Here is a 226016-nt window from a genome sequence, read left to right as displayed (position 1 = left end):
GCGGCGCGTTCTCCTCCTCGCGCACCGCGGCGACGATGTTGGCGCGCTTGTTGAGCTGACGGGCGGTCAACGAGACCAGCACGGCGGTGTCATCGCGCTGGGTGGCGATGACGATCTGGTGCGCCCGCTGAATCTCGGCCCGCAGCAGGACATCGCTGCGCGTCGCATCACCGACCACGCCCGCGAACCCTTCGGACACCGCCGATTCGATCACCTTGCTGCTGGGGTCGACGATGACGATCCGGTCCCGCGACAGGCCCGTGGCACACAGGGTCTGGACGGCGGACCGACCCTTCGTTCCGAAGCCGACGATGACGGTGTGATCGCGCAAGGCGTTTCTCCAGCGTTTCAGTTGCCACTGCTCGCGGGTGCGTTCGGTCAGCACCTCCAGCGTGGTGCCGACCAGGATGATCAGGAACAGCACGCGCAGCGGTGTGACCAGCAGGATGTTCAACAGCCGCGCGCTCCCGCTGTAGGGGACGATGTCGCCGTATCCCGTGGTGGAGAGCGTGACGGTGGCGTAGTAGAAGCAGTCGAGCAGGTCGAGCGGGCCGCCGGCGTTGTCGTGGTACCCCTCGCGGTCGACCCAGACGATGAAGGCCGTCGCGACGAGCACCAGCAGGGCCATCAGCAGCCGGCGGGCGACCTGCCGTATCGGTGCCTTCGGGGTGCGACGGGGCAGTACCACCCGGTGGGAGCGGTCCTCGGGAACCTCGCGTGCCACGGCGTCGTGGGACGGCAGCTTCACGCGGCGCCTCCGGTGGGAGCTGTGGGGTCGTAGGAGGTGTCGGGGGCCGGCCAACCCGCCGACCAGCCCGCCGGCCAGGGCAGTTCGAGGAGCTCGACCTCGGTGCCGCGCTCCGCGCCACGCGGCGGGACGACGGCCATCGCGTCGGCGGCGGCGATCCCGCGCAGCATCGCGGGCCCGTGGAAGTGCAGCGGCGTGGCCACCAGCCCGTCTCGGTCGTCGTCGCGGTAGGCCACCGGGACGAGCCGGGTGTCGCCCGGATGGCCGTGGACGGCTGCGGCCAGCGGCACCCGGTACGGCGCGGCGGGACGGCGGGCGGCGAGCGTGCGGAGCAGGGGTTCGGCGAGGGTGAGCAGGCCGGACACCGCGGCCAGCGGATTGCCCGGGAGGCCCACGAGGTGCCGGCCCGGTGCGAGGCGGGCCAGCAGCATGGGGTGGCCGGGGCGCACCGCCACGCCGTCCACCAGGAGCTCCGCGCCGAGCCGTTGGAGGGTGGGGTGCACGTGGTCGACGGGGCCCGACGCGGTGCCGCCGGTGGTGATGACCAGGTCGGCGGTGGCCCCGGCGAGGGCGTCGTGCAGCGCGTCGGCGTCATCGCCGAGGTGCCGCGGGGGCGCCGCCTCGGCACCCAGGGCACTCAGCCAAGGCGCCAACATCGGGCCGAGCGCGTCGCGGATCCGGCCGCCCTCGGGCAGTCCGCTGCGCAGCAGCTCGTCGCCGAGGACGAGCACGTCGACGCGGGGTCGGGGGTGGACCAAGAGCGCGTCGTAGCCGGCCGCCGCGGCCAGGCCGAGGGCCGCGGGGGTCACCAGCGTGCCGGCGGGCAGGAGTTGGTCACCGCTCCGGCACTCCTGGCCGCGCGGGCGGATGTCCTGGCCCGGCGGCACCGGTCGCGGCGCGTACAGCCGTGCCCGGCCGTCGGGGAGTTCGAGGACCTCGCCGTGCTCGCTGCGCAGCACTGCGGTAGCACCGGCCGGGATACGGCCGCCGGTGGCGATGGGGAGCGCGTGGCCGTCGGGGAGCGCCGCGGTGGTGGCGTGGCCGGCGAGGATGCCGGTGTCCGGACCGGTCCCGGTGTCGTCCGCGGCACGGTCGACACGCCAGGGGCCGGGGCCGGCCACCGCCCAGCCGTCCATCGCCGAGGTGTCGAACGACGGCAGGTCGGTGAGGGCCGTGAGGGGAGCGGCGAGCGTGCGGCCGAGCGCGTCGGCGAGTCCGGCCGTCCCGGGCCCGGGGGGCTCGTGCACCGCGTGTTCGGCGACGCCCCGGGCCGTGCGCCAGGGCATGGCGGGATGGCCGGAGGACCGCTTGCCGGGGCGGGCGGACGCGGTGCCGTGCCCGCCACCGGGGGCGGCGGGGCGGTCCGGGTCGGCGTGGCCGGGCCCGGGGGCACCGCCGGTCGGGGGCGGCCCCGCGCAGCCGGCGGCGTACGCACCGGTCGCGGCACCCAGGGGCGCGCCTGGTTTGTCGGCGGTCCCGGACCGCCGACGGGCCGACCCGGTGTCATTGGCCAGTGCGAGCGCGTCGGCGAACTCGTCGGCGAACGGGTCGCCGCGCTCCCCGTCGGTCATTCCGCGGGCTTCGCTTCGTCAGCCGGGGCGCCGGCGCCGGTCGCCCCCGCCACCCTGGCCTCCTCGGCCGCGGATTCCGCCGCCCAGCGGTCGGCCAGTGCGGCGGCCCGCTGCGCCAGCTCCGCCACGTCGCGGCCCTGCCGGCCCGCCGCGTAGCCGACCAGGAAGGTGGTCAGCGGCGCGGCCGGGCGGGCCACGCCGTGTGCCGCGTCCCGCGCGAGGTCGAGGAGTGCCGCCGTCTCGACATCGAGGTCGATGCCCAGTTCGGCCTTGACTGCGGTGATCCATTCGTCCAACACGTGTCCATGCTCCCTGATCCGGGCACGTGCCGTGCCGAGGTCCTCCCAGGTGTCGCAGTCGAAGGACGCCGTGGACGTGGTGTCCGGGACCCGGGCGAGGGCCAGCGCGGACAGTAGGGGGCGCAGCGGCAGACCGGTCAGGGTGCCGTGGTCGGTCCGCAGTCGGTCCAGTTCGCGGCGCAGCGGGGCGGACCGGTAGGCCGCCACCAGCGGCTGGTCCCGCCCTTCCGCATCGCGCAGCAGCGCCCCGTCCCGGGGGGAAGCGCCACCGGCGGTCGCCGCCTTGAGGAGGGCGCGTACGGTCGCGGCCGTCAGGAACGGCAGGTCGGCGGAGAGGACCAGCACCGTGGGGGCGGTGGTGTGGCGCAGTCCGACGTCGAGCGCGGCGAGCGGACCGCCGCCGGGTGGGTCTTCGAGGGCCTGGGCCACGGGGCGGACGGTCGGGCGCGCGGGGCCGACGACGACGGTGACCGCGGCGTCGGGGCAGGTGGCCAGGACCCGGTCCAGGAGGGCCCGGCCGCCGACCGGCAGGGCGGGTTTGTCCGCCCCACCAAGCCGTCGGGCCGCCCCTCCGGCCAGCACGATCGCGTCGTAGTCGGTGTGGTCGCTCACCCCTTGAGTATCGCCGGGGGCGGCGCGCTCACACCGCCGGCCGCCGCCCGACCGTCACAGCGCGCGCAGCAACAGCGCGGGCTGCTCCACGCAGTCGGCCACATAGCGCAGGAAACCGCCCGCGGTGCCGCCGTCGCACACCCGGTGGTCGAAGGTGAACGAGAGCTGGACCACCTGCCGCACCGCCAACTCGCCCTCGTACACCCAGGGTTTGGCGGCTATCCGGCCGACGCCGAGCATCGCCGCCTCGGGGTGGTTGAGGATCGGGGTGGAGCCGTCGACCCCGAAGACGCCGTAGTTGTTCAGCGTGAACGTGCCGTGGGACAGCTCGGCGGGGGACAGCTTTCCGGCCCGCGCGGCGTCGGTGAGCCGGGCGATCTCGGCCGACAGCTGCTCGACGGTGCGGTCCTGGGCGTCCCGGACGACCGGCACCACCAGGCCGCGGTCGGTCTGCGCCGCGAAGCCCAGGTGGACGCCGGGCAGCCGGACGATCTCCTGGGCCGTGGTGTCCACGGTGGCGTTGAGCTCGGGGTAGCGGGCGAGCGCGGCCGTGCAGATGCGGGCCAGGAGGGCCAGCAGCGACACCTTGGGGGTGCCGGGAGCGTTCATCGCCCGGCGTGCGGCGAGGAGTTCGGTGGCGTCGGCGTCCACCCAGCAGGTCGCGTCCGGGATCTCGCGGCGACTGCGGCTGAACTTCTCGGCCGCGGCACCGCGCAGGCCCTTGAGCGGGATCCGCTCCTCCCCGGGGACGGGCCCGGCCACGGTGGCACCGGGGCGGGCCGGCACTCCGGCGGTGGCGGTGGCGGTGGCGGGCTGACGTTCGCTCAGGGACCGGATCGCGGACTCGACGTCCGTGCGGAGGATCAGGCCGTCGCGCCCGGTGCCCTGTACGTCCCGCAGGTCCAGGCTGTGTTCCCGGGCGATGCGGCGCACCAGCGGCGAGATGACGGCCACCGTACGGGTGCCGTCGGCCTCCGTGGGAGCGGGGGCGTCCGCGGTGACGGTGCGGGCGGGCTCGGTGGGCCGGCGCACGGAGTCCTCCGGTGCGCCCGGCAGGATCCGGCGTCGCCGGGCCGCGGCGCCACTCGTCCCGTAGCCGACCAGGACGTTTCCCGAACCGGAGTCGGCCGCCTCCGCACCCTCGGCCTCGGGGGCCGGGGACGCCGGGACGGGGACCGGGTCCGACCCGCCGCCGGCGAGGTCGTCCGGCACCGCGCCGACCGCGACCGTCACCAGGGGTGCGCCCACCGGGACTTCGGCGCCCTCCGCACCGAAGCGGGCGGTGACCACCCCGCCGTACGGGCAGGGCACCTCGACCATCGCCTTGGCGGTCTCGACCTCCACCACCGGCTGGTCGACGGCCACCACCTGGCCGACCTCGACCAGCCACTGCACGATCACCGCCTCGGTGAGGCCCTCCCCCAGGTCGGGCAGGGTGAACTCGCGCACCACGGCCATCACGCACCACGTCCTTCGGTCCAGCGCGACTCCCACTGGAGGCGGGCGACGGTGTCCAGGATCCGGTCCACGCCGGGGAGGTGATGGCGCTCCAGCATGGGCGGCGGGTAGGGGATGTCGAAGCCGGCGACGCGCAGCACCGGCGCCTCCAGGTGATGGAAGCAGCGCTCCGTGATCCGCGCGGCGATCTCGCCACCCGGGCCGCCGAACCCACCCGACTCGTGGACGACCACGGCTCGGCCGGTGCGCCGTACCGACGCGCAGACCGTGTCGTCGTCGAAGGGCACCAGGCTGCGCAGATCGACGACTTCCAGGTCCCAGCCCTCGGCGCGGGCGGCCTCGGCGGCCTCCAGGCAGACGGGCAGGGACGGGCCGTAGGTGATGAGCGTGGCGCTGCTGCCGCGGCGGCGGATCTCGGCGCGCCCCAGGGGGGCGACCGGGGTGGGCGCCTCCGCCGACCAGTCGGCCTTGGTCCAGTAGAGCCGCTTGGGTTCGAGGAAGACGACCGGGTCGTCGGAGGCGATGGAGGCGCGCAGCAGTCCGTAGGCGTCCTCGACGGTCGCGGGGGTGACAACCTGGAGGCCGGGGGTGGCGAGGTAGTACGCCTCGGAGGAGTCGCTGTGGTGCTCGACGCCGCCGATTCCGCCGCCGTAGGGGATGCGGATGGTCAGCGGCATGGCGACGGCGCCGCGGGTGCGGTTGCGCATCCGGGCGACGTGGCTGACCAGTTGCTCGAACGCCGGGTAGGCGAACGCGTCGAACTGCATCTCCACGACCGGCCGCAGCCCGTACATGGCCATGCCGACGGCGGCGCCCAGGATGCCGGCCTCGGCGAGCGGGGTGTCGCTGCAACGGTCCTCGCCGAACTCCTTGGTCAGGCCGTCGGTGACCCGGAAGACGCCGCCCAGCGCGCCGACGTCCTCGCCCATCACGTGGACGGCGGGGTCATCGGCCATGGCGTCGCGCAGCGCGCGGGTGAGAGCCTGCGCCATGGTGGCCGGTTTGCGCGCGGTCGGCGCGGCGGTGGTCGTCATGGCCTGGCCTCCTGGGCGGGCGTCGCGGTGCCCGTGGCGGTCTCGGGCTGTCCTTCGGCCTCGGCGTCCAGCTCGGCGCGCAACTGGGCGGCCTGGGATCGCAGTTGGCTGGTCTGCCGGGTGAAAACGTGGTCGAAGAGGTCCATCGGGTCCAGCTGCGGGTCGGTGTGCATCCGCTCCCGGAGGTCGGCGGCGAGTCGTTCGGCGCCGTCCCGGGTGGCGGTGGCGAACTCGTCGCCGAGCAGGTCGCGGTCGGTCAGCGCGCGCTCCAGCAGGGCTATCGGATCGTGGGCCCGCCAGGTCTCGACCTCCGCCTCGGTGCGGTAGCGGGTGGCGTCATCGGCGTTGGTGTGGGCGTCGACGCGGTAGGTGATGGCCTCGACGAGGGTGGGGCCACCGCCTTCACGGGCCCGCCGCACCGCGTCGCTGAGCACCTCGTGCATGGCGGGGGCGTCGTTGCCGTCCACCAGGCGGCCGGGCATGCCGTAGCCGACCGCCTTGTGGGCGAGGGTCGGCGCAGCGGTCTGCTTGGCGAGCGGCACGGAGATCGCGAAGCCGTTGTTCTGCACGAGGAAGACGACCGGTGCCTGCCAGACGGCGGCGAAATTGAGCGCCTCGTGGAAGTCGCCCTCGCTCGTGCCGCCGTCGCCGACCATTGCCAGCGCGACCACCTCGTCGCCCTTGAGGCGGGCGGCGTGCGCCAGGCCCACGGCGTGCGGGAGCTGGGTGGCGAGCGGGGTGCACAGGGGGGCGATGCGGTGCTCGTACGGGTCGTAACCGGTGTGCCAGTCGCCCCGTAGGAGGGTCAGGGCCTGTACGGGATCGAGGCCGCGGGCGACGGCGGCGAGGGTGTCGCGGTAGCTGGGGAAGAGCCAGTCCTGCTCCTGGAGGGCGAGCGCCGCGGCGACCTGGCAGGCTTCCTGGCCCGTGGACGAGGGGTAGACCGCCAGCCGGCCCTGCCGGGTGAGGGCGGTGGCCTGGGTGTTGTACCGGCGGCCGCGCACCAGCTCGACGTAGAGCCGCTTCAGCAGTCCGGGGTCGAGCCGGCGGGCGGCGTCCGTGCCCAGTAGGCGGTACGGCTCGGCGTCGGGCAGGAGGGGCGCGGGATCGACGCGCGGCCGCCAGGCGGGCGGCGGGCTGGCAAGGCCACTGGTGTGCCTGCTGCTGCCGGGCTGCTCAAGGACCGTCATGACGGGCACCTCCTCGTCATCGAAGGGGTGGCGCGATGCGCCTCATGGGGTGGTGGGCGGGCCGGGGAACCTCCCAGCGGTCGCTGGGGAGGTCGGACAGAACGCGAACGGTCGGGGCTGGCGAGCCCTTCCCTACCGATTGTTCGGTCGTTGATGCATTTTGGCTACAGGCGGGTTCAGCCTGTGGACAAACGGTTCTCCACAGCTTGTGATGAAGGCAGGGAGTCCACAAAGGGGAGGCGGGACCACATGCCGGAGGAACAGATGGCCAATCCGGGCGGGCAGCCGTCGACGGCGCCCGCCCCACCGCCTCCGGCCGCACGCCCCCTCGACACCATCGACCGCGCCATCCTGCGCCTGCTGCGGACCGACGGCCGGGCCTCGATACGCTCCGTCGCCGAGCAGGTGCACGTTTCCCGCGCCAATGCCTACGCGCGGATCAACCGGCTGCTCGACGACGGCGTCATTCGCGGCTTCAGCGCTCTCGTGGACCAGGAAAGAGCAGGTCAGGGCGCTTCCGCCTACATAACGTTGAAGATCGTGCAGAACTCCTGGCGGACCGTGCGCAAGCAGCTCACCGCGCTGCCCGGGGCCGCCCACATCGCGCTGGTCAGCGGTGATTTCGATGTGCTGTTGCTGGTGCACACCAAGGACAACCGCGAGCTGCGTGAACTGGTCCTGACCCGGATCCAGTCCATACCGGAGGTGCTGAGCACCCGCACGCTGTTGGTATTCGAAGAGACGGATCTGGGGCTGGAGGAGGAGTGGAGCGGGGGTGAGGGGCTGAGGGGCTGAGGGGGGAAGCAGCAGCCGCGCCCAACCCCAAGCCCTGCGCGCCCCGCCCCCTCAGACCTTGCGCAACCCCAAGAACGCCGTCCGCACCACGGCCTCCGCGACCTCGTCGCGGCTCGCCCCGTCGCCACGCCCCGGCCGGTACCACTCCACGACCGAATTGATCATGCCGAACAGCAGGCGGGCCGCCAGCCGAACGTCCACGTCGTCCCGTAGGTCGCCGTCGGCGGCGGCCTCCTTCAGGAGGTCGGCGACCCTGTGGTCGAAGTCGCGGCGGCGCTCCATGGCCCACCGCTCGGTGTCGGTGTTCCCGCGCACCCGCAACAGCAGCGTCACGTAGGGAAGTTCGTCCATCAGCACCTCGGCCTCACGCCGGGTGACGTATTCCAGCCGCTCGATCGCCCGCCCCTCCTGGGCGCCGGGTTCCGCCAGAACGCCGAAGAGCCCGTCCAGGGCTCGGCTTATCGCGCGGCGGAGCAGCTCTTCCTTGCTCCGCACATGGTGGTAGATCGACGACTTGGAAATGCCGGCCGCTTTGGAGAGGTGCTCCATGGAGGTGCCGTCGTAGCCGCGCTCGATGAACACCTCGACGGAGACTGCGAGCAGCGAATCGGGCGTGTAGGCGTCGCGCTTGGCCATGGTCATGATTAGAGCACCAATTCCTCGAGGTCCGCACGGCGCCGCAGCGCCCAGGACGGTACGTAGCGTCCCCCGGCATTCTGGTGGTGCAGGGAGTCCAGCAGACCCCGGACCCAGTGGGCACCGAGTCGATCGACCCACTCCATGGGGCCACCGGGGTAGTTCACCCCGAGCCGCATCGCCGTGTCGATGTCGTCGGGGGTGGCGACGTCCCGGGCCGCGGCGTCCACGGCGAAGTCGATGATCATCGCGACCGTCCGGGCGACGATCATGCCGGGAAGGTCGTCGATGACGCTGACCTGTTTGCCCAGCGCCTGGAAGAGGCCGACGGCCTCGGCGAGATCCGCTTCGGAGGCGGTGGCAGAGGGGGCGAGGGCGACCCGGGTCGCGGCCCGGTAGTCGAGCGAGAGGTCGAAGCGGATGGTGGCGCCGGGGCCCCCGCTCGTGGCCGGGCAGCCGCTGGTCAGGGCCAGGCGGGCCCCTCCGGGCAGGCGGATGAAGCCCTCGGTCTCCCCCGGCGCGCGGTCGTGGGTGACCTTGATGCCGGCTTCCTCGATCAGCTCGCGCACCACCGCGGCGGGTCCGGGGAGCCCCGCGTGCACGGTGATCGAGGAGGGCGCCGGGCAGGGCCCGGCGGTGTTCGGCTCGGGCCGGCGGGCGCCCTCGGCGTAGTCGAACCAGCCACGTCCCGTTTTGCGGCCGTGCAGACCGGACTCCACCAGGCGGCGCTGCGCTAGGGAAGGCGTGAACTTCGGGTCCTGGAAGAACGCGGTCCACACCGAGTGGGTGACCGCCTCGTTCACGTCCTGCCCGATGAGGTCGGTTAGTTCGAACGGGCCCATCCGGAAGCCGCTGCCCTCACGGAGGACGGCGTCGATGGTGGCGGGGTCGGCGGCCCGCTCCTCGTGGACGCGCAGGGCCTCGGCGTAGAAGGGGCGGGCGATGCGGTTGACGATGAAGCCGGGGGTGTCGGCGCTGCGCACGGGGGTCTTGCCCCAGGCCGCGGCGGTGTCGTAGGCGGCGGTCGCGGCGGTCTCCTCGGTGGCGAAGCCGCTGACGATCTCGACCAGGGGGAGCAGTGGTGCGGGGTTGAAGAAGTGCATGCCCACGCAGCGGCCGGGGTGCCGGAGCCCGCCCGCGACGGCGGTCACGGACAGGGAGGAGGTGTTGGTGGCCAGTAGGCAGTCCACCGGGACGATGTCCTCAAGGGAGCGGAACAGCTCCTGTTTGGCCGGGAGTTGCTCCAGGATCGCCTCCACGACGAGTGCGGCGTCGGCGAGTTCGGCGAGGGCTTCGGCGGGGGAGAGGCGTGCGCGGGCGGCGTCCCGTTCGGCCGCCGAGATCCGGCCTTTCTCCACCAGTCGGTCCAGCCGCCGCACGATGGCTTCGGTTGCCTGCGCGGCCCGGCCCGGGGCGCTGTCGTAGAGCCGTACGGGGTGACCGGCGACCAGCGCCACCTGCGCAATCCCCTGTCCCATGGTGCCGGTGCCCACCACTGCCACGGTGGTGTCGGTGCCGATTGCCGTCATTGCAGCTGATCCTCCCCGACCGAGTTTTCCCCAGGTTGGCCGGGCCCTCTTGCCCCGACCGATCGTTCGGTTACTCTAACTCCGTTGCTGTGTCACTCCCAGCCCCTATCCACTTTCCGCGCAGTCGACGAGGAGTTGGTCATCGATGGCCGCCGACATGACCGCAGCGCAGTTGATCGAGAAGCACCGCCCGACCCTCGACAAGGCGCTGGAAACCATCCGCACCCGCGCGTACTGGTCCCCGCACCCCGAGCACCCCAAGGCCTACGGCGAGAACGCCGCGCAGGACGGCCTGGCCGCCTTCGAGGCGCTGCGCGGCACCCGTTTCGCGCTCGACCAGCCCGGCACGGACGACTGGACGGGCGAGGAAGTCTCGCCCTACGGACCGGAGTTGGGCGTCACCTATCCGCACCCGGACGTCTCGGTGCTGCTGCCGGCCATGCAGGCCGCGATCCCCGCGTGGCGGGACGCCGGCCCGGAGGCCCGCGCCGCGGTGTGCCTGGAGGTCCTGGCGCGGATCAGCGCGCGCACCCATGAGTTCGCGCAGGCCGTGATGCACACCAGCGGCCAGGCGTTCATGATGGCGTTCCAGGCGGGCGGGCCGCACGCCCAGGACCGCGGCCTGGAGGCCGTCGCGTACGCCTATGAGGAGCAGACCCGCACCCCGCAGCAGGCGGCGTGGACCAAGCCGCAGGGCAAGCGGGACCCGCTGGAGCTGACCAAGAGCTTCACGGCCGTGCCGCGCGGTGTGGCCCTGGTGATCGGCTGCAACACCTTCCCGACGTGGAACGGCTATTCGGGTCTGTTCGCTTCGCTGGCGACGGGCAACCCGGTGCTGGTCAAGCCGCATCCGCGCGCCGTGCTGCCGTTGGCGCTGACGGTCCGGGTGGCCCGGGAGGTGCTCGCCGAGGCCGGTTTCCCCGCCGACCTGGTGTGCCTGGCGGTGGACAAGCCCGGCGAGGGGCTGGCCAAGACGCTCGCGGTCCGGCCCGAGGTCCGGATCATCGACTACACCGGCTCGACCGCCTTCGGCGACTGGCTGGAGTCGCACGCCCGCCAGGCGCAGGTCTACACCGAGAAGGCCGGCGTCAACTCCGTGGTCATCGAGTCCACGGACAACTACAAGGGCATGCTCAGCAACCTCGCCTTCTCGCTGTCCCTCTACAGCGGGCAGATGTGCACCACGCCGCAGAATCTGCTGATCCCGCGGGACGGCATCGACACGGACGCGGGCCCGAAGTCGTACGACGAGGTCGTCAGTGATCTGGCGGGCGCGGTCGGCGGGCTGCTGGGCGATGACGCGCGGGCCAACGCACTGCTCGGCGCGATCGTCAATCCGCAGGTCAAGGAGCGGATCGAGGAGGCTTCCGGGCTCGGTGAGGTGGCGCTGGCCTCGCGCGAGGTGACGAATCCGGAGTTCCCGGGGGCCACCGTCCGTACCCCGGTCATCGTCAAGCTGGACGGCGCCAAGCCGGACTCCGAGGCGGCGTACCTGTCGGAGTGCTTCGGTCCGGTGTCCTTCGCGGTGGCGGTCGATTCCGCTGCCGATGCGGTGGCACTGCTGCGCCGCACGATCCGCGAGAAGGGCGCCATGACGGTCGGCGCGTACACCACCTCGACCGAGGTGGAGCGCCTGGTGGAGCAGGCATGTCTGGAGGAGTGCGCCCAGCTGTCGCTGAATCTGACCGGTGGGGTGTACGTGAACCAGACCGCGGCGTTCTCCGACTTCCACGGCTCGGGGGGCAACCCGGCGGCCAACGCGGCGCTGTGTGACGGCGCCTTCGTGGCAAACCGGTTCCGGACGGTGGAGGTCCGGCGGGAGGCGTGAGGTCCGCGGCGCGGGGCCCGGGGGAGTTGCCCGTGCCCCGCGCCCCGTCGCCGAGCCGATGTTGAAGCATCGGCTACATAACGGGGCTGGAGTGGCGGCCTGTCGTCATCGGCTGCTCACGGCGCCGGGTGCGTGCCTCCCCAGTGGAACAGGGCCATGGCGACACTCGTAGCCAGGTTGTAGCTGGACACCTGGGGCCTCATCGGGAGGGCTACGAGCTTGGTGGCCCGCTTCCGGAGTTCCGGCGATATCCCGTGCCGCTCGGAACCGAACGCCAGCAGCGCGTCATCAGGAAGCACCACGGATCTGATGTCGTCCCCCTCCGGGTCCAGCGCGTACACCGGCCCCGGCGGCAGGTCGTCGAGCTGGAGACTCTCCACCGCGGTCGCGTAATGAAGGCCCGCTGCTGCGCGCACGACGTTGGGGTGCCACGGGTCCATATCACCGGTAGTGACCACGCCCGTGGCTCCGAATCCAGCAGCGAGCCGGACCACGGCGCCGACATTCCCCAGGTTGCGGGGGTTCTCCAAGACGACGACCGGAGCCGGCCGTGGGGCCCGCGAGAGGTTCTCCAGGTTTCGTTGGGGATCAGGTCGAACAGCCAGGCCGGCCACTCGCGTGGGGTGCACCCTGGGCACCAGATCCCGGAGGGTTTCGGCCGGCACCTCGATCACGAGATCGCCGATCCGGTCGGTGAGGTCGTCGGCCAACTCACCGGCCAGCGTCAGAACGGAGCCCTTGTCACTGGAGATCGCCACGCGAACGTCCGCCCCGAAGCGGAGTGCGTGCTTCACGGCATGCAGCCCGTCCAGCAGCACCATCTCAGGCACAGCGTCCTGCCACTGTCGTACAGCTCTCGTGATCTCGTCCTCGCTCACCACTTCAGACTACGGCTCACCGCCGCTACCAGGGCCTTCGCCCAGAACTACGCCGGTGAGGAGGTCGGCGGCCATCCGTACGTCGCGCAACCCGCGAGCCCACTCCGCACAGATCGGCGATCGGGCCGCCGCGCTGTGGGTGGGCAGGATGCCCACCTCCGCGCGCAGTGGGTCGAAAAGGTGGGGATAGCCCCACTGATTCCCGATGCCCCTTCCGAGACAATGATCTCGTGGTGGCGCGCCGGACCGAGCGTCCCCGCACAGCACAACCGGGAAGTAAGGACGTCGGACATGGCAGACCACATCGCGTACGAGGCCGAGTCGCAAGCGGGGGCGCTGCCGCCACGGGCCGAGACGGAGCGCTGGCGGCCGACCCTGGTCGGTCGCCTGCTGGCACCGTGGCGCGGACTGGCCCTGCTGGGTCTCGGCCTGGTCTCCGCGGTGATGTCCTGGCTGCTGCTGATCTCGATGTGCCTGCTGTTCATCTGGCTCGGCTTCGCGCTGGTACCCGATGCGGCCCGCGCCCTGCACGCCCTGGCGAACCGTCAGCTCGAACTGGGCCGTCGCTGGTTCGGCATGCCCCCGGTCGCACCGGGCGGCTCCGAAGCCGCCCGGCCGGCGCCCCGCTCCACCCCACGCTCCGGCCCGCCGCTCGTGCGGCGCGTGCTGTCCGTACTCCGGCGCCCGGCCACCTGGCGCGATCTGGGTTGGGCCCAACTCGCCGCAACCTTCATCGGCTTCCTCGCGCTGCTCCCGTTCGCCCTGCTCGTCCACGGCGCGTTCGGCATCGCCCTGCCGTACATCTGGGGGTCCGTGGCCCCCGCCTTCGACAACAGCTGGTTCCTGTTCATCCCGCTGAGCGACCACACCACGCGCTTCGCGGCCGGTATGGGCGTGCTGGAGATCCTCCTCTCCTTGTGGGCGGGGCCGTACATCCTGCGTGCCCAGTCCCGCCTCTCACAGACCCTGCTCCGCCCGTCGGACACCCCCTAGGCGTACGGATCTTCGTGGAAACCTGCCGGTCGTTCAGGCAACGGACGATCCGAGCAGCGGACTTTCCCTTCCTCGCCGACGCGACCATGAATGTGACGTGTTCACACTCATCAGGAGGGGGAACGCGCTTCGTGATCTGAATCCGTTGCGCATGACGCGCACCGCATCAAAGCCGCGAGCAGCTCGGGGTCGTAGCGGCCGTCCTGCGGCCGGGGCTGCGGGTGCGGTGCGACGTCGTTCTCGGGTCCGCACCCGTCGTCTTACTGGAGGGGCTCGGCGAGGGCGGTGGTTTCGCTGTTCACTCCACGAGCGCAGGGCCATCGCCACCGGAGCGGGCAGTGACCTCGGGCGCACCGTCGCCGGATGCCGCCTCCGAGCCGGGGCCGCCGGTGCGGGGGAACAGTCGTCGGCGCAGGTGGGAGAGCCGGCCGCCGAGCCAGGTCAGGAAGTTGGTCGGCAGGAAGACGGCGTCGGCGGTGATCATCGCCAGGGAGAAGAACGGCAGGCCCAGCAGGACCGCGATCGAGAGGTGCTCGCAGATCATGGCGACCAGCAGCACGTTCTTCAGGCGCCGGTTGAAGAGGGTGAACGGGAAGGCGACCTGCACGATCACGGTCCCGTAGGTGATCAGCATGACCATCAGGCCATTGCTGCCGAGCAGCTGCGACAGGCCCGGCCAGGGGGAGAAGTAGTCCAGGTGCATCGGGTAGAAGACGGCGGTGCCGTCCTGCCAGCGTGAGCCCTGGATCTTGTACCAGCCGGCGGTGGCGTAGACCAGGCAGACCTCGACCATGATCACCAGCAGGACGGCGTTGTGCGCCAGTTTGGCGAGGGTGTCGAGTACGGTCCGGGGCTCCCCGGGCGCGTACCGCTGCACCGCCCACCACAGGCCGTGCGCCGCCCACAGTCCCCACAGGGCCAGGCTCCAGCCGAAGTGCGGGAACGGCCCGTGCCCGAACCAGGTGAGTCCGGCGGCGCCCTGCAGCTGGGCCACGGCGAGGGCGAGGCCGAGCACCGCCCACAGGACGATGCCGGTCACGTCACGGGGCGGGGCCGCGGCGTCTTCCGTCCCGCTGGTGGCCGCCGCCCGCCTGGCGCGGCGGGCGTCCAGCGACCACACCTGCCCGCACCGGGTCAGCACGAGGTACATCGCCATCAGATGGATGACGTTGTCGCCGCCGTCCCCGATGAAGACGCTGCGGTTCTGCAGCGAGAGCACACCGACCATGAACAGCACCGACATGGTGCGAGTGCGCCAGCCGAGCATCAGCAGTGCGCTGGCCACGATGGCCAGGAAGTAGACGCACTCGAACCAGCCGCGGCTGTCGGACCACACCAGGACGGAAAAGCCGTGGTTGCCGTTGAGCAGTTGGCGCGCCATGCCGAAGTCGAAGGGGCCGGCGGGCCCGTACAGCTGCTGCCGGTACGGCCATTCCCGCAGGAGGAACAGCAGCCAGGTGCCGGCGAAGCCGATCCGGATGACGGCGGTCTGGTACGGGGCCAGCGCGCGGGCGGTGACCCGGGTGAAACCGCGACCGATGGCGCGTTCGATACGGGTCTCCTGATAGCCGGCGGGAGCTTGCGCGGGGGCGTCGGTGGCCTGCGGGGCGGTACGCGGCTGCGGCGGCGTCGGTGACGTCACTTGTTCGTCGCCCCCTCGGGCAGGTCGTTCGCGGTGATCTGCCACCAGGGCAGTACGCGATAGACGGGCTTGTCGCTGACCTTCTCGGCGCTCCACAGCGGCGGGAGCACCGCGGTGGTCTGCGAGCGGAACTGGATCTGCTCGACCCGGTCGCCGTCCTTGGTCCACTCGCCGGACATCCGGAGCATCGCGATCCGGCGGAGGTAGCGCGCGAACATCTCGCTGCGGTCGCCGGTCGGGCGGTTCTGGGCGTCGAGGGTGCTGGAGAGGAGCTCCCAGCCGCGGCGCAGCTGGTTCTGCTGGGTGTGGCTGGGCAGCGGGTTGTGGAGGATGGCCTGCCCGTCGCGGGCGGTCAGATCCGTCCAGCCGGTGGTCCGCGTCGTGCCGTCCGGGGAACGCAGTTGCGCGCGGACCTGGGCGTCGGTGTTCTGCTGGAGGGGGTTGGGGGCGAACAGCTTCCAGTTCTGTTCGTACTCCGGATAGACGTAGTCGCTGATCAGCCCGGACTGCTGCTTGCTGAGCGTGTTCGACGGCGCGACGTGCAGGAACATCATCGCGAGATGGATCAGGGCGGCGACCGCGATGACGCTGGCCGCCGTTCCTATGACGATGCGCGAGGGCAGCGACAGCGCGGCCAATGGCCGCGATTCGTCCCCGTATGACTGCATTCCCGCCCCGTTCCCCAGTCCTCGTACGGCTGTCTCCGCCCCGGAACGGTACCTATGCGGCCGCCCCGGGCACACCTTCCCCCGGTTATCCACAGGCTTGACACCCGCGGCCCGCCCACTCACCATTGAACCGAACGATCGGTCGGTCGGGAGGAGGGGGCACCACATGACGACGATCGCGCCGGAGGACACGGGCCACGAAGCCCTGTTCGACGCCACCATCGCCGCGGACGAGCGGATCGAACCACGCGACTGGATGCCGGACGACTACCGCGCCTCACTGGTGCGCCAGATCGCCCAGCACGCCCACTCCGAGATCATCGGCATGCAGCCGGAAGCAAACTGGATCACCAGAGCGCCCTCCCTGCGCCGCAAAGCGATCCTCATGGCCAAAGTGCAGGACGAAGCCGGACACGGCCTGTACCTCTACAGCGCCGCCGAAACCCTCGGCACCGGCCGCGACGAACTCCTCGACAAGCTCCACAGCGGCCGCCAGAAATACTCCTCGATCTTCAACTACCCCACCCTGACCTGGGCCGACGTCGGCGCCATCGGCTGGCTCGTGGACGGCGCCGCGATCACCAACCAGGTCCCCCTGTGCCGCTGCTCCTACGGCCCGTACGCCCGCGCCATGGTCCGCGTCTGCAAGGAAGAGTCCTTCCACCAGCGCCAGGGATACGAGCTCCTGCTCACCCTCAGCCGCGGCACCGAGGCCCAGCACGCCATGGCCCAGGACGCCGTCAACCGCTGGTGGTGGCCCTCACTGATGATGTTCGGCCCGCCCGACGACGAATCCGCCCACTCCGCACAGTCCATGGCCTGGAAGATCAAGCGCCACACCAACGACGAACTACGCCAACGCTTCGTGGACATCTGCGTCCCGCAAGCCGAAGCCCTCGGCCTGGCCCTCCCCGACCCCGACCTCCGGTGGAACGAGGAACGGGGCCACTGGGACTTCGGCCCCATCGACTGGACCGAATTCCGCGCGGTCCTCAAGGGCAACGGCCCCTGCAACGACGAACGGATCGGCCGCCGCCGCCGCGCCCACGAAGAAGGCGCCTGGGTACGCGAAGCCGCCGCCGCACACGCCGCCAAACACCCGGCCCGCACGACGCCGCACACCGGCACCGACCAGGAGGAGGCGGCCCGATGACCACACCACACCCCACCCGTGTCCCGGCCCCACCCGCCGGCACGACCCAGCCCAGCAGCACGGCAGACGCCGCGGCCACCACCGGCCCCGCCGACTGGCCCCTGTGGGAGGTCTTCGTCCGCAGTCGCCGCGGCCTGTCCCACACCCACGCCGGCAGCCTGCACGCCCCCGACGCCCAGATGGCCCTGCGCAACGCCCGCGACCTCTACACCCGACGCTCCGAAGGCGTCTCCCTCTGGGTGGTCCCCTCCGCCCAGATCACCGCCTCCTCCCCGGACGAGAAGGACGCCTTCTTCGAGCCAGCCGGCGACAAGCCCTACCGCCACCCGACCTTCTACGAGATCCCGGAGGGGGTGCACCACCTATGACGCCACGCACCGCCACCCCCGCCCTCCCCCTCGGAGACGACGCGCTGATCCTCTCCCACCGCCTCGGCGAATGGGCGGGCAACGCCCCCGTCCTGGAAGAGGAAGTCGCACTCGCCAACATCGCCCTGGACCTCCTCGGCCAGGCCCGGATCCTGCTCTCCCTCGTCGGCGACGAGGACGAACTCGCCTACCTCCGCGAGGAACGCCAGTTCCGCAACCTCCAGCTCGTCGAGCAACCCAACGGCGACTTCGCCCACACCATCGCCCGCCAGCTCTACTTCTCCACCTACCAAGAGCTGCTCTACGACCACCTCGCCACCACCGACACCGCATTGGCGCCGCTCGCCGGAAAAGCCGTCAAGGAGACCGCCTACCACCGCGACCACGCCGAACAATGGACCCTGCGCCTCGGCGACGGCACCGACGAGAGCCACACCCGGATGCAGCACGCCCTGGACGCCCTCTGGCGGTTCACCGGCGAACTCTTCGACCCCGTCGACGGACTGGAAAACGTCCCCTGGCAGGCCCTCGGCGCCGAGTGGACCACCCGCATCACCACCACCCTGGAGCGCGCCACCCTCACCGTCCCCGAAGGCCCCCGACACGGCGCCTGGACCGCAGGCGGCGGACGCCAAGGACTGCACACCGAACCGTTCGGCCGGCTACTCGCCGAAATGCAGCACCTCCACCGCAGCCACCCGGGGGCGACATGGTGACCGCGACCGCCCTGGAAGCGGAACTCCGCGCCCTCGCCGGCGCCGTTCCCGACCCCGAGCTGCCCGTCCTCACCCTCGCCGAACTCGGCGTCCTGCGCGAGGTACGGCTCACCGCCCCCGACCGCGTCGAGGTGGCCCTCACCCCCACCTACACCGGCTGCCCCGCCATCGAAGCGATGTCCGCCGACATAGAACGCGTCCTCCACGACCACGGCATACCCCAGGTCGAGGTCCGCACCGTCCTCAGCCCACCGTGGACGACCGACGCCATCACCGACGAAGGCCGCCGGAAACTAGCCGCGTTCGGCATCGCCCCACCCCGCCCCACCGGACCGACCAGCGGACCGGTCACCGTCGACCTGACCATCCGCTGCCCGCAGTGCGGATCCACCGACACCACCCTGCTCAGCCGGTTCTCCTCCACGGCCTGCAAAGCACTGCGCCGCTGCGAGTCCTGCCGCGAACCCTTCGACCACTTCAAGGAGTTGTGATGTTCCACCCGCTCCAGGTGCGGGAGATCGAGCGGCTCACGGACGACGCAGTGGCCGTCACCTTCACGGCCCCGCCCGCACTCCGCACGACCTTCCGACACACCCCCGGGCAGCACATCGCACTGCGCAGAACGATCGACGGCCAGGAGCTCCGCCGCACCTACTCCCTGTGCACCCCCGCCACCGACAACCCCGTCCTGCGGGTCGGCATCCGCCTGGTCGAGAACGGCGCCTTCTCCACCTACGCCCTCAAAGAACTCGCCGTCGGCGACACCGTCGACGTCATGGCCCCGGCCGGTCGCTTCACCCTCACCCCCCGCCCCGGCCAGTTCGTGGGCATCGTCGGCGGCAGCGGCATCACCCCGGTGCTCTCCATCGTCACCACCCTGCTCGCCCGCGAACCGGACGCCCGCTTCTGCCTGATCCGCAGCGACCGCACCACGGCCTCCACGATGTTCCTGGAGGAAGTGGCCGACCTCAAAGACCGCTATCCACAACGGTTCCAACTGGTACCCGTACTCTCCCGCGAGGAACGGCAGACCGGCCTCCCCTCCGGCCGCCTCGACCAGGAACGCCTGCACACCCTGCTGCCCGCGCTGCTCCACACCGACACCGTCGACGGCTGGTTCCTGTGCGGCCCCTTCGGCCTCGTCCAAGGCGCCGAACGGGCACTGCGCGCCCTCGGCGTGCCACGCACCCGCATCCACGAAGAGATCTTCCACATAGACAACGGCGCCGCGGCCCCGGTCCCCGCCACCCCCGCGCCCGCACACAGCACGGTGACCGCCACCCTCGACAGCCGCTCCGGCACCTGGCCGGTCCACGACGGCGAATCCCTCCTGGACGCCGTACTCCGCAACCGCCCGGACGCCCCCTACGCCTGCAAGGGCGGCGTCTGCGGCACCTGCCGCGCCTTCCTCGTCTCCGGCGACATCCGGATGGACCGCAACTTCGCCCTGGAGGCCGACGAGGTCGACGCCGGATATGTGCTGGCCTGCCAGTCCCACCCGGCCACGGAAAAGGTCGAGCTGGACTTCGACCGCTGACAGCCACCCGGTGCCGTCCGCGTCCGCGCCATTCCCAATTCCTGCAACATGTTCTACCTTGACGCCTCGTCAGATCTCACACGTCGGATTCCGACGGCGCGACGCGGGAGGCCGGACCAGTGGACTTCACCTTCACCGAAGAACAACAGGCCGCCATCGAAACGGCACAAGGCGTCTTCTCAGCAGTCGCCCCCGACGGCGTCCCCAGCCCGGCACTCACCCACGGCCCCGTCGCCGACGACTTCGACCGCCCCCTGTGGCGCACACTCGCCGACGCCGACCTCCTCGGCCTCCCCCTCGCACCCGAGCACGGCGGCGCGGGCCTCGACCCCATCGCCCTCTGCCTCGTCCTGCGCGAATCCGCCAAGGTCCTCGCCCGCGTCCCCCTCCTGGAGTCCTACGCCACCGCGCACACCCTCCAGAAATACGCACCCGACGACCTACGAGCCGACGTACTGCCGCAGATCGCCACCGGCAACCTCGTCATCACCGCCGCCTCCAGCGGCCGCACCGGCCACGACCCGGCCGAACTCGCCGTCACCGCCCGCCAGGACGACACCACCTGGACCCTCGACGGCACCCAAACCGCCATCCCCTGGGCCCGCGCCGCCGACCGGATCCTGCTCCCCGCCCACACCCCCGACGGCCGCACCCTCCTCGCGCTCGTCCCCCGGAACCACCCCGGCCTCGCCCTCAACGACCAGACATCCACCAACGGCGAGCACTACGCCGAGGCCCACCTCGACTCTGTACGCATCGACGCCCGGGACACACTCACCAACCCGGCCGCCTGGGACACCCTGCGCGACCTGCTCACCACCGGCACCTGCGCACTCGCACTGGGCCTCGGCGAACGTGTCCTGACCATGACCAGCGACTACACCGGGAAACGCGAACAGTTCGGCTTCCCCCTGGCCACCTTCCAGGCCGTCGCCATCCAGGCCGCCGACCGCTTCATCGACCTGCGCGCCATGGAGGCCACCCTCTGGCAGGCAGCCTGGCGCCTCACCACCGGAGCAGCGGGCCCCCTACCGCCCGCCGGGGACATCGCGGTCGCCAAGATCTGGGCCTCCGAAGGCGTCCGCCGCGTCGTCCAGACCGCCCAGCACCTCCACGGCGGCTTCGGCGCCGACACCGACTACCCGCTGCACCGCTACCACGCCTGGGCCAAACAACTCGAACTCTCCTTGGGCCCCGCAGCCGCCCACGAAGAAGCACTCGGCGAACTCCTCGCCGCACACCCGCTCAGCTGACACACCAGCGGAACGGCAACGCCCCAAAGGACAGCGCCTACGGGAAGCCCCGACCCCGCTGGCCTAGACGACCGTCCCCACGCCGCCCTTACCGTCCGCCACCGGACGCCCGGCCGCCTCCCACGCCTGCATACCGCCCGCGACATTCACCGCGTCGACGCCCTGCTGGACCAGATACTGCGCCACCTGAGCCGAGCGCCCACCGACCCGACACAGCACATAGATCTTGCCGTCCTCGGGCGCAGCCTCCGTCAACTCCCCATAACGGGCGACGAATTCACTCATCGGGATGTGCAGCGCACCCTCGGCGTGCCCAGCCTCCCACTCATCGTCCTCACGGACGTCCAGAAGAAAGTCCTCGGGCGTGAGGGCATCGACACCGACCGTGGGCACAGAACCAAAATGCATACTCCCGACGCTACCCGACCAGCTGAGCGAGGTACGCCTCGCGCTCCCGGACATCGGCCAGCAGCTTCTCGGCGATCTCGTCCAGCAGGCTGTCCGGATCATCCGGCGCCATCTTGATCATCGCGCCGATCGCGCTGCCCTCCAGATCCGCAGCGACGGAAGCCAGCAGCTCCTTGCGCTCGGCCAGCCACTCCAGCCGGGCGTAGAGCTCCTCACTCTCACTCGGCCGCCGCTCAACAGGCGCCGGACCGGCCTCCCACTCCCGCACCAGCTCCGACAGCAACGCCACGTCGCCCCGCCCGTACGCAGCATTGACCCGCGCGATGAACCCGTCCCGCCGGGCCCGCTCCGCATCGTCCCGTGCCAGGTCCGGATGCGCCCGACGCACCAGGTCCCGGTAGATCTTGCGGGCCTCCTCGCTGGGCCGAACCTTCGGCGGCGGCTGAACCGGCTGGTCGGTGAGCATCGCCTGCGCCTCAGGGAACAGCCCCTCCGACCCGAGCCAACCGTGGAACAGCTCCTCCACCTCCGGCATCGGCATCACCGACGCACGCGCCGCGCGGGCCTTGCGGATGTCCTCGGGGTCGCCGGTACGCGCCGCCACGGCCTCCGCGATCTGCGCATCCAGCTCGTCCAGCCGCGCGTACATGGGGCCAAGCCGCTGGTGGTGCAGCCGGGAGAAGTTCTCCACCTCCACCCGGAAGGTCTCCACCGCGATCTCGAACTCGATCAGAGCCTGCTCGGCCGCCAACACGGCCTTCGCCAACCGCCGCGTCGCCTCGTCCCGCGCGTCCGCATCACCGCCCACGCCCTCCGGGCTCCCACCGGAGGCAGCGGCACCCCGGCCGCCCCACTCCGCCCCCGGTTCGGCCGGGGCGCCGGGTGCCCCCGGTACGTCCGGTCGGTCCTGGCCGTCCTGCGCGTTCTCCGCGTGCGAGTTCGTCACCCGGTCAGCGTACGGCCCTACGGGAACGGGGCACCGGGCCGCACCTGGAGCATGCGGGTGGGATCCGGTGGGGACCCGGGTGCGGCAGGGCTCGGGCGGGGCAGGGACCCCCGGGAGCCTAGGCGGTGTGGCGGACGGCCTGCTGTGGCCGTTGGGTGGGGTGGGAGGGGAGGGCCCGCAATCCACACGCTCCTCGGGGCCCCTCCCCCTCCCCCCTCTCGCCCCACCCACCCCCCCCAAGCTCCCCTCAAACCCCGCTCTCCGCCGCAATCCGTCCACTACGGATCGCCGCGACCAGGTCCGCGTGATCTGCTTCCGTGCGCTCCGCGTAGGCCACCGCGAAGGCCGCTATCGCCTCGTCGAGCGCCTCGCCCTTGCCGCAGTAGCCGGCCACGATGCGTGGGTCGGCGCTGTGGGCGTGGGCGCGGGCCAGGAGCGCGCCGGTCATCCGGGCGTAGTCGTCGAGCTGTCCGCCGGTCAGCTGGGCCGGGTCGACGCTGCCCTTGCGGTTCCGGAACTGCCGTACCTGGAAGGGCAGTCCGGCGCCCGGACCGTCCGGTGCCTCCGTTCCGGCCTGCCGTTCGTCCCTGGTTCTGCCGGGTATGCCGTCCGTCGTGCCCGCTCGCACCGTCGTCCATCCCAGCAGCAGGTCGCTGACCACCTGCATGCGGTGTTGGCCGAGCACCACGCGTCGTCCCTCGTGTTCCGCCGGAGGTGCTGGGAAGCCGACCTTGGTCACGTAGGCCGCCAGCACGGAGCGGCGGGCCTCCTTCACCTGGAGGACCAGGGGCTCGCCACGGTGGTCCAGCAGCAGCACCACGTATGACCGCAGTCCGACGCTGCCGGTCCCGACTATGCGGAAGGCGACGTCGTGCACGGCGTACCTGGCCAGTAGGGGCAGCCGGTCCTCGGGGAGGGTTTCCAGGTAGTCGGCGAGTGACGAGGCGACTGCCGCTGCCTCGGCGTCCGGCACCTGGCGCAGCACCGGCGGCGCGGCCACGAAGCGGAGGCCGCCGTCCGGTCCGCGCTCGGTGGATTTCGCCGCGAAGCGCGCGCTGGTGTTCTTGCGCGCCTTGGCCTCGACCCGCTCCAGTGTGCCCAGTAGGTCTCGGGCGTCGGTGTGCGAGACCAGTTCTTCGTCGGCGATGGCGTTCCACGCCTCGGTCACCGGGAGCTTGGCGAGCAGCCGCATGGTGCGTCGGTAGGCGCCGGCGGCGTCCTGGGCCGCGGCCCGGCAGGCTTCTTCGCTGCCGCCCGCTTCCCGGCCGGCCAGGACTATTGAGGTCGCGAGCCGTTTGACGTCCCATTCCCAGGGGCCGTGGACGGTCTCGTCGAAGTCGTTGAGGTCGATGACCAGGCCGCCGCGGGCGTCGGCGTAGAGGCCGAAGTTCGCGGCGTGTGCGTCGCCACAGATCTGGGCCCCGATTCCCGTGACGGGGCTTTCCGCCAGGTCGTGGGCCATGAGTCCGGCCGAGCCGCGGAGGAACGCGAAGGGGCTGGCGGCCATCCGCCCGACCCGTATGGGCGTCAGTTCGGGCAGTCGCCCGGCGTTGGATTCCTCGACCGACGCGACCGCGTCGGGCCTCCCGACTGTGATCCGCAGAGCCGCCTGCTCGCCGCGGGGTAGTTGCTCCCGCAGTGCCCGGCCCACGTCCTTGGCCGACGGTCCTTCCTCGTCCGCTCGTGCGAACCCCGGTACGTATGGCACACGCGACACGGCGGGCCACCTCCCCCTTCACGACCCTGGTTTCGCGCGGCATCCCGGGTGTGCGCTGGCACACCGGCATCCCCCGCATCCGTCCGGCTCACCGGTCGTTCCGGCTCGCCGATCAATGACGTTACCGATATCCGTCCGGTGCCGGCCGGGCCTGTGGATAACTTTCGGAGGCGGGCAGGGCGGCGGATCCGGACGCCGAGCGGCACCAGCCACGCCCCGAGCACCGGAAGCGGACAGGCCCCACCGAAACCGCAACCAACGAGAGGAAGCCGCAACCACAACCGCAGAAAGAACAGAAAGAACAGAAGAAAAGAAAAGAGAAAACAGGCCGGAGACCCCACGGCAGGCGCAAAGCAGAACGCGCAACGCAGCACTGCACGCAAGGCACAGCCCACACCGAAGCACCAGCTGGTCAGAAAACGACGTCAGAAAACCTGGTCAGGAAACGGAGCCGGCCGGGCAGTGCGCCCGGCCGCGGCCCTGTGGGAGCGTCGACTACACCCCCACGGCCTCCTCCATCTCCTCCTCCATCTCGGCTTCCCTCTCCGCTTCCGCTTCCGTTTCGGTCGGTACTGCGGCCCGTCCGAGGTCGCGTCCTGGGGCGCGTTCGGGCACGGTGGCCGCCACTGCGGCGGCGGCCACGACGCCGGCGTTGGCGATCGTTTCGGCTTCGGCGGTGCGCCGCCGCTTCTCGGCGAGTGCGGCTACGCCGATCATCAGCAGGCCGACGAGCAGCCATCCCACGAGGGTCCAGACGTGTCCGGCGAGGCCGTGGTCGTCAAAGTAGACGTGGCTGCGGGTGCCTTCCACGAAGCCGGCGCCGTTCCAGAAGGAGTGCAGGGCGGCGAAGAAGCCGTTTTGCATCTCGGGGCGGAAGATGCCGCCGGAGGAGGTGAAGTTGAGCATCACGAACAGCGTCATGACGCCGAGCGTGGTCCAGCGCTTGAGGAAGGTGTGCAGGCCGGTGCCGATGAGCAGGATGCCGGCGGAGTACAGCCAGGCCATGCTCCACAGGGCCCACAGGCCGTGGTCGACGAGGTGGAAGACCGGTCCGGCGAAGAGCGTCCCGATGAGGCTGACCACGAAGGAGGTGCCGATCGCCAGGGTGGCGCGGAGCCGCATCGGGAGGACGGCGCCGGCGCCGCCGATCACGGCGACCGAGGCGTAGGAGCCGATGCTGATGGCGACCAGGAGGAAGAAGATGCCCTGTCCGGTGGGGTCGTTCTCGGCGGTCGGGGCGATGTCGGTGACCTTCAGCGGGGCGCCTTGTTGGGCGGCGAGCGGGGTGAAGACCTTCTGGACGACGGTGGCGCTGGTGTCGGATCCGGCGGTGGCCACCAGGAGTTCGGGGGTGCGTTGTGTGCCGGCGCCACCGAAGGGGGTCGCGGTCGTCTTGCTGCCGGTGCCCGTGGGGTTGTTCCCGCCGGCCAGGTACGCGCCGAAGATCTCTTGGTTCTTCAGTTGGTCGGTGGCGGTGGCGCGGTCGGGGACGGTGCGTGCTTCGAGTGCACCGTGTGCCGTGTCGTTGATCGTCTGGGCGAGGACCTGTGCGTGCGTGCCGGTTCCGACGATGGCGACGGGCAGGTGGTGCGGTGAGGGGTTGGCGAATGCGCCGAGGTAGGCGAGTCCCATCCCGATGCACATCAGGAGCGGGGTGATCAGGTGTGTCACCACGTGGCGCAGGTCGGCGCGCCGGGCGGGGTGCCGGTCGCTTCGGTGGTCGCTGTGGTGGTCGGGACGTCGTCGGTCCGCGGTCATGGGCAAGCCTTCTCAGTAGTCGTCCGGGGGCCGGTGGGGTGGCGGTCCGGTCGTCGTCGTTCAGCTGTGGCCAGGGGGGGGTGGCTCCGGTGGCTGGGGCGGGCAGCCGCCCGCGCAGTAGTTGGCTATTACAACTCTCACGCCACGTTGTACTATACAACTAGTTCACCGAAAGGCAACTCCGTGACCCACCGCGACGACTCCGTCGAGACCATCCAGCAGGAGATGACCGCGTTCGCCCGGCGCGCCCGCGCGACCGCCGCCCGGATGCACCCCGAGCTCTCCCTGGTCTCCTACACCCTGCTCGCACACCTCGATGACCAGCAGGGATGCCGCGCCACCGACCTCGCGGCGCACTACTACCTGGACAAGTCCACGGTCAGCCGGCAAATCGCGGCGCTGGAGAAACTCGGTTTCGTCGAGCGGCGCATCGATCCGGACGACCACCGCGTCCAGGTCCTGCACCCCACCAAGGAGGGCGCCCAGGTGCTCGCCAACGTGACCGCCAGCCGCCGTCAGGCGTTCCACGAGCGGCTCGCCGACTGGAACGGGGAGGACCTCGACCGCTTCGCCTCGTACCTGGTGCGCTACAACGCCGCCCAGGAGCGTCTCGGCTGACGCGCCGGGGGTGACGGCGCGCCCCGCGGTGCTGCGCCGCCGTGCCGCCGCAGCACCCACCCCCCTTCTACTGCCGGAAGCGCTCCGGGCACTGCCCCCCGTCAGCGAGGTAGGTCTCGGCCCAGCGACCCAGCTCCTTGAGCGCGGGCTCCATGGCGCGGCCGGCCTCGGTGAGCCGGTAGGCGACCCGTAGCGGCGGCCCGGCGTCGACCTCGCGGACGACCAGACCGGTCGCCGCCAGTTCCATCAGGCGGTCGGAGAGCATCCGCTCGCTGATGCCGGGGATGGCGCGCCGCAGGTCCGCGAAGTGCACAGGGCCGGGCATGAGGGTGGCCACGATCAGACCCGTCCAGCGCTTCCCGAACAGCTCGAAGACGCGCGTCATGCCGTCGTCGACCCGTCTACACGTCGCCTCGCTGTGGTCCACCATGCACCCAGGGTACCGCCTTCCCGTTGGCTACTGCAGAAAAGTAAGCTCCTGTGCTATGAATAGTGACGTACGGAATTCAACTAGTGGCCGGCCCCGCCCGGCCACCTAGCGAAGGACCGATCCCCATGGCCACGCTCCTGCTCATCGACTCCTCCGTCTTCCCCGAGGGCGCCTCCGCGTCCCGTTCGGTGACCGCGGCGTTCCGCAAGACCTGGGAGGAGCAGCACCCCGACGGCACCGTCATCCACCGCGACCTGGCCGCCGACCCGCTGCCGCACCTGGACGGCGTCGCCGCCTCCGCCGCCTTCTCCGACCCGGCCACCCACACCCCGGAGCAGCAGGCCGCTTTCGCGCTGCGCACCCAGCTGGCCGAGGAGCTGGAGCAGGCCGACGCCATCGTCATAGGCGCGCCCATGTACAACTTCACGATCCCCTCGACCCTCAAGGCGTGGCTCGACCAGGCGATCATCATGGGCCGCACCGCCGGCGAGAACGCGTCGGTCAAGGGCAAGCCGGTCATCGTCGTCGCCAGCCGCGGCGGCTCCTACGCGCCGGGCACCCCGCGCGAGCCCTTCGAGTACGTCCAGAACTACCTGGAGGCCGTCCTGAACGGCGCCTTCGGCCTCGACGTGGAATTCATCGTGCCGGAGCTGACCATGGCCCCCAGCAACCCGGCGATGGCCGAGCTGGTCCCGCTGTTCGAGACCTCCCGCGCCAAGGCCCACGAGCAGGCGGAGGCCAAGGCCAAGGAACTGGTCGCGCGCCTGGCTGCCTGAGCGGACACCCCGTCGCCTGACGGGAGCCTCGGCCGGACCGGGTCGGTCCGGCACCGCAGCCCCCGTCCGGCAACCACGGCACACCGCTCCCGGGCTGAGAAGCACGGCCCGGGAGCGGTGGCTGCGCGGCCCTCCGGCCGGTAGGTCCGCACCCCGGGCCCACGCCCCGTTCACCTCACCCCGCGGCCACGTCTCCCCGGGCCGGGCCCCGGCCCAACGCCACGGTCAGCAGCGCACCCACCGCGAGCGCGCCGCCCAGCCAGATCACGCCATCGCTCCCCCAGCCGTCCGCGGCCCGCCCGCCGACCAGCGCACCCAGGGCAATGGCCGCGTTGAACACCGCCACGAACAGTGCCGAGGCCGCCTCCCGCGCATCCGGCGCGGCCGCCATCAACCAGGTCTGGGTACCGACCGACACGCCCCCGTAGGCCAGACCCCAGACGGCCACCAGGGCCGCGGCGCCCAGCACGCCGGCGGCGTGCCCCATCGGGGGCACCAGCAGGACCGCGACGGCCAGTACCCCGCAGATCGCCAGCAGAACGGCCCGCGGGGAGCGCGCCGCGCCTGCGCCGGACACGAAGTTCCCCACCAGCCCGGCGACCCCGAAGACCAGCAGCACGGTGCTGATCTGCCCGGGCCGCGCACCGGCCACCTCCTCCAGCACCGGCCGCACATACGTGTACGCCGCGAAATGCCCCGCCACCAGGAGCGCGACCAGGACCAGCCCGGTGCGCACCGGGGGCCGGCGCAGCAGCCCCAACACCCCGCCCAGCCGTACCGCACCGGCCGTCGGCAGCGGCGGCAGCAGGACGGCCAGCGCGACGACCACCGCCGCGCAGACACCGGCCATCACCACGAACGCCGCCCGCCAGCCGCCCAGTTCGCCCACCAACGCGCCGGCCGGTACGCCCAGGACGGACGCCACCGCGACCCCGCTGAATATCAGGGACGTGGCCGCGGCCACCCGCCGCTCCGGCACCAGCCGCACCGCGAGCCCCGAAGCAATCGCCCACACCCCACCCATCCCGAGCCCCACCAGCACCCGGGCCACCAGCAGCACCACGACGTTCGGGGCGTACGCGGCCAGGAGGTTCGCCGCGGTCAGCGTGCCCATCAGGACGGCCAGTACAGCGCGCCGGTCCCGGCGTCCGATCAGCAGCGTCAACACCGGTGCGGCGACCGCGGCGACCACGCCGGTGACGGTCACCGTCAGCCCGGCCGTCCCGTCCGACACCCCCAGGTCCCGGCCGATCGGCGTCAGCAGCCCCACCGGCAACATCTCCGACGTCACCACCGTGAACGTCGCCGCCGCCAACGCCCCGACCGCCGGCCACCCACCACCCCGCAGACGCCGCACCTCCCCCTGCACCGCGTCCAGTTGGCCGTCTCTCGCCTGGTCCGTGACAGTCACGGTGTCCCCCGCGCTCTCGCTCTTCGCCATGGCCCCCAGCCAACGCCCGCCGCCACGGGGGAACAAGGACGGACTCCTCACCCTTCTATGAGCACAACTCATCGATCGACCGCACCTGGGAAGGGACTCATGAGCGGCCCGACCGCCCCCGCCGGCCCCGTCGGCGCCGCCGGCCTCGAACTCCGCGAGCTGGAGTGCTTCCTCGTACTGTCCGAGGAGCTCCACTTCGGCCGCACCGGCGAACGCCTCTACGTCTCGCAGAGCCGGATCAGTCAACTGCTGCGCTCCCTGGAGTCCCGGATCGGGGCGCGCCTGGTGGACCGCACCAGCCGCCGGGTCCACCTCACCCCACTGGGAGAGGAGTTCCTCACCTCCCTACGCCCGGCCTACGACGCGCTGCGCGCCACGGTCGAGAGCGCCCGCACGGCGGCCCGCGGCATCGAAGGCCGACTCACCGTCGGTTTCCAGGGGACCGTGGACGACCGGATCATGCGGGCCATCGACGCCTTCCACACCCGGCATCCGCGATGTGCCACGGAAATCATGGAGATCCCGCTCTGCGACCCGTTCGGTGCGGTGCGCAGCGGTGCGGTGGACGTGGCGGTGACGCTCCTCCCGGTCGCCGAGCCCGATCTCGTCCTGGGCCCGGTGTTCTCGGCCCAACCGCAGACGGTGGCACTGTCCGTGCGGCATCCCCTGGCGTCCCGTGCGTCCTTGAGCGCCGAGGAGCTGGCCGGGCTGCCCCTGATTTCCCCGAGCGGGCCGGCGCCGGTGTACTGGCGCACCGCACAGGCGCCCGCCACCACCCCTGGAGGCCGCCCCATACCCGCCGGCCCCAGGGTCAGCACCCTCCAGGAGGGCCTGACGCTGACGGCGGCGGGCCGGGGCGGGATGCTGCTGTGCCGGCCGACGGCCGACTATCACGGGCGCCGTGACGTCGTTTTCGTTCCGCTCACCGGACTTCCGGACTCGGTACTGGGTGTGGTGCACCACGCGGCACGGGAAACCGCCCGGGTGCGTGCCTTCACCACCGCCGTGCAGGACGTGACGGCGGTCACCTCACCCGCCCACCAAACGCCGTGAACGACCAAGCGCAGCAGGGGATGTGACGTAGGACGCACGTCGCGCGGCTCACGTGGCCGGGCTCACGTCGCGGCCGTGCCGTGCGGTGACGGGCGCGCGGTTTCCCGGGGAAAACGCGAGACCCCCGGTCTCCGGATTTCTCCGGAGACCGGGGGTCTCATCTGTGCGCGAGGGGGGAGTTGAACCCCCACGCCCTTTCGGGCACTGGAACCTGAATCCAGCGCGTCTGCCTATTCCGCCACCCGCGCATGGGTGCTGCCGGTTTATTCTCTCACGCGATCCGGGCTGTTCGGTCCGGGTCTTGCGGGAGCGCCTTCCGACATCGAGAACATTAGCACGCTGTTGGGGGTGGCTTCACACGCCTTTCCCCCGGTCCCACCTGCGGAGGCCCGGGGGCACTCCGGGGTATCGCCGCACGTTGACCGGAGGGACTGCCGGGGCGCTGGCCGGAGTCGGCCCCCGCCCCCTGAGGCGGGTCGACGGTTGCGGGACACTGGTAACGGGGCACATCTACGATCGCAGTGCACAAGAGGCGGCGTGAGGAGAGCGACGGAACGACGACGGGCACCGGGCAACCCTGTGGTGGGCGACACTCGTCCTCCAGGCAGGAAAGGGGAACCAGCCGATTTCCCGGCGCGTGGATACGATCAGTAAGCAGTATCAGGACGACCCTGAGGAAGACTGAGGAAGGAGGTGCCCCGTGGGAGTACTGAAGCGCTTCGAGCAGCGACTCGAAGGTCTCGTCAACGGCACCTTCGCCAAGGTGTTCAAGTCCGAAGTGCAGCCCGTTGAGATCGCCGGTGCGTTGCAGCGCGAGTGCGACAACAACGCCAGCATCTGGAACCGCGACCGCACGGTCGTCCCCAATGACTTCATCGTCGAGCTGAGCACTCCGGACTACGAGCGGCTGAGCCCGTACAGCGGCCAGCTCGGCGACGAGTTGTCGGGCATGGTCCGCGACTACGCCAAGCAGCAGCGGTACACCTTCATGGGCCCGATCAAGGTCCATCTGGAGAAGGCCGAGGATCTCGACACCGGCCTGTACCGCGTCCGCAGCCGCACCCTCGCCTCCAGCACGTCCCAGGACCGGCCAGGCCAGGCCGCTGCGGCCCGCGCCACCGGTGCGCCGAACCCTCCCGGCGGCCATGTGGCCCCGCCCATGCCATCGTCGCCACCGCCCGGTGCGCCGCCCGTGCCCCGGGCGGCAGCGCCCAGTGCCGGACCGCAGCCGTACGCGCAGACCAGGCGCTGGATCGAGATCAACGGCACCCGTCACCAGATCTCACGGGGCACCCTGGTGCTGGGGCGTAGCACCGACGCCGACGTGCGGATCGACGACCCGGGAGTCTCCCGGCGACACTGCGAGATCCGGGTCGGAACACCCCCCACCGTCCAGGACCTGGGTTCCACCAACGGGATCGTGGTGGACGGACAACACACCACCCGCGCTAATCTCCGCGACGGCTCGCGGATCGTCGTGGGCAGTACCACCATCGTTTACCGGCAAGCCGAAGGGTGAAGCGGGGCCAATGTCAGAGCTGACCCTCACGGTCATGCGGTTGGGTTTCCTCGCCGTACTGTGGCTGTTCGTCATCGTGGCCGTTCAGGTCATCCGCAGCGATCTGTTCGGCACGCGTGTCACACAGCGCGGCGCCGCCCGACGCGGCGGGCCCGAACCGCGTACCCAGCGCCAGGCCGCTCCCCAGCAGCAGCAGCGCCGCCAGGAGAGCGGCGGCCGCGGCGCGGGCCGGCAGCGGCGCGGAGCCCCCACCAAGCTGGTGGTCTCCGAAGGCACGCTGGCCGGCACGACCGTCGCCCTCCAGGGCCAGACGATCACTCTGGGGCGGGCGCACGACTCCACCATCGTGCTGGACGACGACTACGCGTCCAGCAGGCATGCCAGGATCTACCCGGACCGTGACGGCCAGTGGATCGTCGAGGACCTCGGATCCACCAACGGCACGTACCTTGACCGGACCCGACTGACGACCGCGACTCCGATTCCTCTGGGAGCCCCGATCCGCATCGGCAAGACCGTCATCGAGCTGCGGAAGTAGTACGACATGAGCGAGCGGAGCGAGCGAGCCGTAACGGTCCACTCGGCGGACCCGGGCGTGCTCCCGACCGGAGGGTGGGCAGTGTGGCTCGACGAGACCGGCTGTACCCCGAGCCGACGGGTGAGGTGCGCATGAGTCTGTCGCTGCGCTTCGCCGCCGGATCGCACAAGGGCATGATCCGCGAGGGCAACGAGGACTCCGGCTACGCCGGGCCCCGCCTGCTCGCCATCGCGGACGGCATGGGCGGCCAGGCCGCCGGTGAGGTCGCCTCGTCCGAAGTGATCTCCACGCTCGTCTCGCTCGACGACGACGTTCCCGGCTCCGACATCCTCACCTCGCTGGGCACCGCCGTGCAGCGCGCCAACGACCAGCTGCGGGTGATGGTCGAAGAGGACCCGCAGCTGGAGGGCATGGGGACGACCCTGACCGCGCTGCTGTGGACGGGCCAGCGGCTCGGCCTGGTGCACGTCGGGGACTCGCGGGCGTACCTGCTGCGGGACGGGATGCTGACCCAGATCACGCAGGACCACACCTGGGTGCAGCGGCTGGTCGACGAGGGCCGGATCACCGAGGAGGAGGCCACCACCCACCCGCAGCGGTCACTGCTGATGCGGGCGCTGGGCAGTGGCGACCACGTCGAACCGGACCTGTCGATCCGTGAGGTCCGGGCCGGGGACCGGTACCTGATCTGCTCGGACGGGCTGTCCGGAGTCGTCAGCCACCAGACGCTGGAAGAGACCCTGGCCGGCTACCAGGGGCCGCACGAGACAGTGCAGGAGCTGATCCAGCTCGCGCTGCGCGGCGGTGGGCCGGACAACATCACCTGCATCGTCGCCGACGTCCTGGACGTGGACGGCAACGAGGCGGCCGCCGGGCAGCTCAACGACACCCCGGTGGTGGTCGGCGCGGTCGCCGAGAACCAGAACCAGCTGAACGACCCCAGCACGCTCCAGACACCGGCGGCGCGCGCCGCCGAGCTGGGCCGCCGGGACGTCCCGGCGGCTCCGGGAGGTGCCTTCGGGCCGCCCGGGAGCGGGGGCCCGGAGGCCGGCGGGATGCCGCAGGGCTCGTTCGGTGCGTTCACGGACGAGGACTTCCTCAAGCCGCGACGACGCGGCAAGTGGCTCAAGGCGTCGCTGTTCACAGTGCTCGCGCTGGGTGTGCTCGGCGGCGGGCTGTACGCCGGCTACCAGTGGACGCAGACGCAGTACTTCGTCGGCGCCAAGGACGACCACGTCGCGCTGTACCGCGGCATCAGCCAGGACCTGGCGTGGATCAAGCTGAATGCGGTCGACGAGGACCACCCCGAGATCGAACTCAAGTACCTGCCGGTGTACCAGCGCAACCAGGTCAAGGAGACCATCGCGGTCGACAACCGCAACCAGGCCAGCGAGAAGGTCACCGAGCTCGGCAAGCAGGCCAACGCCTGCCAGGCCAAGGAGCAGCGGGAGGCCGCCGAGCGGGCGGCCGCGGCCGCCAAGGGCAAGGGCGGCCAGCCCGGCAAGCCCGGCAGCAAGACGGGCACGGCCGCCGGTAACGGCGTGACCGGTGCCCTGTCCGCGACGGCCGGCACCACCCCCACACCCACCCCCACCCAGACTCCCTCCGAGGAGCAGCAGAAGCTGGAGAAGAATTGCAGCACCCAGCAGTGAGGGCGTAGGGGGCCGGAGGTTTCATGAGCAGTACAACGACCACGACGACCGTGGGCACGTTCGGCGCCCCGAGCCGTCGCAACACCGAGCTGGCCCTGCTGGTCTTCGCGGTGCTGATCCCGGTCTTCGCCTACATCAACGTCGGTCTGGCGAAGGACGGTTCGGTGCCCGCCGGGGCGCTGGGCTACGCCCTGGGGCTGGGTCTGTTGGCGGGGGTCACGCATCTCGTCGTCCGCAAGTGGGCGCCGTACGCGGACCCGCTGATGCTGCCCATCGCGACGCTGCTGAACGGCATGGGGCTGGTGTTCATCTGGCGGCTCGACCAGGAGCCGTCGCTGGGTCCGGCGATGGCGCCGAACCAGCTGATGTGGTCCACGCTGGGTGTCGCCCTGTTCATCGGCATCCTGATCTTCCTCAAGGACCACCGGGTCCTCCAGCGCTACACCTACATCTCGATGGTGATCGCGCTGGTGCTGCTGATCGCGCCGATGTTCTTCCCCGGTGTGAACGGCGCGAAGATCTGGATCACGATCCCGGGGCTGGGTTCGCTCCAGCCGGGCGAGTTCGCGAAGATCATCATCGCGGTGTTCTTCGCCGGCTACCTGATGGTGAAGCGGGACGCGCTGGCGCTGGCCAGCCGCCGTTTCATGGGGCTGTACCTGCCGCGCGGCCGTGACCTCGGCCCGATCCTGGTGGTCTGGGCGCTGAGCCTGATGATCCTGGTCTTCGAGACCGACCTGGGTACGTCGCTGCTGTTCTTCGGCCTGTTCGTGGTGATGCTGTACGTCGCCACCGAGCGGACCAGCTGGATCGTGTTCGGTCTGCTGCTCAGCGGCGGTGGCGCGGTCGCCGTCGCGACGTTCGAGTCGCACGTCCAGGTCCGGGTCCACAACTGGCTCAACCCGCTGGAGCTGCTCAACGGCGGTGTCACCGAGACCGCACAGGCGATGTACTCCTTCGGGTCCGGCGGCATCCTCGGCTCCGGGCTCGGCCAGGGCTACTCCCGGCTGATCCGGGGCATCGCGCCGAAGAGCGACTACATCCTCGCCACCGTCGGCGAGGAGGTCGGCCTGGCCGGCCTGATGGGCATCCTGCTGCTGTACGGTCTGCTGATCGAGCGCGGTATCCGTACGGCGCTGGCGGCCCGTGACCCGTTCGGCAAGCTGCTCGCCGTCGGCCTGTCGGGCGCGTTCGCGCTGCAGGTCTTCGTCGTCGCGGGCGGTGTGACGGGCCTGATCCCGCTGACGGGTATGACGATGCCGTTCCTGGCCCAGGGTGGTTCGTCCGTCATCGCCAACTGGGCGCTGGTGGGGATCCTGCTCCGGATCAGTGACACCGCGCGCCGTCCCGCCCCCGCCCCCGCCCCGTCCACCGACGCCGAGATGACCCAGGTGGTCCGCCCGTGAACAAGCCCCTGCGACGGGTCGCGGTCTTCTGCGGCCTGCTCGTCCTTGCCCTGCTCATCCGCGTGAACTGGGTGCAGTTCGTCCAGAGCGACCAGCTCAAGAACGATCCGCACAACCGCCGGGTGGCGATCGAGCGCTACAGCACGCCGCGCGGCAACATCATCGTGGACGGCAAGGCCGTCACCGGCTCGACGACCACGGACATCGGTGACTTCAAGTACAAGCGCACCTACAAGAACGGCAAGATGTGGGCGCCGGTGACCGGCTACGCGTCGCAGGCGTTCGACTCCAACCAGTTGGAGAAGCTGAACGACGCGATCCTGACCGGCACCGATGACCGACTCTTCTTCAGCCGCACGGTCGACATGTTCACCGGCGGCAAGCAGAAGGGCGGCAACGTGGTGACCACCCTCGACGCCAAGGCGCAGAAGGCGGCCTTCGACGGGCTCGGGGACAAGAAGGGCGCGGTGGTGGCGCTCAACCCGGAGACCGGGGCGATCCTGGCGCTGGCCAGCACCCCGTCGTACGACCCGTCGACGTTCGCGGGGATGAGCAACAAGGACGCCGACGCGTACAACGCGCTGCAGAAGAAGAACGACCCGGACGAGCCGATGCTGAACCGGGCGCTGCGGCAGACGTACCCGCCCGGCTCGACGTTCAAGGTCGTGACGGCCGCCGCGGCGCTGGAGAACGGCCTGTACAACGACGTCGACGCCAAGACCGACTCGCCGGTGCCGTTCATCCTGCCGGACACCGCGCACCAGCCGCTGAACAACGAGGGCAGCATCGCCTGCGAGAACGTGTCGCTGCGGGAGGCGCTGCGGCTCTCCTGCAACACCGTCTTCGGCAAGGTCAGTGCGGACCTCGGCAACACGAAGATGAAGGCCGAGGCGGAGAAGTTCGGCTTCAACAACACGAAGATCGACACTCCGGTGCGAGCCGCGGAGAGCGTCTACCCGAAGGACAACCGGCCGCAGAACGCGATGGCGGGCATCGGGCAGGCGTCGAACCGGGCCACGCCGCTGCAGATGGCGATGGTCGCGTCGGCGGTCGCCAACGGCGGGAAGCTGATGAAGCCGTACATGGTCGAGCAGCTGGTGGCGCCGAACCTCAACGTGGTGCAGCAGCACACACCGCAGGAGATGAGCCGGCCGCTGAAGCCGGAGAACGCGCAGAAGCTCCAGAGCATCATGGAGACCGTGGTCAACTCGGGCACGGGCACCTCTGCGAAGATCGACGGGGTCACGGTCGGTGGCAAGACGGGTACCGCGCAGCACGGTGAGAACAACAAGGACAACCCGTACGCCTGGTTCATCTCGTACGCGAAGACCGCCAAGGGCACCCCGGTCGCGGTGGCGGTCGTGATCGAGGGGTCGGACACCCTCCGCGACGACATCGCCGGCGGAAAGCTCGCCGCTCCGATCGCGAAGGGCGTGATGGAGGCGGTCATCGAAGGCGAGCGGTGACGCCGGTCATGGCGATACCGGTCACGTATCAGGTTGCGGCTCCGGTCCGGTTCGGTACGGCGTGCCGGGTACGGTATGCCCGGGCAGCACACCGCCGGACCACACACGGGTGCGGTCGGGACTGACGGAGAGGGCTGGAGAAGCTTATGGAAGAGCCGCGTCGCCTCGGCGGCCGGTACGAGCTGGGCTCGGTGCTCGGCCGTGGTGGCATGGCGGAGGTCTACCTCGCGCATGACACCCGCCTCGGCCGCACCGTGGCAGTGAAGACGCTGCGGGTGGACCTCGCCCGCGATCCGTCCTTCCAGGCCCGGTTCCGCCGTGAGGCCCAGTCGGCCGCCTCGCTGAACCATCCGTCGATCGTCGCGGTCTACGACACCGGCGAGGACTACGTCGACGGGGTGTCGATCCCGTACATCGTCATGGAGTACGTGGACGGGTCGACGCTGCGTGAGCTGCTGCACTCCGGGCGGAAGCTGCTGCCCGAGCGGTCGCTGGAGATGACGACCGGTGTGCTGCAGGCGCTGGAGTACTCGCACCGCGCCGGGATCGTGCACCGCGACATCAAGCCGGCCAACGTGATGCTGACCCGTGCCGGCCAGGTCAAGGTGATGGACTTCGGTATCGCCCGGGCCATGGGTGATGCCGGTATGACCATGACGCAGACCGCGGCGGTGATCGGTACCGCGCAGTACCTCTCGCCGGAGCAGGCCAAGGGCGAGCAGGTCGATGCCCGCTCCGACCTGTATTCGACGGGCTGCCTGCTCTACGAGCTGCTGACGGTGCGGCCGCCGTTCGTCGGGGACTCCCCGGTCGCGGTGGCCTACCAGCATGTGCGGGAGGAGCCGCAGCCGCCGAGCACCTTCGATCCGGAGATCTCCCCGGAGATGGACGCGATCGTCCTGAAGGCGCTGGTCAAGGACCCGGACTACCGCTATCAGTCGGCGGACGAGATGCGGGCCGACATCGAGGCGGCGCTGGACGGTCAGCCGGTCGCGGCGACCACCGCGCTGGGCGCGGTCGGTTACGGCGAGCAGGACCAGCCGACGACGCTGCTGCGGGCGCAGGACCCGGGCGGTCCGAAGACGTCGATGCTGCCGCCGATAAACCCGGACGACGGGGGCTATGGCTACGACGACCGCGGGGACCGGCGGCGGGGCGGCGGCCAGAAGAAGAGCAACGTCTCGACGATCCTGCTGGTGCTGGCGGCGATCCTGGTGCTGGTCGGTGCGATCTTCATCGGCAAGGCGATGTTCAGCGGCGGGAACAAGAGCAACAGCATCACGGTGCCCAACCTCGTCGGCAAGTCGCTGGCGGATGCGAAGTCCTTCGGCGAGAACAGCTCCTTCAAGGTCGTCAAGAACGGCAGCAAGGAGTGCGACAACGCCAAGAAGGGCCAGGTCACCGAGCAGGACCCGGCGGACGGCGCGAAGATCGACAAGGGCGGCACGGTCAAGGTGACGATGTGCTCGGGTGCGGTGAAGGTGACCGTTCCCGACGTGCAGGGGATCCCCTTCGAGCAGGCGGAGAAGGAGCTCAACAGCAAGGGCTTCACCAACGTCACCAAGGCGGAAGAGGTGTCCGACCGGACGCCGGGCGTCGTCACGAAGCAGAACCCCGGCGCACAGTCCCAGACGACCAAGGACGCCCAGATCACGCTGACGGTAGCCAAGGCGGCGCCGAAGGCGACCATTCCGGACGTCAAGGGCCAGGACTTCAACGCCGCGAGCAAGCAGCTGACCGACCTGGGCTTCCAGGTCCAGCGGGGCCCCGACCAGAACGTGACCGACCCGGCCCAGAACGGCAAGGTCGTTGCCCAGAGCCCGGACGGGAACCAGCAGGCGGCCCAGAACTCGACGGTCACACTGACGGTCGGCAAGGCGGCGCAGGTGCAGGTGCCGGAGGTGCGGGGCAAGAAGGTGAAGGACGCCAAGCAGATCCTGCAGCAGGCGGGCTACACCAACATCCAGTTCGCGGGCGGCAGTTCGCAGGACGACAACGCCATGGTCATCAACCAGGACCCGCAGCCGGGGACCCAGGGCGACCCCGCGTCGACCACGGTGAACCTGACCACCGCGGGTGGCAACAACGGCGACAACAGCGGAGGCATCTTCGGCGGGCCCTTCGGCTGGGGCAAGAAGCACTAGCACCGGAACGGTCCGTACGACGGAGCCCCGGCGGCCCTTGGGAGGGCGGCCGGGGCTCCGTCGTGTGCGGGGCGGGCCGCAGGACTAGCGGAGTTCCTTGGGGGGTGTGCGGTCCGCGTTGACCTTCTCGGTGCGGACCAGTTCGCCCCAGACGATGTAGCGGTACTCCGAGGTGTAGACGGGGGTGCAGGTGGTGAGGGTGATGTAGCGGCCGGCCTTGTGCTTGCCGGATTCGGCCGGGATCTTGTCGAGGACGTTCACGTTGTACTTCGAGGTCTGCGGCAGCGTCGCGTAGACCTTGTAGACGTACCAGGTGTCCTTGGTCTCGAAGACGATCGGGTCGCCGACCTTGACCTTGTCGATGTTGTGGAACTTCGCGCCGTGGCCGTCGCGGTGAGCGGCGAGGGTGAAGTTGCCCTTCTCGTCCTGCGGCAGGGCCGACTTGACGGGCTTGGTGTAGTAGCCGGCCACGCCTTCGTTGAGGATCTCGCTGTCGGTGCCCTTCTTGACCAGCACGTCGCCGTTGTCCATCGCCGGGACGTGGAGGAAGCCGATGCCGTCCTTGGTGTCCAGTTCCCCCGGGCCCTTGGGGCTGGGGGCCGCGGCCCAGTGCTTGCGGACCTGGTCGCCCTGCTTGTGCGATTCGCGGTCGGCGAGGACGTTGGTCCACCACAGCGAGTAGACGACGAACAGTCCCAGGATCAGGCCGGCCGTGATGAGCAGTTCACCGATGACGCTGACGACGGTGGCGAAGGTCTGCCACCTCCGGCGTGGCTCCGGTGACGTCGCGGACCGGTCGTGGTCCTCGTCGATTCCGCTGGCAGTCACCGCGTAGCTCCCCTTCAGTTGTCCGCTCAGCCGGCGAGCGCTTCCGGTTTGCCCTTGCTCCGCGGCCGCTCGTCGACCATCTTGCCCCAGACGATCAACCGAAAGGTACTGGTGAATTCCGGGGTGCAGGTGGTCAGGGTGATGTAGCGCCCGGGGCCGGTGAATCCCGATCCGGGCGGCACCGGGGTGATCACGCTGGTGTTGCTGGGAGAGGTCTGCGGGAGGACGCTCTCCATCTCGTAGGTGTAGTAGGCGCTCTGCGTCTCCACGACGATCTTGTCGCCCTTGGTGAGGCGGTTGATGTAGCGGAACGGCTCGCCGTGGGTGTTGCGGTGGGCGGCGACGGCGAAGTTGCCGGCCTTGTCCCAGGGCATTGCGGTCTTGATGCCGCTGGCGGCGTCGTAGTGGCCGATCATGCCGTGGTCGAGGACGGAGTGCTTGTCGATGCCTTCGGCGATCGGGGCCTTCACGTCGAGTTTGGGGATGTACATGATGCCGAAGCGCTCGCCGGCCGCGAGGTTCTTCTTCTCGCCGCCGCCCTTGTCCCACTGCTGCTGGAGGTTGTTGGCGGCACCGCCGGCCTCCTCGTCGGCCATCACGTTCGTCCACCACAGCTGGTAGGTGACGAACAGCAGCATCAGCACGCCGAGGGTGATGAACACCTCGCCCAGCGCGCGGCTGGCGATCAGGCCGGGGCTGTCCTTGGCGGCGCGCTGGGCCCGGCGGGCCTCGACCCGGGTCATGGGGGGCTTGGGTGCCTCGGCTGCCGTTGCGGCGACGGCGGAAGCAGCGGTGGCGTGGGAGCCGCGTCGACCGTGGCGGCCGCCACGCTTGGCGGACGCCTGGGCGGCCTTGCGGCGGGCCGCGCGGCCACCCGTCTCCAGGGCGGTCGTGGTTTCACGTGAAACAGCGGCGGCGGCGTCGGTTTCACGTGAAACCACGACCGCGCTGGTTTCACGTGAAACAGCATCGCTTCCGGGCTGCTCGGCCTGGCGCAGCGCCATGGTCTCGTCGTCCAACCGCGGCGGGGCATCAGCCGGCGCGGAACGCCCGGGCCGACCGGACCGCGACGGAAGCAGCGGGGGGATCGTGGGGAGGGGCGCGGTGAGGGCCTCCGCGACCCCGTGCGGGCCGTGCGGGCCGGATATGGGCCCGGTGGGTGCTGCGTAGCCGCCGCGGCCGAAGCCGCCGTTCACCTGGCCGTAGATCTCGGTTTCGGGGCCGTACGCGGGCGCGGGCCGGGGCGCGGGCGGGGTGTCTCCGGTGCCGGGCTTGCGGTGCCGGGCCGGCCGCCGCGGGCCCGGCATCTCGGGCTGGGGGGAGGCCGGCGGGTCCTGGCGGGGCCGGAACCAGGGGGAGCCTTCCGCCCCGGCTCCTCCGCCGGCCCGGGCGGAGGACGCGTCCTGTGCATCTCGCGCGTACGGGTCCGGGTGCGGCGCCGCCGACCGGCCGGGCAGGGGGTCGTTCAGCGGGTCGTCGAGCCGCCCCACCGCCGTCTCGAACACGTCGGACCGGCCGTACGGGTCGGTGGGCGCGTACGGCTCGTGCGGTGTGTACGGCGGGTCCTCGTGCGGCTCGTAGGGCCGCCCTTCGTGTTCGGGGCGCAGCGCGGTCACGCGCCGGCCTTGCCGACCACCGGGGCAAGCCCCGCCGAACGCTCCACCGCTTCCTTGTCGCCGCATTCCACCAGCCAGTTGGCCAGCATCCGGTGCCCCCATTCCGTCAGTACCGACTCGGGGTGGAACTGCACGCCCTCCACGGGGAGTTCACGGTGCCGCAGGCCCATGATGATCCGGCCGCCGGGGGCGTCTTCGGCCTCCGTCCAGGCGGTGACGGTCAGTTCGTCGGGGACGGTGTCCGGTTCGACGGCCAGGGAGTGGTAGCGGGTGGCGGTGAACGGCGAGGGCAGTCCGGCGAAGACGCCGGCGCCCTCGTGGAGGACGGGCGAGGTCTTGCCGTGCAGCAGTTCGGGGGCCCGGTCGACCACCCCGCCGTAGGCGACCGCCATCGACTGGAGGCCCAGGCACACGCCGAACACCGGGACGCCGGTGTCCGCGCAGTGCCGGACCATGTCGACGCAGACCCCGGCCTGCTCGGGCGTACCGGGTCCCGGGGAGAGCAGCACACCGTCAAAGCCGTCCTGCGCGTGGCGAGGAGCGACCTCGTCGTTGCGCAGCACCTCGCATTCAGCACCGAGCTGGTAGAGGTACTGGACGAGGTTGAAGACGAAGCTGTCGTAGTTGTCGACGACGAGAATCCGTGCGGTCATCGGGTGGCTGCCATCCCTTGGTCGACAGTGACGTCATTGAAGGGGAGCAGTGGCTCCGCCCACGGAAAGACCCACTGGAAGAGCACGAAGACCACCGCCAGGGCGAGCACCACGGAAAGCAGCGCCTTCACCCACGTGGTGCCCGGCAGATGCCGCCAGATCCAGCCGTACATGCTGTCGCTGTCCCCTTGCCGATGCCGTTGACGATGTCGATTGCGACACCAGAGTAAGCGGAGAGGCTGTGCGCAGGTGGGTCAGCCGGGCAAAGCCGACGGCCTTCCCTGTGTGACGGGTTGGGTGGAATCGAGGTGTGCCCAGGCGATCAGTCGGTGGCTGTGGCCCCACTCCGGTTCGCAGGTGGTCAGGGTGAGGTAGCGGCCGGGGCCGGTGAAGCCGGACTTCCGCGGTACCGGGTCGATCACGCCGATGTCGGTGGGCAGCGTCGTGTAGGGGCGGTTGTCGATGCGGTAGGTGAACCACGTGGTGCCGTCGGTGAGGACCACGGCGTCCCCCGGGCGCAGTTGGGGGAAGTCCTTGAACGGGTCGCCGTAGGTGCGGCGGTGGCCGGCCACGGCGAAGTTGCCGGTCGCCCCGAGGCGGGCGGTGTGGTCGTAGTGGCCCAAGCCGCGCTGGAGGACGTCGGTCCCGGTGCCTTCCAGGACGGGCTTGGCCCAGTCCGGCCCGAAGCGGGGGATGTACATCACGGCGAAGGACCGGCCCGGTGGATAGCGGCGGGGCGGGGCGGTGGGTGCGGGGGCGGGGGTGCCGGCGGCGGCGACCGGGCCGGTGGACCACTGGTCCTGGAGCCTGCCGATCTCGCCGTCCATCGCGCTGTCCGCCCGGACGCCGGTCCAGTAGAGGAGGTAGACGACGAAGAGAACGATCAGTGCGCCGACGGTGAGGCAGATTTCGCTGGCCGTCCGTACGATCCACCGCGCCGTCATCCGACCGCCCCTCCCTGCCGGCCCGCGGGGTGCGGGCTACGGCTTCACAGGCTGTGCGTAGTGGAGATCCACTGTGCCGGAGTAGCCGGGAAGAGTCACCGCCTCGTGCTGGTCGACTTTCCAGCCGAGACCGTAGGCGTTGACGTACTGGAGGTAGTTCTGGATGGCGGGGGACGCGGTCAGCGCGCGGTTGAGGGCGTCCTGGTCGCCGACCGCGGTGATCTTGTAGGGCGGGGAGTAGACCTGGCCCTGGAGGATCAGGGTGTTGCCGACGCAGCGGACCGCGCTGGTGGAGATCAGCCGCTGGTCCATGACCTTGATGCCCTTGGCGCCGCCGTGCCAGAGGGCGTTCACCACGGCCTGGAGGTCCTGCTGATGGATGACCAGGTCGTTGGGCTGGGGCTCGGGGATGCCGGGGATCTTGGCGGTGGCGTTCGGTGGGGCGTCGGTGAGCGTGACCGTCACGCCCTGGCCGGACACCGGCTTGGTGCCGGCGTTCTTCTCCAGGGCCTGGAGCGCGGCCTCCGCCGTGGCGGAGGGGGCGGTGTCACGGCGGGCGAGGGCGTCGACCTCCGCGCGGAGGCTGGCGCTGCGCTCGTCCTGGGTGCCGTTCTTGTGGCTGCGTTCCTGGATGAGGTCGGACAGCCGCAGCATCGAGTCGTCCGAGCGGAGGTTGGTGCCGCGGGCGGTGTCGAAGCTCAGCCAGAACATCAGGCCGGCGAGGGCGAACACGAGGAGGGTGAGGAGCCGAACGGGCCGCAATCGGGCTCGGAGAGGGCGCCCGGGGGAGCCGGCGGAAGTGCTCAACGTACCCTTACTCCTTACGACGCCGCGGAAGCACTACGCTAACGGACGCCCGGGAAGGAAATCCGTTCCCCTCGTGTCCGTACCCTGGCTCCCGAACCGCTCCACGCGGAGGGGAACCGCCCACTCACCGTGGAGAGTGGGGGAGCAGCACATCGACAGGAGAGTTCCTCGTGCCGAAGTCACGGATCCGCAAGAAGGACGACTTCACGCCGCCGCCGGCGAAGACCACCAGCCTGAAGATGAATTCAGGCCGGGGTTGGGTCGCGCCGCTGATGCTGGCGATGTTCGTCATCGGGCTTGCGTGGATCGTGCTGTTCTACGTCTCCGAGGGTGATCTGCCGATCAAGGCGATGGGCAACTGGAACATCGTGTGCGGCTTCGGCTTCATCGCGGTGGGGTTCGGCGTCTCCACGCAGTGGAAGTAGCGCGGGCTCTGCCCTGGGGATAGTGCAAGCCCTACCCAAGGCCATCCACACAGTTATCCACAGTCGGGGAAAACTTCAGAAGATCTGTGGATAACCCTCGGGAGGTTGACGCCGGTGTGACCGGCGGCACCTCCCGACGTCGGCCTCCGCCCCCGTTCCTTCCTGCGGAAACGCCGTTCGGCGGGGTGCGGAAGTCAACTTCTGCACAGCATGCACAAGATCCTTCACGGACTGTGGACAACGTGTCCCCGCGGAGCCTCAGCCCACCAGCTGAACGGTCCGTACCCACACCACCGCGACGATCACGAGCAGGGCCAGCACGCACGTCCCGACGTGCACCAGCGTCCGGCGGTCCCGCGGTGCGTGCACCATCCCGAACGCCACCGCGGCGCCCACGATCAGCCCGCCGACGTGCGCCTGCCAGGCGATGTTCGGCCACAGGAACGTGAAGGCCAGGTTCAGGGCGAGCAGGATCAGCACCGGCTTCATGTCGTACCGCAGCCGGCGCATCAGCACCGCCGTGGCGCCCAGCAGCCCGAAGATCGCGCCGGACGCCCCCAGCGACGGCTGGTTCTGCGCGACCAGGAAGTAGGACAGGGCACTGCCGCCCAGGCCGGCGAGCAGGTAGAGCGCGGTGAAGCGGAGCCGGCCGAGCGCCGCCTCCAGCGGCGGGCCCAGCCACCACAACGAGAGCATGTTGAAGCCGATGTGCGCGATCTGCTGGTGCAGGAAGACCGCGGTCAGCAGGCGGTACCACTCGCCGTGGGCGACCCCGACCAGTTGGTAGCGGCTCGGGTCGACGGCCAGCCCGATCATGTCGAGCCGATTGACCAGGTCGCCATGGGTCACGGACACCGCGATGAAGACGGCGATGTTGAGGCCCAGCAGGATCTTGGTGATCAGCCGCGGGTCGGCGGTGAGCATGCCGCCCGCTATCGTGCGCGGCGCACTGGCCTGCGGCGCCGGGCCGCTGCCGCCGCCGTTGCGCACGCAGTCCGGGCACTGGAAGCCGACCGAGGCGCTGATCATGCACTCCGGGCAGATCGGCCGGTCGCAACGGGTGCAGCGGATACCGGTCGGCCGGTCCGGGTGACGGTGGCAACCGGGCAGGCCGTCGTGGCCGTGCGCCTGCTGCGGCTCCTGCGGGCTGCCTGGCTGGTCCATCGGTCCCCTAAGTCCTCGTTCTGGCCGGGGGCGCGGGCACCCACCGCGGCGACCGCCCCACAACGAGCTGCGCGCCCCGCCCACCCGTCGCCCGGCCACCGCCCCACAACGAGCTGCGCGCCCCGTCTCCATCATCTACGACCGGACGGGGCGCGATGGTTCCCCGGATCGGACCGGGGCACCAGACCCGGGTCAGCGGGTCTCGATGACCACCGACTCGATGACGACGTCCTGCACCGGACGGTCGGTACGCGGGTTGGTCTGGGTCTCGGCGATGGTGTCCACGACCTTCTTGCTGGCCTCGTTGGTGACCTCACCGAAGATGGTGTGCTTGCCCGTCAGCCAGGCCGTCGGGGACACGGTGATGAAGAACTGCGAGCCGTTGGTGCCCGGGCCGGCGTTGGCCATCGCCAGCAGGTACGGCTTGTTGAACGCCAGGTCGGGGTGGAACTCGTCGGCGAACTTGTAGCCGGGGCCGCCGGTGCCGTTGCCCAGCGGGTCACCGCCCTGCAGCATGAAGCCACTGATCACGCGGTGGAAGACGGTGCCGTCGTAGAGACGGGCGGTGGTCTTCTGACCGGTGTTCGGGTCGATCCACTCCCGCTCGCCGTTGGCGAGCTCGACGAAGTTCTTGACCGTCTTGGGGGCGTGGTTCGGCAGAAGCCGGAGTTCGATGTCGCCCTGGTTCGTCTTCAGGGTGGCGTAGAGCTGCTCAGCCACGATCTACCTTCCATAAGTCTTCACTGACGGTCCCCGATCCTGTCATGAACCACCTGCCGGACGCCGGGCCGCCACCTCTTGATGGGTTTCGCACTGATTTCTCGCGCATGGTGCGGCATCGCGTGGCATTGTCTTCACAAGATCCCGAAAGGCCCCCGATGACCCGGATGCCCGCTCGCACGTGCCGTGCGGACAGGGAGCGGGCATGCTCGTCAATCGGGTGGACAGGCGACACAGCAGAGGCGGGGGAGCAGCCCCCAGACCCGGACCCCACCGAGGAGGAGGATCCCCGTGACCCGCAAGGACAGCGTGCGCGCCGCGACCCATACGGCCAAGGACGGCGTGCGGCACGCAGCGGAGGTGGTGGCTCCCTATGCCGGTACGGCCAAGGAGGCCGCTGTCCACTACTCGCACGAGGCCCGCACCCGGCTGGCTCCCAAGGTTGCCGAGGCGGCCCATCAGGCCCGGACCCAGTACGACACCCATCTGTACCCGCGGATCGAGCACGCCCGCGGCGCCCTGCCGCCCAAGGTGGACGCGGTGGCGACCCGGGCCGCCCTCCGCACCCGCCAGGCAGCCCGCCAGGCCGCCGACTACACCACCCCGCGGCTGGAGAACGCCGTGGTCAACGCCCGGGCGGCGGCCGAGCCGGTACGTGAGGAGGCGCTGGCCCGGGGCGCCGCCGCGCTGGCCGCACTCCGCGGGCAGGTGACGGCCGCGGAGATCGAGAAGCTCCAGAAGAAGCAGTGCCGCCGGGCGGCCTGCGGCAAGGCCGCCAAGCGGCTGGCGCTGCTGGGCATCGTGGTGGCCGGCGCGGTCGCCGCCTGGAAGTGGTGGGACAAGCAGGCCAACCCGGACTGGCTGGTCGAGCCGCCGGCGCCCACCGAGGTCGGCGACCGCGGCCACCTGAGCGCCGTCGACGGCAGCCAGGGCACCCCGCTCGACCCCGACGTCCAGGCCAAGCAGGCCGAGACCGACTCCGACAAGCGACGGGGTGGCGACTCCACCGCCTGATCCCCGGCCGCACCGCCACCGGGCCGCGCCCCGCACCAGGGCGCGGCCCGGTGGCGCGCCGGCCACGGTGGCGCACTGGCCCGGAACGACGGCGGGCCGGTCAGGACGCCGCGGACCGGCTCCCCTCCGCGGCCAGCGGATCGGCCCGTCGGGCCAGGTCCAGGAGGGCGCGCAGGGGCCGTTCGGCGACGCCGAGGCGCGGGTGCCACTGGGCGATGATGTTGACCGGGCGGAGCGGTTCGAGGAGCCGGAGGGTGACCAGCTCGCTCTGCTCCAGCTCCCGGGCGACCGCCAGCGCCGGCAACAGCGAGATGCCCCGGCCGTGGGCGGTCAGCCGGAGCAGCGCGGACAGCGAGCCGGTGACCGTCGCCAGCTGCGCCCCGGCCAGCAGGTCCCGGCCCAGGCAGTCGACCAGCATCTCGGAGGTGCAGCCCGGTTCGGCGACCAGGAACGCGCAGTCCAGCAGCTGCTCCGGCAGCACCCGCTTCTGCTGGGCCAGCGGATGGGCGGGGCCGGCCACCAGCACCGTGCGGTCGTGGCCGACGACGGCGTGCGGGCCGACCGCCAGCTGCCCGTTGTCGTACTGGAACACCACGTCCAATTCGCCCGCGACGAAGGCCCGGTGCACCCGGCTGCGGCTGCCCACCGTCAGCTCCACCTCGGCGCTCGTACCGGGCCCGGCCGCGCCGTACTCCAGGGCCGCCAGCACCTCCGGCATCCAGGCGTGCGCCAGCGACTCCTGGGCGCCGATCCGCAGCCGGGGGCGTTCGCCGCGGGCGGCCCGGCGCATCCGCCCTTCCAGTTCCAGCGCCTCGCGGGCGTGCGGCAGCAGCCGGCGGCCGGCGTCGGTGAGCGTGGCGCCGCTGCCGGCGCGCACCAGGACCGTGGCGTCCAACTCCGCTTCTAGGCGCTTGAGTTGGGCACTCACACTGGACTGGGCATAGCCCAACTCTTGGGCGGCGGCGGAGATTCCGCCGTGGTCGGCGACGGCGACGAAGGCGCGGAGGTAGCGTGAGTCCACCTCGTAAGGATGCCACCGGCCATCGAACTTTCCGATGGGGATATCGGAAGTGCGGCGTCGCCGGCCGGCCCGCCTCCGGGCCACCGTGCTGCCATGACCACCGACACCCGCGCGCCGGCCACCGGCGCCACCGCACCGGCACCCGTCCGGTCCCGGCTCGCGTTCGCCGGCATCGCCACCGGCAACCTGCTCGTCCTCCTCGACACCACGATCCTCAACGTCGCCCTCCCCGACCTGCGGGGTTCGCTGCACCCGGCCGCCACCGCGCTGCCCTGGACGGTCGACGCCTACACCGTCGTCTTCGCCGGGCTGCTGCTCGCCGCGGGCGTGTTCGCCGACCGCTGGGGCGCGCGCCGGATGTACGTCGGGGCGCTGGTCGGCTTCGCGGGCCTGTCCGCGCTCTGCGCCGTGGCGCCCGGCGCCGGTTCGCTGATCGCCGGGCGGGCGCTGCTGGGGGCGGCCGGCGCCGGGCTGGTGCCGGCCTCGCTGGCGCTGCTCATCGCGCTCTACCCGGATCCCGCGCGGCGCACCCGCGCGATCGGCGCCTGGGCGGCGCTGAGCGGACTGGGCGCGGCGGCCGGGCCCGTACTGGGCGGCGGACTCGTCGAACTCGGCGGCTGGCGGCTGGTGTTCCTGGTGAACCCGCCGATCGCGCTGGCCGCGCTGCTGCTCGCCCGCCGGCTCCCGACGCCCCCCGCACCGGCCGCCGGCGCGACCGGGCGCGCCCTGGACCGAGCCGGGCTACTGCTGTCCACCGGCGCGCTCGGCGCGCTCACCTTCGGTCTGGTCGAGGCCGGCATCGAAGGCTGGTCCGCGCCGACCGCCTGGGTGCCGATCGCGGCGGCGGTGCTCGCTTTCGCCGCGCTGACCGTCGTGGAACGCCGGGTTCCGGCGCCCGTACTGCCGCCGGCGCTGCTGGCACTGCCCCGGGTACGGGCCGCCATGCTGGCCGCCGCGGTGTCCTGCTTCGCCTACTTCGGCGGGATGTACCTGCTCGCCCTGTGGCTACAGCGCACCTACGCGCTCTCGCCGTTCGCCGCCGGGCTGGCCTCCCTCCCCCTCACCTTCCCGGTGTGCGTGATGCCGTTCTTCACCGGGCGACTGGTGGCCCGGCACGGCGCCCGGCCGGTGCTGCTGACCGGGATGACCGCCACCGCGCTGGCCGGGGCGCTGCTGCTGCTCGCCGGCTGCCGGCCCCCGCTCCCCCTGCTCCTGGTCACCGAGCTGGCGCTGGCCGCCGCGGGCACCCTCTCCATCCCCGGTGCCGCCGCCGAGATGGCCGTCGCCGCACCGACCGAACTGGCCGCCACCGCACAGGGCGCCCTCAACGGGATCCGGCAGGCGGGCTCGGCGCTGGGGGTCGCGGTCCTGGGCACCGTGGGCGGGCTACCGGACGCGGGCGGGGTGCTCGTCGTCGCCGGGCTCGCCGCGGTCCTACTGATCTTCCGCTCGGGCGCCACGGCCCGCCGGTGAGGGCAGCCGCCGCGCGGCCCCGGCCCGCGACGCCTCGCACCGACCCGCCGCAGCGGCACACAAAAACCCCTCCGCCCGCGTTCTCGCAGGTCGGAGGGGTTTGGGGGTGGAGCCTAGGGGAGTCGAACCCCTGACATCTGCCATGCAAAGACAGCGCTCTACCAACTGAGCTAAGGCCCCTTCGCCGAACAGGGTACCCGGTGTCGGGGTGCTTTCCCGACCGGGTATCGCCGCGCACCGTTGCTCTCCGTAGGATGCTTCGCGAGATTCGCGGCAGCGAAGCGCGATCGGGGATACAGGGGAGACGGCATGGATGCAGCACAGCAGGAAGCCACCGCGCGGGCCCGGGAGCTCCAGCGCAGTTGGTACGGGGAACCTCTGGGCGCGCTGTTCCGCCGGCTCATCGACGATCTCGGGCTGAACCAGGCCCGACTGGCCGCGGTGCTCGGGCTGTCCGCCCCGATGCTGTCCCAGCTGATGAGCGGGCAGCGCGCGAAGATAGGCAACCCGGCCGTGGTGCAGCGGGTGCAGGCGCTGCAAGAGCTGGCCGGTCAGGTCGCGGACGGCAGCGTCAGCGCCGCCGAGGCCACCGACCGGATGGAAGAGATCAAGAAGACGGCGGGCGGCTCGGTGCTGAACAACACCACCCAGACCACGTCGTCGACGGGCGCCACCACGGTGCGCCGGGTGGTGCGGGAGATCCAGTCGCTGCTGCGGTCGGTCTCCGACGCCGGCGAGATCATCGACGCGGCGAACAGCCTCGCTGCCACCCACCCCGAGCTGGCAGAGCTCCTCCGGGTCTACGGTGCCGGCCGTACCGCCGACGCGGTCGCCCACTACGAGGCGCACCAGAGCTGACATCGCGGGCGGCCGCCGGGGAGTTGGCCGTAGGGAGTCGTGATCCAGAAGCGGACGGGGCGCAATGGGTGAGATCTTCGCCGGTCGGTACGAGCTCGTCGACCCGATCGGTCGGGGCGGGGTGGGCGCTGTCTGGCGCGCTTGGGACCACCGGCGCCGCCGTTACGTGGCGGCCAAAGTGCTGCAACAGAGCGACGCGCACACCCTGCTGCGCTTCGTGCGGGAGCAGGCGCTGCGGATCGATCATCCGCATGTGCTGGCCCCGGCGAGTTGGGCCGCGGACGACGACAAGGTGCTGTTCACCATGGACCTGGTGCACGGCGGCTCGTTGGCCCATCTGACCGGAGACTACGGCCCGTTGCCGCCGCGGATGGTGTGCACGCTGATGGACCAGCTGCTGGCCGGGCTGACCGCCGTGCACGCCGAGGGCGTGGTGCACCGGGACATCAAACCGGCGAACATCCTGCTGGAGGCCACCGGCACCGGCCGCCCACACCTGCGGCTGTCCGACTTCGGCATCGCCATGCGCAAGGGCGAGCCGCGGCTGACCGAGACCAACTACGTGGTGGGGACGCCGGGTTACTTCGCGCCGGAGCAGATGCTGGGCGCCGAGCCGGACTTCCCCGCGGACCTGTTCGCGGCCGGACTGGTCGCGCTCAGCCTGATCACCGGCGCCAAGCCGGACACCGAGGCGCTGGTCCGGCGGTTCGCGGAGCACGGCATACCGAACGCGCCCGAGGACGTGCCGGAGCCGCTGTGGCAGGTGCTGGCGTCGCTGCTGCACCCCGATCCGGAGGCCCGGTTCAAGACCGCGACGGGGGCGCGGAAGGCGCTGCTGGCGGCAGCCGAGCTGCTGCCGGAGGCGACCATCGAGGACGAGGTCATCGAGGTCTTCGACCACATCGGGCCGCTGCCGGCCGGGTTCGCCCCGGACGGGCCGCTGCGCAGCGCACCGGGCGGCGGCACCACCGGGAGCACCACCGTGGCCACCGCGGGGTCCACGGAGCCCACCGACAGCGGCGGGCGCCCGGCCGCCGGCCCGGCCTCCCTCTCGGACACCGGCAGCTTCCACCTCGCGCCGCCGGAACTGCCCGTCCCGCCGCAGCCGAGCACCCCGCCGCCCCCGGCCCCGCCGACCACCGCGCCGCCCCCGGGCACCCCGCCGCGCGGCACCGTCCCGGCACCGCCGACCACCCCGCCCCGGACCCCGCCGCCGGCTCCGGTCCCGGCGCCGATGCCGCGGTACGAGCCGACCGCCGCGGCGCACCCGGAGGCGTCCACGACCCGCCCGTACACCGCCGGGCAGCCGCCGCTGCCGGGGCAACCCCCGACCGGGGGCGTCCGGGTGCCAGTGGCGCCTCCCCCGGCCGCCCCGGTACGGAAACCGGGACCGCCCCCGAAGGTCGCGGTCCCGATCCTGATCGTGGCGCTGCTGTGCATCGCGGTCGGGGTGTGGGCGCTGTTCGCCGCCTGAGCGGCGGGCGCCCGGCCGTCGCGCCGGCCGGCTAGCCGTCCAGCGGCGGTGCGGACCGGCGGGGCGACGCCTGGGTCGTCTGCTGGTCCATGGGCAGCACCGGAACCGGTCGGGCGGCGCCCCGGCGTGCCAGCACCGTCCAGGCGCCCAGCCCGGCCAGCAGCACCACCCCGGCGCCGATCCCGACGTACGCCACCACCGTCAGGGGGCCGCCCGCCCCCTGCGCGGGCCGCCCCACGGCGTCGTCGCCGGGTGTGAGGCCGAAGTCGCCGGCCGGTGACACGTAGCCGGGGCCGGCCTGCGGGGTGCCGCGGACGTCCACCCGGAGGGTGAGGACGGCGCCCTGCGGGAAGGCCACCGCGGTGCGCGAGCTGAGGGTGACCGCCACGTAGTACCAGCCCGCGAAGCGCATCCCCGCGACCGCGCGGTCCGGTGCCGAGCGGTTGCCGTGGGCCACCGGCGCGGTGAACGCCTTGGCGGCGGCCGGTTTCCCCTCGTACGGAACGAAGCTGCCCGCGCTGACCACGCCGCGCGCCGGGTTGTAGACGGCGAGGCCGAGGGCGCTGGGGACGAACGGGGTGGAGGGGGCGGTGGAGTTGGGGAGTTCCGCGCTGAGGTTCAGCCGCTGGCCCCAGTCCACCGGGACGCGGTAGAAGCGGGTCTCGCCGGGGGCGAGGTGGTCCTTCCAGACACCCTTGCGGACCGTGGCTGCGTCGTTGAAGCCGGTGCCGCCCAGGGCCTGATGGGTGGTGGCGTCCGTGGGCGGTGCGGGCGTGGCGGAGCTCCAGCTGCCGGCGGCCGGCGGGGACGGGGGCTTGCCCTTGAGCGCGGGTTCGGTGAGGTGGCCGATCTCGACGGGCCAGGGCTCGGGGCCGGAGGTCGCCGGGCCTTCGCGGCTGACCACCACGTAGTAGGGGCCGGCGTGCTGGCAGCTCGGGACGTCCGGGCCGATCAGGCGGGCGGCGTAGTCGGCGACCGGGTAGGCGGTGCCGCCGCTGTGGAACTGCGCGGTCCCCTCCGGGCCGCAGGTGGTGCCGCTGCTGTCCTCGATCTTGACGGTCAGTCGGTCGGTGTAGTCCTCGACCTTGGTGCCCGGACGGGGCGCGGCGACCGCCGAGAAGTAGGCGTTACTGGTGCCGTCGAGGGCGACGGCGTAGTGCTTGGTCTCGCCGCGCCGGATGGTGTCCGGGTGCTGCCCGCGGTCGAGCCGCGGGGCGTCCGCCGTGCTGGCGGCGCCCTTGACGGGGGTGCCGCCGGAGGCCATCCGGTAGCCCGGTACGCCGTCGGCCGCGGCCGACGCTCCCGTCGCGAGCGCCAGCGCCGCCAGCGCCGCCAGCGCCGCCAGAGCGGCCAGCCCCCGGCGCCCCGCCGTGTGGTGCGTCATCGCGTGCCTCGCCCGCCACCCGCAGCGCCCGTTCCCGGCTTCCGACGGGCCCAGACGTACGACAGGCCGAGGCCGGCCAGCAGCAGGACGCCCAACCCGCCGACGGAGACCCCGGCGACCCGGATCGCGGGCCAGCCGCCGCCCGCCGTGCCGGTGGCCACCGGACCCGAACCGTCGTCGATCGCCTCGCCCTTGATGGCCGCCGCACCGGCCTCCGGTCCGGCCTTCGCCTGCCCCAGGACGGCGACCCTCAGCACCACGCCGATCTGCGGGTTCTTCGCGATCTGGGCCGTCCTGGCCCCGAGCGTGACCGCGATGTAGAAGTCGCCCTTGGCGTGGACGGGGATGACGTTGGGGTGCGTCTCGTAGCGGTTGGTCCAGGAAACCGGCACCGTCCCCATGCTCAGCGAGGCCGGCCGCCCGTTGTACGGCACCTGCGGCGTGAAGACCCCGGTCCCGCTGCCGACCGGAGCCCGGAACGGCGTATAGACCTGGGTGCCGCCGAACGAGGTGTGGGAGCTCTGGCCGGACCGCGGTTCGTTGGCGAACTCCACGTCGTAGCGCAGCTGTTGGCCCCAGCTGACCGGCACCTTGTACCAGAGCGTCTGCGCGGGCAGGATCCGATCCCGCCAGACGCCCGGGCCCAGCGACCGGGCGTCGTTGAAGCCGGTGCCACCGGTGACGTCCTTGGGCGGCGTGGTGGGCAGCGTGGCGCCCTTGCCGCCGGCGCCGTACTCCGGGGCCGACTGCGCGGGGGTGGTGCCCTTCGCCAGCGGATGTTCCACGTGAAACATCAGCTCCACCGGCCAGGCCGCGGCGTCCGATCCGGTGTCCGCGCGGCGCTCGACGACCAGCCAGTACCGGCCCGCCTTGTCGCAGGTCCCGGTGCCGCTCTGCGACGGGACGCGGCTGACAGCCGAGGTCAACGGCGTGGCACCCTCCCGCTGACCGAACATCGCGGTGGAGGATTGGCAGCTGCCGCCCGCGTCGTACGCGATCTGGGTGCGCAGGGTGTCGAGGGAGCCGATCGCCGAGCCGGACGGCGGCACCACCGTGGCGGAGAAGTCGGCCACCGAGGCCGCGTCCAGGTCGACGGCGTAGTACCGCTTCTCGTTGGGACCGATGCTGTCGAGGTACTGCCCGGGGCCGACGACCGACGCGCCCTTCTGGTCATCCGCCCCGTGGACCCGGGTGCCCTGGAACTGGTAGCCGGCCGCGGAGAGTTGACCCGCGCGCTGCACCTGACGGGTAAGCGACTGGGCGTCAGGAGCGTCGTAGTACTGGCCGTTGCCGGACTTGGCGATGCACTCCAGCTGACTGCGGGCCGTGCCGGCCACCTGGAATCCGACGACGTCGATGTGCAGATCGACGCCGGACGCGGCGAGTTGGGAGGCGACCTGGCAGGGCTGTGGGGTCCGGCAGGTGTCCTCGCCATCGGAGATCAGCACGATGGTGCGCCTGCCGATCGCGCCGGCGACCGGCTTGGGGAGGTCCTGGGCGGCCTTGGCCAGGGAGAGCCCGATGGGGGTGTCGCCCTTGGGGGTCGCGCCCGCGACGGCCTGTTTGAGGCCGGCCCGGTCCAGCGGGGCGACGGGCCGCGCGAGCCGGGTGTCGTCACAGCCCTTGGGCTTGTCCGCGCCGTAGACCCGCAGCCCGGTGGGGTAGCCCTCGGGCAGGGCGTCGACGACGGTGCCGACCGCCTTGCGGGCGGCGGCGATGCGGGTGCCACCGGCCCCGTCGCTGCCGGCCATCGAGCCGGAGGAGTCGAGGACCATCACCAGCCCGCCGCCCTCGGCGGACGGTGTCGCCCGCGGGGCCGCCCCGGCCGGCAGCGCCAGCGCGGCCGGCAGCACCGCCGTGGCCAGGGCCAGCAGCGCCCGCCCCCAAGCCCTCAACTTCGTTCGATCAGGGGGTACCCCCACCTCCAGCGCCACCGCCCCCCTGCGTGGTGGTCGTGCCATGCCCTCGTCCCCCTCGCGTCTGCCGGTCACAGCCCGGACATCGACTTCACGGCCAGCGACTTTGCCGCTGCAACCAATCAATGTGCGATAGCAAACTCAGGGGCCCTCTGCCCGCCCCCGACACGTACGAAACCCCGGTCGCCCTTGGGCAACCGGGGTCCATACGAACTGTGCTGTGCGTGTGGTCTCACACACCCGAACCTGCGGGCACGGAGTCGGTCGCCTCCGTCCACAGATCCTGCTCGGCGCGATCCGCCTGGATCTGGCGGTACACGAGGAGCCCGCCGATGGCGGCCAGTGCGACCAGGAGAAGCTTCTTCACCGCGCGACCTCGTCTTTCGTTGACGTGAGGGACCCTATGTCGGCCGATGATACACACCGGTCGATACCGATCGGTTATCTAGCCCGCACTCGGCAACACCCCGTCCACAGGCACCGCGGGGCCCCAACTCCCGCCCCTTCACAACGAATCGCGCCCGACGTCCGTTCCCGCCCCCCGGCGGGCCGGCACCGGCCGGCAAAAGCAGCGGCCCGGCCGGAGAAATCTCCGGCCGGGCCGTGTGTGCGGTGCGGCTACCAGGACTTGAACCTGGGGCCTCTTCCTTATCAGGGAAGCGCTCTAACCGTCTGAGCTATAGCCGCTCGTTCGCTGCACCGAAAGATTAGCGCACTTCAGAGGCGTTCCCAAAATCGGTTCCCGAAGCCTTGGGAACGCCCGACGCCACGCCCCACCAGGAGCGCTCACTCGTCCTCCGCGAGCGTCAGCTCCACGCCGCCCACGAAGCCCGCCGACAGGTTGTAGATGAAGGAGCCGAGGGTGGCCAGCGCGGTCGCCAGCACCACGTCGATCACCGCGATGACCGAGGTGAACAGCAGCACCCGCGGCAGCGAGAGGAACGACTGCAGGTCGAAGCCACCGCCCTCGGCGGAGCCGGTCGCCTCGCTGATCGTCTTGCCGACGGTGGAGAAGACGCCCATCGCGTCCATCACCATCCACAGGACCGCCACCGCCACCACCGTGCAGATGCCCAGCGCGATGGACAGCAGGAAGCTCACCTTCATCACCGACCAGGGGTCGGTACGCGCCACCCGGAGCCGGGCCTTACGCGTCCGCGGGGCCGTGCTGGCGCCCGTACGCGGCTTGCGCACGGCCTGCCCGGCTCCGGCCTCTCCACCGTCCGTCCGGTACGCCTGGGGCGGCTGGTACGGCTGCTGAGCGCCGCCCTGCGGCTGTCCCTGGCCGCCGCCCCGGCTCTGCGACTGGGGTTGCGGCTGGGGCTGGGGTTGCGGCTGTCGGCTGTTGGTCACGGTTCCCCCCTCGTGGGCGCCCTCGTCCCGGGTGCCGTCGGACGCGACGGAGCCACGGACGCTGCGTTCCTTTTCGGTTGACGGTTCCGCCGCGGAGTCCGATGTGACTCCCGCTTCGCCCGTCGCAGCGCCCGTGGCTCCACTCACGACCTACTCCTCGTGCTACTCCGCCGCGGGCTGCTCGCCCCCGACTGCGGTGGACCCGGACTCCTCGGCCGCGCCGGTCTCCTCGGCCCCGTCGGGCCCGTCGACCTCCTCGGCCTCACGGCCGGCCTCGGCGTTGCGCGCGATGCCGACGACGGCATCCCGCTTGCCCAGGTTGATCAGTTGGACGCCCATGGTGTCACGGCCGGTCTCCCGGACTTCGCTGACCCGCGTACGGATCACGCCACCGCCGAGCGTGATCGCGAGGATCTCATCGCTCTCCTCGACGACCAGCGCGCCGACCAGCGAACCCCGGTCCTCGACGATCTTGGCGGCCTTGATGCCCAGGCCACCGCGGCCCTGGACGCGGTACTCGTCGACCGGAGTGCGCTTGGCGTAGCCGCCGTCGGTCGCGGTGAAGACGAAGGTGCTCTCCCGGACCACGTTCAGCGAGAGCAGCTCGTCGCCCTCGCGGAAGCTCATGCCCTTCACACCGGAGGTGGCGCGGCCCATCGGGCGCAGCGCCTCGTCGGTCGCGGTGAACCGGATCGACTGGGCCTTCTTGCTGATCAGCAGCAGGTCATCGGACTCCGAGACCAGCTCGGCGCCGATCAGCTCGTCGTCCGTGCCGTCCTCGCGCTCGCGCAGGTTGATCGCGATCACGCCGCCGGAGCGGGGCGAGTCGTAGTCCTTGAGCGGGGTCTTCTTGACCAGACCGCCCTTGGTGGCGAGGACGAGGTAGGGCATCGCCTCGTAGTCGCGGATGGCCAGAATCTGCGCGATCTGCTCGTCCGGCTGGAAGGCCAGGAGGTTGGCCACGTGCTGGCCCCGCGCATCCCGTCCGGCGTCCGGGAGCTCGTATGCCTTGGCGCGGTAGACCCGGCCCTTGTTGGTGAAGAACAGCAGCCAGTGGTGGGTGGTGGAGACGAAGAAGTGGTCGACGATGTCGTCTTCCTTGAGCTTGGCGCCCCGCACGCCCTTGCCGCCGCGCTTCTGCGAGCGGTAGTCGTCGGTCTTCGTCCGCTTCACGTAGCCGCCACGGGTGATGGTGACGACGATGTCCTCTTCGGCGATCAGGTCCTCGATGGACATGTCACCCTCGAAGGGCACCAGCTTGCTGCGCCGGTCGTCGCCGAACTTCTCGACGATCGCGGCCAGTTCCTCGCTGATGATCTGGCGCTGCCGCTCGGGGGAGGCCAGGATCGCGTTGTACTCCCTGATCTTGCGCTGGAGCTCGTCGTGCTCAGCGGTGATCTTCTGGTGCTCCAGGGCGGCCAGCCGGCGGAGCTGCATCTCCAGGATCGCGTTGGCCTGGATCTCGTCGATCTGCAGCAGGCCCATCAGGCCCTCGCGGGCGACGTCGACCGTCTCGCTGCGCCGGATCAGCGCGATGACCTCGTCGATGGCGTCGAGCGCCTTGAGCAGACCGCGCAGGATGTGGGCCCGCTCCTCGGCCTTGCGCAGCCGGAACTTCGTCCGGCGGACGATGACCTCGACCTGGTGCGTGACCCAGTTCCGGATGAAGGCGTCCAGGGAGAGGGTGCGCGGCACGCCGTCGACCAGCGCGAGCATGTTCGCGCCGAAGTTGGTCTGCAGGTCGGTGTGCTTGTAGAGGTTGTTGAGGACGACCTTGGCGACCGCGTCCCGCTTGAGGACGATGACCAGCCGCTGGCCGGTGCGCGAGGAGGTCTCGTCGCGGACGTCCGCGATGCCGCCGACCCTGCCGTCCTTGACCAGGTCGGCGATCTTCTGCGCGAGGTTGTCCGGGTTGACCTGGTAGGGGAGTTCGGTGACCACCAGGCACTGGCGGTTCTGGATCTCCTCGACCTCGACGACCGCGCGCATCGTGATGGAGCCGCGGCCGGTGCGGTACGCCTCCTCGATGCCCTTGCGGCCCACCACCAGCGCACCGGTGGGGAAGTCGGGGCCCTTGATCCGCTCGATCAGGGCGTCCAGCAGCTCCTCGCTGGACGCCTCCGGGTGGGCCAGCGCCCACTGCGCGCCCTCGGCGACCTCGCGGAGGTTGTGCGGCGGGATGTTGGTGGCCATGCCGACCGCGATGCCGGCCGAGCCGTTGATCAGCAGGTTCGGGAAGCGGGCCGGCAGGACCGTCGGCTCCTGGTTACGGCCGTCGTAGTTGTCCTGGAAGTCGACGGTCTCCTCGTCGATGTCCCGGAGCATCTCCATCGACAGCGGCGCCATCTTGCACTCGGTGTACCGCATGGCGGCGGCCGGGTCGTTGCCCGGGGAACCGAAGTTGCCGTTGGAGTCGACCAGCGGCATCCGCATCGACCACGGCTGCGCGAGGCGGACCAGCGCGTCGTAGATGGAGGTGTCACCGTGCGGGTGGTACGTACCCATGACGTCGCCGACGACGCGGGCGCACTTGTAGAAGCCCTTCTCGGGGCGGTAGCCGCCGTCGTACATCGCGTAGAGCACGCGGCGGTGCACCGGCTTGAGACCGTCGCGGACGTCGGGCAGCGCACGCGAGACGATGACGGACATCGCGTAGTCGAGGTAGGAGCGCTGCATCTCCGTTTCGAGCCCGACGGGCTCGACGCGCATCCCGCCGGCGTTGACGGTGGCGGGCGCGCCCTCGGCGGTCACGCCGTCCGGGGTCACAGGGGGGTTCTCGTCGGCCATGGTGGTTCAAAGTCCTTTCGAGCTGCGGCTGGTGTGCGGGCCGACAGGGCTCAGATGTCGAGGAAACGGACGTCCTTGGCATTGCGCTGGATGAACGAACGGCGCGCCTCGACGTCCTCGCCCATGAGGACGGAGAACAGGTCGTCCGCGCGGGCCGCGTCGTCCAGCGAGACCTGGCCGAGCACCCGGTGGTCGGCGTCCATGGTCGTCACGCGCAGCTCCTCGGCGTTCATCTCGCCGAGACCCTTGAACCGCTGGATGGAGTCCTCGCGGATCCGCTTGCCGTTCTGCTTGCCGCGCTCGATCAGCGCGTCCCGCTCCGGGTCGGAGTAGGCGTACTCGAAGTCGTCCCGACCCCACTTGATCTTGTACAGCGGCGGGCGGGAGAGGTAGACGTGCCCGGCCTCGACCAGCGGCCGCATGAAGCGGAACAGGAAGGTCAGCAGCAGGGTGTTGATGTGCTGGCCGTCGACGTCGGCGTCCGCCATCAAGATGATCTTGTGGTACCGGAGCTTCTCGATGTCGAAGTCCTCATGGACCCCGGTGCCGAAGGCCGAGATCAGCGCCTGGACCTCGTTGTTCTGCAGGATCTTGTCAACCCTGGCCTTCTCGACGTTCAGGATCTTGCCGCGGATCGGGAGGATCGCCTGGTACTCCGGGTTACGGCCGGACTTGGCCGAGCCGCCGGCGGAGTCACCCTCGACGATGAAGATCTCGCACTTGGTCGGGTCGTTGGACTGGCAGTCGCTCAGCTTGCCGGGCAGCGACGCCGTCTCCAGCAGGCCCTTGCGGCGGGTCAGATCGCGCGCCTTGCGGGCCGCGACCCGGGCGGTGGCCGCCTGGATGCCCTTGCGGATGATGTCCGCGGCCTCGTTGGGGTTGCGGTCCAGCCAGTCGTTGAGGTGCTCGTGGACCACCTTCTGGACGAAGGTCTTCACCTCGGTGTTGCCCAGCTTGGTCTTGGTCTGGCCCTCGAACTGCGGCTCGGCGAGCTTGACCGAGATGATCGCCGTCAGACCCTCGCGGATGTCCTCACCCGTGAGGTTGTCGTCCTTCTCGCGCAGCAGCTTCTTGTCGCGCGCGTAGCGGTTGATCAGCCCGGTCAGCGCGGCGCGGAAGCCCTCCTCGTGGGTACCGCCCTCATGCGTGTGGATGATGTTCGCGAAGCTGTAGACACCCTCGCTGTACTGGGTGTTCCACTGCATCGCGAGGTCGACGGAGAGGTTCCGCTCCTTGTCCTCGGCCTCCACCGAGACCACCGTCGGGTGCACCAGCTCGCCCTTGCGGGAGTTGAGGTACTTCACGAAGTCGACGATGCCGCCCTCGTAGTGGTACCGCACCGAGAGCGGCTTGCCGTCCTCGTCCACGTGGTCCGCGCGCTCGTCCTTGAGCGAGATGGTCAGCCCCTTGTTGAGGAACGCCATCTCCTGGAAGCGCCGCGACAGCGTCTCGAAGCTGTACGTGGTGGTCTCGAAGATCTCGCCGTCGGCCCAGAACGTGACCGAGGTGCCGTGCTTGTCGGTGGCCTCGTGCTGGGCCAGCGGGGCGGTGGGCACGCCCTGCTTGTACTCCTGGGTCCAGCGGTAGCCGTCCGTGCAGATCTCGACCGCGACCCGGGTCGACAGGGCGTTCACCACGGACACGCCCACGCCGTGCAGACCACCGGAGACCGCGTACCCGCCGCCGCCGAACTTGCCGCCGGCGTGCAGCACCGTCAGCACGACCTCGACGGCCGGCTTGTTCTCGGACGGCACGATGCCGACGGGGATACCGCGACCGTTGTCGATGACCCGGACGCCCCCGTCGGCCAGGATCGTCACCTCGATGGTGTCGGCGTGGCCGGCCAGCGCCTCGTCGACGGAGTTGTCGACGACCTCCTGCACGAGGTGGTGCAGACCGCGCTCGCCCGTTGAGCCGATGTACATGCCGGGGCGCTTACGAACCGCGTCCAAGCCCTCAAGGACGGTGATCGCGCTGGCGTCGTACGACTTCTCCGCCGAGGAGTCGCCCACGGCGCCGGCCGACCCCCCCTCTTCGGTAGAAGCCATGTTGTTCTCGTTGAGGTCGCCGGAGTCGGCCACGAAGCGCCCTTTCTGGCACAGCACGAGCCCTTCCACACCTGTTGCGATCTCCCCGCGAAGGACAGGTGGGAGCGGCTCGTCGTTCGACTTGTTCCGCGAGTGGGCGGGATTGGCACCAGTCTACCGGTAGCGCCGACACTCATGGGGGTTTGCAGGCGCCTGAGTCGCCATGTGCCGCCCTGAACTGACGTCCGCCGACTCCCCATATGCGAGATGGGGGCCCAGGACGCCCACGCGGGCACTCAGCGCTTCGACATGTCAACCGCCGGCTACCGTGAGCGGAGTCTCATGCATCACACGCGTTTACAAGGTTCGTACGGGAGTGCGTTGTTTCACGTGAAACGGCCCGCGACCAGCCGAGAAAGCGCGAGAGGGGCGGTGTTTCACGTGAAACACCGCCCCTCTCCGGAATGCTCCGTCGCACGGTCGCGCTCAGCCGTAAGTGTCGCCGGGGCCCTTGCTACCCGGCGCCCGCAGCTGCCCGTACCGGCGCCCGGGACCGCCCGGCCCCAGCACCTTGATCATCTTGACCGTGCCGTGGCCCAGGTCCTGATTGAGGCGGGCCACCAGCTGAGGCGCCAGCAGCCGCAGCTGCGTCGCCCAGGCCGTCGAGTCGCACTGCACCGTCAGAACGCGGGCGTCCTCGTCGTACCGCTGCGGCTCACAGTGCTGTGCCACCTCGGGCCCCACTATCTGCGGCCAGCGGCCCATCACCCCACCGACCGCCGCCGGGGTCTCCCAGCCGCGCTCCGTGATCAGGCGGTTGATCGCAGCACCCAGCGGCAGCGGGTCCCGGCCGTCCGCCCGCGCGCCCGAGCGCAACCCACCGCGACGGGCCTGCTTCTTCTGCTGCGCGGCCGCGCCCCGAGCGCGCGCCTGCTCCTTGGCCGCGACCAGCGCCTGGCGGGCCAGGTCCACACCCGACAGCTCCGGCGTCTTGGGCCGCTCCGGCTGTGGTTCGGTCACCGGTCCGTCCTCTCTACGGTGCCGCCGGAGACCGCGTACCGCGCCCCGACCAGCACTCCCGGCACGTCGTCGGCCACCGCGGCGGTCACCAGGACCTGCTCGCCCGGTGCCACCAGCTCCGCCAACCGCTCCCGGCGCCGCGCGTCCAGCTCCGCGAAGACATCGTCGAGTACGAGCACCGGCTCATTGCCCTCGGTCCGCAGCAGCTCGTACGACGCCAGCCGCAGCGCCAGCGCGTACGACCAGGACTCGCCGTGGCTGGCATAGCCCTTCGCCGGCAACTGCCCCAGTTTCAGCAGTAGATCGTCGCGGTGCGGCCCCACCAGGGTCACCCCACGCTCGATCTCGCTCTTGCGGGCCTCGCCCAGCGCCGTCAGCAGCACGCCGTACAGCTCCTCGCGGTTCGAGGCGGCGGCCATCGCCTCGCCCGCGGAACCGCGGTACTCCAGCCCCAGCGGCCCGCCGCCCGGCGCCAGCTGCTCGTACGCCTTGTCCGCCAGCGGCCGCAGCGCCGAGATCAAGTCGAGCCGCTGGGCCAGGAGTTCGGCACCGGCGCGGGCCAGATGCTGGTCCCAGACGTCCAGCGTCGACAGGTCCATCTGCCGTCCGCCGTGGCGGCGGGCCAGCGCCGCCGTCTTCAGCAGGGTGTTGCGTTGCTTGAGGACGCGGTCGTAGTCCGCGCGCACGGCCGCCATCCGCGGCGAGCGGGCAGTGATCAGTTCGTCGAGGAACCGCCGGCGCTCGCCGGGGTCGCCCTTGACCAGCGCCAGGTCCTCGGGCGCAAACAGCACCGTCCGGACGATTCCCAGCACATCGCGCGGTCTGACCTGCGACGATCTGTTGATCCGGGCGCGGTTGGCCTTGCCCGGGTTGAGCTCCAACTCCACCAGCTGCTGTCGTTCGCCCTGGATGACGGCGGCCCGGATGATCGCTCGGTCCGCGCCCATCCGCACCAGCGGCGCGTCCGAGGAGACCCGATGGCTGCCGAGGGTGGCGAGGTAGCCGACCGCCTCGACCAGATTCGTCTTGCCCTGCCCGTTGGGTCCCACGAACGCCGTGACGCCCGGGTCGAGCGGGACCTCGACCCGGGCGTACGAGCGGAAGTCGGCGAGCGACAGATGCGATACGTGCATAGCTGGGCGCCGACCTCCCCGGCTGCTGAGCTGGTTGTACTTACTTCTTGCTCTCGACCGCGTGGCCACCGAACTGGTTGCGCAGCGCGGCGATCATCTTCATCTGCGGGGAGTCGTCCTGGCGGGACGAGAAGCGCGCGAAGAGCGACGCCGTGATCGCCGGCAGCGGCACGGCGTTGTCGATCGCGGCCTCGACCGTCCAGCGGCCCTCGCCGGAGTCCTCGGCGTAACCCCGCAGCTTGTCCAGGTGCTCGTCCTCGTCGAGGGCGTTGACCGCCAGGTCCAGCAGCCAGGAACGGATGACCGTGCCCTCCTGCCAGGACCGGAAGATCTCACGCACGTCGGTGACCGAGTCGACCTTCTCCAGCAGCTCCCAGCCCTCGGCGTAGGCCTGCATCATCGCGTACTCGATGCCGTTGTGGACCATCTTCGCGAAGTGGCCCGCGCCCACCTTGCCGGCGTGCACGGAGCCGAACTCGCCCTCCGGCTTGAGGGCGTCGAAGATCGGCTGCACCTTGGCGACGTTCTCCGCGTCACCGCCGTACATCAGCGCGTAGCCGTTCTCCAGGCCCCAGACGCCGCCAGAGACGCCGCAGTCCACGAAGCCGATGCCCTTGGCAGCCAGCTCCTCGCCGTGCTTCTCGTCCTCGGTCCAGCGGGAGTTACCGCCGTCCACGACGAGGTCGCCGGGCGAGAGCAGCTCGGCCAGCTCGTCGATCGTCGACTGGGTGGCGGCGCCGGCCGGGACCATGACCCAGACCACCCGCGGACCCTTGAGGCTGTCCACAAGCCCCTTGAGGCTGTCCACATCGGCCAGGTCGGGGTTGCGGTCGTATCCGATGACGGTGTGGCCGGCGCGGCGAATGCGCTCGCGCATGTTGCCGCCCATCTTGCCGAGACCGACGAGACCGAGCTCCATCACAGACCCTCTTTGCACATAGTCGTTGCTCTTCGTACCCGGGTCCGAGCCTACGCCCGAGACCCCGTGCACAGCTGTGGGCTCAGCCGCTCATCAGGGCCTGTCAGCCAGTCGCCGCAAGGGCCCCGGCACACGGCCGGGGCCCGCTCGGTACGAAAGCCGTCCGGCCGCGTCAGCCCGAGAGGCGGACCGGCATGATCAGGTACTTGTAGGCGTCGTCAGCCTCGGCGTCCTTGGCGGGGCGGCCGCTCAGCAGCGCCGGCTTGGTCGACGTGGTGAACGCCAGCTGCGCCACCGGGGAGTCGATGGCCGACAGGCCCTCCAGCAGGAAGCCGGGGTTGAAGGCGATCGAGATGTCGTCGCCGTCCAGGTCGGCGTCGACCCTTTCCACAGCCTGTGCATCGTCGCTGGAGCCGGCCTCCAGGATCAGTACGCCCTGCTCGAAGCTCAGCCGCACCGGGGTGTTCCGCTCGGCGACCAGAGCCACCCGCTTGACGGCCTCGACGAAGGGGGCGGTCTCGATCACGGCGACGGAGTTGAACTCGGTCGGGAAGAGCGTCCGGTACTTCGGCAGGTCGCCCTCGAGCAGACGGGTCGTGGTCCGCCGGCCGGCGCCCTCGAAACCGATCAGGCCCTCGCCCTGCCCGGAGCCGGACAGCGCCAGCGTGACGGTGTCGCCGCTGCTCAGGGACTTGGCGGTGTCCAGCAGCGTCTTGGCCGGAACCAGGGCGACCGCGGAGGTGTCGGGGCTCTCCGGCTTCCACAGGAACTCGCGGACCGCGAAGCGGTAGCGGTCGGTGGAGGCCAGGGTGACGGTGTCGCCCTCGATCTCGATCCGCACACCGGTGAGCACCGGGAGCGTGTCGTCACGACCGGCGGCGATGGCCACCTGGGCGGCAGCGGCCGCGAAGACCTCGGCGGAGACGGTGCCGGTGGCGGTGGGCATCGCCGGCAGGGACGGGTACTCCTCCACAGGCAGGGTGTGGAGGGTGAAGCGGGAGGAGCCGCAGACCACGGTCACCCGTACACCGTCGGTGGAAATCTCCACCGGGCGGTTGGGGAGCGCACGGCAGATGTCGGCGAGCAGCCGGCCGGAGACGAGGACGGTGCCCTCTTCTTCCACATCGGCTTCCACCGAGACCCGAGCCGAGACCTCGTAGTCGAAGCCCGAGAGGCTCAGTGCGCCGTTGTCCGCCTTCAGCAGCAGGCCCGCGAGGACGGGCACCGGCGGACGGGCCGGGAGGCTCTTGGCCGCCCAGGCCACTGCCTCCGCGAGTACATCGCGCTCCACCCGGATCTTCACCGGAAACCGCCTCCTGCTGTTGCTGGCTCTCGCCCTGCTGGCTCTTCGTCGTCGGCTGGGTTGCCGGAGACCAGTCTGACGCACGCCGCCGACAGTCGGTGCGGCTCGGGGTCAAGTCGACTCGACCGGGGCGACGGGCTCCGGAGCCGAGTTGTGCACAGGGCCCGATTCGAAGCGCATTCCCCGGTAGATATCCGTGGTCGTAGTAGTAGGCCCTGTGGAAACCGTGGACAACTGACTTTGCGCAGGTCAGCGCCGATTTTTTGTCCACCGCCCCTGTGGGTTGAAGCCGTGGATAAGTGGGCCTGGCTGTGGACCGCGAGAAGTTCTGCACACCCCATGCACAGGGCCAGGGCACTTCTCCCCAGTGCCGTCCCCAGGTTTACCCACGTTCCCCACAGCCCAACCCACCACCTTGGTGTGACCGCTTTCACTCGGCGTGGTGAGGGCGGGTGTTGCGTTGCCGAACAGTGGACAGCGGTGTGGAGAAGCTGGAGATCGCTGGGGACAACAGCCCTTCACCTGTGGGCAGCCGGTGGACAAGTTCTCGACACCCCTGTGGATGAATCCTCTGTCCACAGCCTGTGGATTGCGGTTGGCCACAATTCCACATGCGGTTGACCTCGTCCGATGGTCCGTCAGCGGACCGGCCTGTGGATCCCACAGGGATAACTTTCCTCTCCCCAGGTTGTGGACGGAAGATTCTTGCCCAATCTGTGGAGAGAGGCCGTGACCTCGCCAGGAATCGAACAGAGCCGGCGCGCTCCACAGGTTTGGGAAGACGGCGGAGGGTGCGTACGACCCGTCGACCGGCCGGCGATCCGACCCGAAACCCGCTCCGCGACGGCTCCGCGCGGTCCGCGGACGTGCCGTGGGGCGGTCCCCGGACGCCTCCTTGGCCCCGTACGCCGAAGGGCGCCCCGGGAGCGGATCCCGGGGCGCCCTGGTGGCGGTGGCGGCCGGCGGCAGGCCGCTCGTCAGCCGTTCTTGATGCGGTTGGTCAGTTCGGTGACCTGGTTGTAGATGGAGCGCCGCTCGGCCATCAGCGCGCGGATCTTGCGGTCGGCGTGCATGACGGTGGTGTGGTCGCGGCCGCCGAACTGCGCGCCGATCTTCGGCAGCGAGAGATCGGTGAGCTCCCGGCACAGGTACATCGCGATCTGGCGGGCCGTCACCAGCACCCGGCTGCGCGAGGAGCCGCACAGGTCGTCGACGGTCAGCCCGAAGTAGTCGGCGGTCGACGCCATGATCGCCGTCGCGGTGATCTCCGGCGCGGCGTCCTCGCCCCCGGGGATCAGGTCCTTCAGCACGATCTCGGTGAGCCCGAGGTCCACCGGCTGCCGGTTGAGCGACGCGAACGCGGTGACCCGGATCAGCGCGCCCTCCAACTCGCGGATGTTGCGCGAGATCCGGGACGCGATGAACTCCAGCACCTCCGGCGGCGCGTTCAGCTGCTCCTGCACCGCCTTCTTGCGGAGGATCGCGATCCGGGTCTCCAGCTCCGGCGGCTGGACGTCGGTGATGAGACCCCATTCGAAGCGGTTGCGCAGCCGGTCCTCCAGGGTGACCAGCTGCTTCGGCGGCCGGTCACTGGAGAGCACGATCTGCTTGTTCGCGTTGTGCAGGGTGTTGAAGGTGTGGAAGAACTCCTCCTGCGTCGACTCCTTGCTCGCCAGGAACTGGATGTCGTCGACGAGCAGGATGTCCATGTCGCGGTAGCGCTTGCGGAACGCGTCCGCCTTGCCGTCGCGGATGGAGTTGATGAATTCGTTGGTGAATTCCTCGGAGCTCACGTACCGCACCCGGGTGCCGGGATAGAGGCTGCGGGCGTAGTGCCCGATGGCGTGCAGCAGGTGGGTCTTGCCCAGACCCGACTCCCCGTAGATGAAGAGCGGGTTGTACGCCTTGGCCGGTGCCTCGGCGACCGCGACCGCCGCGGCGTGCGCGAAGCGGTTGGAGGCGCCGATGACGAAGGTGTCGAAGAGGTACTTCGGGTTCAGTCGCGCGGTCGGTTCGCCGGGGCCGGTCGCCGGTGCGGGCTGCGCGGCGAGCGGACCGGGGGCACCACTGGGCGCCGGCAGCGGGGACCCGGGACCGCCCGGCCGACCACCGGGACCGGGGGGCGGAAGCTCGGGGAGGTCGCGGCGCTGCTGGTCGTACGGGGAGCGCGGACCGTCCGAGGGGCGTGGCCCGCCGCGGTCGGGCCCCTGCGCGCGGTAGTCGTTCTGGCGCTGCTGGAGATGGGCGGGCGGCGAGGCGCCGTACGGCTCGCGCCACTGCTCCGTGGACGTCTCACGGTCGGGGTAGCCGCTGAGGTGCTGCTGCTGCCAGCCGTACTCCTCGCGCGGGCCGACCGCGTCGGTGCGGGAGTGCTGCGGCCACGCCCCGGGCTCGTGCCGGGGCTGTGAGTAGTCGGGGTACGCGGGGCGGACGCTGGGCAGGTCATCGCCCTGGTGCCCGTAGCCCTGCCGGGAGTCGTGCCGCCCGTCGTAGCCGTCGTACGCGTCGTGCTGCGCGGACTGGTGCTGGGCCGGCGGGTGCTGGGCGTGCTGCTGCGGCGGCGCGGACGACTGGGCCGGCGGCTCCTCGGAGGAGTCGTCCACGGTGATCGCGATCCGGATCGGCCGGCCGCACTCGTGGCTGAGGGCTTCCCCGATCAGCGGCGCCAGCCGGCCTTCGAGCACGCCCTTGGCGAACTCGTTGGGCACGGCGAGCAGTGCGGTGTCCGCGACCAGCGCCAGGGGCTGGGTCCGCTTGAGCCAGTCCTGGTCCTTGGGCTTCAGGCCGTCGGCCTCCGCCCGCAGGAGGTGATCGAGTACACGTGGCCACACTGCGGCAAGATCGGCAGGTACATCAGCCACAGGGCACGCTCTCTCACAGTCCCACGAATGTGTGATTCTCAGGACGGGCGGGAAGGAATTGGAGTTCAGCCACGGTAGTCAGGGCGGGCCTGGGGATTCAAGTTGTTGTCCACAGGCTGTGCATAGTGTGTCCTGATGGAGGCTCTCCGCACCGTTCGGGAGCTGGTTTGACCGGATGGCGTAGCCCCGCGTACCGTGACCAGGTCGAGTTGTCGATGGCTGCTGCCGCCTGCCTCCGATGGGCAAAGATCGCGTTCTCGTGGTCGTGTAGCGGTGCACTCGGGCGTGGCGAGCTACTCGTGGGCGCACGGTGACAGCTAGTCGACGCCCCACAAATCTGTCTCTCTGAGACAACAAGTTTCTTGGAGCCCCCGAGTGAGCAAGCGCACCTTCCAGCCGAACAACCGCCGTCGTGCGAAGACCCACGGCTTCCGTCTGCGCATGCGGACCCGCGCCGGCCGCGCGATCCTGGCGACGCGCCGCAGCAAGGGCCGCGCCCGCCTGTCGGCCTGAGCAGCCAGACCTAGGTCCATGACGTGCTGCCTACCGAAAATCGGCTGAGGCGGCGCGAGGACTTTGCGACCGCGGTACGCCGGGGACGCAGGGCCGGGCGCCCGCTCCTTGTCGTGCATTGTCGTAGCGGCGTAACGGACCCGCACGCGTCGGGGGAACGTGTTCCCCCGACGCGTGCGGGTTTCGTCGTGAGCAAGGCCGTTGGCGTTGCGGTCGTCCGCAACAAGGTCCAGCGGCGGCTCCGCCATCTCATGCGCGACCGGCTGGACCGGCTGCCCGCCGGTAGCCTGGTTGTCGTACGGGCCCTGCCCGGCGCGGGTGCGGCGGAGTACGACCAGCTGGCCCGCGACCTGGACGCCGCCTTGGAGCGGCTGCTGGGAGGGGCGCCGAAAGGCCGCAATCCCACCGGGGCGGTGACCGACGGCGGCTGCGCCGCCGGCCCCGGGAAACCCGGACGGGACCCGGGAGGGAGCGCACAGTGAAGTACCCGCTGCTGCTTTTGATCAAGATCTACCAGTGGACCATCAGCCCGCTGTTGGGCCCGGTCTGCAAGTACTACCCGTCGTGTTCGCACTATGGCTATACGGCCATCGATCGGCACGGCGCGGTGAAGGGGACTGCGCTGACCGCCTGGCGCATTCTGCGGTGCAACCCGTGGTCGCTCGGTGGCGTCGACCACGTCCCTCCCCGGAAGCGTCCGGTTTGGCATCAGCGGCTGAGGAGCCGCCTGGGCGGGCCCACCGTCCCTGAGCCTGTCGCCCAGCCCGAGACTCAGCCCAACGCCCAAGGAGCCTGATTCGTGGACACGATCCTCGGTCCTCTTTATTACGCAGTTTCCTGGATCATCGTCCAGTTCCACTCGTTCTACAGTTTGGTCTTTGATCCGAACAGTGGAGCTGCGTGGGGTCTGTCCATCGTCTCGCTGGTGGTGCTGATCCGTATCTGCCTGATCCCGCTCTTCGTGAAGCAGATCAAGTCGACGCGGAACATGCAGGCGCTCCAGCCGAAGATGAAGGCGATCCAGGAGCGTTACAAGAGCGACAAGCAGCGCCAGTCCGAAGAGATGATGAAGCTCTACAAGGAGTCGGGCACCAACCCGCTCTCGAGCTGTCTCCCGATCCTGGCGCAGTCTCCGTTCTTCATCTCCCTGTACCAGGTCCTCAGCCACATCGCGCAGAACAAGACCGTCGGCTTCATCGACCCGACGCTGCTGGCGAGCGCGCAGAAGGCGCACATCTTCGGTGCGCCGCTCGCGGCGAAGTTCATGGACAGCGCGGCGAAGATCCAGAGCCTCGGCGCATCGGTGACCGACGTCCGCGTGGTCACGGTCATCATGATCGTCCTGATGTCGGCGTCGCAGTTCTACACCCAGCGCCAGCTGATGACGAAGAACGTCGACCTGACGGTGAAGACGCCGTTCATGCAGCAGCAGAAGATGCTGATGTACGTCTTCCCGGTCATGTTCGCCGTCTTCGGCATCAACTTCCCCGTCGGTGTTCTCGTCTACTGGCTGACCACCAACGTGTGGACCATGGGTCAGCAGATGTTCGTCATCCGCCGCAACCCCACCCCGGGCAGCAAGGCGTTCACCGAGCGTCAGGAGCGGCTGCGCGCCCAGGGCAAGCTGGTTGAGAGCCCCGCCGAGGTCGCGGCGAAGCAGGCCGCCGAGGAGGCGCGCCAGAACCGCCAGCAGCCCAAGCGGCAGACGAAGGCCAAGCGTCAGACCGGCACGGCCGCCGGTGCCCCGAGCACTTCCGCGCAGAACCGCACGCGGGCGAGTTCGTCGGCGTCTGACACCGAGGCTTCGCAGGACGACCAGGGGAAGGGCGGTACGCCTGGCAAGGGTGGCGCCTCCGGATCCCGTAACACCAAGTCCGGGCAGCGCAAGGGCCAGCAGCGCCCCAAGCACCCGTCCAAGAAGTAAGAAGGAGTCCTTACGTGACGGACACGACCCCTGGCACCAAGGGCGCCGACACCCTGAGCCGCCTGGAGCAGGAAGGCGAGATCGCCGCCGACTACCTCGAAGGTCTGCTGGACATCGCGGACCTCGACGGTGACATCGACATGGACGTCGAGGCGGATCGCGCCGCGGTGTCGATCATCGGCGAATCGACCAGCCGTGACCTGCTGAAGCTGGTGGGCCGGGACGGTGAGGTGCTGGAGGCGCTGCAGGAGCTGACGCGCCTCGCGGTGCACCGCGAGACCGGCGACCGCAGCCGTCTGATGCTGGACATCGCCGGCTTCCGGGCGCGTAAGCGCGAGGAACTCGCCAAGGTCGGCGCGAGTGCGGCGGAAGAGGCCAAGAGCACCGGGCAGCCGGTGAAGCTCGACCCGATGACGCCGTTCGAGCGCAAGGTCGTGCACGACGCGGTGGCCGCGGCCGGTCTGCGCAGCGAGTCCGAGGGCGAGGAGCCCCAGCGCTGCGTGGTTGTGCTCCCGGCCTGACGCTTCGCGCTCAGTCTTTCTTTGGCCCCGTCTGCTCGCAGGCGGGGCCAAAACTTGTCAGCCTTCTGTGTTATCCCCGGTCGTAGCGCCGGGTTCCCGGCAGGAAAAGCAGTCCAGAGGAAGGGGCGGTTCCCGTGACCGAGGCATCAGCGGAGCTCCCTCCCGCGCCGAAAACGGCGCAGGAGGTATTCGGCGAGCGCTTTCCGGAGGCCGTACGGTACGGCGAACTGCTCGCCGATGTGGGCGTGAAGCGTGGGCTGATCGGTCCGCGCGAGGTGCCGCGGCTGTGGGAGCGGCATCTGCTGAACTGCGCGGTGCTCTCCGAAGTGGTTCCCGAGGGTGTCTCGGTGTGTGATGTGGGTTCGGGGGCCGGGCTGCCCGGCATCCCGTTGGCGCTGGTGCGCCCGGACCTCAAGATCACGCTCCTGGAGCCGCTGCTGCGGCGGACGAACTTCCTTCAGGAGGTCGTCGAGCTGCTCGGGCTGGACCACGTCACGGTCGTGCGGGGCCGCGCGGAAGAGGTCATGGGCAAGCTGCCACAGGTGCACGTGGTGACCGCGCGGGCCGTCGCGCCGCTCGACCGGCTGGCCGGTTGGGGAGTGCCGCTGCTGCGTCCCTACGGCGAGATGCTGGCGCTCAAGGGCGACACCGCGGAGGAAGAGCTGAAGGCAGCCCGTGCTGCGCTGAGCAAGCTCGGCGTGGTGGATACGTCGATCGTGCACGTCGGTGAGGGCGTGGTGGATCCGCTGTCGACCGTGGTGCGTGTCGAGGTGGGCGAGAGCCCCGGCGGGGTGCGTTTCGCCGCGAAGCGGGCGAAGGCGGCTCGTGCGAGCCGGGCGTCGAGGGGTCGCCGGCGCTGATGGCGCGATGCGGGAGGAATCCTGGCCGGCTTCTCCGCGGTGGGCGCAGCCGTCCGCGGAATAGCGGATAGGGCGAATTTCGCAGGTGCCACATAAAGCCACAAGACGGAGTGTCGCGGCTTAATCGGACGCGGCGCTGGCATCGTGTTTCACGTGAAACGTCGTTCTCTGCTGCAAGGGATCATCGGCCGCGGTCGTGCGGCTGCCACGCCGCACGACCGGAAACCCACACGGGTCACGAAAGTATCCACAGAAGCGGGTTCATCCACAGGAGAACGGACCTCACTGGTTCGCGATACCGAAAGCATGGCAGGCTCTCACCATTGTGAGCCTGATGTCGAGGAGAGTGAATCCTTGCGGTCCGACGCCAACATCGCGGGACCGATGACCGATCCGGTCCCCGGTCCCCGCAACGAGTCGTTCGGGGACGACGTTTCACGTGAAACGCCGCCCCTGATGGACAACACACCGGTAGGTCGCGCAGCGCAGCTGGCGGTAGGGGCCATGGGCCGCGCAGGCGAGGGGCTGCCCCGTCCCGAAGCGACCCGCGTCATGGTGGTCGCCAATCAGAAGGGCGGGGTCGGCAAGACCACCACCACCGTGAACATTGCGGCGTCGCTGGCGCTGCACGGAGCCCGGGTGCTGGTGATTGACCTCGACCCGCAGGGCAATGCGTCGACGGCCCTGGGGATCGACCATCACGCCGACGTGCCGTCCATCTACGACGTGCTGGTCGAGAGCAAGCCACTCTCCGACGTCGTGCAGCCGGTGGTCGAGGTGGAGGGGCTCTTCTGCGCGCCCGCCACCATCGATCTGGCCGGTGCCGAGATTGAGCTGGTCTCGCTGGTGGCCCGCGAAAGCCGGCTGGACCGCGCCATCAAGGCGTATGAACAGCCGCTGGACTACATCCTCATTGACTGCCCGCCCTCGCTCGGCCTGCTGACCGTCAATGCGTTGGTTGCCGGTGCCGAGGTGCTGATTCCGATCCAGTGTGAGTACTACGCGCTGGAAGGTCTGGGGCAGTTGCTGCGGAACGTTGAACTGGTGCGGGGGCATCTCAACCCCAAGCTCCATGTCTCGACGATCCTGCTCACCATGTATGACGGACGTACCCGTCTTGCCTCGCAGGTCGCCGACGAGGTGCGCAGCCACTTCGGCAATGAGGTGCTCCGGACGAGCATCCCCCGCTCGGTCCGCATCTCGGAGGCACCCAGCTATGGGCAGACGGTGCTCACCTATGACCCGGGATCCAGTGGCGCACTCTCGTATCTCGAAGCGGCCCGAGAGATCGCGCTGCGGGGGGCGGCGCACCCCGGGGAGCAGGGCCTGAGTGTGAACTACCAAGCACAGCACAGCATCTCGGAGGGGACTCAGTGAGTGAACGACGTAGGGGGCTGGGCCGAGGGCTCGGTGCACTGATCCCCGCCGCACCGCAGAGCACGGACCAGTCCGGGCCGCTGGTGGGAAGGGGAACCACGTCACCGTCGTCCGTACCGGTTCTGGCTCCGGATCGCGGAGTGGCGGCCGCCAAGGTGGCCTCGCTGCCCACGCCCGGTGTTTCACGTGAAACAGAAGCTCCGACGGACGCGGAGCATACGAGCGGTCTCCCGGCTGAGGTGGCTGGCGCGTACTTCGCCGAGGTGCCGCTGGACGCGATCCGGCCGAATCCGCGGCAGCCGCGCGAGGTTTTCGACGAGGACGCTCTCGCCGAACTGGTCACCTCCATCAAGGAGGTGGGCCTGCTCCAGCCGGTGGTGGTCCGCCAGACGGCACCGGGGAGCTATGAGCTCATCATGGGTGAGCGGCGCTGGCGAGCCTGCCGGGAAGCCGGGCTGGAGAAGATCCCCGCGATCGTGCGGGCCACGGAAGACGAGCGGCTGCTGCTCGACGCGCTGCTGGAGAATCTGCACCGGGCACAGCTGAATCCGCTGGAAGAGGCCGCTGCCTACGACCAGTTGCTGCAGGACTTCAAGTGCACCCATGACGAGCTGGCCGACCGGATCGGGCGTTCACGTCCGCAGGTCACCAACACACTGCGGCTGTTGAAGCTGTCGCCGTCGGTGCAGAAGCGGCTCGCGGCCGGGGTGCTCTCCGCGGGGCATGCTCGGGCTCTGCTCTCGGTGGAGGATTCGGAGGAGCAGGACAACCTGGCGCGCCGCATCGTGGCGGAGGGGCTGTCGGTCCGTTCCGTCGAGGAGATCGTGACGCTCATGGGGGCGAGCCTCAAGAGTGCCGGCAAGGCGAAGAAGCCCCGGGCGGGGGCTCGGGTGTCCCCCGCGCTCACCGGTCTTGCCTCCCGGCTGTCCGACCGCTTCGAAACCCGGGTGAAGGTCGATCTTGGTCAGAAGAAGGGGAAGATCGTCGTCGAGTTCGCCTCCATGGACGACCTGGAGCGCATCCTCGGCACCCTTGCTCCGGGCGAGGGTCCCGTCCTGGGAAGCGCTTCGGCCGACGAGAGTGGCGAAGAGCAGTGAGCTGACGTGTATGGCTCGTGGGCGAGCCGTGTTCCGGAACCGATACCGGAACACGGCTCGCCCTTTGCTTTCTGGCAGTACCCGCGCCCATACAGGGTGGATACGATGCGATCGGGTATGGCACGCATCCACGTGGAGAGACCTCACATCGAGGAGAAGGCCATGCGATCAGTGAGCCGCACTGGACTGCTGGCGGCGGGGTTCGGCCTCGCAGCCCTCGGAGGGTTCGTTGGTGGTCTGCTCAGGGAGCAGGTGGCGCTGACAGCGCTGCGTGGTGCGGCAGGCGAGGGAAGCGAGGACCTGGTTCCATGGGCCGTCGGCTCGTACCGCTCACGCTGGACAACCTTCCGGATCTCCCCAAGCGCTGTCGCTCCTGCGTCTTCTGGGAGCTCGACCCCGTCAGCGGCGAGGCTGCGGTAAAGGCTGGGCGTCCCGAGCTGGAGAAGGAAGCCTGGATCTCAGCGGTGCTGCTGGAGTGGGGATCCTGCGGGCGCGTTGTCTATGTCGACGACGTGCCGGTGGGGTTCGTCATGTACGCCCCACCGGCCTACGTCCCGCGTTCCACGGCCTTCCCCACCAGCCCGGTGTCGCCGGATGCGGTGCAGTTGCTGACGGCATGGCTGACTCCTGGTTACCAGGGGCAGGGGCTGGGCCGGGTGATGGTGCAGACGGTGGCCAAAGATCTCATTCAGCGCGGCTTCAAGGCCATCGAGGCGTTCGGCGATGCTCGCTGGACCGAGCCGGCGTGTGTGCTGCCCGCCGATCATCTCCTGGCCGTGGGCTTCAAGACCGTTCGCCCGCATCCCCGTTTTCCGCGGTTGCGGCTCGAACTGCGGACCACGATCTCGTGGAAGGAAGACGTGGAGCTTGCGCTGGACCGTCTGCTTGGAGCCGTGCAGAAGGAGCCCGCGCTCCGACCGTTGTAGACGGCCCGCCGCGATGTTTCACGTGAAACATCGCCGAGTGTTTCACGTGAAACGTGACGGCGTACCTCAGGCGAGGAAGTCCGAGAGGTCGCGCTCGATGGCGGCCTTCGGCTTGGCGCCGACGATGGTCTTGACGACCTCGCCGTCCTTGTAGACGTTCATGGTCGGGATCGACATGACGCCGTACTTGGCGGTGGTCGCCGGGTTCTCGTCGGTGTTCAGCTTCGCGATGACGATCTCGTCGTGCTCGGCGGCAATGGCCTCGAGGGACGGGGCGACCTGACGGCACGGGCCGCACCAGGTGGCCCAGAAGTCCACGAGGACGGGCTTGTCGCTCTTGAGGACGACCTCTTCGAAGTTGTCGTCCGTGACGGTCACCGTGGCGCCGGCCATGGCAATCTCCTTACTGGGTGGGTGGTGGGAAAGCTGGGGTGCGCGGGTCAGGCGGACGCGGTCTTCTCGGGCTCGGCCGTGACCTCGCCGTCCGAGAGCGCCGCGAGGAACCGCTCGGCGTCGAGGGCGGAGGAGCAGCCCGTGCCGGCAGCGGTGATCGCCTGGCGGTAGGTGTGGTCGACGACATCGCCGGCCGCGAAGACGCCTGCGAGGTTCGTCCGGGTGCTGGGCGCGTCGACCTTGAGGTAACCCTCGTCGTCGAGGTTCAGCTGGCCCTTGAAAAGCTCGGTGCGCGGGTCGTGACCGATCGCGATGAAGAGGCCGGTGACCGGAAGCTCGGAGTTCTCGTCCGTCTTGACGTTTCGCAGCGTCAGACCGGAGAGCTTGTTCTCGCCGTGAATCTCGGCGACCTCGCTGTCCCACACGAACTTGATCTTCGGGTCGGCGAAGGCACGCTCCTGCATCGCCTTGCTCGCCCGCAGGGTGTCGCGGCGGTGGACGACCGTGACGGACTTGGCGAAGCGCGAGAGGAAGGTGGCCTCTTCCAGCGCGGTGTCGCCACCGCCGATAACGGCGATGTCCTGGTCCTTGAAGAAGAACCCGTCGCAGGTCGCGCACCAGGAGACGCCACGGCCGGACAGTTCGTCCTCGCGCGGCAGACCGAGCTTGCGGTGCTGAGAGCCGGTGGTGACGATGACCGCCTTGGCGCGGTGCACCGTGCCCGCGGTGTCGGTGACGGTCTTGATTTCCTCGCTGAGGTCGACCGAGACGATGTCGTCCGGCACCAGCTCGGCGCCGAAGCGTTCCGCCTGGGCGCGCATGTTGTCCATCAGATCCGGACCCATGATGCCGTCGCGAAAACCGGGGAAGTTCTCCACGTCGGTGGTGTTCATCAGCGCACCGCCGGCGGTGACGGCGCCTTCGAAGACGAGCGGCTTCAGGGACGCGCGGGCGGTGTAGAGCGCTGCGGTATAGCCCGCGGGCCCGGAGCCGATGATGATCACGTTGCGGACGTCGCTCACGGGTGTCTTCCTTGTCTCTGCCGACGGCTTGCTGGGGTCTCGGAACTCTCACCCCACCCAACGGATCCTAAGGGGCGAGCATTCCCGGAGTGCCACAGCGCACATCTCGCCGCTCAGTCTCGCTGATACGAGTGGGTCAGCAGAACCTTCCCAGGAGCCGGCGGGCTGGTCGAGATGCAGGAGGCAGTGACGACGTAAGCGGAGACGCTCTTCGGGTCCGACGGGTGCGGCAGCACCACGAGGAATGCGTCCTTGCCCTCATAGACGCTGCGGGTGGAGGCCAGCGGCTTCTCGGTGCGACCGATGCCCTGGCGCACACACGAGGGAACGGTGTCCGCCTCGCCCCGCAGCGGAGTCTCGGGGGAGCTGCGGGTGCCGATCTCCGGCGTCTGCTGTGCCTTCTTCGTGGCGAGCAGCTTGTGGACGTCCGACCCGAGCGTCGCGGCGGTCAGGCCCGCTGGGGTTCTCCCACTCACAGTGGAGGAGCTGTCCTGCTTGGTGGCCTGGACGCCGCTGGTGCCGGCGCTCTGGATGAGCAGCCCGCCCACTCCGAGTACCGCCGCTGCGGCTGCCGTGCCGAGCAGGATCCGGGGCCACCGTCGGGAGCGCGACGAACGGCGCCCCGGCGTCTGCCGGCCCGGCCCGGAAGCGCCGCGGCCCCGTCCGATCGGCGGCGCGGAGGCAGCTGCTCGGAGCGGCGTCTGCGCGCTGGTTTCACGTGAAACGGCGGCATCCGCGTTCGATGTTTCACGTGAAACCGAGCCCGGGGAGGGCGCTGTTTCACGTGAAACGAGAGGTTTACGCTCGGCAGTGGAGGAGTCCAGCAGCGCCTCAGCGGCAAGGGCTGCGTCGATGCGCTCGGCGATGTCGGCCGGCATCCGCGTCGGGCCGGGGAGCCTACCGAGAAGTCCTCGGATCTCCTCCAAAGACGCAAAGACGTCCTCGCACAGTGCGCAGCCGGCGAGATGATCCCGCAGATCCGCGGTGCGTGAGGGGGAGAGCAGCCCGTCCGTGAGATCGGAGATCTCGGAGACCTCCGGGTGCTCGCCTGCGCCGGTCGTCGACGTCACGCTCGCCCACCTCCGCCCTTCACGGCACCTGTGCCCTTCGGTCCTGCCGTCGGTGGGACGGATGTCCCCTGCGCCCGGTTCCTTCCCCCGCTCGCGGGATCGCTACCCCCGCCGTCGCCGCGCAGATGGGTGACCAAGGGCAGTAGCCGAGCTCGCCCTCGTGAGCAGCGGCTTTTCACTGTTCCGGTCGGTACACCGAGAATCTCAGCGGCCTCCGCGACGGAATATCCCTGCATGTCGACGAGTACGAGAGCGGCACGCTGCTCCTCGGGGAGGGTGCGCAGCGCTATGAGGAGTTCACGGTGCAGGTCCTGACGTTCGGCCGGGAGCGCCGCGGATTCCTCGGGTTCGAGGAGCTGCTCCAAGCGCTCGGTCTCGGCGACCGGGGAGGTGCGTCGCGAGGCGGCCTTGCGGGCCCGGTCCAGACAGGCGTTGACCGTGATGCGGTGCAGCCAGGTCGTCACGGCCGACTGGCCTCGGAAGGAGTGTGCGGCGCGATAGGCGGAGACCAACGCGTCCTGCACGGCGTCAGCCGCTTCTTCGCGATCACCGAGGGTGCGTAAAGCCACGGCCCAAAGCCGGTCACGGTGGCGCCGGACGATCTCCCCGAACGCATCGGGGTCGCCTTTCACATGCAGGGCGAGGAGATCAGCGTCGGTTGGTGTCGAAGCCTTGTCGCTGTCGGTGGACACGGGCCCCCCGGCCGTAGCTGCCTGATCTCGGTCCCATTGAAGCCCGCCGGGTGACGAATGTAAATGCTGGGAAAGGCACCTCGCCGACCGGAAACGATCTCTGCGAACCGAAGGGCGTGGGTACGGGCGCCGGCCTCTCGGCCGATCGACCTCCGTACCCACGCCCTTGTCGGACGGCGTGCGTGCTCAGCTGGTGAAGGAAACCTCGGTTACGCCCTGCTTGTAGCCGGGGCCGCTGTAGGTGTCCTGCAGCGAATAGGGCATCGCGGTGATCCACACGACGACGTAGCGAGCCTTCGCCGGTGTTTTGAGCGTGACCTTGGCGGTGCTTCCCGAGGTCTTGGCCGTACCGAGCTCCTGCATGGAGCTCAGCGGCTCGGTCGGTGAGAGGGAATCGGCGGCGTAGAGCGTCACCGTCGTGTGGTCACCGATGTAGTGCAGCCCAATGGAAGCGGTGCTTATCTGCTGCTTCGAGCCGAGGTCGTAGACCAGCCCGACGCCCTTCTTGAAGGCCGGATTCAGATTGGGGCCCTCGTGATAGCTCTTGCTGCGCCAGTACGTCGCGGGGTCCCCGTCGTAGGTGTCCCGTGCCTCGTCGGGGTGCTGCGGCTGGCCGTCCGGGTAGTACTCCGCGCCGTCCACGATCTTGATCGTCTTGCCGTCGGGCCTCTTGGCGCCCCCGCCGGTGGTCTGCGAGTTCCCCTGGGTGTCCTGGTCGCCCTCCCGCTTGAGCAGGGTGTCCGCCAGTTGCCAGCTGCCCAGGCCCAGCGCCGCGATCAGCAGTGCGGAAACCGACCACTTCAGCGCCTTGCCAGTACGGCTCTGGAGCGGGGGCGGCGGCGGGACGACGGGCTGCGTCGCCTGCACCGACTGGCCGTTGTGGGCCCGCTGCTGGCCGTAGGAGCCCTTCTGGAAACCCGTGCGCTGGTACGGCGGCGGGGTCGAGAACGCGGTCTCCGGAGGACGGATGCGCGGCATTGCGGCGACCGCCTTGGCCAGTTCCTCCGGCGTGGTGCACGGCGGCTCCTGGCGGGACGCGGTGGCCCCGTCGTTGACCAGTGCCCGCATGGCGAGCTCGGACAGCCCCCGGTGCACGCCCGCGCGCACCTGGTCCGGTGCGATCAGGCCGACGCCCTTGGGCAGACCGGCGAGGCCGTAAGCGTCGTTCTCGTACGGCCAGCGCTGGGTGAGGGCGGCGTACAGCAACGCGCCGATCGCCTCGGTGTCCGTGCGCTGCGGGTGCTCGCAAGTGATGCCGCGCAGCGCCGCCATGACGGCGAGGCCGCGGATGCGGTACTGCCCGGATTCCGTGCGCAGCACCGAGCCGGGGGTGAGCCGCAGATGGGACAGGCCCTCGCGGTGGGCGGCGGCCATGGCCTGGGAGACCTGGCTGACCAGCTGGTAGGCGTCGTGGGGTTCGAGCGGACCGTTGGCGAGGACCGTGGCCAGCTCGGTGGCGTCCGGCAGCCACTCGTGGACGACGTAGACCAGGTCGTTGTCCTCGACGGCGTCGAGGACCTGGACGAACCGGGGGTCGCCCAGGAGTGCGGAGGCCCGGGCGGCCGAGAGCACCGGACGGGCCCTGGGGTGGTCCGCGGGGAGGATGTGCACGCCGACGGCCCGCCGCAGCTTTTCGTCGACGGCGCGCCAGCTGCTGAATCCGTCCAGACGGGTGACGCACTCCTCAAGTCGATAACGTCTGGCGAGCTTATGGCCGCTGTGGAGTTCCGGCGGCTTGGAATCGGTCGCCTCGGCACGCTCGTCTTCAGTGCGTGCGGTGTCCTTTTCCTTGCTGGATACCTTCTCGGCCTCCGCACCGTCGTCCGTGGCCCGACCCGCCTTGGCGGTCAGCGGCTCCTCGCCGCTCGTGTCGGCCACGTCGACGGCAGCCGTGCTCCGTTCCGCCACCGTCGTTCCTGCCTCCCCATCCGTTGCAGGCTCAATGAGCCAAGACAATTGTGCCCACAGTCCGCCACTATGCACGACACACGGTGGCAGTCGATGGTTGTGCCCGGTCAGCGTCCCAGCTTGGATCTGACCATGCCGACCAGGGCGTTCAGCTCCTCGATCCGCATTTTTCGGGCGGCGAGGTAGAAGACGGCCAGAAGTGCGGCGGCGCCGCCGACGAGCGCGGCGAGCGATCCGACGAGCCCGGTGCCCAGTGCCTGCATCAGGACGTACACCAGGGCGCCGGAAACGATCGTGGCGGGGATGCTGGCGCCGGCGAGCCGGGCGTAGGTCCGCACCACGTGTGAGGTGTCCAGGTCGCCGTCCATCCGCTTACTCAGGCGGCGCCAGGCGACGCCGACGCCGATGACGTAGGCGAGGCCGTAGGACGCTGCCATGCCCACCACGGCCCAGCGGGCGGGCAGGAGCAGGAAGCAGAGGGCGGAGGCCGCGGCGTTGACGCCGGCGACGATCACCGTGTTGTAGAAGGGCGTCCGGGTGTCCTCGTACGCGTAGAAGGCGCGCAGGACGACGTACTGCACCGAGAACGGGATCAGGCCCACGCCGAAGCCCATCAGCATGTAGCCCATCGGGATACCGGCGCCGGACGAGCCGTAGACCAGCGTGCACAGCGGAATGCCGAGGGAGAGGAACCCGAACGAGATCGGGACGATGGCCACGGCCGAGGTGCGCAGGCCCTGGGAGATGTCGTCCCGGACCGCTCCGGTGTCGCCGTCGTGGGCGGAGCGCGCGAGCCGGGGCAGCAGTGCGGCCATGACGGAGACGGTGATGATCGCCTGCGGCATGTTCCAGATCAGCTGGGCGCTGGCGTACGAGATGAAGCCGGTGCCTGGGTGGCCCTGCCGGTCCGCGGTGTTTCCGGCCCAGGTGGAGAGCTGGGTGACGACCAGGACACCCGCCTGGTTGGCGAGGACGAACAGCACCGTCCACTTGGCGAGCTTGGCGGCCTTGCCCAGGCCGTGGCCGCGCCAGTCGAACCGGAGCCGCAGCTTGAAGTCGGCGTCACGCAGGTACGGGATCATCGCCAGCGCCTGGACCACCAGGCCCAGGAGGGTGCCGATGCCGAGCAGCCGGATGCCCTGGTCGGGGATCGTGGTGACGCCGATGTGGGAGGTCTTCGCCGTGCCGTAGACCCAGATGAACAGGCCGAAGGTGGCGATCATGACGATGTTGTTGAGGACCGGGGTCCACATCATCGCGCCGAAGCGGCCGCGGGCGTTGAGGATCTGGCCCATGACGACGTGCAGGCCCATGAAGAAGATCGTGGGCACGCAGTAGCGGGTGAAGGCAACCGCGACCTCGTTGGCCGCGGGATCGCGGGAGATGTCGAACGAGACCAGTTTCACCAACAGTGGTGCGGCGAACACCGCCAGTACCGTCAGGACGCCCAGGACGACGATGACCAGGGTGAGCAGCCGGTTGGCGTAGGCCTCGCCGCCGTCGTCGTCCTCCTTCATCGCGCGGACGAGCTGCGGGACGAAGACGGAGTTCAGACCGCCGCCGATGGTCAGGATGAAGATCATCGTTGGCAGCTGGTAGGCGACCTGCCAGGAGTCACCGAGGACCGCGCCGCCGAGCGCCGCGACGATCAGCGCCGAGCGGACGAAGCCGGTGAGCCGGGACACCATCGTGCCGGCGGCCATCACCGCGCTGGACTTCAGCAGTCCCGAGGCGCGGCCCCCGGACTGCTTGCCGGCCGCCGCCACCGGGGCGGGCTCCGGCTCGGGCTCGGGCTCTTCGATGAGCTGCTGTGCCACCGGCTCCGGGCCGGGGGCCGCCAGCGGTGCCTGCGGGGCCACGGGGGCCGGTGCGGGGTGCGACGGCTGGTAGGGCTGCTGCTGGTCCCGGAAGAGATGGGCGAACGCATCCCGCTCGGGGCGCTCGTCGGCACCCTGGGCCATCAGCGCGTCGCCGCCGGCGAACTGCACCGTCGCGTCGGGCTCGCCGTACGAAAGATTGTGGGTCGGGCCCTGCGGCCCGGCCGGTGCGGGCGTGGGCCACTGCTGCGCGGCGGGGGTGTGCTGCGGGTACTGCGGACCGGGCGGCTGCTGGTAGAGGGGGTGCGCGGGCTGTCCCGGGGCTGGCGGGGGCGCGGCCTGGTCGTAGCGAGGCTCGGTGGTCGGAGCCTGGCCGGTCGGGGCTGGTGACGGGTACAGGTCGTTGCGGTAGGCGTCCTGGACGTGTTGGTCCTGGTCCCCGGGCAACGGCGGCGTCGGAGGGACCGCCCCCGAGGGATCGCCATGGGCGCCCCGGCTGCGGTCACCGTCATACGGCGCATTCATCGCTGCCCCACCTCATCTGTCGCCGGCCATCCGGCTCCGTCGCCTATCAACGGTCCACTTTCTCACCTGAGCCGGACGGCCCGGACTTTTCCGAACCGGTGTCCGGTGTGGGCTCACTCGGCTGCTCGGGGCCGTCACTGCCCGTGCCGCCGTCGTCGCCGTCCTGGTCCTCGGTGGAGGAACCGCCGTTGTCCTCGCCGTTTTCCTCGTCCTCGGTGTCCTCGGCCGCCCTCCGCTTGCGCTGGAGGTAGATCCGGAGACCGGCGAGCACCAGTAGCAGCACACCGCCCGCGATGACGAGCATCACAGTGAGGGTGATCTCAGTGACGTTCACCCGGAACGTCATGGGCTCACCGTAGGGCTTGCCGTCCGCGGTGTAGAGCTGTGCGGTCACCCAGGCGAGACCGTTGGCGTTCGCCGTGGTCTCGAACTTGAACGACTGGCTGTGCCCGCCGTCCACCTTGATCTGCTGGGACTTCCCCACGTCCAGGCGGTTGGGCTGCGACGAGGTCAGTCGCAGGGTCAGGCCCTGGACGCCCTGCAGGAGGTTGTTCTGGACCGTCACCGGAATCGTGGCGCTGCGCCCGGAGAGCGTCGCCTCCGACTTGGGGATCAGGCGGACCTTCTTGGTCAGACCGTCGAGGTAGCTGCGGACCGAGGTGCGGAACGCGGCGGCGCCCTTGTCGTCGCCCCGCCACGACGTGGACATCTCGCGCATTATGGCGTTGCCGAACGGGGTGACCACGCGTTCGGGCTGGGCCAGCACCACCTGGAAGTCGTCCAGCGAGCTCTGGGTCTCCTCGATCTGCCGGAAGGCTTCGGCGGGGAGCTCCTGCTGGCGCAGGAACGACGGGTACGCGGAGCGGCCGGGGATCTGGCGGTTGGCGTTCGGATCGGGCTTGGCCTTGGCCGCGTCACCGAGCTTCGTCGGCTGCGTCCAGCTGGCCTGCTCCAGGTTCCGCAGCGCGCCGGCCATGGCCTGGGTCTGGGGCGCGGAGGGCATGCGCTGCGGCGCGACGACGATGCTGCGCTGCTGCTCCGGGTTCTCCAGGCCGATCATCTGGGCCTCGGCGAGGAATTCCTGGATGGCGAGGCTGGCGTTCCCGGACTTCGACATATCGCCTTCGAAGGCCCGGGAGAGCTGGGTGTCGGTGACGATGGCGGTGTTGCCGCCGCCGATGGGCCGGGCAGCGGTCGGGGTGTACGACAGGCCGTTGTCCCGCAGGCTGTCGCTGCGGGTGATGACGTTGTGGGCGCCGGCCGAGGTGGCGACGTCGACGATCGAGGAGTCGATGGCGCCGTTCACCGGCCAGGTGAAGTCGGTGCGCGGCTTCACACCGAGGATGGTGTCCACCGTCTTCGAGGCGAGCTCGGTGGCCGGGCCGAGGTGGCTGAGGGAACTCGGCACGCTCTTGCCGTGGTGCGCGAGCGAGGCCAGGTCCGGGTCGCCGAACGGCAGGGCGACGACCTCGTGCCCCTTCACGGCGTTCCCGAGATCGTTGAGCCACTGCATGGCGACGGTCTGGTTCTTGCCCAACGGGCCGTCCGGGCCGTTCACGCGGTACGTCTTGGTCATCGCTTCGACGGACGCGAGCAGGTCCGGATCGATGACGAAGGTCACGGGGAGGTTCTTGCCGAGCTCGACCATCTTCTGGAGCCGGCCGCCGGGGGCGATCTCCGCCGCGAGGTCGTCGTTGCGGAACACCGGCGTCTGCTGGGCGTCGGCACCGGTCTCGGCCGTCAGATGGGTGGTGGAGATCAGCGGCCACAGGTAGGTGAGCTGGGTCTTCTTCGCCGGGGCGGCGTCCTGCCAGGGCAGGAAGGTCCGGTCGATGCCGAGGACCTGGTCGTACGAGGAGCTGGTGGTGTGGCCGGACAGGGTGACCCCGAGCGGGTAGACGCCGTCGTCGCTGAGGCCGAGGTCCTTGACCGGGAGGCTGACGGTGAAGGTCCGACTGGTGCCCGGGTCCAGTTTGTCGACCTTCTCGGTGTGGTCGCCGATCTCTGGGCCGTCCGCGGCCGACAGATAGCCGGTGCGCTTGGTCACAGCCTCGATGGAGCTGCGGTCGTTGAGCGCGGTGCCGCGGTGCAGTCCGACGTGGGCGCCGGTGATCGGGCTCTTGCTGTCGTTGGTCAGCGTGCCGGAGACGGTGACGGTGTCGTCCTTGCCGGGCGCGGCCGGGGACATCGCGTTGATCGTGACGCTGACCGGGTGGGGGCCCGTCGAGTCCGCCTGGGCGGTGGGGGCGTGCGGGACCTGCAACGTTGCCACGAGCAGGGGTACTCCGGTGAGCAGCGTCACGGTCCTTCGCAGCCACCGGCCACGCGGCCGTTCAGTCGCCTGGAACCCTGCCGCATCGGCCACGCGCTCGCCCGTCCCTCGTCGTCGTCAGTGGTCGTCGGAATGTGCGTCCACGAATGGTAACGAGGCCCGGCGTGCCGTAGTGCCGGGGACTGCTCCACATGATCGCTACGCCCGGAAGTCCGTGTGGGCTTGTCCCCTTTATTAACGTGACGCCAGGTGCTGTGCGGCCACGTACCCTTTTCTGTTGTGCCGAACGCCAACAATGACTCCCCCACCCCGCAGCCCGAGCGGACCCCGCAGCCGACGGACGCGCTGAACCACGTACAGCGCCGTGCCGTGAGCGAGCTGCTGCGGGTGTCCCCTGTCGCGGACGACCTGGCCCGTCGCTTCCAGGAGGCCGGTTTCACGCTTGCCTTGGTCGGCGGGTCGGTCCGGGACGCGCTGCTAGGCCGGCTCGGGAACGATCTGGACTTCACCACCGACGCCCGGCCGGAGGACGTGCTGAAGATCGTCCGGCCGTGGGCGGACGCGGTCTGGGAGGTCGGCATCGCCTTCGGCACCGTCGGCTGCAAGAAGAGCTCGTTCGACATCGAGGTCACCACCTACCGCTCCGAGGCGTACGACCGCACCTCGCGCAAGCCCGAGGTGTCGTACGGCGACTCGATCGAGGACGATCTGATCCGCCGGGACTTCACCGTGAACGCGATGGCGGTTCTGCTCCCGCAGAAGGAGTTCGTCGACCCGCACAACGGTCTGGAGCACCTGGCGGCCCGCGTGCTCCGGACGCCGGGGACGCCGCAGGAGTCGTTCTCCGACGATCCGCTGCGGATGATGCGGGCGGCCCGCTTCGCCGCCCAGCTGGACTTCGAGGTGGCGCCCGAGGTCATCGCGGCGATGACGGCGATGGCGGAGCGCATCGAGATCGTCTCCGCGGAGCGGGTCCGTGACGAGCTGAACAAGCTCATCCTGGCCCCGAACCCGCGCAAGGGACTGCGGCTGCTGGTTGATTCCGGGCTCGCCGACCGGGTGATCCCGGAACTGCCCGCGCTGCGGCTGGAGAGCGATGAGCACCACCGCCACAAGGACGTCTACGAGCACACGCTGACGGTGCTGGAACAGGCCATCGACCTTGAGGACGACGGGCCGGATCTGGTGCTGCGTCTGGCGGCGCTGCTGCACGACATCGGCAAGCCCAAGACGCGGCGCTTCGAGCAGGACGGCCGGGTCTCCTTCCACCACCACGAAGTGGTCGGGGCGAAGATGACCAAGAAGCGCATGACCGCCTTGAAGTACTCCAATGACATGATCAAGGACGTTGCGCGGCTGGTGGAGCTGCATCTGCGCTTCCATGGCTACGGCACCGGAGAGTGGACGGATTCCGCGGTCCGCCGCTACGTCCGGGACGCCGGTCCGCAGCTGGGGCGTCTGCACAAGCTGACCCGTTCGGACTGCACCACCCGCAACAAGCGCAAGGCGGCCGCCCTGTCACGGGCGTATGACGGGCTGGAGGGCCGTATCGGGCTGCTCCAGGAGCAGGAGGAGCTGGACGCGATCCGTCCGGACCTGGACGGCAACGCGATCATGGAGATCCTGGGCATCGGTCCCGGCCCGCAGGTCGGCACGGCGTACAAGCACATGCTGGAGCTGCGGCTGGAGCACGGTCCGATGGAGCACGAGGCCGCGGTGGCCGCGCTCAAGGAGTGGTGGGCCGCTCAGAGCTGAGGGCGCCGAGGCCCGTGTGGCCGTGAAACCGACGATGTTTCACGTGAAACCGGGCGGAGTGCGACGGGGCGGGGTTTCACGTGAAACATGGCGGCACACGACCGGCCGTTTCACGTGAAACACCGCCCCACAGCGTTCCTGCGCGGGTCCCGTACTACTTCAGGGGCTCAAGGCAGAGCACGAACCGCGTGGTGGAGTGGCGGTTGTGCTGGCTCTCCGCGTAGGCCGTGGTGTTCTTGGGGCAGAGCTCCATGTTCGTGGTGTTGGCATGGACGGCCGTGACCTTGTACTTGGCCTCCGCCGTACCGCAGTCCACCACCTTGAGATCAGGTTTGATCTCGTTGCCGTCGTTCTTCATGCAGTTGCCGACCTTGGCGGTGTCGGCGTCGTTCCAGGAACTCACCCAGGCCACGCCGATGACGATCACGGCGACGACCGCCAGGATCCCCTTCAGGACCGCCTTGGGCGACCGGGACGGCCGGGTGGTCTGCGGAGGTATGGGTCCCCCGCCCTGCATGTAGGGCGGCTGCGGCGCCTGGGGGAAACCCGGCTGCGGTTGCTGCCCGTACGGGGGCTGCGGCTGCTGGGGGTAGGCGTACCCGCCCTGGGGCGGCGGCCCGCCCTGCGGCTGGCCGACCGGCGGCGGTCCGTACGGGGCCTGAGGCGGCTGAGGTGCTTGCGGGTACGCGGCTTGGCCGTACGGCTGCTGCCCGTATGGATTCTGGCCGTATGGGTTGTGCCCCTGCGGCGGCGTGGTCATGGGAGTCCCCCGATATTGGTGTGTCCGGAAGTGACGTGTCCGGACGCGCGAATGAACGCCCGTAAGGTATCGGCTCCGGTGGCGGAGCCGCACAGGCGAGGGCGCCGGCTACGGGGACGTGACGGTCAACGGCGTCCGAAGCGGACCAGGGCCGCGGCGACCACGGCGTAGAGCGCGGCCACCACGACGATCAGCACCGCGGACCGTCCGTCAGGCGGCAGCATCACGGCGGCTACCGCGGCGGCGCCGACGAAGGCGACGTTGAACAGCACGTCGTAGATGGCGAAGATGCGGCCGCGGAAGGCATCGTCGATCGAGGACTGGACCACCGTGTCTGTGGTGATCTTGGTGCCTTGAGTGCCCAGACCGAGGACGAACGCGGCCGCCAGCATCGGTGCCGGGCGGAAGAACAGCCCGAGCGCGGGCGCCAGGACCGCGCCCGCCGCGGCGCAGCACGCCATCCACCGGAACGGAGTGAGCCGGCCGACTGCCCAGGGCGTGACCACCGCGGCCGCGAAGAATCCGGCTCCTGACACGGCGACGGTCACCCCGAGCAGTGCCAGACCCTCGGACGTGCTGCCGGACCAGGCGTACCGGCACAGCATCAGCACCATCACCGTCAGCGCGCCGTAGCAGAAGCGGACCAGCGTCATCGCGGTGAGCGCACCAGCCGGCGTGGGGCGTGCGGCGAGATGGCGCAGCCCCTCCACGAGCCCCCGGACGGTGCTCAACAGGGCGTCTTTGAGGTGTGGTTGGAGGACCGAGGGGTCGGGTCCGAGCAGTTGTGGCGTCATCCGCAGGGCGGTGAGGGCGGAGCAGAGGTACAGCAGCGCGGCCAGCAGCACCACGAACGCGTCCACGTCCGAGCCGGCCAGCCGGATGGCGAAGGCGAACCCGCCGCCGACCGTCATGGCGAGCGTCCCGGCAGTGGGGGCAAGGGAGTTGGCCATCACGAGCTGTTGTCCGCCGTCGACCACACGGGGCAGGGCGGCCGAGAGCCCCGCCAGGACGAAGCGGTTCACGGCGGTCACGAACAGCGCGGAGACGTAGAAGAGCCAGTCCGGGACCTGCACCGCGATCAGGGCTGCGGTGAGCATGGCGAGCAGGGTGCGCAGCAGATTGCCGTACAGCAGGACCTGCCGCCGGCGCCAACGGTCCAGCAGGACACCGGTGAACGGCCCGAGGAGGGAGTACGGCAGCAGCAGGATCGCCATGGCGGAGGCGATCGCCTCGGGTGAGGCCTGTTTCTCGGGCGAGAAGATGACGAAGGTGGCGAGCGCGGCCTGGAACACCCCGTCGGCGGCCTGGGAGAGGAGCCGTGCGGCCAGGAGCGAACGGAAGTCGCGTAGCCAGAGTAATACGCGGAGATCGCGCACAGCATGCATGAGGCACAGCCTCACACAGCCCGCCGGCCTCCGGGAGGAATACCCGGAGGCCGGCGAAGGGGGGTGCGGGGGAGCGCTTAGCGCTCGACCTCGCCACGGATGAACTTCTCGACGTTCTCCCGCGCCTCGTCGTCGAAGTACTGCACCGGCGGCGACTTCATGAAGTACGAGGAAGCGGAGAGGATCGGACCGCCGACGCCCCGGTCCTTGGCGATCTTGGCGGCGCGCAGCGCGTCGATGATGACGCCCGCGGAGTTCGGGGAGTCCCAGACCTCAAGCTTGTACTCGAGGTTCAGCGGGACATTGCCGAAGGCGCGGCCTTCGAGGCGGACGTAGGCCCACTTGCGGTCGTCCAGCCAGGCCACGTAGTCGGACGGGCCGATGTGGACGTTCTTCTCGCCCAGCTCGCGGTCGGGGATCTGGGAGGTGACGGCCTGCGTCTTGGAGATCTTCTTGGACTCCAGGCGCTCGCGCTCGAGCATGTTCTTGAAGTCCATGTTGCCGCCGACGTTCAGCTGCATCGTGCGGTCCAGGATGACGCCCCGGTCCTCGAAGAGCTTGGCCATCACGCGGTGCGTGATGGTGGCGCCGACCTGCGACTTGATGTCGTCACCGACGATCGGCACACCAGCCTCGGTGAACTTGTCCGCCCACTCCTTGGTGCCGGCGATGAAGACCGGGAGGGCGTTGACGAACGCGACCTTGGCGTCGATGGCGCACTGTGCGTAGAACTTCGCCGCGTCCTCGGAGCCGACGGGGAGGTAGCAGACCAGCACGTCGACCTGCTTGTCCTTGAGGACCTGGACGACGTCGACCGGGGCCGCCGGGGACTCCTCGATCGTCTCGCGGTAGTACTTGCCCAGCCCGTCGAGGGTGTGGCCGCGCTGGACCTGGACGCCGGTGTTCGGCACCTCGCAGATCTTGATGGTGTTGTTCTCGCTGGCGTCGATGGCGTCCGAGAGGTCCAGACCGACCTTCTTGGCGTCGACGTCGAAAGCGGCCACGAACTCGACGTCACGGACGTGGTAGTCGCCGAACTGCACGTGCATGAGGCCGGGCACGCGGCTGTCCGGGTCGGCGTCCTTGTAAAACTCGACGCCCTGTACCAGCGAGGCGGCGCAGTTACCCACGCCGACAATGGCTACGCGAACCGAACCCATTCCGGTTGCTCCCTGTGTTCTCGATGAGGGCCTGTAGGGCAGGGCCTCATGTGGTGGTGTCATTCGGACGGATCCGGCCGGGAACCACCCCGGTGCCGGGGCAGGCCGTCCGTGTCTCCTGATTGGTTGTTCTCGTCCTGCGCTGCGGAGTCCGGTGGGCGCTGATCGCGCCCGGCGCGCTCACTCTCGATGAGCTCGTTCAACCACCGGACCTCGCGTTCCACGGACTCCATGCCGTGCCGCTGCAGTTCGAGGGTGTAGTCGTCCAGCCGCTCGCGGGTCCTGGCCAGAGAGGTGCGCATCTTCTCCAGACGCTCCTCCAGCCGGCTGCGGCGGCCTTCCAGCACGCGCACCCGCACATCCCGCGACGTCTGACCGAAGAACGCGAAGCGGACACCGAAGTGTTCGTCTTCCCAGGCGTCCGGTCCGGAGTGGCTGAGCAGCTCTTCGAAGTGCTCTTTGCCCGCCGGGGTCAGCCGGTAGACGATCTTGGCACGGCGTCCGGTCAGTGCCGTGGCGGGAACCCCTTCCGGGGCACCGCCCGTTTCCTCCACCAACCAGCCGCTCGCGACCAGCGCCTTGAGGCAGGGGTAGAGGGTGCCGTAGCTGAACGCTCGGAAGACCCCGAGCGAGGTGTTGAGCCGCTTCCGCAACTCGTAACCGTGCATCGGGGATTCCCGGAGCAGGCCGAGGACGGCGAATTCGAGGATGCCGGAACGCCTGCTCATCCTCCGCCTCCCAGGCACTGTGGGGTCTTTATCTCGTGCTGATGTATCGACTCGATACATCCAGACGATAGAACGGCGCCCTGGTCGGAACAAGTAGTCGGACGGTGAACGGCGTCACATCACTTATTCGTGCGAGGCAACCTGACTGTTTTGGAGTGAATTTCAACACTGGGCAGGTTTTGGCCGTGCGTAGTCTGTGCGGCATGCAGACTGCCGGGAACCGTGGGCCTATACGTGGCGTCCCTGACCTCGGTGTAGTGCGGCCCGCGCGTCAGGAACGGGCCGTGCTTCGGGGGGATCTGAAGACAACTGCCGCCTTCAGGCGACGAGAAAGCGCGCCTGCCCGAGGAGTATTCGTTCCATGAGCGAGCACCGTCGCAAACCACCCCAGCCGCAAGGTGGCGGGCGTGCCGCTGCCAGACGCGCCGCGCCGCCCTCCGGGCATCGTGCGGCCCCTTTGCAGGGTGCCGGCGCCACGCCCCAGCCGCCGGAGCCGCGGCCGGGCGGGCGTGCCGAGGCCCGTCGGGCCGCCCAACGAGGCAGCCGCCGGCGGGGATCCGATTCCGCAACCATGGCGTCCGGTGGTGGCGCCGGGTACGGCGGTGGCCGCCGTGGCGGAGGTGGCGGCGGAGAAGGGGGCCGGGGGCGCGGTCGGGGCGGTGGGAAGCCGCCCAAGAAGCGCTTCATCGATTACCCGCGCGCCAACCACACCGGCTGGCGGCGCTGGATGCCGTCCTGGAAACAGGTGGCCAGCATGTGCGTCGTGGTCGCCGGCCTGGTCGTCGGCGTGGCCGGCGTCGGTCTCGCGCTGGTGCAGGTGCCCGATGTGAACAAGGCTTCCAAGTCGCAGAACAACGTCTACCTCTGGGCCAATGGCAAGGTCATGGCCCGTGACGGTGAGACCAACCGCCAGGTGGTCGGTATCAGCGAAATCCCGCTTTCCATGCAGGAAGCGGTGATTTCGGCGGAGAACGCCTCCTTCCGGAGCGACCACGGCGTCGACCCCATGGGCATCCTTCGGGCCTTGGTCAACATGGCCCGGGGCGGCGACACCCAGGGTGGCTCGACCATCACTCAGCAGTACGTCAAGAACGCCATGCTGAGCCAGGAACAGACCCTGGACCGGAAGTTCAAGGAACTGTTCATCTCGGTCAAGGTCGGCTGGAAGCAGTCGAAGGAGCAGATCCTCCAGGGCTACCTGAACACCAGCTACTTCGGTCGTGGTGCCTACGGGATCCAGGCCGCGGCCCAGGCGTATTACGGCAAGGACGCCGCCAAGCTGGATCCGAGTGAGAGCGCCTTCCTGGCCTCCACACTCAAGGGCGCCAACCTGTACGACCCGGCGGGCGGCATCGGTGCGAACGCCACCCCGGCCCTGAACACCGCACGCGCCAAGGAGCGTTGGGCGTGGATTCTCGACCGCATGGTCGCGAATCACCACCTGACCGCGGCGGAGGAGGCCAAGTGCAAGGCACGGGGCTTCCCCGCACCGCTGAAGCCCCGTCCGGTGGCGAGCAAGGGCGGGCAGGTCGGCTACCTGATCGACGTCGCCAAGAAGTACGTCCTCAAGCACACGGACGTCAGTGAGGCCCGCTTCGACAAGGGCGGCTACACCGTCCAGACGACCTTCGACGAGAAGAAGACTAAGGAACTCGCCGCCGCGGTGAAGAAGGTCAACGACCAGTACATCGACCCGAAGAAGCGGCCGGATAAGGACAAGTACGTCCAGTTCGGCGGCGCTTCGGTCGTGCCGGGCGACGGCAAGATCGTGGCCCTGTACGGCGGCGACGGCTACGACAAGGGACACTTCAGCAACAACGCCGACACCTACGGCGTGCCGGTCGGCTCGACCTGGAAGCCGTTCGTCCTGGCTGCGGCGATGAAGTACGGGAAGGCCGGCAGCGACCAGCCGCTCTCGCCGGACAGCAAGTACAACGGCGACGACCACCTCAAGGTGAAGAACTCGGACGGCACATACGTCCTCAAGAAGGACAACACGCCCTTCTACCAGGTGAACGAGAGCAACTACCCCTGGGGCTACATCTCCTTGCGGAAGGCGATGGAGCAGTCGGTCAACACCCCGTTCGTCCAGCTCGGCATGGACGTCGGGATGGACAAGGTGAAGACCATGGCGCAGGCCGCGGGGATCTCGCCGGCCAGCTTCGACAGGAACCTCAATCCGTCCTTCGCGCTGGGCACGTCCACGCCGAGTGCGATCCGCATGGCCGATGCCTACGCCACCTTCGCCGCCTCCGGCACGCAGGCGGAGCCCTACTCGGTGACCAAGGTGACCTCCGAGGGCAAGGACCTGCCGGGCTTCGAGAAGCCGAAGCCGCAGTCGGCGATCGACGCGAACATCGCCAACAACGTCACCGACGTGCTGGAGAACGTGGTCGAGAACGGCACGGGTAAGGCGGCCAAGCAGCTGGGGCTGCCGGCCGCGGGCAAGACCGGTACCACGGACGAGAACAAGTCGGCCTGGTTCGTCGGCTACACCAAGCAGCTGTCGACGGCCATCGCCATGTTCCGTGAGGACGCGCAGAACCCCCGCCAGCTGTCCATGAACGGTGTCGGTGGTTTCGACTCGATCCACGGTGGTGCGCTGCCGACCGAGGTGTGGACGCAGTACATGCTGCAGGCGATGAAGGGTCTCCCCTCGGAGCCCTTCCCGTCGGCCCAGCCGATCGGGCAGGTCATCAACGAGTCCGGCATGCCGTCCCCGACGCCGACGCCCACGCAGAGCTCCGCGCCGCCGACTCCGTCGAACACGCCCAGCAACTCGGCCTCCCCGACGACGACCCCGACCGCGACCCCGACCCAGTCCTGCTCCCCCTGGGACATGCACTGCAAGAACCACGGGGGGAACAACGGTGGGGGCAACGGCGGCCCCGGCGGGCCGGGGGGTAACACCGGCGGGACGCCTCCGACGTCGCCCGACCCGACCAGTGGTGGGAGCAACAGCGGAGGAGGCATCTTCGGCGGCCCCACCGGCGGCTGAGAACCGCTGAGCGTTTCACGTGAAACGTCGGCCAAGTTTCACGTGAAACATGGCTCCACGAAGCCCCCGACCCGGAGCGACCGGGTGGGGGCTTCGTCGCGTTCGTCCCCGGTGTGTACGGCAGGATGGGGCCATGACGAGCCTGCGACAGGACGAGCCCGTACGGCAGACGCGACGGGATGAGGTGGCCGCGGCCGGCAGCGAGCTGATCGGTGGCCCGCTCGGCCGGCGCGCGCTGCTCGGGGCGCACTGGCTGACGCCGGTGCGGGTCATCGCGCTCGTCGCCATCGGCATGTTCGCGCTCGGCATGGTGCAGAAGCTGCCCTGCTACAACGGCGGCTGGTTCTTCGGCGCCACCAGCCAGTACGTGCACGCCTGCTACTCGGACATCCCCCACCTCTACTCCGGCCGGGGATTCGCCGACGGGCTGATCCCGTACTTCGACAAGCTGCCCGGCGATATGCAGTACCTGGAGTACCCGGTGCTGACCGGGCTCTTCATGGAGGTCGCCTCCTGGCTGACGCCGCACGCCGGGCCGATCCAGGACCGGGAACAGATCTACTGGCTGGCCAACGCCGGCATGCTGATGGTCTGCGCGGCGGTCATCGCGGTATGCGTGGCCCGTACTCACCGGCGGCGTCCTTGGGACGGACTGCTGGTGGCCCTGGCGCCCGCCTTCGCGCTGACCGCCACCATCAACTGGGACCTGCTGGCGGTAGCGCTGACCGCCGCGGGGATGCTGCTGTGGTCACGCAGCCGTCCGCTGGCGGCCGGTGTCCTGATCGGGTTGGCGACCGCGGCGAAGCTCTACCCGGTGCTGCTGCTGGGGCCGCTGCTGGTGCTGTGCTGGCGGGCGGGGACCTGGCGCGCGTACGGGCGGGCCGTCCTCGGCGCGGTGGTGTCCTGGCTGGTGGTGAATCTGCCGGTGATGATCGCCCACGATGCGTCCGGGTTCCACCTCCGGGAGGGCTGGGCGAAGTTCTACACCTTCAGCCAGGAGCGGCCCATCGACTTTGGTTCGGTCTGGCTGCTGATCTCACAGCGGACCGGCAACCCTCTGGAGAACGCCAACCTCTACGCGTCGCTCCTGATGATCCTCGGCTGCGGCGCCCTCGCGCTGCTGACCCTGTACGCACCGCGCCGACCGCGCTTCGCGCAGCTCGCCTTCCTCGTCGTGGCGCTATTCATCCTGACCAACAAGGTCTACTCGCCGCAGTACGTCCTGTGGCTGGTCCCGCTGGCGGCGTTGGCCCGGCCGCGCTGGCGGGACTTCCTGATCTGGCAGGCGTGCGAGGTGATGTATTTCCTGGGGATCTGGATGTACCTGGCCTACACCGGCAACGGCGACAAGCATCAGGGACTGCCGCCCGAGGGCTACCAACTGGCCATCGCGCTGCACCTCCTCGGCACGCTCTATCTGTGCGCCGTGGTCGTCCGGGACATCCTGATGCCGGAGCGCGATGTGGTCCGCAAGGACGGCGACGACGACCCCTCGGGGGGCGTCCTGGACCGGAGTCCCGATGTGTTCGTGCTCGGGCGGGCACCCCACGAGCCGCGGCACGCGGTGCACTTCGAGGGGGCGCCACGGGTGCGCTGGGGCGTCGTACAGGACTGAGTGTCGCGGCGGAAACGCGCCAGGGCCCGGTGCCGCGGAACCTCCCGCAGCACCGGGCCCTGGCGTTGGTGAGTGCCGGGCCGGGTGGCTCAGCGGTCCACGAGGCGGTCGTACTGCGTGGTGGTGTGCCGCAGGTGGGCCACCAGTTCCTCGCCCACCTTGGGCTCGGGGGCGTCCGCCGGGACGAACAGGATCGACACCTGCATGTGCGGGGGCTCGGCGAACCAGCGCTGCTTACCGGACCAGACGTACGGCGCGAGATTGCGGTTGACGGTCGCCAGACCGGCGCGGGCCACGCCCTTGGCGCGCGGCATCACCCCGTGCAGCGCCTTGGGGGACTCCAGGCCGACGCCGTGCGAGGTGCCGCCGGCCACCACGACGAGGTAACCGTCGGAGGCCGCCTTCTGCTGGCGGTAGCCGAACCGGTCGCCCTTGGCGACGCGGGTGACGTCGAGCACCGAGCCGCGGTATTCGGTGGCGTCGTGGTCGCCGAGCCAGAGCCGCGTCCCGATCCGTGCGCGGAAGCGGGTCTGCGGGAACTGCTGCTGGAGGCGGGTGAATTCGTCGGGCTTGAGGTGGCTGACGAACATGGTGTGCAGCGGGAGACGGGCGGCGCGCAGCTGGTCCATCCACCGGATGACCTCGTCGACCGAGTCGGAGCCGTCGGCGCGGTCCAGCGGCAGGTGGATCGCGAACCCCTCCAGCCGGACGTCCTCGATGGCCGCGGCCAGCTTCGGCAGGTCCTCCGGCTTGACGCCGTGCCGCTTCATGCTGCTCATGACCTCGATGACGACCCGGGCGCCGACCAGCCCGCCCACGCCCTCCACCGAGGAGACCGAGCGGATCGCCCGGTCGGGCAGCGGCACCGGCTCCTCGCCGTGCCGGAACGGGGTCAGGACCAGCAGATCGCCGCTGAAGAAGTCCTTGATCTGGGCCGCTTCGTAGGTGGTGCCGACCGCGAGGATGTCGGAACCGAGCCGGGTGGCCTCCTCGGCGAGGCGCTCGTGGCCGAAGCCGTAGCCGTTGCCTTTGCAGACCGGGACCAGCCCGGGGAACTGCTGGAGAACGCTCTGTTGATGCGCCCGCCAGCGCGCGGTGTCGACGTAGAGGGTGAGCGCCATGGCCGGCCCGGAACCTTTCTCGTGGCTGGGGTGTGTCAGGAGTACGGACGGTGCGGTGGAGCGGTCAGCGGCGCGACATGTAGATGTCGAGCGCCTTGTGCAGGAACTTGTTGAGCGGGAAGTCCCACTCGCCGAGGTACTCCGCCGCCTGCCCGCCGGTGCCGACCTTGAACTGGATCAGGCCGAAGAGGTGGTCGTTCTCGTCCAGCGAGTCGCTGATGCCGCGGAGGTCGTAGACGGAGGCGCCGAGCGCGTAGGAGTCCTGCAGCATCCGCCACTGCATCGCGTTGGAGGGCCGGACCTCGCGGCCGATGTTGTCCGAGGCGCCGTACGAGTACCAGACGTGCCCACCGACGACGAGCATGGTCGCGGCGGAGAGGTTCACCCCGTTGTGGCGGGCGAAGTAGAGCCGCATGCGGTTGGGGTCCTCGGAGTTGAGGGCGGACCACATGCGCTGGAAGTAGCCGAGCGGGCGCGGCCGGAACTGGTCGCGCTTCGCGGTGATCTCGTAGAGCCGCTGCCATTCGGCCAGGTCCTCGTAGCCGCCCTGGACGACCTCGACGCCGGCCTTCTCGGCCTTCTTGATGTTGCGGCGCCACAGCTGGTTGAAGCCCTTGTGGACGTCCTCCAGCGCGCGGTTGGCCAGCGGCACCTGGAAGACGTAGCGGGGCTGCACATCGCCGAAGCCGGCGCCGCCGTCCTCGCCCTGCTGCCAGCCCATGCGGCGCAGCCGGTCGGCGACCTCGAAGGCGCGCGGTTCGATGTGGCTGGCCTCGACGTCCCGCAGCCGCTTGACGTCGGGGCTCTGGATGCCCGACTTGATCGCCGTGGAGTCCCAGCGGCGGATGATGACCGGCGGGCCCATCTTCACGGAGAAGGCACCCTGCTGCTTGAGGTGGCTGAGCATCGGCCGCAGCCACTCTTCAAGATTCGGCGCGTACCAGTTGATGACCGGGCCCTCGGGGAGGTACGCCAGGTACCGCTTGATCTTGGGCAGCTGGCGGTACAGGACCAACCCGGCGCCGACCAGCTCGCCGGACGCGTCGAACCAGCCCAGGCTCTCGGACCGCCACTCGGCCTTCACGTCAGCCCAGGCCGGGACCTGCATGTGGCTCGCCGCGGGCAGGCTCTGGATGTATGCCAGATGCTGCTCTCGGCTGATGGTCCTCAGGGTCAGGCTCATGCGGGGCGCTCCTCGGCTGGTGTGTCCCCATGGTCGGGGCTCCGGCTCTCGCGCCGAAGCCTACTGTGACCGGGGAGCACCCCGTCTGGGCCGTACGGGGCCGGGCCCCGTATGCCGCAGCGCAGCGGGCTAGCCGATCACGCCGCCGAAGAGACCGCCGTGCGCCAGGCCGATGTAGAAGCCGACGGCCGATGCACCGAGTCCGATGATCAGCAGGAAGCGTTCAGCCGTTGTCGAGGAGATGTACTGGCCCCACAGGCCCGTTCCGATTCCGATCAGGCCCACCCAGGAACTGACCAGGTGCAGGGTGGGCGAGAACGCGGTGAGGGCGGCAATCGCGCCGAGCACCAAGGTCACGACCGCGAGAGTGTTCTCTACGGGATGGGATTGGCCGTCGCTGTTGAGAAGCGCGAGCAGATTCCGTTGGGTCCGTACTGCCTGTGCCATACGGCACCTCCACTGACAGGGCGGCGCACTGTAACGCCGCTCACACCCGTTGTGTTCCAGATTGGGGGGTCCGGCGGGCGGATTTCAACCGGAAGCACGGAGGCAGGTACTCTGTACGGTCTGCGCACATGTCTGTCCGGATACTCCGGCGGGCCGGGCGCGGAAACGCATCACGACCCTCCTGCCACGGAACGACCGTGGCCGCTGAGTCCAAAGGAGGTGGGTTCACCATGCGTCACTACGAGGTGATGGTCATCCTCGACCCCGATCTTGAGGAGCGCGCTGTCGCCCCCCTGATCGAGAACTTCCTCTCCGTCGTCCGCGAGGGCAACGGGAAGGTTGAGAAGGTCGACACCTGGGGCCGTCGTCGTCTCTCGTACGAGATCAACAAGAAGCCCGAGGGTATCTACTCGGTCATCGACCTGCAGGCCGAGCCTGCGGTCGTCAAGGAGCTCGACCGTCAGATGAACCTGAACGAGTCGGTTCTTCGGACCAAGGTCCTCCGTCCCGAGACCCACTGAGCGCGTACGCGTCCAGCGGTAACCGGGTTCGAGTAGCAGCAACACCAGCAGCCAGCAGCACACCCGCCGAGAGGTTCCCCTAATGGCAGGCGAGACCGTCATCACGGTTGTCGGCAATCTTGTCGACGACCCCGAGCTGCGCTTCACCCCGTCCGGTGCGGCGGTCGCGAAGTTCCGCGTCGCGTCCACTCCCCGCACCTTCGACCGCCAGACCAATGAGTGGAAGGACGGCGAGAGCCTGTTCCTGACCTGCTCGGTGTGGCGTCAGGCGGCGGAGAACGTCGCCGAGTCCCTTACGCGGGGTACCCGCGTGATCGTCCAGGGCCGTCTCAAGCAGCGGTCTTACGAGGATCGCGAGGGTGTGAAGCGCACGGTCTACGAGCTCGACGTCGAGGAAGTGGGCGCGAGCCTGCGCAACGCCACAGCGAAGGTCGCCAAGACCAGCGGTCGTGGTGGCCAGGGCGGCGGCTTCGGCGGTGGCCAGGGCGGCGGTCAGGGCGGTGGCCAGGGTGGCGGCGGCTGGGGCGGTGGCCCCGGCGGCGGTCAGCAGGGCGGCGGCGCTCCGGCCGACGACCCGTGGGCGACCGGTGGTCCTTCTGGCGGTGGCCAGGGCGGCCAGGGTGGCCAAGGCGGCGGCGGTGGCTGGGGCGGCGGCTCCGGCGGCGGCTACTCGGACGAGCCGCCCTTCTAGGTCCGGGCGATGCGTTCCTCCGTCGGTGTTTCACGTGAAACGGCTCGTTTCACGTGAAACGAGGTCGGAGGACGGCCTGGGGCCTGAGGGCGTCAGCACATACTTCTTGAACTCAACTGGAGAGAGACAATGGCGAAGCCGCCTCCGCGCAAGCCTAAGAAGAAGGTTTGCGTGTTCTGCAAGGAGAAGATCTCCTACGTCGACTACAAGGACACGAACCTGCTGCGGAAGTTCATTTCCGACCGCGGCAAGATCCGTGCCCGCCGGGTCACCGGTAACTGCACTCAGCACCAGCGTGACGTCGCCACGGCCGTGAAGAACAGCCGTGAGATGGCGCTGCTGCCCTACACGTCCACCGCGCGATAAGGGAAGGGTGACCGACTCATGAAGATCATCCTCACCCACGAGGTCTCTGGCCTCGGCACCGCCGGTGACGTCGTGGACGTCAAGGACGGGTACGCCCGTAACTACCTGGTTCCGCGTGGTTTCGCGATCCGCTGGACCAAGGGTGGCGAGAAGGACGTTGCGCAGATCCGCCGCGGTCGCAAGATCCGCGAGATCGCCACGATCGAGCAGGCCAACGAGGTCAAGGGCCGGCTTGAGGGCGTCAACGTGAAGCTGGCCGTTCGTGCCGGCGACGCGGGCCGCCTGTTCGGCTCCGTCACCCCGGCCGACGTCGCCTCGGCGATCAAGGCTGCCGGTGGTCCGGACGTCGACAAGCGCCGCGTTGAGATCGGTTCGCCGATCAAGACCCTGGGCGCGCACCAGGTCTCCGTGCGTCTGCACGCCGAGGTCGTTGCGAAGCTCGGCGTCGAGGTCATCGCCGCCTGAGCGCAGTTCACGGCAGAGCGCTGAAGGGCCGTACCCCGTCACGGGGTACGGCCCTTCGCGTTGAGCGGGCGGTGCGGTGCGGGGGTCAGTCCTCGTCCTGGGCACGCTCGTAGAGTTTGGCGACGTCCTCGTCGAAGTACGCGGCGTAGGAGACGTCGTCCTGGTCGCCGCCGCCCTCGTGGCCGCCGAGGACGCCGATGACCGTGCCGGTGTGGCTCTTGGGGTCGTAGTCGGCCAGCCACGGGCTGCCGCTGGTGCCGCCCTCGAAGTCGGTGCACTGGATGCGCATCTGGGTGTCGCTGAACTTCGTGGTGCGGTTCTGGCAGGAGATCGGGGTGTCCCGGCTGGTGGGATAGCCGGTGATCTTGACTTCGTTGTCGAAGCCGCGGTCGATGCCGAGGGTGTTGCCGCCGAGGACGTCCTGGATCTCCTTGCCGTCCTTGGTGTCGAGGGTGAGGAAGGCGACGTCGAGGTCCTCGTCCTGCGACTTGGCCCAGCGGTCGTCGACCACGACCTTGTTGACCTTCCACAGGCCGGTGGGCTCGTCGCCGTTGCGGTAGTCGGGGGCGAAGACCAGGTCGTCCACCGGCTTCCCGGCGTCGGCGTCGAAGGCGCAGTGGGCCGCGGTGATCAGCATGTTCCGGCCCGGGCTCTGCACGACGCTGGCGGTGCAGAAGTGGGCGCCGTGGTCGTCCTTCTCGAAGACCGCGCCGATCCGGCCGTTCTCCTCGGTCCTGCGCGGGGTGTAGGCGCTGCCGTTCTGGGGCGGGGCGGTGGCCGAGGGGTCCTGGTCCTGGGGCGCCTGGCCGGGCGCGCCGGACTTGCCGTAACCGGTGTGGCCGCCGGTGGCTCTGGTCGGGTGGGTCTCCTCCGCTGCGTAGCCCACCACTGCGGCTGCCCCCACGATGACGAGCGTCAGGGGCAGGACGGATTTCCTGGCAAGCGAGCGCACAAGGTCATTATCTGCATGGGGCCCGGATTCGGGAGGTGCTTCACCGGGAGGCCCCGGTCACAATCCACCGGCCGGAGCGGGTACGCAGCCACAGCGTCAGCATCCGGACGGTCATCATCAGGGCCATCGCCCACCACAGGGCGACCAGGCCGTCCCCGCCGAGGGCGGGGACGGCCAGGGCCGCAGGGGCGAACACGGCCAGCGTCACGACCATCGCTCCGGCGAGATAAGGCCCGTCCCCCGCCCCCATGAGGACCCCGTCGAGGATGAAGACGATGCCGGCGACCGGTTGGGTGATCGCGACGACCAGAAGAGTGGTGAGCAGCGGGGTCCGGACGGCGGGGTCGGTGGTGAAGAGGGGGATGAACAGCGGCCGGGCGAGCACCACCAGCACGCCGAGGGCGATGCCGGAGGCGATGCCCCACTGGACCATGCGGCGGCAGGCGGCGCCGGCGCCGGCACGGTCTCCGGCGCCGAGGTAACGCCCGATGATGGCCTGGCCGGCGATGGCGATGGCGTCCAGCGCGAAGGCCAGGAGCTGCCAGAGGGACAGGACGATCTGGTGGGCGGCGATCTCGGCGTCGCCGAGCCGGGCGGCGACCGCGGTGGCGATCATCAGCACCGCACGCAGCGAGAGCGTGCGGATCAGCAGCGGGACGCCGGCCTGGGCGCAGGCCCGGATCCCGGCGGCGTCCGGGCGCAGTGAGGCACCATGGTGGCGGGCACCGCGGACCACCACAGCGAGATAGACCGCGGCCATGCCGCACTGGGCGATGACGGTGCCCCAGGCGGAGCCGGCGATGCCGAGTCCGGCGAGGTAGACCAGTCCGACGTTGAGGGCGGCGTTGGCGGTGAAGCCGCCGACGGCGACGTACAGCGGAGTTCGGGTGTCCTGGAGGCCGCGGAGGACCCCGGTGGCGGCCAGGACGACCAGCATCGCGGGGATGCCGAGCGCGCTGATGCGCAGGTAGGTCGTGGCGTACGGGGCGGCGGCCGGGGAGGCGCCGAAGGCTTCGACGAGCCAGGGTGCGGTGGGGAGGACGACGACGATGACGGCCGCGCCGAGGAGCAGGGCGAGCCAGATGCCGTCCATGCCCTGGCGTATCGCGGAGGGGAGGTCGCCGGCGCCGACCCGGCGGGCGACCGCGGCGGTGGTGGCGTAGGCGAGGAAGACGAAGACGGAGACGGCGGTGGTGAGGAGGGCGGCGGCGACGCCGAGTCCGGCGAGCTGGCGGGTGCCGAGGTGGCCGATGACGGCGCTGTCGACCATGACGAACAGCGGTTCCGCGACCAGGGCACCGAAGGCGGGCAGCGCCAGCGCGATGATCTCGCGGTCATGGTGGCGGAGGGTGCGCCGTGGCGTCGCGGGGGCCTGTGTCATGAGGGGCAATCTAATCGTCCACAGGTAAGAGATGCAACTGTCTTGTGCTCCTTACTTTCCGCTGTGGGGAGGTGCCTTCTGTGTGCTGTTTGCGGCGATCATGAACAGGTTGCCGAAGTTTTTCTCTCCCACAGCCTATGGACGAGAAAAGCCCAGGTCAGAGGGGTGTGGATGGCGTGATTGTGTGCTTGTCCACAGAAGTTTCCCCCGGCCCGTGCACAGGATGAGGGGACTTCTCCACAGCTATGAGGCGGTCATCCACACGGCCTGTGGATAACCAGATTGGCGGACGGTGCTCGCGGGCCTACCGTGGTCCGGCACCCGCCGCCTGTTCCGACCATGAGACCCGTCCGAACTCGACGCGCCGTAACCGGAGTCGGGCGTCTCGATTGTCAGCGCTGTGCCGTAAGAAAGAACCGCACAGCAAGGTCCGCCTCGCGGACGGGAGGAGGTGCCGGGGTGAGTATTCCCGAGCCCATGGAGGACCCCTGGGCGGACTCCGGTCCCAGCGACCTGCTGCCGGCCGCCCGCTCCCGCCGGAGCGACGGCAAGGGCCGGGGGCGCGGCGACCGTCCGGAGCGCGACGACGACGGCGGTGGTTCCTGGTCCGGTGGCTTCGAGCGGGTCCCGCCGCAGGACCTCGATGCCGAGCAGTCCGTGCTCGGCGGCATGCTGCTGTCCAAGGACGCCATCGCGGACGTCGTCGAGGTCCTCAAGGGCGACGACTTCTACCGCCCCGCCCACGAGCTGATCTTCCAGGCGATCCTCGACCTGTACGCCAAGGGCGAGCCGGCCGACCCGATCACCATCGCGGCGGAGCTCACCAAGCGCGGTGAGATCGGCCGGGTCGGCGGCGCCTCGTATCTGCACACCCTGGTCCAGTCGGTACCGACGGCCGCCAACGCCGAGTACTACGCCGAGATCGTCCACGAGCGGGCCGTGCTGCGCCGCCTCGTGGAGGCCGGCACCCGGATCACGCAGATGGGATACGCGGCGGACGGCGACGTCGACGAGATCGTCAACAAGGCCCAGGCGGAGATCTACGCCGTCACCGAGCAGCGGACCAGCGAGGACTATCTGCCGCTCGGCGAGATCATGGAGGGCGCGCTCGACGAGATCGAGGCGATCGGCTCGCGGCAGGGTCAGATGACCGGTGTGCCGACGGGCTTCACCGATCTCGACGCGCTGACCAACGGCCTGCACCCGGGCCAGATGATCGTGATCGCGGCCCGTCCGGCCATGGGTAAGTCGACGCTCGCGCTGGACTTCGCGCGGGCCTGCTCGATCAAGAACAACCTGCCGAGCGTGATCTTCTCGCTGGAAATGGGGCGCAACGAGATCGCGATGCGTCTGCTGTCCGCCGAGGCCCGGGTGGCGCTGCACCACATGCGTTCCGGCAGCATGACGGACGACGACTGGACGCGGCTGGCGCGCCGGATGCCGGACGTCTCGGCCGCGCCCCTCTACATCGACGATTCGCCGAACCTCTCGATGATGGAGATCCGCGCCAAATGCCGCCGGCTGAAGCAGCGGAACGAACTGAAGCTGGTGGTCATCGACTATCTCCAGCTGATGCAGTCCGGCGGTTCCAAGCGGGCCGAGAGCCGTCAGCAGGAGGTCTCGGACATGTCCCGAAACCTCAAGCTGCTGGCCAAGGAACTGGAGCTTCCGGTCATCGCGCTCTCGCAGCTGAACCGTGGCCCCGAGCAGCGTACGGACAAGAAGCCGATGGTCTCGGACCTGCGTGAATCCGGGTCCATCGAGCAGGACGCCGACATGGTCATCCTGCTGCACCGCGAGGACGCCTACGAGAAGGAGTCGCCACGGGCCGGTGAGGCCGACCTGATCGTGGCGAAGCACCGTAACGGTCCCACCGCGACGATCACGGTGGCCTTCCAGGGGCACTACTCGCGCTTCGTGGACATGGCGCAGACCTGAGCCGGTGACCTGTAGGGTCTCGGATTTCGCGGCACAGTCTCAGTCGCGGTGGCACGACCGTGGCACTCATGCCGGCGTGGTGGGACTCACTGGTCGGAGCTTTCGCTCTTTTCGGGTGACGGTGATTCTGGTCCGGCCCCGCGCCGAGCAGCCGGTCATGCGTCGCCGACTATCGCCCGCATTCCGTGCCGAGCACCGGCTGCGCTCAAACGGCGGTGGCGGGACGTGCGGGGGAGGCCGAGGAAACCTGGTCCGTTTCGGACTCTTGGAATTCCACCACGGCCGCGCCGTGCTCGTGAGCCCACTCAGTCAGCACGGCGATCGGCCTCACCAGCGTCCGGCCCAAGTCTGTCAGCACGTATTCGACCTTCCCGGCCTCGGCGTGGCGGTCGACCAGGCCGTACCCCTGCAACCGCCGCAGCGTCTGGGTCAGCACTTTCCGCGAGATTCCGCCGATGAGGTCGACCAACTCGCCGTGCCTGCACGGTTCCCGGCTCAACGCGAACAGCACGACCACCGCCCACTTGTCGGCGATGATCTCGATCGCCAGCCGAGCCGGGCAGTCGGCGAGGAAGACGCTGCCGGAGTACTCACGCATGCCCCGACGGTAGCCCGCTGCCAGGAACTTGGAGGTACCTACCGCCTCACTAGCGTCCACGGCGGAAGCTACCGAGCAGGGGGACCGAATGAGCGCAGGTACCGACTGGCCGGGCGGGCGGAAGGTCGTCGCGCTGGTCACCGTCGCGTTGGAGCTGTGGTCGCCAGGGCACTGGCCCGCCTACGCGCCGATGGCCGCGGCGTGGCCGCTGTCCGGCATCGACGACACGCACAGCACCTCCTGGGCGGACTACGGCGTCACCACCGGCATCTGGCGGTTGCTCGACGTCCTCGGTGACCTGCCCGCCACCGTCGGCGTCAATGGACTGGTGGCCGAGCGGCACCCCGAGACCGTCATGGCGGTGCACGAGGCGGGTCACGAGATCGCCGCACACTCCTGGGCCCAGGACGTGGTGCCCGCGCTGCTCGATGTCGATGCCGAGCGGACCAATATCCGTCGTTGCACCGACATCCTTCGCCGAGTCACCGGCGTTCGCCCGACGGGGTGGATGAGCCCACGCGCCACCGGTTCGAGGCACACTGCCGGCCTGCTCGCCGAGGCCGGCTACCGCTGGACCGGCGACCACGGCGACCACGACCTCCCGCAGGTCCTGTCCACCGCTCACGGTCCTCTGGTCTCCCTCATGCACAGCGACTACTCCGACGTCCGCGACGCTGCGGCCGGCCCGTACGTCTACCGCGACCTGCACCGTGAGCTACTGGACCAGATGCTCGCCGCCCCCGGCCCAGGCGTCTTCCGCCTGACCGTCCACGCCCACGTCGGAGGCCGACCGCTCCTCGCGGGCATGGTCGGCCAGATCCTCGACCACCTCCGTGAGTCCGGCGACGTCTGGGTTGCCACCCACGCCCAGGTGGCCGAACACGTTCTGGCACACCAGGGAAGAACGCCATGACCCACGTCCTCGTCGTCGGCGGCACCGGAGCCATGGGCAGCCACGTGATCCCACACCTGTTGGCCACCACCGACGCCACCATCACCGTCCCCACCCGCCACCCGGAGTCCGCCCACGCCACCGAACTCGCCGCCACCGCGCCCGACCGCGTGCGACTGGTCCGCTCCGACTTGGCGGCCCTAGAGGTCCTGATCGGGCAGGCCGACCGCGTGTTCGCCAACACTGACTTCTTCGCGACGGGCAGCGCCGTGGGTGAGTATCGGCAAGGGCTGCACTTGCTGGCCGCCGCGGAGCGGGCCGGCGTGGAGCGTTTCATCTGGTCCTCGTTGGACAGCGCGGTGTCCCTGACCGGCCACCCCGTCCCGCACTTCGACAGCAAAGCCGCCGTCGCCGCCCACATCGGCCTGATGCGGTCGGAGGAAATGCTCCGAAAGGAGACCGACGGCTGGTACACGGACCACGTCTCGGTACTGACCACGGCGCCGTACTTCGAGAACCTGCGGGACCGACTCACCCCCCGACTGGACGGCCGGGGCGGCCTGACCTTCAGGCTCCCCCTCGGCGCCGCCCGCTACCCGCTCGTCGCCCTCGACGACATCGCCTGGTTCGCCGGCCACATGTTCGACAACTGGCAGTCCTGGGGCGCCCGCGACCTCGCGGTGATCGGCGACAGCCTCACCGGCGACGAGATCGCCGCCACCTTCACCCAGGTCACGGGCACCCCCAGCGCCTACGTCCCGATGCCGCACGACGACCTGCGAGCCGCCGTCCCCGACTTCAGCCACGACTACGCGGCGATGTTCCAGTTCTTCGCCGACCGTGATCTCTACGCCCGAGACCGGGACATCGACCTCCTGCGCCGCCTGCACCCCGACTTGATGACCTTCGAGGACTGGCTGCACCACACCGGATGGACGGGATGACCACCCACCGCGTCAAGTCCGAACGCGGGCCCGCACGACAGGGCTCGTCGCTCCGGACCGGGGCCGACGCTGGCCTGAGATCTGGCAAACCTGGCGTGACACACACCAAGGGCCAGCTGAGGAAGATGCCACGAGTTTGAGACCGATCATGACGGCATCGAACCTGCCACCCGCCAGACGTGCCGCGACAGGACACCGTGCCCTGTCGCATTGACGCTGTCGGATGGCCACTTGGTCCTGTGCGTGGTGGCAGGTTCTCGCTGTGGCCACGCGTCGAGTGTCGGCGTTCGGCTTCGGCCATGGGGTGGCTCTCGTTTTGGCCGCCGCCCGGTCGCGGACTGGTTCAGCGGGCGGCGTCGAACTCGTGCACCACCTGGGGCAGGGCCTTGAGGACTGTGGTGGAGTGGTCGAACTCCCCTACATCAGTGAGCTGTTGGTCGGCCCCGTTGGCAATCAGCTGACGCCGGCAGTGCTGGGCGTTCGTAAAGAAGACGTCCTTGTCGCCCCGGGCGTGAAAGAGGTGCACCGGGACTTCGGGCCGCCAGTCGCAGGTGCTGTCCAGCACCTTCAGTTGCCGTTGCAGCTTCCCCGTGGGGTTGCGCACCTTCTGGAGGAACTCCTTGGTGAACAGTTCCTTCGAGGTCTTCGGCAGTGCGGCCGCGAGCTGCTCCGCCTTGTGGTTACCGTCGAAGAGCGTCTCCACCGACTTGTCGTAAGGGGCGCGGAATGCCTGGTCCGGGGTGTCGTAGAGGCCGTACATCCGCTGCCATGCAGTCACGAAATACGCGAGGTAGAGCGATGACCGGTTGACCTTGTCGTTTGCCGCGGCGGCCTCGAAACTGCTCAGGTCGAACGGGCCGGAGATCGGGGCGAGGGCGCCCGTTCGGAAGTACGGGTCGACGCGCTGGTGCAGGGCCTTCCCGAGCATCATCGTGGCGGGTCCACCCTGCGAGAACCCGCTGATGAGTACGCGCCGGTCGAGGCCGCGGCCGTCCCGGCGGGCGAACGTTCGGGCCGCCCGCAACGCGTCCACCGAAGCGGTGACGGTCGCCTCCGGGTTCCCGTACGGATGGATTCCGGGGCCCTTTCCCAGGCCGAGGTAGTCGGGGGCGGAGACCGCGCGGCCGGTCGAGGCGAACAGGAACGCCGTGGTCCGGTCGTGGGATTCGTCGTTCACCGAGCCCACCTCTCCCCGGTACACCTCGGTGCCGTGCAGCCAGGACACGACACGAAGGTCGCGTTCGCTGTTCTTCGGCATGGCGACCAGTTCGCTGGCCGTGGTGGGTTTTCCGGTGGTGTCGACGGTGCGGTACACGATCCGGTGGGCCCGTACGCCGTAGCGGACCTGTGCCGCATTGATCCCTGTCTTCGTCAGGCGGGCCGCGACCTCCTTGGCGTCCAGGTCCGCCACGGGGGTCACGGAGACCACCGAACCGCGTGCCGCTTGTTGGGCAGCGGCGGGGGTGACAGGCGGGGAAGCAGACTGTTTGTCGCCGCACCCGGTCGCCGCCAGTAAGGTCGCGGCGCACACCAGGGCGAGAGCGGCGCGCTTTGCTGATCTTCCAGTGAGCCGAGAGGAGTTCATGCCTGGACTCTGTCGTTTCCGGCACGCTCGGTGCATTGGGACGGGCCCCCTGCTTGAGCAGGGGGGTATCCCCACCCATGGTCACCGCCGCCGCGGTTCGGGTGGGTTCATCGACTTTGCACCGCCGGGTGCGGACGCTGCCCGGCTTTTCTTGACCTGTAGGTCAAGAAAAGTGCTACAGTCTCGGACATGGGAAGGCCGAAGCAGTTCGATCCGGACGCCGCCGTCGAGCAGGCCATGCAGGTGTTCTGGCGCAAGGGGTACGCCGCCACGACGCCGCAGGACCTGGTGGATGCGCTCGGCATCGGCAAGGGCAGTCTCTACAACACCTTCGGCAGCAAGCACGGGCTGTTCGAGCGGGCGCTGGTCCGCTACCGGGACGGTCAGGCGCAGGCCCTGGTCGAGATGGTGGGGGGCACCGGGCCGGTGAAGGACCGGTTGCGCGACGTGCTGCACCTCCTGGTGGAGATGGATCTCGCCGATCCGGACCGCCGCGGCTGTCTGGCCGTCAATGCCGCGGCGGAGCTCGCGGGGGCGGACGAGATCGCGACCGAGCTGGTGCGGCGGATGTTCGACCGGACCGAAGAGGCGTTCCGTGCGCTGATCGAGGAGGGGCAGCGGGCCGGCGAGATCGCGCCCGACCGCGATGCGCGGGCGATGGGGAGCCTGTTGCTGGCCACGGTCGTCGGGCTCCGGCTGTTGGGGCGGGTTGCCGAGGGGCCGGAGCGGCTCTCCAGGGTGATCGACGCGACGATCGACGGCCTCTGACCTGCTGGGATTTCCCGGGCTGGGCGGTGGATGCGTGCTGCCCAAATTTTGTACCTAAAGTTCAAGAACTGGATTCAGGATCGGAGTGTCATGCAGCTCAACCTCACCGACAAGACCGCCGTGGTCACCGGCGCCAGCCGCGGGATCGGACTGGCCACCGTCCGCGCGTTGATCGACGAGGGGGTACGGGTCGTCGGGGCGGCCCGCACCATCACCCCGGAACTCAAGGAGGCCGGCGCCTTCGCGGTCTCCGCCGACCTGAGCACCGTCGACGGCGTGGCCGCCCTGATGGACAGTGCCTTCGCGGAGCTGGGTGGCATCGACCTGCTGGTGAACAACGTCGGCGCCGGGGACGCCGTGGAGCTCGCCGGATTCCTGGACACCGACGACGCCCAGTGGGGCGCCGTCTTCGATCTCAACCTGCTGAGCGCGGTCCGCGCCAGCCGGGCCGCGTTGCCCAGCCTGATCGAGCGCCGCGGCGCGATCGTCAACGTGTCGTCCATCAACTCCCGGCTGCCCGCCGCCGGCCCGGTCGCCTACAGCGCGGCCAAGGCGGCCCTGGCCGCCCTCGGGAAGTCGCTGGCCGAGGAGTTCGGTCCGCAGGGCGTACGCATCAACACCGTCTCGCCGGGCATCGTGCGGACCGCCCTCTGGGAGGACCCGGAGGGCTTCGGCGGCAAGGTGGCGGCGAGCGCCGGGGCGGAGCACGCGGCGTTCCTCCAGCAGATCCCGGAGGCGTTCGGCATCACCAGCGGGCGGATCACCGAGCCGCGGGAGGTGGCGGCGCTGATCACCTTCCTGCTCTCCGACGTGGCCGGGAACATCACGGGTGCGGACTACGTCATCGACGGTGGCACGGTCAAGACGCTCTGACGTGGTGGTCCGGTGGGCGGCGCCGGGGCGGCCGCCCCGGCGGACGGTTTGACCTTCAGGTTGGTCGAAGTCCGAGAATCGCGGCCATGGACGACGACGGGGAACTCCTGAGCATCGGCGCGTTCGCCCGGCGGGCGGGCCTGACGCCGAGCGCGCTGCGCTTCTACGACGACTGCGGGGTGCTGCGGCCGGACCGGGTGGACGCCGCCACGGGATACCGGCGCTATGGGGCCGGCCAGCTGGCGCGGGCGGTACGGCTGCGCCACCTGCGGGCCGCGGGGCTGCCGTTGGTGGACGTCGAGACCGTGCTCGACGGTCCCGAGGACATGGCCCGGAACGTGCTGCGGGCCCACTTGGAGCGGACCCTGCGGGCGGCGGACGAGGCACGGGCCGTGGTGGAGGGCTTTCTGCGGGAGGCGTCCGGGGAGCCGGCGTACCGCGGCGGTACCGCGTGGGCGCGGGTGGACGGGCCGGAACTCGCCAGCGCGGTGCGGCAGGTGGGGCCCGCGGCGGCGGTCGGTGCGACGGTCGGGGAACACTCGGTGCTGGGGTGCGTACTGCTCGAACTCGTCGACGGGGAAGTGCGGTTGGTGGCCACCGATCGCTACCGCCTTGCGGTGCGGGTGCTGCGCCCGGAGGTCTGCGAGGGCGGTCCGCGGCGGGTACTGCTCACGGCGGACACCGCATGTCGGATGGCGGAGTGGGCGGTGCGACAGCTGGCGGTCGAGGTGGAATTCCCGGCCGCGGCGGACGCCTCGGGTGTCGCGCGGGTGCGGCTGCGGAGCGGAGCGGAGCGCTGGGACGCGGGGGCGCCGGGCGACGGGAAGGCCGGAGTGGGCGAGCCGGGGGAGTTCCCGGACTACCGGCTGATGCTGGCGGGGCTGGCGGCCGTGCGGCACCGGGTGATCGTGGATCGGGTCGGGCTGCGGGACGCGGTGGCGGCCCGGGGCGGCGCGGTGGTGTCGCTGACGGTCGGGACGGCAGCGGACGGCACCGCAGAAGGAGTGCTGGAGGTGTCGGGCGGGGAGACCGGACCCGTCCGGCTGCGGGCGGTACGTACCGGGCCCGGGCTGCGGATCGCCTTCGACCCGGCGGTCCTGGTGCCGGTGCTGGAGGCCGGGGTGGGGCCCGATGCGCTGCTGGAGATCGCGAGAGCGGACCAGCCGGTCGTCGTCCGCTCCGCGGACCAGGGGAGTTTCACGACGGTGGTGATGCCGGTACGGGGCCGCTGAGGGCTGGCGGAAGAGAGCCGCGGCCGGAGCGGCACGGCGCGGAAGCGGAAACGGTACGGAGGCCCGGAGGACGGGCGCGACCGGTGACTGAGGGAGAAAGCGGCGGATGGATCCGGAACTGCCGATGGTGCGGCTGTGCGTGGCCGGCATGCAGGCCGAGGCGGAGGGACGTGCCGAGGCGGCGCGGGAACTCTTCCAGCAGGCGTGGGAGGGGGCCCGCGACGACTACGAGGCGTGCATCGCGGCGCACTATCTCGCGCGACACCAGAGCTCGCCCGCGGAGACGCTGCGCTGGAATCAGGAGTGCCTGGACCGGGCCGACCTGGTCGGGGACGAACGGGTGCAGGGCTTCTATCCGTCGCTGTACGTGAACATGGGGAACGCGTACCGGGAACTCGGTCGACTTGCCTCCGCCCACCGGTACTTCGTGCTGGCGGCGGAGCGGGTGGCCGATGCGCCCGAGGGGCAGTACGGCGACTGGAACCGGTGCGCGATCGCGGAGGGGCTGCGGGACACCGCGGCCGCCGCGGCCGCCGAAGGGGATGAGGGAGCCGCGGCGCGAGGGCGCTTCGACGAGGGCGTCGAGGGGCCGGTGCGGGAGCTGTTCGCGGCGTGGTGCGAGCGGGGCGACCTCAAGGCGCTGGGGCTGACGCTTCCGGCGTATCTGGGGTACCTCGGGACGGACGAGGACCGGGTGCGCCTGCGGAGCGCGCTGCACATGGTGCATGCGGCGCGCTGGCTCCCTGAGGAGGAACAGGCCGCGGTGGAGCGGGCGATGGGGGCAGTGGCCATGTCGTGACGGGGGTTGAGCGTGCGGATGTTTCACGTGAAACGACGGGCTGGCAGAGGGTGTTGTTTCACGTGGAACGACGGGCTGAGCAGGGTGCCGTTGTTTCACGTGAAACCGTGCCCGGCGGTGAGGGCGAGTCGTGGCATGCCGGGTGAAGCGCGTGGTGGCCGTTTCACGTGAAACATGGAGGCGCCGGTGGTAGCGGCCGGGGCAGGATGGCGGCGCGGTGGGTGGTTGCTCGCCGCTGCCATGGGCCGGCTGAGCTGGTTCTGCCGGGTGGGAAGTCGCGTTGAGGAGCGTCATGACGGTCGTGGAGTCTGCGCAGTCGCAAGAGCCCGAGTCGAGTGAGGGCGGGGCGCATGAGGTGGTCCCGCGTGGTGGCGTCGCCGTCGATTCCGCCGAGGAATATGTGGAGTTGATGCCGCAGACGCGACGGGCGTTGCTGCGGCGGCTGGCGGTCGCACAGGCCGAGGGGCGGGCGCCGTCGATGATGGGCGCGGTCGTCCGCGGTGGCGAGGTGGTCTGGACGGGGGCCCGGAGTTCGGTGGACGGGGAGGTGCCGCACGGCGATGTGCAGTACCGGATCGGCTCGCTGACCAAGAACTTCGTGGCCGTGCTGGTGCTTCGGCTGCGGGACGAGGGGCTGCTGAAGCTGGACGATCCCATCGGGGCTCACCTGAAGGACGTCCCGGCACCCGAGGTGACGATCGCCCAACTTCTGTCACACAGTGCGGGGTTGGCGGCCGAGTCCCGTGGGCCGTGGTGGGAGCGGACCGCCGGTGAGCTTCGGCCCGAGCCGGCCGATCTGTTCGGTGAGCGTCCGCGGCTGCACCCGGCGGGGCGGCGGCACCACTACTCCAACCCTGGCTTTGCGGTGCTCGGGGCGCTGGTCGAGCGGCTGCGGGACGGGGTGCCATGGGGCGAGGTGCTGCGGGGCGAGGTGCTGGAGCCGCTGGGCATGGCTCGGACGACGGTGCGGCCGGAGATGCCGCATGCGGGCGGCTGGGCGGTCCATCCCTGGGCCGACGTGATGCTGCCGGAACCCGCGCACGACACCGGGCTGATGGGGCCGGCGGGGCAGCTGTGGTCCACGACGGAGGACCTGTGCCGGTGGGCGGTGTTCCTACTGCGGGGCGACGAGCGGGTGTTGAGCGGGGCGAGCCTGACCGAGATGCAGACCCCCGCGGTGCCGCCGGAGGGCGATGGCTGGGACACGGGCTACGGCCTGGGGACGCAGCTGGTCTGGCGGAGTGGGCGCCTGCTGGTTGGCCACACCGGGTCGATGCCGGGATTCCTGGCGGTGCTGTGGGCCGATCCGGCGGAGGACACGGCCGCGCTCGCGCTGGCGAACTGCACCTCCGGAGTCCCGATCGGCGCGGTGGCCGCCGACTTTCTGGAGATCGTGGCCCATCACGAGCCGCGGATCCCGGAGCCGTGGCGACCGTTTCCGGGGGCGGTGGACGAGGACCTGCTGGCCCTGACCGGACCCTGGTACTGGGGCGCGAGCCCGTTCGCGCTGCGGCTGACGTGCGCGCGGGGACTGGAACTGGTCTCGCTGTCCGGCAACGGCCGCAGCTCGCGCTTCCAGGCCGCGGCCGACGGCACCTGGACCGGGCTGGACGGCTACTACGCGGGCGAGACACTGCGGGTGGTTCGGGCACCGGACGGTACGGTCACCCACCTCGACCTGGGGACCTTCGTCTTCACCCGGGGGCCCTACGAGCCCGCCGGTCCGGTGCCCGGCGGAGTGGACCCCGAGGGCTGGCGGGGAGTCTGACCGGGATGTGACGTACGGAAGCGGGGGCCCGCGTGGGTCGGGTCCCCCGTGGCGGGCGAGTCGAGGCCAGAGCGAGCGCTCGGGCCTGTCCGGCGGGGGTGTTGCGGGCGGACGTACAGTCGAGCGAGATGTCAGGAGCCGCCGCAGTGCGCGGCTCGCTACCGCTGGAAGGCCACTGTGACTGCCGTGACTGCGAACGCCGACACCCCGGTTCTGCTCGACCTGCCTCCGCTCGACGCCGCCCGTTTCGCGCGCATCGAGGACAAGGTCGCGGCGCTGATGCGCACCCGCTGCGATGTCGTCACGACGCAGGGCGAGGCGCTGCTGCCCCTGGAGGCGTGCATCCGCTCGGCCGTCCGGCCCGGCAGCACCGCCCTCAACATCGTCACCGGCCCCTACGGCGAGACGTTCGGTGGCTGGCTGCGTTCCTGCGGCGCCGAGGTCGTCACCATCAGCGCGCCGTTCACCGGTGCGGTCACCCCCGAGCAGGTGGCGGACGCGCTGCGCGAGCACCCCGAGATCGACTTCGTGAGCCTGGTGCATGCCGAGGCGGCGACCGGCAACACCAACCCCGTCGCCGAGATCGGCGCGGTGGTGCGTGAGCACGGGGCGCTGCTGATGCTCGACGCGGTCGCCTCGGTGGGGGCCGAGCCGCTGCTCACCGACGCATGGGGAGTGGACCTGTGCGTCATCGGCGGCCAGAAGGCGCTGGCCGGACCGGCCGGGGTCTCCGCGGTGTCCGTCAGCGCCCGCGCCTGGGAGCGCATCGCTGCCAATGAGCAGGCGCCGCGTCGCTCGTACCTCTCGCTGCTGGACTGGAAGGAGCGCTGGATCGACGCCGGGCGCACCGCTCTTCCGCACGCCCCGGCACAGCTGGAGATGCTGGCGCTGGAGCAGGCCGTGGACCGGATCGAGATGGAAGGGCTGGAGGTGGTCATCGCCCGCCACCGGGCGGCCGCCGCGGCGGTTCGGGCGGGTGTCGCGGTGCTCGGCGGCCCGGTGCCGTATGTGATCCGGGACGAGCACGCGGCGCCGGCCGCCACCACGCTCCGCGCGCCGGCGGGGGTGGACGCCCGTGAGGTGGTGTCCGCCGCGCTCTCCGCCGACGGTGCGGTTCCGGTACAGGCCGCCGCCGGTGCCCTGTCAGCGGAGATGATCAGGGTGAACCACTACGGGCGGGCCGCGGACCGTGCGGTGGTGCTGGCCTCGCTGGCGGCGTTGGCGGCCGGCCTGCGGGCGCTGGGGGTGGCGGTCGACGAGGACGCGGCGGCTGCGGCGGCCGGCGCGGCATGGGATGAGGCCCTCGCCGCGGCCTGAGTCGTGCGGGTGCGCTGACCCGTCGGAGGCGTCCTCGGCCGTTGGACGCACCCTCGACAGGAGTGCCACGGGTGTGGTCTGTTTCACGTGAAACAGACCACACCCTTTTTGCTGCCGGGTGCCGGGTGCAGAGGACGGAGACGGGGGGCCGAGGACGGACCGCGAGACCGCGGACTGCGGACTGCGGACGGCGGGGCTGCGGAGAGCGGCGTGTTCGGTGCCTCCCGCCCGGGTGCCCCGCACCGTTGTCCCCGACTCCTCGCCCCACTACCCCCGTGCCCCACCGCCCCTTTGCCCCGCCCCTCCGCCTCACCCTCTTCGCCCCACCCCTTCCCCTCACCTCTTCGCCCCCGGTCTCGGCCCCGGTTTCGGGCCCGGCCCGCGCCATCCCGTGCCATCCCCCACCACCCCGCGGCTCTCGGCCCGGCCCGCCAGCCCCGTGTGGCGATCCGCACGCATGTTTTAAACCCCTCGTAGAATCGGAACGATCGGCCCGGTTGTTCTTCCGGGTGTGGAACGCGGAGGAGCTCGGTGGTCTCAGGAGGGGTGCGGAGGGCGGACGGCGTGCCGACGCCCACCCGCGCGGATGCCCGGCGGAATCGTGCGCTGGTGCTCCAGGCGGCCCGATCCGCCTTTGCGGAACGGGGGTTGGAGGTCCCGCTCGATGAGATCGCCCGGCGCGCCGGGGTCGGCGCGGGCACCGTGTACCGCCATTTCCCTTCCAAGGAAGCCCTGTTCAGGGCGGCGGTCAGGGACCGGCTGCGGCTGTTCGCCGATACCGCGGGGGACTTGGCCGAGGCGGACGACCCGGGCGGGGTGTTCTTCCGCTTCCTGGCGTCGGTGGTGCGGCTGTCCGCCCCCAACAGGGCGCTGGGCGAGGCGCTGGAGGCGGCCGGAGAGCTCGGTCCGGGGCCGGTCGCAGAGGGGCCGGCGGGGCCGGAGCTGGAGTTCCTGGTGGCGCTCGGCGTCCTGCTGACCCGGGCCCAACAGGCGGGCGCAGTAAGGGCGGACGTCGATCTGGCGGACGTGCGCACCCTGCTGACCGGGTGTCTGGCGATGGAGCGCCGACGGTCGGTCGGCCCGGGCCCGGTGGGGGCGGACACCGAGCCCGGCGCGGCGCCGGCGGGCCGGATGACGACGTTGATGCTCGATGGGCTCCGTGCCGACCGGACCGTAACGGAACTGCCGGTCGTGGGGTCGTCGGTCCGTAACGAAACCGGGTGTGCGGTGTGTGGTGCGGTGCTCGCGGTGGCGCGCACCGGGCGGCCCGCGCGGTACTGCGGCGGGGCCTGCCGGCAGAAGGCCCACCGGGCGCGCCGGACCGCTCCCCCGGACCGCCGCTGACCGCTTCCCGACCCGTCAGAGCTGCCGCTTGAAGCCCAGGTGGGAGGCGTCGAAGCCGAGGCGCTCGTAGAAGCGGTGCGCGTCGACGCGGGTGGCGTCGGAGGTGAGCTGGATGAGCTGGCCGCCGAGTTTCCGGGATTCCGCGATCGCCCATTCGATGAGCACGGTGCCCAGGCCGGCCCCGCGCTCATCGGCGTGGATCCGTACCGCTTCGACGATCGTGCGGGTGGCGCCGCGCCGGGCGAGGCCGGGGATCACCGTGAGCTGGAGCGTGCCGACCACGCGGCCGTCCCGGTCGGCGACGACCAGGTGCTGGTTCGGGTCGGCGTCCAGGGCGGCGAACGCGGCGCGGTAGGGCGTCAGGTCGTCGGGGGATTCGCGGGTGGCGCCCAGGGGGTCGTCGGCGAGCATCGCGACGATGGCGGGCAGGTCGGCCTCGGTGGCGCGGCGTATCTCAAGATCGCTCATGGGCGCGACCCTACGCCGCGGGCCCCGGGCGGCCCAGGGTCACCGGGCGGTCCGTCCGGTGACCCTGGGCGGGAATGTGGCGGTCCAGACCGTTACGCGGAGGTGCGCAGCGTTTCGACCGCCGTTACCAGCGGCGCCAGCTCGGGCCGCTTGGCGGCGTCCTGGAGGGCCTCGCGCAGCGCGGTGTCATGAGCGGGTCGGGCCTCTTCGAGGAGGCGCAGCCCGTCGGGCGTGACGTTGGTGTAGATGCCGCGCCGGTCGTCGGGGCACAGGTAGCGCGAGAGCAGCCCGCGCTCCTCAAGCCGGGTGACCAGGCGGGTGGTGGCGCTCTGGCTGAGCACGACCGAGTCGGCGACCTGGTGCATCCGGAGGTGCCCGCCGGGCCCGTCGTGCTGCTGGCTGAGCACGTTGAGGACGGAGAACTCCCGGACGCTGAGGTCGTGCCGGGCCTGGAGGGCGCGCTCGATGTGTGACTCGATGCGGCCGTGCAGGGAGGAGAGTGCGCACCAGCCCTGGGCGAGGCCCCCGGCGGCCGCTTCCTGCGTGGTGGCCGTGTCCCGCTTCCGCTGCGTCATCGCAGACCTCCTCATTGGTCGTACGCCCAGGATAGGGCACATCTGAAATATCCAGCGCTTGCAAATAAAGCGCGTCTGCAATTATTGTGGACGCCGGTTGAGAATGGATGCAATAAATCAAGGAGAAGGAACCGTCATGCCTCTTGCTCTCCTGGCGCTCGCCATCGGAGCCTTCGGGATCGGAACGACCGAGTTCGCGGTCATGGGCCTGCTGCCCGACATGGCGGCCGACTTCGGTGTCTCCATTCCGCTCGCCGGCTACGCGACCACCGTCTACGCCCTCGGGGTGGTGGTCGGCGCACCGCTGATGACCCTGCTCGGCACCCGCTTCACCCGGAAGCAGATGCTGATGCTGCTGATGGGCCTGTTCGTGGTGGGCAACCTGCTCACTGCTGTTGCGCCGACCTTCGGGCTGGTGCTCGCCGGACGAGTGGTCTCGGCGTTCACCCACGGCGCGTTCTTCGGCATCGGCTCGCTGGTGGCCGCCGATCTCGTCGCCCCGGAGAAGCGGGCCGCCGCGCTCTCGCTGATGTTCAGCGGACTGACTGTGGCCAACGTCGTGGGCGTACCGGCCGGCACCCTGCTCAGCCAGCAGTTCGGCTGGCGCACCACCTTCTACGCGATCGCCGTGCTCGGCGTACTGGGGCTGCTCGGCATCGTCAGGCTGGTCCCGGCGCAGCGGGCCAAGGCGGCCGCCCGGATCGGCCGTGAGCTGGCGGCCTTCCGCAACCCGCAGGTCGGGCTGGCGATGCTGATGACCATCCTCGGCTTCGGTGGGGTCTTCGCGGCCGTCACCTACCTCGCCTCGATGATGACCGAGGTCGCCGGCTTCGCCCCGTCCTCCGTCGTCTGGCTGACCGCGGTCTTCGGCCTCGGAATGGTCGGCGGGAACCTGATCTCCGGCCGGTTCACCGACCGCGCCATGATGCCGATGCTGTACGCGTCCCTGGCCGGGCTGGCGGTGGTGCTGGCCGCGTTCACCTTCACCGCGCACCACAAGATCGCCGCGATCGTCACCATCGCGCTCATCGGCTTCTTCGGCTTCGCGACCGTTCCGCCGCTGCAGAAGCGGGTGCTGGACCAGGCGGCCGCCGCCCCCACCCTGGCCTCGGCCGGCAACATCGCGGCCTTCAACTTCGGCAACGCGCTGGCCTCCTGGCTCGGCGGTCTGGTGATTTCGGGTGGGCTGGGCCTCACCGCGCCCAATTGGGTCGGTGCGCTGATGACCGTCGCGGCGCTCGGGGTGGCCGTGCTGGCGTCCTTCCTGGAGCGCCGGCAGCCGGGCCGCGGCAGGGTGGTGGCCGCGGGCGGTCCGGCAGTGGCCGTCGACGAGGCGGTCCCGGCGGCGCGGAGCTGAGCGTTCCGGTCGCTTGTCCTGGTGGTCGGTCGCTTGTCCCGGAGGTCGGCCGGTCGTCCTGGAGGCCGACCCGCTCGCCACCTAAGGGCCGTATGACCGTGGGCCCGCCACCAGGACCCCTCAGGACGGGACGCCCACCCGCTCCCGGCCCCTGGCCGACCGTGCCCCGCGCGGTCGGCCGCCGCGTGTGGTGCGTCCCCACGGCTTGAGCATGGAGACCGCGGTGAGGAAGAGGTAGAGGGCGGAGGCGACCGCCGGCGCGACGAGGAGGCCGGGATCGGGTGCCGGGTGGCCGGCGGCGGCCGTCGCGGCGAGGCGGGCGATGCCGGGGCGGAGCGCGAGCACCGTCAGCCCGACGGCCAGGAGGGTCAGCCAGAACTTGGTGAGGACCCAGCGGTGCCGGGCCAGCCCCCAGTGTGTGCCGAGGGATAGCGCCACCCCGCTGGCCAGCGAGGCCACGGCGACCGGGAGCACCAGGTCGTCCGTGAGGAGCTGCATCGCCTGGTAGGCGGCCGCGGCGGTCTCCGTGGCGCCGGCCGTGAAACCGGTGACGCCCAAGAGGAGGAGTCCGGCGGTGAGTCCCAGCCAGCTGACGGACACGGCGACATGGACGACGAGAAGGGCCCTACGGGCGGGCCGGCGCAGCTGCATGCCTCCACGGTGGCGGGGCGGCGGGTGACGGTACATCTGACGGCGGGAGTATCCGAGCGTACGCGGTGGCGAGTACGGTCCGGCCCCCGCCCGCCCGCACCGGCCTCTTGGGCGGGTTCTAGGCTCCGCCCATGAGCAAGCTGCATCTGTTCGACATGGACGGCACCCTGCTCCACGGGTCCGCGGCCGCCGTTGAGATCTCCCGGCAGCTCGGGCTGGACGAGGAGATCGCCGCTTTGGAGCGGGCGTTCGCGGCCGGTGAGCTGACCCCGGCGGGCTTTGCGCAGCGGGCGTGCGCGCTGTGGGCCGCGGACCTGACCGAGGTTCAGGTGGCGGCGGCCTTCGAGGGCGCGCCGTGGCTGGCCGGCATCCGGGACGTCTGGGCCGATATCCGGGCCCGCGGCGAGCGATGTGCCGTGATTTCCCTCTCGCCGGGCTTCTTCGTCGAACGGCTGCTGGCATGGGGCGTCGACACCGCGCACGGCTCCCGGTGGCCCGCGGTGCCGATCCGGGAACCGCTGGAACCGGCCGGCATTCTCTCGCCGTCAGCGAAGGTACGGATCACGGGCGATCTCTGCGCGCGGTACGGGCTGACCCGCGGGGACTGCGTGGCGTACGGCGACTCGATGTCGGACGCCGAACTCTTCGCGGTGGTACCGAAGTCGGTGGCGGTGAATGCGGATCACCATGTCAGCGACCTGGCCACGTATGCGTACACGGGGCGTGATCTGCGCGAGGCATACGAACTAGTGCGTACCGGCGAGTAATTCGTCAGGCCGGGCGCTTTCTGCGGTGGATTCGTCCGCTGTGCACAAGGAAATTGCTGTCTGTGGGGAGGATCACTGATATTGGCGAAGGCGCGCTGAGTGTTCCCAGATCGGGGCTTGTGGTTTCAACTACTGCCGGTATGGTCGAGTCCGGCTTGGCGGGGGTGACGGTCTCCGCGGGCGCGTGGACGGCAGGGCAAAGCTCGTCAGCCTAGCGGGGAAGCGGCCCGTGTCACCCGGACTTCCGGCTGTTTGTCCGGTGGGATGGGGTGGAGTGGCATGCTGACGGTACGGCATCTGTACCGCTTGCCGTAGGGAAGTGAGAGGTGTCCGCTTTAGGGGATGTTGCCGGAATCGCTTGATTCGATTAAGAATTCCGGACAGGGCGGGGGAATTCCGGGCGGTTCCGGTCAGCGGAACGGCAAAGACAACCGAAAGACGTTCGAGGCGAGGCAGACCATGGACGCTCCAACCACCACGTCGGCCGATAACGGCTCTTCTGGCGGCAGCAGCGGCGATTGGGGTTGGTTCACTCCGCCGTCGAAAAAATCTTCCGGAGATCGACAGCCCCGGCAAAACAGCCAGGACGGGCAGCAATCGACGCAGGATGGCCGTAACGACCAGGGCGAACACGTCGAAACGGAACGGATACCCAGCCGTCCCGTGAATCCGATACGCCCGGTGGGTACCGCCGCCGAGCGGGAGCCGCAGCGGGTCCCGCGACAGAGCTCGCAGCCGCAGTGGGAGACGGCCCGTCAGCCCGATGCCCACGCCTACGCCGAGCAGCCCGCACCCGCCGCCCCGCGCCCCGAGGCCGAGCCGGAGCCGGTCCACGAGCCGGTCACACGGAACCCGTTCGACGCGTTCGGCATAACCGTCCCACCCGCCACGGCGGTCGGATCCGCCCCGTCTGGCGTCTCGGCCCCTGCGCCACCCTCGGCCCTTGTGGCGCCCCCGGCCCCTGCGCCCCCCTGGGCCCCTGTGGCGCCCCCGGCTCCTCCGGCGCCCCCGGCTCCTCCGGCGCCCCCGGCTCCTCCGGCTCCCGCGGCACCCCTAGCCCCGGCGGCACCCCCGGCCCCGGCCAGCACCTCTGCCACCTCCGCCCCCTCGGCCCCCGCCAGCGCCTCCGCCCCCTCGGCCTCCCCCGCACCGCCGGCGTCCTCGGCGCCGTCCGCCCCGGAGCCCACCCTCGCCACACTGGAAGCCACCGGCTCGTCCGACGCGGCGGCCTCTCCCGACGCGGTCCTCATCCGTCGCACCATGGCCGAGATCGAGCCCGTGGCCGACAAGGTCACCTCGTACTTCTACGCGCTGCTGTTCGTCCAGCACCCCGATCTGCGGGCGCTGTTCCCCGCCTCGATGGACGCCCAGCGCGACCGGCTCTTCAAGGCGCTGCTCACCGCCGCCCAGCACGTGGACAACGCCGAGGTGCTCACCCAGTACCTCTCCCAGCTCGGCCGCGGGCACCGCAAGTACGGCACCCAGCCCGACCACTACCCGGCGGTCGGCGAGTGCCTGCTGAGCGCGCTCTCCCGCTATGCCACCTCCAGTTGGAGCCAGGAGGCCGAGGACGCGTGGGTGCGCGCGTACATCGCGATCTCGCAGATCATGATCGACGCGGCGGCCGAGAACGAGGCGGTCGCCCCCGCCTGGTGGCAGGCCGAGGTCGTCGCGCACGAGCTGCGCACCCCCAACACCGCGGTGGTGACGGTCCGGCCGGACCAGCCGTACCCGTTCCGCGCCGGGCAGTACACCAGCCTGGAGACCCCGTGGTGGCCGCGGGTCTGGCGGCACTACTCCTTCGCCTCGGCGCCGCGTTCGGACGGCCTGCTCTCGTTCCACGTGAAGGCGGTGCCGGCCGGTTGGGTCTCCAACGCACTGGTGCACCGCGCCCGACCCGGTGACGTCCTGCGGCTCGGTGCGCCGGCCGGCTCGATGACCGTCGACCACTCCACCGGCAACGGCCTGCTGTGCGTCGGCGGCGGCACCGGCATCGCGCCCATCAAGGCGCTGATCGAGGACGTCGCGGGCCACGGCGCCCGGCGCCCGGTGGAGGTCTTCTACGGCGCCCGCAGCGAACACGACCTGTACGACATCGACACCATGCTGCGCCTGGAGCAGACCCACCCCTGGCTCTCCGTCCGCCCGGTCGTCGCCATCGGGCCGGGCACCCGGGGCGGGCCCGGCACCATCACCGGTCAACTCCCCGATGCAGTACGGCAGTACGGCCCGTACCAGGAGTACGAGGCATATCTTTCCGGACCGCCGGGACTGATCCGTAGCGGTGTGGAGGCATTGGTGGGGGTCGGTATTCCGGCCGAGCGGATACGGCACGACTCCATCGAAGAGCTGGTATCGACGGGAGACTGAAGTCTTGGCAGGCGAAGGTGAATACGGTCGGCCGACGGAGGGACGGGAGCTGCGCCTACCGGCGGAGCGCCCCGGGAGCGACGGTGAGCACCTGGTGCAGCAGAGACTTGGGACGTCCGGGCGCGCCGACCGCTTCTACGCGGACCAGGTCCTGGACCACCTCAACGTGCGGATGCAGGAGTTCGTCGCCCGCCAGGAGATGTTCTTCCTGGCCACGGCGGACCGGCACGGCGAGTGCGACTCCACCTTCCGGGCCGGGCCGCCCGGATTCGTGCAGGTGCTGGGCGACCGGCTGTTGGCGTACCCGGAGTACCGCGGCAACGGCGTCATGGCGTCCATCGGCAATCTCTCCGAGAACCCGCGGCTGGGCATCCTCATGATCGACTTCACCCGCGACCGGATTGGTCTGCACATCAACGGCCGGGCCCGCGTGGTGCTGGACGAGGACATGCGGGTCCACTACCCGAACCTCCCGGTGGACCCGATTCCCGGCCGCCGGGCGCAGCTGTGGGTGATGGCCGAGGTCGAGGAGGCGTACATCCACTGCGCCAAGCACATCCCGCACCTGCAGAAGGTCCCGGCGAAGGAGCGCGGCGCCCGAGCCTGGGGCACCGACGACGTCAAGCGCAAGGGCGGCGACTTCTTCGGGTCCGCCGCCGAGGCGGACCTGCGCACGCCCTTCCAGCGGCCGCAGCACGCCCATGAGCATCTGCGCGGCGGGCTGCACGAGGACGTCCCGGAGCCCGGGTACGGAGCCGGCCCGGCGCCCGTGCCCGGCCCGCGCCCGTCGCGGGACGACCTGGCCGTGGAGCTGAACGGGGAGTTCCTCGACCGGGTCGAGAAGGTGCTGGCCCGCGCCCAGCCGCGCCGGGCCGCCGAGGACGCGCCGGAGTTCCGCGGCTGGTTCGACCGGCGTGACGGCTGACCGGCGCGACGGCTGACCGGGGTGGCGCCCCGGGACCACCGGCCCCGGGAGCCCCAGGGGCGGTCCCCTGGATCCGAGGTCGGACCGGCCCTACCCCAGATCGGGGGCGTGCATCGCGCGCACGCCCTCGATGTTGCCGTCCAGGTAGTGCCGTAGGGACAGCGGGACGACCTCGACCGAGGCGATCCCGACCCGGGTGAAGGGCACCCGCACGATCTCGTACTCGCCGCACGGTTCCTCGACCTCGGGGCCGTGCCGGCGGGACGGATCCATCGAGTCCAGCCGGCAGACGAAGAAGTGCTGCACCTTGACGCCGTCCACACCGCCGTCGGTGAGGTGCTCGACGGTGTCGACGAAGACCGGCACCACGTCGGTGACCTTGGCGCCCAGCTCCTCGTCCAGTTCACGGTGGAGGGCCTCGATGACCGTGGCGTCCGCCGGCTCGACGCCGCCGCCCGGTGTGATCCAGTACGGGGACCGCCCCGGCTTGGTGCGCTTGATCAGTACGAGATCCGCTCCGTCGAGCAGGATCGCGCGGGCGGTGCGTTTGACGACTGGCCGTACGGTCATAGGGGACAGATGCCGCAGTCACGGCCTGGTGAAACCCCCCTCGTCCCACTGTCCACGTCACCAGCTCGCCGCGGTGCGCAGCAGCCACTCGTGCGCCCGCGCGATGTGCGGCAGCCCCAGCGTCCCGGTCCGTACGGCCAGGAAATAGGTGCGCAGCGGGGGCACCGGCGGGTCGAGGAGGGCGACCACCGTGCCGCTGTTCAACGCTTCGGCGCACAGGTAGCGCGGCAGGACGGCCAGCCCGGCGCCCGCCGCGACGCAGGACAGCACCGCCCGCAGATCACTGGCGACGACCGTGGCGGCGGCGGTGGGTTTGGCGTCGAAGACGGCTGCCCAGTAGCGGGCGATCAACGGCAGGCTCTCGTGGACCTCGACGAACGGGACCGGGTCCAGTACGCGGACGCCGCGGGTCTGGAGGACGCCGGGGCCGCCCAGTCGGGCCGCCCAGCGGGGCGCGGCGACCAGGACGTGTTCCTCGTCGCACAGCGGGGTGGCGGTGAGCAGTCCGCCGCGCGGCCGGGTGGTGGTGACGGTCAGATCGTGGTGCCCGGCGGCCAGACCGTTCAGCAGCTCGTCGGCGGCGCCGAAGGCGGTGCGTATGGACAGGCCCTGGGCGATGAGCGGGCTCAGGGCGGGTAACGCGCGCTCGGCGGTGAACTCCGGTGGGCCGCCGAGGTGGAGCGTGCGGGTGGTGGAGTCCTGGTCCAGTCCGGCCTCGGTGATCTCGGTGAGGGCGTCGAGGTGGGGCGCGATCTTGTGGGCGAGTTCGTCGCCGAAGGTGGTGGCGGTGACGCCGCGGGCGCAGCGGACGAAGAGCGGGCGGCCCAACCGGCGTTCCAGCGTGCGGATTTGGCTGGTCACCGCGGGTTGGGAGAGCCCGAGCAGCGCGGCGGCCCGGGTGAACGAGCCGGCGCGGTGGACCGTGACGAAGGTACGCAGCAGTGCCAGATCCATCGCGTACCTCCTGCGCCCCTCGGAAGCCTGGTCGCGGGCCAACTATAAATTTGTCGATAGGGCTGTGTCGCTAGCGTGATTGGACACTGACGCTCAGTCAACTAGCCTTGTTGAAGCGGTTCGTTTCACGTGAAACATCGGTCTGTGAAACGTCCGGACCGGATTCACGGGAACCGCCGGCCGGCAGGGTGACGAGGGGGGATACCCTGCCGGCCGTTCCCGTGCAGAGGTGCCTGCGGCGAGCGACCGCGGTGCGTACGGGCCCATCGGCCGTCCCGCGGCACGGCACCACAGTGCTACGCCTTCGCCGCGTCCAGCGCTCGCAGGACATCGGCGACCAGATCCTCCGGTTCCTCGACGCCGACCGAGAAGCGGACGAAGCCCTCAGGTATGTCGTCGCCGCCCCAGCGGGCCCGCCGCTCGGCGGTGGACCGTACGCCGCCGAAGCTGGTCGCGTCGTCCACCAGCGTCAGCGCGGCCAAGAACCGCTCCGCGTACGCCTTGTCCGGGAGGACGAAGGACACCACACAGCCGAAGCGGCCGGGCCGCATCTGGCGGACGGCAAGCGCGTGCGACGGGTCCGACGGCAGACCGGGATGACGCAGCCCGGTGACTTCAGGGCGATCGGCCAGCGCGGTGGCCAGGGCCAGTGCCCCGTCTGCCTGCTGGCGGACGCGCAGCGCCAGGGTGGCGAGCGAGCGGTGCGCGAGCCAGCTCTCCATGGGACCGGGGATCGCGCCGACCGTCTTGCGCCACAGCCGGACGTCATCGGCCAGCGCCGCGTCCCGGGTGGTGACGTAGCCCAGCAGGACATCGCCGTGGCCGGTCAACGCCTTGGTGCCGCTGGCGACCGAGAGGTCCGCGCCCAGGTCCAGCGGGCGCTGGCCGAGCGGGGTGGCGAGGGTGTTGTCCACCGCGACCAGCGCACCGCGGGCGTGCGCCGCGTCCGCCAGCCGGCGAATGTCGTAGACGTCCAGACCGGGGTTAGAGGGCGTCTCGATCCACAACAGCCGGGCCCCTTCGAGGATGCCGAGCTGAGCGTCGAGGGCGGCATCAACGGGGGTGTGCGAAGCACGCGTCGAGGGGCGGTGGGGGGTGCGGACCTCGATGCCGTAGCTCTCCAGGCGGGCGCGGACGGCGGGCAGGAGCTGGTAGCCGTCACCGGGAAGCACCACCGCGTCGCCGGTGCGCAATTGGGAGAAGAGCACGGCGGTGATCGCCGCCATCCCGGAGGCGAAGGTGACGGTGTGGGCGGGCTCGTCCGGCGACTCCAGCTCACCGATGGCGGCTTCCAGCCGGGTCCAGGTGGGGTTGGTGTCGCGGCCGTACGTATACGGGCCGGTGGCCTCGCCCGGGAGGTGGAAGTGGGCGGCGAACACCGGGCCGGGAAGGGCTGGTTCATGGGCCTTGGGCTCCGGGAGTCCGGCCCGCACCGCGCGGGTGCCGTCGCCGGTCATGCGCTCTCCTTGTGGTGGGGGTGGTGCAGGCCCGGCCGTGGCTCGGCGGGGCCGGGTGCGCCGGAGGTGACCTCGGCGCGAACCGCCTCCAAGAGGCCGTCGCAGGCCGTCTCGATCATCTCCAGGCACTCCTCGAAGCCGGCGAAGCCGCCGTAGTAGGGGTCCGGCACATCGAGGTCGGCGGGGTCCGTGGCCGGGCCGGTCCGGCAGCTGTACGCGCGCAGCAGCCGGACCTTGGCGGCGTCCTCGGCGGTCGGGGCCAGCCGGTGCAGCTCGCGCAGATGGCCCGAGTCGAGCGCGATGATCAGGTCGCGGCGGGCGAACCAGGAGGCGCGGAACTGCCGGGCGGTGTGCGTGGTCGGATAGCTGCCGGCGCGCAGGACGGCGACGGTGCGGGGGTCGGCTCCGTCGCCTTCGTGCCAGCCACCGGTGCCGGCGCTGTCGACCTCGACGAGCGCGTCGAGTCCGTCCTCGGTGATCCGGGCACGGAAGACGGACTCGGCCATCGGCGAGCGACATATGTTGCCGGTGCAGACGAAGCAGACGCGGTAGCAGGTGGTCAAGCGTCAGTCCTTGTCGGGAAGGAGCACGTGCATCGCCCAGGAGACGATGGAGACGATCACGCCGCCGAGCAGCGCCGTCCAGAAGCCGTCCACATGGAAGGCGAGGTCGGCCTTGCCGGCGACCCAGGAGGTCAGCATCAGCATCAGCGCGTTCACGACCAGCGTGATCAGGCCGAGCGTGAGGATGAACAGGGGGAAGGAGAGCACCTTGACCACGGGCTTGACCAGGAAGTTGACCAGCCCGAAGATCAGCGCCACCAGGACCAGCGTGAGCACCTTGCGGCCGGTGTTCTCACCGGTGAGCGTGATGCCTTTGAGGAGCCAGATGGCCACGGCCAGGGCCGCGGCGTTGGCGAGCGTCTTGACCAGAAAATGCTTCATGGTGAGATCGTCGCAGACGACTGCTGACAGGTGAGAGGTGCGAACGGGATGAAGGCTTTCCGACTGGATGAACTGGAAGCGGAACGGGTCGCGAATGACGGCGCGTATCTGCAGTTCCTCCGGGAACGCACCATGTCGGTGGGGCTGTACGCGCTGGACGCCGGCGCCGTCGACCCACAACAGCCGCACGCCCAGGACGAGGTGTACCTGGTGGTGAGCGGCCATGGCGCGATCACCGTGGGGACGGAGACGGAGTCGGTGGCCCGCGGCAGCGTGGTCTACGTACCCGCCGGGGTGCCCCACAAGTTCCACCACATCAGCGAGGACCTACGGGTCGTGGTGGTGTTTTCTCCGCCCGAAAGCTGAGGGCCGGACCCCGGAACCCGTAGGGGTCAGCTCAGGGGAGAGCCGGGGCTGCCAGGCCCCCGCGGCGGCCTCCGGCGCCCTAGCATCGTTGGTGTACAGGGGACCGGAGACGCGGCGCGACGGACGCGGAGCACGCGGCCGGTGCCACCGGAGCGGCACAGGCCGACAACAGCGCGTAAGACAGAAAGAAGGGCAGAGCAGTGGCTGGTAAGGGGATACTCGCAGGGCTTCCGTGGTGGGTCACCTGGGTCGTGGTGCCCGTCATCCTGATCGTCGTTTTCGGCGGACTGATCACCGCTGCGCTCGGCTTCCTGATCGGCCTGCTCTTCAAGGTGCTGATCGCGGCGGCCCTGATCGCCGGTGTCATCTACCTCGTGCGCAGGTTCACCGGGTCCTCGTCCTCGTCGAAGAGCGACTGGTAGGCCGAGCCCCCGACCGACCGGTACTCCGACCCGCACCGTCCGAAGACGCCCTGCCCCCGCCCGGGAGCAGGGCGTCCGGCATTCGGGGCCGGTGCTCGACACTCCCGCGGCGAGGCCGAACGGGGATCGGAATCCGGTCCGCCGGTCATTCCCGTACGGTCGGCGTCCACAGCGTTCCACCTGCTCACCAAGAGTGTGCACCTTGCTCCTTAGTGCCATCGGGGTCGGGGAGGCGCTCAAGGCCGGGTTAACTCCCGGACTTTCGGCTCCGGTGCCGGACCGCCCGGGTTACAGTGCGGACGCAGGCGTCTTCCGGACGTTGACGTTCCGGAAAATACCGAGCGATCGGGCCGGGCATCGCGTCGGACGTCAGGGGAGACGCACGGCCGCGGGAGCGCATCCCGTGGCCGGGGCCGCGGGACCATGGCGCTCGGACCTGGGGGTTGCGTTGGTGATCGGCAACGACGAATCCGGCACGCACCCCACCCTGATCGGGTCGGTGCAGCGGGCGCTGCGGCTCCTGGAAGCGGTGGCCACGCACGCCGACGGGGCGCCCGCCAAGCAACTGGCCAGGGAGGCCCAACTTCCGCTTCCCACGACCTATCACCTGCTGCGGACGCTGACCCACGAGGGCTATCTGCGCCGGGAGAACGGCGTCTTCGTCATCGGCGAGGGCGCCGAGTCCATCGGTCGGGCGGGGGCCCGGCGGCGGCAGCGCCGGCGGCTGGCCGACGCGCTGGCCGTGGCGGGCCGCGAACTCGGCGCCGCCGTCTACTTCGCCGTCTACCGCGAGGGCGAGGTGGAGGTGGTGGCGATAACCGACGATCCGGCGCGGCCGCCCGTCGAGGAGTGGGCCGACTTCCGCTCCACCGCTCACACCCATGCGATCGGGCAGTGCCTCCTGGCGCAGCTTGACGAAGCGTCCCGGAAAGAGCACTTGGTCCGCTATCCGGTGCAGTCGATGACGCCCTTTTCGGTGCGTTCCGAGGGTGATCTGCTGAATCGGCTGGCTACGGTGCGTCGCGGTCAAGTTGCCTATGATCGCCAGGAATATGCCTTGGGCACGGTGTGCTCGGCGATTCCCGTCCGGGTCGGCTCCGCCGCCGCGACACTGGCGGTTTCTCTTCCCGCGACAGAAGTGCACCGATTGCATGCAGTTACGGAGCGACTACGGAAAATGGCGGAGACGGTACTAACGACACTCGCCTTCTCTATCAGTATCTGAAAACTCACTCCTTGTGATCTGCCTGCATGTGACCGACGATGGCGTCAATAGGGCTTCCAGGGATGATTCCCGGCCATCTCCGATCAAGCGCGGGGCAGTGGTTGATGAACGACACGGTTCAGGCAGAAGTGATCATGAGCTTCCTCGTCTCGGAGGAGCTCGCCTTCCGGATCCCGGTGGAGCTGGAATTCGACAGCGCCGATCCCTACGCCGTCCGGCTCACCTTCGATCTCCCCGGGGATGCGCCCGTGACCTGGGTGTTCGGCCGTGAGCTGCTGCTGGACGGGCTGAGCCGGCCGGCTGGCGAGGGGGACGTCCGGGTCGAGCCGTCCTCCCCCGAGCACCTCAGCGATGTCTACATCAGCCTTCAGGTCGGCGCCGAGCGGGCTCTCTTCCGGGCCAGCGCACCACCGCTGATCGCCTTCCTGGATCGCACGGACCGCATCGTTCCGCTCGGCAAGGAGGAGGTCTGCGACACCCTGGAGGCCGCGCTGGACCGGATCCTCACGGAGGCTCCGGCCGGCTGATCCCGCCGACCACCCGCCCGTTCACTCCCCCTGTCACCGCCGCCCGGCAAGCCGCCGATCGTCCCTGCCCTGTTGCCCCAACACCCCTCGCCCACCCGGCCCTTCCCCCGCCCCGGCCCCTCTCGCTTCCGCGCTGCGCGCTCAGTGCCTACGGCGTCGCCCGTGCGCCGCGCGCCGCCCGCCGCGCCCCCCGATGGCCGGCACTCGCGCCGTCCCGCCCGGCACCGGACGGTCCGCCGAAACCACCAGGGCTGCCAGCAGCGTGGTCACCGGCACCGAGGCGACCAGCCCGATGCTGCCCACGAGGGTCCGGACGATCTCCTCCGCGACCACCTCGCTGCCGGCGACCGTACCGACGCTGCTCTGTGCGATCGAGAACAGCAGGAGCAGCGGCAGTGCGGCGCCCGCGTAGGCCATGACGAGGGTGTTCACCACCGACGCGATGTGGTCCCGCCCGATCCGCATCGCTGCGCCGTACAGCTTGCGCCAACCCGCCGACGGATCGGCCTCCTTCAGCTCCCAGACCGCCGCGGTCTGGGTCACCGTCACATCGTCGAGCACCCCCAGCGAACCGATGATGATCCCCGCCAGCAGCAGGCCGCGGATCTCGATGTTCGGGTACAGCCCGTGCACCAGACCGGTGGTGTCGTCCGTGTTGCCGGTCAGCAGCGCCCAGCGGGTGAAGATCGAGCCCAGTAGCCCGATGAGCAGCAGGGAGGCGAGGGTGCCGAGCACCGCCACGGAGGTACGGGCCGTCAGCCCGTGGCACATGTAGAGCGCGATCAGCATGATCGCGCTGCCGCCGACCATCGCCACCACCAGCGGATCGGAGCCCTGGAGGATCGCCGGGAGGATGAACAGCGTCAGCAGGCCGAAGCTGGTGGTCAGCGCCACCAGCGCCAGCACCCCGCGCAGCCGTCCGACGATCACCACCGCAACGGCAAAGATCGCGGCCAGCACCCACATCGGAACGGTGCGGTCGACGTCGGTCACCGCATACTGCAGATCCCTCGGCGCCTTGGGGGAGTAGGAAACGACCACGTCCTGCCCGGTCGTGTAGTGCCGCGGGGCGTCCGGCGTCACCACCGTCTGGAAGGTCCGGCCGGCGTTCTCCCCCGTGGTGACCTTGACCGTCGCCTGCTCGCAGGGCTTGTCGCGGGACGCGCCGCCGGCCGGCGGTTGGCCCCCGGGCGCAGTGGGCTGCGGCTGCTGCTCGGCATGTACCGCCGCGCAGTTCACCTCTTCGACCTTGGTGACCCGGGCCTTCTCGGTGGGTTGGTCGAAACCCACCCCCGACGGCTTGTGGGGCGGCGCGCCACCGGGCCAGAGGACGATCAGACCGACCGCGACCGCGGCCGCGAACGGGATCAGGACGGCGGCGATGACCTTGCGCAGATGCCGGGAGACGGGGGCGGCTGGCCCGTGGCTGTGCGTGTGCGCATGGCCGGCGGCGAGGTGCTGGGCTTCGGGAGGGCTCACCGCCCGATCATCGCAAGAACCCGCGGGCCCCCTGTTCACACCGCGGCATCGGCCGCTACCGTGGTGGCACCTTTGCAATCGCGGGAGCTCGGAGCACCGGGCTGAGAGGGCGCTGACCTCCGTCCCAGCGGTGTTTCACGTGAAACACCGGATGACGGAAGCCGCTGCGTCGACCGCCGAACCTGTTACCGGGTAATGCCGGCGTAGGGAGTTGGGTCTACATGACTCTGCAGGATGCACGCACGCCTGAAAACGGCTCGACCGACGGCGAAAAGCCGCAGATCGGCTGGCACAAGGGCTATGTCTCCGGATCGCGTCCGGACCTCCAGGTCCCGGTCCGGCGGGTGCACCTCACCAACGGCAAGGACGTGACGCTCTACGACACGTCAGGGCCGTACACCGACCCCAATATCGAAACCGACGTCCGCCGCGGTCTGGCGCCGCTGCGGGAGAACTGGATCATCGCGCGGGGCGACACCGAGGAGTACGCGGGCCGCCCGATGCGTCCCGAGGACGACGGGGTCAAGCACACCTCACCGCGCGGTGGCCTGCGGAACCTCGATGCGGTCTTCCCCGGCCGGCCGCGTCAGCCGCGCCGCGGTCGGGCCGGCGTCCCGGCCACCCAGCTCGCGTACGCCCAGCGTGGCGAGATCACCGCGGAGATGGAGTACGTCGCCCTCCGCGAGAACGTCTCCCCCGAGTTCGTACGGGACGAGATCGCCGCCGGCCGGGCGGTGCTGCCGGCCAACGTCAACCACCCGGAGATCGAGCCGATGATCATCGGCAAGAACTTCCTGGTGAAGGTGAACGCCAACATCGGCAATTCCGCGGTCACTTCCTCCATCGAGGAGGAGGTGGAGAAGATGACCTGGGCGACCCGCTGGGGCGCCGACACGGTCATGGACCTCTCCACCGGCCGCAACATCCACACCACGCGCGAGTGGGTGCTCCGCAACTCCCCCGTGCCCATCGGCACAGTCCCCCTCTACCAGGCGCTGGAGAAGGTCGACGGCAAGGCCGAGGAGCTGACCTGGGAGATCTACAAGGACACCGTCATCGAGCAGGCCGAACAGGGCGTCGACTACATGACGGTGCACGCCGGTGTGCTGCTCCGCTACGTCCCGCTCACCGCCAACCGGAAGACCGGCATCGTCTCCCGCGGCGGCTCGATCATGGCGGCCTGGTGCCTGGCGCACCACCAGGAGTCCTTCCTCTACACGAACTTCGAAGAGCTCTGCGACATCCTCGCCGCCTACGACGTCACGTTCTCCCTCGGTGACGGGCTGCGTCCCGGCTCCATCGCGGACGCCAACGACGAGGCGCAGTTCGCCGAGCTGCGGACCCTCGGCGAGCTGAACACCATCGCCAAGCGACACGGCGTGCAGACCATGATCGAGGGCCCGGGCCACGTCCCGATGCACAAGATCAAGGAGAACATCGACCTCCAGCAGGAGATCTGCGAGGAGGCCCCGTTCTACACGCTCGGCCCGCTCACCACCGACATCGCGCCCGCCTACGACCACATCACCTCCGGTATCGGCGCCGCGATGATCGCCTGGTGGGGCACCGCGATGCTCTGCTACGTCACGCCCAAGGAGCACCTGGGCCTCCCGGACCGCGACGACGTCAAGACCGGCGTCATCACGTACAAGATCGCGGCCCATGCCGCGGACCTGGCCAAGGGGCACCCGGGCGCCCAGGAATGGGACGACGCGCTCTCCGACGCCCGCTTCGAGTTCCGCTGGGAGGACCAGTTCAATCTGGCCCTCGACCCGGACACCGCCCGCGCCTTCCACGACGCGACGCTGCCCGCGGAACCGGCCAAGACGGCCCACTTCTGCTCGATGTGCGGGCCGAAGTTCTGTTCGATGAAGATCTCCCAAGACATCCGTCGCGAGCACGGCGGCGCCCTGGCGATCGATGCCGATGCCGGAATGGCTGAGAAGTCACGGGAGTTCGCGGCGGCCGGCAACCGCGTCTACCTGCCGATCGCGGACTGAACGGACAGCGCGGGCGTAACGAACCGAGCGGACCGAGCGGACCGATCCGACCGGGTGGAGCGCTCAGCAGTACGGACCGGGACCGGCCCGAAGACGCGCGTCGCGTGCGCCTTCGGGCCGTCCGTCCGTTGACCTCGCCGGGCACCACGACGCATCGCCGCGCCGCCGCGCCGGCGCCTACTCCGGCCGGTTCTCCGGACCGCCGTAGTCCGGGCTGGTGAAGTCCGGGCTTGAGTAGCGGGGCCGGGACCAGGACGTGCCGGCGTCGGGACTGGTGAACCGCGGGCGGGTGTAGCCGAGCGTGGGGGTACGGCGCTCGGGCGCCGGCACGGCACGGGGGACGTACCGGACCGGATCGTCCGCGGGGTCGGCCGCGGGATCGGCCAGGGCCTCGCGGAGGAAGGGCAGCAGCCCGCGGTCCAGGAGGGCCTGCCGCCAGGCGTCGTGGGCGCTGTCCAGCGCGGCGGCCCGCTCCTCGGCCGCGGCGTCCCGCGCCGTGCCGTTGCGCAGCGCGGTGACGACCACGCAGCCCATGGCGACCAGCGCGCCGGCCGCGGCCAGCCCCGCGAAGACCCAGCCGACGCTGACCAGCGGCCGGGAGACGGCCGGATCCGGATCGACGGCGCGCAGCGCATAGCCGATGACGAGGAAGAGCACGGCCGCGATCCCGGCGAGCACCGGCACGAGGACGGTGGCCATCGCGGCAAGCCCGAAGCCGGCCGTTTCGGTGGCCGCCTCGTCGTCCTCGGTGGCCGGTCCGGTGCGCTCGTCAGAGGTCTGGTCCGCTGACGGACCGCCCCCACCGGCGCCGGAAACGGCGGACGCCGGTGCGCGCAGCGCGGTGCGCAGCTGTATGTAGCGTTCGTATTCGGCCGTCGCGCAGGCGGCGATCGCGCTGGTCGCGCTGAGCGCCATCATGCGCAACTGCTCGGTGCTGAGCCGGTTTCCGGTGACGGCGGTGAGCTCGTCCGGGCGGGTTTCGGCGGTACGCAGCGCCTCATCAAGGATCCGCGCGAATTCCGCGCGGTCCTCGTTCAGCAGGTGCGGAGCGCTGTTCATGTGGATCCCCCGAAGCTCCGTAGGGCCGTACGGGCCGGCCTGGGCCGGGCGCCGGGCGGAAACGGAGGAGAGCCTGCTACGGATAGACCGATGGTAGAGCGCCTCCGGCGCGGGGTGACAGAGAGTTTGCGGAATTTGCGTACTGCCGCGACCGGATTCCGTCCTGCTCGGTCACCCGCCGGAGTGGTGCTGGACCGTTGACTGAAGCGTCAGCCGGCCAGCGGGAGTTGGCATACCAGCAGCTTTCCGGCCATCGTGACACCGCCGTCCATGGCGATGGCCAGGCCGTCCGCGTAGACGTGCGGACCGGCCACCGCGGCTCCCTCGCCCTCGCCGTCCTCCGCGCCGACCTCGCCCAGCAGGTACGGGATCGGGCTGTGGCCGTGCACGATGCGGTTGCCGCCGTAGGCGTCGAGCAGTTCGCGGACGGCCTGTGCGCCGGCCTCGTCGCGGAAGGCGAACCGCTTGGTGAACTTGCGGAAGAGGTCCCAGACTTCATCGGCGTCGCTGCGCGTCAGTACGTCGTGGACGGTGTCGTTGACCGCCTCGATCGAGTCGCCGTATTCGAGGTAGGCGGTGGTGTCGGAGTGCACGAGCAGATGCCCGTCCTCCTCCATCACGGCGTCCAGGCGGGCCATCCACTGGAGGTGGTGGTCCTCCAGCCGGTCCATGTCGGTCTTCTGACCGCCGTTGAGGAGCCAGGCCGCCTGGAAGGAGGCGGTGCCGGCGCCGGACTGGACGGGGGTGTCGCCGAACCGCTTGGCGCCCAGCAGCAGCAGCTCGTGGTTGCCCATCAGGGCCTTGCAGTAGCCGCCGGCCGCCGCGGCCTCGGCGGAGAGCTGCATGACCAGGTCGATGACGCCGATGCCGTCCGGGCCGCGGTCGGTGAAGTCGCCGAGGAACCAGAGCCGGGCGTTGCCGGCCGCCCACGTGCCGTCGGCGTCGATCAGCCCTTCGGCCTCCAGCGCGGCGCGCAGCTCGTCGTAGTAGCCGTGCACGTCGCCGACGACGTACAGCGGGCCCAGGCCGTCGGCCGCGGGGGCTGCTTCCTGCGCAGGCAGCACGGAGGGGTGGTCGATGAGGGTGTCCGTACGGCCGATGACCGGCAGGTCGCGAGCGGTCGGGGTGTACTCCTCGGGCATCTGCACCGGGGGTGCGACGGGGGCCTGGAGCGGCGGTCCGGCCGGCGCTCCGGAGGGCGCCGCGGGCGGCGGAACGGATGCCGGAGGTTGTGCCCCCATGGTCCACACCATGGGTCCCTGACTGGCCCCCTGAGTCATCGACCCCTCCACCGTTGCGCCGCCGTGCACCTCTCGGACCTTTGCCTGGTCGACGGCGGTCCGCAGTGTCGTGCGCCCATCATAGGAACGCCGCTCGCGGGTTGTGACGCACCCGGGGGTGATCAATCCTGCGAAGCCCGGCGTTCGCGATGGATTTCTCCCGGGATCACCCTGTTTTTTCCTCGGCGGAGCGGGCGCCCGGAGCTCGCCGGTGCGCCCGGGCCGCCGTGCCGGGGCGCACTCAGTCGCCGGCCGGGCCCCGCGGCGGGCTGACCGTCGTCCGTGGGGAGCGGCGCTGTGAGGAGGTTCGCACGATCAGGTCGGTCGGTATCACCTGTTCGACCGGGCAGCTGCCGTCGAGTCCTTCGATGGCGTCGATCAGGATCTGGACCACGGCGGTGCCGATGCGCCGCGGTTTCAGCGAGAGCGTGGTGATCGGCGGCTCGGTGGTGGCGTAGACGGTGGACTCGCTGCAGCAGACCAGCAGCAGGTCGTCCGGTACCCGCAAACCGTAGCGCCGGGCCGCGGCGAGCAGATCGGTGCCGTTGGGGTCGAAGAGCCCGTAGACCGCGTCCGGCCGGTCCGGGCGGGCCAGCAGTCGGTCCGCGGCCACGGCGCCTGCCCGCGGGTCGTACGCGGGATAGGACTCGTAGACCGGGTCCTGGCCGATCCGCTCGCACCAGCTCAGGTAGGCGGTGGTCGACAGGCGGGTGTAGGTGTCGGTGGTGGTGCCCGTGAGCAGGCCGATGCGGCGGGCGCCGGCCTCGGCGAGGTGGTCGAGCAGGCCGAGGACGGCCGCCTCGTGGTCGTTGTCGACCCAGCCGGTGACCGGGAGGGAGCCGCCGGGGCGGCCGTCGGAGACCACGGGGACGCCGTGTCGGACGAGCTCGGTGACGACGGGGTCGCCGTCGGCCGGGTCGATGACGACGGTGCCGTCGAGTGCGACGTTGGACCAGACGTCGTGCCGGGAGGTCGCGGGCAGGATGACCAGTGCGTAGCCGCGGGCCAGCGCGGCGGAGGTGGCGGCTCTGGCCATCTCGGCGAAGTACGCGAACTCGGTGAAGGTGAAAGGTTCATCCCCGTAGGTGGTCACGGTCAGGCCGATGAGGCCCGACTTGCCGGTACGGAGCGTGCGGGCGGCGGCGGACGGGCGGTAGCCCAGCCGATCGGCCACCTCGCGGACATGGCTACGGGTGGCATCCGGAAGCCGGCCCTTGCCGTTGAGCGCGTCGGAGACAGTCGTGATCGATACACCGGCTGCGGCGGCCACGTCCCGGATGCCCGCGCGTCCCAGTCGGCGACCGGTCGACCGGCCCACCTGGTGCTTCCCTGCTGCTGTCATGGCGAGCCGATAGTAGGGCTCGGTACGGCCATTCGCGGGTGAGCGACGACGACGGCGAGAAGGCACGTTTCTGCATGGTGACATGCCATCAATTACCTTGCAATGCAAGGGTGTTGCGTATTTCAGTGATCATTTTATGGGAGGGATGGGTGCTCCGCCTGGCGATCCGCCCAGGTCTCGAAGAGGTCTCAAGTCACCTTGACGAGGGATGCGCGCCACGGCGCGAGCCACCGGCGCGTGGGGTGCTGCATAGCGCTCCCCCCGGGATGCGCGCCCGGCGCTCGCCACGGTGGAGCCCGCGGAAGGACTGTCCCTTTAGGGCCTGACGCCGGACGGGGCAATCCTCATAAGGTGTGCAGTATTGGAGTCGAGAGGGACGGTTGAGGAGGACCTGCGGTGAGCGAGAAGACCCCGAGGCTGCGTGCTGCGCTGGACGGCATCCCCACCTACAAGCCGGGGCGGCCGGCGGCGACCGGCGGTCCGGTCACCTACAAGCTGTCCTCCAACGAGAACCCCTACCCGCCGCTGCCGGGCGTCCTGGAGAGCGCGGTGGCGGCCGCCGGATCGTTCAACCGCTACCCCGACATGGCGTGCACGGGACTGATGGCGGAGCTTGCCGACCGCTTCTCGGTGCCGGTGGACCACCTGGCGACCGGCACCGGGTCGGTCGGCGTGGCCCAGCAGCTGATCCAGTCGACGGCCGGGCCCGGGGACGAAGTGATCTACGCCTGGCGGTCGTTCGAGGCGTACCCGATCATCACTCAGGTCTCCGGTGCGACGTCGGTGCGGGTGCCGCTCACCTCCGGTGACGTGCACGACCTGGAGGTGATGCTGGCGGCGATCACCGAACGGACCCGGCTGATCTTCGTCTGCAACCCCAACAACCCCACCGGCACCGTCGTGCGCCGTGCGGAGCTGGAGTCCTTCCTGGACCGGGTGCCGGACGATGTGCTGGTGGTGCTGGACGAGGCGTACCGCGAGTTCGTCCGCGACACGGCGGTGCCGGACGGGATCGAGCTCTACCGCGACCGTCCCAACGTGTGTGTGCTGCGCACCTTCTCCAAGGCGTACGGCCTGGCGGGGCTGCGGTTGGGCTTCGCGGTGGCGCACCCGGAGGTGGCCGCCGCGCTGCGCAAGACGGCGGTGCCGTTCGGCGTCAGCCAGCTCGCGCAGGAGGCCGCGGTGGCGTCGCTGCGCAGTGAGGCGGCGCTGATGGAGCGGGTCGACGCGCTGGTCGCCGAGCGGGCCCGGGTCTACGACGCGCTGGTGACGCAGGGCTGGACCGTCCCGGTGTCGGAGGCGAACTTCGTCTGGCTGCGGCTGGGGGACCGGACCACCGAGTTCGCCGAGGCGTGCGAGCGGGCCGGGGTGGTCGTGCGGCCGTTCGCGGGGGAGGGCGTGCGCGTGACGATCGGGGAGAAGCCGGCGATGGACCTGTTCCTCCAGGCGGCGGAGGAGTTCCGCAAGGCGCTGTAGTCGGTTTCCGGTCCGCTGGAAGGCAGTGTGCCGTCCAGCGGCGGAGTTCTCTGAGGCCGTGGGTCCCGTCGGACCCGCGGCCTCAGGCGTCTGTGGCCTCAGACCTTCTGGACGTGGATGGCGTCGCCGCCGCGGACGGTGGCCAGTGCGCGCGGGTCGCCGTCGATACGGCCCAGGACGTTGCAGGGGGAGGCGAGTCGGGACTCGTCGCCGCGGGATATCGGGGTCGGGCCGTAGGGGAGCGCGAGGGCGTTGCCCTCGGTCCAGAAGGCGACCGTGCCGGGTTCGACGACCTGGCGGGCGTCGGTCTCCAGGGCGGGGGCGAGCCCGGTGTCGAAGTAGACCTCCTCGCCCCAGGTGTGCGCGGTGGCCTGGATCGGCAGGGCGGCGAGGAGCGTGGTGGCGGTCGGGGTGTCGTCGAGAGTGGCGGTCACGTGCCCGGCGGGCCAGGAGATGCGGATCTTCATGGCGACGCATTCAACAATATGTTGAAGCGGTGCGGAAGGGTGCGCACATAACCTCGGCATAAGCGTTTACGAGCCATGGATTCGAGCGTGACCGCAGTCACGTACCCCCCTTCCTCAAGGCGTGAACGGCATGGGAGATAATGCTTGTGAATGTGAACGCGTTCACAAGCTCGCGTCCTGGTATGTGCCGCTTTATGCCGCGCAAAAGGGACATAGCCGTCGTGAAACGGCGACGCAAGGACGTAAGGAGGCAGCGACGTGGAACTGGCGTTGGCGCCAGAGACTATGGCGCGATGGCAATTCGGCATCACGACCGTCTACCACTTCCTGTTCGTCCCGCTGACGATCTCCCTCGCCGCTTTGGTGGCCGGACTTGAGACCGCATGGGTGCGAACCGGTAAGCAGAAGTACCTCAAGGCCACCAAGTTCTGGGGCAAACTGTTCCTGATCAATATCGCGATGGGTGTCGTCACCGGCATCGTCCAAGAATTCCAGTTCGGTATGAACTGGTCGGACTACTCGCGGTTCGTCGGGGACATCTTCGGTGCGCCGCTCGCCTTCGAAGCCCTGATCGCGTTCTTCTTCGAGTCCACCTTCATCGGCCTGTGGATCTTCGGCTGGGACAAGCTGCCGAAGAAGATCCACTGCTTCTGCATGTGGATGGTGTCGATCGGCACCGTGCTCTCGGCGTACTTCATCCTCGCCGCCAACTCCTGGATGCAGCACCCGGTCGGTTACAAGTACAACCACGTCACCGGGCGGGCCGAGCTGACCGACTTCTGGAAGGTGCTGACGCAGGACACCACCCTCGTCGTCGTCTTCCACACCCTGACCGCGGCCTTCCTGACCGGTGCCGCCTTCATGGTCGGCGTCTCCGCGTACCACCTGATGCGCAAGAAGCACGTCAAGGTCATGCGGACGTCGCTGCGGCTCGGGCTGGTCACGCTGGTCATCGCGGGCCTGCTCACCGCGGTCAGTGGCGACTCGCTCGGCAAGGTCATGTTCAAGCAGCAGCCGATGAAGATGGCCTCGGCCGAGGCGCTGTGGGACAAGGCCGCGCCCGCGCCGTTCTCGGTCTTCTCGTACGGCGACGTCGCCAAGGGCCACAACAAGGTCGCCATCGAAATACCGGGTCTGCTCTCCTTCCTTGCGCACAGCGACTTCTCCTCGCCGGTGCCCGGCATCAACGACGTCAACAAGTCCGAGCAGCAGAAGTTCGGGCCCGGCGACTACCGGCCCAACATCCCGGTCACCTACTGGGGCTTCCGCTGGATGATCGGCTTCGGGATGACGTCCTTCGTCATCGGTCTGGCCGGGCTATGGCTCACCCGCAAGAAGTTCTGGCTCGCGCCCGCGCTACGGACCGGTGAGGACGAAGCGCCGCACCTCGCGCTCACCAAGAACATGTTGCTGGGTGACCGTCTGGCCAAGTGGTACTGGCGACTGGCCTTCGTCACCCTCGGCTTCCCGCTGATCGCCAACTCGTGGGGCTGGATCTTCACCGAGATGGGCCGTCAGCCCTGGGTCGTCTACGGCGTGCTGCGCACCCGCGACGCGGTTTCGCCGGGCGTCACGCAGGGCGAGGTGATCACGTCCCTGGTCGTCTTCACCACGCTCTACGCGATCCTCGCCGTGGTCGAGGTCAGGCTGCTGGCGAAGTACATCAAGGCCGGACCCCAGGAGCTCACCGACTCCGACCTCAACCCACCCACCAAGATCGGTGGCGACCCCACCGATGCCGACCGGCCGATGGCCTTCTCGTACTAGGAGGCGACCATGCAACTCCACGACGTCTGGTTCGTCATCATCGCCTTCCTCTGGACCGGGTACTTCTTCCTGGAAGGCTTCGACTTCGGGATCGGCGTGCTCACCAAGCTGCTCGCCCGGGACCGGAGCGAGAAGCGGGTGCTGATCAACACCATCGGACCGGTCTGGGACGGCAACGAAGTCTGGCTGCTCAGTGCGGGCGGCGCGACGTTCGCCGCCTTCCCGGACTGGTACGCGACCCTCTTCTCCGGGTTCTACCTGCCGCTGCTGCTGATCCTGGTCTGCCTGATCGTGCGCGGTGTCGCGTTCGAGTACCGCGTCAAGCGGCCCGAGGACCGCTGGCAGCGCAACTGGGAGCACGCAATCTTCTGGACCTCGCTGCTGCCCGCGGTGCTGTGGGGGGTGGCCTTCGGCAACATCGTCCGCGGCGTGAAGATCGACGCCCACAAGGAGTACGTCGGCGGTCTGCTCGACCTGCTCAACCCGTATGCGATCCTCGGCGGTCTGGTCACGCTGACGCTGTTCACCTTCCACGGTGCGGTGTTCGCCTCGCTGAAGACCGTGGGTGACATCCGGGGGCGGGCGCGCAGGATGGCGGGCGTCCTCGGACTGATCACCGCCGTGCTCGCGGTCGGCTTCCTGGGGTGGACCCAGGCCGACAAGGGGGACGCCAGCAGCCTGGTCGCCATGATCGTGGCGGTGGTGGCGCTGGTCGCCGCGCTCGGGGCCAACAAACTCGGGCGTGAGGGCTGGGCGTTCGCCTTCTCCGGGATCACCATCGTGGCCGCGGTCGCCATGCTGTTCCTGACGCTCTTCCCGAACGTCATGCCGTCGACGCTGAACGAGAGCTGGAGCCTCACGGTCACCAACGCCTCGTCCAGCCCCTACACCCTGAAGATCATGACGTGGTGCGCCGGGATCGCCGCGCCGATGGTGATGCTCTACCAAGGGTGGACCTATTGGGTGTTCCGCAAGCGGATCGGCACCCAGCACCTCGCCGAAGCCCACTAGCTGAGTCCCGCCCCGCCCCGCCCTGCCAGGGCGGGGCTCGGGAGAACGGAAGGTTTCACGTGAAACCGGTCGACCCGCGCCTGCTCCGATACGCCCGCGCCACCCGCGGATTCCTCGTCGCGGTGGTGGTGCTCGGGCTTGCCGGAGCGGGCCTGGTCATCGGTCAGGCCATGCTGATCGCGGAGATCGTGGTCGGAGCCTTCCAACACGACCGCCCCCTCGGTGCGCTGGTCACACCGGTGGCGCTGCTCGCGGCGGTCTCCGTCGGTCGGGGGCTGGTCTCCTGGCTGACCGAACTGGCCGCGCACCGCGCCAGCGCGTCGGTCAAGTCCGAACTGCGGACGCGACTGATCGAGCGGGCGGCGGCTCTCGGGCCCGGGGCAGCGGTCCACCGTACGGAAGGGGCCGCGGGCGCCGGCACGTTGGAGCTGCGGACCGGGGAGCTGACGACCCTGGCCACCCGCGGCATCGACGCCCTCGACGACTACTTCGCCCGCTATCTGCCGCAGTTGGGGCTGGCGATCGTGGTGCCGGTCGCGGTGCTGGCCCGGATCGTCATCGGGGACTGGATCTCCGCGCTGACGATCGTCATCACCCTGCCGTTGATCCCGCTCTTCATGGTCCTGATCGGCTGGGCCACCCAGTCGCGGATGGACCGCCAGTGGCGGCTGCTCTCCCGGCTGTCCGGGCACTTCCTCGACGTTGTCGAGGGGCTGCCGACACTCAAGGTCTTCGGCCGGGCCAAGGCCCAGGCCGCCTCCATCCGCGCGATCACCAGCGAATACCGCCAGGCCACCCTGCGCACCCTGCGGATCGCCTTCCTCTCGTCGTTCGCGCTCGAACTCCTCGCCACCCTCTCGGTAGCGCTGGTCGCGGTCGGCATCGGCATGCGGCTGGTGCACGGCGAACTCGACCTCTCTACGGGGCTGATGGTGCTCGTGCTGGCGCCCGAGGCGTATCTGCCGCTGCGGCAGGTGGGAGCGCAGTACCACGCCGCGGCCGAGGGCCTCTCGGCCGCGGAGGAGATCTTCGCCGTACTGGAGACCCGGCCGCGGACGCCCGGTACCGCGCCCGCGCCGGACGGCACCGGGCTCACCGTCGAGGGGCTGGTGGTCCGCCATCCCGGGCGCACCGCCGCTTCGTTGCCGGCGGCCTCGTTCGAGGTCCGGCCCGGGGAAACCGTTGCGCTGGTCGGCCCCTCCGGTGCCGGCAAGTCGACGCTGCTGAGTGTGGTGCTCGGCTTCACCGAGCCGTCCGAGGGGCGGGTCCTCGTCGCCGGCGAGGACATCGCCGGCCTCTCTCCCGACGACTGGCACGGCCGGATCGCCTGGGTGCCGCAGCATCCGCACCTCTTCGCCGGCTCGATCGCCGAGAACGTCCGGCTGGTGCGGCCGGACGCCGATGACGCGGCGGTCCGCGCGGCCCTGGGCGAGGCGGGGGCGCTGGACTTCGTCGACGCGCTGCCCGACGGCCCGGCGACCCGGCTCGGGGAATCCGGTGCCGGGCTCTCCGCCGGCCAGCGGCAGCGCATCGCGCTCGCCCGTGCCTTCCTCGCCGACCGCCCGATCGTGCTGCTGGACGAGCCCACCGCCAATCTGGACGGCGAGACCGAGCAGGCCCTGGTCGAGGCCGTGGGCCGGCTCGCGACCGGGCGCACGGTCCTGATGGTCGTCCACCGGCCGGCGCTGTTGGCGGTGGCCGACCGGACGGTGCGGCTGGCGGCGCCCGAGGTGGCCGCCGAGCCGGCGGAGCAGGTGGAGCCGCAGGTGGAGCAGGTGGACGGGGCGGCCGCCGTGTCGGGCCCGGACGCCGGTGCGGACTCCCCTGCCGGGCCGACCCCGGAGGTGGTTGTCGGGCCGGACCGGAGCGGCGACGCCGTTGCCGGCTCCGCGCACTCTGCGCTGGGGCGGCTGCGCGGGCTGGCGCGTGCCCGGCGGGCGCGCTTGGGGCTCGCGCTGCTGCTCGGCAGCCTCGCGTTGGGCAGCGCGGTGGGCCTGATGGCGACTTCCGGCTGGCTGATCTCGCGGGCCTCGCAGGAGCCGCCGGTGCTGTATCTGATGGTGGCGGTGACGGCGACCAGGGCGTTCGGTATCGGGCGGGCGGCCTTCCGGTACGCCGAGCGGCTGGTCGCGCACGACGCGGTGTTCCGGATGCTCGCCGATGTCCGGGTGGCCGTCTTCCGGCGGCTGGAGCGGTTGGCCCCGGCCGGGCTCAAGGAGCGTCGCCGCGGCGATCTGCTGTCGCGGCTGGTCGCGGACGTCGACGCGGTGCAGGACTACTTCCTGCGCTGGTTGCTGCCCGTCGGGGCGGCACTGCTGGTCGGCGTGGGCACCGTCGCCTTCACCGGCTGGCTGCTGCCGGAGGCCGGGGCGGTCCTCGCGGTCGGGCTGCTGCTCGCCGGTGCCGGGGTGCCGTTGCTGTCGAGCGCGCTGGCCTGGCGTGCGGAGCGCCGGCTGGCGCCGGCCCGCGGGGTGCTCTCCACCCGCGTCGTCGATCTCCTCACCGGTACCGCCGAGTTGACGGTCGCCGGGGCCCTCGGGGCCCGTACGGAAGGGGTGCGTCGCGCGGACCGGGAGTTGACCCGGATCGCGTCGCGCTCGGCCACCGCGGCCGGGGCCGGGGCCGGTCTCTCGGCGCTGCTGTGCGGGCTGACGGTGGCCGCCGCCGCGGTGGTGGGCATCCAGGCGGTGCACACGGGTCGGCTGGCCGGCGTGGAACTGGCCGTCATCGTGCTCACCCCGCTCGCCGCGTTCGAGGCGGTGGCCGGGCTTCCGCTGGCCGCGCAGTACCGCCGCCGCACCCGGCACGCCGCCGAGCGGGTCTTCGAGGTGCTGGACGCGCCGGCGCCGGTCCGTGAGCCGGACGCCCCCGCGCCCGCGCCCGACGCACCGTTCCCCCTGGCGGTACGCGACCTGAGCGCGCGCTACGCCGGGCAGGACCGCCCGGCGCTGGACGGTGTCGGCTTCACCCTGGAACCGGGCCGCCGGCTCGCCGTCGTCGGCCCGTCCGGATCCGGCAAGACCACGCTCGCGCAGGTGCTGCTGCGCTTCCTGGACCGGGAGTCGGGGGCGTACACGCTGGCCGGGACGGACGCCCAGGAGATGGCCGGCGACGCGGTCCGGCGGCTGGTCGGGCTGTGTGCACAGGACGCGCACCTCTTCGACAGCTCGCTGCGGGAGAACCTCCGGCTCGCCCGGCGGGACCGCAGCGGCGGCCCGGGCAGCACCGATGACCAGGACCTCTGGGACGCGCTCGGCCGGGCGCGGCTGGCGGGCTGGGTGCGTGGGCTCCCCGACGGCCTGGACACCATGGTCGGGGAGCACGGCGCCCGGCTGTCCGGTGGCCAGCGGCAGCGGCTGGCCCTGGCGCGTGCGCTGCTGGCGGACTTCCCGGTGCTCGTGCTGGACGAGCCCGCCGAGCACCTCGACCTGGCCACTGCCGACGCACTGACCGCCGATCTGCTGGCCGCCACCGAGGGCCGGACGACGCTGCTGATCACGCACCGGCTCGCCGGGTTGGACGCGGTCGACGAGGTGCTGGTCCTGGACCGCGGCCGGGTGGTGCAGCGCGGTGGTTACGCGGAGTTGGCCGCGGCCGACGGGCCGTTCCGGCGGATGCTGGAGCGCGAGCGGGCGGTGGATGCGGCGTACCCGCGGATGGTGACCGCCGGGGGTGGGAGCACGGCCGAGGACGTCGGCCGGGAGCCCGCGGGAGTGCCTGCCGGAGCGCCGGCGTTGCCGGCATGACGGACCGGGGCGGCTTGTCACGGCGGGCTGGTCGGCCCCTCGGCACGCGGCACAGGTGAGTGCGGCCCGGTCGTCCCCTGTGGGGCCGGGCTTCGCCGGATAGCTGAACTTTCCCCGGAAATGAGCCCTTATTAGGCTCGGGACATGGCAGTCACGGCAGGATCGCCCTCAGACCCCGCGGACACCGCACGCGCCGGCGGACGCCCGGACCCCATGGACGCCGCCACCGAGGCCACCCGCAGCCTCCAGGGACTGTCGTCCGAGCTGACCGCGCGGGTGCCGCAGCTGCTGGAGGCGATGCGTACGGTCGGCGCCGGGCTGGACCTGCACATCACCCTGGACCGGATCGTGGAGACCGCCGCCGAGCTCGCCGATGCGCGCTATGCCGCGATCGGGATCATCGACGACGCCCGGGAGGGGCTGTCGGACTTCGTGACCTACGGCGTGACCGGGGAGCAGCACGAGCGCATCGGTGCGCTGCCCGACGGTCACAAGGGCCTGCTCGGCGCGCTGATCCACGATCCGAAGCCGGTACGGCTGGCCGACCTCACCAAGGACCCCCGCTCGGCCGGCTTCCCGCCGGGGCACCCGCCGATGCGGTCGTTCCTGGGGGTACCGATCCGTGTCCAGGGCGAGATCTTCGGCAATCTCTATCTGACCGAGAAGCGCGGCGGGGAGTTCAGCGAAGAGGACCTGCACATGGTGCGGGTCCTGGCCACCGAGGCCGGTATCGCGATCGGCAACGCCCGGCTGTACGCGGCGACCCGGCAGCGGGAGCGGTGGATCGACGGTTCGGTGGCGGTGACCACCGAGCTCCTCGCCGGCAGCGATGTCGATGACGCGCTCGCGGTGGTCGCCGAGCAGGCCCGGAAGCTGGCGGATTCGGCGGCCGGCATCGTGTTGCTGCCGGACGAGGACGGCGGACTGGAGATCGTCGCGGTGTCCGCCGACGACCCGACCGGGATCATGGGGACCCAGATCCCGCGCGACAGTCCGGTGACCGAGCAACTCCTGGCTGGTGAGCCGGTGTTCGTCGACGACTCGGCCAGTGATCCGCGGATGGTCACCGCCCTCGCGCCGCGGTTCGGACCGAGCATGATGCTGCCTCTCAAGAGTGGTGGTCGGGTGCTCGGCACCCTCGCCACGCCGCGGGGCCGTGGCGCCCGCGCGTTCTCCGCCGCCGAGCGGACCCTGGCCACCCAGTTCGCCGCACAGGCCGCGTTGGCGCTGGTGCTGGCCGATGCGCAGCGCGACCGGGAACGGCTGGCGGTCTACGAAGACCGTGACCGGATCGCCCGTGATCTGCACGATCTCGTGATCCAGCGGCTGTTCGCGACGGGGATGATGCTGGAGAGCGCACAGCGCAGAACCGTGGTGCCGGAGGTGGCCCGACGCGTCGGCAAGGCCATCGACGAACTCGACGTCACCATCCAGGAGATCAGAACCGCGATCTTCGCTCTTCAGCAGAGCCCGGCCGAGGCGCCGTCGGGGCTCCGGACCCGGGTCCTGCGGGAGATCGGCACCGCCGCCGTGCCGCTCGGTTTCCAACCGTCGGCGCGGTTCGTCGGTCCGGTGGACTCCCGGGTCGGGGAACTGGCCGGTAAGAACCTGATCGCCGCGCTGCGGGAGGCGCTGTCGAACGCCTTCCGGCACGCCGAGGCATCCCGGATCGAGGTGGTGGTCGACGCGACGATCAGCCTGCCGGACGGTACCCCCGGTGTCCGGATGACCGTCGCCGACGATGGGGTGGGTATCGCGCGGGGCGGCCGCCGCAGCGGCCTCAAGAACCTCGCCAAGCGGGCGGAATCGCTGGGCGGGTCCAGCACCTACGGTCCTGGGCTGGGAGAGGGCGACGGGGGGACGATGGTGTCGTGGGAGGCGCCGCTGTAGGGGGAGAGGGGCCGGCGGGCGGCTGCTCTCCGCAGGGCGTGCTGTTTCACGTGAAACAGCGTTCCTTTTCCGGGAGTTGACTGTTTCACGTGAAACATGTGCGCCTGAGAAGCGCTCGTCGTTTCACGTGAAACAGCCCGGGCCGGACAGAGTCCGTGGTTTCACGTGAAACCACGGGGCCGTGTCAGCCGGCGCTCTCCTGCCGTTCCTGGAGCGGTCTCACCGCGTATGACAGCTCCACGCTCCTGGCAGCCGCCAGGCCCCTGGCAGTTCTCAGGCCCCTGGCAGTTCTCAACGCTCCTGAAGGATCTTTTCGATCACAGCGGCCACGCCGTCTTCGTTGTTGGATTCCGTACGGTGCGTGGTGGCCGCCAGCACGTCCGGGTGTGCGTTGGCCATGGCGTACGAGGTGCCGGCCCAGGTGAGCATCTCGATGTCGTTCGGCATGTCCCCGAAGGCGATGACCTCGTCCGGTGAGATCCCGCGTTCCGCGCAGCAGCGGGCGAGGGTGCCGGCCTTGCTGACGCCCAGGCCGCTGATCTCCAGGAGGGCCGTGGGACTGGACCGGGTGAAGGACGCCAGGTGGCCCGCGGTGGCCCGGGCGAGCGTGAGAAAGGCGTCGGGGTCCAGCTCGGGGTGGTGCGCGAGCAGCTTGAGCACGGGCTGTTCGGAGGCGATGCTGCCGCCGCCCGCGGGGGTGGCGCCCGTGGTGCCCGGTCCGGTCGCCTCGGCGTCGGCCGCATACGGGCCGTCGGTGTCGGCAACGTCGGCCGGACCGGGGTTCGACGGTGCGGCGAAGCCCTCGGCGAGGAGCTTCTCGGCCGGTGCGATCACCGCGGCCGGGTCGAGGAGCAAGGGCGGGTACTGCGGCTCGTAGTGGATGCCACTGGTGCGCTCGACGGCGAAGGTGGTGCCGGGGGCCGCATCGCGCAGGGCGTGGACGACGTCGAGCGCCACCGTGTGATCCAGGGGGCTGACCTCGACGAACCGGTTCCCCCGGTGCAGATCGACGACAGCTGCGCCGTTCGCGCAGATCGCCAGGCCGTGGCCGTGGACGTGGTCGCTGGCCACGTCCATCCAGCGGGCCGGGCGCCCGGTGACGAAGAACACCTCGATGCCCGCCTCCTCCGCGGCGGCGAGCGCGGCGATCGTCCGGTCGGAGACCGTCTTGTCGTCGTGCAGCAGGGTGCCGTCGAGGTCGGTGGCGATCAGCCGGGTGGGCCGGGGCGGCGTGGCGGAGGCATCAGTCACGGGGCCATCTTCGCGTACCGACGCGTACAGGCGTGCGGTGGGTGGTGCGCAGGCGCCCGGTGCGGAAGCGGCCGGACGGGGTTTCCGCGGCGCCGCCGTACGCTCGGGGATATGCGACTGAGCACTGTGATCCTGCCCGTCCGCCGCTGGTCCGAAGGTGGGAAGGAGGCGTGGCAGCGCGCCGAGGAGCTGGGCTTCCACGCTGCGTACACCTACGACCACCTGTCGTGGCGGAGTTTCCGCGACCAGACCTGGTTCGGCGCCCTCCCGACGCTGACCGCGGCCGCCGCCGCGACGTCCCGGATACGCCTGGGCACCCTCGTCACCTCGCCGAACTTCCGACACCCGGTCACCCTCGCCAAGGAACTGATCTCGCTCGACGACATCAGTGAGGGCCGCGTCACGCTGGGCATCGGCGCTGGCGGCAACGGCTTCGACGCCACCGCGCTCGGCCAGGAGCCCTGGTCGCCGCGCGAACGGGCCGACCGCTTCGCCGAGTTCACGGCGCTGCTGCACCAGCTGCTGACCCAGGACGCCGTCTCGCACGAAGGCACCCACTACTCCGCGGATGAGGCGCGCAACATCCCCGGCTGTGTGCAGCGGCCGAGGCTGCCGTTCGCGGTGGCGGCCACCGGCCCGCGCGGGCTGAAGCTGGCGGCCCGCTACGGCCAGGCGTGGGTGACCACCGGTGACCCCAAGGTGTCGAACGCGGGCGGTACCCCGGCCGAGTCGCGGGAGGCCATCCGCCGGCAGATCGAGGGGCTGGCCAAGGCGTGCGCCGATCAGGGCCGGGACCTCGGTGAACTCCAGAAGATCATGCTGACCGGCTTCACCCCGGACCAGCCGCTGGATTCCCTGGACGCCTTCGTGGACTTCGCCGGCCGCCACGCCGAGTTGGGCATCGACGAGCTGGTCATCCACTGGCCGATCGCCGATTCGGTCTTCGCGGCCGACCCGACGGTCTTCGAGCGGATCGCCACCGAGGGGTTGGCGCAGCTCGGCGCATAGCGGCGCATCCGCGCCGTACGTCCTGGTTTACCTCAGCATCCGGCCGGGGCTTTACCCGGTATATAGCCATCAAGAGGGAGAATTAGGGCAGCGGCGCAGTGTGCGGGGCCCGTCGCGCGGACGAAGTCGGTGCGCGACCGGGCCGGGGCACTGCGCGAAGTGCGGTGCGTTGTGGAGGAGCCATGGCACAGACCCGATTCGCCCCGGACCGTGGGCTGACCTCGCGCATGGTCATGACGATGTTCTTCATCGGGCTGCTGTACGTCGTGGTCGTCAGTGCGCTGGTGGTGCTGCTCAAGGGCGCCTGGGTGGTGGTGCTGCTGATCGCGGGGGCCATGTTCGTCGCGCAGTTCTGGTTCAGCGACCGGATCGCGGCCTTCAGCATGGGGGCGCACGAGGTCACGCCGGAGCAGGCACCCGAGCTGCACGGCGCCGTGGACCGGCTCTGCGCCCTGGCCGACATGCCCAAGCCGAGGGTCGCGATCGCCGAGTCGGATGTGCCGAACGCCTTCGCCACCGGCCGCAACCAGAAGAACTCCATGGTCTGCGCCACGACGGGGCTGCTCAGGCGGCTGGAGCCGGAGGAGCTGGAGGGCGTGCTGGCCCACGAGCTCTCCCATGTTGCCCATCGGGATGTCGCGGTGATGACCATCGCTTCGTTCCTCGGCGTCCTGGCCGGCATCATCACCCGCGCCGCCCTGTGGAGCGGTGTCGGGCGCAACAACCGGGACCAGAACGCCGCCATCGCCGTGCTGATCGTCACGGCCGTCAGCGTCGTCGTCTACGCCATCAGCTTCCTGCTCACCCGGCTGCTCTCGCGCTACCGCGAACTGTCCGCGGACCGGGCCGCCGCGATACTGACCGGCCGTCCCTCGGCACTGGCTTCCGCCCTGACGAAGGTCACCGGCCAGATCGCGCGGATCCCGACCGAGGACCTCCGCAAGGCCCAGCCGTTCAACGCGTTCTACTTCGCCCCGGCGTTCAACAAGGAGAGCTTCAGCCAGCTGCTGTCCTCGCACCCCACCTTGGAGCAGCGGCTCGACCAGCTGGGACGCATAGCGGCGCAGCTGGGGCGGCCGTGAACGGCGGCGACCGGCCGGACGGCAGTGACCGACGCGTGGCGACGTTTCCCGTGAAACATGCCACCGCGTCACCGGAGCAAGAGATCAAGGAGTAAGCCGCGCATGGGATTTCTGGACGCCATCCTCGGCCGCAGCAAGCCGGTACGCCCCGATCTGGACCAGCTCTTCGCGCTGCCGTCCGCCGCGGTCACCTTGCAGGCCGCGGCCGGATTCACCCCCACCGGGCTGGGGTCGGTGTGTTTCGCGAGCGTCGAGGGCGGCACGTTCTCGCGCATCCAGGAGGAGGCGCGAGCGCTGCTGGACGGTTCGGTGGAGTTCACACAGGACGCGTACGGCTATACGTGGCTGCTGGTCCGGCACGCTCCGGAGGACGTGGCGGGCCTGGTCAACGATCTGCACGCGGTCAACACGTCCCTGGAAGAGGCGGGGTTCGGTCCGCAGCTGCTCTGCTCACTGCTCGGGTTCCGCGATGAGCGACAGCGGTCGTTGGCGCTGGTCTACCTCTACAAACGCGGCACGTTCTATCCCTTCGCGCCGCGGCTCGGCGAGGAAGAGAAGCGCGACAACCCGCTCGAACTCCAGGTACGGGCGATGCTCGGGGACGATCTGACGGTCGAGAAGGATCTTTCCCGATGGTTCCCGGTGTGGGGAGCGCCTGGGCTCTGACCTGCGTGTTTCCTGAGGGGGAGGTCAGTCCTGGGGGTTTTCCGAGGGGGAAGGTCAGCCGGGGAAGCGGAGGAATTCCGGCGGCACACGGCCGGTCAGCCAGACCCCGTTGGCGCTGACGTGGAAGACATGGCCGGCTCGGTGCATCGCGCCCGCGTCGACCGTCAGCACGACCGGTTTGCCGCGCCGGGCGCCCACTCGGACCGCGGTTTCGCGGTCCGGTGAGAGGTGCACGGCATGCCGGGACATCGGCCGCAGCCCCTCCTCCCGTATGGCGGCAACGCTCCGTGCCACCGTGCCGTGGAAGAGGAAACCCGGAGGTACGGCCGGCGGCAGCCCGAGCTCGACGTGCACGGAGTGGCCCTGATTGGCACGGATGCGGCCGTTGTCCAGGGCGTAGCGCTGCTTGTCGTTGTCGGCGACCACGGCCTCCAACTCCGCTCGGGAGAAGGGGAAACCGTGCCGCCCGGCGGCTTCGATCAGTTCCGTCACCGGCACCCAGCCCTCAGCGTCGAGGGTGATGCCGATCCGCTCCGGTTCATGGCGGAGGTGTTTCGCCAGGTACTTCGAAATGCGCACGGAGCGCTGGTGGTTCATGCCTTCAGCATGCCGCGGTGCAGTGGCCGCGGCAGCTGAGATTCGGGTGGCGGACGCGCGGGGCCCGGTGCGCGGCCGCCGTCAGCGGTGGGTCCGGCGCGGACCTCACGCCTCGCTGGGCTGCTCCGGGGGCGGGTGCTCGTTCTGTCCCGTCTGCCCCGTACCGAGCTGTGCGCGGGCCAGCTCACTGGCCTTCCTGGCCTTGGCGCTGGTCACCTCATCGGCGGCCCAGCGAGCCCACTCCTCCATCGTCGCGGACGCTCGCAGGCCGCACTCCAGCACGATCCGCCCGTAGACAGAGATCATTTCGTCGTCCCACTGGGCGGTTTCGTCGACCTGCTCGTAGGCGGCGTGCGCGCGGGCGGCGGACTCGGCCTGGGTGAGGAGGTAGGTGCGTGCCTCCAGCGGCGTGAGTATGCCGAGGAAGAACACCCGCAGCAGGTCGTCGTGGCGCTGCGGGCCGCTGGGTGCGACCTCGGTGAGCCAGTGGCGCAGCTCGGCCAGGCCGTCGTCGGTGATCGCGTATTCCTTGCGGCCGCGCGGGCCGTGGGCGGAGACCTCGACCAGGCCGGCGGTCGTGAGCTTGTTGAGTTCGCCGTACACCTGGCTCTGGGTCGCCGGCCAGACGCTGGTGAGCGAGGCGTTGAACAGCTTCATCAGGTCGTAGCCGCTCGCCGGGGATTCGGAGAGCAGGCCCAGCACCGCATGTCTCAGGCTCATGACTCGCACTTTACCTTCCACAATCGACATGTCAAAGGTGGACTTTCCAACTTCGACATGTCAGAGTTGGAATGTCGCTGGGGCGGGGAAGACCTGAACCCAGGTCGCACGCTGCTGCCGGGCCCGTCGGTCCGGCGCACCGTCGAGCAGTCGTCCGTGGTCATCGGACGCGACCGAAATGGGGGGATCATGAATTACCTGCGGAGCTTCGTTCCATGGCTGGTCTTCGCGGGGGTGTCCGCGGTCGGCTGGCAGTGGGGGGCGCTCGCCGGGCTGGTGGTCTCGGTGGCGCTGCTGACAGCGGACCGTGCCGCGGGGCTCTCGCTGGAGGCCCGGCTGTTGGAGTACGGCACCATCGTCTACTTCGCCGGCCTCTCCGTCGTGGCCTTTACCCACCCCGACAGTGGCCTCAAGGCATACGGCAGCGCGCTGTCGGTGGGCTGGCTGGCCCTCATCGCCTGGGTGTCGATCGCCGTCCAGCGCCCCTTCACCATGACGATCGCCCGGCGGATGGCCCCGCCCGAGGTCTGGGACACCCCGCTGTTCCGGCGCATCAATGTCGTCATCACCGCGGCCTGGGCGCTGTCCTTCACCCTGACCGCGATCGCCCAGGCCCTCATAGCCGCCTACGGCCTCGGCGACGTCTGCTCGATCCTCGTCCAGGTCGCCGGATTCGTTCTTCCCGTCCGGTTCACCGCCGCCTACCCGGACCGGGCTCGTGCCCGCTTCCTGCGGGAGTCCGGCCCGCGGCTCGACGTTCAGGAAGGTCTGACCTCATGACCACCACCCCGTCCACTGCGGTATCCGAATCCTCCGCTCCGCCACCGCACTTGGCCGGCAACTTCGCCCCGGTCACCGACGAACTGACCGCCTACGATCTCCCGGTCACCGGAACCATTCCGCCGGAGCTCACGGGCTGGTATGTGCGCAACGGCCCCAACCCGCAGGACGCCGACAGCCCCCACTGGTTCTTCGGGGACGGCATGGTCCACGGCGTGCGCCTGGAGGGCGGCCGGGCCCTCTCCTACCACAACCGCTGGGTCCGCACCTCGACCTTCGCCGAGGGCATTCGCGTCGTTGACGCGCAGGGCCGCCGCAATCTGGCCGCCGGCGTCGCCAACACCCATATCGTCCGGCACGCCGGTCGCACGCTGGCGCTCGTCGAGTCGTCCTTTCCCTACGAGATCGATTGCCGACCCGGGCACGAGCTGGAGACGGTCGGTCCCCATGACTTCGGCGGTCGGCTCACCACGGCCATGACCGCCCACCCCAAAACCTGCCCAACCACCGGTGAGCTGCACTTCTTCGGCTACGGCGGCTCCAAGCTGCCCTATCTGGCCTATCACCGAGCCGATGCAGAAGGGGAGTTGGTCGTCAGTCGCCCCATCGACGTTCCCGCCGCCACGATGATGCACGACTTCCATCTGACGGCCCGCCACGTCATCTTCATGGACCTGCCGATGGTCCACGACCGTAACCGCGTCGGGATGCCGTACAGCTGGGATCCGGAGTACGGGGCCCGCCTGGGCGTGCTGCGCCGCGACGATCCCCATGGCGAGGTCCGCTGGCTGCCCATCGACCCCTGCTATGTCTTCCACTCGCTGAACGCCCATGACGACGGCGAGCACCGGATCGTCCTCTACGTATCCCGCTACGCCACGATGGACGGCCGTGCGGCGCCCTGCCTGTGGCGCTGGACGATCGATCTCGCCTCCGGCACCGTGGCCGAGGAACAAATCGACGACCACCTGGGCGAGTTCCCCCGGCTGGACGACCGGCTCGCAGGGCAGGCCGCCCGCTTCGGCCATGTCACAGCCGCTGAGGGACCGGGCACCGGCGCGATACCCGGCGCCCTGCTCCGCTACGACCTGGGGACCGGTGCGGTGGTGCGGTACGGCTTCGGCCCGGGACGTACCCCGGGCGAGGCGGTGTTCGCCCCGGCTGACGACCGTCCGGGTGGGCCGGGCTGGCTGATCACCTACGTCTATGACGCGACCACCGACACCAGCGATCTGGTGATCCTCGATGCGGAGGACCTCGCCGTCGGCCCGGTCGCAACGGTCTCCCTGCCCCGCCGGGTCCCTTACGGATTCCACGGCAACTGGCTCCCGGATCCGGCCGTATGACAGAACCCGAAGGGGTGGCTGGGCGGCGCACGTCCCGCTCGATCTTTGACAACTGGAGAGGGCAGCAAGCTGAGGCGGGCCGGAGAAAGCCCGGAGAAGGGCAGACACGGGGGGAAGGCGAGAGACCGGGCAAGGGGAGGCTGCCCGGAGGCACCTGCGGGCCGTTTCAGCGCCCAGGGGCGCCTTCCTCGGAGGGCTGGGGCGCACGGGCGGCCACGGTCAGGGCGTCCATGGCGCGAGCCTGCACCTCGCGTTGTGCGGCGGCGGCGATGAAGGCGGCCGTGTGCTCCGGGCCGACCAGGTCGCGTACGGCCTGAACGGCCTCGACAGGCAACAGCACGGCCTCCGCGTCGGTCGCGGGACGGGGGTCCGCGGCGGGTCCGGAGGCCACCGCCGCCCCCGGAACGGCCACCGGTTCCGAGGCGGCCACCGGTTCTGAGGCGGCCACCGGTTCAGGGGCGGCCACCGACCCGGTGGTGCCCTCCGGCTCCGGAGCGACCGCTGACGTCGAGTGGGCCCCCGGTCCGGTGGCGGAGAGCGGCTGGGGCCTCGGTCCGGCCTCGGTCCACTTGACGGGCCACCCCCCGTCGCCCTGCCCGGCCGGCGCCGTTGCGTCGGTGCCCGGTCCGTCTGCCGCACGGCAGTCGGGCTCCGGCCGGCCCGACGACAGGGCCTCGGTGAGGTGGTGACGGATGTACCGGGTGGCCAGTGTCCGCATGGCGCGGGCGAGTTCGGCGTCGATGGTCTGTTGGGCCAGCGGCCGGAGCCGGCGTACCAGCGCGGTGGCTTCCGCCGTCCCGGCCTCGGTGGGGGGATGGTTGAGGAACGCCTGGAAGACGTGCTCGGTGGTGAAGTCCAGGAAACGGGAGGCGATGTGCTCGACCTGGCCGCGCACCTCTCGCAGATGTTCGGAGATCGCCAGGAGCGGGACACCCGCCGAGTGCAGTTCGGCGGCGACGGCGAGTTCCTGGGGACTGGGGACCAGGAACTCGCCGTCCCGGCCGGGGACGCGTACCAGGACACCGAGCTCTACGGCTTCGGTCACCGCCTGTTCGTTGGGGGTGCCGCCGAAGGCGGAGTCGAGGTCGGCGCGGCTGATGCGGGTTGGTTGCTCGTCCGTCCATGGCCCGTCGATCTCGGCGACCAGGCCCAGGACGCCACCCAGGCCGCGTCCGGCGTCCCAGGCGTCGAGGAGTTCCTTGATGCTGGCGAGGGTGTAGCCGCGGTCCAGCAGGTCGGCGATCTGACGCAGCCGCGCCAGGTGGGTGTCGCCGTACACATTGGCGCGGCCGCGGCGCTCGGGCCGGGGGAGCAGTCCTCGGTCCTGGTAGGCGCGGATGGTGCGGACCGTGGCGCCACTGAGATGGGCCAGGTCCTCGATGCGGTACTCGGCCGTCGGCGGCTGCTCGGTCGTCACTGCGGTGCTCCTTACGGGGCGGCCGCCTCGTCGAGGAGGCCGTTTTGCCGGTCAGCCATCACCGGATGACTGCCTTCATGGCGGTTGCCTGTGGGGCGGCCGTGCCGAGGGCCGGGCGTGCCGTGGACGTCGACCGCGCCACCGTTGGCCTTGCCATGGGCCGGGTGCGGCGGTGCCACGATACGGCCGCCCCGCGGGGCGCCTGGGCGGGGCGGCCGCCTCAGGGGACGGTCGGTGCGGGATGGCTCGGCACGCCGGGTCGGCTCGGTGCGCCGAGCGAGAGATGGGCCCGCCGACACATCAGTCGCGGCACGGGCGGGCCGGCTGCTTCCGTTGCGGGGAGGTGGGCCCCGGCAGGCGGCACGCGCCCACGGCGCCGGTGTTCCCGTGACACCCGACGTTCGTACGACGTCCCGGCACCTGCGGCGTCCGGTACGGACGGTCGCTACTGGAGTGCTGCGCGGCCCAACGCGCCGGCTGCGGCGCGGGCGGCCGGGGAGGCGGCCAGATAGGCGAGGGCGGCACGGAGTGAGCCTTCCTGGGAGGGGTGGTAGGAGCGCCGCACATAGCGGGGTATCGCCGCGCCCAGTTCCCGCCAGGTGGGCAGCAGCCCCTTGCGGACGGCGCGGTTGTGCTCGCGCAGCGAGTAGCGGGCGGGGGCGGTCAGCTGGGGGTCGTGGCGGAGGAGGTAGGCCGCGCCCCAGGACCAGAGGTGGAGCAGGACGGGGGCCGTCACGCCCATGGCCAGGACGCGGCGGGCATAGCGGGCGGGTTCCTCACCGCCGAGGTGCTGGTACATGTCGAAGGCGACCGCGCGGTGCTCGACCTCTTCGGCCCCGTGCCAGCGGAGCAGGTCGAGCATCACCGGGTCGGGGCCGGCACGGTCCAGGTCGTCGGCGGCCAGGACCCAGTTGCCGAGCACTGCGGTGAACTGCTCGATAGCGGCGATCAGGGCCAGCCGGAAGCGCAGCCACTCCCGTTCGGGGATCGGGACGCTGAAGGGGGGCCGGTCCCCCAGCAGGTACTCGAAGAGGAAGTCGACGTGCCGGGTGTAGGGGCCGGTGTCGAGGCCCTGGTGGGCCAGGTGGTCCAGGACGTAGGAGTGCTGGACGCTGTGGGTGGCCTCCTGGCCCATGAAGCCCTTGACGTCCTTGAGGAGCTGTTCGTCCCGGACCAGGGGGAGGGCCTCCTTGAAGACCTTGACGAACCACCGCTCACCGGCGGGCAGCAGCAGGTGGAGCACATTGATCACATGGGTGGCGGTGGGTTCGTCCGGTATCCAGTGCAGCGGGGTCCCGCGCCAGTCGAAGGCGACCCGGCGGGGCGCGATGGGGTGGTGTTCCTGGGGGCGTGGTGCGCTCATCGACTGCTCCTGACGTGCGTGGTTCTCCTGATCTCGGGGGCTGCGGCCGGGCCGGAGGTGTCCGGCCCGGCCGCCCGCCGGGTGCGGGCCGTGGGGCGAGGGTGCGGGCCGGTTACACGGGGGGCTCGATACGAGCCAGGGCGCGCAGTGCCCGTGGGGTGAAGCGGGACAGCAGATGGGCGCCGCGCGCCTCGGGGGTGACCGGGACCACCGCCTGGTTGCGGACCACCGCGCGCAAGAGGGCGTCGGCGACCTTCTCCGGCGGGTAGTTGCGCATCCCGTACATCCGCGCGGCCTTGGCCTGGCGGCGCTTCTCCTCCTCGGCGGAGACGCCGGTGAAGCGGGCGGTGCCGGTGATGCCGGTGTTGACGAGCCCGGGGCAGATGGCGGTGACGCCGATGCCCTGTCCGGCCAGCTCGGCGCGCAGACACTCGCTGAGCATGAGGACGGCCGCCTTGGAGGCGCTGTAGGCGGGCAGGATCCGGGACGGCTGGAAGGCGGCGGCGGAGGCGGTGTTGACGATGTGGCCGCCCTGGCCGCGGTCCGCCATCCGCTTGCCGAAGATCCGGCAGCCGTGGATGACGCCCCACAGATTGACGTCCAGGACCTTCTTCCAGTCCTCGGTGGTGGTGTCCATGAAGGAGCCGGAGAGGCCGATGCCGGCGTTGTTGACCAGCACGTCGACGGTGCCGTACTCGGCGTCGACCTTGTCGGCGAGCTTCTCCATCGCGGCCTCGTCCGAGACGTCGACGGCCTCGCCCCACGCCTCCGGTGCGCCGATCAGCCGGGCCAGGTCGGCGGTGCGGGCGGCGCCCTCGGCGTCTCGGTCGACGGCGATGATCCGCGCGCCGGCCTCCGCGAACGCGAACGCGGTGGCCCGGCCGATCCCGCTGGCCGCGCCGGTCACCAGCACCAGTTGACCGCCGAAGCGGTCGGCGTACGGTCCGGAGGCCACGATGTCCTTCGCCGGGTCGCCCTCCTCCTTGGCGGTGACGAACTCGCCGATCCACGCGATGAGTTGATCGGGGCGGGTGCGCGGCACCCAGTGTTTGGCCGGGAGCGTGCGGCGCACGAGCTGGGGCGCCCACTGGTCGAGGTCGTCGTAGAGCCGCTGGGAGAGGAACGTGTCGCCGGTCGGGGTGATGAGCTGGACCGGGCAGTGTGCGTAGGCGTCCGGGCGGGGGCGGCGCAGCCGGGCGCGGACGTTGTCGCGGTAGAGCCAGGCGCCGTGCGCCGCGTCGGTGGGCAGCGAGGCGGTGGGATAGTCGCCGCCGGGGACCTTCTCCACCCGCTGGAGGATTCCCGGCCACCGCTTGCCGAGCGGGCCCTTCCAGGCCAGTTCGGGCAGCGCGGGGGTGTGCAGCAGGTAGACGTACCAGGACTTGGCGCCCTGGTTGAGCAGTTGGGCGGCCCGTCCGGGGGTGGGGCGCGCCAGCCGCTTCTTGATCCAGTGGCCGAAGTGGTCGAGGGACGGTCCGGACATGGAGGTGAAGGAGGCGATCCGGCCCTCCGTGCGCCGCACGGTGGCGAACTCCCAGGCTTGGACGGAGCCCCAGTCGTGGCCTACGAGGTGGACCGGCCGGTCGGGGCTGACCGCGTCCACGACAGCCAGGAAGTCGTCGGTCAGCTTCTCCAGGGTGAAGCCGCCGCGCAGCGGCCGCGGTGCGGTGGAGCGGCCGCAGCCCCGGACGTCGTAGAGCACCACGTGGAAGTGTGCGGCGAGGCCGCGGGCGACCTCGGACCAGACCTCCTTGCTGTCCGGATAGCCGTGCACCAGCATCACCGTGGGCCGGTCCGGATCGCCGAGCTCGGCGACGCACAGCTCGATCCCGCCGGTGCGCACCCAGCGCTCCCGGGCCTCCGGGAGCCCGGTTCCGGCCGCTGTCGGCCGTCCGGTGTCCCGTCCCCGGGCCTGGTGCTCGTCCCGTCCACGTCCCGTCTTCACGCGGCCTTCTCCTCCTGCCAGCGCCGCACGTGCGGCAGATCGTCGTCCAGCCAAAAGGCGCTTTCCTGTGGGTCCTTGGAGTCCGTGACGACCAGGATCTCCTCGAACTTCGCCCCCGTGCCACGGAAGCCGAGGTGGGGTTCGACCGCCCACAGCCCGGGCTGCGGTGGGTGGTCGGAGAAGGTGTACGGACTCCACAGCGGGGACCAGCCCTCCCGGTGGCCGTGCAGCGCGTCGGAGGCGAGGCCCTTGAGGGACTGGGTGCCGAACCCGAAGAGGGTGGGGGACCAACGGCGCTGCCGTACCCGGTCGACCTTGTGCGCGATGACGCCGAAGGGATAGGCGCGGTGGCGGTTGGCGTACCCCTGCCGCACCATCAACCGTTCGACGTCCTGGTAGATCTCGCGCAGCGGGCGGCGTTCGCGGACCTCGCGCAGGATCAGCTCGCGGTGGGCTTCGAGGTCGGCCAGGAGCCGGTCGTGCACGGGGTTGAGGCCCAGGCAGCCGGAGTAGCCGATGTCGGCGGTGAAGCCGTTGTGGACCGGTGCCATGTCGAGGATGAACGGCATCCCCGGTTCCAGTTCGCGGTGGGTGGGGAAGAACTGCAGCGGCACCCGGAAGTTGACGAACGCGGTGCGGTCGCCGAACCACGCGAACGGCAGGTGGAACCAGTCCCGTACGCCGCGCTCGCGCAGCCACTCGCGTTGCATCCGCGCCGCCGCGCGCTCGGTGATCCCGGGCTTGAGCTGGGCGGCCACCGCTTCCGCGCAGGCGTAGGCGAGGCACTGTACCTCCCGGAATCCCCGGAGCTCGGCGGTGAGTTCTCCCGTTGCTGCTGAGGTCGCTGAGGTCGCTGAGGTGACTGAGGCCATCGCCAACCGTCCGTCCGTAAGCGCTTCATCGCGGTACGTGCCCGTAACTTGCCACTGATGAATGTGACAATGACCGGCGGCTGCGTCAAGGGGTGTGCGGCCGGCGAGGCCAACGACACGGCACGACCCTGACTCCTGTGCCGCTGAAGCAGGAGAACCCCTACGGGCATGTCGTACCCCAGGGGTACACGAAGACCACCGCTGGGGTTGACGACGGATGTGGCGGCCGCCACTACCGTCGAACACGTGACTGTGATCGTGACCGAAAGCCTTACTAAGCGGTACCCGAGGGTGACCGCGCTGGACCGGCTCTCCGTTGACATCGCCCCCGGGGTAACGGGCCTGGTGGGTGCCAACGGTGCCGGCAAGTCGACCCTGATCAAGATCCTGCTCGGGCTGGCTCCGGCCACCGAAGGGACCGCCCACGTCCTCGGACTGGACGTGACCAAGGACGGCAGCACCATTCGTGAACGGGTCGGCTACATGCCCGAGCACGACTGCCTGCCACCGGACGTCTCCGCCACCGAGTTCGTGGTGCATATGGCCCGGATGTCCGGCCTGCCGCCGACCGCGGCCCGGGAGCGCACCGCCGACACCCTGCGCCACGTCGGGCTCTACGAGGAGCGGTACCGCCCCATCGGCGGCTACTCCACGGGCATGAAGCAGCGGGTGAAGCTGGCCCAGGCGCTGGTGCACGACCCGCAGCTGGTGTTCCTGGACGAGCCCACCAACGGCCTCGACCCGGTCGGTCGGGACGAGATGCTCGGCCTGATCCGGCGCGTCCACACCGACTTCGGGATCTCGGTCCTGGTCACCTCCCATCTCCTGGGGGAGCTGGAGCGCACCTGTGACCACGTCGTCGTCATCGACGGCGGCAAACTGCTGCGCTCGTCCTCCACCACGGAGTTCACCAAGGTCACCACCTCGCTGGCGGTGGAGGTCACGGACACCGACGTCCACCCGGACGGCACCGGAGCGCTGCGCACGGCCCTGGCCGCGGCCGGCGCCGTGGTGACCACCGGCGCACCCGGAGCCGAGGGGCTGGCCTCCCCCGGGCACGTCCTCCTCGTCGAGGCGTCCGGGGACGAGACGTACGACCTGGTGCGCGACACCGTCGCCGGGCTGGGGCTCGGCCTGGTGCGGATGGAACAGCGACGGCACCAGATCGCCGAGGTGTTCCGCGACGCGGACGCACAGGCGGCGGCCGGTGCGGCGGCGCAGGCCGGCGCCGCACCGACGGAGAGGAATGCGACGGCGGGGCAGGGCACCGGTCGGCCCACCACCGTGGGCGGAGGAGACGCAGCATGAGTACGGAAACCACGCCGGGCGGCGCATACATCCACAACATCGGCTACCGGCACTACGACGGCCCCCGGTTGGGCCGTGCCTATGCTCGACGGTCGCTGTTCTCGCAGAGCCTGCGCGGTGCGTACGGCCTCGGGCGGTCGGCGAAGAGCAAGGTGCTGCCGATGCTGCTCTTCGGAGTGATGTGCCTGCCCGCCGGGATCATGGTCGCGGTGACGATGTTCACCAAGGCCAGCAACCTCCCGGTCGGCTACACCCGGTACGCCATCTTCCTCCAGGCTGTCATCGGCCTCTATCTGGCGGCCCAGGCCCCGCAGTCCGTCTCCCGCGACCTGCGGTTCAAGACCACCCCGCTGTATTTCTCCCGGCCGATCGAGCGAGCCGACTACGTCGTGGCGAAGTTCGCGGCGATGGCGAGCGCGCTGTTCATCCTCACCGCCGCCCCGCTGGTGATCCTCTACGTCGGGGCGCTGCTGGGGAAGCTGGACTTCCTCGACCAGACCAAGGAGTTCGGGCAGGGGCTGGTCTGCGTTGCGCTGCTCTCGCTGCTGTTCGCCGGGATAGGGCTGCTCGTCTCGGCGCTCACCCCGCGCCGAGGCTTCGGGGTCGCCGCGGTGATCGCCGTGCTCACCATTCCGTACGGTGCGGTCAGTGCCATCCAGGGCATCGCCACCCTCCAGGGGAGCGAAGCCGCCGTCGGCTGGCTGGGGCTGTTCTCGCCGATCACCCTCATCGACGGGGTGCAGTCCACGTTCCTCGGCGGCACCAGTTCCTTCCCCAACGGGCTGACGCCGTCCACCGGCGCCGGAGTCGTCTACCTCCTCGTCACGCTGCTCGTCATAGCCGGCTGCTACGGCCTGCTGATGCGCCGCTACCGGAAGGCCGGCCTGTGACCTCCTACCCGTCGCCCGACCGCCACCCCTCAAGGAATGGGCTGCGCCCATGAGCGCCCACCCGTCGCCCGACCGCCACCCCTCAAGGAATGGGCTGCGCCCATGAGCACTCTTCGTATCGACCACGTCTCGCGCTGGTTTGGGAACGTCGTCGCCGTCAACGACATCACCATGACCATCGCCCCCGGCGTCACCGGCCTGCTCGGTCCCAACGGCGCCGGGAAGTCCACCCTCATCAACATGATGGGCGGCTTCCTCGCCCCCTCCAACGGCACCGTCACCCTCGACGGGACGACGATCTGGCGCAACGCGGCAAGCTACTGCCACATCGGCCTCGTCCCGGAGCGGGAGGCGATGTACGACTTCCTCACCGGCCGTGAATTCGTGCTCGCCAACGCCGAGTTGCACGGCCTCGGCCGGGCCGCGGCGGCCCGGGCGCTGGCCACGGTCGAGATGGAGTACGCCCAGGACCGCAAGATCTCGACGTACAGCAAGGGCATGCGGCAGCGGGTGAAGATGGCCTCCGCGCTGGTCCACGACCCGTCGGTGCTGCTGCTCGACGAGCCGTTCAACGGCATGGACCCGCGGCAGCGGATGCAGCTGATGGAGCTGTTGCGACAGATGGGCGACGAGGGCCGTACGGTCCTGTTCTCTTCGCACATCCTCGAAGAAGTCGAGCAGCTGGCCTCGCACATCGAGGTGGTGGTGGCCGGCCGGCATGCCGCCTCCGGTGACTTCCGCAAGATCCGCCGGCTGATGACCGACCGCCCGCACCGCTACCTCGTCCGGTCCGACAACGACCGGGCGCTGGCCGGGGCACTGATCACCGACCCCTCGACGGCCGGTATCGAGGTGGACGTCGTCGAGGGCGCACTGCGCATCCAGGCCGTCGACTTCGGGCGGTTCACCGAACTCCTGCCACGGGTCGCCCGCGACCACGGCATCCGCCTGCTGACCGTCTCGCCCTCCGACGAGTCGCTGGAATCCGTCTTCTCGTATCTCGTAGCGGCCTGAGGCCAGAAAGGAGCCCTGAGGCAGCATGTCCACGACCTCTCCCATGGCCCCGCCGGCGCCCGCCGCCGCGCCCAAGGCCGCGCTCTTCCACCCGACCGTCGCCCGGCTCACCTACCGGGCGCTGCTCGGCCGGCGCCGTGCCCTGATCCTCTTCGCGCTGCCCGCCCTCCTGGTGGTGATCTCCGTGGTCGTCCGGGCGCTGACCGGCGCCGATGACGCCACGGCCGGCGGCATCCTGGGCGGTTTCGCGCTGGGGACGATGGTTCCGCTGATCGGTGTGATCGCCGGGACGGGTGCGATCGGGCCGGAGATCGACGACGGCTCGGTGGTCTACCTCCTGGCCAAGCCGGTCCGCCGCTCGACGATCATCATCACCAAACTGCTGGTCGCGATCGGGGTGACCGCCGTGTTCTCGGCGGTACCGGTCCTGGTGGCCGGATTCGTCCTCAACGGCAACAGCCAGCAGATAGCCGTGGCGTATGCGGTGGCGGCGGCCATCGCCTCGGTCGCCTACAGCGCCCTGTTCCTGCTGTTCGGCACCATCACCCGGCACGCCGTGGTCTTCGGGCTGGTCTACGCCCTGGTCTGGGAGGCGTTCGTGGGGAACGTCGTCCCCGGGGCGCGGACCCTCAGCGTCCAGCAGTGGGCGCTCGCGATCGGGCAGAAGGTCGGCGCCGAGGGGGCCCTCAGCTCCGAGGTCCAACTCCCGCTCGCGGTCTGCTTGCTGGTGGTCGTCACCGTCGGGGCGACCTGGTACGCGGCGCGCCGGCTGAAGGCGCTGACGCTGGCCGGGGAGGAGTGAGCGACCCCCACCGGACAGGACCTCAGGGCCTGTCCGGTGGGCACGGGCAGGCGCCCCGGTGCGGCCCGGCCGGCCAGTGAGGCCGGTGAGGGCCGGTGGCGGAAGGGCTACCCGCCGGTGGCGGCGTTGCCGGCGGCGGTTTCCTTCTGCGCGTTGTTGAACTCCTGCACGTTCCGCAGGTGCTCCTGGTAGTTGGCGGTGAAGCGGGTGTCGCCCGGTGTGACGGTGACGAAGTAGAGCCAGTCACCCTCGGGCGGCGCGGCCGCAGCCTTCAGCGCGTCGGCACCCGGATTGTCGATCGGGGTGGGCGGTAGGCCCTCGAACTTGTAGGTGTTGTAAGGGCTGTTGGTGCGGGTGTCGGCGTGGCTGGTGTGGAGCGTGCTACGGCCGAGTGCGTAGTTGATCGTCGAGTCCATCTGGAGCGGCATCTTCTTGGCGAGCCGGTTGTCAATGACCCGGGCGACCTTCCCCATATCGGCCGGCCGGTCCGCCTCGGCCTGCACGATGCTGGCGATCACCACGGTGCGGTACGCGGTGATGCGGTCGGCGGCGAGCCGCTGATCGGCGGTTCTGACCATGTACGAGAGCAGCGACGCCGGGGTGGTGTCCTTGCGGAGCGGATAGGTCGCCGGGAAGAGGTAGCCCTCCGGGTTGCCCTTCGCTTCGGCGGGCAGGTCCAGGTGCGCCGTCTTGGCGGCCTGCGCGGTGGTGCCCTCGGGAACGTTCAGGGCGTGGTCGGCGGACGCGTAGATCTGGGAGGCCCGCTGCCCCTCCGGAACGGTGAGCTGCCCGTACTGCCGCTCGCGCAGCAGCCGCGGCACGATCAGCACGGCGAGGACGACCACGACGCACAGAACGGCGACAAGAATGAGCCAGCCGATGCGGGAGAGCCGCGGTCCGGGCCGGCGACCGGTGTGCTGCACATCGCTCATGGGGGCACGGTAGGGCAGCCGGCTGTGATGTGGGGTCGTCTCGTCACACCGGATCGCATCTGATGGCGGGACAGGACCCGGCGTCAGCCGGGCGCCGGGCCGGGCGCCGGCGCCCGCGCGGGGCGGCCCGGGGCCGCTGCCTTCCGCTAGACCGTTGGTGCGGGCGGAACGGGGGAGATACGGCGGGGACGGCCCCCGACCCGGCCCCGATCTGGCCCCGGCCCGGCCCCGGTCCCAGCCGCCGCCCCCCCAGCTACCGCCCCAGCCCTCGGCTCACCTTGCGGCGCGCTCCGCACCCCCGGCTCACGCCGCGGCGTTTTCCCCGATGCGGCGGTCGCGGCCTGCGCCCAGGCCCAGCAGGGCGAGGCCGGCACAGACGGCGAGCAGTAGGAGGAGCGGGACGGTCCAGCCGGCGGTGGCCTGGTGGACGGCTCCCAGGGCCAAGGGGCCGACGGCGGCGAGGAGGTAGCCGCCGGTCTGGGACATGCCCGAGAGCCGGGCGGCGGTGTGCGCGTCGCCGGACCGCAGCACCATCATCGTCAGGGCCAGACCGAGGGCGCCGCCCTGGCCGACACCGAGTACCGCCGCCCACAGCCATGCGCCGGCCACCGGGGCGATCAGCAGCCCCGTGACACCGCAGGCCATCAGGGTGGAGACCGCCACGCCCAGCAGCCGCTGGCGGCGCATCCGGCCGGCGAGCGTCGGGACCACGAACGAACCGGCCATCTGCAGCAGCGTGCTGAAGGCGAAGACCAGCCCCGCCTCGCTCTTGCCCATGCCGTGGTCGGTGAAGATCGTCGGCATCCAGGCGATGATCACGTACGCGATCAGCGACTGCGAACCCATGAAGAGCGTCACCTGCCACGCGAGCGGCGAGCGGGTCAGCTTCGGGCCGTGTCCGGTGGGGTGGGCGGGCGTCGCCGCGGCCTCGCCGTGGTGCGTGCCCCGGCGGGCGAGCACGGCCTGCGGAAGCCAGACGAGGGCGGCGACGGCGGCGAGGAGCGCCCAGGAGACCAGAGAGCCCTGCCAGCTGCCGAGGGCGTTCTCCAGGGGGACGGCCGAGGCGGCCGAAACGGTCGCGCCGAGGATCATCGCGGTCGAGTAGAGCGCCGTCATGCTCGCCGCCCGCTCCGGGAAGTCCCGCTTGATCAGGCCCGGCATCAGGACGTTGAGCAGGGCTATGGACCCGCCCACCACCGCGCAGCCGGCGAACAGCGCGGCGACCGGCGGCGCGATGCGCAGCACGATGCCGCCGCACAGCGCGACCAGCGCACCGCACAGCGCCGCCTCGGTGCCCCAACGGCGCGCCAGCCGCGGCGCGATGACCGACCCCAGGCCCATGAAGACCAGCGGGATGGTGGTCACCAGGCTGCTGGTGGTGGCGGCCAGGTGGAAGTGCTGCGCCATCTCGTTGAGCAGCGGCGAGACCCCGGCGAGCGCCGCGCGCATGTTCACCGCGGCGAGCACGATGCCGGTGAGGAGGAGGGCGGGGTGGGTCCGTAGCCGGCGTCGGGCGGCGGCCACCGGTGGGGCCGGGATCAGGTCTTCCTCGGCGTCGATGAGGTCGACCGGGGCAGTCGATTCGGTCCCTGACATGCGTGCGTACCTAGCCAATCGTGCACTCGTACTGGGGAAAGAAGAGGGAGGGCAGGGGAGGAGAGAAGGGGAGGGCAGGGGAGGGGAGAAGGGGGAGGACGGGGGAAGAGGGCGGAGGCCGGGCGTCATTCGCCGGCGAGGAGGGCCTCCACGGCCCGTTTGGGCTTCTCCAGGAGCGCGCGGGTGGCGCGTTCGGCGGCGTCCGGGTCGCCGTGCGCGATCGCGTCCAGGACGGCGTGGTGGTCGCCGTGCACGAGCCTCGGCATCGCCTGGTCATCGAGGGCGGTGACCAGCGCCTCCCGTACGGAACTGCTGAACCAGCCGTAGGTCGCCGTCAGCGCGGTGTTGTGCGCGGCCTCGACGACGGCCTTGTGGAAGGCGATGTCGTGGTCGGCGTAGAGCTCCAGGCTGCCGGAGTGCGGCTGGCCCTCGGTGTCCTCCAGTTCGGCCTGGGCGTCCAGGGCCGCCCGCATCCGTTCCAGGTCGGCGGGTTCGTGGCGGAGCGCGGCCAGCCGGGCGGCCTCCGCCTCCAGGGCGATGCGCAGCTCCAGGACGTCCCGGATGCCGGCCCGCTGGATGCCGCGCATGACCTCGGCCGGGTCCGCGGTGGAGACGACGAAAGTGCCTTCGCCCTGGCGCGAGCGCAGCATCCCGGCGTGTACGAGGACGCGTACCGCCTCGCGGACGGTGTTGCGGCCGACCTGGAGCTGTTCGGCGAGGGCGTGCTCGGTGGGGATGCGGGTGCCGACCTGCCACTCACCGGCGGCCAGTTGGGAGCGGAGGGCCTCGACGACGGTGTCGACGAGGGATTGCCGTCCTGCTGCCTTGAGTGCCATCGCCCTGATCCCGTGCCCGTTCCTGTGCGTTCGTTGTGGAGTCGTCGAGTGCCGTGGAGCCGTCGCGTCCATCGCGTCCATCGCGTCCATCGCGTCCGCCGCGTCCGCCGTGCATCCGGCGTCTGCCGCGTACGCGGAGCGTGCCGCGTCTGCCGCATCCGTTGCGACCGTGCGCCTTGCCTGTCTGCCCGCTTGCCTGTCTGCCCGCCTGCCGACGGTTCAGCCTCGCACGTTTGCCCGGTTGCCCAGTCATCCTACAACTGATTGTTTCATGGTGCAGCTAATGGGGGGGCGGCTGATGCGCGGTGCAGGAAATTGATCTGCAGTGGGGGCGGCCTCTGGTGGGTGGCGATCTGCGCCGGTGGACCCGGTGCCCTAATGCTGGAGCCCCCATGCTGGAGCTCCCAATGCTGGAGCCCTCGATGCTGGAGCCCCCAATGCTGGAGCCCCCGGTGGTGGAGTCCTGAGTGAGCACCATCACCGGGGGCGTTCCCGGGCCCGGCCGACCCCGAGCACGGGGGCGGCCCGGGGCAAACCGAGCCCGGGGGCCTACGGGGCCTACGGGGTCCGAGGGCCCGCAACGGTTCCGGGAGGCCGACGGCCGGACCAGTCAGAGGGGCGGCCGACCCCCTGAGAAGCCGACGGCCGACCCCCTCAGAGGCCGATGTCGCGTTCCTGGATGTCCGCCAGGGACTCCCGGCGGACCAGGAGCCGGGCGTGGCCCGAGGTGACCGCGACGACCGGGGGGCGGCCGACGAGGTTGTAGCCGGAGGCCATGGACAGGTGGTACGCGCCGGCTACGGGGACGGCGAGCAGGTCACCGGGGCGGATGTCGCCGGGCAGGTGGACGTCGGAGGCGAGGATGTCGCCCGCCTCGCAGTGCCGGCCGACGACGGTGACCGGCTCGGTGGCGACCGCCGAGCGGCGCCCGACCAGCCGGGGCGCGTAACGCACCCCGTACAGCGCGGGCCGCGGGTTGTCGCTCATCCCGCCGTCCACCGCGACGAAGGTGTGGGAGCCGGTGCGCTTGACGGAGAGCACCCGGTAGAGCACGACGCCCGCCGGGCCGGCGATGGCGCGGCCCGGTTCGACGGCCAGTCGCGGTACTGGGAGGCCGGCCGCCGCACAGCTGCCGGCCAGTTCGGCGCGGATCTTGGTGGCGAGTCCGGCGACGTCGAGAGCGGGCTCGCCGGGCCGGTACGCGACGCCGTGGCCGCCGCCCAGGTCCAGTTCGGGGAGGGTGATGCCGTGCTGCTCGTGGACGCGGGCCAGCAGGCCGACCAGGCGCCGCACGGCCGAGAGGTACGGCTTGACGGCGGTGATCTGGGAGCCCAAGTGGCAGTGCAGGCCGACGAGTTCGAGGCGCGGTTGGCCCAGGACGCGGGTGATTGCGTGCTGGGCGGAACCATCGGCGAGGGACAGCCCGAACTTCTGGTCGTCGGTGCCGGTGCGGATCTTGGCGTGGCCGCCGGCGGCGATCCCGGGGACGACCCGGATCAGCACCTTCTGCCGGCTGCCCACCGGGACCGCGGCGGCCAGCCGGGCGATCTCGGAGGTGCTGTCGATGACGATCCGGCCGACGCCGAGCCGTAGCGCGGTCCGCAGGTCGGTCGGGCTCTTGGCGTTGCCGTGCAGCACGATCCGCTCCGGCGGGAAGCCGGTGGTGACGGCGAGTTCCAGTTCACCGGCAGAGCAGACGTCCAGGCCCAGGCCCTCTTCGGCGACCCAATGCGCCATGGTGCGGCACAGGAACGCCTTGGCCGCGTAGTAGACGTCGGTGTCGGGGAAGGCGCGGAGGTAGGCGCGGCAGCGGCGGCGCACCTCGTCCTCGTCCAGGACGTAGGCGGGGGTGCCGAAGTGGTCGGCGAGTTCGGTCAGCGGGACGCCGCCGATGGCGAGGTCGTCCTCAGGGAGCGGCACGGTGGACGCGGGCCAGATGGCGAGTTGGTCCGGGTCGTGGCCCGCGTCGTGGTCCGAGCCGTGGTCCGGGCCGTGGTCCAGGCCGTGGTCCAGGGTGGGCGACGGGGCCGGCGACGGGGCCGGGGCCGGGGCCGGATGGTTGGCCGTCGGGAGCGGTGCGGGCGGCGTCGCGGTCTGCGGGGTCAGGGTGGTCCGGGGCAGGGTCGTGTGGCTCATGGTGGGGTGCCCCTTCTCAAACGGCCCGTAGCTGGCTGCTCCGGGAAACACGGGGGATTCCTGGGGCGAAGCGTGGTTCGCGGAGGACGTCGGGGGTGAAGCGCGGGTCCCGGGGAACATCGCGGGCGAGCCGCGGGTCACGGGTGTCCCGCGCGACGTCCGGGGTGAGCTGGGGCGCACGGACGGCGGCCGGGCTGAAGCGCGGGTCGACGGTCACGGTGGAGGCGCCGACGGGCTCGGCCAGGGCGCGCAGCGCGGGCTCGGAGAGCCGCACCCAGGGCTGGCCGCTGCCCAGAACCTCGGCCAGCCGCTGCGGTGAGGTGAAGCCGACGGCGGTGCGGCCGCCGAGCGGGGTGCGGAACAGGCGGGCGGTACAGCCCGCGGGTCCCGGCCGGACGGGAACGAAGAGAGGCCCGGCCGGGACACGATCAGCAGGCTCAGGGTCTTCCGCGTGGAGATGGTGGGACACGGCGTTGCTCCTCGACGGGACGGCGGCCCCGGACCGGTGGACTACGCGTGCGCCGGGGCTCGGCACAGACGCTATGCCCGGTGCGGGGGGCGCCTTGCCGCTCCATGACGCTTCGTTGACGGTTTTCGGACCGGACTTGACGCGATGCTGCCGCTGCTGGCCGAGGCACGTCGCACCGTGGCGCGATCCGGTCGCGGAGCGGTCCCGGACGGGCAACGGACCGTGACCCCGCCCCCTACGCCGACTGTGGGGTTGCGGCCGTCCTTGACCTTGACACTGTGGAAACCACTCCACTGGAAGGCGTCATGTTCAGCATCGGAGATTTCGCCAGGTACGGCCGCGTCTCGGCCCGGATGCTGCGTCACTACGACGCGATCGGACTGCTGCGGCCGGCCCGTACCGACCCCGTCACCGGCTACCGCTTCTACGCGGCGGCCCAGCTCGCCCGGCTCAACCGCATCATCGCGCTCAAGGACCTCGGATTCAGCCTCCAGCAGGTGGCGGCGATCCTTGACGAGCAGGTGGGTGCGGCGGAGTTGCGCGGCATGCTGCGGCTGCGACAGGCGGAGCTGGCGGCCGAGCGGGAAGCGGCCGAGGCCCGGCTGGGGCAGGTCGAGGCGCGGCTCCGAACGATCGAGAGTGAGGGACACATGTCCGCCGACGACGTGGTGCTCAAGCGCACGGAACCGGTCCTGCTCGCGGAGCTCAGCGGTATCGCCGCCAGTTACGGCCCCGAGGACATCGGCCCGGTCATCACACCGCTCTACGCGGAGCTGTTCCGCCGGCTGGCCGCTGCGGGGGTGACCCCGACCGGGCCCGGGCTGGCGTACTACGAGGCCGCGCCGGAGGACGCCGGCCCCGAGGGCACGGGCGCGGTGGACGCGGTCGTGGTGCACGCCGGGGTCGCGATCAGCCAGGAGGAGCTGGCGAAGGCCGTGCAGCGGAAGGGGGCGGGGGCCGCCTCCGCCTCCGCTTCCGCCGCGTCCTCCGCTTCCTCCGGTGCGCCGGCCGCCGGGCTCGGTTTCGACACCGTCACGCTGCCGGGGCTCGACCTGGCCGCGACCGTCGTCCACCGCGGACCGATGAGCCGGATCGTGCCGACCGCGCAGCACCTCGCGCACTGGATCGACGGCAACGGCTACCGCTCGGCCGGGTACGCCCGCGAGCTGTACCTGGAGTGCCCGGACGACGAGGAGGAGTGGGTCACCGAGATTCAGGAACCGGTCATCCGGGCTTGAGTCCGGGCTTGAGTCCGGGCTTGAGTCCGGGCCTGAGTCCGGGCCTGAGGTCGGCACGGGGCCCGGGGACGGTGCGGGCGGCCGTGGCGGTAGCGGTGGCCGTGGCCGGAGACCGGTGCCCGGCCACGGGGGCCGAAGTCCCCTCCACCAGGCACCGGTTCACCGTTTCGGCGAACTCCACCGCCGCCGGGCTGAGCGCCGCCCACTGCCGTACCGCCCACCCGGTCGTCAGCGGCGGCAGCGCCGGGATCGGCACCAGCCGCAGGCCCGGATGACCGGCGGTGGCCCGGTGGCCGGGGAGGCGGGGGACGACGGCGGGGCCGACGCCGAGCTCGGCGAGCAGCAGTGCGGTGTCCCAGTCGGCGACGCTGGTGGTGCTGGGCCCGGGGACCGCGGGATCCGGTGCCGGGGCGCCGTCCTGGTGGCCGAGGTGTCCGTCGAGGCGCATCCGGGACGTGGAGTTCTCCGGTAGCCGGATGAGGCGGAGGCCGGCCAGCTCGTCGGGTGTGAGGTGGTCGCGGGCGGCGAGCGGATCGCCGGCGCGGACCGCGAGCACCCACGGCAGGCCCATCACCGGATGCTGCTCGATGCCCCGTACGGGCGGGCCGATGGTGATCCAGGCCAGTTCGGAGTCGCCGTCCGCGACCGCCTCGAAGCAGCGGCGGCTGGAACTCTCGGTGTGGAACTCCAGGTTGACGTGCGGGCGCCGCTCCCGGAAGGCGACCACCGCGTCGGACATGAAGTGCCGGACGGTGGTGGCGCCGGTGGTGACCCGGACCGTCCCGCCGTCGCCCCGCCGCATGTCGGCCAGCCGGCGCAGTGCCAGGTCCAGTCCGCCCAGGCCGTCGGCGGCGGCGCGGTGCAGGATGCGGCCCGCGGCGGTCGGTGCCACCCCGCGCGGCCGGCGCTCCAACAGGTCGATGCCGGCCTCCCGTTCGAGGCGTTTGACGCGCTGGCTGACGGCGGACTGGGTGCAGCCGAGGTCGCGGGCGACGGCACTGAGGCTGCCGGCCTCGCAGACGGCCACGAAGGCACGCAGATCATCGAGGGTCACCCGGCCACGTTAGTGCGCGGCCCTCCGCCAACCCAAGCTGAAGCTAAGGAGTTTGGAAGGAAACCCGAGGATTGACTTGGGTGCGCCGCCCCGGGACGATCGTCACAGGGCCCAGGGCGGCAACCCGGAACCGTGGACGGCCGTACGGTTCCGGGTGCCGACCCGCCCCTACGGATCCGCCCCTACGGCCCCGCCCCTACGGATCCGCCCCAACGGACCCGCCCCCACGGACCCGTCCGAACGGACCCGCCCCTACGTCCCCCCCGTACACGTCCTCCCCCCCCCGTAAGGGCCGCCGGTGTCACGCCCCCGCCGGCGCCCCCGAGCGCGGCCGGGTGTCGTCGTGCCCCGCACCTGGCGTGGCCGCCGCCGTGTCCGCGGGCGGGCCGCCCGGCCGTCCGTCGTCCGTCCGCGGGCCGCGCCGGACCACCGCGAGGACCAGCAGACCGGTGGCGAGCGCCACCAGCCCGGAGACCAGCGTGATGTCCCGCAGTCCGGAGAGGTAGCCGGCGGCGAGCGCGTCCCGGCCGCCGGCGGGGACCCCGGCGTCCCGCAGCGCGGTGCCGAACACCGTCCCCAGGACCGCGATCCCGAACGCGAACCCCAGCTGTCGGAAGGTGTTCACCGCCCCGCTCGCCATCCCGGCCCGCTGCGGCGGGGCCGCGCCGAGCGCCGCCGACACCAGTACCGGCATCGCCGCCCCGACGCCGAGTCCGCTCACCGCCAGGCCGGGCACCAGCGCGGGCCAGCTCGCGCCGGTGCCGAGCAGCGCGACGTGCAGCAGCCCGCCCGCGCCGATCAGCAACAGGCCGATGCCGAGCGGGAGTTGGGGCGCCAACCGCTGAAGCGCCCGGCCCCCCAACACGCCGACCAGCAGGGACATCAGCGCCATCGGGGTCACCGCGAGGCCGGCCCCGATCGGGCTCAGCCCGAGGACGTCCTGCGTCCACAGCCCCACGAACGTCAGGTACGGGAAGGCCGCCGCCTGCATCAACAGCGCCGCCACCATCAGCACCGCGAACGACGGGCGGCGCAGCAGCCGGAGGTCCAGCAGCGGGCCGGTGGTGCGCCGCTCGGCGACCACGAACACCACCAGGGCGAGGACGGCGACCCCCACGGCGGCCAGCGTCCCGGTCTCGGTCCAGCCGTGCTCGCCGCCGCGCATCAGCCCGTAGGTCAGTGTGCCCGCGCACACCGTGAAGGACGTGGCGCCCGGCCAGTCGATGCGTGCACCGCGGTCGCCGTAGGACTCGCCCAGGTGCCGCAGAGTCAGCCAGATGGCGAGGGCGGTCAGCGGCAGGTTGACCAGGAAGATCGCCCGCCAGTCGGTCCACTCGGTGAGCAGCCCGCCCAGGACCGGGCCGACGGCGGCGGCCGCGCCGCTGGTGCCGCCCCAGACGCCGAACGCCACGCCGCGGTCCCGGCCCTGGTAGGCGGCCATCAGCAGCGGGGTGTTGGTGGCGAACATCGCCGCCGCGCCGATGCCCTGGACGACCCGGGCGGCGACCAGCAACTCCGCGCCGGGGGCCAGCCCGCAGGCCAGCGAGGCGAGCGCGAAGAGCGCCAGCCCGCCTACGTAGAGGCGGCGCCGGCCATAGAGGTCGGCGGCCGAGCCGGCCACCATCAGGAGCGCGGCCAGGGCCAGCGCGTAGCTGTCCATCACCCACTGGAGCGAGGTGAAGGAGGCGCCCAGGTCGTCGGCTATCCGGGGCAGCGCGGTGTTCACGATCGTCACGTCGACGAGCAGCATGAAATTGCCGAGGGTGATGGCGACCAGGGGCCACCACTTCCCGGTGCGGGCGCCGGCCCCACCGGGGCGGCTGACGCCGGGCCCGGTGCCGCTACGGCCGCCGCCGCCCCCGTCTGGAGCGTTCCCGGGTGCGTACCGCATGATCATGTCCTCCGTTGGGTGGTGCGCTTGGGTGGGTTCCCGGGCAGGGCGCCCGGACGAGGGCCCACTCTCCGTTGCGCACCGCTCGTTCCCCCAGCCACGGCGCTCCCGGCGACGCAATTCGACACGGGTTAGCCTCCAACGGTGAAAACCGACGGAACCGCCGGCCGGCCCGCGCCCTTCGACGACCTCGACCGCCGGCTGATCCACGCCCTCCAGATCGACGGCCGGGCCCCCTTCAGCCGGATCGCCGAGGTCCTCGGGGTCTCCGACCAGACGGTCGCCCGGCGCTACACCCGGCACCGCGGCTCCGGTGCGTTCCGGGTGCTGGGGCTGGCCGAGCCCCGGGCGCTGGGCGAGGTGGAGTGGCTGGTGCGGGTGGAGTGCGCGCCGGACGCCGCGCTGCCGATCGCCGAGGCGCTGGCCCGCCGCCCGGACACGTCCTGGGTGAGCCTGATGTCCGGCGGCACCGAGATCGCCGTGGTCTGCCGGTCGGCGAGCAGCGAGCACAGTGACGCGCTGCTGCTCCAGAAGCTGCCGCGCACCCCGAGCGTGGTCGGGGTGGCCGCGCACTGCCTGCTGCACGAGTTCTACGGCGGCCCGCAGAGCATGGTCAGCAAGTCCGGTGCGCTGACCGCCGAGGAGGCCGCCCGGCTGAGCCCGCCGGCGCCCCGGCCGCCCTCGCCCAAGCCCGCCACCTCGTTCGCGCCGGGGGAACCCCCCTCCCCGGTGGTGCTCTCCGACGCCGACCGGCGGCTGTTCGAGGCGCTCGGCCGGGACGGCCGGGCCCCGCTCGCCGAACTCGCCGCGGCCACCGGCTGGTCGCCCACCACCGTCCGCCGCCGCCTGGAGGCGCTGCGCGCGGACGGCGTGCTGTACTACGACGTCGACTACGATCTGCGGCTGTTCGGGTACGGGGTGATGGTCGCCCTGTGGCTGTCCGTCGCACCCGCCGAACTCGCCGCCACCGGCGCGGCGTTGGCGGAACACCCGGAGGTCGCCTTCGCCGGCGCCACCACCGGTGCGCACAACCTCTTCGCCTCCGTCCTGTGCCGGGACACCAGCGCGCTCTACACCTACCTGACGACCCGGATCGCGGCACTGCCGGGCGTCCGGACCATGGAGACCGCGCCGCGGATCCGGCACCTCAAGGGGCCCGGCCCGTACGCCGCGCTCGGCCCCGCCGCTCCGAGGAGCCGCCGATGACACCACCACCGCCCCGTGTCCTGGCGCGCCGGGCCCGCGACGGGGTGCTGGACTGGGTGCGGTCGACGCCCGGCACCCACATCTGGCTGCTGATCATCGGCATCACCAGTCTGGTGATCGCCTCGGCCTCCGAGGGGCTGGAGCAGTTCCTCCTCCACCGCAACAGCAGCAACATCCACGAGCTGAACGAGCATCCGCTGCCCTCGCTGCTGATCAGCGGGTTCTGGATCGAGCAGCCGGGGTCGTTCCTGCTCTACGCGGTGATGTTCGAGCTGGTGCACGCCAACGTCGAGCGGTGGATGGGGAGTTGGCGCTGGCTGCTGACCGTCGGCGCGGCGCACGTCGCGGCCACCCTGGCCAGTCAGGAGCTGGTGCTGCTCGCCATCGAGGGCCACCAGCTGCCGCGCTCGATGACCCACGTCGTGGACATCGGCGTCTCCTACGGGCTGGCCGCCGCGGCCGGGACACTGACGTACCGGCTGCTCTCGCCCTGGCGCTACGTCTACCTCGTCGTCCTGCTGGGGTTCTTCGGGGTGCCGCTGGTGACCGGGGCGACCTTCACCGACTTTGGGCACGCCATAGCGCTGGCCCTGGGGTTCGCGTCCTGGCCACTGACCCCGGCGGCGCGCGTCGAAGCGGTGCTGGAGCGCACACCGGCCGAACATGCGCCGGATGAGCGCACACCGGCTGAGCGTGCACCGGACGGGCACGCGACGGATGGGCACGCGACGGACGGGGACGCGACGGGCGTGGGTGGCGGCGCGGAAGGGCCGGAGCCGCCACCCGGGGGCCGTCAGGAGTAGAGCCGCTCCAGCACCACCGCGACCCCGTCGTCCTCGTTGGAGGCGGTGATCTCGTCGGCGACGGCCTTGAGTTCGTCGTGGGCGTCCGCCATCGCCACGCCGTGCGCGGCCCAGGCGAACATCGGGACGTCGTTGGGCATGTCGCCGAACGCCACGGTCTCCTTGGCGGTGATGCCCAGACGGCGGGCGGCCAGCGAGAGCCCGGTGGCCTTGGTCAGGCCCAGCGGCAGCAGCTCGACGATGTGGGGCCCGGCGACCATGACGCCGACCAGATCCCCGGCGACCTGGCGGGCGGCGCGGGCCAGCGCGTCGTCGTCCAGCGTCGGGTGCTGTATGTAGACCTTGTTGAGCGGGGCGGTCCACAGCTCGCCCGGGTCGTCGATCAGGACGTTGGGCAGCGGGCCTTCCTGGACCTGGTAGCCCGGGCCGACCAGCACCTCGCCGGCCAGGCCGTCCCGGCTCGCCGCCAGGTGGAGCGGGCCGACCTCGGCCTCGATCTTGGACAGCGCGAGGCCGGCCAGCTGACGGTCCAGGGTCACCGACGTCAACAGCCGCTGTTCGCCGGCGTGGTAGACCTGCGCGCCCTGTCCGCACACCGCCAGGCCCTGGTAGTCGAGGGCGTCGAGGATGTGCCGGGTCCAGGGCACCGCCCGGCCGGTGACGACGATGTGCGCCGCACCCGCCGCGGTGGCCGTGGCGAGCGCCCGGCGGGTGCGTTCGGAGACGGTCTCGTCGTGGCGCAGCAGCGTCCCGTCGAGGTCCGTTGCGATGAGCTTGTACGGCAGCGGCGAACCCGCCGGGGTCGAGGAGCTCACTTGGCGACGGGCTCCAGCACCTCGCGGCCGCCCAGGTAGGGGCGGAGCACCTCGGGAACGCGGACCGAGCCGTCCGGTTGCTGGTGGTTCTCGAAGATCGCCACGATGGTCCGCGGGACGGCGCAGAGCGTGCCGTTGAGCGTCGCCAGCGGGCGGACCTTCGGCTTGCCGTCGATGGTCTCCCGCATCCGGACCGAGAGCCGGCGGGCCTGGAACTCGTTGCAGTTGGACGCCGAGGTCAGCTCGCGGAACTTGCCCTGGGTCGGGATCCACGCCTCACAGTCGAACTTGCGGGAGGCGGAGGCGCCCAGGTCGCCGGTGGCGACGTCGATCACCTGGAACGGCAGCTCCAGGCCGGTCAGCCACTGCTTCTCCCACTCCAGCAGCCGCTGGTGCTCGGCCTCGGCGTCCTCCGGCGCGACGTAGGAGAACATCTCCACCTTGTCGAACTGGTGGACCCGGAAGATGCCGCGGGTGTCCTTGCCGTAGGTGCCGGCCTCGCGGCGGAAGCACGGCGAGAAGCCGGCGTAGCGCAGCGGCAGCTGCTCGGCGTCGACGATCTCGTCCATGTGGTACGCGGCGAGCGGGACCTCGGAGGTGCCGACCAGATAGAAGTCGTCGCGCTCCAGGTGGTAGACGTTCTCGGCGGCCTGGCCGAGGAAGCCGGTGCCCTCCATGGCGCGCGGGCGCACCAGGGCGGGGGTCAGCATCGGCGTGAAGCCGGCCTCGGTGGCCTGTGCGATGGCGGCGTTGACCAGCGCCAGCTCCAGCAGGGCGCCGACGCCGGTGAGGTAGTAGAAGCGCGAGCCGGAGACCTTGGCGCCGCGTTCGACGTCGATGGCGCCGAGCAGTTCGCCGATCTCCAGGTGGTCCTTGGGCGTGAAGCCCTCGGCGGCGAAGTCACGGGCGGTGCCGTGCGTCTCCAGGACCGTGAAGTCCTCCTCGCCGCCCACCGGGACGTCGGGGTGGACGATGTTGCCGAGCTTCCGCAGCAGCGCCTGGGTCTCGTCCTTGGCCTCGTCCTGCTCGGCGTCGGCGGCCTTGACGGCGGCGGCCAGCTCGCCGGCCTTCTTCAGCAGCTCGGCCTTCTCGTCGCCGCTGGCCTTGGGGATGAGCTTGCCGAGCGCCTTCTGCTCGGAACGCAGCTCGTCGAAGCGGACGCCGGACGACCTGCGCCGCTCGTCGGCAGAGAGGAGTGCGTCGACGAGCGCGACGTCCTCTCCACGGGCGCGCTGGGAGGCGCGCACACGGTCGGGGTCCTCACGAAGCAGGCGAAGGTCAATCACCCCACCAGGCTACCGGGGCCGCCAGCCGGCACTCGACGTGATATTCGCGGGTGCGACCATTTGCCCGTTTTGGGGTTATTTATTCCATGGCGGGGAATCGGGTCCGGGAGCCCTCTCGGGCGGTCGTCGTAACGCATCGTAAGGTCCTGCGGAATTCCTGGTTCATGCCATGAAAAGGGGCATTCGCGGCAGCGGATTCCGGGCTTCCGGTGGCCGGTCCCCGGGGTTGTGCCCAGCTGCCCACCGGGTTGTCCACAGGGGGAGGGTGTGGGGCGATTCTTATCCACAGCCTGTGTGTGAGATCTGTGGAAGCCGGAATTGATCATTCTGCGCCCGAAATGCTCGACTATGGATTCTTAGCCCAAACCCCGTTCACACACTCTTTCGTGTGGGATTACCTCGCCCTAAAGGATTGGTCGTGGGAATTGTGCTGACGAGGTCCGGGGTGATCCACTGTGGGCGGCTGTGCATGGATGTGGGGTCACTAGGGAGATATGTCGACCCTGTCCGCCTCGGATGTCGACTTACCCACAGGTCGAGAAGCGAGCCTGTGGATAACTTTGTGGACAGTTACCGCGCCCGTCGGACGGCGTTCCGGAATGGCGCTTTCGGTCCCGCCGAAGGCGCAGGTCACAGCCTGTAACCCGAGGGGCACGGGGACGGTCGGCTCAGCCCCGTCCGTCCAGGCAGCGCCCCAGCCAGTCCGACGCCTCGGTGAACGCCGAGTCGGTCACCTGCGGCCGTACGTTCGCGCTCACCTCGTCCGCGCGCGGATACGAGCCGAGGAACCGCACGTCGCGGCAGACCCGCTTGAGGCCCATCAGGACCTCGCTCACCCGCCGATCGGTGACATGGCCCTCGCAGTCCACCGAGAAGCAGTACCGGCCGATGCCCTCGCCGGTCGGTCGGGACTCGATCCGCATCATGTTGACCCCGCGGACCGCGTACTCCTGGAGCAACTCCAGCAGCGCACCAGGGTGGTCGGCGGCCAGCCACAGCACCACCGAGGTCTTGTCCGCCCCGGTGGGCGCCGAGGGCCGGGCCGGGCGGCCGACCAGGACGAAGCGGGTGGCGGCGTTCTGCGCGTCGTGGATGTCGGCGACCAGCGGCGTGAGGCCGTACGTCGCGGCCGCGAACTCGCCAGCGAACGCGCCGTCGTAGCGGCCCTCCTGGACCAGTCGCGCACCGTCCGCGTTGGAGGCCGCCGACTCCCAGACGGCGTCCGGGAGTTGGGCCGCCAGCCACTTGCGGACCTGGGGCTGGGCGACCGGGTGCCCGGTCACCGTCTTCACGTCGGTCAGCGTCGTCCCCGGGCGCACCAGGAGCGCGAAGGCGATCGGCAGCAGCACCTCGCGGTAGATCATCAGGGGTTCGCCGGAGGCCAGTTCGTCGAGGGTGGTGGTCACACCGCCCTCGACGGAGTTCTCGATCGGCACCAGCGCCGCCGCAGCCTCCCCGGCCCGGACCGCGTCCAGCGCGGCCGGTACCGACACCATCGGCACCAGCTCCCTGGTCGCCGCCTCCGGGAGGGTGCGCAGCGCGGCCTCGGTGAAGGTGCCCGCGGGACCGAGATAGGTATAGCGACTGGCCGACATGCCGTGGACTCCCTCACGTGCTTGCGGGAGACCCCGCCGTCTTTCGCCCTGCCCTTGCCACGATACCGAGCGGTCCGGTGCCGGGCGGACGCGTTCCGAAGAGTGGTCCCGGCCGGCCCCGGGTCCGATCAGCCCTCCAGTAGCGGCTGGGCCACGTAATCGCCGTCCGACGGGGCCGGCGGCACCGCGTACAGGCCGCTGGCCTCGTGCCGCAGGAACGGTGACAGCGCGTCGCCGCGGTCCAGCTTCCGCTGGAGCTGGGTGAAGGCGCGCAGCGGGTCGGCCTGCCAGCAGACGAAGAGCAGCCCGGCGTCCGGGGCGCCGTCGTCGCGGAAGCCGTCGTGGTAGGAGAACGGGCGGCGCAGCAGCGCCGCGCCCTGGTTGGCCTCCGGGGCGGCGATCCGGGCATGGGCGTTGGCGGGGATGACCGGGAGCCCGTCGGGGCCGGTGGCGTCCAGTTTCATCGGGGTGGTCTCGGTGCCGCCGGTCAGCGGGGCGCCGTTGTCCTTGCGCCGCCCTATGACCCGCTCCTGCTCGGTGCGGGAACGCTTCTCCCAGTCGTCGAGCAGCATCCGGATCCGGCGCACCACCGCATACGAACCGCCGCGCATCCACTCCTGCGCGGTGTCCGCGCCGACGAAGATCCGTCGGTCGAAGTCCGGCTCGGACGGTTTGGGGTTGTTGGTGCCGTCGACCTGGCCCATCAGGTTGCGGGCGGTCATCGGGTGCGCGGTGGCGCCCGGCGTGCGGTTGAAACCGTTCATCTGCCAGCGCAGCCGGGCGGCCCCCGCCGCCTCCTTCTGGAGCGCCCGCAGCGCGTGGAAGGCGACCAGCGCGTCGTCGGCGCCGATCTGGACCCACAGATCGCCCTCGCTGCGCCGGGGGTCGAGGGCGTCGGCGGAGAAGGCGGGCAGCGGGTCGAGCTGGACCGGGCGGCGTCCGGTCAGACCGGTCCGGTCGAAGAAGCTGCGGCCCAGCCCGAAGGTGACGGTCAGCGAGGACGGCCCGGCGTCCAGCGCCACACCGGTGTCGGCCTGCGGGGTGCGCCCGGCCATCAGCTCCTCGGCCGTCCGCGACCAGCGGCGCAGCAGCGCGGCGGCCTCCTTGCGACCGGCGCCGGCCGCCAGGTCGAAGGCGACCAGGTGGCCGCTGGCCTGCAACGGGGTGGTGATGCCCGCCTGGTGCTTGGCGCCCGTCGTGCGGAACGGGACCTCGGTCGCCCCGATCGTGCTCAGCGCCTCCGGGGCGTCGGCCTGCGCGGCCGAGGCACCGAGGGCGCCGCCGGCCCCGCCGACGACCAGCCCGGCCGCGCCGGCCGCACCGACGGTCCCCAGGAGGCGGCGGCGGGACAGCTCCGCGGTGGTGCCGTCCGCGGTGGTGCCGTCCGCGACGGTCGACCCGCTCCGTGGGCGGGTGCCGTCGTCCTGCATGGTGTCCGTGGCGTCCTGCTGCTTGCTCATCAGTTGATTGTCACGTTCCTGGTCTCGGTCACCTGGTCGAAGTCGGAAGTCCGGACGAGCAGCGAGAGCTGCCACCGCCCCGGCACCGGGAGTTGCACGCCGCTCGCGGTCCAGTGGCCGGTCCCGCTGTGCCGGAGCGTGACCGGGAGCGGCCCCAGCTTCTTGGCGTCGAGCGTGAAGGAGACCTTCACCTCGGGGAGGTCCCGGGCCTTGCCCGACGGGTCGGCGATCCGCAGCCGCAGCTCGTTGCCGCCGCCGCTGCGCCCGGGGTCGAGGTCGAGGCGGGCGGAGCCCTTGCCGTTCGCGCCGCCGGTGTCGAACGGGACGGTCAGCACGCGCGGCTGGTTGGCGTCGGGGGACTGCCCGGCCGAGGCGGCCTTGACGGCCTCCGCGGTGCGGGCCGGTTCGGTGGTGGTCAGGGCGGTGGTCACCGCGAGCAGCACCACCGCGACGGCGGCCTCGGTCAGGACGGACCGCCGCAGCCCGCGCCGCACCGGGTCGGCGTCCCGGATCCGCTTCTTCCGAGCGGTGGTCAACGCGGCCTGCTGGCGTGCCAGTTGGGCGACCCGGGCCGGGTCGGCGGGGGCGGTGGTCGCCGCCAAGCCCGGGTCCTTGGCCACGTCCGCGTCGGCTTCTACGGGGGAGGCGGCGACGGCGACGGGCTCGGGCGTCGTGGCCGCGTCGTGCGGGCCCGTCCCCCGTTCCGTACCGGCCGTCGACTCCCCGGCGGCCGTCAGCCGGCCCGTCCAGCGCCGGGACAGTCCGGCGACGGCCACCATGACCGCGACCAGGCCCACCTTGACCAGCAGCAACTGCCCGTAGGAGGTGTCGGTGAGCGCGCGCCAGGAGCCGACCTGCCGCCAGGACTGGTACGTGCCGGTGGCGACCAGCACCAGGACGGAGCCGAAGGCCATCCGGGAGAAGCGGCGGACGGCGTCTGCCTCGACCGGCGGGCCCCAGTAGAGCGAGACCAGCAGGGCCGCCAGCCCGCCGAGCCAGGCGGCCACCGCGAGCAGGTGCAGGACGTCGACGGGCATCGCGACGGCGGGCTGGAGCCCGGTCGAGGCGTGCTCGGCGATCGCCCAGGTGGTGGCGAGCCCGGCGGCGACCACCACCCCGCCGAGCGCGAGGCCGAACGTGAGGTCCGTGCGCCGCTTGGCGGTGTCCTCGGTGTCCTCGGCGTCCTCGGCCTTCGCGGCGTCTGTGGCGTCTGTTGGGTCTGTTGGGTCTATTGGGTCTGCGGCGTCCCGGGCCGGCGTCCGGTCGGAGTCCGGGCCGTGGACCCGGGCGTACGCCCCGAAGAGCACCGCCACGAACAGCGCCGCCGCGGCGAGCAGCAGCAGCCGGGAGAGCAACGCGGCCCCCGGCTTGGACAGCACCACCTGCTGGAGCCCGCCGAGGTCGAAGACGTCGGCGAGCTTCCCGGAGCCGGTGTACGGGGTGCGCAGCAGCAGCATCGCCAGCGTGGCGCCGGTCAGCACCGCCCAGCCGCGGACTACCAGCCGCTGCACGGACCGCACCCGGGCGGCGGCCGGCCGGCACGCGACCACGAACGCCGCGCCGCCGGCCAGCAGCACGAACCCGGCGTAGGCGAGGTAGCGGGCGATCTCGTAGAGCGCACCCACCAGGCCGCCGCCGACCTGCTGTTGGGGAACGGCGGCGGTGGTCTTGGACGGCGCCCCGATGGAGAAGGTGAAGGCACCGGACACCGGGTGGCTGTCCGCCGAGATCGCCTGCCAGGCGACGGTGTACGTCCCGTTGGGGAGCCCCGGCGGCAGCCCCGCCCCGTATTTGACGGTGCTCCCGCTGCACAGATTGCGCAGCTTGCCGCGGTCCACCCGCTTGCCCTGCGGGTCCAGGACGCGCAGGGAGTCGTCACCCATCGCCACGCCCTCGGAGAAGGTGAGCGCGACCTGCTCGGGGGCGTGCGCCACCACCGAGCCCTGCGCGGGGTCGCTGCCGGTCAGCGCGGCGTGCGCGGCGGCCGGTGCGATACCCGCGACCAGTGCGCCGAAGAGCACCGCCACGACGACCAGTAGCCGTCGCGGCCGGAAGCCGGTGAGGGCCATGGTGCGCGCTCCCCTTCCCGTTGGCATGAGTGTCCGTTTCCTTCACCGGGCCCGTTGCCGGGCCCCTTTCCTCACGGCGTCCGCGGCGGTGCGGAGGCCGTCACTTCCCCGGCCGGTAGGCGGCGGGCTTCACCTCGACCTCGACCTTGACCGGGTCGGCGGTGGCGAAGTGCAGTTCGACGGTGACCTTCTGGCCCGCGGTGGGCTTCCGGGTCAGGCCCATGAACATCGTGTGGGTGCCGCCGGCGCTGAGCGTGAGCTCCCCATTGGCGGGCACCGGCAGGGAGTCCACCTGCTCCATCTTGTTGCCGGTGGTCTTGTGGAGGGTGATGTCCTTGGACAGGTCGCTGGTGACCGAGGTCAGCTTGTCGGCGGTGGAGCCGCTGTTCTTGACCACGAAGTAGGCGCCGGCCATGTCCTGGGTGACCGGCTGCGGCATGTAGGCGCCGCTGACCGAGAGCTGGGGCTTGCCGTCCCCGCCGCCGCAGCCCGTCAGGGCGAGACCGGCGGTGAGGGCGAGCGCGGAGCCGATGGCTATTCGGCGGCTGACGGGGGCCAGGGGGGCGAGGGGGGAGGTGCGGCGGGTCACGGGTTCTGTCCCTTGGTGATCTTCGGAAGTGCGGCGGTGTAGTTGTCGGCGGTGGCCTCCTGCATTCCCATCCAATGGACCTTGTCGTCCTTGGGGGAGCTCAGCAGGACCTGGGCGCCGTGGGTGGAGACCACGTCGCCGTTCTTCTTCTTGACCGGCGCCTCGATGCCGATGTTCACGCTGCGGGCGGCCTGCTGGATCTTGTTGAACGGGCCGGTGAGCCCGATGAAGTCCTTGTTGATGCCGCCGAGCCACTTCTTGAGCTGGGCCGGGGTGTCGCGCTCCGGGTCGGAGGTCACGAAGACCACCCGGAGGTCGCTGCGTTCGGCCTGCGGCAGCTGCTTCACCGCCACCGCGATGTTGGCCATCGTGGTCGGGCAGACGTCCGGGCAGTTGGTGTAGCCGAAGTAGATCAGGGTCGGGTGGCCCTTGGTCTTCTCCAGCAGGTCGTACGGCTTGCCGTCGGCGTCGGTGAGGGTGAGGTCCGGCTTCTCCATCGGGGTGTCGAGGGTGACGATCGGCTTGGCCGCCGTCCCCCCGGAGACCTGGGCGACGGGCTGGTCGGAGCCGTCGCCGGAGCCGCAGGCGGTCAGCGTGAGGCCGAGGGCGGCGGTCGCTCCCAGGGCGGAGAGCAGCAGTTTTCTTCTATGCATGACGGATGTGTCCCGGTATTTCCATGGCGCTGAGCCGGTGGGTGTCAGGGGTGTTCTCGGGTCGGGGTGGTCTGCCGAAGGACGCCGGACCGGCGTGTGGGTGCGCCGGTCCGGCCGCGTCCGGCGGCGGGGTACGGATCAGGCGTTGCGGCGCCGGCCGGCGAGCACGCCGAAGGCGACGCCGACGATGCCGACGACGATCCCGCCGACGGCCAGCACCCGTGCCGTGGTGTCACTGGTGGACGCCTGGGCGGCCGTGGTGTCGCCCTTGGCGCCGTTCTTGCCGTCGGCCGGGCCCTGGTCGGCGCCCTGGGTGTCGGCGGCGGTGAGCTTGAGCACCGGTGCCGGGTTCGTCGGCTCCTGGCCGCCGGGCTTGGCCGGCTCGATCCAGCGCACGACCTCCTTGTCGTCGTACGTCTGGAGGGCCTTGAAGGCGAGCTGGTCGGCGTCGCTGGGCAGCTGGCCTACGGAGAGCGGGAACTGCTGGAACTGGCCGGGCTCGATGCCCTTGCCGTCCGCGGTCCAAGTGATCTTCGAGGGGGCCTCGTTGATCTTCTCGCCCTCCATCTCGATGGGCTTGGCGAGCTTGGACTTGGTGACGTCCACCTTCCAGCCGGGCACCGACTGCGGCATGACGGACGCCAGCGGGTGGTCGGTCGGCAGGGAGACCTCGACCTTCACCGTCGAGGCGTTGTCGCGCTCGTTGGGCACCTTGATGTTGATGGTGGCGAAGCCGCCCTTGGGGGCGGTGCCGGGCTGCACGGTGACGTGCGCGAAGGCCGGACCGGCCAGTAGCAGGACGCTGCCGGCCGCGATCCCGCCGACGACGGGGAGCCGGCGGACCAACCGCCGCGCCGAGGACGACGAGGGTGCCGAGGACGACGGCGTGCCGCCCGAAATCTCTGACATACCGGACTTCTTGACCATGTGGACGCTCCACGAGGAGAAGGGAGGAAAACGACTGCGGGGTGACGTGGTGCGGCGCTCGACCTCGGCGCGCACTGCCGCCGCGCGCCGCCGTCCGTCCCCGCGGTTCCCCGGGAGCGTGCTGCGCGTGGCGTCAGGCCGCGAGGGCCAGGCGACCGACCGTCGGTGGGCCGCGCCGTATGACGCTGTGCTGGAGCGCCGGATCCCGCGGACTGTGCTCGTCCCCGTACGCCGAGGGGGCGCGCAGGCATTCCTCCTGCGCCGTACCGAGGGCCGCGAGCAGCGTCCGGACCAGCGCGAGCGACCGGCGCACCGCGCCGACCAGCGCCCGTGCCGCGACCTCGCGCGCCGCCGGGGCGGACAGCCGCACCAGCCGCCACAGGGCGGCCTCACCGCGCCGCAGCAGCAGGCCGAGGCCGAGCGCGGCGAGCAGGTGCCCGAGCAGCATGGGCAGCGACGGCGCCAGACAGTGCGCCATCATCGGGACGTCGGCGCCGCCCATCGGGTGCCCGCCGGCGTCGACCAGCCCGGCGGCGCCGGCCAGGTCCATCCCGCCGGGGCCGAGCAACTGCCGCGCCGTGCTGCCGTCGAGGCGCACGCCCTCCAACCCGCACGTCAAGTGCCGGGCCAGCGCCACCGCCGCCTGGTCGGAGAGGCCGGACGCCCGCCCGGACAGCGCCGGCATCGGGTGCTGCCCCATCGCGAACAGTGCGTGCAGCGCCAGCTGTCCGACCGCCAGTCCGGCCGCGATACCGGGCAACGAGCGCTCCCGGCCGGCCAGCGGGGCCGCCACCGCGAACACCGCGACCGCGGCGAGCCCCAGCGTCCACAGCGGCACCGTGGCCAACGAGGCGGCCATGTGCCCGGCCGCGGACAGCGTGACGCAGGCCGCGGTGAACACCGCGGCCCGTAGCAGCCGCAGATCGGCGGCCGCCCGCGCTGTGGGGACGGAGGGGGCAGTCATGGCGGCCGCCATCATCCCACTGCCCCCGTTCGCCGCGTACGGCAGGGTTTCGGCGGCTACGACACGGCCGGCTCACAGGGGCGCCTGCCAGGGGCGTTCGGAGTCCCGGAACGGGCGCGCGGAGGCGCGCACCCGGCACCACGCCTACACCTGTGCGCTCACTTTCCGCATCCGCCGAATGAGCGGTATCACGTCCCGGGGATGCTTACCGACCTTGCGGCCCGGCAATAGGTATCGGTATGTCGAGCCGCGTCCAGGAGGCAGGAGCGATGAGCATCTGGTGGTCCCTCCATCTGCGGCGGGAGGCCGCGAGTGTGCCGCTCGCCCGACGGCTGTTGCTGGGCGCGATGGAGACCGCCGGCGTCGACCCGGACATCTGTTACGACCTCTCGGTCGCCCTCTCCGAAGCCTGCGCCAACGCCGTCGAGCACGGCGGCGACGCCACCGACGACTACCGCGTCACCGCCTACATCGACGGCGACACCTGCCGCATCGAGGTCACCGACTCCGGCCCCGGCTTCGACCGTCCCGCTCCGCCGCATACCGCCGCGGACCGCGCACTGCCGCCGGTCCCCGTCCCCGCCCCCGCGCAGGCCCCCGGATACGCCGAGGACGGCCGGGGGCTCTTTTTGATCGAGGCGCTCACCGACCACGTCCAGTACCGCAACCGCGCCGGCAGCTCCGGCGCGGTGGTCAGCTTCGACAAGATCCTCAAGTGGCGCGAGGGGGCGGCGCTTCCGATGGCGTCGTAGCCGGTCGGCTACGGCCACATGGCTTTGACCTGCTGAAACCCGCTCACCGGAGATGACAGGCGGGCATTCTTGGGCGGCCTTCACAGCCCGGATTCAGGCGGACAGGGCACAGGCAGGGCACACCGCGGAGGAAGCCGTCGTGCCAGGTGTGCCCTCAGCGGATGGGGGCGCTGCGGTCGCGGCATCTGTGTCCGCCCGAGTGAACGCCGCATCCATCGCCCGTCGCGTACGCGACTCGCTGTTCGGCATCAGGTGCGTGTATGTGCGCAGTGTGAAGCCGGCGTCCGAGTGGCCGAGGTACTCGGACAGCGCCTTGATGCTTTCGCCGGCGTCGAGGAGGACGGACGCGTAGGCGTGGCGGTAGGCGTGCATCCCGTCGTCGGGGGCGGCGGCGTAGCGCGGCGAGCCCTTCTCGCGAGGCGGGATGACTCCGGCGTCGGCGAGTGCCCCCTTCCAGACGTACTGGTTGAAGACGCTGCGGTGGTACGCGCGCCCCTGCTCGTCGGTGAAGAGGAGCCGGTACGTGCGTGGCTCGCCGTCGGGTTTGATCCACGGCAGGGTCACTGGCACCGGCGGGTACTCCTTCATATGGGCCTTGATCGCGGCCGCGAGCCGGTCCGACATGGGGACGGTGCGGAGCCGGTTGCCCTTGGGCGGAGCGAACACCATCGTCGAACGCACCAGCTTGATCTGCTGGTTGATGTGGACCACACCGCGGTCGAAGTCGAGCTCATCCTCGTCGAAGCCGAAGACCTCGCCCTGGCGCAGGCCACAGCCGAACGCCAGCTTGCCGCCGCACTGGAAGCGGTGGGGCAGCGCGGCGTTGACCGCGTGCACGCGGTCCAGGCTCCACGGGATGATCTTCCGCTTCGGCTTGCTGGGTAGCTTGACCGAGCTGGACTTGCACGGGTTCTTGGGCAAGAGCCCGTCCTCGACGGCGGCGTCCAACATGGCGGAGAGCACGGAATTGACCAGGCCGATCGTGGACGCCTCAAGGCCCGCACCCTGAAGTTTCTTCACCCAACTCTGGATGAGCGAAGGCCGGTTGAGGGCGCGCATTTCCAGGTGGCCCAGGTGCGGCTCGATGTGGTTGCGGACGATGCCCTTGTACGCGTCCACCGTGCCGATGCCGGCGGTCGCGTCGTCGAGCCACTCGCGGGCGTACGCCTTGAGCGTCTTCTTCGCCGCCGTCGGGTCGACGTACTTGCCCGTGCGCAGGTCGTTGTCGATTGCTGCGCCGGCCGCCTCTGCGTCGACCTTCCGGTCGTAGTTCTCCTTGCGCTGCTTGCCGAACGGATCGCGGTAGCGCAACTGCCAGCGCCTGCCCTTGCCGTGGTCGGCGGAGGGGACCTTCCCCTTGTGCTCCGGGCATTCCGCCTCGCCTTCCTTCGGGAAGGTTTTGTGCCAGCGGTCGTACACCTCAGCCAAGGAGGGCCCCCTGCATGCGGTTGAGGGGCTGGGCTGCGGAGTGGAACACGGTGCCGTGGGCTGTCCACGAGGGCAGCAAGGCAGCTGGCAGCACACCGAGGGCGGTGGCGATGGCGACGAGGTCGTCGACATCGCAGCGGCGACGGGCGCGCTCGGTACGGCTGACGGCGGCGTTGGTAAGTGGGCGCCCCAGAGCCGTGCAGCGATCGGCGAGCTGCTGCTGGGAGAGGCCGCGCGCGAGGCGCAGGCGCTCGATATTGCGCGCGGTTCGGATTCCTGCGGGTCCTATTTCAATTGGTCGGGTAGCCATGACGGATAGCTGTAACTCGAAAAGACCGGCCATGGCAAGGGGTTACTCAAGCATCCGAGAAAACTTGCTGGCGCTGGCTATTCGGGCGCCTCGGCGAAGCCGGATTTCCATGGTATGGTCCCGCGCCGCGAAAACCGGGGGCGTCTGATGTCCTCTTGCATGAGGGCTCGTGGTGGTCCTGGCCTGGTGCTTTGATGCAAGCTGGCATGCCCAGTGGAACGGTGATGATCCGGGGAGAAACCGGACAGGGCCCCTCGCTTTCTGGCGTGATTTCGGCAACCGGGGATTCGGGTCTACGGTTTTGGTTCCACTCGGCGAAGAGCCGTTTGGTGCGGCCGTGGAATTTCCACATAATGCCGCTGGACGTCGCAGGCAACCTGTGGCTGTCTTGTCCATCCCGCCATTTCCGTGAAGGAGTCCCATGCCCCGAAACCCCCGACCCTCAGCCGATGCCGGTGGTGCGGGCCGTGCACCGCTGGCCACGCCGGAGGAGGTCGCCATCTACCTCGGCGTGCCGGTGAAGACCCTCTACCAGTGGCGCCACCGCCGCATCGGGCCGAACGTCCTGAAGGTCGGCCGGCACCTGCGCTACCGCTGGCAGGAGGTGGATGCGTGGCTGAACGCCCAGACCGCGTACGACCTCACGGCCTGACCCCGCACCTGACGCGGGCAGCAGAGAGGCCCCCGGCGAGCCACCGCCAAGGGCCTCAGATTCCCCAACCGATCGCCCATCCCTGAACGAACGAGCTGGTGAGGGACGGGACCTTGCCCGTCCTGCCCCTCACCGGAGAGGAACGTCTATGGAGGACTCTACGTCCACCACCACGGAGAACACATCCCCCACGATCTGGCCCACCGCCGCCGTCCCCGGCCAGGGCATCCCCTGGCGCCGCGAGAACCAGGTGGATACACCGTCGCCTGTAGCGAAGGCTGCTGAGCCTTCGGCCAACGAGGCCGCACGCGGGGACCGGCGTGCCGCTGATACGGCGGCTGGGGACCGTCCCCGCGATGTGCCCGATTCCAGGTCCCCGCAAGCTACGGCCCCGATCTCCCCGTCTGCTGGAAACGCGCAGGCCAGCGGCGTGACAACGGGGACCGGTGCCCAGGATGTGCACGTTGCACCAGGGGACCGCAATGGGGACCGTGCTGCGCACACGCCGTTGGGGACCGATGGTCCCGTGCATCCCCACGTCACGGTCCCCGATGACGGATCGGGCACTGGGGACCGTGACGGTGCCGAAGCCGTGGCGGCCGGTGACGGGGCCGTGCTGCTGGATGAGTTGCGGGCGGCGATCGGCAAGTACGTGGTGCTGCCCAGCCAGGAGGCGCTGACCGCGGTCACGCTGTGGGTGGCGGCCACCCACATCCAGACCGCTCTGCAGCACGCGCCCCGCCTCGCGGTGATCAGTGCGACCAAGGGGTGCGGCAAGTCCCGCGTGCTGGACGTGCTCTACGAGACCGTCCACGACCCGATGATGACGGTGAACACCTCTCCGGCGGTCATCTTCCGCACCATCGGCAAGATCCCGCCCACCTTGCTGGTGGACGAGGCGGACACCATCTTCGGCCCCAAAGCCAGTGGCGACAGCGAGATCCTGCGCGGTCTGCTGAACGCGGGCCATCAGCGCAACCGGCCCGCCTGGCGGATCTCCGGTCCGGAACACAAGCCCACCCCGTTCCCCACCTTCGCGATGGCCGCGATCGCGGGGATCGGTGACCTGCCCGACACCATCACGGACCGGTCGGTCGTGCTGCGGATACAGAAGCGCAAGCCAAACGAGAAGGTCGCCCCGTTCCGCTCGCGATACGCGGCGCCTGAACTCAACGCGCTGCGTGGCCGGCTGGCTGCCTGGCTGGGGCCGTTGCGGAGCACGGCGGCCCGTATGGTGCCGCAGATGCCGGTGGAGGACCGGGCGGCGGACACCTGGGAGCCGCTGGTCATCATCGCCGACCTGGCCGGCGGTCACTGGCCCGCCCAGGCCCATGCCGCCTGCGTGGCCATGACCCGCTTCGAGGCGGTCCAGGACGAGCAGACCAACGTGAAGGTGCGGCTGCTGCGCGACATCCACCGCATCTTCGAGCGGGCGCACAACCCCGAGGCCCTGTCCAGCCAGGACCTGGTCGCCGCGCTGATCCAGGACGCCGATGCCCCGTGGGCGGAGCACGGCACCAAGGGACTGAACGCCCACCACCTGGGCTTCCTGCTGCGGGACTTCGACGTCCGCCCGGCCAACTACCGCTTCGCGGGCGGCAGGCAGGCCAAGGCGTACATGCGCAACCGGTTCCTGGACGCCTGGGCCCGCCACTGCCCCCACCTCACCGAGGCGACACCCGAGCCCGCACACGGCGGCGCGCCTGCCCGTCCGGCCCAGGGCAAGCCGCCCGCCGCGGCGGGTTCGCTGCCCGTCGGCCCGCCAGGCGGTCCCGCCGGGCCGAAGCGAACTCTCTGATCCCACCAGGGGCGTAGTCCGTAGCAGTGCGTCGCAACCGTCCCCGCGCAGGTCAGCGCGGGGACGGACTTTCTTGCCGGGACGCTCTTCTCCGTACCTGGGCTTGTGTCCGTACCTGCGCTGACCAGGCATGCGACGGATGCAACGGACGTGACACAGCCCCACCCCCCTTGCCACTGGAGCACCACCATGCACACTGACAACGACACCGGCCCCCCCTTCTCCCGCCGCCGGGGATGGTTCGGCCTGGCCCGACGAACAGCAGCAAGCTGGAGCGAACGAGCCTCTAACGAGGCTTCGTCCGCGCTTGCCCCCGCCCCTGGGGTGACGGAGGGGGAGGCCGGGCGCCAGCGGGCGCCCGAGCCGGGGAAGGGGACGACCGAGCCCAGCGCCGCGCCTGTCGCCGACGCCTCCGCCCCACATGCCGAGCCGCTGCCGGCTGAACCGCGCGCAGACGTCCGTCCGTCCCTTGTCGAGCAGCCCTCGTGGCGTGAGCCCGATGCCCCGGTGTTGCCCGCGCGGATGAACCGCAAGCGCACCACCGAGAACCGTGACCAGGAGAAGAAGATCCGCTTCACCCCGACCGCGGTCCGGATTATCGACGAGGCGGCCGAGCAGCGCGGTCAGAAGTTCGCTGGGTTCGTCGGCGATGCCGCCCTCGCGGTCGCGCTCGGTAAGGCGAACATGGCGGGTAGTCCGGAGGACGATCCGATCCGCCCGCTGGTGGAGGCCGTAGAGGCCCACACCAAGGCGTTGAACCGGATCGGCACCAACCTCAACCAGATCACCGTGGCCATCAACGGCGGGACCATCCCTGACCGGATCGAGGCTGTACTCAACCGCGTCAGCCGGGCCGTCGAGCGCAGCTACCAGCTGATGGACGAGCTCGTGGCGGAAGGCGGCAGCCATGGTGCCTGACGTCTCCACCGGCTCCGACACCCGCGGCCTGATCAACTACCTCTTCGGGCCCGGCCGGCGCGACGAGCACACCGACCCGCACATCGTGGCCGCCTGGGACATGGCCGGCGCCCCCGACCCCGGCCGCGACCCGAACGCTACCTACACCCAGCTCGCCAAGCGCCTCGACCACCGCGTCGACCTGCGCACCCGCGAACTCGGCAAGCAGCCACCGCAACACGTGTGGCACTGCCCGGTACGCACCGCGCCCGGTGACCGCTACCTGACCGACGCCGAGTGGGCCGAGGTCGCCCGCCGCGTCGTCGCCGCCACCGGCATCGCCCCGGACGGCGATGAGAAAGCCTGCCGGTGGATCGCCGTGCGGCACGCGGAGGACCACATCCACATCCTGGCCACCACCGTCCGCGCCGACGGCCGCCGCCCCCGTACGAACCGCGACGGCTGGCGGGCACAGAAGGAATGCCGCAAGATCGAGGCCGAGTTCGGGCTGCGCCGCCTCAAGTCCGGGGACCTCACTGCCCCGCGCACCCCCACCGGGGCGGAGCGGGCCAAGGCCGAGCGCCAAGGCCAGGAGGTGACCGCGCGGGAGTGGCTGCGCGAGCAGGCGTACGCGGTCGCCGCCGCCGTACGCAGCATCGATGACTACTTCAGCGTCCTGACCTCGCTCGGCATCCAGGTCAAGCCACGCGTCAGCGCCAAGACCGGCGAAGTTGACGGCTACAGCCTGGCCGCCCCCGGCGACACCATCTGGTATGGCGGCTCCAAACTCGCCCCCGACCTGTCCTACAACCGCCTGACCGAACGCCTCCCCACCCAGGAGGTGCCCGACCGTCCGCAACCGGTGGCGGACCCGGCCGACTCGTGGCGCCGTACCGAGACCGCCGTGCGCACGGCCCACACGGTCCTCGACTCGGACGATGATGCCGTGGCCCAGGGCCACCTGGACGCCTTCGGCGACACCCTCCACAACCTGGCCCGCGCCGCACCCGGCCCCCACCAGGCCGAACTGCAAGCGGCAGCAAAGGCGTTCAACCGCGCCCGCCGCTCGGTAATCCGGGCCGACCACCAGGCCGCTAACGAACTGCGCCAAGCCGCCAAGGATCTGGCCTACGCCCCCAACATTCCCGGCGGACTCGCTATCGCCCTGGTCTCCGCCGCCGTCCACTTGGCCCGCGCCGCCGCCACATGGCACGCCCAGCGCGGCCACGAGCAGCAGGCAGCAGCAGCCGAGCAAGCCTTTCTCCACCTGCAGGCCAGCTACCAGCAGGCCGCCCAGCCTGTCCTGGAAGATCTCACCCGCCGCGCCCCACGCCCCCAGACCGCCGAACGATTCAAGGCCACCGTGCGACAAGCCATCCCCGACCACGCAGACCGCATCCTCGCCGACCCTGCCTGGCCTGCCCTGACCACTACCCTCGCGCGCGCCGAAACCGCCGGCCACAACCCCCGCCAGCTCCTGACCGAAGTGGCCGGTCGCCGAGAACTCGACACCGCCGAACGCCCGGCCGAGGTCCTGAACTGGCGCATCACCGCCCAGCCGAACAGGCGCGCACAGGCAGCACGCACGCGAAGCGCCCGCAGCACCACGCCCACTGTGCAGGCACCGCAGCCCGCGCCTACGACGGTGAGCGAACGGTCTGCGGAGCGCGGTCGACGCCGATAGCGGCCACGGGCCTGCTTCAGTTCTGCCTGGCCGCGGACAGCGTGGCCACGAGCTTGCCCAGATCTCCGGTGTAGACGATCACTTCCTCGTCTTCGGCCGGAGGGTCGAAGCGGGCGAAGAAGTCGTCGAGGGCTTCGGGGGTGACGGTGAGGGCGTTGGCATCCTCGCGTTGGTTGCGTTCGGCGAGGCGTCGCAACAGTTCCTCCCGGTCGGCGGGGAGGTAGACCACGAGGGGGTGGCCGCCCGCTTCGCGGGCGGCTTGCTCCCAGGTGGCGCGCTCGCCGCGGCGCCACAGACCATGGTCCAAGACGACGTCGTGCCCGGCCGCCAGCTCTTTGGCGAAGCGTTCCCGGATCGCCTCCACGACGGGGCGTTCGCGCTCGAAGTAGGTGTGCTCGGGGTAGTCCACGCCGTACCGGCCGTGGAGGCGGTGCACCTCCTCGTCCACGGACAACCGGATGTAGCCGTGGTCGACCAGGGCCTGGGCGGCGGTGGTCTTCCCGGAGCCGGTGATGCCGGCCAGGAGAACGGCGAGGGGCACGGGGCGGTCATCCTTTCCGCGACGAGCGTGCGCGAACGCGGGCGTTGTCTCTAATCCTGGCCGGTGGGCACGTGGGGCCGCCAGCTGGTGAGGATGCTGCGGGCCTCGGCGGGCCAACCGAAGGGCATCCGGTCCAGGTTCACCCGGCGGAAGGCGAGCCGCGGGTCGCTGATGTTGATCACGCCGCCGCGTTGCCCGACGTGGGCCAGCAGCCGGCTGGCCTCGTCGCGCACGGCCGGGCTCTGTTCTTTCCAGGTGCCGGATGAGAAGTGCTGGACCCGGCGGCGGAGGTCGTCCAGGACGCCTGAGCGCCACTTGAAGTGGTGCACCGCGCAGATGCGGTCGGCGTCCGGGCGGTGGCCGGGCGCCCGGTGGTTTCCGGAGGCGACGGTGACGTCGTGCCGAGCGAGGACGATCTTTCTGGGGTCGCCGTGCAGGAGCCGGTGAGTGAGGTGGCCGCCGAGGGGATAGGCGAGATCGAGGCCGCCTTCGGGCCTCCAGCCGGTCAGGTGTCCGCTGGCGGCGACGCGGTCGAGCATCAGGCCGCCCATCACGCGGTGCCCGGACTTCTCAGCCTGGGCGATGACCTCCAGGAGAGGGGCGGGGTACTGGTGAAACTCGTCGGCGTCAGCGAGCAGGTGCCAACCCGGACCAGCCATGTGGCGCAGAGCATCGCGCAGCTCGGTGTTGGTGTGCTCGTGCCACGGGCCGGTGCTGGTGCCGGTTGGGATGACGCCCAGCTCGCGGCAGGCGGCCTGGAGTTCGTGCCGATGCCGGTCGGGCACGTGCTCGGGGAAGTGGAAGGCGATCAGGAACCGCTCGATGCCCAGCCACCGGTAGTGGCGAATCCAGGCGGCCAGCAGCGGCACCTCGACAGGTCCGATGACGGCAATCAGGGCGGGAGGTGTGCTCAGCATCGGGACTCCTTCGTACGCAGGGAGGCGAAGGTCCGGGTGAGGAAGTCGGCCTGCTCGGCAGCCGCCCACATCCCCAGCAGTCGGGGCGCCTCGGTGTCAGGGCGCTCGGGCGGCTGACGGACCACGGTGTGCAGGGCGTCGGCGAGGCCGTCCGGATCGCCGACGGGGAAAGTCAGAGCCCAGGGCTGGCCGCGAAGGCGGGCGGTGAGGGCCGGGTCGTGGTCGGAGACGATCAGAGGGACACCGAGGCGGACCGCATCCATCACGAGCCCGGATTCCTTGCCGACTCCGGGATGCCGGGTGACCAGGGCAGCGTCGGACGCGGCGTACACCAACCGCAGCACGCTTTCCGCGACGGGGCCGGGCACGGTGTGCAGCCGGAGGTTGGGCAAGGCCCGCCAACGCTCCAGTACGGCCTCGTCGAGTGGGGCACCTGCGACGACGAGGTGCAGCGGTTCTTTCAGGCGGCCGAGGGCGGTGTCGATGACAGCGATGTCCTTGTACGGCCACCAGCCGCCCACCAGGCACACCACGGCTTCGACGGTGGGGATGGCGTCGAAGGCGATGCGGCCACCTTCGCGTTCGGCGTCGGTGAGGCGGCAGCCGTCGTCGACCGCGAAGGCCCGCACCACCCCGGGCAGCCGGGGGAAGGCCGCGGCGAACCGATCGCCAACAGCCTTCGTCGGGTACACCGCGATCACCCGGTCCTCACCCCGGCGGGCAAGGCGGCCAAGCAGCCGCACGACAGAGTCCTCGCTGGTGACCGCTTCGTGCACGAACCGCAGATGCGGCTGACCGCCCAGGAGGGCTGCCGCCCCGTGCAGGGCCTCGCTCGCGGTCAGAATCACCACCGCATCGGCGCCGGGCTCCAGACGGCAGGCGGTCCGCAGCGCGGACGCCTCGGTCAGACACCTGGCAACCAGAGTGATCTGGTGCGGCAGCCGCCGCAGCAAGCGGGGCCAGCGGCGCGAGCGGAAGGCCCGCTGCCCGGCAGCGGAGAGCCCTGTCACGAGGCAGGAGGCAGCCAGCAGCCAGGCCGCCCGGAGCCCGGCCGGGGCCGTCACCAGCCGGGCGCCGGCCTCGCGCAAAGCCGTGGCCGCCTCGCGGGTGATCCCGTGTGGGGCGATGACGAGGCTGCCGGGCCGGGCGTGGGCGAGGGCCACCAGCGTGCGCTGGTGGTGCCCGCCCGAGCGGTCCGCGTACGGCTCGATAAGCACCAGGGGGCGGTCGGTCATCCGGACACCGCCTGTTCACCGTGGGCGACGGTGAACCGCTGCCGCAGCCAGGACGGATCGTTGAGCCCGTCGAACCGCTGCGGGTCGTGGGCAGACTCGTGGGCGAAAGCGACGCCGTCGCGGGCCCCGGCGGCTGCGTACGTGGCGAACTCCCCGTCTCGGCTCGTCGTCCATGCCTCCACCCGCTGGCGGGCGTCGCCGTCGGCCATCCCGTACTCGCTGCCGCGGGCGAGCATCGCGCACTCGCGGAAACCGGCCTTCCAAGCATGGAAGGGGCTCTGGTTGAACCTGGTGATGCCCGCGGTCTGCCCGGCGAACTCGATGCGGCCGGGCAGGGCCGCGAGCACATCCACGGCCTGGCCCATCGCGCGCAGCGCACTGCGGCGGATCAACTTCAGCCCGCCGTAGCCGTAGGCCAGCCCGTTGACCGGATTGATCGCACGCCACACCCGCATGGACACCCCCTCGTCCAGCGGCTCGACGGCGGCCGGGTCGAAGCCCGTGTCGATGGCGAAGTCTCCGTCGGCGAGGAAGAACTGTTCGCGGTCGACGACTTCGGCGCACAGCCGGTAGGCCCGGCGCATGCCGTGCACGCCGTGGAGGCGCTTGACCGTGCCGCCGAGCGTCCGCTGCACGCGGGCGTGGAGGGAGTTGGCCATCGGCTCGTCGTAGGAGAGGAAGACTGCGTCGAACTCGGTCATGTGAGGGCCTCCAGGTAGCGGGCGGCGACCAGGGCAGGGGCGAAGTCGGCGGTGGAGGCGTGGGCTCGCTTGGCGTGCAGAGCGTGGAACTCGTCGTCTGTGGCAAGCCGTTCGGCCAGGGCGACGGCCTCGGCCGGCGTGATGAAGCACAGCTCGGGGTCGATGTGCTCGGCGAGCCAGCCCAGCCGGGGTGAGACGACCGGCAGGCCCATGCCCTGGCAGTCGATCACGGACATGGACCAGGGGCAGCCGGGGCGGAACGGGGCGATGCCGAAGCGGGCGCCGGCCAGCAGGTTCTTGTAGCGGACGCGGTCGCCCCGGTCGGAGACGACCTGCACGTGCGGCAGGGCGGCCAGCTTCTCGCGCATCTTCTCGGGGCTGTTGTCCAGGCCCGTTCGCTCGGCCCGGCGCTTGCCGAACAGGTCCATGACCCGCAGTCGGACGGTGCCGGAAGCCACCAGGTCGCGGGCGAGGTTCACGAACTGCTCGGTGCCGTAGTGCGCGTACAGCCGGTGGTTGTAGACGCCGATCGGCCCGACGTCCTGCTGGCGGCGGGCTGTTGCGGGGTCGCGGACCAGGCGCTCGTCCCGTGGGGCGGGCACCACCCGCAGCTTGTCGCCGAGATCCACGGTCATGCGGGCGGCTGCGGCCGAGGTCCAGGAGGCGGCCGTGGCGGAGTGGACCATCACCCGGTCGCAGGCCGCCAGCCCGGCGGCGAACGCCAGCAGCACCGGCCGGCCCAGGCCCGCGTCGTTCAAGGAGGGGTCGAGCAGGAGCTGACCGCCGCCGGTGAAGGAGAATGGCAGGTAGTGGCAGTAGCCGGCCAGCACAGCGTCCGATCCGGCCTCCAGCAGGGCCGTGCGGACGGCCGGGGCCTCCTCGATCTGGTTGGCCACGACCGCGTCCGGACGGGTCTGGTGGATCAGGTCCACCAGTTCGTCGATGTCGCCTGCGAACCGGGCCCGGTACTTGGTCCCGGGCACCTTGGTCCGGTGGAAGCCACAGCGGCCATCCCCGGCCGGAGCCGGCGCCACAACCGTCACCTCCACCCCGGTGTCCGCCAGGGCCGGGGTGAGCAGATCCGCGAAGATCCACCCCGAATCCGCGGACAGCCGGTCGGGGTTGGAGATGTTGAGCAGGTACAGCACGCGCATGATGCGTCGCCTCCCTCATCTGCCCGGAGGGATCGATCCGGGTCGGTAAGGGAAGGAAATCGGCGACGCGAGCCGTGACGGGATGATGAACTGGCATCACTCACGGTTCATTCATGCTCACCAACGAGGACGCGGGGCGGGGCTTCGATGGACGCGCAGGACGAGGAGATCACCGTCGAGCAGGCGGCCGAGAACTTCGCGGCAGAGGTCGCGCGGTGGCGGGAAGTGCGCGGCATGTCCAAGCGGGCCTTAGCGCAGGCCATGGGCTTCGACCCGTCGTACGTCAGCCACATGGAGTCCGGCCGGCACAAGCCCAGTGAGGAATTCGCACGTCTCGCGGACGAGGCCCTGAACGCCGGCAAGGCGATCTGGCGACGCTGGTGCGACTACGAGCAAGCCAAAACTCGGGAGACCCGTACGAGGCGTCCTCCCGCAGCTCCGCCGGCCCCACGCAGGCCCGAGCAGCCGTACGCCACCGGCTCCGCCCTCGTCGTCGAACACGACGCCGCCCGGCTCCACTACGACGGCCACTCCTACCGGCTCACCATGCGGCGACTCCTGCGAAACACCGGAGACGAACCGGTGACCCGCTACCTGATCCGCATCTCCGTCGACCGCTACCCCGGTGACCCCGAGCGGTCCAACGCCCACTACCGAGCCCACCCGCTGACGTGGGAGGAACTCGACCTCATCGCCACCTGCCGGGGCGAGACGATGCGTTGGCAGGCCAAACACGATCGCGACGCCTTCAAGGAAGTCTGGCTCCTGTTCGACAACGAACACGGTCGCTTCCCGCTCTACCCGGGCGAGTCCGTGTGGATCGAGTACGCCTACACCGTCGGCGACGACAAGTGGGGCAACTGGTTCCAGAGGGCCGTTCGCCTCCCCACCGAGCAACTCGAAGTGCAGCTCGTCTTCCCCGCCGAACTCGACCCGGCAGTATGGGGCACCGAGACCTCCATGACCGCCGAAGCCTCCCCGCTACGCACCCCTCCCGTGCGCAGCGACGACGGCGACCTACGGCAATTCGCATGGATCACGACCACACCCGCCCTGCACGCTCGGTACCGTCTGGAATGGCGGTTCCGGGCACGGCCCGAACCCGACACAAATCAAGGGGAGTTCAGGTGATTGACGTGCGGCCCAGCCAGCAGATGCGAGACCTCGGCGTCGTCCAGCGCGGCGCCGGCATCCTCGCCGAAGCGGCCCGCGCCTTCGATCTGCCCGCCCAGCGCGACGAGGCCGAACGCGTCGTGGACGGGCTGTTCGTTGCCATGGAACGAATCGGCCAGGTCCACCCCTTCGCCAAGGGCATGGGCATCGCCGCCCCACAGATCGGCATCGCACGCGCCGCCGCCGTTGTTCAACCACCCGGCGATGCCCCCGCCATCATCCTGCTCAACCCGCGGATCACCGACTGCTCAGACGAGATGGACGAGCAGTACGAGGGCTGCCTGAGTTTCTTCGACGTTCGGGGCCTCGTCCCCCGCCCGTTGAAGATCACCATCGAGACCACGACCCTGACCGGTCAGACCGTGACCACGGTGTACGAACGCGGCCTCGCCCGCCTCATCCACCACGAAATCGACCACCTCGACGGGCAGCTGTACACGGCCCGGATGCGGACCGCGGTACAGCCGATCCCCGTAGAGGAGTACCGGCAGACCGGTCGGGCCTGGGCGTACGAGTAGGCCATTACCGGCTGTTCTGCGAACGGAAGTAGTGCCACGGATGGGGCTGGGCTACTGCGTTGCGTCACACGTTTCGCAACGGCTGATCCCAGCGAGGCCGATATTGCCCGCGGTCGGCCGTAGCGGGTTTGAAGCTGACAGCCGCCGCCACGCGCCTGGAGCGGGATCGGTCACCCAGCCGAACCTTGGGGCCTGAATGACGCTGTCACTCAGGTGGGCACACCCAGGTAGGTGCGCCTTGCCCTCGTCATGAATGATGATCGCGCCGTTCGGCCAGCCCGCCCACTTCGGCTCGCCCTCGTCAGAGCGGTAGCCGGCAGGTCGTACACGACCATCAGGCGTGCAATCGGCGCAGTTGTGCGGTTCATGGCGTTCGCTGTACAGCAAGGCCACCCCCCCGGTCCGGGCGTCCAGCCTAGGGGCTAAGCCCTCGCCCCGTTACGTGATGTCGTCGATCAGCCCGCGGATGTGCTGCTCGATCTCGTCGCGGATGGGGCGGACGGCGTCGATGCCCTGTCCGGCGGGGTCGGGCAGCTGCCAGTCGAGGTAGCGCTTGCCGGGGAAGACGGGGCAGGTGTCCCCGCAGCCCATCGTGATCACGACGTCGGATGCCTGGACGGCTTCCGTGGTGAGCACCTTGGGCACTTCGGCAGAGATGTCGATGCCGACCTCGGACATCGCTTGGACGACGGCAGGGTTGACGGTGTCGGCAGGAGCGGAGCCGGCCGAGCGTACCTCGACGCGGTCGCCCGCGAGGTGGGTGAGGAAGGCCGCGGCCATCTGGGAGCGGCCGGCGTTGTGGACACAGACGAACAGGACGGACGGCAGGGCGGCGGTGTCAGGCATGGGTGGACTCCTCCTGCGGTACGGCGAGGGGGGAGGTGTAGAAGCGGCGGGCCCATAGGGCGACGTAGACGAGGCCGATGAGGACCGGTACCTCGATGAGGGGGCCGACGACGCCGGCGAGGGCTTGTCCGGAGGATGCGCCGAAGGTGGCGATGGCGACGGCGATGGCCAGCTCGAAGTTGTTGCCCGCGGCGGTGAACGCCAGTGTCGTCGCCCGCGAGTAGTCCAGGCCGACCGCACGCCCGAGCGCCATGGAGCCGGCCCACATGACGGCGAAGTAGACCAGCAGCGGCAGGGCGATGCGGGCGACGTCCAGGGGGCGGGAGGTGATGGCGTCGCCTTGCAGGGCGAAGAGGACGACGATCGTGAACAGCAGCCCGTAGAGGGCGAACGGGCCGATCTTCGGCAGGAGCGTGGACTCGTACCAGCTGCGGCCCTTGGCACGTTCGCCCAAGCGGCGGGTGAGGTAGCCGGCAGCAAGTGGGATGCCGAGGAAGATCAGGACACTGCGGGCGATCTCCCACACGGAGACGTTGAGGCCGGCCTGTTCCAGGCCGAGCCAGCCGGGGAGGACAGAGAGATAGAACCAGCCCAGCGCCGAGAAGGCGATCACCTGGAATACGGAGTTCAGAGCCACCAGAACGGCGGCGGCTTCGCGGTCGCCGCAGGCCAGGTCGTTCCAGATGATCACCATGGCGATGCAGCGGGCCAGGCCCACGATGATCAATCCGGTGCGGTACTCGGGCAGGTCCGGCAGGAACAGCCAGGCCAGCGCGAACATCACGGCCGGGCCGACGATCCAGTTCAGCAGCAGGGACGGCAGGAGCAGGCGGCGGTCGTGGGTGACGGTGTCGAGCCGGTCGTAGCGGACCTTGGCCAGGACCGGGTACATCATCACCAGCAGGCCGAGCGCGATCGGCAGCGAGACGCCGGTGACGGTGACCTTGGCCAGCGCGTCCCCGAGGCCCGGCACTGAGCGGCCCAGGCCCAGCCCGACGGTCATCGCGGCCAGAATCCACACGGCGAGGTAGCGGTCGAGGAACGACAGGCGGCCGGCCACCCCCGACTCAGGTGTGGGGGCGCTCACGAGCAGCCCCCTGCGGCCTCGGCGCGAACGGGCAACGGATCACCCGCAGGGCGGGTGAGGATGCCGGCGAGGCGGTCGGTCATCTCCGGCAGCAGCCAGTAGTAGACCCACGTACCCCGCCGCTCGCAGTCGATCAGGCCGGCCTGCCGCAGCAGCTTGAGGTGGTGCGAGATGGTCGGCTGGGAGAGGTCGAAGGCGGGGGTGAGGTCGCAGACGCAGACCTCGCCGCCGGCCCTGGAGGCGATCATCGACAGCAGCCGCAGACGCACCGGGTCGCCCAGCGCCTTGAACACCTTCGCCAGCTCCACGGCCTGCCCCTCGTCAAGGGGGGCCGTGAGCAGACCCGGACAGCAGGCATCGGTCGCGCCATCCTGGCCGAGCACCTCAAGCTCTTGATTCGACATGCGTCTATGTTGATGGTCTTCGATGCAAGGCGCAACATTGCATCGATAGATTTCAATGCAAACTGCGGAGGCATGCCATGTCCCGTGCCCAGCTCGCCCTGCGCGTCAGCGACCTGGAAGCGTCGATCACCTTCTACGCGAAGCTGTTCGGCACCGAACCCGCCAAGCGCCGTGAGGGCTACGCCAACTTCGCCATCGCCGAGCCACCCCTGAAACTCGTCCTGATCCAGGGCGAGCCCGGACAGGAGACCCGCCTTGACCACCTCGGTGTGGAAGTCGACTCCACAGAGCAGGTCGCCGCCGCAACCGAACGCCTCAAGGACGCGGGCCTGGCCACCTTCGAGGAGAACGACACCTCCTGCTGCTACGCCCTCCAGGACAAGGTCTGGGTCCACGGCCCCGGCAAGGAGCCCTGGGAGGTCTACGTCGTCAAGGCCGACGCCGACACCCTCGGCAAGAGCGCCGACCCGAACGCGGGTGTGGTCAGCGACGGCTGCTGCGCGGGCGCCGCCGAGTAGTCGCCCCTTCGCGTGCCCGTGCCGTTCGCAGACGTGCCTCCAGCGGGCACACCCAGGGCACAACGCACCGAAAAACCCTGCGGACCAGTGAGAACTACCGAGCGTAGTTTTCCCTGGTCCGTAGGGATTTCGCGGCAAAGCCGCAGGTCAGCCCCCACCTCCCGCCATTCGATCCTCAAATGGCGCGCGGGCGCGCCGCTCCCGAGGGCGTCGTGAGCGGCGCGCGGGCCCCGATTCCGGTTGCCGGCGGGTAGGGCCTGTTCGGCCCTGATCCACCGGACGGGCCGTCAGTGGTGCCGGCTGAAGACGAGCGCGAGTGTCGTCGCCACCACCGCCGCGATGAGGACCGCGAAGGCGATCTTCCAGGGACTGTAGGGGCGGTCCCCGCTCACCTCGCCGGTCTCGGCGTTGACCATGACCTGCCACTGCTTGCCGTTGTAGACGTAGGAGGCGAACCACACGGGGAGCAGCAGGAGCTTGTACGTCACCGACCCGTAGTTGGTGTTGACCGAGTGCAGTCGCTGCCGGTCACCGCCGATGTCCCGCTTGCAGTCCGCCTCGATGACCTTGGCCATCTTCTGCTGGGCGTTCTGGAAGCCGGACTCCGGCTCCACGTCGTACCGCAGGGTTCGGAAGCCCGCCAGGTACGCCTCCTGGTACGCCACCGCCTGCTTCAGCGGCCAGGGTTCCAGGGCCTGGAGCCGGTCCGGCGGGACGTGCCCGACGCCGGGGACGAGGACGTCGTCGAAGAAGCGCTGGACCGTGCCGTTGACGTGGTACCAGCGGACCTTGGTCTCCTTGTTGTCGCCGGTTCCGACGGTGTACTCCTCGCCGCGCTCGCCGCGGTAGGCGGTCGCGGTCGCGGCGTCGTACGTCCAGTGCGGCACGTACGTCCCGTGCAGGGTCTCCGCCGAGTTCACCTTCTTCAGGCTGTTCGGCGCGAACCAGCGGGACTTGGCCCATTTGCCCAGGTTGTCGTGAACGTTGCGCTTGTCCACCCGGAACGGCACCAGGCCCTCGGGCACGATCCGGTCAGCGGCGGCCGAGGCGACCATGGGCGTGGCGCAGAACTGGCAGCGGCCGGAGAGCGCGCTGGTCTCGTTGGTCGCACCGCAGCCGGGGCACTGGAGCACCTGCCCACCGGCCGCCGTCGGCTTGGTCGGCAGGGTCGCCAGCTCTTCCCAGGCGTGCTCCCGCACCTCGCGGTTGAGGGGGGCGATGGGCTGCTCGAAGCGGCAGTTCGGGCAGCGCAGTGCGTTCGTTCCCGGGGCGTACTCGGCGGTGGAACCGCAACTCGGGCACGCGTAGGACTGCGGCTGTTGCTGCTCGGGCTGCTGCGGTGCCTGCTGCGGGTAGGGCTGCTGCGGCGGTTGCTGCTGATACGGCGGCTGCTGCGGCTGCCCGTACGGCTGCTGCTGTGGCTGCTGATACGGCTGCTGCTGGTACGGCTGCTGGGGCTGGTACGGCTGTTGGGGCGCCTGCTGTGGGTACGGCTGCGGGGGCTGCTGCTGGTAGGGCTGTTGGGGTTGTTGCGGCTGGTAGGGCTGCTGCGGCTGATACGGCTGGTAGCTCATGGGGGCACGGACTCCTGGCGGTAGGTCAGACCTGCGGCGGCAGCGGCGGCGGAGTGGCGCGGAAGTGCTGGGCGAGCTCCGGCACGCTCTCCACCGGCTGCCACGCCGCCATGCCCTCGCGCCAGGCGAGCATCCCGGTCCGGACCGCGCCCGAGCCGATGTGCCCGGTGAACGTGGCGTGGTCGTAGGGGCCCTGCTGCTGCCCGTCCACGGCCACGTACCACTGGTGCTGCTGCTGACCGGGCACCGGCGGCGGGACGGCACCGCCGCCGGGAGCCGGGGCCGGGGCCGGGGCGGCGGGCGCGTAGGGCTGCTGCTGGCCCTGCTGGGGCGCGAACGCCTGCGCCAGCTGCTGGCCGGCGGCCATGCCGAGCCCCAGGCCCACGCCCTCCCCGGCGCCGCCGGGGTTGTTCGCCGCGTCCCGGATCGCGTCCGCCGACTGGAGGCGGGCGTAGTTGTCGACGTTCCCGATGATGCCCATGCGGCTACGGGCGTCGATGGCCTGCTCGACCTCGGGCGGCAGCGAGATGTTCTCGATGATGAACTTCGGGATCGAGAGGCCGTGCGACACGGCCAGCTCGTCGGTCAGCGCCTTGGCCAGCCGGTCGCCGAGTTCGGCCTGGCGCGCGGCGAGGTCGAGCATGGGAATGCCCGAGCTGGCCAGCAGCGTGCCGAGCCGCCCCACGATCAGCTGCCGCAGGAACTCCTCGACCTCTTCGGTGCGGAACTGCGGGTCGGTGCCGGCGAGTTCGGTGATCAGCCTGGCGGGGTCGGACACCCGCGCCGCGTAGCCGCCGAACGCCCGCAGCCGCACCATGCCGAACTCGGGGTCCCGCACCGTGACCGGGTTCTGCGTGCCCCACTTCAGGTCCGTGAACTGCCGGGTGGTGATGAAGTAGACCTCGGCCTTGAACGGCGAGTGGAAGCCGTACTTCCAACCCTGCAGCGTCGCCAGGATCGGCAGGTTGCCCGTCTGCAGCTCGTACATGCCCGGCGCGAAGACGTCCGCGATCCGGCCCTGGTTGACGAAGACCGCGGCCTGCGATTCGCGCACGATGAGCTTGGCGCCCATCTTGATTTCGTTCTCGTAGCGCGGGAAGCGCCAGACGATCGTGTCCCGGCTGTCGTCGGTCCACTCGATGATGTCGATGAATTCGCCGCGTACGCGGTCCATGAAGCCCACGACAGGTCCCCCAGTTCGCTCCGGCCGCCCGACCGGGCCGCTGCCGGTGGTGACGACGACGGAGTACGTCCGCTCAGATGTCCAGGTCATAGTAGAAGCCGGACCTGAGGCGGTGGGGTAGTGGTTCGGCCGTTGTCCGCCGCCGTGCTGCCCCGGTGGTCCTTGTTGCGGCCCTGGCGCATCGGATACGTTCCTGTATCGGTTGTTACGGACATGGACGCGACAAGGTTGTCGGCCGGGCGTCGGCGGCCGCCGCGGAACCGTAGAGGAGCTCCCATGAGCGAGCGCAACGAGGTGGCGGTATGAGCGACGACGCCGACGTCATCGTCGTAGGAGCCGGGCTTGCCGGTCTGGTCGCCACCTACGAACTCACCCGGGCGGGGCGCCGGGTGCTCGTCGTCGACCAGGAGAGCGAGGCCAACCTCGGCGGCCAGGCGTTCTGGTCACTGGGCGGGCTGTTCCTGGTGGACAGCCCCGAGCAGCGACGGGCCGGCATCAAGGACTCGCCGGAACTGGCACTGTCCGACTGGCTGGACTCGGCGGCCTTCGACCGGGACCGCGAGGACCACTGGCCGCGGCAGTGGGCGCAGGCGTACGTGGACTTCGCCGCCGGCGAGAAGCGCCGCTACCTGCACGACCTCGGGCTGCGGCTGACCCCCACCGTCGGCTGGGCCGAGCGCGGCGCCGGCCTGGCGACCGGCCACGGCAACTCCGTCCCCCGCTTCCACCTCACCTGGGGCACCGGCCCCGAGGTGGTCCGGGTCTTCGCCGAGCCGGTGCGGGCCGCGGCCGAGCGCGGGCTGGTGGTCTTCCGGCACCGGCACCGGGTCGACGAGCTGATCGTGGAGGACGGCGCGGCGGTCGGGGTGCGCGGCACCACGTTGGAGCCGTCGGACCTGCCGCGCGGGGTGGCCTCGGCGCGCGAGGCGGCGGGCGAGTTCGCGTTCCGGGCGCAGGCGGTGGTGGTGACCTCCGGCGGCATCGGCGGCAACCACGAACTGGTCCGCAAGAACTGGCCGGTGGACCGGCTCGGCCCGGCCCCCAAGTCGATGATCACCGGAGTGCCCGCCTACGTGGACGGGCGGATGCTGGAGATCACCGAGCGGGCCGGCGGCTCCCTGGTCAACCGCGACCGGATGTGGCACTACACCGAGGGCATCAAGAACTGGGACCCGATCTGGCCCGACCACGCGATCCGGATCATCCCCGGCCCGTCGTCGCTCTGGCTGGACGCCACCGGCCGGCGGTTGCCCGCGCCACTCTTCCCCGGCCACGACACCTTGGGCACCCTGCGCCACATCACCCACACCGGCCACGACCACACCTGGTTCATCCTGACCCGCTCCATCGTGGAGAAGGAGTTCGCGCTCTCCGGCTCCGAGCAGAACCCGGACATCACCGGCAAGGACCTCAAGCTCGCGCTGGCGCGGATGAAGAAGGGCGCGCCCGGCCCGGTCCAGGCGTTCCTGGACCACGGGGAGGACTTCGTCGTCCGCCGCACCCTGCGCGAACTGGTCGCCGGGATGAACGCCGTCGAGCCGTCGACGCCCCTCGACTACGCGGCGGTCGAGCGGGAAGTGGTGGCCCGGGACCGGGCGGTGGCGCACCCCTACTCCAAGGACCTCCAGCTGATGGCCGTGCGCAACGCGCGGGAGTACTGGCCCGACAAGCTCACCCGGGTCGCCCGGCCGCACCGGCTGCTCGACCCGACGCACGGCCCGCTGATCGCGGTCCGGCTGCACCTGCTGACCCGTAAGACGCTGGGCGGTCTGGAGACCACCTTGGACTCGCAGGTGGTCCGCCCGGACGGTACGCCCTTCGACGGGCTGTACGCGGCCGGGGAGGTCGCCGGATTCGGCGGCGGCGGGGTGCACGGCTACAACGCGCTGGAGGGCACCTTCCTGGGCGGCTGCATCTTCTCCGGCCGCGCGGCGGGGCGGGCGCTGGCCCGCAGCCTGGCGTGAGCGGGCGCACCGCGCTGGTGACCGGGGCCTCCTCGGGCATCGGCGCCGCGGTGGCCGCGGCGCTCGTCGCCCGCGGCTACCGCGTCCTGGGGACCAGCCGCGACCCCGCGACGGTCGCGGCGCCGCTGCCCGGCGTCCGCTACCTCCCGCTCGACCTGGCGGACGAGGCGGGCATCGAGGCGTGCGCCGTCGCGGCGGGCCCGGTCGACGTGCTGGTCAACAACGCCGGCGAGAGCCAGAACGGGCCGTTCGAGGAGCTCCCGATGGCGGCGGTCCGCCGGCTCTTCCAGCTGAACGTCTTCGGCGCCGTACGGCTCACCCAGCTCGTCCTGCCTGGGATGCGGGAGCGCGGTCACGGCCGGGTGGTGATGATCGGCTCCATGCTCGCCAGCTTCCCGCTCGCCTACCGCTCCTCCTACGTAGCCTCCAAGGCCGCGCTCAAGGGCTTCACGGACGCCGCCCGGCGGGAGGTCGCGCCCTACGGCGTGGCGCTCACCACCGTCGAACCGGGCTCGATCGCCACCGGCATCAGCGACCGGCGCACCCACTACGTGGCGGACGACTCGCCGTTCGCGGACGAGTACCGGACGATGCTGGCCGCCCTCAACGCCAACGAGGCGCACGGGATCCCGCCGGAGAAGGTCGCCGCCACCGTCCTCAAGGCGGTCGAGGCGGCCCGCCCCCGGCCGCACTACGCGGTCGGCAGCAACGCCCCCGCGGTCTTCCTGCTGCGGCGGCTGCTGCCCGATGCGGCGGTGGAGCGGATGGTGGCCCGGCGGCACGGACTGCGCTGAGCGGGCCGCGCCCCAGCGGGCCGGGACGGGCCGGACGGAGCGGGCCGGATCGGGCAACCCGGGAAACCCGGGAAAGCCTCAAAAATGGCTGGAAATCACTGATGAGTGAGGGTGAGCGGCGCGGTCTCGCGGGAGGAGGACCTCCCCCGCGGCGTCCCCTTTCCCAGCGAGACCAGCGCGGCACCACGACTAAAGCGAAGTTGCTCGCGTTAATCTGTCCTGGACAATACTTGGCCAGAACCCGCACTGCAATCCGCGCTGCGATCCGTACCACGACCCCCGTAACGGAGCCGCTGTGACGACCGCGCATCAGGCTCCGGGCGAGACCCGCCCCGGAGGACGTACGGCGCGTACCCGCCGCGCCGTACTGACCGCCGTCTTCGAGGAGTTGGGCGACGGCGGCTTCGCCACGCTCACCATGGAACGGGTGGCCCAGCGCTCCGGAGTGCACCTGGCGACCCTCTACCGCCGCTGGCGCAGCGTGGACAAGCTGGTCTGCGAACTGCTCACCGACATGAGCAGCGGGGTGCCGCTGCCGGACACCGGCACCCTCCCCGGCGACCTGCGGGCGCTGGCCCGCGGGATAGGACGCTTCTACGGGGCCGCCCGGACCCGCGGCCTGATCGAGGCGGTGGTCGCCGCCGCGGCCCGCGACCCCCAGGCAGCCACCGCACTGCGGGACTTCTTCGACGAGCGGCTGATACTGGCCGGGGCGATGGTGCGGCGCGGCATCGAACGCGGTGAGCTTCCCGCGGACACCGACCCCAAGGCGGTGATGGCGGCGCTCGGCGCGCCCTTCTACTACCGGATCCTGATCGCCCGCCGCCCCGTGGAGCCCGGCCTCGCCGAGTCCGCCGCCACCGCCGTCTGGGCCGCGGCCCGCGCGGGCGCGTACGCCACCGGGGACGGCAGGGACGGCCGGCCGGACGGTGGTGCGGAGCACGATGACGGGCGTCACGACGGCGCGGAGCACGACGGCGCGGAGCACGACGGCGGGAAACACGACGGCGCGCCGGAGCGGGGGGACTGAGCCTCCCGCCCCGGCGCGCCGTTCACGTGCGCGCGGGGCCTATCCGAGCAGCTCCGCCATCCACGCCTCGACCTCGTCCGACCGGCGCGGCAGCGCCGCCGACAGATTGCGGTTGCCGTCCTCCGTCACCAGGATGTCGTCCTCGATCCGGATGCCGATACCGCGGTACTCCTCGGGCACCGTCAGGTCGTCCGCCTGGAAGTACAGGCCGGGCTCGACGGTCAGCACCATGCCGGGCTCCAGCGTGCCGTTGACGTAGCCCTCGGTGCGGGCCGCGGCGCAGTCGTGGACGTCCAGGCCGAGCATGTGGCCGGTGCCGTGCAGGGTCCAGCGGCGCTGGAGGCCCAGCTCCAGGACGCGCTCCACTGGGCCCTCGACCAGGCCCCACTCCACCAGCTTCTCAGCGAGCACCCGCTGGGCGGCGTCGTGGAAGTCCCGGAAGGCGGCGCCCGGCTTCACCGCCGCGATGCCGGCCTCCTGGGCCTCGTGGACCGCGTCGTAGATCTTGCGCTGGAGGTCGGTGTAGCGGCCGTTGATCGGCAGGGTGCGGGTGACGTCCGCGGTGTAGAGGGTGGTGGTCTCCACGCCGGCGTCCAGCAGCAGCAGGTCGCCGGAGCGGACCGCGCCGTCGTTGCGGACCCAGTGCAGGGTGGTGGCGTGCGGCCCGGCGGCGCAGATGGAGCCGTAGCCGACGTCGTTCCCCTCGACCCGGGCGCGCAGGAAGAAGGTGCCCTCGATGTAACGCTCGCTGGTGGCCTCGGCCTTGTGCAGGACCTTGACCACGTCCGCGAAGCCGCGCGCCGTCGAGTCGACGGCCTTCTGCAGCTCGCCGATCTCGAAGTCGTCCTTCACCAGGCGCGCCTCGGAGAGGTACACCCGAAGCTCTTCGTCCCGCTCCGCGGTGACCTTGTCGTGCAGCGCCTCCTCGATGGAGGTGTCGTGGCCGCGGACGACCCGGACCGGGCCGGTGGCCTCCTTGAGCAGGCCGGCCAGCTCGCGGATGTCCTTGCAGGCGATGCCGAGCAGCGCGGCGGACTCGTCGAGGCTGTGGCGGCGGCCGACCCACAGCTCGCCCATGCCGTTCAGCCAGAACTCGCCGTTCTCGCGATTGGAGCGGGGCAGGCGGTAGAGCGTCTCGTCGTGGCCGTCGGCCCCGTTGCGGCGCGGTTCCAGGACGAGCACGCTGCCGTCGGTCTGGTCGCCGGTGAGGTAGACGTACTCGGTCGAGGCCCGGAAGGGGTACTCGGTGTCGTTGGAGCGGGTCTTCAGGACGCCCGCCGGGATCACCAGGCGCTCGCCGGGGAAGCGCGCGGAGAGCGCGGCGCGGCGGCGGGCGGCGTGCGCCGCCTGCTCGATCGGCTCCAGGTCGCGCAGCTCGGTATCGGCCCAGCCGCTCTTCATGTTCTCGGTGAGCTCATCCGATACGCCCGGGTACAGGCCGTTCTTGCGCTGCTTGATCGGCTGCTCTTCCTCGTCCGGGGTCTCCGGAGTGAGCTCGTCGGTCACCATGCCTCCTTTTAAGGCTTTTCAGACTGAACCGGATTCCATCGTAAGTGCGAGCGGAATCCGGTCCAGGGGCCGGACGTGGTGAGCTGCCCGGTACGGCCGGCCCGGGGCGTGGACGCCGCCGCGCCCACCCCTCGTGACCTGCGGTGACGCCGTTACTCCTCGAAGTACGCCGCGAGCAGAACCACGTCCTCCTCCGAGGACGGGTCGTCCAGACCCTGCGGCAGCATGACCCGCACGACGTGGTCCACCACCGCCTCCGGGTCGTGCCGGCTGGCCCGGGGGACACCGGCGGCCGCGGAGTGCAGACGGGCGAACGCCCGGTCCATCGGCTCGCCGGTGCGGTGCAGCAGCCCGTCGCTGTACAGGAGCACGGTCTCGCCGGGGACCGGCTCGATCTCCACGCTCGGCGCCTCCCAGCAGGCCAGCATGCCCAGCGGCGCGGAGAGCGAGGTCTCCACGAACTCCGCCCGCAGGTCGCCGAGGACCAGCGGCGGGCAGTGGCCGGCCCCGGCCAGCACCATCTTGCGCGGCGCCGGGCCACCGATCCCGGCCGGCACCGGGGGCCCGCCGGGCGCGCCGGGCGGCGGCTCGGTGAAGGCGAACAGCGCGGTGGCGCTCCGGGCCGGCTCGGTCAGCCGCATCAGCAGTTCCAGGTCGGAGAGGACCGCGACCGGGTCCTCGCCCTCCATGACCGCGTAGGCGCGCAGCGAGGCCCGCAGCCGCCCCATGGCGGCCACCGCGCTCGGTCCGGACCCGGTGACCGAGCCCACGGCCAGCCCCAGCGCGCCGTCCGGCAGCGGGAGCGCGTCGTACCAGTCGCCGCCGCCGCGCGGCCCGGTGGCGTGCCGCACCGCGAGCCGGACGCCGGGGATCCGCGGCAGCCGGCGGGGCAGCAGTTCGTCGCGGAGGGTCCGGGCGGCCTGCTGGCTGCGGTGGAGTTCGAGGAGCCGGGCGAGGTGCTCGGCGGCGTGTGCGCGGTAGAGGCCGACGAGGTGGCGCCGCCGTTCACCGGGCTCGGCGGGTTCGTCGTAGAGCCAGACCGCGGCGCCGAGCCGGCCGATCGGGCCGGCGCTGAGCGGTACGGCGTAACTGGCGGCGTATCCGAGGCGGGCGGCGACCTCGCGCAGCCGGGGGTCGAGGTCCTTCTCCCCGGGGATGTCCGGCTCGGCGATCTCGGTACGGGCCTCGGCCCCGGCGTCGTCGCCGGCGCCGGGCTCGGGGAGGCCGTCCAGTATCCGCGCGTACGACAGGGCGCGGCGCGGCACGGTCTCGATGTGGCCGATCTCGGCGTGGCCCAGGCCCAGGCCGACGGTGGTCTCCGGGCCGAGCCCGTCCTGTGGTGCCAGCACGACCAGTCCGCGACGGGCGCCGACGAGGAAGGCGCCGGCCCGCAGCAGTTCGCGGAGCGCGTCGTCCAAGGTGCGGGTGCGGGCGAGTCGTTCGGTGAGGTCGTGCAGGGTGCTGAGGTCGGAGATCCAGCCCGCCAGCCGGTCCTGGACGGCGGCGATCCGGTCCACGGTGGAGAGGCCGGCGGCGGCGTCCGGGGCGGTGGGTCGGGCGTCGTCCTGATCGGCGTCGGCGGCGCCGGACGGGCCGTCAACAGAGGTGCCGGAGGAGGGATCGGCAGAAGCAGCCGTCACACGAGGGTCGGTAGTGTGCGCGGGAGCGGGAAGGGCTGGTTCGATTCCAGCCACTTTCGGGACGTGAGGGGCGCTCATGGCCGACAACCCACGTCGCGCCCGGAAAAACCCCAGTTCAGGCCGCGATGTGACAGGGAGTGCGGCTTTTTGTTGAGTGATGTTGTGCGGTACTGCTGTCCGCTCAATGTCCCCAATAGCATCGCAAACCCCCATGTCATGCTGCTCCGCTATCAATGCCTCCACATGTACACGCACCAGCGATGTGATGTCCAGCACTGTCCCCTTGGGGTTTGTGGTGTCAACGAGGTCTGTAGATTGGCCTGAAAACGGCCCCACGGGCGTCAATTTGAGGTCTCCTGGCGGCGATCAGCAGCGCGTCATATTCACCGTGGCGGGTACGTACTCGGATAGGTGCGGGGGGAGTTGGGGCCGCACCGGAACTCTCCGGCCGGCGCCGGCGTCCTATACGGCGACCACCGCGACGCACTCCCCAGTGGCGGGATGGCACCACCGGAAGCGCAAGCGCCATGCGCGCGCCACCCTCCGCCACGTTCCACGCCCGGTGTACGGCGTGATGCGCTGCCTCGTACACGCGGTGACCGGATCGCCACGTGTGGTGATTGATGCGCGAACGACCTCCGGGTCGCAGAATCAGGCCGGCCGGCCGAACCGCACGACCGGGACGAAGCACCACCCCGTACCGGCCCGGAGCAGCACGACGGCAGTTGCGAACGGCATGCACCAACGGTGTTCAAGCTCATCGGCATGCAGTGCGAAGGACCAAACCCTCGGCGTAACGGAAAGGAACGAGCGCTCATGCGCGAGATCCTCGGAAGGCGACGCAAGCCCCTGTTCCGGCGCAGCGGGAGGTCGGCGCTGCTCGGCGCGGCGCTCCACTGCGCCACCGCATGGCAGTGGCCCGTCCTCCCGGGCGTCGGACTGCGGCCCGCCGGTCGACAACAGGCGGGCGGACGGCTCGGCCTCGGCGAGCGGGCTCCCCGCCGCTGCAACTGCCCCGACCCCGACTGCGTGGTGCCGGGTGCGCACCCCTTCGACCCCGGACTACTGGCGGCCACCACCGACGCCCGGATGGTGCGCTGGTGGTGGAGCAACCGCCCGGACGCGCCGATCGTCCTGGCGACCGGCGGCCGGGCGCCCTGCGCGGTGAGCCTGCCGGCCGTCGCGGGGGCCCGCGCACTGGCCGCGCTGGACCACTTCGGCGTCCGCACCGGCCCCGTGGTGGCCACCCCGACCCGCTGGTCGCTGCTCGTGTCGCCGTACGACCTGCCGGAGTTGGGCGAGCTGCTGAGCTCCCAGGACTGGGTGCCCAGTTCGCTGCGGTTCCACGGTGGGGGCGGCTACCTCGTGCTGCCGCCGTCCCCGACCGGCGCGGGCAAGGTCCGCTGGGAGCGCCCGCCGGCCACCACCCAGGCCGCACCCTGGCTGCCGAAGGTGGCCACGATCGTCGACTCGCTGGTGATGGCGAGCACCAACACCCCCGACGGCGGCAGCCGGCTCGCGTACTGAGCCACTGCCCCCGCGTACGTCCACGGGTGGCCGGAAAACGCGCATGTCCGGTTCACCCGTAAGGGTATGAGCTGCCCTGGTACTTACGGGAATCGCGTCCGCGGGCACCCGGTGCCACCCCTGTCGCCCGATAGGTTCGGCGCACCGCCCGCCACGCCGCGGGCGGCACCTCCCCGGCATACCTCGTCACCTTCGCAAGTGGGTCCCATGCAGCGTGCGCGGATTCTCCGCCTGATCGGGCTCGCCGGCACCGCCGTGCTCGCCCTCGCCGTCCCTCTGGCCGCCGCAACGGCCGGCCCGGCGGACACCCTTCTCCCACCGGCGGCCCCGGACGCCTCCCGAACCCCGGGCGCACCCGCCGCGGCCGGCGGTCCGCTCACCGACCTGGCCCGCCCCCTCCTGGCCGGCGGCCGCACCACCCACTGTGGCCCCGAACTCACCGCCCGGCCGGGGATCACGGCCCAGACCTGCGTCCTCACCGAGGCCGGCCGGACCTGGGCGCGGACCTTCTTCCGCAATGCCACGGGTGAACCGCTGCGCGCCGCGTTGACGCTGCTGCATCCGGACGGCCGGAGCGTGCAGGCGGACTGCGTGGTGCCGGCGGACGGGACGCCGGGCGAATGCGAGACGCCGGACGGCCCGACGGTGCGCGGGACGCGGCTGCCGTACGGCGCGGTGGCGGAGTTCTCGGATCCGGCGGGGGAGCGGCTGCTGTTGCGCTCCGGCGGCAACTGGGTGCCGGACGGCGGGAGTTCGGGGCGCTGAGGGCCCGGCCGCGGGGCGGCGGCGGTCCGGCGGCGGACGGCCGTGACCCGGACATGGAAAGGCCCGGTCGCTGGCGACGGGGGATGCACCAGCGACCGGGCTCCTAGAACCGTAACAAGAGATCGGCGGTTCGCAAATTCGATCGTGGATTTCCGGACGCGTATTTACCGGCAAGTACGGGGAGTTGCCGCGGGGCCTGTGACGGGCGTCATGTCCGTGATCGATTCGGGCGCACGATCAGCTCAGGGTGACCTGACGGTTGGTGAGCCCGCCGCGGGCCCGGCGCTCCTCGGCGGTCAGCGGGGTGTCCGTGGCGAGCGCCTTGGCCAGCCGCTCCCCGAAGGCGGCGGCCGGGCCGGCGACGTCGTCGGCGCTCATCGAGGACGGCAGGTCCCACACCGGGACGACCAGGCCGTGCGCCCGGAACGAGCCGACCAGCCGGGTGCCCTCGCCCAGCGAGGAGGTGCCGGCGGCGTGCAGCCGGGCGAGCGCGTCGAGCAGCTGCTCCTCGGGGTGCGAGGTGACCCAGCGCAGGTGGTTCTTCTCCGGGGCCTCGCACCAGTACGCCCCCTCCAGACCGGGGATCCGGGCGGTCGGGATGGCCGCGGCGTTGGCCCGCTCCAGGGAGGCGGCGACCTCGCTGGAGGCGTTCTCGGCGTTCTCCACCCAGAACTCGAAGCCGGTGTGGACGGTCGGCTCAAAAGGCGCGTCCGGGTCCAGCAGGTCCTGTAGCCGCGGCCCGTCGGCGGGGGCCCGCCCGGCGGCGACCGGGTGGCCGGGCTCGGTGACCAGCGCCCGCTGGAGGGTGTCGGCGAGGTCCCGGCTGATGTCGCCGGACGAGGTGTCGTTCTGCAGGCCGAGCAGCACCGCTCCGTTGTCCCGGCGCAGCGCGGGCCAGGCCATCGGCAGCACGGTGGCCAGCGTCACCGACGGCACGCCCTCGGGCAGGCCGCCCTTGAGGGGCAACTCGGCCGTGGCCGCGGGCACCAGCTCGCGCAGCGCCACCCAGTCGCACTCGCCGGGCAGCCCCTCGAACGGGCGGCGGACCAACTCGGTGGCGGCGTGCGCCGCCTGCCGGCCGTGGCAGGCCTTGTAACGACGGCCGGAACCACACGGACAGGGCTCGCGGGCGCCGACCACCGGCACCTCGGCGTCCTTGATCTGTACTGCTGCGGCCCGGGGCTGGGGGCGGCGCTTCTTGGCCATGGTGACGGTGTCTCCTGGTGGTTCCTGGTGGTTCGGACGCGTTCCGGCGCGAGCCTAAAGGAGACCGGTGCCCGCGACGCCACCAACATCGCCGTAAGGGCGGTGGGTACGTCGGCGTGAGTGCGGCGTCGGCGGGCGCACGCTGCTCCGTCGCGTCGCCGGGGAGGGCCCGGCGCCGCCCCGTTACGGCAGTTCGTCGAGGTCCGCGAAGGCCAAGCCGGCCGGGCCGTGGCCCGGCCGGCGACCGTTCCGGGCCGCGCGGGGCGTTCGGTCGCGCGGGACCTTCCGCAGTGAGAGCGGAAGCCCGGCCGTCAGGTCGGACGGCAGCTCGGGCCCGAGGCCGGCGGGCAGATCGGCGGTCAGATCCACGCGCGTAGCGAAAGCGCCCTGGAGGGAGAGTGCGGCCCAGACCGTCACCTCGTCGGGCGCGGTGTCGCGGACGCCCCAGTCCTTGGCGAGCGAGCGGATGATCGCCAGCCCGCGCCCGCCGTGGGCGGTGATGGACGGAGTGGCCGGAACCGGACGGGTCGGGCCGCCGCCGTCGGTGACCGCGATGATCAGGCGCCCCTGCCCGTCGATGCGCCAGGCGGCGCGCACGGAAGCGGCGGGTCCGGTCGCCGGGGAACCGTCGTGGACGGAGCCCCGAGGAGTGCCCCGGCCCGTCCTTGACGCGCCGTCGGAGGCGCTCCCCGCCGCGGAATCCGACGTTCGGTCCTCGTATATCGGACGCGCATGGCGACACGAATTGCTCAGGAGTTCCGACAGGACCAGGACCGCGTCATCGACGACTGTGTCCTGAACTCCACTTGCCAACAGCTCTTCTCGCATGCGTCGCCTGGCCATGCCCACACCCGCTGGACCATGGGGTACGGCCATGATCGACGACGTCGGCACCTCTTGTGCCACCATCAACGCCACCCCCGAGACCTCCTTTGCCCCACGCCACGGGATGGATGCCCCAATGGACTGGACCGGAAACCGGCCAACCGGCACACAGTGACGCACTCGACACCGACACATACGGGCCGAATGCGCCGGTGCACACCCTGTGATGAGCCTTACCTAAGGCCGAGTTGGCTTCGTACCTGCTTGGGGCGGTTCGTAATGATTGCGTCCACGCCCAATTCGCGGCACAACTCCACGTCCGCCGGGTCATTGACCGTCCAGACGTGGACCTGGTGGCCCGCCCGGTGAGCCCTGGCGACGTACTCCGGGTGCGCGCGCAGGATCCGTACGCCGGGGCCGGCGATGCCCACGCCGGGCGGCAGCCGGCCGTCACGGTGACGGGGGGTGAGGAACTGCATCAGATAGACGCCGGGGATCTCCGGCGCCGCGGCCCGTACGCGGTGCAGGGAGCGTGCGGAGAAACTCATGACGCGGACCGGGGGCGTCCAGTCGCGGGTGGCCGGTTTCGTATGGCCGAAGCGGGCGAGCAGCTCGACCAGTCGCTCCTCCACCTGTCCGGCCCAGCGGGTCGGATGCTTCGTCTCGATGGCCAGCTCGACCCGCCGGTCCGCGTCCGCGACCAGCTCCAGTAGCCGCTCCAGGGTCAGTACGGACGTCCGCTCGGCGTTCTCCTGTTGCCAGTCCGGCTCCTCGTCCGTCGTCACCAGCCGCCCGTCGGCCCCCTGTACGTCCTCCAGGACGCCGCCCTTGCCCTCCAGGACGTCCTTCCAGGACCCGAAGTCCAGCGCGGCGAGGTCGGCCAGCTCCAGTGCGGAGACCGCCCCGCGCCCGTTGGAGGTGCGGTTGATCCGCCGGTCGTGGACGCAGACCAGATGGCCGTCGGCGGTCAGTCGGACGTCGCACTCCAGGGCGTCCGCGCCGTCCTCGATCGCCTTTCGGTAGGCGGCCAGGGTGTGCTCCGGTGCGTCCTCGGACGCGCCGCGGTGGGCCACGACGGCGATGGCGGGACGGCCCGGACGGGCGCCCTCGGCGGGGCGTGGGTAGGTCACCGCGTTATCGTGCCATCCGTCGCCCTTGGGCCGCCTGGAAGAAGACCGGGGGGCCAAGGGGCCAAGGGGCCGAGGGGTCGGGGGACCGCTGGACTGCCGGTATGTCCGGACGCCGGGTCCGTGGGGTGCCGGGCGTCGGGCGCCGGGCGTCGGGCGCTCGCCACTGTGTCCGTTGCGACTGCGGCAACTCCTGTAGCTGAAGCTAGCTGAAGCTACGTCTGCGTCGTCTGTGTCTGTGTCTGTGTCTGCGTTGGCGTTGGCCGGGGCCGGTGCATCCGTCGTGTGTTGCATGTCGGGGAAGGCCGCATATGACGCATCGGCTGTCGCTTGCCCCACATCGAGGGGAATAAGTCACAGGTTCGGCTTACGGTGCTCTGACGGGCCATGGGGAAGGCTGGGGACGGCTGGGCGGTGGTGGCCGGGAGACGGCCGGACGGGCCGGTGGGCGGATGGCCGGACCACCGACGGGACGGCCGGGACTCGCCCGGAGCGGCGGGATCGCGGATGCTGGAATACCGCGGGATCCCGGATGCTGGAATACCGGGGTCCGGTGTCGGGCCGGTACCGCCGTGAAGCGAGCTGACTGAGGAGAGAGCTGTGAGCACCGAGAACGAGGGAGCCGGCGTCCCGTCGGAGGCCAAGCCGCCGACCGGGCCGCAGCCGGACAGCGCCCCCGCGCCCGCCTCCGGTGACCCGACTCAGGCCGCGCCGGCCACGCCCCCCGCGGCGCCCCCGCCGCCGGACTACGCACCGCGCGCCGCCGAGCCCGGCACCGCCGGCCCGGTCGAACACGACCGTACGCAGCCGCTCCCCCCGACCCCGGCCGCCCACCAGGAACACCCGGCCGCCCCGGCCGCCCCGTATGCCGCGGCCGGGCACGGTCCGGCCGGCGGCTGGGGCGCGCCCCCGCTCGGCGGTGGCGGTGACCCGTGGGCCGTGCCCGGTCACCAGCCGCCGCCGCAGAAGCGCAGCGGCGGCCTGATCGCCGCGGTGCTGGTCGCCGCGCTGGTCGCGGGCGGCGTCGGCGGTGGCATCGGCTACTGGGCCGCGGGCCGCAACGACAGCGGTTCGACGACGGTCTCCGCCTCCGGCGACCCCGAGGCGCTGAACCGCAAGCCCACCTCCGTCTCCGGGATAGCGCAGCGGGCGCTGCCCAGCGTCGTCACGATCGAGGCGCAGGGCGCGAGCGGCGACGGCGGCACCGGCACCGGCTTCGTCTACGACAAGCAGGGCCACATCCTCACCAACAACCACGTGGTCGCCAGCGCGGCCGACGGCGGCCGGCTCACCGCGACGTTCTCCAACGGCAAGAAGTACGACGCCGAGGTCATCGGCCACGCCCAGGGCTACGACGTCGCCGTCATCAAGCTCAAGAACGCCGCCGGCGCCACGTTGAACCCGCTCCCGCTCGGCAAGTCCGCTGATGTCCAGGTCGGCGACGCCACGATCGCCATCGGCGCGCCCTTCGGCCTGTCCGGCACGGTCACCACCGGCATCATCAGCGCCAAGGATCGCCCGGTGGCCTCCAGCGACGGCGGCGGCAGCAGCGCCTCGTACATGAGCGCCCTCCAGACCGACGCGTCGATAAACCCCGGCAACTCCGGTGGCCCGCTGCTGGACGCCGGCGGCAACGTCATCGGCATCAACTCCGCGATCCAGTCGGCCGGCAACGGCAGCGGGCTCGGCGGCGAATCCGGCCAGTCCGGCAGCATCGGCCTGGGTTTCGCGATCCCCATCGACCAGGCGAAGCGGGTGGCGCAGGACCTGATCAAGACGGGCCAGCCGGTCTATCCGCAGATAGGCGTCCAGGTCGGCATGCGGGAGTCCGGCGACGGCGCGACCATCGCCCAGTCCGGCAACAACGGCAGCGAAGCGATCACTCCGGGCGGCCCGGCCGACAAGGCGGGCCTGAAGCCCGGCGACACCATCACCAAACTCGACAGCACCGTCGTCGACAGCGGCCCGACCCTCATCAGCGAGATCTGGCAGCACAGGCCCGGCGACCGCGTCACCCTCACCTACAAGCGCAGCGGCAAGGAGCACACCACTCAGGTCACCCTGGGACAGCGCACGGGCGACAAGTGACGCGCTAGTCTGATCCCCGCGACACCGCACTCCGGTGCCGCGGGGAGGCTTGCCCGAGCGGCCTAAGGGAACAGTCTTGAAAACTGTCGTGGCGGCAACGTCACCGTGGGTTCAAATCCCACAGCCTCCGCGCAGGTGAGAAAACGTGCAGGTGGGCGGGGTTTCCGGTGTGATCCGGTGCCCCGCCCACCTGCTTTCCTGTCTCACCTTCGCTCGGTCTGGTGCACCGCTGACCAGCGCGTGTGGACGGGGCGTGGACGGGGATCAGGGGCCCGAGACCTCCGGCTTCTCGGAGCGCATCGCTCGCTCGATCAGCGCATTGGCCTGGTCCCGCTGCCCGTCCAGCACCTTGGCGTAGAACTTGTAGAGGACGGCCACGCTGTGGCCCGCGCGACGGGCCACCTCGGTCGGGGCGACGCCTGACGTGATCCAGAGGGAGATGCCGGCCTTGCGCCCGGCGTACGGCACCTCGGCGAAGTGGTGAGCGATCTGCTCGGCAGTGAGTGCCACCTTGCGAGCCTCCTGCCAGAGGTCCGTGTACTCCTTGCTGAGAACGACCCCGCCCTGGGCCGCTCGGAACAGCCGCCCGTCCGGCGCCACGCCATACCGGTCGATGTGGGCACGCAGCATCCTCACCAGCTCCGGTGGGATCGGCACGTCGCGCACGGACGAACGAGCCCGACGCTTCAGCCCGCGTTCCTCGTAGGACTTGCCATCGTCCGTCCAGGCGGCTCCTACCCGCGACGCGCTGCCGGAGAGCAGCAGGACACCCCACCCGTCCTCGGGCAGGGTGCAGTCGCTCTTCCTGAGGTTCATAGCCTCGGCAGGCCGCGTGGCCGCGTAGTAGATGCACGCGAAGAACGCCTGGAGATGTTCGCCGCGAGTGCCCAGCGTTCCGACGGCGTTGATGAGCTCTTCTGCTTGCCCCGGGTTCGGGACGTACCGGAAGTCGATCTCGTCGTCAGTCGGCGGCGGAGACCAGTCGACGGACGGCAGCGGGTTGGCCATGAGGCGTTTGCGCTCCACGGCGTACCGGAGGGCATTGTTGAAGACCGTCCGACGGTTCGTGATCGTGGTTGCTGCTGCCCGCTTCCCGCTGAGCAGCGTGCTCAGGGCCTTCAGCGCGGCGCGGATCGCCTCGGAGTCGTCCTCCAGCCCGGACATGGGGAGGGCCTTGGCCGAGAGCCATGTGAGTGCAGCGGAGAGGCGGTCGGGCGGGGGCGTGCGGTGCTCGGAGAAGTTGAAGGCGTAGCCGGTCAGCGCCCGCCGCAGCACTGCCGGTGCTGGGGCTCCTTTCGTGTCTTTGACCAGAGCGGCGGTGATGGCGGCGAGAGCATCGGCACGTGTGGCCCGGCCCTTCGCTGACGCCGCCTCGGACCACTTCATCTCGGCGTAGTCCTTGGCATGGTCGAACCACGTCAGCTGAGGCTGGAGGGCGACGAGTTCGGACTTGGGGAGGCCCGTCTCGATGTCGAATTGCTCGCCCTTCCGGGCGGCGGTCATCAGCTGAGAGCGCCGCCCGTCGGCCAGGGGCTTGGTACGGAAGCTCTTGGCGTGTGACTTCGGTCCAACCACCCAGCGGACCTGGTAGGGCTTCGGGTACTGCGGCCGTACACGGATCTCATACATCTTGAACTCGAAGGTCAGCAGGGGAGACTCCGGAGATACGAAGAGCGGGCCCGACTTCCTGCCGGGCCCGCTGAGTTGGATGGATCAGACGGCGAATCGCTCTTCCTGCTGGGCCCACCAGGCGTCGAGGTCAGAGCGACGGATGCGGAGTTCACCGCTCGGGAGCTTGTAAATCCTCGGCGCCTGTCCGCGGGCCCTCATCCGGTAGAAGGCCGCGCGGGACATCTCGATCTCTTCGAGTACCGCGGCGAGCTTGAGCATCTTGGAGCTGGGCACAGTGATGTCTCCTTCGGGAAACGGCCGGGGGCTTCCTGTTCCCTCTTCTGGGAGGTCCGCTACATCCGCTACATCCGCTACATCGCAGGTCAGGGGCCTGTTTTGTGTAGCGGATGCGTGGGATGTAGCGGATAGGTTCCGCTACGCGGTGCGGGCGACGGTCAGGTGGGGTGTGGCGGTGCTATCCGCTACACGGCTCGTATCCGCTACATCAAAACCCCCTGTGACCTGCGGTGTAGCGGATGTAGCGGACGTAGCGGATGTGGGGGAAGGGGGCGGGCAGTAGCGCAGCCACGCGTCGGCGAGGTCTTCCGCGTAGTAGCCCTTGGGGACGCCGCTGGAGGTGCGGACGGAGCGGGGCTTGACGGGCTTGTTGTCGGCGGTGGCGTAGTCGCCGAGCATCTTTGCCAGGCTGCGGCTGGCCAGGGGGCGGCCGTTCATGTCGCCCCAGGGTGCGTCTTCCAGGGTGTGGAGGATGGCGAGGATGGCGGCGGTCGGCATGCGGTCGGCGCCGCGGAAGACGTGGTCGCGTAGGTCGGTGAGCAGGCGGACGCCGATAGAGGCCGGGTCATCGTCCTTGGCAGCTGCGACCAGTTCGACGCAGGCCGCGCGGGCGCGCTCAGGCCAGGTGCCGCCGGCCGCCTCGGCCACGGCGAGCAGGGGCTCCCACAAGTCGGCGGGCCGGTCGGAGATGCCTTCCGGCAGCTCGGGCCATGCGTCGGTGACCTGGTCGCGGACCTGGTCGGCCCAGGCGGCGAGGCGCTCGCGCAGGGCGTGGCCTTCCTTTTCGTGGATGCGCTGCCGGTAGGGCTCGACCTTCTCGTTGGGGGCGCGCTTGCGCATGCGGATGATGACGGAGCGGGTCAGGATCGTGTCCGGCAGGGAGCCCAGGCCGGCCATGGCGACCGCGCAGAAGCTCGGGAAGGGGGTGGCGGTCTGGTTGGAGCCGTCGCCGACGCAGCGCAGGCTGCTGGCGCCACGGCGGTAGCCGGAGTTGAGGAAGGCGCGCAGTTCCTCGTTGCCGCTGGCCTTGGGGCCGTAGATGGTGTCGATCTCGTCGAAAAGGATGGTCGGTCGGCCTTCGTCGGCGGAGACGACGCGGAAGAGGGCGTTGGCGGAGGGGTTGACGGTCATCAGCGGCCGGGGAACGAGGGTCTCGGAGATCTCCAGAGCCCGGCTCTTGCCGCTGCCGGGTTCTGGGGAGAGGAACGCCAGCCTCGGTGTGCTGTCGAAGCAGTCGAAGAGGTGGGCGTGGGCGTCCCACAGGGCGACAGCGGCGTAGGCGGCTTCACGCGGGAACTTGTTGAAGCGCCGGTGGAAGCGCTCGACTTCGTCCAGGAGGGCGGCGCCGTCGATGCGGTCGGTGGAGTCGGTCATGAGGCTTTCCTTGTCTCGTGGGCCGCGGGGTGGCGCCAGGTGCAGGTGTCGCGGTGGGCTTGGTGGTCTTCGATCAGGGCCAGCACCTTGGTGTGGCCGACCGCGCTTCGGTCCCGGCCGCAGCAGCACTTGGAGGTGGCGGTGGGCACGGCGCCACGGGGTGCGGTGATGTGCAGCCAGGCGACGGGGTAGCGTCCGTCGCCCGTCGGCTGCGGGTCAGAACCTTGAGAGGACGCCCTTCGGGCGGCGTCCTTCGGCGCTCTACGGCTGGTCGTGGTGCGGGCCGGTTCGGCGGGGTGCGGCCTGGCTGTGGCCAGGTGGCCTTCCAAAGGGGGAGGGGGCGGGGCGCTCATGCCGCATCCCGGTGTCGGGCGGTGCGGAGGGAGCTGTCCAGGGCGCTGCGGATCGTGGCGCGGCACTCCGCAGCGGTGAGTCCCCGCGCCTCTCCAGCCGCTTGGAAGGCGTCCTCTGCCACGTGCCGGGGGAGGTCGCCCCATGCGACGAACCGCCCCACCTTGAAGGCGCACCGGTTGAGCACGTTGTTGCGCTGCTTGTCGGGTGCTGCGGCGACCACCGCGCACTCCGCGTCCAGTGCGGCCAGCGCCGCGCGGTTCCCGCTCACAGCAGGCAGGTGCAGGGGTGCCACGGGACGGGCGGGCGCAGGCTGGAGCAGTTGCAGCAGCCATGCCGGCAGCGGGGCCACCGCCGCATCGCTGGTCGCTTCGTATGGTCCGGTCAGGGTGGTGCTGCCTGCGGCGACGACGTATCCGCCACAGGCCCGAGTGTCGACCAGCGGACCTAGGGCCCCGGCAGTGTTGGTCAGCCGGACACCAGATGGCGCGGCGAAGTACAGGTGTTGGCCGCCGCTTGCCGTCCGCACCGTGTAGGTGGCGGGCATGGGTTGGCCGGCGCGCTCGCAGAGCGCCGTGAAGGTCGTCGCGCCGCAAGGCGCGTCCTTCTTGTTGTTCTTCGGTACGTCGAGGTCGACGACGAGCAGCCCGGAAGGGCCCGTGGCGATACCGACGTTGTAGGGCCCGGCGGACCATGCGGCCTGGATTCGGGCCAGGTCTGTGGTGGCGCGCTGCTCCCATTTGAGGTGACCGGTGGCGCAGGGGCCGGTGCCGGGGCAGCGGGCTTCGCTGTGGAGGGCGGGGCGCTTGTTTCCGGGGCGGAGGGGGAACACGGCCCAGCCGCGTTCTGCTGCGGTCAGTGCTGCGGCGAGCAGCGCG

201 protein-coding genes, 4 tRNA genes and 1 pseudogene (2 of these 206 cut by a window edge) are annotated in these 226016 nt (G+C 70.7%); 90 read left to right on the top strand and 116 right to left on the bottom strand.

What is annotated here, in order from left to right; translation table 11 throughout:
- The 6 genes in view from ACO0M4_RS19340 to pdhA are tightly spaced (at most 54 nt apart) and all read right to left on the bottom strand, a layout consistent with a single transcriptional unit that may run on beyond the window.
- Window positions 1–748: the 5' portion of a potassium channel family protein gene (locus tag ACO0M4_RS19340; protein WP_430371958.1), read on the bottom strand. The gene continues 392 nt to the left of window position 1, outside the view; the window shows 748 of its 1140 coding nt (coding positions 1–748); its start codon is at window positions 746–748; its stop codon lies beyond the left edge, outside the window.
- Complete coding sequence (locus ACO0M4_RS19335) at window positions 745–2319, bottom strand: molybdopterin molybdotransferase MoeA (RefSeq protein ID WP_430371957.1); 1575 nt, start codon at window positions 2317–2319, stop codon at window positions 745–747. Before ACO0M4_RS19335 ends, ACO0M4_RS19340 begins: the two co-directional genes overlap by 4 nt.
- Complete coding sequence (locus tag ACO0M4_RS19330; protein ID WP_430371956.1) at window positions 2316–3230, bottom strand: NTP transferase domain-containing protein; 915 nt, start codon at window positions 3228–3230, stop codon at window positions 2316–2318. The genes ACO0M4_RS19335 and ACO0M4_RS19330 overlap by 4 nt, the downstream gene beginning before the upstream one ends.
- A gap of 54 nt (window positions 3231–3284) precedes the next feature.
- Window positions 3285–4688 (bottom strand): dihydrolipoamide acetyltransferase family protein, encoded by a 1404-nt coding sequence (locus ACO0M4_RS19325; RefSeq protein WP_430371954.1) that lies wholly within the window; start codon window positions 4686–4688, stop codon window positions 3285–3287.
- Window positions 4688–5722, bottom strand: a complete 1035-nt coding sequence (locus ACO0M4_RS19320; RefSeq protein WP_430371953.1) for an alpha-ketoacid dehydrogenase subunit beta — start codon at window positions 5720–5722, stop codon at window positions 4688–4690. The genes ACO0M4_RS19325 and ACO0M4_RS19320 overlap by 1 nt, the downstream gene beginning before the upstream one ends.
- Window positions 5719–6912, bottom strand: coding sequence for a pyruvate dehydrogenase (acetyl-transferring) E1 component subunit alpha (gene pdhA, locus ACO0M4_RS19315; RefSeq protein ID WP_430371952.1), 1194 nt, complete (start codon window positions 6910–6912; stop codon window positions 5719–5721). Before pdhA ends, ACO0M4_RS19320 begins: the two co-directional genes overlap by 4 nt.
- Window positions 6913–7161: 249 nt before the next feature.
- On the opposite strand from pdhA, the gene ACO0M4_RS19310 reads away from it, so the two are divergent.
- Complete coding sequence (locus ACO0M4_RS19310) at window positions 7162–7707, top strand: Lrp/AsnC family transcriptional regulator (protein WP_430371950.1); 546 nt, start codon at window positions 7162–7164, stop codon at window positions 7705–7707.
- A gap of 51 nt (window positions 7708–7758) precedes the next feature.
- On the opposite strand, the gene ACO0M4_RS19305 is transcribed toward ACO0M4_RS19310, so the two are convergent.
- The gene (locus ACO0M4_RS19305; protein ID WP_430371949.1) at window positions 7759–8349 is read right to left on the bottom strand and encodes a TetR/AcrR family transcriptional regulator; all 591 of its coding nucleotides are present in this window, start codon (window positions 8347–8349) and stop codon (window positions 7759–7761) included.
- Between the two features lie 2 nt (window positions 8350–8351).
- Window positions 8352–9872, bottom strand: a complete 1521-nt coding sequence (locus ACO0M4_RS19300; protein WP_430371947.1) for a 3-hydroxyacyl-CoA dehydrogenase — start codon at window positions 9870–9872, stop codon at window positions 8352–8354.
- Between the two features lie 145 nt (window positions 9873–10017).
- Here ACO0M4_RS19300 and paaN point away from each other — a divergent pair, with 145 nt between their 5' ends.
- Window positions 10018–11700 carry a phenylacetic acid degradation protein PaaN gene (paaN, locus tag ACO0M4_RS19295; protein ID WP_430371946.1) on the top strand — a complete coding sequence of 561 codons (1683 nt, stop codon included), beginning with the start codon at window positions 10018–10020 and terminating at the stop codon, window positions 11698–11700.
- Between the two features lie 116 nt (window positions 11701–11816).
- On the opposite strand, the gene ACO0M4_RS19290 is transcribed toward paaN, so the two are convergent.
- Window positions 11817–12521 (bottom strand): TrmH family RNA methyltransferase, encoded by a 705-nt coding sequence (locus ACO0M4_RS19290; RefSeq protein WP_430373854.1) that lies wholly within the window; start codon window positions 12519–12521, stop codon window positions 11817–11819.
- Between the two features lie 348 nt (window positions 12522–12869).
- Between ACO0M4_RS19290 and ACO0M4_RS19285 the strand changes: the two genes are divergently transcribed.
- Window positions 12870–13571, top strand: coding sequence for a sensor domain-containing protein (locus tag ACO0M4_RS19285; RefSeq protein WP_430371945.1), 702 nt, complete (start codon window positions 12870–12872; stop codon window positions 13569–13571).
- A gap of 298 nt (window positions 13572–13869) precedes the next feature.
- Here the strand turns inward: ACO0M4_RS19285 and ACO0M4_RS19280 are convergent, their stop codons facing one another.
- Together ACO0M4_RS19280 and ACO0M4_RS19275 are read right to left on the bottom strand one after the other, a co-directional pair.
- Window positions 13870–15213: an HTTM domain-containing protein gene (locus ACO0M4_RS19280; protein WP_430371944.1), complete on the bottom strand. Its 1344-nt coding sequence runs from the start codon at window positions 15211–15213 to the stop codon at window positions 13870–13872.
- Window positions 15210–15881, bottom strand: a complete 672-nt coding sequence (locus ACO0M4_RS19275) for a DUF5819 family protein (RefSeq protein WP_430371942.1) — start codon at window positions 15879–15881, stop codon at window positions 15210–15212. The genes ACO0M4_RS19280 and ACO0M4_RS19275 overlap by 4 nt, the downstream gene beginning before the upstream one ends.
- Window positions 15882–16047: 166 nt before the next feature.
- Here ACO0M4_RS19275 and paaA point away from each other — a divergent pair, with 166 nt between their 5' ends.
- From paaA to ACO0M4_RS19245, 6 genes are all read left to right on the top strand, one after another.
- The gene (paaA, locus tag ACO0M4_RS19270) at window positions 16048–17034 is read left to right on the top strand and encodes a 1,2-phenylacetyl-CoA epoxidase subunit PaaA (protein ID WP_430371941.1); all 987 of its coding nucleotides are present in this window, start codon (window positions 16048–16050) and stop codon (window positions 17032–17034) included.
- Complete coding sequence (gene paaB, locus ACO0M4_RS19265; protein ID WP_430371940.1) at window positions 17031–17402, top strand: 1,2-phenylacetyl-CoA epoxidase subunit PaaB; 372 nt, start codon at window positions 17031–17033, stop codon at window positions 17400–17402. The genes paaA and paaB overlap by 4 nt, the downstream gene beginning before the upstream one ends.
- Window positions 17399–18118 carry a 1,2-phenylacetyl-CoA epoxidase subunit PaaC gene (gene paaC / locus ACO0M4_RS19260; RefSeq protein WP_430371938.1) on the top strand — a complete coding sequence of 240 codons (720 nt, stop codon included), beginning with the start codon at window positions 17399–17401 and terminating at the stop codon, window positions 18116–18118. The genes paaB and paaC overlap by 4 nt, the downstream gene beginning before the upstream one ends.
- Window positions 18112–18609, top strand: a complete 498-nt coding sequence (gene paaD, locus ACO0M4_RS19255) for a 1,2-phenylacetyl-CoA epoxidase subunit PaaD (protein ID WP_430371937.1) — start codon at window positions 18112–18114, stop codon at window positions 18607–18609. The genes paaC and paaD overlap by 7 nt, the downstream gene beginning before the upstream one ends.
- Window positions 18609–19655, top strand: a complete 1047-nt coding sequence (locus ACO0M4_RS19250; RefSeq protein ID WP_430371936.1) for a 2Fe-2S iron-sulfur cluster-binding protein — start codon at window positions 18609–18611, stop codon at window positions 19653–19655. Before paaD ends, ACO0M4_RS19250 begins: the two co-directional genes overlap by 1 nt.
- 119 nt (window positions 19656–19774) lie before the next feature.
- A complete protein-coding gene (locus ACO0M4_RS19245; protein WP_430371934.1) occupies window positions 19775–20908 on the top strand; it encodes an acyl-CoA dehydrogenase family protein in 1134 nt (377 codons plus the stop codon).
- A 63-nt stretch (window positions 20909–20971) separates the two neighbouring features.
- On the opposite strand, the gene ACO0M4_RS19240 is transcribed toward ACO0M4_RS19245, so the two are convergent.
- From ACO0M4_RS19240 to ACO0M4_RS19225, 4 genes are all read right to left on the bottom strand, one after another.
- The gene (locus ACO0M4_RS19240; RefSeq protein ID WP_430371933.1) at window positions 20972–21316 is read right to left on the bottom strand and encodes a rhodanese-like domain-containing protein; all 345 of its coding nucleotides are present in this window, start codon (window positions 21314–21316) and stop codon (window positions 20972–20974) included.
- Window positions 21317–21326: 10 nt separating this feature from the next.
- Complete coding sequence (locus tag ACO0M4_RS19235; protein WP_430371932.1) at window positions 21327–22262, bottom strand: J domain-containing protein; 936 nt, start codon at window positions 22260–22262, stop codon at window positions 21327–21329.
- Between the two features lie 247 nt (window positions 22263–22509).
- Window positions 22510–23979 carry a DUF2252 domain-containing protein gene (locus ACO0M4_RS19230; protein WP_430371931.1) on the bottom strand — a complete coding sequence of 490 codons (1470 nt, stop codon included), beginning with the start codon at window positions 23977–23979 and terminating at the stop codon, window positions 22510–22512.
- A 495-nt stretch (window positions 23980–24474) separates the two neighbouring features.
- Window positions 24475–25737, bottom strand: a complete 1263-nt coding sequence (locus ACO0M4_RS19225; RefSeq protein ID WP_430371930.1) for an ABC transporter permease — start codon at window positions 25735–25737, stop codon at window positions 24475–24477.
- 183 nt (window positions 25738–25920) lie between these two features.
- Between ACO0M4_RS19225 and ACO0M4_RS19220 the strand changes: the two genes are divergently transcribed.
- Window positions 25921–26355 carry a MarR family winged helix-turn-helix transcriptional regulator gene (locus ACO0M4_RS19220; RefSeq protein ID WP_390010985.1) on the top strand — a complete coding sequence of 145 codons (435 nt, stop codon included), beginning with the start codon at window positions 25921–25923 and terminating at the stop codon, window positions 26353–26355.
- A gap of 67 nt (window positions 26356–26422) precedes the next feature.
- Here the strand turns inward: ACO0M4_RS19220 and ACO0M4_RS19215 are convergent, their stop codons facing one another.
- Window positions 26423–26785, bottom strand: coding sequence for a winged helix-turn-helix transcriptional regulator (locus ACO0M4_RS19215; RefSeq protein WP_430371929.1), 363 nt, complete (start codon window positions 26783–26785; stop codon window positions 26423–26425).
- 125 nt (window positions 26786–26910) lie between these two features.
- Here ACO0M4_RS19215 and ACO0M4_RS19210 point away from each other — a divergent pair, with 125 nt between their 5' ends.
- Window positions 26911–27561 carry an FMN-dependent NADH-azoreductase gene (locus ACO0M4_RS19210; RefSeq protein WP_430371928.1) on the top strand — a complete coding sequence of 217 codons (651 nt, stop codon included), beginning with the start codon at window positions 26911–26913 and terminating at the stop codon, window positions 27559–27561.
- A 175-nt stretch (window positions 27562–27736) separates the two neighbouring features.
- Here ACO0M4_RS19210 and ACO0M4_RS19205 read toward each other — a convergent pair whose 3' ends face one another.
- Window positions 27737–28972 (bottom strand): MFS transporter, encoded by a 1236-nt coding sequence (locus ACO0M4_RS19205; protein WP_430371927.1) that lies wholly within the window; start codon window positions 28970–28972, stop codon window positions 27737–27739.
- 129 nt (window positions 28973–29101) lie between these two features.
- Here ACO0M4_RS19205 and ACO0M4_RS19200 point away from each other — a divergent pair, with 129 nt between their 5' ends.
- On the top strand, window positions 29102–30055 hold the full coding sequence (locus ACO0M4_RS19200) for a LysR substrate-binding domain-containing protein (protein ID WP_430371925.1): 954 nt from the start codon (window positions 29102–29104) through the stop codon (window positions 30053–30055).
- A 164-nt stretch (window positions 30056–30219) separates the two neighbouring features.
- Here ACO0M4_RS19200 and ACO0M4_RS19195 read toward each other — a convergent pair.
- Window positions 30220–30303, bottom strand: a tRNA-Leu gene (locus ACO0M4_RS19195).
- 452 nt (window positions 30304–30755) lie between these two features.
- Here ACO0M4_RS19195 and ACO0M4_RS19190 point away from each other — a divergent pair.
- The 6 genes from ACO0M4_RS19190 (at window position 30756) to pknB (ending at window position 38780) form a co-directional block, all read left to right on the top strand.
- Window positions 30756–31574: an FhaA domain-containing protein gene (locus tag ACO0M4_RS19190; RefSeq protein ID WP_430371924.1), complete on the top strand. Its 819-nt coding sequence runs from the start codon at window positions 30756–30758 to the stop codon at window positions 31572–31574.
- A 10-nt stretch (window positions 31575–31584) separates the two neighbouring features.
- Window positions 31585–32112, top strand: coding sequence for an FHA domain-containing protein FhaB/FipA (locus ACO0M4_RS19185; RefSeq protein ID WP_430371922.1), 528 nt, complete (start codon window positions 31585–31587; stop codon window positions 32110–32112).
- A gap of 131 nt (window positions 32113–32243) precedes the next feature.
- Complete coding sequence (locus ACO0M4_RS19180) at window positions 32244–33764, top strand: PP2C family protein-serine/threonine phosphatase (RefSeq protein WP_430371920.1); 1521 nt, start codon at window positions 32244–32246, stop codon at window positions 33762–33764.
- A 23-nt stretch (window positions 33765–33787) separates the two neighbouring features.
- Window positions 33788–35170, top strand: coding sequence for an FtsW/RodA/SpoVE family cell cycle protein (locus ACO0M4_RS19175; RefSeq protein WP_430371919.1), 1383 nt, complete (start codon window positions 33788–33790; stop codon window positions 35168–35170).
- Window positions 35167–36636 (top strand): peptidoglycan D,D-transpeptidase FtsI family protein, encoded by a 1470-nt coding sequence (locus ACO0M4_RS19170; protein WP_430371917.1) that lies wholly within the window; start codon window positions 35167–35169, stop codon window positions 36634–36636. The genes ACO0M4_RS19175 and ACO0M4_RS19170 overlap by 4 nt, the downstream gene beginning before the upstream one ends.
- A gap of 146 nt (window positions 36637–36782) precedes the next feature.
- Window positions 36783–38780 carry a Stk1 family PASTA domain-containing Ser/Thr kinase gene (pknB, locus tag ACO0M4_RS19165; protein ID WP_430371915.1) on the top strand — a complete coding sequence of 666 codons (1998 nt, stop codon included), beginning with the start codon at window positions 36783–36785 and terminating at the stop codon, window positions 38778–38780.
- Window positions 38781–38864: 84 nt separating this feature from the next.
- Here pknB and ACO0M4_RS19160 read toward each other — a convergent pair whose 3' ends face one another.
- The 6 genes from ACO0M4_RS19160 to ACO0M4_RS19135 all read right to left on the bottom strand — a co-directional run bounded on the left by ACO0M4_RS19160 (window position 38865) and on the right by ACO0M4_RS19135 (window position 43628).
- Window positions 38865–39608, bottom strand: a complete 744-nt coding sequence (locus tag ACO0M4_RS19160; RefSeq protein ID WP_430371914.1) for a class E sortase — start codon at window positions 39606–39608, stop codon at window positions 38865–38867.
- 26 nt (window positions 39609–39634) lie between these two features.
- Window positions 39635–41224, bottom strand: a complete 1590-nt coding sequence (locus ACO0M4_RS19155) for a class E sortase (protein ID WP_430371913.1) — start codon at window positions 41222–41224, stop codon at window positions 39635–39637.
- Entirely contained in the window at window positions 41221–41877 is a 657-nt protein-coding gene (locus tag ACO0M4_RS19150) for an aminodeoxychorismate/anthranilate synthase component II (RefSeq protein ID WP_430371911.1), read from the bottom strand. The genes ACO0M4_RS19155 and ACO0M4_RS19150 overlap by 4 nt, the downstream gene beginning before the upstream one ends.
- Window positions 41874–42050, bottom strand: a complete 177-nt coding sequence (locus tag ACO0M4_RS19145) for a hypothetical protein (protein ID WP_344574830.1) — start codon at window positions 42048–42050, stop codon at window positions 41874–41876. Before ACO0M4_RS19145 ends, ACO0M4_RS19150 begins: the two co-directional genes overlap by 4 nt.
- Before the next feature lie 81 nt (window positions 42051–42131).
- On the bottom strand, window positions 42132–42821 hold the full coding sequence (locus ACO0M4_RS19140) for a class E sortase (RefSeq protein ID WP_430371910.1): 690 nt from the start codon (window positions 42819–42821) through the stop codon (window positions 42132–42134).
- 36 nt (window positions 42822–42857) lie between these two features.
- Window positions 42858–43628: a DUF881 domain-containing protein gene (locus ACO0M4_RS19135; protein WP_430371908.1), complete on the bottom strand. Its 771-nt coding sequence runs from the start codon at window positions 43626–43628 to the stop codon at window positions 42858–42860.
- Between the two features lie 170 nt (window positions 43629–43798).
- Between ACO0M4_RS19135 and crgA the strand changes: the two genes are divergently transcribed.
- The gene (gene crgA / locus ACO0M4_RS19130) at window positions 43799–44053 is read left to right on the top strand and encodes a cell division protein CrgA (RefSeq protein ID WP_039634763.1); all 255 of its coding nucleotides are present in this window, start codon (window positions 43799–43801) and stop codon (window positions 44051–44053) included.
- 258 nt (window positions 44054–44311) lie between these two features.
- Here the strand turns inward: crgA and ACO0M4_RS19125 are convergent, their stop codons facing one another.
- On the bottom strand, window positions 44312–45217 hold the full coding sequence (locus ACO0M4_RS19125) for a rhomboid family intramembrane serine protease (RefSeq protein WP_430371906.1): 906 nt from the start codon (window positions 45215–45217) through the stop codon (window positions 44312–44314).
- A 192-nt stretch (window positions 45218–45409) separates the two neighbouring features.
- Window positions 45410–45937 carry a peptidylprolyl isomerase gene (locus ACO0M4_RS19120; RefSeq protein WP_430371904.1) on the bottom strand — a complete coding sequence of 176 codons (528 nt, stop codon included), beginning with the start codon at window positions 45935–45937 and terminating at the stop codon, window positions 45410–45412.
- Between the two features lie 291 nt (window positions 45938–46228).
- Between ACO0M4_RS19120 and ACO0M4_RS19115 the strand changes: the two genes are divergently transcribed.
- Window positions 46229–46951, top strand: a complete 723-nt coding sequence (locus ACO0M4_RS19115) for a DUF5324 family protein (protein WP_430371903.1) — start codon at window positions 46229–46231, stop codon at window positions 46949–46951.
- Between the two features lie 100 nt (window positions 46952–47051).
- Here the strand turns inward: ACO0M4_RS19115 and ACO0M4_RS19110 are convergent, their stop codons facing one another.
- Window positions 47052–47972: a LysR family transcriptional regulator gene (locus ACO0M4_RS19110; protein WP_430371901.1), complete on the bottom strand. Its 921-nt coding sequence runs from the start codon at window positions 47970–47972 to the stop codon at window positions 47052–47054.
- 93 nt (window positions 47973–48065) lie between these two features.
- Between ACO0M4_RS19110 and ACO0M4_RS19105 the strand changes: the two genes are divergently transcribed.
- On the top strand, window positions 48066–49445 hold the full coding sequence (locus ACO0M4_RS19105) for an MFS transporter (RefSeq protein WP_430371900.1): 1380 nt from the start codon (window positions 48066–48068) through the stop codon (window positions 49443–49445).
- A gap of 107 nt (window positions 49446–49552) precedes the next feature.
- Here ACO0M4_RS19105 and ACO0M4_RS19100 read toward each other — a convergent pair.
- A tRNA-Ala gene (locus ACO0M4_RS19100) sits at window positions 49553–49625 on the bottom strand.
- A gap of 129 nt (window positions 49626–49754) precedes the next feature.
- Here ACO0M4_RS19100 and ACO0M4_RS19095 point away from each other — a divergent pair.
- The gene (locus ACO0M4_RS19095; protein WP_430371899.1) at window positions 49755–50303 is read left to right on the top strand and encodes a helix-turn-helix domain-containing protein; all 549 of its coding nucleotides are present in this window, start codon (window positions 49755–49757) and stop codon (window positions 50301–50303) included.
- Between the two features lie 64 nt (window positions 50304–50367).
- On the top strand, window positions 50368–51777 hold the full coding sequence (locus ACO0M4_RS19090; protein ID WP_430371897.1) for a serine/threonine-protein kinase: 1410 nt from the start codon (window positions 50368–50370) through the stop codon (window positions 51775–51777).
- Window positions 51778–51808: 31 nt separating this feature from the next.
- On the opposite strand, the gene ACO0M4_RS19085 is transcribed toward ACO0M4_RS19090, so the two are convergent.
- The 12 genes from ACO0M4_RS19085 to dnaA form a co-directional block, all read right to left on the bottom strand.
- The gene (locus ACO0M4_RS19085) at window positions 51809–53161 is read right to left on the bottom strand and encodes a hypothetical protein (protein ID WP_430371896.1); all 1353 of its coding nucleotides are present in this window, start codon (window positions 53159–53161) and stop codon (window positions 51809–51811) included.
- The gene (locus ACO0M4_RS19080; RefSeq protein ID WP_430371895.1) at window positions 53158–55122 is read right to left on the bottom strand and encodes a vWA domain-containing protein; all 1965 of its coding nucleotides are present in this window, start codon (window positions 55120–55122) and stop codon (window positions 53158–53160) included. Before ACO0M4_RS19080 ends, ACO0M4_RS19085 begins: the two co-directional genes overlap by 4 nt.
- 187 nt (window positions 55123–55309) lie before the next feature.
- On the bottom strand, window positions 55310–55444 hold the full coding sequence (locus tag ACO0M4_RS19075) for a DLW-39 family protein (protein WP_003958712.1): 135 nt from the start codon (window positions 55442–55444) through the stop codon (window positions 55310–55312).
- A gap of 246 nt (window positions 55445–55690) precedes the next feature.
- Window positions 55691–55764, bottom strand: a tRNA-Ile gene (locus ACO0M4_RS19070).
- 99 nt (window positions 55765–55863) lie between these two features.
- A complete protein-coding gene (locus ACO0M4_RS19065; RefSeq protein ID WP_430371892.1) occupies window positions 55864–56577 on the bottom strand; it encodes a DUF3566 domain-containing protein in 714 nt (237 codons plus the stop codon).
- 15 nt (window positions 56578–56592) lie between these two features.
- The gene (gyrA, locus tag ACO0M4_RS19060) at window positions 56593–59217 is read right to left on the bottom strand and encodes a DNA gyrase subunit A (protein WP_430371890.1); all 2625 of its coding nucleotides are present in this window, start codon (window positions 59215–59217) and stop codon (window positions 56593–56595) included.
- A gap of 50 nt (window positions 59218–59267) precedes the next feature.
- On the bottom strand, window positions 59268–61322 hold the full coding sequence (gene gyrB / locus ACO0M4_RS19055) for a DNA topoisomerase (ATP-hydrolyzing) subunit B (RefSeq protein ID WP_430373852.1): 2055 nt from the start codon (window positions 61320–61322) through the stop codon (window positions 59268–59270).
- 408 nt (window positions 61323–61730) lie between these two features.
- Complete coding sequence (locus ACO0M4_RS19050; RefSeq protein ID WP_430371889.1) at window positions 61731–62264, bottom strand: DUF721 domain-containing protein; 534 nt, start codon at window positions 62262–62264, stop codon at window positions 61731–61733.
- Window positions 62261–63397, bottom strand: coding sequence for a DNA replication/repair protein RecF (recF, locus tag ACO0M4_RS19045; RefSeq protein ID WP_430371887.1), 1137 nt, complete (start codon window positions 63395–63397; stop codon window positions 62261–62263). Before recF ends, ACO0M4_RS19050 begins: the two co-directional genes overlap by 4 nt.
- A 40-nt stretch (window positions 63398–63437) precedes the next feature.
- Complete coding sequence (gene gnd / locus ACO0M4_RS19040; RefSeq protein ID WP_430371885.1) at window positions 63438–64316, bottom strand: phosphogluconate dehydrogenase (NAD(+)-dependent, decarboxylating); 879 nt, start codon at window positions 64314–64316, stop codon at window positions 63438–63440.
- Window positions 64317–64488: 172 nt separating this feature from the next.
- Window positions 64489–65619, bottom strand: coding sequence for a DNA polymerase III subunit beta (gene dnaN / locus ACO0M4_RS19035; protein ID WP_430371884.1), 1131 nt, complete (start codon window positions 65617–65619; stop codon window positions 64489–64491).
- Window positions 65620–66596: 977 nt separating this feature from the next.
- A complete protein-coding gene (gene dnaA / locus ACO0M4_RS19030) occupies window positions 66597–68480 on the bottom strand; it encodes a chromosomal replication initiator protein DnaA (RefSeq protein ID WP_430371882.1) in 1884 nt (627 codons plus the stop codon).
- Window positions 68481–68855: 375 nt separating this feature from the next.
- On the opposite strand from dnaA, the gene rpmH reads away from it, so the two are divergent.
- From rpmH to ACO0M4_RS18985, 9 genes and pseudogenes are all read left to right on the top strand, one after another.
- Window positions 68856–68993 carry a 50S ribosomal protein L34 gene (rpmH, locus tag ACO0M4_RS19025; protein WP_003975051.1) on the top strand — a complete coding sequence of 46 codons (138 nt, stop codon included), beginning with the start codon at window positions 68856–68858 and terminating at the stop codon, window positions 68991–68993.
- A 23-nt stretch (window positions 68994–69016) separates the two neighbouring features.
- Window positions 69017–69385 (top strand): annotated as a pseudogene (rnpA, locus tag ACO0M4_RS19020) (ribonuclease P protein component); the annotation flags it as partial.
- A gap of 86 nt (window positions 69386–69471) precedes the next feature.
- The gene (gene yidD / locus ACO0M4_RS19015; protein ID WP_006604423.1) at window positions 69472–69789 is read left to right on the top strand and encodes a membrane protein insertion efficiency factor YidD; all 318 of its coding nucleotides are present in this window, start codon (window positions 69472–69474) and stop codon (window positions 69787–69789) included.
- Window positions 69790–69792: 3 nt separating this feature from the next.
- Window positions 69793–70917: a membrane protein insertase YidC gene (gene yidC / locus ACO0M4_RS19010; RefSeq protein WP_430371880.1), complete on the top strand. Its 1125-nt coding sequence runs from the start codon at window positions 69793–69795 to the stop codon at window positions 70915–70917.
- 14 nt (window positions 70918–70931) lie between these two features.
- Window positions 70932–71438: a protein jag gene (locus ACO0M4_RS19005; RefSeq protein ID WP_390010926.1), complete on the top strand. Its 507-nt coding sequence runs from the start codon at window positions 70932–70934 to the stop codon at window positions 71436–71438.
- A 134-nt stretch (window positions 71439–71572) separates the two neighbouring features.
- A complete protein-coding gene (gene rsmG, locus ACO0M4_RS19000; protein ID WP_430371879.1) occupies window positions 71573–72298 on the top strand; it encodes a 16S rRNA (guanine(527)-N(7))-methyltransferase RsmG in 726 nt (241 codons plus the stop codon).
- A gap of 306 nt (window positions 72299–72604) precedes the next feature.
- Window positions 72605–73675 carry a ParA family protein gene (locus tag ACO0M4_RS18995; RefSeq protein WP_430373850.1) on the top strand — a complete coding sequence of 357 codons (1071 nt, stop codon included), beginning with the start codon at window positions 72605–72607 and terminating at the stop codon, window positions 73673–73675.
- Entirely contained in the window at window positions 73672–74772 is a 1101-nt protein-coding gene (locus tag ACO0M4_RS18990; protein ID WP_430371878.1) for a ParB/RepB/Spo0J family partition protein, read from the top strand. Before ACO0M4_RS18995 ends, ACO0M4_RS18990 begins: the two co-directional genes overlap by 4 nt.
- 308 nt (window positions 74773–75080) lie before the next feature.
- On the top strand, window positions 75081–75698 hold the full coding sequence (locus ACO0M4_RS18985; protein WP_390010920.1) for a GNAT family N-acetyltransferase: 618 nt from the start codon (window positions 75081–75083) through the stop codon (window positions 75696–75698).
- Between the two features lie 66 nt (window positions 75699–75764).
- Here ACO0M4_RS18985 and trxA read toward each other — a convergent pair whose 3' ends face one another.
- From trxA to ACO0M4_RS18950, 7 genes are all read right to left on the bottom strand, one after another.
- Window positions 75765–76091 (bottom strand): thioredoxin, encoded by a 327-nt coding sequence (gene trxA / locus ACO0M4_RS18980; protein ID WP_390010918.1) that lies wholly within the window; start codon window positions 76089–76091, stop codon window positions 75765–75767.
- A gap of 47 nt (window positions 76092–76138) precedes the next feature.
- Complete coding sequence (trxB, locus tag ACO0M4_RS18975) at window positions 76139–77113, bottom strand: thioredoxin-disulfide reductase (RefSeq protein ID WP_430371877.1); 975 nt, start codon at window positions 77111–77113, stop codon at window positions 76139–76141.
- Window positions 77114–77226: 113 nt separating this feature from the next.
- Window positions 77227–78183: an anti-sigma factor family protein gene (locus tag ACO0M4_RS18970; RefSeq protein ID WP_430371875.1), complete on the bottom strand. Its 957-nt coding sequence runs from the start codon at window positions 78181–78183 to the stop codon at window positions 77227–77229.
- Window positions 78180–78875, bottom strand: coding sequence for an RNA polymerase sigma factor SigM (sigM, locus tag ACO0M4_RS18965; protein ID WP_430371873.1), 696 nt, complete (start codon window positions 78873–78875; stop codon window positions 78180–78182). Before sigM ends, ACO0M4_RS18970 begins: the two co-directional genes overlap by 4 nt.
- Before the next feature lie 186 nt (window positions 78876–79061).
- Window positions 79062–80783, bottom strand: coding sequence for a protein kinase family protein (locus tag ACO0M4_RS18960; protein ID WP_430371872.1), 1722 nt, complete (start codon window positions 80781–80783; stop codon window positions 79062–79064).
- Window positions 80784–80890: 107 nt separating this feature from the next.
- On the bottom strand, window positions 80891–83125 hold the full coding sequence (murJ, locus tag ACO0M4_RS18955) for a murein biosynthesis integral membrane protein MurJ (protein ID WP_430371870.1): 2235 nt from the start codon (window positions 83123–83125) through the stop codon (window positions 80891–80893).
- Between the two features lie 46 nt (window positions 83126–83171).
- Window positions 83172–85427 (bottom strand): DUF6049 family protein, encoded by a 2256-nt coding sequence (locus tag ACO0M4_RS18950; RefSeq protein ID WP_430371869.1) that lies wholly within the window; start codon window positions 85425–85427, stop codon window positions 83172–83174.
- Between the two features lie 249 nt (window positions 85428–85676).
- On the opposite strand from ACO0M4_RS18950, the gene ACO0M4_RS18945 reads away from it, so the two are divergent.
- The gene (locus tag ACO0M4_RS18945; RefSeq protein ID WP_430371867.1) at window positions 85677–87152 is read left to right on the top strand and encodes a CCA tRNA nucleotidyltransferase; all 1476 of its coding nucleotides are present in this window, start codon (window positions 85677–85679) and stop codon (window positions 87150–87152) included.
- Window positions 87153–87306: 154 nt separating this feature from the next.
- On the opposite strand, the gene ACO0M4_RS18940 is transcribed toward ACO0M4_RS18945, so the two are convergent.
- The 4 genes from ACO0M4_RS18940 to ACO0M4_RS18925 form a co-directional block, all read right to left on the bottom strand.
- Window positions 87307–87912 carry an LppU/SCO3897 family protein gene (locus ACO0M4_RS18940; protein WP_430371866.1) on the bottom strand — a complete coding sequence of 202 codons (606 nt, stop codon included), beginning with the start codon at window positions 87910–87912 and terminating at the stop codon, window positions 87307–87309.
- A 125-nt stretch (window positions 87913–88037) separates the two neighbouring features.
- A complete protein-coding gene (locus tag ACO0M4_RS18935) occupies window positions 88038–89297 on the bottom strand; it encodes an MFS transporter (protein WP_430371864.1) in 1260 nt (419 codons plus the stop codon).
- A 77-nt stretch (window positions 89298–89374) separates the two neighbouring features.
- Window positions 89375–90457, bottom strand: a complete 1083-nt coding sequence (locus tag ACO0M4_RS18930; protein WP_430371862.1) for an inositol-3-phosphate synthase — start codon at window positions 90455–90457, stop codon at window positions 89375–89377.
- Between the two features lie 59 nt (window positions 90458–90516).
- Window positions 90517–91185 (bottom strand): PadR family transcriptional regulator, encoded by a 669-nt coding sequence (locus ACO0M4_RS18925; RefSeq protein WP_430371860.1) that lies wholly within the window; start codon window positions 91183–91185, stop codon window positions 90517–90519.
- Between the two features lie 361 nt (window positions 91186–91546).
- Here ACO0M4_RS18925 and ACO0M4_RS18920 point away from each other — a divergent pair, with 361 nt between their 5' ends.
- Window positions 91547–94183 carry a transglycosylase domain-containing protein gene (locus ACO0M4_RS18920; RefSeq protein ID WP_430371858.1) on the top strand — a complete coding sequence of 879 codons (2637 nt, stop codon included), beginning with the start codon at window positions 91547–91549 and terminating at the stop codon, window positions 94181–94183.
- A 133-nt stretch (window positions 94184–94316) separates the two neighbouring features.
- Window positions 94317–95798 (top strand): glycosyltransferase family 87 protein, encoded by a 1482-nt coding sequence (locus tag ACO0M4_RS18915; protein ID WP_430371856.1) that lies wholly within the window; start codon window positions 94317–94319, stop codon window positions 95796–95798.
- Window positions 95799–95887: 89 nt separating this feature from the next.
- Here ACO0M4_RS18915 and ACO0M4_RS18910 read toward each other — a convergent pair whose 3' ends face one another.
- From ACO0M4_RS18910 to ACO0M4_RS18900, 3 genes are all read right to left on the bottom strand, one after another.
- Window positions 95888–96919 (bottom strand): alanine racemase, encoded by a 1032-nt coding sequence (locus tag ACO0M4_RS18910; protein WP_430371854.1) that lies wholly within the window; start codon window positions 96917–96919, stop codon window positions 95888–95890.
- Window positions 96920–96983: 64 nt separating this feature from the next.
- Complete coding sequence (locus ACO0M4_RS18905) at window positions 96984–98102, bottom strand: lipid II:glycine glycyltransferase FemX (RefSeq protein ID WP_430371853.1); 1119 nt, start codon at window positions 98100–98102, stop codon at window positions 96984–96986.
- 129 nt (window positions 98103–98231) lie between these two features.
- On the bottom strand, window positions 98232–98549 hold the full coding sequence (locus tag ACO0M4_RS18900) for a hypothetical protein (protein ID WP_430371852.1): 318 nt from the start codon (window positions 98547–98549) through the stop codon (window positions 98232–98234).
- 230 nt (window positions 98550–98779) lie between these two features.
- On the opposite strand from ACO0M4_RS18900, the gene rpsF reads away from it, so the two are divergent.
- The 4 genes from rpsF to rplI all read left to right on the top strand — a co-directional run bounded on the left by rpsF (window position 98780) and on the right by rplI (window position 100592).
- Window positions 98780–99070, top strand: coding sequence for a 30S ribosomal protein S6 (gene rpsF / locus ACO0M4_RS18895; protein WP_018542659.1), 291 nt, complete (start codon window positions 98780–98782; stop codon window positions 99068–99070).
- Window positions 99071–99152: 82 nt separating this feature from the next.
- The gene (locus tag ACO0M4_RS18890) at window positions 99153–99761 is read left to right on the top strand and encodes a single-stranded DNA-binding protein (RefSeq protein ID WP_430371850.1); all 609 of its coding nucleotides are present in this window, start codon (window positions 99153–99155) and stop codon (window positions 99759–99761) included.
- A 129-nt stretch (window positions 99762–99890) separates the two neighbouring features.
- Window positions 99891–100127 (top strand): 30S ribosomal protein S18, encoded by a 237-nt coding sequence (gene rpsR / locus ACO0M4_RS18885; RefSeq protein WP_018838794.1) that lies wholly within the window; start codon window positions 99891–99893, stop codon window positions 100125–100127.
- Window positions 100128–100145: 18 nt separating this feature from the next.
- Window positions 100146–100592, top strand: a complete 447-nt coding sequence (gene rplI / locus ACO0M4_RS18880; RefSeq protein ID WP_390010892.1) for a 50S ribosomal protein L9 — start codon at window positions 100146–100148, stop codon at window positions 100590–100592.
- Between the two features lie 85 nt (window positions 100593–100677).
- Here the strand turns inward: rplI and ACO0M4_RS18875 are convergent, their stop codons facing one another.
- Both ACO0M4_RS18875 and ACO0M4_RS18870 read right to left on the bottom strand, forming a co-directional pair.
- On the bottom strand, window positions 100678–101496 hold the full coding sequence (locus ACO0M4_RS18875; RefSeq protein ID WP_430371848.1) for a trypsin-like serine peptidase: 819 nt from the start codon (window positions 101494–101496) through the stop codon (window positions 100678–100680).
- Between the two features lie 88 nt (window positions 101497–101584).
- On the bottom strand, window positions 101585–102925 hold the full coding sequence (locus ACO0M4_RS18870; protein ID WP_430371846.1) for an MATE family efflux transporter: 1341 nt from the start codon (window positions 102923–102925) through the stop codon (window positions 101585–101587).
- Window positions 102926–103402: 477 nt separating this feature from the next.
- On the opposite strand from ACO0M4_RS18870, the gene dnaB reads away from it, so the two are divergent.
- The gene (dnaB, locus tag ACO0M4_RS18865) at window positions 103403–104863 is read left to right on the top strand and encodes a replicative DNA helicase (RefSeq protein WP_430373849.1); all 1461 of its coding nucleotides are present in this window, start codon (window positions 103403–103405) and stop codon (window positions 104861–104863) included.
- A gap of 205 nt (window positions 104864–105068) precedes the next feature.
- Here dnaB and ACO0M4_RS18860 read toward each other — a convergent pair whose 3' ends face one another.
- A complete protein-coding gene (locus ACO0M4_RS18860) occupies window positions 105069–105461 on the bottom strand; it encodes a winged helix-turn-helix transcriptional regulator (protein WP_430371845.1) in 393 nt (130 codons plus the stop codon).
- An 88-nt stretch (window positions 105462–105549) separates the two neighbouring features.
- Between ACO0M4_RS18860 and ACO0M4_RS18855 the strand changes: the two genes are divergently transcribed.
- Complete coding sequence (locus ACO0M4_RS18855) at window positions 105550–106374, top strand: polysaccharide deacetylase family protein (protein ID WP_430371844.1); 825 nt, start codon at window positions 105550–105552, stop codon at window positions 106372–106374.
- Window positions 106371–107297, top strand: a complete 927-nt coding sequence (locus tag ACO0M4_RS18850) for an NmrA family NAD(P)-binding protein (RefSeq protein WP_430371843.1) — start codon at window positions 106371–106373, stop codon at window positions 107295–107297. Before ACO0M4_RS18855 ends, ACO0M4_RS18850 begins: the two co-directional genes overlap by 4 nt.
- 343 nt (window positions 107298–107640) lie before the next feature.
- On the opposite strand, the gene ACO0M4_RS18845 is transcribed toward ACO0M4_RS18850, so the two are convergent.
- Complete coding sequence (locus ACO0M4_RS18845; RefSeq protein WP_430371842.1) at window positions 107641–108717, bottom strand: hypothetical protein; 1077 nt, start codon at window positions 108715–108717, stop codon at window positions 107641–107643.
- Between the two features lie 354 nt (window positions 108718–109071).
- Here ACO0M4_RS18845 and ACO0M4_RS18840 point away from each other — a divergent pair, with 354 nt between their 5' ends.
- The 7 genes from ACO0M4_RS18840 (at window position 109072) to ACO0M4_RS18810 (ending at window position 116983) form a co-directional block, all read left to right on the top strand.
- Window positions 109072–109650 carry a TetR/AcrR family transcriptional regulator gene (locus ACO0M4_RS18840; protein ID WP_430371841.1) on the top strand — a complete coding sequence of 193 codons (579 nt, stop codon included), beginning with the start codon at window positions 109072–109074 and terminating at the stop codon, window positions 109648–109650.
- A gap of 90 nt (window positions 109651–109740) precedes the next feature.
- The gene (locus tag ACO0M4_RS18835) at window positions 109741–110523 is read left to right on the top strand and encodes an oxidoreductase (protein ID WP_430371840.1); all 783 of its coding nucleotides are present in this window, start codon (window positions 109741–109743) and stop codon (window positions 110521–110523) included.
- Between the two features lie 86 nt (window positions 110524–110609).
- Window positions 110610–111755, top strand: coding sequence for a MerR family transcriptional regulator (locus tag ACO0M4_RS18830; protein WP_430371838.1), 1146 nt, complete (start codon window positions 110610–110612; stop codon window positions 111753–111755).
- Window positions 111756–111861: 106 nt separating this feature from the next.
- Window positions 111862–112554 carry a hypothetical protein gene (locus ACO0M4_RS18825; RefSeq protein WP_430371837.1) on the top strand — a complete coding sequence of 231 codons (693 nt, stop codon included), beginning with the start codon at window positions 111862–111864 and terminating at the stop codon, window positions 112552–112554.
- A gap of 409 nt (window positions 112555–112963) precedes the next feature.
- Window positions 112964–114322, top strand: coding sequence for a serine hydrolase domain-containing protein (locus ACO0M4_RS18820; RefSeq protein ID WP_430373848.1), 1359 nt, complete (start codon window positions 112964–112966; stop codon window positions 114320–114322).
- Between the two features lie 177 nt (window positions 114323–114499).
- Window positions 114500–115639, top strand: coding sequence for a pyridoxal-phosphate-dependent aminotransferase family protein (locus ACO0M4_RS18815; protein WP_430371836.1), 1140 nt, complete (start codon window positions 114500–114502; stop codon window positions 115637–115639).
- Window positions 115640–116203: 564 nt separating this feature from the next.
- Complete coding sequence (locus ACO0M4_RS18810) at window positions 116204–116983, top strand: TetR/AcrR family transcriptional regulator (RefSeq protein WP_430371835.1); 780 nt, start codon at window positions 116204–116206, stop codon at window positions 116981–116983.
- Window positions 116984–116998: 15 nt separating this feature from the next.
- Here ACO0M4_RS18810 and ACO0M4_RS18805 read toward each other — a convergent pair whose 3' ends face one another.
- Together ACO0M4_RS18805 and ACO0M4_RS18800 are read right to left on the bottom strand one after the other, a co-directional pair.
- Window positions 116999–117451 carry an N-acetyltransferase family protein gene (locus ACO0M4_RS18805; protein WP_430371834.1) on the bottom strand — a complete coding sequence of 151 codons (453 nt, stop codon included), beginning with the start codon at window positions 117449–117451 and terminating at the stop codon, window positions 116999–117001.
- 92 nt (window positions 117452–117543) lie between these two features.
- Window positions 117544–118026: a MarR family winged helix-turn-helix transcriptional regulator gene (locus ACO0M4_RS18800; protein ID WP_430371833.1), complete on the bottom strand. Its 483-nt coding sequence runs from the start codon at window positions 118024–118026 to the stop codon at window positions 117544–117546.
- A 136-nt stretch (window positions 118027–118162) separates the two neighbouring features.
- Here ACO0M4_RS18800 and ACO0M4_RS18795 point away from each other — a divergent pair, with 136 nt between their 5' ends.
- Window positions 118163–119383: an MFS transporter gene (locus ACO0M4_RS18795; protein ID WP_430371832.1), complete on the top strand. Its 1221-nt coding sequence runs from the start codon at window positions 118163–118165 to the stop codon at window positions 119381–119383.
- 120 nt (window positions 119384–119503) lie between these two features.
- On the opposite strand, the gene ACO0M4_RS18790 is transcribed toward ACO0M4_RS18795, so the two are convergent.
- Complete coding sequence (locus tag ACO0M4_RS18790) at window positions 119504–120034, bottom strand: DUF2269 domain-containing protein (RefSeq protein WP_430371830.1); 531 nt, start codon at window positions 120032–120034, stop codon at window positions 119504–119506.
- A 131-nt stretch (window positions 120035–120165) separates the two neighbouring features.
- Here ACO0M4_RS18790 and ACO0M4_RS18785 point away from each other — a divergent pair, with 131 nt between their 5' ends.
- The 3 genes from ACO0M4_RS18785 to ACO0M4_RS18775 all read left to right on the top strand — a co-directional run bounded on the left by ACO0M4_RS18785 (window position 120166) and on the right by ACO0M4_RS18775 (window position 124096).
- On the top strand, window positions 120166–120801 hold the full coding sequence (locus tag ACO0M4_RS18785; RefSeq protein ID WP_430371829.1) for an HAD family hydrolase: 636 nt from the start codon (window positions 120166–120168) through the stop codon (window positions 120799–120801).
- A gap of 459 nt (window positions 120802–121260) precedes the next feature.
- Window positions 121261–123171 carry a globin domain-containing protein gene (locus ACO0M4_RS18780; RefSeq protein ID WP_430371827.1) on the top strand — a complete coding sequence of 637 codons (1911 nt, stop codon included), beginning with the start codon at window positions 121261–121263 and terminating at the stop codon, window positions 123169–123171.
- Window positions 123172–123265: 94 nt separating this feature from the next.
- The gene (locus ACO0M4_RS18775; RefSeq protein ID WP_430371826.1) at window positions 123266–124096 is read left to right on the top strand and encodes a pyridoxamine 5'-phosphate oxidase family protein; all 831 of its coding nucleotides are present in this window, start codon (window positions 123266–123268) and stop codon (window positions 124094–124096) included.
- A 90-nt stretch (window positions 124097–124186) separates the two neighbouring features.
- Here ACO0M4_RS18775 and ACO0M4_RS18770 read toward each other — a convergent pair whose 3' ends face one another.
- From ACO0M4_RS18770 to ACO0M4_RS18750, 5 genes are all read right to left on the bottom strand, one after another.
- Entirely contained in the window at window positions 124187–124666 is a 480-nt protein-coding gene (locus ACO0M4_RS18770) for an NUDIX domain-containing protein (protein WP_430371824.1), read from the bottom strand.
- Window positions 124667–124723: 57 nt separating this feature from the next.
- Entirely contained in the window at window positions 124724–125620 is an 897-nt protein-coding gene (locus ACO0M4_RS18765; RefSeq protein ID WP_430371822.1) for a LysR family transcriptional regulator, read from the bottom strand.
- Window positions 125621–125916: 296 nt separating this feature from the next.
- Window positions 125917–127077: a cystathionine gamma-lyase gene (locus tag ACO0M4_RS18760; protein ID WP_430371821.1), complete on the bottom strand. Its 1161-nt coding sequence runs from the start codon at window positions 127075–127077 to the stop codon at window positions 125917–125919.
- Entirely contained in the window at window positions 127074–127640 is a 567-nt protein-coding gene (locus ACO0M4_RS18755; RefSeq protein WP_430371820.1) for a low molecular weight protein-tyrosine-phosphatase, read from the bottom strand. The genes ACO0M4_RS18760 and ACO0M4_RS18755 overlap by 4 nt, the downstream gene beginning before the upstream one ends.
- A gap of 3 nt (window positions 127641–127643) precedes the next feature.
- Window positions 127644–128021, bottom strand: a complete 378-nt coding sequence (locus ACO0M4_RS18750; RefSeq protein ID WP_430371819.1) for a phage holin family protein — start codon at window positions 128019–128021, stop codon at window positions 127644–127646.
- A gap of 48 nt (window positions 128022–128069) precedes the next feature.
- Between ACO0M4_RS18750 and ACO0M4_RS18745 the strand changes: the two genes are divergently transcribed.
- The 4 genes from ACO0M4_RS18745 (at window position 128070) to ACO0M4_RS18730 (ending at window position 130561) form a co-directional block, all read left to right on the top strand.
- Entirely contained in the window at window positions 128070–128387 is a 318-nt protein-coding gene (locus ACO0M4_RS18745; protein ID WP_390010853.1) for a cupin domain-containing protein, read from the top strand.
- Between the two features lie 200 nt (window positions 128388–128587).
- Window positions 128588–128809, top strand: coding sequence for a DUF5326 family protein (locus ACO0M4_RS18740; protein ID WP_388980079.1), 222 nt, complete (start codon window positions 128588–128590; stop codon window positions 128807–128809).
- Between the two features lie 448 nt (window positions 128810–129257).
- A complete protein-coding gene (locus ACO0M4_RS18735; protein WP_430371818.1) occupies window positions 129258–130034 on the top strand; it encodes an IclR family transcriptional regulator in 777 nt (258 codons plus the stop codon).
- Window positions 130035–130138: 104 nt separating this feature from the next.
- The gene (locus tag ACO0M4_RS18730) at window positions 130139–130561 is read left to right on the top strand and encodes an SsgA family sporulation/cell division regulator (protein ID WP_390010850.1); all 423 of its coding nucleotides are present in this window, start codon (window positions 130139–130141) and stop codon (window positions 130559–130561) included.
- A gap of 141 nt (window positions 130562–130702) precedes the next feature.
- Here the strand turns inward: ACO0M4_RS18730 and ACO0M4_RS18725 are convergent, their stop codons facing one another.
- Window positions 130703–132040: a YibE/F family protein gene (locus ACO0M4_RS18725; protein ID WP_430371816.1), complete on the bottom strand. Its 1338-nt coding sequence runs from the start codon at window positions 132038–132040 to the stop codon at window positions 130703–130705.
- 221 nt (window positions 132041–132261) lie between these two features.
- Between ACO0M4_RS18725 and thiC the strand changes: the two genes are divergently transcribed.
- A complete protein-coding gene (thiC, locus tag ACO0M4_RS18720; protein WP_430371814.1) occupies window positions 132262–134040 on the top strand; it encodes a phosphomethylpyrimidine synthase ThiC in 1779 nt (592 codons plus the stop codon).
- Between the two features lie 177 nt (window positions 134041–134217).
- Here the strand turns inward: thiC and ACO0M4_RS18715 are convergent, their stop codons facing one another.
- The 3 genes from ACO0M4_RS18715 to ACO0M4_RS18705 all read right to left on the bottom strand — a co-directional run bounded on the left by ACO0M4_RS18715 (window position 134218) and on the right by ACO0M4_RS18705 (window position 137721).
- Window positions 134218–135099: a hypothetical protein gene (locus tag ACO0M4_RS18715; RefSeq protein ID WP_430371813.1), complete on the bottom strand. Its 882-nt coding sequence runs from the start codon at window positions 135097–135099 to the stop codon at window positions 134218–134220.
- Between the two features lie 209 nt (window positions 135100–135308).
- Window positions 135309–136352 (bottom strand): metallophosphoesterase, encoded by a 1044-nt coding sequence (locus tag ACO0M4_RS18710; protein ID WP_430371812.1) that lies wholly within the window; start codon window positions 136350–136352, stop codon window positions 135309–135311.
- 268 nt (window positions 136353–136620) lie between these two features.
- Entirely contained in the window at window positions 136621–137721 is a 1101-nt protein-coding gene (locus ACO0M4_RS18705; protein ID WP_390010845.1) for a LacI family DNA-binding transcriptional regulator, read from the bottom strand.
- Between the two features lie 396 nt (window positions 137722–138117).
- Between ACO0M4_RS18705 and hisC the strand changes: the two genes are divergently transcribed.
- The gene (gene hisC, locus ACO0M4_RS18700; protein ID WP_430371811.1) at window positions 138118–139197 is read left to right on the top strand and encodes a histidinol-phosphate transaminase; all 1080 of its coding nucleotides are present in this window, start codon (window positions 138118–138120) and stop codon (window positions 139195–139197) included.
- A gap of 98 nt (window positions 139198–139295) precedes the next feature.
- On the opposite strand, the gene ACO0M4_RS18695 is transcribed toward hisC, so the two are convergent.
- Entirely contained in the window at window positions 139296–139664 is a 369-nt protein-coding gene (locus ACO0M4_RS18695; protein ID WP_430371810.1) for a cyclophilin-like fold protein, read from the bottom strand.
- 258 nt (window positions 139665–139922) lie between these two features.
- On the opposite strand from ACO0M4_RS18695, the gene ACO0M4_RS18690 reads away from it, so the two are divergent.
- The 4 genes from ACO0M4_RS18690 (at window position 139923) to ACO0M4_RS18675 (ending at window position 148078) form a co-directional block, all read left to right on the top strand.
- The gene (locus ACO0M4_RS18690) at window positions 139923–141431 is read left to right on the top strand and encodes a cytochrome ubiquinol oxidase subunit I (RefSeq protein ID WP_430371809.1); all 1509 of its coding nucleotides are present in this window, start codon (window positions 139923–139925) and stop codon (window positions 141429–141431) included.
- A 9-nt stretch (window positions 141432–141440) separates the two neighbouring features.
- Window positions 141441–142442: a cytochrome d ubiquinol oxidase subunit II gene (gene cydB / locus ACO0M4_RS18685; RefSeq protein ID WP_430371808.1), complete on the top strand. Its 1002-nt coding sequence runs from the start codon at window positions 141441–141443 to the stop codon at window positions 142440–142442.
- Window positions 142443–142501: 59 nt separating this feature from the next.
- Complete coding sequence (cydD, locus tag ACO0M4_RS18680) at window positions 142502–146188, top strand: thiol reductant ABC exporter subunit CydD (RefSeq protein WP_430371807.1); 3687 nt, start codon at window positions 142502–142504, stop codon at window positions 146186–146188.
- Between the two features lie 213 nt (window positions 146189–146401).
- Window positions 146402–148078 (top strand): GAF domain-containing sensor histidine kinase, encoded by a 1677-nt coding sequence (locus tag ACO0M4_RS18675; protein WP_430373847.1) that lies wholly within the window; start codon window positions 146402–146404, stop codon window positions 148076–148078.
- A gap of 291 nt (window positions 148079–148369) precedes the next feature.
- On the opposite strand, the gene ACO0M4_RS18670 is transcribed toward ACO0M4_RS18675, so the two are convergent.
- Entirely contained in the window at window positions 148370–149329 is a 960-nt protein-coding gene (locus tag ACO0M4_RS18670) for an HAD hydrolase family protein (protein ID WP_430371806.1), read from the bottom strand.
- Window positions 149330–149440: 111 nt separating this feature from the next.
- On the opposite strand from ACO0M4_RS18670, the gene ACO0M4_RS18665 reads away from it, so the two are divergent.
- The 3 genes from ACO0M4_RS18665 to pspAB all read left to right on the top strand — a co-directional run bounded on the left by ACO0M4_RS18665 (window position 149441) and on the right by pspAB (window position 152085).
- The gene (locus ACO0M4_RS18665; protein ID WP_430371804.1) at window positions 149441–150337 is read left to right on the top strand and encodes an LLM class flavin-dependent oxidoreductase; all 897 of its coding nucleotides are present in this window, start codon (window positions 149441–149443) and stop codon (window positions 150335–150337) included.
- A 182-nt stretch (window positions 150338–150519) separates the two neighbouring features.
- Window positions 150520–151419 carry a zinc metalloprotease HtpX gene (htpX, locus tag ACO0M4_RS18660; RefSeq protein ID WP_016570627.1) on the top strand — a complete coding sequence of 300 codons (900 nt, stop codon included), beginning with the start codon at window positions 150520–150522 and terminating at the stop codon, window positions 151417–151419.
- Window positions 151420–151521: 102 nt separating this feature from the next.
- Window positions 151522–152085, top strand: a complete 564-nt coding sequence (gene pspAB, locus ACO0M4_RS18655; RefSeq protein WP_430371802.1) for a PspA-associated protein PspAB — start codon at window positions 151522–151524, stop codon at window positions 152083–152085.
- 54 nt (window positions 152086–152139) lie between these two features.
- Here pspAB and ACO0M4_RS18650 read toward each other — a convergent pair whose 3' ends face one another.
- Together ACO0M4_RS18650 and ACO0M4_RS18645 are read right to left on the bottom strand one after the other, a co-directional pair.
- Complete coding sequence (locus ACO0M4_RS18650) at window positions 152140–152682, bottom strand: RNA 2'-phosphotransferase (protein WP_430371801.1); 543 nt, start codon at window positions 152680–152682, stop codon at window positions 152140–152142.
- 105 nt (window positions 152683–152787) lie between these two features.
- A complete protein-coding gene (locus tag ACO0M4_RS18645) occupies window positions 152788–153402 on the bottom strand; it encodes a PadR family transcriptional regulator (protein WP_430371799.1) in 615 nt (204 codons plus the stop codon).
- A 189-nt stretch (window positions 153403–153591) separates the two neighbouring features.
- Between ACO0M4_RS18645 and ACO0M4_RS18640 the strand changes: the two genes are divergently transcribed.
- Window positions 153592–154182: a hypothetical protein gene (locus tag ACO0M4_RS18640; RefSeq protein WP_430371798.1), complete on the top strand. Its 591-nt coding sequence runs from the start codon at window positions 153592–153594 to the stop codon at window positions 154180–154182.
- Window positions 154179–155528, top strand: coding sequence for a carotenoid oxygenase family protein (locus tag ACO0M4_RS18635; RefSeq protein WP_430371797.1), 1350 nt, complete (start codon window positions 154179–154181; stop codon window positions 155526–155528). The genes ACO0M4_RS18640 and ACO0M4_RS18635 overlap by 4 nt, the downstream gene beginning before the upstream one ends.
- A gap of 166 nt (window positions 155529–155694) precedes the next feature.
- Here the strand turns inward: ACO0M4_RS18635 and ACO0M4_RS18630 are convergent, their stop codons facing one another.
- The 4 genes from ACO0M4_RS18630 to ACO0M4_RS18615 all read right to left on the bottom strand — a co-directional run bounded on the left by ACO0M4_RS18630 (window position 155695) and on the right by ACO0M4_RS18615 (window position 161125).
- Window positions 155695–156945: a MerR family transcriptional regulator gene (locus tag ACO0M4_RS18630; RefSeq protein WP_430371795.1), complete on the bottom strand. Its 1251-nt coding sequence runs from the start codon at window positions 156943–156945 to the stop codon at window positions 155695–155697.
- 445 nt (window positions 156946–157390) lie between these two features.
- On the bottom strand, window positions 157391–158308 hold the full coding sequence (locus ACO0M4_RS18625) for a metal-dependent hydrolase (protein ID WP_430371793.1): 918 nt from the start codon (window positions 158306–158308) through the stop codon (window positions 157391–157393).
- Window positions 158309–158420: 112 nt separating this feature from the next.
- Window positions 158421–160151, bottom strand: coding sequence for an SDR family oxidoreductase (locus tag ACO0M4_RS18620; protein WP_430373846.1), 1731 nt, complete (start codon window positions 160149–160151; stop codon window positions 158421–158423).
- A gap of 98 nt (window positions 160152–160249) precedes the next feature.
- Entirely contained in the window at window positions 160250–161125 is an 876-nt protein-coding gene (locus ACO0M4_RS18615; protein ID WP_430371791.1) for a M24 family metallopeptidase, read from the bottom strand.
- A 219-nt stretch (window positions 161126–161344) separates the two neighbouring features.
- On the opposite strand from ACO0M4_RS18615, the gene ACO0M4_RS18610 reads away from it, so the two are divergent.
- The 4 genes from ACO0M4_RS18610 (at window position 161345) to ACO0M4_RS18595 (ending at window position 165139) form a co-directional block, all read left to right on the top strand.
- On the top strand, window positions 161345–162433 hold the full coding sequence (locus ACO0M4_RS18610; protein ID WP_430373845.1) for an ABC transporter ATP-binding protein: 1089 nt from the start codon (window positions 161345–161347) through the stop codon (window positions 162431–162433).
- On the top strand, window positions 162430–163323 hold the full coding sequence (locus ACO0M4_RS18605; protein WP_430371790.1) for an ABC transporter permease: 894 nt from the start codon (window positions 162430–162432) through the stop codon (window positions 163321–163323). Before ACO0M4_RS18610 ends, ACO0M4_RS18605 begins: the two co-directional genes overlap by 4 nt.
- 102 nt (window positions 163324–163425) lie before the next feature.
- Window positions 163426–164337, top strand: coding sequence for an ABC transporter ATP-binding protein (locus tag ACO0M4_RS18600; protein WP_430371788.1), 912 nt, complete (start codon window positions 163426–163428; stop codon window positions 164335–164337).
- Window positions 164338–164362: 25 nt separating this feature from the next.
- Window positions 164363–165139, top strand: coding sequence for an ABC transporter permease (locus tag ACO0M4_RS18595; RefSeq protein ID WP_430371787.1), 777 nt, complete (start codon window positions 164363–164365; stop codon window positions 165137–165139).
- Window positions 165140–165246: 107 nt separating this feature from the next.
- Here the strand turns inward: ACO0M4_RS18595 and mltG are convergent, their stop codons facing one another.
- From mltG to ACO0M4_RS18570, 5 genes are all read right to left on the bottom strand, one after another.
- A complete protein-coding gene (gene mltG, locus ACO0M4_RS18590) occupies window positions 165247–166071 on the bottom strand; it encodes an endolytic transglycosylase MltG (RefSeq protein WP_430371786.1) in 825 nt (274 codons plus the stop codon).
- Between the two features lie 303 nt (window positions 166072–166374).
- Window positions 166375–167667, bottom strand: coding sequence for a CynX/NimT family MFS transporter (locus ACO0M4_RS18585; protein ID WP_430371784.1), 1293 nt, complete (start codon window positions 167665–167667; stop codon window positions 166375–166377).
- A gap of 125 nt (window positions 167668–167792) precedes the next feature.
- Window positions 167793–168503: a FadR/GntR family transcriptional regulator gene (locus tag ACO0M4_RS18580; protein ID WP_430371782.1), complete on the bottom strand. Its 711-nt coding sequence runs from the start codon at window positions 168501–168503 to the stop codon at window positions 167793–167795.
- 654 nt (window positions 168504–169157) lie between these two features.
- On the bottom strand, window positions 169158–170639 hold the full coding sequence (gene lysA / locus ACO0M4_RS18575) for a diaminopimelate decarboxylase (protein WP_430371780.1): 1482 nt from the start codon (window positions 170637–170639) through the stop codon (window positions 169158–169160).
- A gap of 16 nt (window positions 170640–170655) precedes the next feature.
- Window positions 170656–171108, bottom strand: a complete 453-nt coding sequence (locus ACO0M4_RS18570) for an SAV_915 family protein (protein WP_430371779.1) — start codon at window positions 171106–171108, stop codon at window positions 170656–170658.
- A 305-nt stretch (window positions 171109–171413) separates the two neighbouring features.
- On the opposite strand from ACO0M4_RS18570, the gene ACO0M4_RS18565 reads away from it, so the two are divergent.
- Window positions 171414–172346 (top strand): MerR family transcriptional regulator, encoded by a 933-nt coding sequence (locus ACO0M4_RS18565; RefSeq protein WP_430371778.1) that lies wholly within the window; start codon window positions 171414–171416, stop codon window positions 172344–172346.
- On the opposite strand, the gene ACO0M4_RS18560 is transcribed toward ACO0M4_RS18565, so the two are convergent.
- Both ACO0M4_RS18560 and ACO0M4_RS18555 read right to left on the bottom strand, forming a co-directional pair.
- A complete protein-coding gene (locus tag ACO0M4_RS18560; protein ID WP_430371777.1) occupies window positions 172333–173400 on the bottom strand; it encodes a LysR family transcriptional regulator in 1068 nt (355 codons plus the stop codon). The genes ACO0M4_RS18565 and ACO0M4_RS18560 overlap by 14 nt on opposite strands.
- A 301-nt stretch (window positions 173401–173701) precedes the next feature.
- Window positions 173702–175291, bottom strand: a complete 1590-nt coding sequence (locus ACO0M4_RS18555; RefSeq protein WP_430371776.1) for an MFS transporter — start codon at window positions 175289–175291, stop codon at window positions 173702–173704.
- Window positions 175292–175435: 144 nt separating this feature from the next.
- On the opposite strand from ACO0M4_RS18555, the gene ACO0M4_RS18550 reads away from it, so the two are divergent.
- Window positions 175436–176497: an Lrp/AsnC family transcriptional regulator gene (locus ACO0M4_RS18550; RefSeq protein WP_430371774.1), complete on the top strand. Its 1062-nt coding sequence runs from the start codon at window positions 175436–175438 to the stop codon at window positions 176495–176497.
- Window positions 176494–177300, top strand: coding sequence for a rhomboid-like protein (locus tag ACO0M4_RS18545; protein WP_430371773.1), 807 nt, complete (start codon window positions 176494–176496; stop codon window positions 177298–177300). The genes ACO0M4_RS18550 and ACO0M4_RS18545 overlap by 4 nt, the downstream gene beginning before the upstream one ends.
- Here the strand turns inward: ACO0M4_RS18545 and ACO0M4_RS18540 are convergent.
- The 9 genes from ACO0M4_RS18540 to ACO0M4_RS18500 all read right to left on the bottom strand — a co-directional run bounded on the left by ACO0M4_RS18540 (window position 177291) and on the right by ACO0M4_RS18500 (window position 187658).
- Window positions 177291–178115, bottom strand: a complete 825-nt coding sequence (locus ACO0M4_RS18540) for an HAD family hydrolase (protein ID WP_430371772.1) — start codon at window positions 178113–178115, stop codon at window positions 177291–177293. The two genes, ACO0M4_RS18545 and ACO0M4_RS18540, sit on opposite strands and share 10 nt — an antisense overlap.
- Window positions 178112–179401 carry a serine--tRNA ligase gene (gene serS / locus ACO0M4_RS18535; protein WP_430371770.1) on the bottom strand — a complete coding sequence of 430 codons (1290 nt, stop codon included), beginning with the start codon at window positions 179399–179401 and terminating at the stop codon, window positions 178112–178114. The genes ACO0M4_RS18540 and serS overlap by 4 nt, the downstream gene beginning before the upstream one ends.
- A 668-nt stretch (window positions 179402–180069) precedes the next feature.
- Complete coding sequence (gene pheA, locus ACO0M4_RS18530) at window positions 180070–180996, bottom strand: prephenate dehydratase (RefSeq protein WP_430371769.1); 927 nt, start codon at window positions 180994–180996, stop codon at window positions 180070–180072.
- Window positions 180997–181124: 128 nt separating this feature from the next.
- Window positions 181125–182456, bottom strand: a complete 1332-nt coding sequence (efeB, locus tag ACO0M4_RS18525; RefSeq protein ID WP_430371768.1) for an iron uptake transporter deferrochelatase/peroxidase subunit — start codon at window positions 182454–182456, stop codon at window positions 181125–181127.
- Window positions 182456–184525 carry a copper resistance CopC/CopD family protein gene (locus ACO0M4_RS18520; RefSeq protein WP_430373844.1) on the bottom strand — a complete coding sequence of 690 codons (2070 nt, stop codon included), beginning with the start codon at window positions 184523–184525 and terminating at the stop codon, window positions 182456–182458. The genes efeB and ACO0M4_RS18520 overlap by 1 nt, the downstream gene beginning before the upstream one ends.
- A 100-nt stretch (window positions 184526–184625) precedes the next feature.
- Window positions 184626–185114, bottom strand: a complete 489-nt coding sequence (locus ACO0M4_RS18515) for a copper chaperone PCu(A)C (RefSeq protein WP_430371766.1) — start codon at window positions 185112–185114, stop codon at window positions 184626–184628.
- Complete coding sequence (locus ACO0M4_RS18510; protein WP_430371764.1) at window positions 185111–185767, bottom strand: SCO family protein; 657 nt, start codon at window positions 185765–185767, stop codon at window positions 185111–185113. The genes ACO0M4_RS18515 and ACO0M4_RS18510 overlap by 4 nt, the downstream gene beginning before the upstream one ends.
- 138 nt (window positions 185768–185905) lie before the next feature.
- Window positions 185906–186676 (bottom strand): YcnI family protein, encoded by a 771-nt coding sequence (locus ACO0M4_RS18505; protein ID WP_430371763.1) that lies wholly within the window; start codon window positions 186674–186676, stop codon window positions 185906–185908.
- Window positions 186677–186827: 151 nt separating this feature from the next.
- Window positions 186828–187658, bottom strand: a complete 831-nt coding sequence (locus ACO0M4_RS18500; RefSeq protein ID WP_430371762.1) for a hypothetical protein — start codon at window positions 187656–187658, stop codon at window positions 186828–186830.
- Between the two features lie 269 nt (window positions 187659–187927).
- On the opposite strand from ACO0M4_RS18500, the gene ACO0M4_RS18495 reads away from it, so the two are divergent.
- Window positions 187928–188410, top strand: coding sequence for an ATP-binding protein (locus tag ACO0M4_RS18495; protein ID WP_430371761.1), 483 nt, complete (start codon window positions 187928–187930; stop codon window positions 188408–188410).
- Window positions 188411–188503: 93 nt separating this feature from the next.
- Here the strand turns inward: ACO0M4_RS18495 and ACO0M4_RS18490 are convergent, their stop codons facing one another.
- Both ACO0M4_RS18490 and ACO0M4_RS18485 read right to left on the bottom strand, forming a co-directional pair.
- The gene (locus ACO0M4_RS18490) at window positions 188504–189838 is read right to left on the bottom strand and encodes a tyrosine-type recombinase/integrase (protein ID WP_430371760.1); all 1335 of its coding nucleotides are present in this window, start codon (window positions 189836–189838) and stop codon (window positions 188504–188506) included.
- On the bottom strand, window positions 189831–190148 hold the full coding sequence (locus tag ACO0M4_RS18485; RefSeq protein ID WP_430373842.1) for a helix-turn-helix domain-containing protein: 318 nt from the start codon (window positions 190146–190148) through the stop codon (window positions 189831–189833). The genes ACO0M4_RS18490 and ACO0M4_RS18485 overlap by 8 nt, the downstream gene beginning before the upstream one ends.
- Before the next feature lie 421 nt (window positions 190149–190569).
- Here ACO0M4_RS18485 and ACO0M4_RS18480 point away from each other — a divergent pair, with 421 nt between their 5' ends.
- The 4 genes from ACO0M4_RS18480 (at window position 190570) to ACO0M4_RS18465 (ending at window position 195179) form a co-directional block, all read left to right on the top strand.
- Window positions 190570–190800: a helix-turn-helix transcriptional regulator gene (locus tag ACO0M4_RS18480; RefSeq protein WP_430371758.1), complete on the top strand. Its 231-nt coding sequence runs from the start codon at window positions 190570–190572 to the stop codon at window positions 190798–190800.
- A 526-nt stretch (window positions 190801–191326) separates the two neighbouring features.
- Window positions 191327–192598 (top strand): DUF3631 domain-containing protein, encoded by a 1272-nt coding sequence (locus ACO0M4_RS18475; protein ID WP_430371756.1) that lies wholly within the window; start codon window positions 191327–191329, stop codon window positions 192596–192598.
- Between the two features lie 522 nt (window positions 192599–193120).
- Window positions 193121–193516, top strand: coding sequence for a plasmid mobilization relaxosome protein MobC (gene mobC / locus ACO0M4_RS18470; RefSeq protein WP_430371755.1), 396 nt, complete (start codon window positions 193121–193123; stop codon window positions 193514–193516).
- Complete coding sequence (locus ACO0M4_RS18465) at window positions 193506–195179, top strand: relaxase/mobilization nuclease domain-containing protein (RefSeq protein WP_430371754.1); 1674 nt, start codon at window positions 193506–193508, stop codon at window positions 195177–195179. The genes mobC and ACO0M4_RS18465 overlap by 11 nt, the downstream gene beginning before the upstream one ends.
- Window positions 195180–195195: 16 nt before the next feature.
- Here ACO0M4_RS18465 and ACO0M4_RS18460 read toward each other — a convergent pair whose 3' ends face one another.
- The 5 genes from ACO0M4_RS18460 to ACO0M4_RS18440 are packed head-to-tail and all read right to left on the bottom strand — an operon-like array spanning window position 195196 to window position 199727.
- The gene (locus tag ACO0M4_RS18460) at window positions 195196–195720 is read right to left on the bottom strand and encodes an AAA family ATPase (RefSeq protein ID WP_430371752.1); all 525 of its coding nucleotides are present in this window, start codon (window positions 195718–195720) and stop codon (window positions 195196–195198) included.
- Window positions 195721–195770: 50 nt separating this feature from the next.
- The gene (locus tag ACO0M4_RS18455; RefSeq protein WP_430371750.1) at window positions 195771–196637 is read right to left on the bottom strand and encodes a glycosyltransferase family 2 protein; all 867 of its coding nucleotides are present in this window, start codon (window positions 196635–196637) and stop codon (window positions 195771–195773) included.
- Window positions 196631–197872: a glycosyltransferase gene (locus tag ACO0M4_RS18450; RefSeq protein WP_430371748.1), complete on the bottom strand. Its 1242-nt coding sequence runs from the start codon at window positions 197870–197872 to the stop codon at window positions 196631–196633. The genes ACO0M4_RS18455 and ACO0M4_RS18450 overlap by 7 nt, the downstream gene beginning before the upstream one ends.
- A complete protein-coding gene (locus ACO0M4_RS18445) occupies window positions 197869–198573 on the bottom strand; it encodes a hypothetical protein (protein WP_430371746.1) in 705 nt (234 codons plus the stop codon). The genes ACO0M4_RS18450 and ACO0M4_RS18445 overlap by 4 nt, the downstream gene beginning before the upstream one ends.
- Window positions 198570–199727, bottom strand: a complete 1158-nt coding sequence (locus tag ACO0M4_RS18440; RefSeq protein WP_430371745.1) for a glycosyltransferase — start codon at window positions 199725–199727, stop codon at window positions 198570–198572. Before ACO0M4_RS18440 ends, ACO0M4_RS18445 begins: the two co-directional genes overlap by 4 nt.
- Window positions 199728–199874: 147 nt before the next feature.
- Between ACO0M4_RS18440 and ACO0M4_RS18435 the strand changes: the two genes are divergently transcribed.
- Both ACO0M4_RS18435 and ACO0M4_RS18430 read left to right on the top strand, forming a co-directional pair.
- Window positions 199875–200858: a helix-turn-helix domain-containing protein gene (locus ACO0M4_RS18435; RefSeq protein WP_430371744.1), complete on the top strand. Its 984-nt coding sequence runs from the start codon at window positions 199875–199877 to the stop codon at window positions 200856–200858.
- On the top strand, window positions 200855–201418 hold the full coding sequence (locus ACO0M4_RS18430) for a peptide deformylase (protein ID WP_430371742.1): 564 nt from the start codon (window positions 200855–200857) through the stop codon (window positions 201416–201418). The genes ACO0M4_RS18435 and ACO0M4_RS18430 overlap by 4 nt, the downstream gene beginning before the upstream one ends.
- A gap of 438 nt (window positions 201419–201856) precedes the next feature.
- On the opposite strand, the gene ACO0M4_RS18425 is transcribed toward ACO0M4_RS18430, so the two are convergent.
- From ACO0M4_RS18425 to ACO0M4_RS18415, 3 genes are read right to left on the bottom strand one after another with little or no spacing between them, the layout of a single operon-like run.
- Window positions 201857–202264: an arsenate reductase ArsC gene (locus tag ACO0M4_RS18425; protein ID WP_430371741.1), complete on the bottom strand. Its 408-nt coding sequence runs from the start codon at window positions 202262–202264 to the stop codon at window positions 201857–201859.
- Entirely contained in the window at window positions 202257–203351 is a 1095-nt protein-coding gene (gene arsB / locus ACO0M4_RS18420) for an ACR3 family arsenite efflux transporter (protein ID WP_430371739.1), read from the bottom strand. The genes ACO0M4_RS18425 and arsB overlap by 8 nt, the downstream gene beginning before the upstream one ends.
- Entirely contained in the window at window positions 203348–203755 is a 408-nt protein-coding gene (locus ACO0M4_RS18415; RefSeq protein WP_430371737.1) for an ArsR/SmtB family transcription factor, read from the bottom strand. The genes arsB and ACO0M4_RS18415 overlap by 4 nt, the downstream gene beginning before the upstream one ends.
- Window positions 203756–203832: 77 nt before the next feature.
- Here ACO0M4_RS18415 and ACO0M4_RS18410 point away from each other — a divergent pair, with 77 nt between their 5' ends.
- A complete protein-coding gene (locus tag ACO0M4_RS18410; RefSeq protein WP_430371736.1) occupies window positions 203833–204273 on the top strand; it encodes an ArsI/CadI family heavy metal resistance metalloenzyme in 441 nt (146 codons plus the stop codon).
- A 287-nt stretch (window positions 204274–204560) separates the two neighbouring features.
- On the opposite strand, the gene ACO0M4_RS18405 is transcribed toward ACO0M4_RS18410, so the two are convergent.
- Together ACO0M4_RS18405 and ACO0M4_RS18400 are read right to left on the bottom strand one after the other, a co-directional pair.
- A complete protein-coding gene (locus ACO0M4_RS18405) occupies window positions 204561–205847 on the bottom strand; it encodes a hypothetical protein (RefSeq protein WP_430371735.1) in 1287 nt (428 codons plus the stop codon).
- Window positions 205848–205872: 25 nt separating this feature from the next.
- Window positions 205873–207120 carry an SPFH domain-containing protein gene (locus ACO0M4_RS18400; protein ID WP_430371733.1) on the bottom strand — a complete coding sequence of 416 codons (1248 nt, stop codon included), beginning with the start codon at window positions 207118–207120 and terminating at the stop codon, window positions 205873–205875.
- A 212-nt stretch (window positions 207121–207332) separates the two neighbouring features.
- Here ACO0M4_RS18400 and ACO0M4_RS18395 point away from each other — a divergent pair, with 212 nt between their 5' ends.
- The 3 genes from ACO0M4_RS18395 (at window position 207333) to ACO0M4_RS18385 (ending at window position 210818) form a co-directional block, all read left to right on the top strand.
- Window positions 207333–208994, top strand: coding sequence for an FAD-binding dehydrogenase (locus ACO0M4_RS18395; RefSeq protein ID WP_430371731.1), 1662 nt, complete (start codon window positions 207333–207335; stop codon window positions 208992–208994).
- Window positions 208991–209788 (top strand): SDR family oxidoreductase, encoded by a 798-nt coding sequence (locus ACO0M4_RS18390; protein WP_430371729.1) that lies wholly within the window; start codon window positions 208991–208993, stop codon window positions 209786–209788. Before ACO0M4_RS18395 ends, ACO0M4_RS18390 begins: the two co-directional genes overlap by 4 nt.
- A gap of 295 nt (window positions 209789–210083) precedes the next feature.
- Window positions 210084–210818, top strand: a complete 735-nt coding sequence (locus ACO0M4_RS18385) for a TetR/AcrR family transcriptional regulator (RefSeq protein WP_430371727.1) — start codon at window positions 210084–210086, stop codon at window positions 210816–210818.
- 39 nt (window positions 210819–210857) lie between these two features.
- On the opposite strand, the gene ACO0M4_RS18380 is transcribed toward ACO0M4_RS18385, so the two are convergent.
- Both ACO0M4_RS18380 and ACO0M4_RS18375 read right to left on the bottom strand, forming a co-directional pair.
- Window positions 210858–212327: an aminopeptidase P family protein gene (locus ACO0M4_RS18380; protein ID WP_430371726.1), complete on the bottom strand. Its 1470-nt coding sequence runs from the start codon at window positions 212325–212327 to the stop codon at window positions 210858–210860.
- A 152-nt stretch (window positions 212328–212479) separates the two neighbouring features.
- Complete coding sequence (locus tag ACO0M4_RS18375) at window positions 212480–214243, bottom strand: PP2C family protein-serine/threonine phosphatase (protein WP_430371724.1); 1764 nt, start codon at window positions 214241–214243, stop codon at window positions 212480–212482.
- 540 nt (window positions 214244–214783) lie between these two features.
- Here ACO0M4_RS18375 and ACO0M4_RS18370 point away from each other — a divergent pair.
- Window positions 214784–215494 (top strand): bifunctional DNA primase/polymerase, encoded by a 711-nt coding sequence (locus ACO0M4_RS18370; RefSeq protein WP_430371723.1) that lies wholly within the window; start codon window positions 214784–214786, stop codon window positions 215492–215494.
- A gap of 207 nt (window positions 215495–215701) precedes the next feature.
- Window positions 215702–216259: a hypothetical protein gene (locus ACO0M4_RS18365; protein WP_430371722.1), complete on the top strand. Its 558-nt coding sequence runs from the start codon at window positions 215702–215704 to the stop codon at window positions 216257–216259.
- Between the two features lie 237 nt (window positions 216260–216496).
- Here the strand turns inward: ACO0M4_RS18365 and ACO0M4_RS18360 are convergent, their stop codons facing one another.
- The 3 genes from ACO0M4_RS18360 to ACO0M4_RS18350 all read right to left on the bottom strand — a co-directional run bounded on the left by ACO0M4_RS18360 (window position 216497) and on the right by ACO0M4_RS18350 (window position 219420).
- Window positions 216497–217465: a DUF5926 family protein gene (locus tag ACO0M4_RS18360; protein WP_430371720.1), complete on the bottom strand. Its 969-nt coding sequence runs from the start codon at window positions 217463–217465 to the stop codon at window positions 216497–216499.
- Between the two features lie 183 nt (window positions 217466–217648).
- Window positions 217649–218470, bottom strand: a complete 822-nt coding sequence (locus tag ACO0M4_RS18355; RefSeq protein ID WP_430371719.1) for an ATP-binding protein — start codon at window positions 218468–218470, stop codon at window positions 217649–217651.
- 53 nt (window positions 218471–218523) lie between these two features.
- On the bottom strand, window positions 218524–219420 hold the full coding sequence (locus ACO0M4_RS18350) for a glycerophosphodiester phosphodiesterase family protein (RefSeq protein ID WP_430371718.1): 897 nt from the start codon (window positions 219418–219420) through the stop codon (window positions 218524–218526).
- A gap of 597 nt (window positions 219421–220017) precedes the next feature.
- Here ACO0M4_RS18350 and ACO0M4_RS18345 point away from each other — a divergent pair.
- Together ACO0M4_RS18345 and ACO0M4_RS18340 are read left to right on the top strand one after the other, a co-directional pair.
- Window positions 220018–221505 carry a S1C family serine protease gene (locus ACO0M4_RS18345; RefSeq protein WP_430371716.1) on the top strand — a complete coding sequence of 496 codons (1488 nt, stop codon included), beginning with the start codon at window positions 220018–220020 and terminating at the stop codon, window positions 221503–221505.
- Window positions 221506–221548: 43 nt separating this feature from the next.
- Window positions 221549–221635: transfer RNA gene (locus ACO0M4_RS18340), tRNA-Ser, on the top strand.
- A gap of 134 nt (window positions 221636–221769) precedes the next feature.
- Here the strand turns inward: ACO0M4_RS18340 and ACO0M4_RS18335 are convergent.
- The 5 genes from ACO0M4_RS18335 to ACO0M4_RS18315 form a co-directional block, all read right to left on the bottom strand.
- On the bottom strand, window positions 221770–223134 hold the full coding sequence (locus ACO0M4_RS18335) for a tyrosine-type recombinase/integrase (protein WP_430371714.1): 1365 nt from the start codon (window positions 223132–223134) through the stop codon (window positions 221770–221772).
- A gap of 84 nt (window positions 223135–223218) precedes the next feature.
- Window positions 223219–223410: a helix-turn-helix transcriptional regulator gene (locus ACO0M4_RS18330; protein ID WP_430371713.1), complete on the bottom strand. Its 192-nt coding sequence runs from the start codon at window positions 223408–223410 to the stop codon at window positions 223219–223221.
- 141 nt (window positions 223411–223551) lie between these two features.
- Entirely contained in the window at window positions 223552–224787 is a 1236-nt protein-coding gene (locus tag ACO0M4_RS18325) for a DUF3631 domain-containing protein (RefSeq protein WP_430371712.1), read from the bottom strand.
- Window positions 224784–224936 carry a hypothetical protein gene (locus ACO0M4_RS18320; protein ID WP_430371711.1) on the bottom strand — a complete coding sequence of 51 codons (153 nt, stop codon included), beginning with the start codon at window positions 224934–224936 and terminating at the stop codon, window positions 224784–224786. The genes ACO0M4_RS18325 and ACO0M4_RS18320 overlap by 4 nt, the downstream gene beginning before the upstream one ends.
- A 200-nt stretch (window positions 224937–225136) precedes the next feature.
- Window positions 225137–226016, bottom strand: partial view of a bifunctional DNA primase/polymerase gene (locus ACO0M4_RS18315; RefSeq protein ID WP_430371710.1) — the 3' portion only. It continues 20 nt past the right edge of the window; the window shows 880 of its 900 coding nt (coding positions 21–900); its start codon lies beyond the right edge, outside the window; the stop codon is at window positions 225137–225139.

The sequence above is a fragment of the Streptomyces sp. RGM 3693 genome (assembly GCF_050471125.1).
Taxonomy (GTDB): Bacteria; Actinomycetota; Actinomycetes; order Streptomycetales; family Streptomycetaceae; genus Streptomyces.
This window is presented reverse-complemented; position numbering and strand designations above follow the sequence as displayed.

Excerpts from the sequence above, each read along its gene's own strand:
- ACO0M4_RS19290 (WP_430373854.1), bottom strand. The coding sequence starts at position 12,521 with ATGGTGCTGCTGGACGGGCTGCATGCCGTGAAGCACGCACTCCGCTTC.
- ACO0M4_RS18760 (WP_430371821.1), bottom strand. The coding sequence starts at position 127,077 with ATGACCGGCGACGGCACCCGCGCGGTGCGGGCCGGACTCCCGGAGCCC.
- ACO0M4_RS18695 (WP_430371810.1), bottom strand. The coding sequence starts at position 139,664 with ATGAAGATCCGCATCTCCTGGCCCGCCGGGCACGTGACCGCCACTCTC.
- ACO0M4_RS18555 (WP_430371776.1), bottom strand. The coding sequence starts at position 175,291 with ATGCGGTACGCACCCGGGAACGCTCCAGACGGGGGCGGCGGCGGCCGT.
- ACO0M4_RS18435 (WP_430371744.1), top strand. The coding sequence starts at position 199,875 with ATGGACGCGCAGGACGAGGAGATCACCGTCGAGCAGGCGGCCGAGAAC.
- ACO0M4_RS18425 (WP_430371741.1), bottom strand. The coding sequence starts at position 202,264 with ATGCCTGACACCGCCGCCCTGCCGTCCGTCCTGTTCGTCTGTGTCCAC.
- pspAB (WP_430371802.1), top strand. The coding sequence starts at position 151,522 with ATGGGATTTCTGGACGCCATCCTCGGCCGCAGCAAGCCGGTACGCCCC.
- ACO0M4_RS19240 (WP_430371933.1), bottom strand. The coding sequence starts at position 21,316 with ATGCATTTTGGTTCTGTGCCCACGGTCGGTGTCGATGCCCTCACGCCC.
- ACO0M4_RS18465 (WP_430371754.1), top strand. The coding sequence starts at position 193,506 with ATGGTGCCTGACGTCTCCACCGGCTCCGACACCCGCGGCCTGATCAAC.
- htpX (WP_016570627.1), top strand. The coding sequence starts at position 150,520 with ATGGCACAGACCCGATTCGCCCCGGACCGTGGGCTGACCTCGCGCATG.
- rpsF (WP_018542659.1), top strand. The coding sequence starts at position 98,780 with ATGCGTCACTACGAGGTGATGGTCATCCTCGACCCCGATCTTGAGGAG.
- ACO0M4_RS18650 (WP_430371801.1), bottom strand. The coding sequence starts at position 152,682 with ATGAACCACCAGCGCTCCGTGCGCATTTCGAAGTACCTGGCGAAACAC.
- ACO0M4_RS18415 (WP_430371737.1), bottom strand. The coding sequence starts at position 203,755 with ATGTCGAATCAAGAGCTTGAGGTGCTCGGCCAGGATGGCGCGACCGAT.
- paaD (WP_430371937.1), top strand. The coding sequence starts at position 18,112 with ATGGTGACCGCGACCGCCCTGGAAGCGGAACTCCGCGCCCTCGCCGGC.
- ACO0M4_RS18665 (WP_430371804.1), top strand. The coding sequence starts at position 149,441 with ATGCGACTGAGCACTGTGATCCTGCCCGTCCGCCGCTGGTCCGAAGGT.
- ACO0M4_RS19210 (WP_430371928.1), top strand. The coding sequence starts at position 26,911 with ATGGCCACGCTCCTGCTCATCGACTCCTCCGTCTTCCCCGAGGGCGCC.
- ACO0M4_RS18370 (WP_430371723.1), top strand. The coding sequence starts at position 214,784 with ATGCGCGAGATCCTCGGAAGGCGACGCAAGCCCCTGTTCCGGCGCAGC.
- lysA (WP_430371780.1), bottom strand. The coding sequence starts at position 170,639 with ATGAGCCACACGACCCTGCCCCGGACCACCCTGACCCCGCAGACCGCG.
- trxA (WP_390010918.1), bottom strand. The coding sequence starts at position 76,091 with ATGGCCGGCGCCACGGTGACCGTCACGGACGACAACTTCGAAGAGGTC.
- ACO0M4_RS18920 (WP_430371858.1), top strand. The coding sequence starts at position 91,547 with ATGAGCGAGCACCGTCGCAAACCACCCCAGCCGCAAGGTGGCGGGCGT.
- ACO0M4_RS18910 (WP_430371854.1), bottom strand. The coding sequence starts at position 96,919 with ATGGCGCTCACCCTCTACGTCGACACCGCGCGCTGGCGGGCGCATCAA.
- mobC (WP_430371755.1), top strand. The coding sequence starts at position 193,121 with ATGAACCGCAAGCGCACCACCGAGAACCGTGACCAGGAGAAGAAGATC.
- ACO0M4_RS18485 (WP_430373842.1), bottom strand. The coding sequence starts at position 190,148 with ATGGCTACCCGACCAATTGAAATAGGACCCGCAGGAATCCGAACCGCG.
- ACO0M4_RS18745 (WP_390010853.1), top strand. The coding sequence starts at position 128,070 with ATGAAGGCTTTCCGACTGGATGAACTGGAAGCGGAACGGGTCGCGAAT.
- ACO0M4_RS18850 (WP_430371843.1), top strand. The coding sequence starts at position 106,371 with ATGACCCACGTCCTCGTCGTCGGCGGCACCGGAGCCATGGGCAGCCAC.
- ACO0M4_RS18600 (WP_430371788.1), top strand. The coding sequence starts at position 163,426 with ATGAGCACTCTTCGTATCGACCACGTCTCGCGCTGGTTTGGGAACGTC.
- ACO0M4_RS18800 (WP_430371833.1), bottom strand. The coding sequence starts at position 118,026 with ATGACGCAGCGGAAGCGGGACACGGCCACCACGCAGGAAGCGGCCGCC.
- ACO0M4_RS19335 (WP_430371957.1), bottom strand. The coding sequence starts at position 2,319 with ATGACCGACGGGGAGCGCGGCGACCCGTTCGCCGACGAGTTCGCCGAC.
- ACO0M4_RS18785 (WP_430371829.1), top strand. The coding sequence starts at position 120,166 with ATGAGCAAGCTGCATCTGTTCGACATGGACGGCACCCTGCTCCACGGG.
- ACO0M4_RS18410 (WP_430371736.1), top strand. The coding sequence starts at position 203,833 with ATGTCCCGTGCCCAGCTCGCCCTGCGCGTCAGCGACCTGGAAGCGTCG.
- ACO0M4_RS18825 (WP_430371837.1), top strand. The coding sequence starts at position 111,862 with ATGGATCCGGAACTGCCGATGGTGCGGCTGTGCGTGGCCGGCATGCAG.
- rplI (WP_390010892.1), top strand. The coding sequence starts at position 100,146 with ATGAAGATCATCCTCACCCACGAGGTCTCTGGCCTCGGCACCGCCGGT.
- ACO0M4_RS18545 (WP_430371773.1), top strand. The coding sequence starts at position 176,494 with ATGACACCACCACCGCCCCGTGTCCTGGCGCGCCGGGCCCGCGACGGG.
- ACO0M4_RS18380 (WP_430371726.1), bottom strand. The coding sequence starts at position 212,327 with ATGGTGACCGACGAGCTCACTCCGGAGACCCCGGACGAGGAAGAGCAG.
- ACO0M4_RS18520 (WP_430373844.1), bottom strand. The coding sequence starts at position 184,525 with ATGGCCCTCACCGGCTTCCGGCCGCGACGGCTACTGGTCGTCGTGGCG.
- ACO0M4_RS18565 (WP_430371778.1), top strand. The coding sequence starts at position 171,414 with ATGTTCAGCATCGGAGATTTCGCCAGGTACGGCCGCGTCTCGGCCCGG.
- mltG (WP_430371786.1), bottom strand. The coding sequence starts at position 166,071 with ATGAGCGATGTGCAGCACACCGGTCGCCGGCCCGGACCGCGGCTCTCC.
- ACO0M4_RS18915 (WP_430371856.1), top strand. The coding sequence starts at position 94,317 with ATGACGAGCCTGCGACAGGACGAGCCCGTACGGCAGACGCGACGGGAT.
- thiC (WP_430371814.1), top strand. The coding sequence starts at position 132,262 with ATGACTCTGCAGGATGCACGCACGCCTGAAAACGGCTCGACCGACGGC.
- ACO0M4_RS18360 (WP_430371720.1), bottom strand. The coding sequence starts at position 217,465 with ATGGCCAAGAAGCGCCGCCCCCAGCCCCGGGCCGCAGCAGTACAGATC.
- ACO0M4_RS18820 (WP_430373848.1), top strand. The coding sequence starts at position 112,964 with ATGCCGCAGACGCGACGGGCGTTGCTGCGGCGGCTGGCGGTCGCACAG.
- ACO0M4_RS18450 (WP_430371748.1), bottom strand. The coding sequence starts at position 197,872 with ATGACCGACCGCCCCCTGGTGCTTATCGAGCCGTACGCGGACCGCTCG.
- ACO0M4_RS18480 (WP_430371758.1), top strand. The coding sequence starts at position 190,570 with ATGCCCCGAAACCCCCGACCCTCAGCCGATGCCGGTGGTGCGGGCCGT.
- ACO0M4_RS18790 (WP_430371830.1), bottom strand. The coding sequence starts at position 120,034 with ATGCAGCTGCGCCGGCCCGCCCGTAGGGCCCTTCTCGTCGTCCATGTC.
- ACO0M4_RS18765 (WP_430371822.1), bottom strand. The coding sequence starts at position 125,620 with ATGGATCTGGCACTGCTGCGTACCTTCGTCACGGTCCACCGCGCCGGC.
- ACO0M4_RS18595 (WP_430371787.1), top strand. The coding sequence starts at position 164,363 with ATGTCCACGACCTCTCCCATGGCCCCGCCGGCGCCCGCCGCCGCGCCC.
- ACO0M4_RS18805 (WP_430371834.1), bottom strand. The coding sequence starts at position 117,451 with ATGAGCGATCTTGAGATACGCCGCGCCACCGAGGCCGACCTGCCCGCC.
- ACO0M4_RS18925 (WP_430371860.1), bottom strand. The coding sequence starts at position 91,185 with ATGAGCAGGCGTTCCGGCATCCTCGAATTCGCCGTCCTCGGCCTGCTC.
- ACO0M4_RS18935 (WP_430371864.1), bottom strand. The coding sequence starts at position 89,297 with ATGCATGCTGTGCGCGATCTCCGCGTATTACTCTGGCTACGCGACTTC.
- ACO0M4_RS18455 (WP_430371750.1), bottom strand. The coding sequence starts at position 196,637 with ATGCTGAGCACACCTCCCGCCCTGATTGCCGTCATCGGACCTGTCGAG.
- ACO0M4_RS18770 (WP_430371824.1), bottom strand. The coding sequence starts at position 124,666 with ATGACCGTACGGCCAGTCGTCAAACGCACCGCCCGCGCGATCCTGCTC.
- recF (WP_430371887.1), bottom strand. The coding sequence starts at position 63,397 with ATGCACGTATCGCATCTGTCGCTCGCCGACTTCCGCTCGTACGCCCGG.
- gnd (WP_430371885.1), bottom strand. The coding sequence starts at position 64,316 with ATGGAGCTCGGTCTCGTCGGTCTCGGCAAGATGGGCGGCAACATGCGC.
- ACO0M4_RS18940 (WP_430371866.1), bottom strand. The coding sequence starts at position 87,912 with ATGACCACGCCGCCGCAGGGGCACAACCCATACGGCCAGAATCCATAC.
- dnaB (WP_430373849.1), top strand. The coding sequence starts at position 103,403 with ATGGAGGACCCCTGGGCGGACTCCGGTCCCAGCGACCTGCTGCCGGCC.
- paaA (WP_430371941.1), top strand. The coding sequence starts at position 16,048 with ATGACGACGATCGCGCCGGAGGACACGGGCCACGAAGCCCTGTTCGAC.
- pdhA (WP_430371952.1), bottom strand. The coding sequence starts at position 6,912 with ATGACGGTCCTTGAGCAGCCCGGCAGCAGCAGGCACACCAGTGGCCTT.
- ACO0M4_RS19150 (WP_430371911.1), bottom strand. The coding sequence starts at position 41,877 with ATGACCGCACGGATTCTCGTCGTCGACAACTACGACAGCTTCGTCTTC.
- murJ (WP_430371870.1), bottom strand. The coding sequence starts at position 83,125 with ATGAATGCGCCGTATGACGGTGACCGCAGCCGGGGCGCCCATGGCGAT.
- ACO0M4_RS18585 (WP_430371784.1), bottom strand. The coding sequence starts at position 167,667 with ATGTCAGGGACCGAATCGACTGCCCCGGTCGACCTCATCGACGCCGAG.
- ACO0M4_RS19325 (WP_430371954.1), bottom strand. The coding sequence starts at position 4,688 with ATGGCCGTGGTGCGCGAGTTCACCCTGCCCGACCTGGGGGAGGGCCTC.
- ACO0M4_RS18675 (WP_430373847.1), top strand. The coding sequence starts at position 146,402 with ATGGACGCCGCCACCGAGGCCACCCGCAGCCTCCAGGGACTGTCGTCC.
- ACO0M4_RS18830 (WP_430371838.1), top strand. The coding sequence starts at position 110,610 with ATGGACGACGACGGGGAACTCCTGAGCATCGGCGCGTTCGCCCGGCGG.
- paaN (WP_430371946.1), top strand. The coding sequence starts at position 10,018 with ATGGCCGCCGACATGACCGCAGCGCAGTTGATCGAGAAGCACCGCCCG.
- ACO0M4_RS18510 (WP_430371764.1), bottom strand. The coding sequence starts at position 185,767 with ATGCATAGAAGAAAACTGCTGCTCTCCGCCCTGGGAGCGACCGCCGCC.
- rpsR (WP_018838794.1), top strand. The coding sequence starts at position 99,891 with ATGGCGAAGCCGCCTCCGCGCAAGCCTAAGAAGAAGGTTTGCGTGTTC.
- ACO0M4_RS18795 (WP_430371832.1), top strand. The coding sequence starts at position 118,163 with ATGCCTCTTGCTCTCCTGGCGCTCGCCATCGGAGCCTTCGGGATCGGA.
- ACO0M4_RS18835 (WP_430371840.1), top strand. The coding sequence starts at position 109,741 with ATGCAGCTCAACCTCACCGACAAGACCGCCGTGGTCACCGGCGCCAGC.
- ACO0M4_RS18635 (WP_430371797.1), top strand. The coding sequence starts at position 154,179 with ATGACCACCACCCCGTCCACTGCGGTATCCGAATCCTCCGCTCCGCCA.
- ACO0M4_RS19080 (WP_430371895.1), bottom strand. The coding sequence starts at position 55,122 with ATGGCACGACCACCACGCAGGGGGGCGGTGGCGCTGGAGGTGGGGGTA.
- cydB (WP_430371808.1), top strand. The coding sequence starts at position 141,441 with ATGCAACTCCACGACGTCTGGTTCGTCATCATCGCCTTCCTCTGGACC.
- paaB (WP_430371940.1), top strand. The coding sequence starts at position 17,031 with ATGACCACACCACACCCCACCCGTGTCCCGGCCCCACCCGCCGGCACG.
- ACO0M4_RS19215 (WP_430371929.1), bottom strand. The coding sequence starts at position 26,785 with ATGGTGGACCACAGCGAGGCGACGTGTAGACGGGTCGACGACGGCATG.
- ACO0M4_RS19225 (WP_430371930.1), bottom strand. The coding sequence starts at position 25,737 with ATGACCGCGGACCGACGACGTCCCGACCACCACAGCGACCACCGAAGC.
- ACO0M4_RS19085 (WP_430371896.1), bottom strand. The coding sequence starts at position 53,161 with ATGACGCACCACACGGCGGGGCGCCGGGGGCTGGCCGCTCTGGCGGCG.
- ACO0M4_RS19105 (WP_430371900.1), top strand. The coding sequence starts at position 48,066 with ATGACCACCGACACCCGCGCGCCGGCCACCGGCGCCACCGCACCGGCA.
- pknB (WP_430371915.1), top strand. The coding sequence starts at position 36,783 with ATGGAAGAGCCGCGTCGCCTCGGCGGCCGGTACGAGCTGGGCTCGGTG.
- ACO0M4_RS19090 (WP_430371897.1), top strand. The coding sequence starts at position 50,368 with ATGGGTGAGATCTTCGCCGGTCGGTACGAGCTCGTCGACCCGATCGGT.
- ACO0M4_RS18640 (WP_430371798.1), top strand. The coding sequence starts at position 153,592 with ATGAATTACCTGCGGAGCTTCGTTCCATGGCTGGTCTTCGCGGGGGTG.
- ACO0M4_RS18505 (WP_430371763.1), bottom strand. The coding sequence starts at position 186,676 with ATGTCAGAGATTTCGGGCGGCACGCCGTCGTCCTCGGCACCCTCGTCG.
- ACO0M4_RS18870 (WP_430371846.1), bottom strand. The coding sequence starts at position 102,925 with ATGACACAGGCCCCCGCGACGCCACGGCGCACCCTCCGCCACCATGAC.
- ACO0M4_RS18445 (WP_430371746.1), bottom strand. The coding sequence starts at position 198,573 with ATGACCGAGTTCGACGCAGTCTTCCTCTCCTACGACGAGCCGATGGCC.
- ACO0M4_RS18710 (WP_430371812.1), bottom strand. The coding sequence starts at position 136,352 with ATGGTGTGGACCATGGGGGCACAACCTCCGGCATCCGTTCCGCCGCCC.
- ACO0M4_RS19200 (WP_430371925.1), top strand. The coding sequence starts at position 29,102 with ATGAGCGGCCCGACCGCCCCCGCCGGCCCCGTCGGCGCCGCCGGCCTC.
- ACO0M4_RS19175 (WP_430371919.1), top strand. The coding sequence starts at position 33,788 with ATGAGCAGTACAACGACCACGACGACCGTGGGCACGTTCGGCGCCCCG.
- ACO0M4_RS18500 (WP_430371762.1), bottom strand. The coding sequence starts at position 187,658 with ATGACTGCCCCCTCCGTCCCCACAGCGCGGGCGGCCGCCGATCTGCGG.
- ACO0M4_RS18860 (WP_430371845.1), bottom strand. The coding sequence starts at position 105,461 with ATGCGTGAGTACTCCGGCAGCGTCTTCCTCGCCGACTGCCCGGCTCGG.
- paaC (WP_430371938.1), top strand. The coding sequence starts at position 17,399 with ATGACGCCACGCACCGCCACCCCCGCCCTCCCCCTCGGAGACGACGCG.
- ACO0M4_RS18900 (WP_430371852.1), bottom strand. The coding sequence starts at position 98,549 with ATGGCACAGGCAGTACGGACCCAACGGAATCTGCTCGCGCTTCTCAAC.
- ACO0M4_RS18405 (WP_430371735.1), bottom strand. The coding sequence starts at position 205,847 with ATGAGCTACCAGCCGTATCAGCCGCAGCAGCCCTACCAGCCGCAACAA.
- ACO0M4_RS19185 (WP_430371922.1), top strand. The coding sequence starts at position 31,585 with ATGTCAGAGCTGACCCTCACGGTCATGCGGTTGGGTTTCCTCGCCGTA.
- ACO0M4_RS18325 (WP_430371712.1), bottom strand. The coding sequence starts at position 224,787 with ATGACCGACTCCACCGACCGCATCGACGGCGCCGCCCTCCTGGACGAA.
- ACO0M4_RS18605 (WP_430371790.1), top strand. The coding sequence starts at position 162,430 with ATGAGTACGGAAACCACGCCGGGCGGCGCATACATCCACAACATCGGC.
- ACO0M4_RS18400 (WP_430371733.1), bottom strand. The coding sequence starts at position 207,120 with ATGACCTGGACATCTGAGCGGACGTACTCCGTCGTCGTCACCACCGGC.
- ACO0M4_RS18495 (WP_430371761.1), top strand. The coding sequence starts at position 187,928 with ATGAGCATCTGGTGGTCCCTCCATCTGCGGCGGGAGGCCGCGAGTGTG.
- ACO0M4_RS18985 (WP_390010920.1), top strand. The coding sequence starts at position 75,081 with ATGGGCCGTCGGCTCGTACCGCTCACGCTGGACAACCTTCCGGATCTC.
- ACO0M4_RS18930 (WP_430371862.1), bottom strand. The coding sequence starts at position 90,457 with ATGGGTTCGGTTCGCGTAGCCATTGTCGGCGTGGGTAACTGCGCCGCC.
- ACO0M4_RS18705 (WP_390010845.1), bottom strand. The coding sequence starts at position 137,721 with ATGACAGCAGCAGGGAAGCACCAGGTGGGCCGGTCGACCGGTCGCCGA.
- ACO0M4_RS18580 (WP_430371782.1), bottom strand. The coding sequence starts at position 168,503 with ATGGCACTCAAGGCAGCAGGACGGCAATCCCTCGTCGACACCGTCGTC.
- ACO0M4_RS18750 (WP_430371819.1), bottom strand. The coding sequence starts at position 128,021 with ATGAAGCATTTTCTGGTCAAGACGCTCGCCAACGCCGCGGCCCTGGCC.
- ACO0M4_RS19140 (WP_430371910.1), bottom strand. The coding sequence starts at position 42,821 with ATGACGGCGCGGTGGATCGTACGGACGGCCAGCGAAATCTGCCTCACC.
- ACO0M4_RS18730 (WP_390010850.1), top strand. The coding sequence starts at position 130,139 with ATGAACGACACGGTTCAGGCAGAAGTGATCATGAGCTTCCTCGTCTCG.
- ACO0M4_RS18335 (WP_430371714.1), bottom strand. The coding sequence starts at position 223,134 with ATGTATGAGATCCGTGTACGGCCGCAGTACCCGAAGCCCTACCAGGTC.
- gyrA (WP_430371890.1), bottom strand. The coding sequence starts at position 59,217 with ATGGCCGACGAGAACCCCCCTGTGACCCCGGACGGCGTGACCGCCGAG.
- ACO0M4_RS19250 (WP_430371936.1), top strand. The coding sequence starts at position 18,609 with ATGTTCCACCCGCTCCAGGTGCGGGAGATCGAGCGGCTCACGGACGAC.
- ACO0M4_RS18905 (WP_430371853.1), bottom strand. The coding sequence starts at position 98,102 with ATGAGCCTGACCCTGAGGACCATCAGCCGAGAGCAGCATCTGGCATAC.
- ACO0M4_RS19180 (WP_430371920.1), top strand. The coding sequence starts at position 32,244 with ATGAGTCTGTCGCTGCGCTTCGCCGCCGGATCGCACAAGGGCATGATC.
- ACO0M4_RS19285 (WP_430371945.1), top strand. The coding sequence starts at position 12,870 with ATGGCAGACCACATCGCGTACGAGGCCGAGTCGCAAGCGGGGGCGCTG.
- ACO0M4_RS18890 (WP_430371850.1), top strand. The coding sequence starts at position 99,153 with ATGGCAGGCGAGACCGTCATCACGGTTGTCGGCAATCTTGTCGACGAC.
- ACO0M4_RS18855 (WP_430371844.1), top strand. The coding sequence starts at position 105,550 with ATGAGCGCAGGTACCGACTGGCCGGGCGGGCGGAAGGTCGTCGCGCTG.
- ACO0M4_RS19310 (WP_430371950.1), top strand. The coding sequence starts at position 7,162 with ATGCCGGAGGAACAGATGGCCAATCCGGGCGGGCAGCCGTCGACGGCG.
- ACO0M4_RS18645 (WP_430371799.1), bottom strand. The coding sequence starts at position 153,402 with ATGAGCCTGAGACATGCGGTGCTGGGCCTGCTCTCCGAATCCCCGGCG.
- ACO0M4_RS18625 (WP_430371793.1), bottom strand. The coding sequence starts at position 158,308 with ATGAGCGCACCACGCCCCCAGGAACACCACCCCATCGCGCCCCGCCGG.
- ACO0M4_RS19145 (WP_344574830.1), bottom strand. The coding sequence starts at position 42,050 with ATGTACGGCTGGATCTGGCGGCATCTGCCGGGCACCACGTGGGTGAAG.
- ACO0M4_RS18365 (WP_430371722.1), top strand. The coding sequence starts at position 215,702 with ATGCAGCGTGCGCGGATTCTCCGCCTGATCGGGCTCGCCGGCACCGCC.
- efeB (WP_430371768.1), bottom strand. The coding sequence starts at position 182,456 with ATGAGCAAGCAGCAGGACGCCACGGACACCATGCAGGACGACGGCACC.
- ACO0M4_RS18615 (WP_430371791.1), bottom strand. The coding sequence starts at position 161,125 with ATGGCCTCAGTCACCTCAGCGACCTCAGCGACCTCAGCAGCAACGGGA.
- ACO0M4_RS18780 (WP_430371827.1), top strand. The coding sequence starts at position 121,261 with ATGGACGCTCCAACCACCACGTCGGCCGATAACGGCTCTTCTGGCGGC.
- ACO0M4_RS19320 (WP_430371953.1), bottom strand. The coding sequence starts at position 5,722 with ATGACGACCACCGCCGCGCCGACCGCGCGCAAACCGGCCACCATGGCG.
- pheA (WP_430371769.1), bottom strand. The coding sequence starts at position 180,996 with ATGTCGGCCAGTCGCTATACCTATCTCGGTCCCGCGGGCACCTTCACC.
- ACO0M4_RS19305 (WP_430371949.1), bottom strand. The coding sequence starts at position 8,349 with ATGACCATGGCCAAGCGCGACGCCTACACGCCCGATTCGCTGCTCGCA.
- ACO0M4_RS18840 (WP_430371841.1), top strand. The coding sequence starts at position 109,072 with ATGGGAAGGCCGAAGCAGTTCGATCCGGACGCCGCCGTCGAGCAGGCC.
- ACO0M4_RS19095 (WP_430371899.1), top strand. The coding sequence starts at position 49,755 with ATGGATGCAGCACAGCAGGAAGCCACCGCGCGGGCCCGGGAGCTCCAG.
- ACO0M4_RS19125 (WP_430371906.1), bottom strand. The coding sequence starts at position 45,217 with ATGGACCAGCCAGGCAGCCCGCAGGAGCCGCAGCAGGCGCACGGCCAC.
- ACO0M4_RS18995 (WP_430373850.1), top strand. The coding sequence starts at position 72,605 with ATGGCAGGCTCTCACCATTGTGAGCCTGATGTCGAGGAGAGTGAATCC.
- ACO0M4_RS18440 (WP_430371745.1), bottom strand. The coding sequence starts at position 199,727 with ATGCGCGTGCTGTACCTGCTCAACATCTCCAACCCCGACCGGCTGTCC.
- ACO0M4_RS18395 (WP_430371731.1), top strand. The coding sequence starts at position 207,333 with ATGAGCGACGACGCCGACGTCATCGTCGTAGGAGCCGGGCTTGCCGGT.
- ACO0M4_RS19275 (WP_430371942.1), bottom strand. The coding sequence starts at position 15,881 with ATGCAGTCATACGGGGACGAATCGCGGCCATTGGCCGCGCTGTCGCTG.
- ACO0M4_RS19300 (WP_430371947.1), bottom strand. The coding sequence starts at position 9,872 with ATGACGGCAATCGGCACCGACACCACCGTGGCAGTGGTGGGCACCGGC.
- ACO0M4_RS18715 (WP_430371813.1), bottom strand. The coding sequence starts at position 135,099 with ATGAACAGCGCTCCGCACCTGCTGAACGAGGACCGCGCGGAATTCGCG.